This is a genomic window from Legionella jordanis (assembly GCF_900637635.1).
In the GTDB taxonomy this organism is placed as follows: Bacteria; Pseudomonadota; Gammaproteobacteria; order Legionellales; family Legionellaceae; genus Tatlockia; species Tatlockia jordanis.
In genome coordinates this window covers 450172-680857 of sequence record NZ_LR134383.1, presented here as the reverse complement: position 1 = coordinate 680857, position 230686 = coordinate 450172, and the positions used below count along the sequence as shown (strand labels likewise).

Here is a 230686-nt window from a genome sequence, read left to right as displayed (position 1 = left end):
ATGTATGCCTTGGAAGAAGAAGGGCATTTAGATAAACTTTTACGAGGATAACTGTAAATGGCAGATCAACAAAACCCCCAGCAACAAGACGAAGCCCAGTTTATGATTCAACGCGTTTACGTCAAGGATTCATCTTTTGAGGCGCCTAATACTCCCAGTATTTTTCAGCAGCAGTGGGAACCTGAGCTTTCTTTAGATCTGAATACCCAGCACAACCAGCTTGAACAAGGCGTTTATGAGGTGGTTCTTACTGTGACCGCAACGGTAAAAAATAAACAAACCACAGCTTTTCTAGTCGAAGTCAAGCAAGCTGGTATTTTTACCATTCAGGGAACGTCCAAAGAACAACTGGATCATTTGCTGAATAGCTTCTGCCCAAATATCCTGTTCCCTTATGCGAGAGAAGCCATCACCTCCCATGTAATTCACGGCAGCTTCCCACAGTTGGTGTTAGCGCCAATTAACTTTGATGCGCTTTATATGCAGCAATTGCAAGAAAAACAACAAGCCACTGAAACAGCACAATAATCTATGGATAAAGCAAAGATTGCCATTCTTGGTGCTGGCTCGTGGGGAACTGCTGTTGCCATTCATCTGGCCAATTGTGGCAATCAGGTTCTGTTGTGGGCGCACAACCCACAACATGTGCAGGACATGATGCAAGCCCGCTGCAATGCGCGTTATTTACCTGGGATTTATTTTCCTAATAACCTCATTCCTACGGCCAAGCTTGCTAATTGCGTGGGTGAAGACATTGAAACCATCATTGCCGTACCGTCTCATGCCTTCTCCAGTTTACTCTTACAACTTAAAAAACCCCCGCACGGTTTGAGCTGGCTGACTAAGGGCATCGATCCTGAAACTCATAAATTGCCGAGCCAACTGGTTGCCGAACACTGGGGCGATTCATTTCCTTTGGCAATTATTTCAGGTCCTTCTTTTGCAAAGGAAGTCGCTAATTTCCTACCCACAGCCCTCACCCTGGCAGGTAATGATTTAACTTATCAAAAAAGAATGCAAAAGCTCTTGCATTGTAAAAATGTCCGCGTGTATTTGAGCTCCGATGTGCTGGGCGTACAGTTATGCGGTGCAGTTAAAAATGTATTGGCAATCGCATGTGGAATTAGTGATGGTCTAGGTTACGGAGCCAATGCAAAAGCGGCAATCATTACCCGGGGTTTAGCAGAAATGCGCCGTCTAGGAATTCAAATGGGGGCAAGGGAAGAAACATTTATGGGATTAGCGGGCTTAGGCGATTTGGTTCTAACCTGTACGGATGATAAATCTCGCAATCGACGTTTCGGCTTGCATTTGGGTCATGGCATGGGTATTGATGAGGCGGAAAAACAAATCGGCCAAGTGGTCGAAGGAAAGTACAACGCCTCTCAAGTGTGTTTACTCGCAGCCCAGTTTAACGTGGAAATGCCTATTTGCATGCAAATTAATGCCGTTTTGTCAGGAAAAATGAATGTAAATGAAGTGGCACAAGCTCTGATGAGTCGTTCACCCAAGGAAGAATAAAGACTATCCTTAGAGTGATCCAGAGCTTTCCAAAATACAATTCAGTTGCCAGGGATATGCAGTATGTCGCGAATAATCATTAGTAGCTTAATTATTTTATTCCATTTACAAGCTTGGTCCACTCCCATAGTTCAGAAATCTCAAACCTTCTATGGCATCAAAGGAGACAATGAAAATGAACTCCGAAATCAACTGAATAGCTTAGGCCCAGTCATTAAAAATAAACGCTTTGATGCACAGACCACCTGGCATATCAGCTGGACCTACAGTTGGCAAGCCCCAAACTCTTCTGATGAATCCTGTACTTTAAAAAACGCTCAAGTCACGATTACCATAGAGCAGTTACTGCCTCAATGGCTAGACCAGGCATCCGGTTCACTTGTCTTACAAGCCAAGTGGAACAACTACATGGCTGCGCTCCTGAAACATGAACAGCTTCATGAAAGCAACGGCATGGAAGCGGCTCAAGAAATTGAGGCCGCTTTATTAAAGATCCCTCCAAAAGACAGTTGCCCTGATTTAGCCAATGCAGTTGAAACAACCGCAAACGCCATCCTTCAGCAACATAATATTTCAGATCAAAAAATCGACATTGACAGCAACTACGGGTTGTTGATGGGTGCTTCTTTTCCCTAAAGGAGAAATCAAGCTACTCTCCGCATCCCCAGGGAGCACCGCAACTTAAATCAAATTGCAGCAGGTCAATTTTATTTGGTCTTGCATGAATTTGAGGGCAAGCAGAAATAGAACTGAGTTCAGTAATGCCCTCCTTAAACATCGTTAAACCGGTTTCGTCTTCCAATGACTGCAAACGTGCTTTAGAGAAGGCATCGAGTTGTTGCAGTTGTGCTGTATTCCAATGGATGCATGGACTGCATTCCAGGCTTGCATGATTGAGGACAGGAAAACCTGTTCGCCTAATCAATTGGATAAACTCTTCATCATGGGTTTGCCACAATGGGTGCCATAGGCTACGGCCCTGATACAATTCATTATCTCTTTCAAATTCTTCAAGATTGGTATAGCGGCGAGAGTCGCTTTGCCGTTTTCCGGAAACAATTAGGGCTTCACAGGAAGGATCAAAATCATCAAGGAATGCTAAAATAGCCAAGCCTTTAAGAAAACTGGCGCACCACTGAAATTTTCTACTGGGGAACTGCTTGCGATCTTTAACCATATCAGCAAAGCTCATCGTCGAAGTTAAACCATGCACTGAGATCCCTTGTGCCTTCGCGTATTCAGAGCAAGCCACTACCCTTTCTGACCAGGCCGCTTGAGCCCAACCCGTGTCAACGAACACAAAATGGACATTGCCCACGCCCTTCTCAATAAGTGCCTGTAAAACGGCTAAAGAATGATTGCCAAAATTACCAATGATAATGTGCATGGGATACTGTCTTTCCATCTCAGGTCGATGTGCTCAATGCTGCATATGGTAAACTATTTTACAACTGGTTTAAAATAGCGGAACAATTCTCGGCTCAGTTTGCCCTGTTTTATGGTTCTTCAGGACGGGCATTAAAGAAATGCATCGCTATAAATCCTTGCTGATGGAACACCTGCAAGAAACACTTGTGTTTTTATTTTATTCGTAGTGTCCTTCGGTCCACAAACATATACCCTTATGTCTTTATTTGCTGCAGTCAGATTGAGGCCGGTTTTATCGAAAATATTGGCTTCGGGATAATTTCCCCTGGTTTTTAATACACAGGGAGAGTATTTAAAATTCTCATAAATTGATGCCAACATCTGCAATTCTTCAGAGTAATAAATATCCTCATCCACACAGCCGCCGTGTATTAAGTGAATGGTTCCATTATGTTGCTCACTTAAAGCCGATTTAGCAATGGCCAATAAAGGGGCTAATCCGGTGCCAGTTCCAACCAACAGCATATCAAAAGACGCCTGAGCTGGGTTAAGGTAGTAACACTTGCCAAAAGGCCCACGAATATGAACCATGGTATCTACAGCGGCCTCTTCCCCCAACCATCGGCTCATTTCCCCATTTTCTTTCAGCTTTATGTGCAACTCAATAAAGCCTTCTTTTGCAGGGAGGTTTGCTATGGAGTAGCTCCTCAAGATGCCTTTGGAGTTCATAAGATTGAGGTACTGCCCGGGGATCCAAACCTCTAGGTTCCCTGTTAAAAGTTTTACCCTAATGACATTATGCGTCAGGCGCTTAATGTCATTGATTAGGGCTTGTTGGTCACACTCTGAGGCATCGGGAGACTTCAGCATAATATTAGCCTCTGGCTTTGCCTGGCATGCAAGAAAATAGCCCTGGGCTTTTAAGGTATCAGGTAAGCCATCCTGCCATTTTGCTTCGACAACGCCTTCTGTGGCTTTCATCAAGCAAGCCTGACAAATACCTGCGCAACAAGAATGAGGATAATCAATCCCATGGCGCAAGAGACAATCCAGCACAGACTCACCCTCCAAAGCTTGCAGGTTTTGATGATTAAAATTGAGTTCTGCCAAATTTCACCTTCCCAGTACGTCATCACGCACGCTGTTTGCTATGTTGGCCACTTCCTGAATGTCTTCTTCGCAAGCGCCCAATTCAACTAACGTTTCCCTCAAATGTCCAATCACCACATCCACATGGTTATCGTTTAAGCCGCGCTTCAGTAAATGACGATGACCTTCCCGCATGTCTTTACCTTGGTAATTATTTGCGCCACCAAACACCATGGTTAAAAACCCTTTTTGTTTGACAATTTGCTGTTCCATATCCACATCGTCAAAAAAATGACGAACCCTATCGTCGGTCAACATTTTGCGATAAAAAATATCTACAGCCGTGTTTACAGCATCAGCCCCACCCAAACGCTCAAATAATGTTTTAGGCATGGTATACTCCGAAAGATGTATTTGAAATACATGTTATAAAAAGAAATAATAAGCGTCAAGACATGAATTTGCGGAGATGATGCATGCAGTTAACCCAATTTACCGATTATTCTCTCAGAGCCTTGATATACATTGCTCTTAAAAAAGAGCTATGTACCATTAATGACATTGCCAAGGCCTACGGTATTTCATCGAATCATCTGGTAAAAATTATTCATAACTTAGCAAAAATGGGCATAATCAGAACGCTTCGTGGTAAAAGTGGTGGCATCGTCATGGCAAAAAACCCAGCGGATCTTAACCTTGGGGAATTGATAATTAAGCTTGAGCCACATTTTGATTTGGTGCCTTGTTTCAACAAAGAAAAAGCAAATTGCTGTATTGCGCCTGCATGCAAATTAAAGCGCATCCTTTTTGATGCAAAGGAAAACTTCATCGCCATTTTAAAACAATACAGCTTGGCGGATATTCTGGACAATCCAATAGAATTGAAAAGCTTGCTTTCTGCTACTGAGAAATTTTAACAGCCTTAGAATTTGAGATCTTTGCAGGACTGCCCCCGACTTCGACGACTACAATCTAGGGTTTTAATGTAACAACAGTCTACGCAGGTGCAGACTCAGCACATCAATCGATTTCAGCATTCCTGATGGCTATTTGTTTTGTTCCGTTTAGTGGATTTTTAAGGGTTGAAAGTAATGATTCTAAAGCCCAATGAGAGGCGAAAGATAAGCCTGTTAAGATCATGCGGGAGATTAGGTGTTGATTTCATCAGGAAATGGAGATTTTCCTTTAGTTGAGTGAACCGGCTGACGCGATAAATGGTGCCCAGGGCCGGAGTCGAACCGGCACGGGATTTAACTCCCGAGGGATTTTAAGTCCCTTGCGTCTACCTGTTTCGCCACCTGGGCATTTATTTGGAGGCTGAGGCCGGAATCGAACCGGCGTCCACGGCTTTGCAGGCCGCTGCATAACCACTCTGCCACACAGCCAAAGTAATTCGTAAAAAAAAAAAGCGACTTACGACGTCGCTTTAATTTGGAGCGGGAAACGAGACTCGAACTCGCGACCCCAACCTTGGCAAGGTTGTGCTCTACCAACTGAGCTATTCCCGCCTGTCTACGGGTTGCAATTCTACCGTAATTTAGGACTCTGTCAATAAGCTAAGTTAATTTTTTTATTAACTTTTTATTCTAAAACTAAACACTATGCAAAACGTTTAGTTTTAAACCAAAAATTTGGATGAAAAGGGAAAAGGAGTATCGTCTATTTCAGTACGCAATGTAAATATGATTGCAGCCCTTATCATTACAGGCTGACGAATAAGGTTTTGCTGATAAAATAAGGGCCAGGGATTTGTGGAATCCGAACATTGATTCTGGACTAAGGTGCCACTGATTTTCTTCTTATCAATTGCGGCCAGGCAATGGATAAATAAATAACCATGGACCAAATGGTCAAAATGGCAGCAATGTACAGCAGGATAAAGCCTAATACTCCCCACCAGGATTGAGAGGGTATAAATCCGAGCAGCAGCACCAAAGCAAACATCTGTACGGTTGTTTTCACTTTGCCAATGTAGCTGACGGTAATACTGGCACGGCTGCCAATTTCAGCCATCCACTCACGCAGAGCTGAAATAACTATTTCGCGCCCAACAATGACTATGGCAGGAATGGTAATGTAATCCACTTGCTTGGCACCGACTAGCAACAACAAACTGCAAGCCACCAATAATTTATCCGCCACGGGATCAAGAAAGGCGCCAAAGGGCGACATTTGCTTCAACCGCCGTGCGAGATAGCCATCCAACCAATCCGTAAAGCTTGCCAAAGCAAAGATGGCCGCAGCAACGGCATGCCCCCACTCAAAGGGCAAATAGAATGCAATAATAAATATAGGAATCAATACAATGCGCAGTAAAGTTAGCAGATTGGGTAAACTGGTTAAATTACTCACAGGAGCTCCCCTCCTTTGGCAGTTGTAAAAAATCAGCAAGATGGCAATAATCGTCAAAGACTGCCAAAGCACCCGCAGCGAGCAAGGCGTCCCTTTGTTGATGATAAAAATCAACGCCAAGCGCATCCACACCAAGACTTTGTGCCATTTGAATATCGCTAACCGAATCCCCTATCATCACCGCCTCATGCACTTCAAGGGCAAATTCGTCGAGAATTTCCTGCAACATATCAGGGGAGGGTTTCGCGGCCGTTTGCCCCGCTGAACGGGTTACTTTAAAAATGCTGTCCAGCCCAGATAAATGCAATGCCCTTTGCAAGGACTGCTGACCTTTATTACTGGCGATGGCTACATCAATTCCTGCACGATGCAAACGGTTTATAAAATCTCTGACCCCGGGAATTAAAAAGATTTCGGTGGTGCGGGCTATCAACGACTGCTGGACAGCTTGCAACAGTTCTTCATGTTGATCATCGCTAAGATGGGGGAAGACTTTCCTTAAGGCTTTAACCAGCCCCAAATCAACGGATTGCCTTGCCAGTTGCTCATCAATTTCACCAAAATTTAAACGTCTGGCTTCACTGGCAACGCTATGAAAAATTTGACCTAGGGTATCACCTAGGGTTCCCTCCCAATCAAAAACCACCAATCGGTATGGCTTATTCATGAGTCAATGAGCTCCTCATTTGAAGTGTTCCTAATGCTTCTTTAAATCGTTCATCCAAATCAGCTTCGAAGCTGTAACTTTTGCCATTGAGGGTAAATTGAATTCGTCTGGCATGCAAATAAAGCCTGGGTTTTATGCTTTGTAAATTGGCCATGGATTGCGAGTTACCATATTTTTCATCACCAATGATAGCATGCCCCAAATGGGCACTGTGCACGCGTATCTGATGAGTTCTTCCTGTTTGCGGAGAAGCTTCAACCAGGCAGGCTTGTTGATAATTTTCAATTAACCTGAACAAAGTTTGCGAAGGCTTTCCTTCTGGGTCCACCACCACAATTCGCTCTCCGGATTTTAATATGTTTTTTTTAAGTGGCTCATCAACCACAATCTTTTTTTTATCATGCCAGGAATTGATAAGCAAAGCCCAATAGGTTTTCTCCACCTGCCGTGCTTCCAAAAGAGCCTGAATTGCTCTCAACATACTTCTTTTTTTGGCCAATAACAGACAACCAGACGTTTCCCTGTCCAGGCGATGCACCAGTTCAAGGTAAGCCAGGTCATCTCGCGTTTTTCTAAGGGCCTCAATAACCCCTAAACTGACTCCGCTTCCACCATGAACAGCAATGCCAACCGGCTTATTAAGCACTAAAAGGCTATTGTCCTCAAAAATAATACTGTCTTGCAGCTGTTTCCCTAAACGGTTACCGACGAAAATTTCCTTAGCGGCCGAAACCCGCACGGGGGGAATACGCACGATATCGCCTTCAACCAAACGTAAGGCCGCTTGGGCTCGTTTCTTATTCACACGAACTTCCCCAGCCCGTATTATGCGATAAATATGACTTTTTGGTACACCCTTGAGTACCTTCATCAGATAATTATCGAGGCGTTGCCCCTCTTCTTCAGCGCCGATTGTTGCATAGCGTACTTCAGTCATTTATGTAAAACCTATTTGCTGACACTGTTTTTTTTGATAATATTAACCATTGCGTGCATATTCGCGCGACCGAATTATAACGTATAAACAAAAAGTTTATAGCTGGCTTTAAATAATTTCAGCTAAACCAAGGATCTTGAGTAATTAGCTAATACGTGCCCGAGCTTTCCTCTGCCTTCATCAGTTGGCAATTCAGGAACCAGTCCGTTGAGCTACTATTATAGTATAATTGACTTAGGTCCTTAAAAATGAAACGCGCTACCTTAAGTGTATGATATAAGGAAGCACCCAAAACTAGAGCCAAATTGAAAAAGAACTCATCAGATACCCACGCATGTCAGACATGCTTTACATCCGTTTTTACTTATTTTGCGAGTTTTAGGCAAAGGATGGTTTCTCATGCTTAAAACCATTGTTCAAGCCTTTTCATCACAAAATCTGTTAGCACTGATGTATTCTACCGGTATGCGCCGCTATTTTGCGGTACCATGCATGTGGTCTGTCCTATGGTCTTTGGGATGCTTAAAGTGAGTATTTTTTGTTTTTTAAAGAAGCGTTCAATCGTAGCTAAATAGATATAACTCCTGGCATTCAGGAGTCAAAAAGACAATCCGTGAAATGAGTAATTAGCACAAACGTAACTGCAATAACAAAAAATAAATCCTTACACTATCTGCCTTAAGAAATGCGCCCTTTATTGGGGTAAACAATGGAAAAAATGCTAATAAATGCTACTCAAACCGAAGAGGTCCGAGTAGCGCTGGTTAAAAATAAACATCTCTATGATTTGGACATTGAATGTCCTACGGAAGTAAAGAAAAAGGGGAATATTTACAAAGCGATTGTGACGCGTCGTGAGCCAAGTCTTGACGCAGTATTTGTTGAATATGGCGCAAAACGGCAAGGTTTTCTGCCTTTAAAAGAAATTGCGCCAGAGTATCTCAGTAAAAACCCTGAAGAATTCGGTGATCACAAACCCCCTATAACCTCTCTAATCCGCGAAGGACAAGAATTGCTTGTGCAAGTGGACAAAGAAGAACGAGGAAACAAGGGGGCAGCGCTCACCACCTACATTACCTTGGCAGGTTGCTATCTGGTGCTGATGCCCAATAATCCGAATTCAGGCGGCATTTCCCGTCGCATTGAAGGCGATGACCGAGATGAATTGAAAGAAACCCTGAATGCTTTGCAATTACCGGATGATATGGGATTAATTATCCGCACCGCAGGAGTCGGTAAAAGCCAGGAAGAGCTACAAGCGGATCTGGATATGCTGTGCAACCAATGGCAAGCCATTAAGCAAGCTTACCACAATCAATTAGCTCCTTGCCTAATCCACCAGGAAGGCGATGTCATCATCCGCTCCATTCGCGATAATTTGCGCAAGTCCATTGGCGAAATCATCATTGATGATCACGTTTCCTATACTAAAGCCAAACAATACATTGAACAGGTTAAACCGGATTTCCTACCCAATCTCAAGCTGTACAACAGCACGGTTCCTTTGTTTAATTTTTACCAGATTGAAAGCCAGATAGAAACGGCTTACCAACGTGAAGTTCCGCTCCCCTCTGGCGGTGCCTTGGTCATTGACCGCACCGAAGCCTTGGTTTCAATTGACATCAACTCGGCTAAAGCAACCAGTGGTTCCGACATTGAAACAACTGCTTTAAATACCAATTTGGAAGCGGCTGACGAAATTGCACGTCAATTACGTTTAAGGGATTTAGGTGGCTTAGTGGTCATTGATTTCATCGACATGAGCTCCAGTAAAAATCAAAGGGACGTAGAAAATCGCTTAAAAGAAGCCTTAAAGGCCGACAGAGCGCGTATACAGGTGGGCCGTATCTCTCGTTTCGGTTTGCTTGAAATGTCTCGTCAACGCTTGCGTCTTTCTTTAGGTGAAAGCGCACAAGAAGTTTGCCCGCGTTGTGAAGGAAGAGGCACGGTGAGAAATATTCAATCTCATGCCTTATCCATTGTACGCCTGATTGAAGAAGAGGCTTTAAAAGAAAAAACAGCTGAAGTTCAAGTACAACTGCCACCAGAAATGGCAACATTCATCATGAATGAAAAGCGTCAGTTCATTTTCAACATTGAGAAACGTCACAATGTGGAAGTATTAATCATTGCCAATCCTTATTTGCAACCTCCGCATTACGAGATTACTCGTTTGAAAGAAGACAACGTCGGCAAGAGTAAAAAACCCAGCTACTCATTAATCCAGCAGCCAGAAGTCAGTTTAACTCGTGCCGAAGATGCAGCAAAACGCGATGAACCCGCAGTTAAACCTTTTTCACTGCCTGCCGCTGAAAAAGCTCATCATAGTAGCTTCATCAAAAGATTGTGGAATAGTCTTTTTGGCACAGCTGAGACCAGTCCCCCAGGACGTCAGGAGAAGATTACTGGAACAGTCCAGCAGCAAAAACAACCCCACGCGCATAACCCGCAGGAAAGAAGACAACCTTCAGGCAATCGTCGTCGCCGTTCAGGCAACCAACAACGTAGTTCTGGTAATGTGCAAAGAAAAAGACCACAGGGCAATCAATCCAGTGCACGCGTCGTCCCTATGAAGCCTGCTGATCAAGGAAAAAAAAAAGCAGCAGCCAATAAGGAATCCCAAGACAACTAATCGTGCCCATGATGCCTAACTAATAGCATTCCTCCTTTTCAGGAGGAATGCCTAGATTAAGCAGACCTTATCGCTTTAGTTCCCAGCCTTGGCTGGCGCGAAATATCCTTGAGTGTTTGCTACATTATTTTCGTCCACTTCCTGAATCGCAGGGAGGGGTGCTTGCGCTAAATTACCCACGTTAGGAGGGTTAACCGGCGTAAAAAAGGCACTCTGCGGATACACTTCCCTCGCATTAAATCTTCTAGCTCTTTCTTCAAGACGGCGTCTTTGCTCACCATTATCATTGCCATTGGCATTACTCGGGCTATTTCCAAAATTTCTGAACATCGTATTTTCTCACTGTTGACTAAATTAACTCATTAATGTTTCTTTTTGCACTCAAAATATTTTAAAAGAGCGAAAAGATCTGACATTATACATACAGAGCAAACTTTAATAAAGAAGACTAAAAAGTAATGCGTTTTGGTTGAATAGCTATTCATGAGCATAATCGCATATAATAAATAGACTCTTGCAAACTCAGGATGAATCATGAATAGACTGACAGCCCTGCTATTGACTCTATTTGCACAAGGAATATTTCTAGGAATTCTCTTCGTAGCTTTCTTGCTTGATCCTTTACTAGGCCTTTGGGCTACAGCTTTCAATGTCCTGATTGTGAGCTCTTTTCTTTTCTATCAATTTTTTAGAAAAAACCCATTTAAAAATTGCTGCATGAGCGACTTAAACCAGGGGAGTTAGGTTCTATCTTTCAAGCCCGTGGCAATAGGAGTTACTGCAATATTGGGATTCACACCGCAATCGTCCAAAAGCTTTAACAAATTATTGCCGCGGCGAGTTAGCCGTTTAATGCAGTATTCTTCAAGGTAGCTGTAGAGAATATAGTAATATTCAGGCAGCGTTAAGATGGTCAATATTTTTTCAGCACGCTCAACATGGTGGCTGTTTTGGTAATCACAGGCTTGAAACAGTACTGCCCCTAATATGGAGGCAAAACTGGCCTTGCGCACGGGGTTCGCCAAATAAAAGCGATGAATGCAATCATCAAGGGAGCGATCTTTATCCCATTCGACCCAGGTATCATAAACAGCAAGGGCCACCCTGCCGTCAAAACTGCCAACATCTACGCCACTCTCGAGCTGTTGTAAGGCGTAGGCAACAGGCACAATGGCTTGCATATTGGCCCAGGAACAATTACCTGCGATTTGCGAAGTGATTGGTAATTTCAAAACAGGAACCAACCCTAGTTTCCGATTGATGACTTGATGAAAATACTGGCGACTTTGTTTTCTATACAGGAATTCTTCTATAAATTTAAGGTTAAATTCCTCAGGTCGGGTGATGCGATATAGGTTAACGCTCCCTTCTTTTAAGCTGTTCTCACCCCTGTCTATCTTGGCCCACCAGTTATGATAGCGAACAAAACCCAAAGCATGGCCTCTGCTGGCAGCGGGTAAAATCAGCATAGGCGAACGGATAAGCCCCATGAGATGCTGCCTATGCTCATCCGTTAAAAATTGATGATGCTGAAATTTTAATAATTCTCCCGCCAACGAAAAAGCATCCATGACTTCATATAAATAGGGAAAATGGTCACGAAGATGGCGTGTAGAATAACTGCTGGTGAACCGTCTTAAGGAATCTTTAATTACGGCGACGGTAAATTCGAGAATAAACCCTTCATAGTCCAATTCAATAAACTCACCCTCAGCATTAACGATATCAACATCACCCGTAAGCTCAAAACGATGGCCAATCAATTTGGCATTGATGAAATCCAGCGCGAAATCGAGCTTGGCTCCATGCTGATAAAGCAAGTGCTTAAGTGGATCCTGACCTCTTAACACCGGGTAAACCAAAACAGCAAGACCTGAGCGGGTGTAGGCATTCGCATTGGCGCCGTGTTGTAATAATAACCGAGACATCTCTAAATCATTATTATCCACGGCCCAATGCAACGGAGTTCGGCCGGTAACATCCGGTTTGTTTACGTCAACTCCCCGTGCTATCAGCTGCTCAGCAATATGCGCTTGTTTAGTAATCGCGCATTCAATTAATGGTGTAAAACCATATTCATCAATATCATCCAAGGATTCACCCTGACGTGTGTAGAAGTCAAAATCAGGTGTACGGCAGCTGATGATATCGTTTGCTAGGGTCATTTAGAACATCCTATGGTTTAAATTGAGGATCGGTCCTCATTTTTGGCATATTCCCTAACCGCAATTGCTTTTCCATTTCTTGTTCCCGTCTCTCATTATCAAACTCACGACGAGCTTCTGTGTTTAAGGGTGGTTCGGGGTTTAGGTTAGGATCAATGCCATCATTTCTTTGGGAGTTCAAAAATGGGTGTTGAAGAAGGCCATTTTCCATGGCTTCTTCCGGTGAGGCATGAGCTTGTTCTTCATTGTGTTCACGGGCGTGAACTTTAGCTAATTTACTATGCTGTTGTTGCTCAGCAATCCGTCTTTGCCTTTCCATCGTCGTCGTTTCTTCGTATAGAATGGACGAACCGTCTTTTATCATCGGGGCACTGAGTATCGTTACAGCGGCTGATTCGCTGACGGCTTTACCAGCACTATTGGAAAAAACAGCGCGATATTGATTACCATTATCCGATGCAGACAAAGTTGGAGTCGTATAATTAATCAAGTTTGCATCGGGTATATCAATCCAAACTGAACTTCCCGCCCTGGCAAGCTGCCATTGCACGAAAGGAGCAGGCACTCCTGTTGCCATGGCGCTAAAGCTTGCCTTTCCTCCAGTATTTGCAGCCTGGTTGATGGGCTGTGTTATCACCCTCGGAGGACTTATAGAACGATCAATTGCTTGTTTATATGATTTTATAGCCATAAATTTATAAATAGTCTCGATGTAAAATTTCTGCTATCTGAACAGCATTGGTGGCAGCACCTTTGCGTATATTGTCAGCCACTACCCATAAGTTTAAACCATTTGGATGAGAAATATCTTGACGAATGCGTCCAACAAACACTTCATCATGGCCAACAGCGTGGGTAATGGCTGTGGGGTACTGCAACTTGCCTGGGGCATCCACCACTTTCACTCCAGGTGCTTTAGTCAGCAATTTGCGGGCAGTAGCAGCAGTCATTGGCTCTTTCAGCTCAAGATGAATGGCTTCAGAGTGACCGTACAACACCGGTACACGAACGGTGGTTGGATTAACCAAAATGCTATCATCCTCCATAATTTTTTTGGTTTCCCAGACCATTTTCATTTCTTCACGCGTATAACCATTCTCTTGAAATTCATCAATATGCGGAAGTACATTAAAGGCAATTTGCTTTGGGTAAACTGAAGATTTTATGGGTCTGCCGTTTAAAAGCTCCCCTAACTGGTGGATCAATTCTTGAACGGCTTTTTTGCCTGTTCCAGATACCGCTTGGTAGGTAGTCACATTAATTCTTTTAATGCCGACGGCGTCGTGCAAGGGCTTCAAGGCTACCACCATTTGTATGGTCGAGCAGTTGGGATTCGCGATGATCCCTCGCTTCTTGTATTCACTGATGCGCTGCGGATTAACTTCAGGGACAACAAGGGGAATATCATCGTCGTAGCGAAAGCATGAGGTGTTATCCACCACCACACAACCTGCTTCTACCGCCTTTGCTGCGTATTCCTTGGATACGGCCCCACCTGCCGAGAACAAAGCAATGTCGGCCTTTGAAAAATCAAATGCAGCCAAATCTTCGACATCCAAATCGTAATTATTGAAAGAAACGGTTTTACCCACGGAGCGAGAACTGGCTAGCGGATAAAGATTGTCTACAGGAAAATCCCGCTCTTCCAAAACCGTTAACATGGTTTCGCCGACAGCACCGGTTGCCCCAACTACAGCGATATTCAAACGTCGATTCATTGCCCACCTCTTTTTAACGGCTGCCCTGGTATTTGGTTCAGCCTGGTTGCTTATTGATTTTGTGCTTTATGCCGCAAGACATGATCCATTAATACCAAAGCCATCATGGCTTCTGCAATGGGCACCGCACGAATTCCCACACAAGGATCGTGTCGCCCCTTTGTCACTATTTCTGTTTCTTCACCTTTGGTGTTTACAGTCTTTCCAGGTTTGACGATGCTTGAGGTGGGTTTTAAGGCGATGCTCACTTCAATAGTTTGCCCGGTTGAAATGCCCCCTAAAATGCCACCTGCATGATTACTCAAGAATCCTGCTTTTGACATTTCATCCCGATGCTCACTGCCCAGCTGCTCTACCGCAGCAAACCCGGCGCCAACTTCTACCCCTTTTACCGCATTAATGGACATCATGGCATAAGCCAAGGTGGCGTCCAGCTTATCAAACACAGGATCTCCCAATCCCACAGGAACATGGCGAGCGATTATGTTCACGCGAGCGCCTACAGAATCACCTTGTCTTCTGAGTTGATTAATGTATTCGCCTAAGTCTTCTATTTGACGATCATTTGGACAAAAGAAGGGATTAGTAGAAATACAGGCTTCATCAATGAATTCTAGCTTCATTTTTCCTACAGCTTGTAAATAAGCGATTATTTCGATTCCAAAACATTGTTTTAGATACAGCCTGGCGATGGCCCCCGCAGCAACTCTCGCTGCTGTTTCTCGTGCCGATGAGCGGCCGCCTCCCCGATAGTCTCTATGACCGTATTTATAATGATAGGTGAAATCTGCATGGCCAGGACGAAATAACTCTTTAATGGCTTCGTAATCGCTACTGCGTTGATCCGTATTTCTAATTAATAAAGCAATTGGAGTGCCCGTTGTCAAACCTTCAAATACACCGGAAAGAATTTCCACTTTATCTTCTTCCCTTCTTTGCGTCGTGTATTTGGATTGCCCAGGTTTACGTTTATCCAAAAAGGGTTGAATGGCTTCAGCGCTAAGAGCCAATCCAGGTGGACAACCATCAACCACACAGCCTATCGCCGGACCATGGCTTTCCCCAAAACTGGTCACGGTAAATAGCTTACCGAATGTGTTTCCACTCATTAATTTCTACCCTAAGATGAAAAATATGCCTTTAATTGTTCACGAGTTAATAAAAAGACACCATGGCCGCCATGCTCGAATTCCAACCATGTGAAGGGAACGTCTGGAAAGGCTTCTTCCAAGGCTTGATCACTGTTACCCACTTCAACCACTAATATCCCCTCATCGCTTAAGTAATCATGGGCTTTCGCGAGAATTTTTTCAACAATAGCCAAACCATTATTGTCGGTTTCTAAAGCCAATTTAGGCTCATGCTGATATTCAGCAGGCAAGCTTTGCATTTCTTCACTGCCCACGTAAGGAGGATTTGAAACTATCAAGTCATATCGAACATTAGGCACAGCTTGCCAAAGGTCAGATTGAATTAACCGCACTTGTTCTTGAACGACGTGTCGTTCGCAGTTGATGGCGGCAACGTCTAAAGCATCCCTTGAAATGTCCACAGCATCAACTATGGCCTCTGGAAAAGCATAGCTGCAAGCAATAGCTATGCATCCGCTGCCGGTACAAAGATCAAGCACACGATGCACTTGATCAGCAATCAACCAAGGGGAGAATTGCTGTTTGATGAGCTCGGCAATGGGGGAGCGCGGAATAAGCACTCGTTCATCCACATAGAAAGGCATCTCGCAAAAATAGGCGACATGGGTTAAATAAGGAACAGGTACTTTGTCCTTAATGCGACGCGACAATTGTGCGGTGAGCAATTGCTTTTCCGCCTGAGTCAAGTGCGATTGCAAGAGTAAAGGGTCGCAATTCAATGGTAATGACAGACTCTCAAGAATTAGCGCGAACATCTCATCCCAAGCATTGTCTGTGCCGTGCCCAAAATACAGATCATTACCTCGGGCTTCGGTAATGCCAAAGCGAATGAAATCAACAATAGTTTGCAGTTCGCTACAAGCTGCTTTGTAAGAATCAGTCATAATAAACGCCTTTAATATTTGCCTTCTTGAAGCCTAATGGCCATAATTGTTGCAAATTGTACGCCAAACCGGAGTTTTTGTCCCTAAGCTTGCGCTGACAATTACTCTATAATTAATTTAATAATTTCATATTTTTTTATTTTATGTCTGATGATTTTCTCTCTGATGAAGACCGCGCTTTATTCCGTAGATCAATAGGGGTCATAAAACCTTTGCAACCAACAAAGCGTGTTGAAGTGGAAACAGTCAAAACGGGAATGCGGACTGTTCATAAGGAGATAAAACCGCAGAGAGAAGAGCAGATTTATTTATCCGACTATTACACTGAAGTGGTAGAAGCGAATACGATTTTGTCTTATTGCAGTCACAGCATCCCATTAAAGCGCCTGCGGGAGTTAAGACGAGGTGAAATCACATGGGAATCAAGATTGGATTTGCATGGCTTGCGTCCTGAAGAGGCAAAAGAACGTTTAATCAAGTATATTCTTACAGAAACGGAATTGGGCCATCGTTGTTTGCTGATTATCCATGGTAAAGGAAGTCGAACCGGTGAATCTCCAGTGTTGAAAAATCTAGTCAATCATTGGTTGAAACAGCTTCCGCAAATCTTGGCCTTTTACAGTGCCTTGGCACGGGATGGAGGAAATGGGGCTTTATACGTTTTATTGAGGCGCCAAAGGCAAAAAGATTATTAAAAAAAATGCCTTGAAAATTCATATAAATACAGCCTTACTTGCTGGTTTGGATTGAATTTATCGTTATAAACCCTTACTATTTGCACAAATTTTTGAATGAAACAATCATGAGCAAACAAGCAATTATTATTGGAATTTCCGGCCCTTCTGCTTCCGGGAAAAGTCTTTTGGCTAATACTATTGTGAATGAATTAGGCTCCGACCAGGTGGTCGTGATTTCAGAAGACGCTTACTATAAAGACAACAGTCATCTTCCCTTCACCGAGCGCGAAAAAATCAATTACGATCATCCTGACGCATTTGATCATGCTTTACTGTGCGAGCATCTTCGCAGTTTGCAGCAAGGGAGTTTTGTTGACATCCCTATTTATTCTCATTCCAAGCACATTCGCTTGCCTGAGACACGCCGAGTCGGCAGACATGCCATCATTGTCCTTGAAGGCATATTGTTGTTTAGCGACAAAGCTTTAAGAGAAATTATGGACATTCGCATCTTCATGTCAACGCCTCTGGATGTATGCCTGACTCGCCGCTTAAAGCGAGATGTGGTCGAGCGTCACCGCTCTTTTGAATCCGTAGTTCACCAATACGAAACCACAGTGCGCCCCATGTACCTGCAGTTTATTGAACCTTCCAGCCGTTATGCAGACATTATTGTCCCCCGTGGTGGTGAAAATCGTATCGCAATTGATATGATTCAAGCTAAAATGCGCGAGCTATTGGCAATACATCAAAATAGCTTGAATGCGGAAATCATAAGAGGAGAATAAGGTGGGATTTTTAAAAGGTAAAAAAGCGTTAATCGTTGGCCTTGCTAGCAATCGCTCAATCGCTTATGGAATAGCGAAAGCTTTTCACGAACAAGGTGCCGAGCTAGCCTTCACCTATCAAAATGAGAAATTACAAGGTCGCGTTGAAACGATGGCTGCGGAATTTAATTCCAATTTAACGTTTCCTTGCGACGTGGCGAGTGATGTTGAAATTCAAGCTGCTTTTGAACAGCTGAACAGTCATTGGGACAAGCTGGATATTGTTGTTCATTCAGTAGCCTTTGCCCCGGCCGATCAAATCAGTGGCGATTTCATCGAGCACGTAAACCGTGATGGTTTCCGCATAGCCCATGACATCAGCGCATACAGCCTGGTTGCCTTGTCCAAAGCCGCTCAGCCCATGATGACAGACAGTCAGGGCTCTATTTTAACATTAAGCTACTACGGGGCTGAAAAAGCAGTCCCCAACTATAACGTCATGGGTATTGCCAAAGCCAGTCTGGAAGCCTCAGTCCGCTATCTGGCAGCCAGTCTGGGCACGAAAGGCATTCGGGTAAATGCCATTTCTGCAGGTCCAATTAAAACATTAGCCGCAGCCGGCATTAAGGACTTTCGCAAAATGCAAAGTTTCTATGCCAATGTTACGCCTCTAAAACGCAATGTTACTGCAGAAGAAGTGGGCAATACAGCCGCCTTTTTATGCTCTGATTTGGCTTCTGGCATCACCGGTGAAGTCGTTCACGTAGATGCTGGCTACCATGCTGTTTCAATGACTGAATTGGAATAAAACGGCATTTCTATTGTGGCCAAGCAGTCTTTTACGCTTAGGACAGAATGCTTGGCCGCAAGCGCTAACCATCAATTAATATGCCATATGGCTGCTGGTCACTACTCATCTGCCATTTAATTTTTTAACAACCCTAATGCAATTAAGCCTTTTTTAGTTAGAGTAATCTTTTGTCCTCTCCATGAAGCATGGTTAGAGCTCTTTACCTAAGGCTCGGCTAACCAAGACAACCGACTAATGGCTGAATTTTTGTGGATGCGCGTAACAATTTTGTCATCCCGTTCACCAGGATTAAGTCCTGCAAGCCACCAGGGAGATTTAGTCGTTCCTTCCCACGCGGCTAAAACAGGACCGGATAGATGAACGTGAGGCTCAAAATTAATCAAAATCCCCTCTTTAACCGCTAAGTTAAGCATCAAGCTTCCAAGAAGCCAATGAGAGTCAGAGACGATGACCGTTGGATTTACTGGTCGGCTTTTAATGTCTTGAACCACCGTTTTCAACGGGAAATCGGCTAATTTTGGTACGCGAATCATCCAGGAGCTTATAATGGCTAATTGCACAGCTAAACATAGGAATAAATATTTTTTAACAACGGTTATAGAACATTTTTCAATACGGATTAAGCTGAATAGGCATAAGGGATATAGGAAGTATAATGGCACAAGCCAATGTGTCCTGACATTGTTCATTCCACTGAATAACACCAAAACCATTAGAAATGGTAAAAGCAGAATGTGATAGCGCCAAAGCAATTGTTTCTCAGGTGTTGGCGAAGCATTTTGCCAGGATAGGGGAAAGAATAATTTTATCGCCAGCAAAGGACCTATAAAGCACAAGGAAGCTTCGAACAACCGCAACAATCCGTAAAAATGGCCTTTACCAGCAATCACCAATTTGTATGAGGCATGCAAGCCAAGTTCCCGATGTTGCAACAGCCACAGCCAATAAGGGCTTGATAACAGAACTGCGATGATGAGACTAATCAAGATGTAGGTTGTAAAAATTCGTCTGCGATATTCCTCTATGGTCAACCCGGCAGTGAGCAAAACGCACAAAAATAACAAATAATTGAATTTAGCCAAAATGCCCATGCCAATTAAGATCCCCAACCCCACATACCACGTCAACAGACGTTTGGGCGGTGCTTTAATAAACCAGTACCATGTGCCAGCGCTTACTAATAAAGCCAGGATAACGTGGGTTCGATGTGGTAAAAAATCATAACTGATATTGGGTATCAGTGCCCATGATAGAGTAGCTCCCCATGCAAGTAAGGAATTCGGAAAATAGGCGCGGCAAATTAAATGATAGACATATAAAACGGCACAAATCAGGCTAAATTTGACTAAGGAAAGACTAAACAGATTAACCGCAAAAGTTTTGAAACTTAACCACTGCAACCAATTATACAGCGGGGGTTGCGCAGGGTAACCGGCAGAAAGGGTCTGAGAAAAAACAATTTGTTCTGCTTCATCGTAACTCAAGGTGCTATTAATCAGAAACGACCGCAATAACAGGAGAAACATACTGTAGAAAAAAAAATAAATGAAAGCCTTTTGACGAGGCTGTAGCATTTGGATCGAAGGAATAAACATAGGGATAAACTTTTCTCAAAGCTTAAATACAGCCCTTAAGGCTAACATAAGGCTGTATTTAAGAACAGTTGCACTCATTTAGTAAAAAGACCGGCTAAACCGGTCACTTTACAATTAGTAAGGATTATAGGATGGGTTATAGGGTGGCGGTGCAGATGGATAGTGCTGGCCATAGCCAGGAGGGATTTCATAGCCCGGTTGTTCGCCAGACTGATAAGCACCTGGATGACGGTGAGCGTGCGCATGCGATGGTTCAGGGTATAATGATTGCTGAGACTGAACATAAACCACAGGTTGTGGCGGGAAAGGTCTTAAATCAAAGGTCAATGCATTTTCCCCTTTGCCAATTGTTATCAATGTATTTTTTATATTCCCACTGCGAAGCTCCCTCACCTTCTCCAAGAGTTCTTGCTTATGATCATTTGCAAACAAACGATGCAAACGGGTAGGAACACTTTCACCAATTTCCTCATGCAATGCCACTAAGGCGCATTTTACTTTTACAGGATCCAAACCGAGCTGGAGTATTTTCACCTCTGCATCTGGGCTTAAGGTAAAACGGTAAGGATCTTTGGGATCCAACGCGTCTTTATTGTGACTTTCAACGACTGCCTGGGTAATTTGTCGAGTCAGAAAACAACCTAAAGCGCCACCAATTAATGAAATGCAGATGAGGCTAAACACCACGACACCGACAGGATTAGCAACCCCGGCAGCCAAGGCAAAAGCAGTCAGTGGTGCACTCGCAAACAGGGTGGCTAAAAATCCGCTTACCATGGTGCTGGCAATGGCACTCGATACATCGATAAGCGCCTGTAAACGGCCTTCGTTGTACCATAATCGTTCAAAGCTATCCAAACTCGCGCGTAACAAATAGTAAGCTGCCAATAAGGTTACTACGGCAAGTGATAAAACCAGCAACAGCAATAATAAAAAGAGAATGGCTGACCCTGCATTCTTGTCGTCATGTTTATGGCGATTTGAGGAACTTGATCCGCCGCAGCAGCCGCTATCACGATGATGGTGTGCTGGATGATTATGATGACTGATGGAGTCCAGCAAAAGCCAGGTAAAAAGCCAATCATGGGAGGGATAATAAGGGTGATAGTAACGAGGCAAATGATTTATTTCCTGATGGATAAACACGAATTTAAAGTCAGGAATTCTGGTGAGCTGTTGGATAGGAGTAGAAGAGCTAAACAGCGTATTTAAAATCGTATAAACCTTTCGCTGATCGTCCACTTCCAAACCGTACAAACCACTGTCTTGTCGTTGTAGCTCATAATGCAAACTATTTAGCAAATCAGAATATATCTGCTCTGGCCTGTGGTTTTGCTTTCTTTGCGCTCTTAATTCATTAGCAAGCTTCAGGTACAACGAGGCTAACTGATTATCCGTTAATTTTGCCATTACTTCCCCCTTTAGCTAGAGTGCTTATCGATTTTAGCCTTGTTCAATAAGCTGTTAACATATAGGTCGTAATCCATTACCCCATAACTAGATTCAATTTGCTGAGCAATGCTAGCTTGTTGTTCCTTATCCAGCTGGTCATATTGACCGTCATTAATCTTGCGCAAACGAACTACCACATAATCCCCATTTCTAAGGCTGCGGCCACTGCGATTGTTTGTCTTGGCCAAACTGAAAGCCAAGTTGTTGACCGCAGTATTCGCTTTATCGGTATCTCGAGTTGCTTGTTCGATATTTTGCCAATGAAGCTGTTTTTCAGCCAATAATTTTTCTTCGGCATCATGATTGCCAGAGAGGAAATTTTGTCCAAAATCCTTGGCTTGTTTCTCGGCTTCTTTGCTTGTCAGTACTTTGGCGATGAAGTCTTTTACTTCGGCAAGCGATTTTTGCGCAGCAGGAATGTGTTTATTGACTCGTAAAACAATCACGCTGTCGTTATCCAGTTGCACAGGTTCGCTATTATTGCCAAGTTCAAGTACATCATGACTGAATGCAGCATTAATCACATCTTTATTCTTAGTTAAATCATCCGCTCCCCCCTGGCGGGAAAAGGCTTGACTGTGCTCCACCTTTAATTTCAATGCATCAGCAACGGGATCCAGTGAATCTGGAGATTGATAACTGATATCACTGAGCTGCTCTAAAGCCTCGGAATATTTATTCTGCGCCACTTCATTTAACAATTGCTCTTTAATGAGGGGCTGAACCTCCGCCAGGGGTTTTAAGGTAGCCGGTTTATAATTCATTACTTTAAATATTTCATAGCCATGTGCAGATTGAATAGGAGTTGAGATTTGTCCGGGTTCAGTCAAGTCAGCCAGAGCTTTGCTAAATGGTGTTTGGCCTGCCGTCAACCAAGGAAGGACTCCATTATTAACCTGGGACAATTTATCATCCGACATGGTTTTAACCAGTTCGTTAAATTGTTCAGGATTTTTTTGCAGGGTTTGATAGGCATCTTCAGCTTTCTGCTTAATTTGCTGCTCAACCTCTGCAGAAGCGTCTTCTGGGATAGCGAATAGAATATGCGCCACCTGCCATTGGGCTGGGGTTTGAAAATTGTCTTTATTCTCGTCGTAGTAGCGTTTAACGTCATCATCGCTAACCGTTAAATTATGCCTTAGCCCCTGCATTGACAATCGCACATAGTCTATTGAAACTTGCTCAGGAGCAATGAATTCCTTTTTGTGGTCTTGGTAATATTGGTTAATCGATTCATCAGAAATGCTGATGTTTTTACTAAACAATGCAGCAGGAATTTCGAGATAATCGTAATCTCGAGTTTGCATGTAAAGCTTAACAAATCGCTGAATTTCATTAGGCAATGCAAAAGCACTGCCGATGAAAGCAAAACGTTGCTGATTGAGCAGCATTCCTTGCTGTACTTCTTTCTGAAAGGATTCCGGCGTAAACATCGCACCGCTTAATGCCTGTTGATAGCGCTCTGCCGAGAAATGGCCATCTTCCTGGAACTGTGGAATTTGTAAAATTGCTGCATTGGCTTGTTCGGCACTGACGGCAAAACCATTATTTTTAGCTGCTTGGACAGTCACAGTATTGACTATCATGTCATCCAAGACTTGTTTTTTTAGCGCTTTTTCACCAGCCGCTGTCATTTGAGCCGCATCTCGTTGCTGACGCGCTCGCCGATAATTGATCTCATAAGCTTGTTTACTGATTGCCTCGCCATTCACTTCCACTTCCGCAGTAGAACTCTGGCGAGATTGCATATAGTAGTCAACCCCAAATAACGTGAATGTCACTGCAATGAGAATAATTACTATCCAGGCCACCAGACCTTGTATGCGTTCGTTTAGCTTCTGCAACATGTTTGCTGTTCCATATTTAACTGCTTACCTCAGCACGGCTGTACTTAAGGTGATTACGAAATAATGTAAATGGCGCAGTATAACTAGCTATGTGAGCATTTTGAAGTACTATTTTACGTGGGAGATATTTATGTTCATTCCATGTACTAAACCAATACCATCCTTTGTTCATTTACTCATTACTCTGTTAATTCATTGACCTGCAAATACCTGTATCGCATTGATTGATTTGGTTCTGCAAGCATTTGAAATTCCACCAGCCCTAATTCATTCCCAAAAACTTGGATGAATTCATTAATTCCCAAGCTAGTTTCAGCTAATGGACATCAATCGTTCTGATTTCGCGAATCTGAAGTTATTAAACTGGAGATAAAAAAAACGCGCCATACGGCGCGTTAATTTGGCGGAGTGGACGGGGCTCGAACCCGCGACCCCCGGCGTGACAGGCCGGTATTCTAACCAACTGAACTACCACTCCAATTCTTGGTGGGTGCTGCAGGGATCGAACCTGCGACCCTCGCCTTGTAAGGGCGATGCTCTCCCAGCTGAGCTAAGCACCCAAAAACTTAGGCTTCTTGTACAGCCTCTTTCAATGCTTTACCGGCTTTAAATCTGGCAACTCTTGAAGCCTTGATCTTAATGGTCGCACCTGTTTGAGGATTTCTACCGGTACGTTCAGCTCGGTTTGTAATGGAGAAAGAGCCGAAACCTGGTAATACAACTTGGTCACCGCTTTTTAAAGCATCAGTTACGGCAGTCATAAAAGTATCGATAACTCGACTAGCGTCTGCTTTAGTTACACCAGAACCATTTGCAATAGCTTCAATCAATTGACTCTTATTCATCTTTTCCCCTATCTGTTATTCTTTCCTTACCCAAGGCGATTAAATCAGAATCACCAGCCTCAGTCAAGCAGTCACATCCTTGCATCATCACCCGCCAGTAGCGGGCGACGGTGTGAAATATACCCGGTATTAATGGGCATGTAAATCTTTATTTTTAATTTTTTTTGAACTTTTTCCTGTTATCACTTCAGGAGCGGTCGGAGCGGGTGCATTTACGATTGGACTGCGTTGTAAAGCAAGCTCCAACACCTGTTCAATAGTCTTGACTGGGTGGATGGTGAGTTTCTTTAAAACGTTATCAGGAATCTCTTCCAAATCCTTTCGATTTTCTTCAGGAATAATAACGTGCTTGATACCACCTCGATGCGCTGCCAGCAGCTTTTCCTTTAAGCCACCAATTGGTAACACTTCCCCACGCAAGGTAATTTCACCAGTCATGGCTACATCAGCACGCACCGGGATTTGCGTCAGCACAGACACTAAAGCGGTGCACATGCCAATACCAGCACTTGGGCCATCTTTCGGGGTTGCACCTTCAGGCACGTGTACATGGAAATCATTCTTGTCGTAAAAATCCTCCGGGATACCAAAGGATTTGGCACGGCTTCTCACAACCGTCATTGCCGCATGAATGGATTCCTGCATAACTTCACCCAATTGCCCCGTGTGGATTGTTTTACCCTTACCTGGCATCATCGAAGCCTCAATGGTTAAGAGTTCCCCACCAACACTGGTCCAGGCAAGCCCTGTAACTTGGCCTATCTGATCAAATTCCTCGGCAAGGCCGTAACGGAACTTCTTGACACCCAAATATTTCTCAATGTTGCTGCGTGACACAACGACTTTTTTCACGCGCTTGCCAGTCAATATTTCTTTCACCACCTTGCGACAAATGCTGGCTATATCCCGCTCCAAGTTCCTTACACCGGCTTCGCGGGTGTAATGACGTATAATCTCGCGCACCGCGCTCTCGGCAATATTAATTTCATCCGGCTTAAGACCATTAAGAACCAATTGCTTGGGAACCAGATAGCTCTCAGCGATATGGACCTTCTCATCCTCGGTATAACCTGGTAAGCGAATTACTTCCATTCGGTCCAACAGTGGTGCCGGGATTTCGAGAGAGTTTGCCGTCGCAATGAACATCACATCACTCAGATCATAATCGACTTCAAGATAGTGATCATTGAACGTATGGTTTTGTTCTGGATCCAGTACTTCGAGCAAAGCTGAGGCCGGATCCCCTCTAAAGTCCATGGCCATCTTATCCACCTCGTCCAACATGATGAGAGGATTTTTTACTCCGGCTTTGCACAATTTCTGAATAATTTTCCCGGGCATGGAACCTATGTAGGTTCGTCGATGCCCACGTATTTCTGCTTCATCGCGTACACCACCCAGGGCGATGCGGATAAAGGTTCGGCCAGTAGCATTTGCAATGGATTGCCCCAAGGAGGTTTTACCAACCCCTGGAGGGCCAACCAAACATAAAATAGGGCCTTTCAGGCGTTTAACCCGCTGTTGAACAGCCAGGTATTCAAGAATGCGCTCTTTAACCTTTTCCAGGCCATAGTGTTCTTTATCTAACAGTCGTTCTGCTTTGATCAAATCAAATTGAATTTTATTTTTTCTTTTCCAGGGGACAGTTAACATCCAGTCCAGGTAATTACGAATGACCGTCGCCTCAGCAGACATGGGTGACATCATTTTGAGCTTTTGCAGTTCCGACATGGCCTTTTCTTTGGCCTCTTTCGGCATTCCTGCCTTGTTAATGGATGCTTCTAATTGCTCAAGCTCATTGCCTTCCTCACTCAAATCGCCCAACTCTTTTTGAATGGCCTTCATTTGTTCATTGAGATAGTACTCTCTTTGACTTTTTTCCATTTGACGTTTAACCCGCCCCCGGACCCGTTTTTCAACGTGGAGCAAATCGATTTCGCCTTCGATGGCTGCCATTAAACGCTCGAGGCGTTGACCCACATCCAGAATTTCGAGTAACTCTTGCTTGTCTTCTACCTTCAATGATAAATGCGCGGCAATTGTATCGGCTAATCGACCCGGCTCTTCGATGCTGGCCAGCGAACTTAGAACCTCCGGTGGAATTTTTTTATTTAATTTAATGTATTGTTCAAACTGGGACATCAAAGAACGCATTAAAATTTCAATTTCTTGCTCTTTAATGGTCTCATTGTATTCATCGATGTTCTCAAGATCGGCTTCTAAAAACCCCCGGCTAAAACTAAATTCTTTAACTTTGGCTCGTTGCTCGCCTTCAACCAACACTTTCACTGTGCCATCAGGCAACTTCAACAATTGCAAAACGCTGGAAATGGTACCTACGGTATAGACATCTTCTGCCCCCGGATCATCATGCGATGATTTTTTTTGGGCTACCAAAAAAATTTGTTTGTTATCCACCATTGCCGCCTCAAGAGCTTTAATGGATTTCTCTCGACCAACAAACAAAGGAATAACCATATGTGGGTAAACAACAACATCCCGGAGTGGCAGAACAGGTAATAATGAATTTTCTTCTGCTACCTCAATTGGCATGAATTCTTTTTCGCTTTCGCTAGACATAATAAGCCCTTATTCAAACGATAATTCTAGGAGGAAAAAACCACAGCCTCTCAGTTGATTGTTTACAGCTTAGGCAAACAGAGTTGCTCTACTGGCTCCTAGCTTGTAGAGCAACTGCTGCGTATGGCTCTTACTCTCTTCCACCTGCAGCAGATTGTTTGCCTTCCTCACCCTCATAGATAAGGATGGGTTTTCCAGTATTATTTATGACATTTTCATCGATTACTACTTTTTTAACCGCTTCTAATGAAGGTAATTCATACATGGTGTCTAAAAGTATATTTTCAAGGATAGCACGTAAACCACGGGCACCAATTTTTCTATCCAGTGCTTTTTTAGCAATTAGATGCAATGCTTCTTCGCGGAACTCCAACTCCACCCCTTCCATTTTAAAGAGTGCATGAAATTGCTTGGTTAGTGCATTTTTTGGTTTTGTAAGAATCTCAATCAATGCAGCCTCATCCAGTTCATGAAGCGTGGTGACCACAGGAAGTCGCCCAACAAATTCAGGTATAAGCCCATACTTAACCAGATCCTCTGACTCTAGAGCATTCAAAATCTTTTCTGAATCTGCGCGGTCTTTTTTATTTTTCAATTCTGCTGCAAAACCAATCCCTGATTTATCACTTCGCTCACGAATCACTTTATCAAGCCCGGCAAAAGCTCCTCCACAAATGAACAATATGTTGGAAGTATCTACTTGAAGAAATTCTTGCTGTGGATGCTTGCGGCCCCCTTGAGGTGGGACAGAGGCAATGGTGCCTTCAATCAATTTCAATAAAGCTTGTTGAACACCTTCTCCAGATACATCACGCGTAATGGATGGGTTATCTGATTTCCGCGAGATCTTGTCAATTTCATCAATGTAAACAATACCCTGCTGAGCTTTATCTACATCATAATCGCATTTTTGCAATAATTTCTGAATGATATTCTCAACGTCCTCGCCGACATAGCCTGCTTCAGTGAGCGTAGTCGCATCAGCCATGGTAAAAGGAACATTTAAAATACGAGCCAGAGTTTGCGCCAAGAGGGTTTTCCCGCTACCGGTTGGCCCTATCAGCAATATATTACTCTTACCCAGCTCGATACCATCTTCAGCCTTGTGATACAAACGCTTATAGTGGTTATAAACTGCTACAGAAAGCACCTTCTTGGCATGGGGTTGTCCGATTACATATTCATCTAAAAAATTGGCAATTTCTTTAGGCGTAGGTAACCGGGTCTCAGTTTCCTCTTGTGCTTCCTGAGTTTCTTCACGAATAATGTCATTGCACAGCTCTACGCATTCATCGCATACAAATACGGAGGGCCCAGCAATCAATTTCTTAACTTCATGCTGAGATTTTCCGCAAAAAGAACAATACAAGACTTTATCATCTCCGTTTCCGGTTTTACTCATCTACAAACCCCTTTCTTATCTTGGCAAAAGCCGTGGCAATTCAGGCAATCAGTTGCATAAGTCTTGCCACAAACGGTAATGCTGGCATCCCTTGCACGAATAATTGACAGGCTCGCACAACACAGTGCTTTTTCAGCAATCTCGCACAATTGAGCTCAATATCCCTCGTATAGCTTTTGATAGGCTCTCTCGAGCTATTACATTTTGAGGATTTGTCCCTAAAGTCCAGCTGGATGAAGTTAGAATTGAAACAGAAATACTATCGTTTTACCTTTGGAAGCTCCGCTTCTTAACTTCTTTCATCGGGCCTTTCAACTTTAGGTACAAGCCCTAGTAAAATTTTAGACAATTGAAAAAATAACGCCAGTTAATAGCAACGGCCAGGAATGTTTCCTGGCCATTGTTTTCATTTAGATTCCGCTAAAGTATTACGATCGTAAAGAACTTTATCCACCAAACCGTATTCAGCAGCTTGGTTGGCACTCATAAAGTTATCACGTTCGGTGTCGCGCATAATTTGATCAGGCGTTTTTTTCGTATGCTGCGCCATGATATTGTTCAAGCGTTCACGAATTGCTAATGTTTCGCGGGCATGAATTTCAATGTCAGTGGCCTGGCCTCTGTAACCGCCCAATGGCTGATGGATCATTACTCTTGAGTTTGGCAAAGCAAAGCGCTTGCCCTCAGCTCCTGCGCAAAGGAGCAGAGCTGCAGCACTTGCTGCCTGACCAATGCACAAGGTGCTTACATCGGGCTTGATGAACTGCATGGTGTCATAAATGGCCAATCCAGCAGTTACCACGCCCCCCGGTGAATTGATATAAAGAAATATATCTTTCTCGGGGTTTTCTGACTCTAAAAACAACAACTGCGCGACGACCAAATTCGCCATATGGTCTTCAACTTCACCAAGTAAGAAGACAATCCGTTCTTTCAGAAGCCTTGAATAAATGTCATAGGAGCGTTCCCCACGTGAAGTTTGCTCAACTACCATGGGTACTAGGCCACTGGCATTCCTTATTAAATTTGCTTCTCCCATACTCTTATGCCTCCTCTTTGGCACTCTCTTTCTTAGGATTCATGACTTCATCGTAAGTCATTTTCTTTTCCGTTAATTGGGCAGGTTCACTAATTTTCTCAGCAACCATTTCTTCCATAACCAGAGCTTCCACTTCACCCATACGTTCTTTGCTGGCTTTGTACCAGGAACGAAGTTCATCTGGATTTTCGTAGGCACTGGCAAATTTCTCAATCATTGCATCGACCCGAGCTGGTTCAGCAACCAATTGGTGTTTTTTCACATATTCTGAGAATAGTAATCCCAAATGAACGCGACGCTTAGCTTGTTCTTCAAACAACTCCCTTGGGAAATCAGGAATCGTTTCATTTTCATGATGTTCATGCCCAAAAAGACGATGATACATGTCATGTTTCAAATGTTCGATTTCCTTGTCAATCAGAGAATTGGGTAAATCAAATGCATTCACCTTTAACAATTGATCAAAAATCTTTTCACGGTTCATAGCGCTAACACGTCGTTCCAGCTCACGAATCATGTTTTCCTTGATGTCTTTTCTCAAGGCATCCATACCGCCTTCTTTGATGTTAAATTTTTCGGCGAAGGCCTCATTCAATTCAGGTAATTGACCTTCCATGACTTTATGCACCGTAATTTTAAAGGTTGCTTCTTTGCCAGCAAGATCTTTATGACCATAGTTTTCTGGGAAGGTCACTTTAATTTCAAACGGCTTATCTTGTTTCGCGCCAATAATTCCTTCTTCAAAGCCAGGAATCATTGAACCTGAACCGAGAATAATTTCATAACCCTGAGCACTTCCACCTTCAAATGCTTTGTCGTCCAGGAAGCCTTCGAAATCAATCGTTACTTTATCATCTTTAGCTGCTGCACGTGAAACTTCTACCCACTCTTTATTCTGTTCACGCAACTTCTCAAGCATGTCATCAACGTCTTTGTCGCTCACTTCAGCTTTGATGGTTTCAATCTTGGTTTGATCATCCAGTTCAACGACATTGATTTCCGGAAATACTTCAAACACGGCGGTGTAGACGAAATCTTTACCGGATTCAACTTGCTTAGGCTCAATAACAGGCGAGCCTGCAGGGACTAATTCATTCGCTTGTAAAGCTTCATATAGAGTGGATTGGACCATTTCTCTGGCCACGTCTTCGCGCACACTATTTGAAAATCGATTTTTAACCACATGCATGGGAACTTTACCAGGTCTAAAGCCGTCTACTTTCGCCTTGCGAGCAAGATCTTTGAGACGTAGATTAACTTCTTCTTCAACTTTTTCGGTAGGCACCGAAATTGTTACCATCCGCTCCAAACCTTTCAAGGTCTCAACAGAAACTTGCATCTAGTCACCTCTTGGAAATTATCATGAAATTGGTGCGAAAGGAGAGACTCGAACTCTCACGGGTTGCCCCACTGGAACCTAAATCCAGCGCGTCTACCAGTTCCGCCACTTTCGCAAAACAGGGTGGAATTATCAAACAGTAAGTCTATCTTGTAAAGACTCAGAAATGGAATCTTGCTTCGGATAGCTTTTTTTATTTCGGAGTATGGGGTGAACGATGGGACTCGAACCCACGACAACCGGGATCACAACCCGGGGCTCTACCAACTGAGCTACGCTCACCATATTTGCATCAATATCAAATAACTAAGGAATACTGCACTAAGGCTGGCACGCCCGGCAGGATTCGAACCTGCTACCCTCGGCTTAGAAGGCCGATGCTCTATCCAGATGAGCTACGGGCGCAAATCTTATATTGGTCGGGGTGGAGGGATTCGAACCCCCGACATCCTGCTCCCAAAGCAGGCGCGCTACCAAACTGCGCTACACCCCGTATTATTTACCCGTCCCAAGGACAGAGCGCAAATAATACTCGCAGCGTTGCATGAGGTCAATAACTTCAGTCATTAATTTTTTGAGGTGACCCAAACAAGGCTATCAATTGAATCCTAAGTTATACGATAAAACTCCTGTGCTTATTCCACCTGACAAGCACATTGAGCTATTATAGCATAATGATTGGCGCATGCGATTAGTAAACAGGCCCATGTTTTTATGATCAATATTTTAGGAGATTAACTGGATGAAAAACCCTCTCCTGCCCCTTTTTGACAACATCAAATATCTGCATAAAAATCGTGAGAATGCCATACTTCCCCATCTCAATTGTCAATCTGACTTCGACTCAAGTCTTAATTTTCTTAAAAGTTATATAGGTAGTGTCGGTACCTTTAACAGTTATCGGCGTGAAGCTGAGCGCCTGTTGCAATGGTGTTGGCATGTCAAACAATGCAGCCTTAAGGATTTGAAACGAGAAGACATCGAGCAATTCATTCGGTTCTGTCAAAACCCGCCCAAGTCCTGGATCGGTCTTAAAAAAGTACCCAGGTTTATCGAAAAAGACGGCAAACGCATACCCAATGAAGATTGGCGGCCATTTCAAGCCACAGTCAGTAAAGCCGAGCGCAAAAATGGCTTAGAACCCTCCTCACAAAAATTTAGTTTATCCCAGGGGGCCATTCAGGAAATTTTTGCCATCCTAAGTACCTATTTTAATTTTTTAGTAGCGGAAGAATATTTAATTTCAAATCCCGTGGCTTTAATCCGACAAAAAAGCAAATTTGTCAGGAAACGGCAAGAGACGGCACCTATAAGGCGTTTAAGCCTGATGCAATGGGACACCGTCTTGGAAGTTGCTGAACAGCTCGCCACGGACGATCCGCCAAAGCATGAGCGCACCCGTTTTATTCTGAGTATGCTGTTTGGGATGTATCTTAGAATTTCAGAATTGGCGGCGAGTGAACGCTGGATCCCCACGATGAATGACTTCGCCAAGGATTCAAATGGCCACTGGTGGTTTACTACCGTTGGTAAGGGAAATAAAGAAAGGCAAATTGCGGTAAGCGATGCCATGTTGGACAGTCTAATCCGCTGGCGTCAATTTTTGGGTTTAAGCCCTCTCCCCTCCCCGGCTGATAATTTTCCCCTGATTCCTAAAATTAGAGGAAGTGGGCCAATGTCTGATCCAGCTCCGATACGACGCCTCGTGCAACTTTGCTTTGATTTGGCGATTGATAAGCTTCGGCGACAAAATCAGCATGAAGAGGCCGATAATTTAATGGCAGCCACTGTTCACTGGCTTAGGCACACAGGGATTTCTGAGGACGTCAAAATCAGGCCCCGTGAACACGTTCGAGATGATGCAGGCCATAGTTCAAGTGCTACAACGGATCGCTACATTGATGTTGAAAAACAAGCAAGATATCAATCCGCCAAGAAAAAGAAAATTGAAGTCTTTGACTAATTAACTGGCCCATCCATATTCAATATGAAAATTGAAAAATGATAATCCCCATTTATAAGGGGCAAGCATCTACCAGTTCGATATTGTGTTGGTTTAAAGGCTCGCCCAAAAAGATTTCCCCCACTTTTTGAAAACGCTCAATGGAATCCGTAACCAGATAGCGGATGGTGCTTAAGGAATCGCTGCTGTTGTTGAGTTGCGCTTTTTGCAGCAATTCCTTCAGAGCTTTTGCTGTGGCTTGTGCTGAATCAACAATGCTCACGTTTTCAGGCAACAAGGTTTTGAGCAATCCTCTAAAGACAGGAAAATGGGTACAGCCCAGCAATAAGGTGTCTTCGTCACCAAAGCCGGCTAAATAATGCTTTAGGGCTTCGCGGGCAATGGCATTATCCACCATTCCTTCTTCAGCCAGGGCCACCAATAAACTGCATGCCTGAGCCCGAATGCTCGCTTGCGGTAATTGTTCGCAAATCAGCCGTTGGTAAGCTTGCGAGGCAATGGTGGTTTCAGTGGCCAAAACCACGATGCGCGCATTTTTAGTGGCAGAAACCACGGCGCTGGCACCTGGAGACACTACGCCAAGGGTTGGGATGTCTGGCAACATTCGTTGCAAATGAGGCAGTGCGGCGGTTGTCGCCGTATTGCAAGCAATGACCAAGGCCTTGATTTGGCGTTCCACCAGGACTTTAGCCATTTGCATGGCGTATTGCTGCACGGTATCAGGGCTTTTAGTGCCATAGGGGAGACGTGCCGTATCGCCAAGATAAATAAACGATTCCTCGGGAAGCGCGGCTTTCAAAGCCTGCAAAACCGTTAAGCCCCCCATTCCAGAGTCAAATACACCGATAGGCAAATTATTCTTATTCATTATTTTCCTGATGTTTTCTAACGATGATTCCTCACCGAGATTAGGGTTGCATTCCACCTAAAGAAGGTTTCTTTTGCTCTTCTTCGGCATTTTTTTGCTCAGCTTGAGAAATCAAAGTTTTCAAGCCATTTTTATAATGGTCAGTGACTTTAGTAACCGCTTTATTGCTTTTTTCCTTTTGCACCTCGGTTTCCTTGCCATGTTTGACTTTCGTGAAGTCCTTCATGTCGTCTAAGCCGCTTTGGCAAGGGGCGCTTTGTAAAAAGGCATTGTAATTGGGGTGACTGACGTGGTGGCCAAATGGCGGTGTTTTACTTCGTTTAAGGTAAGCTTCGGGCTTAAAGCCTGAAGCCCCCATCACCTTGACATGCTCGGGATTAAATTTCATGCTGGGATCATTTTGGCCAATCGCCATCATGGCCAGCCAAAGCCCTTCAGCCTCGGCTCTATCGTAAGCGGTTAAATAAATGGGTCTGTCTGCAGTCGGTTTCCCATGATTCTTCAAAGCTTGCATCGCCATGCTCATGTAAGTCGTTTGTTTCCCCGCCGCATCATTCGGTAAATTGCCAAGGGTGATCGTATAATCGGAGGAGTATTCTACCCGCCCGCTCTTATTCACACTGGATTTAGACGGTTGGACTTCCTCGATAAACGTACCCACCGCACCTGCATTGCCATGGCGAACGCTGTGGTATCTTAAATGGCCATTGGGAATAGGGGTTGCCGTTTCAAACCGGCGTGCTGCAACTCCACCATGAAGTGTGGCAGGGCGTGGGTTGATGACGTCTCCAGTCCCTGTTCTCAGCAACTCGGCTTTCTTGGTTACGGGGTGATCACTGAAGGTTGAACTGAAGGATTTGAAACGAATGTCCCCACCCTTTTCAACTTGTTCAAGCGTATTTAATATACCGTTTTGCAAAAGCGGATTGCTGTGCCCCGGATTTCCATGCAATAGAGTTTGTATTTCTTCATAGCGCTTAAGCTCTTCAGCTGCAGCATTTCTCCTGGTCTCTAACTCCTGTCGGTACTCTCGAATGCGGCTTTTTCGGTTTTCAAAAGCGGGATTGGCGCCAAATGCCCTAGTCATTTCCTGCTCAGTGGGTAAAGTCCTTATTTGCTCATCCAGGAGGGCCAATTCATTTTGAAAAAATGTAACCAGGGTACTGGAAGCTTTATCCAGCTCACGATAACGGGGAAGCATATCCCTGGCGTTTTGGCGGGCAGAGGATTGGAAAGAGGGATTAAACCAGTCAATGGCTGAGGTGTTTGCCAAGGCCGCCAACTCAGAGTGTATGGCTTTGTCTTTATCCACGATCTGGCGATGCAAATCTTCATATGCCTTGCGATCGAGGCCCTGCTGTTTGGTTAAATCCATCATTTCAGCATAGACACCTTGAGGCCTGGTATCGAGGAATGTAGTTTTCAGAACGGCTGCTTTCGCATGGCTGTAAACGCCTGAATTGACTTGATTTTTTAGTTGCTGCTCACTAAATATTTCACCCGCTTGGCCTGTGATTAGGCCAGGAATAGCCTTAAGCTTGGTGATGAACTCATCCGGATTGGCGGCTTCTTTAAACGCTTTAACGGCTGCAGCAATGTCAGCATTTGGAAACACGGCCTTTTTGTTTAAAGACATTAAAAATTCAAGAATAGCTTTTTCGCCAGCCGATTGCGAAGCGCCGTATTGTATCTCCAGTTGCTGGTTATGCTGTTTCTGCTGATGCAGTGAACCTTGCGGCTGGCCAGCTACATTTGACCCAACTGGGTTAAATCCTAAAGTTCCATAAAGGGCATCCTCAGGCAAGCCTGCAATTTGGGCTATAGCTTTAACAGTGGGTTCATAATTTCCAGCATTACCGGTGAAGTCAGCCGTCGCCGTAGTTAAAATGTATTGGTTAATCCTGGCCACTTTATCGCTGTCAAGGGTGATTTTCGGGCGGGAAGTAGGGAAGGTGAGACTGCCGATGACCTCAGCCAGCTTGGGGTTTGCTATTCCAGAGGCGAGGGCTAATTGGTTGTTTTCGTCCTCTAAGGCCGCCATGGAAGAAGCGGAAACCTGATTATTACCTAAAACTTGCTGTATGGCCTCAGGGCTAAGCGCAGCCATTAAGCTTCTTAGAATGGCCGGTTTTGCCATTAAAGTTTGTTGCTTATCCGCGGGCAGTTGCGCAATGACTGCCATTAGGGCTGGGCGATCCTCAAAAGTGGATGCGTTACCAAGCCCCTTTTGAATGACTTTGGTGCAGGCAGCGGCCTGAATCTTCTTCATAACATCGGCATTCACCCAATCTTGTGAGGTGATGCCGATGGCGGTTAATTTGTCCTTGAAGGTGGTCAAATCTTTTGCCTCAGCCAAGGCTTTTAAATTTTGTAAAGGCTGATCACCAGGATAATTTCGAACCAGATTTTCAACCAGGTTAACCTGGAAGGCTTGTGTTTCGGCAGTGGTTAACTGGGCTAGAACCCCTGCGACATTCACCCCGTTTGAGTTTGGGAGAGCATTGGCGCCATTAATCCCTGAAGGTGCAGCAATTTGGGTTAAATCATTAATTTTGCCAACATAGCCATTAAAATTAGGCCCAGCCAAATCTATGTCTTTTGTTGAGCGTAAAACCGCTTCCAGAGAAGCGAGTGCTTTTAGCCGGTTAGCAATGCCAGTGCCTGTTCCGGTGATTAAAGCCTGCACACTGGGAGAAGCCCCAGGAACACCCAGTAAAGCACCGGTGGCATCCTGGAGGTTTTGGGCTGTCCCCGGGGCTGCCATAAGCACCAGATTGGCATCTGAAACAACTCCTGGTTTGCCCAGTTCATTTTTAGCCAAGGTATCAAGGGCTAATTGCTGCAGTGCTGCGGCATTGGTTTTTAAATATTGCTGTTCTTCAGCAGTGGCTGTGTTTGGTGCAATCAACTGATTGTATTTGCCAATGAAATCAATGCCGTTGTTCGCATTTGCGTCGGCGAGAACGAATTCTTTTAATTGCGTAGCATTCTGGGCAGCAATCAAGTGTTTACGTATGGATGCAATTGCAGTTATGCCTTTTAAAGCCGTTTGGCCAGTAAAGGCCGTGCGAAAGGGTTGGTTGGCTGCGTAGCCCAAGCTGTTCTGCGTGGCTAACACTTGTTGCAATTCATTATGGTTGCTGACTCTACTGAGTGCATCAAGGGCGTCTAAATCCGTTACTGAGCCTAGTTTCAGTTTTAGCGCTTGTGACGCTGCAGCGAGCTTAATATTAGCCAAATTGGCATCAGTGAGCGCTTGATCAACATAAGCGCCACCAATTCGAACATCTGCCCGAATGAACCCTCTTGCTGTACCACTGTCTTGCGCGGCGGCCATGCCCTCCAGCAAAGCAACATCAGCACTTCGCTCCAATTCCGCTTTGAGATAGCGAGCGCCTAAAATTCCTTTGATGGCTGCTATTCCTTCATCATTAAGCCCAGGACCTGGGATACCTGGAATGAAACGCGCCAAGTTGTGGTTAAAGTTCGGGGCACGTTGCTCATTTAAGGTAGCATTAAGATTGGCAGCGATAATGTCTTCATCTGATTTTGCAGCAATTGCGAGGGCATAAGCTTTTTTAGTCGCTGCACGAGCCACATCATTGAGACGGGCACTGCTCATGGCGTCAATGCCCGCATCAGCACCCGCTATGGGCGGATCAAACAGGTTTTTTACCGCAGCCCTGAAATTCGCATCATTGCCGACCGAGTTCAATAGGGCACTTAATTTAGCCGGATCAGTGGTGGCCTCAATGCGTTTAAGCAACAACTCTTTCTGGGCTGCTTCTTTGATGCGATTCATGCTGGCGTTGGTTAACACATCCTCATTGTCATTGGCCCAGCCAGGAAATTGTGAAAATTCACCAAACGCTGAATTAGCCCCTGTCTGGCCGGCAATGACAGTGCGCATGGCACTTGAACTCGCAGCGGCATCAATGATGTCTTTAAGGACTTGTTCGCTTGCATTACTCAACCCGAGCAAAACCCGTAGTTCAGCGGCTTTTTTACGCAGGGAATTAAAATCCTGATTGGCACCAGCATTCCATCCTAGGAAATTATTGTCGTCGTCTCGCTGATCTGCACGAATATTAACTCCATTTGCTTGCCAATAGGCGCGATTGTCCAAAACAGCTTTTCTAAAATCGACTTGATGCTGAACGCTACCGGCCAAATTGCGGGTATCAATCGCCAACATGTCATTTAAGGCCTTGATGTAGGCAGGATCTTGAGGATTTGGAGGATTGCCTAATGCCTGCGCGAGTTGCGGATTTTGAGCCATCTAAAAATACTCCCTTAAGGGTCTAATAAATTTATTTTAAACCTTATTTATTAAGTATTCCTTAAAGTTTGCATAATTTTTGCAGGAAGTAAGCCAAATCGCCAAAATTCCACAATCGTGAGGAGGCCAAAGATGAGGACGAAAACATTGAGCTTTGTTCTTTTACTGATGCCCCCCTGATTTGCGCCCAAGGATGCATCATTGGCGGTAAACCCGATACCCCCCGCTATGTGTGTGTGGATGGCCGTTCGCTTTGCCAATCGCCAAGCGGTCTAATTTGGCAAGCCAAACGGGGCTGTTTTATGAGTAAGATTCCTTGTTGTGCCTATGAGGCCACTCATTATGCCTTCTCATCCAACCCTGCCCGTGTTTATTATCAATATAAAAAATGCAAGGAAGGTTATGCATTTCATTGGGGCGAGATGCAAACTCATTGATTTAACTGTAGTTATAACTCACAGTTAAAAGGATTGCAGCCAAAAGCCAGATGATAAGGCTCGTGATAAATGGGTAACGGAAAGGTTCAAAGGTTTGTTTTTTCATCCAAAAATCAAGGGCCAGAACAGGTACGGTGCTGAGCATCCAAAGCAGTAATACCTCAGCAACTCCTATTCCCTGCATGAAAGGAAATAGCTTTGACAAATAGGCTGCCGCCTGGTGCAGCAACCATTTTGTTATGAGTAAACCCCAGGAAATCCAATACTCGTAATAAACAACGAGGGCAGAAGCAAAAATTAAGGGCAGCAGTAATTTCATGCCCGGAATATTGAATAATTTTTTAAAACCACGGGCAAATTCAGCAGAGAACATCACCACAATGGCACAGCCTAAAACCACCAGGGCGATGGTTAGTAACATATCTCCTAGCTCCTGTCTTCCAATGCTTCCCAACGGGCATACAGTTCAGCTAAATTTTCTTCATCAACCGCCAATTGCTGGTTGCATTCGGCTATGGTTTTGGCATCTTGCTGATAGAAGTCTGAGCTCGCCATTTTTTCTTGCAATTCCGCAATTTTTTGTTCCAAATGCTCTATTTTTGCGGGCAGTTGTAATAACTCGCGCTGTTCGTTGAAACTCAGCTTCGTTGTGTTTTTCGATTTTTTGGCAATGGATCTGGTGCTTTGCTCCCGCTGCTGCTGTTGCTTTTTTTGCAAACGGTAATCGTCATAACCCCCTACGTATTCATTGAACTGGCCTTCCCCTTCATACACGAGGACGCTGGTCACCACATTGTTGATGAACACCCTGTCATGGCTGATGAGCAATAAAGTGCCCTGATATTCCATCAGCATGTTTTCAAGCAGCTCCAGGGTTTCAATGTCCAAATCATTGGTTGGCTCATCCATCACCAGTAAATTAACGGGTTTGGCAAATAATTTGGCCAAAAGCAGCCGGTTCCGCTCGCCCCCAGAAAGGGTGGAAACGATTTGGTTCAGACGCTCAGAGGGGAACAGAAAATCACGCAAATAAGAAGCGACATGTTTTTGTTTGCCATTGATGAAGACGTGGTCGGCACCGTCTGCCACATTGGCCATTACCGTTTGATTTTCATTTAAAGTACGCCGCAGCTGGTCAAAGTAGGCAATTTCCAATTGCGTTCCTCGCCGGATCTCACCTGAATCGGGAGTTAATTCCCCAAGCAGCAGGCGTATCAATGTGGTTTTGCCGCAACCGTTAGGGCCGATAACACCTACTTTATCGCCTCTCATGAGAAGCAGGGAAAACTGGCGGAGCAAAGTTTTGTCGTTCACGCTGTAATTGACGTCCTTGGCTTCAATCACCAAGGCGCCCGAGCGCGACACCTCAAGATCCAAAGCTTTCACCTTGCCTTGCTGTTCTCGTCTGGCTTTATGTTGTTCACGCATTGCTTTTAAGGCACGGACACGGCCCTCGTTACGGGTTCTTCTGGCCTTAATTCCTGTACGAATCCAAACCTCTTCGTCAGCCAATCGTTTGTCAAACAAAGCATTTTCTTTTTCTTCGGCTAAACGTAGGGCTTCTCGACGATCAAGAAACGTTTCGTAATCGCAGTCATAATTCTGTAGCTTGCCTCGATCGATCTCAACGATGCGATTGGCAACCTGGCTTAAAAATTCACGATCGTGGGTAACAAGCAATAAGCTGCCAGTATAGGATTTTAAATAGGACTCAAGCCACTCAATGGCATTCAGATCCAAATGGTTCGTAGGCTCATCCAGCAACAATAAATCAGGGGAAGCAATCAAGGCGGCAGCAAGCAGTGCCCTTCGTTTCATGCCGCCTGACAATTGATCCATTTCAGCGTTCGAGTCAACCCCAAGCCGGCTGGCCATCATTTCCACTCTTGGGAGGATATCCCAGGCATGATGGTAATCCATTTGCTGTTGGCAATGAGCCAAACCTTTAAGGTCATTTACCTTCGTAAGCCTGTGGAACTCTGCCAACAGCTCACCCACCTCACCCAGACTTTTTACCAGAAAATGATAGACACTTTCCTTCGCTGTTACTGGTACTTCCTGGGTCAGTCCAGCCACTCGCAATCCGCTAATGCGATTAATTTGCCCTTTGTCAGCGACCAACTGTCCTTGCAGCAAACGCAGTAAGGTGGATTTGCCAGCGCCGTTTCGGCCAACCAGGGCAATTCGGTCGTGCGGCTGAATTTGCCAATCGACATTTTCTAGTAATTGATGGCCGGCAAGATTTAAACTGACGCCATGAAAAGAAACAATACTCATAACAGATCAAGAACACCAAAATAAACGAAAGTAGGGTTAAAGATAGTGCATAAACCCTTGGGAATAGCCACTAACTTCACCTCGATTAAGAAATCACTTAGCCGGTAAAACCATTATGCCGTCTACTTCGACTTGCGCTCCACGAGGCAAGGCACTGACACCAATTGCGGCCCGAGCAGGAAAAGGTTCTGCAAAATAACGGGTCATTGCTTCATTAACCAATGGGAAATGACTCAAATCGGTTAAATAAACCGTAAGTTTGGCAATATTGGCCAAGCTTCCACCAGCCGCTTCACAGACCGCAGTTAAATTATCGAATACCTGGTTAATTTGCATGCGAACTTCATCGCTGCACAATTGCATGGTTTTTGGGTCAAGTGGTATTTGTCCTGACAAATACACGGTATTTCCACAACGAATGGCCTGGCTGTATGTTCCAATGGCAGCGGGTGCCAAATCACTTTGAATCGCTTGCATCAATTATTCTCCTGCTTTTGACGATAAAGGCGCATCACAACTTTGTTTGCGCGTAAACGACGCATTACCCGTGCAAGATGAGTTCGGTCACGCACACTGATTGAAAAAGTAACCGCATTATGCCGACCGTCGCGTGGATCCACATTAATATTTCCAATATTCGATTCCGCCTCGGAAATCGCTGTGGCCAGGGCGGCAAGCACCCCTCTTTGGTTCGCCACTTCGACGGTAATATCAACCCAATATTCACCTTGCACCTGCTCATCCCAGCGTAAGGAAATTAATTGATCGGGATTACCTCGCCCCTGATTGATATTGGGGCAATCACTGGCGTGAACAATTATTCCCCGTCCTTGCTGGAATCGACCCACAATACTATCACCAGGTATTGGTTGGCAACAATCCGCAAAATGAACAACCATGCCCTCGGTTCCCTTAATCGCCAAAGGACGGCTTTTACTATTTTTATCCAACTCAGGGGTTTCCTGACTCATGATCAAGCGCTTGGCAATCACCATCGGCATCTGATTACCAATGCCAATGGCATAGAGTAACTCGTCAGCAGATTTGTAATTTAAATCATGCAGCAAGGCTTGTAAGGTTTCTGGAGGCACTTTGGCGTAATCACTGGATAGCTCTGCCAAGGATTGCTCCAGTAGACGCTTGCCAAGGACAATGGATTCCGCGTGCTGTTGGCTTTTTAAGAAATGACGGATATTGCTGCGTGCTTTACCTGTCACGACGAAATTGAGCCAGGCTGGATTAGGATGAGCCCCTGGGGCGGTGATGATTTCAACCGTTTGGCCATTGGTCAAGGGAATACTTAATGGCACTAGACGCCGGTTTACTTTGGCAGCAACGCAACTATTGCCAACGCCGGAATGAACGGTATAGGCAAAATCCACAGGCGTAGCACCTTTCGGCAATTCCATAATATGCCCTTTGGGGGTAAATACATACACTTCATCGGGGAAGAGATCAATTTTGACGTTTTCAATAAATTCCAGGGAATTGCCAGTGCTTCGTTGCATTTCAAGCAAACGTTGCACCCATTCACGGGCACGAAGCTGTGCCTCATTGACTTCAAGGCCTGCGGATTTATAAATCCAATGCGCCGCTACCCCATTTTCAGCCACTTTATCCATGTCACGCGTTCTGATTTGGACTTCCAGTGGAACACCAAAAGGGCCAAATAAGGTGGTGTGGAGAGACTGATAACCGTTGGCTTTCGGTATGCCGATGTAATCTTTAAAACGTTGCGGCACGGGTTTATAGGTGCGGTGTAGGGCACCCAAAACGCGATAACAGGAATCAATGTCTTCTGTGATCACCCGGAATGCGAACACATCGGTAATTTCAGCAAAAGACGCTTTCTTTTGCTTCATCTTACGATAAATACTGTATAAATGTTTTTGACGGCCAAAAACATGCTCGTATGGGATATTGAGTTGTTCTAAAGCTTGCTCCAAATCCTGTTCGATCTTTTGCGTGAGTTCGCGGCGGTTACCGCGGGATTTTTCAACAGCGGATTTAATGGCACGATAGCGCATAGGATATAAAGCCTGAAAACCTAAATCCTCAAGGCCGGTGTAAATAGCATGCATACCCAAACGATTGGCAATGGGGGCATAAATCTCCAAAGTCTCAATGGCTATTCGTCGTCGTTTAACAGCTGGCATTGCACCTAAAGTTTTCATATTGTGGTATCGGTCAGCCAGTTTCACGATGATCACACGAATATCCTTGACCATGGCGAGAACCATTTTGCGAAAATTCTCAGCTTGCGCTTCTGCACGCGACTCAAATTTAATTTTGGTTAATTTAGTCACTCCATCGACGAGTGCGGTCACGTCTTCACCAAATTGTTGGACTAAATCTTCTTTGCTGATGGAGGTGTCTTCGACCACATCATGCAACAAGGTGGCCATAATCGTCTGATAATCCAGGCGCATGCGGGCTAAAATGAGGGCAGCAGCAACCGGATGCGTGATGTAGGGTTCCCCGGAACGACGCATCTGACCGCGATGTGCTTTTTCAGCCACTAAATAGGCTTGGTAACATTTTTCAATAAGCGGTTGTTCGAGGTAGCACTTAAGCTCTTCGTCCAACTCCTTAAAGTAGCTCACGCAATACTCCTGTCCCCTTACTACCGCTCAATGTATAGGGCTCAAAAGCCCGTGGCAGAACACTCTGGATTGCTGTTGTGCAATTAAGTCTTTTCAGACATGCAACGGTAACGGAAGTTAAGACGCTGAAAGCTACAACTCATCTTCCTCAAACCCTGCCAATCAGAGTATTCAAACTTATGCTTTTAATCTTTATCCAAAATATCCGGTTTGATTAGACCCGCAGCTATTTCCCGCAATGCCACGACGGTTGGCTTATCGTTTTCCCAATCGACCATTGGCTGTTCACCACGTACAGCGATTTCTCGAGCACGTTTGGTCGCCACCATCACGAGCTCAAAGCGATTTGCTACATGCTCCAAGCAATCTTCCACCGTTACACGTGCCATAAAATCTACCCTCCAGAAACGAATACATTGTTGCCAACAATAGTAAGGGGCACATTAATTCACGGTAACAATATTTTCTTTTACCTTATTAATATTAATATAGCTAAAGAAAATCAAAGTCTTGAAATTAATATGACCCAAAATTAATCTATTTTACTGCGATGAGAGCAGGAATGAAAGTAGTTTTCCTTGTTGTTGTTCCTGCCGTTGTATTTTCAAGCGATTTGCGATGACAATGGCCTGCAATTCAAGAGCTGCTTTATCAAAATCGTCATTGACTATCAGGTAGTCAAACTCGGAATAATGGCTTAATTCATCTTGCGCTTTCTTCATTCGATCGCGAATAACGTTTTCATTATCTTGACGCCTGTTGAGCAGGCGTTGCTTTAGAGTTTCAAGGGAAGGCGGCACAATAAAAACCGAAATCGAGTCTGGGAAAATCCGCCGGATTTGTTGTGCCCCTTGCCAATCAATGTCCAATACCACATCAATACCTGCCTGTAAGCGATCACTGATTTGGGCAACGGAAGTGCCGTAGTAATGGTTAAATACTTTAGCGTGTTCAACAAATGCATTCTCGCTAACCATTTTCAAGAATTCTGATTCATTGATAAAAAAATAATCCACACCATCCCGTTCGGCAGGACGCATGCTTCTTGTTGTATGGGAAACTGAAACAACAATTTTATCAAGACTACCTACCAGTTTTTTAACCAAACTGGTTTTTCCTCCCCCAGAGGGAGCTGCAACGATAATTAAATTGCCCGTGTAGCAGCCAGTCATACGCTTTACTCGATGTTTTGAATTTGCTCTCTCATTTGCTCAATGAGAACCTTCATTTCAATAGCTCTTTGCGTTAATGCAATATCATCTGATTTGGAACTTAAGGTATTCGCCTCGCGATTTAGTTCCTGCATTAAAAAATCAAGGCGCCTTCCAGATGCTTCCTTACTATTCAGGGCATTAGCCACTTCTTTAACGTGTATAGCAAGGCGGTCCAGTTCTTCTGCAACATCAGCCCGCGCTATCAGTAATGCCAACTCTTGTTCGAGCCTGGCGTTATCTACCTCCAGGTTCAGACTGTTTAAACGAGTTATTAATTTATCCCGTCTAAATTCTCCGCCTGCAGCGGCTTGCTGGATGCTGTTTTTGATTTCGTCATTTAATTTACTTAAACGAAGTTTAATTTGTTCCCTTAGTGCCTCACCCTCAGCCTTTCTTGCAGCGACCAATTGAGCCAAAGCCTGCTCAAAACACGTTTCTACATCCTCACTTAAGCTTTCGGCATTGGGTTTATTAAACTCAATCACCCCAGGCCAGGTTAGAATGCTTGCTAAGGACAAGTCATTAGCCAAGGTGTGGGTGCTTGCTAACTGATGACCTGTATCAAGCAAATCCTTGACCAACTTTTCATTTATTAACAACGACTCTTGTGAATGGCTGGACGGTTGAAACTTCAATTGACATTCTAATTTACCACGACTGACTTTATCACGCATGATTAAGCGCAAAGACGGTTCTAAAAACCGAAACGATTCCGGGAGTCGAAAAGAAACATCTAAATAACGATGATTTACGGATTTAATTTCCCAGCAGAAAATACCCTCTTTGATCTGTCGCTCTACTCGAGCAAAAGCAGTCATACTGTGAGTCATAACTTGTCGTAATTGGTCAACGTGGGCGCGACTATATACTAAATTTGTACAAACTCAAAATCTGCGCTGCTTCTTTCAGGAAGCTACATACAGTTGAGAACTGACATATACTAGGTATGCCCAGGTGCATAGTGGCAATGAAAGGTTTATACTTGCTCATTTTATCGAAGGATTAATTATGCGTCCCAGTAACCGTGAACCCAATCAACTACGTCCTATAAAAATTACTCGCAACTACACTCAACATGCTGAAGGTTCAGTCCTGGTTGAGTTTGGTCAAACTCGAGTGCTTTGCAACGCTTCGGTAATCGATGGAGTGCCTCGATTCCTTAAAGGAAAAAATCAAGGCTGGGTAACTGCCGAGTACGGCATGTTGCCAAGGGCAACACACAGCCGCACGGAAAGAGAGGCCAGCCGAGGAAAACAAGGTGGACGTACACTTGAAATTCAGCGTTTAATTGGCCGCTCCTTGAGAACCTGTGTGGATTTAAAAATTTTAGGCGAAAACACCATTACCCTCGATTGTGATGTGATTCAAGCCGATGGTGGAACTCGAACCGCTGCCATTACCGGTGCCTGTATAGCACTCAAAGACGCTGTAACCTGGATGGTTAGTCGGGAAAAATTAAGAAAAATGCCCGTGTTTAATTACGTTGCAGCCGTTTCGGTAGGGATTTATCGTGGTCAGCCAGTATTGGATCTTGATTACGCCGAAGACGTTTTGGCTGAAACGGACATGAATGTCGTCATGAATGAAGAAGGTCATTTTATAGAAGTCCAGGGGACTGCTGAGGATAAAAGCTTCACCCGCGAGCAGTTAGACAGCATGCTGTCACTGGCACAAGGTGGCATAATCCAATTGATTGAAATGCAAAAAACAGCTTAAGTTAGGTGAATGGTTGTCATCCAACTTAAGAATGATGACAACCATTTCTGGATAAAGCATGACTGACATCAGTGACAACATCCAAAATCTAAGATTTATTATAAATGCAGCTGCAAAAAAATATCAGCGCGATCCCCGGAATATTACTCTCCTGGCAGTCAGCAAAGGCCAGACCATTATGGCCATCGAAAAAGCCTATCAGGCTGGAATTAGGGAGTTCGGTGAAAATCGGTATCAAGAAGCCATGCAGAAAATGGAGACATTAAAGTCCCTGGATATACACTGGCATTTTCTTGGCCCCATTCAAAGCAATAAAGCAAAAGGCATTGCGCGACATTTTAATTGGGTCCATAGTTTAAGCCGGATTGACATTGCAGAATTATTAAATGGACACCGCCCTCAAGAATTAGGGCCATTATATGTTTGTCTGCAAATTAATTTAGACAATGAGGCCAATAAGTCGGGTATTCCTTATGAGAAAGCCTCTGCTTTGGCACAAGAAATTCGTTGCTTGCCCAACCTCAGGTTAAGAGGGCTAATGGCTATCCCGAAGCCGCTTGCTGAGGAAAATCAGCAGTACGACAGTCTATTGCGTCTTAAAAATCTGTTCACCCAGCTCAACGCGGATTTAAATTTAGAGATGGATACCCTGTCCATGGGGATGAGCAATGATTTTGTAGCAGCCATTCACGCAGGGAGCACCATAGTCCGTGTGGGCCGCGCCCTTTTTGGCGAGCGTGAGCTAAATCAGCAGGGTCATTAATATGAAAATCAGTTTCATTGGCTATGGCAACCTGGCAAAAGCCATGGCGCACCGCTTACAACAAGGAGCCAATTACCAGCTATTTGCCTCCGCACCTTCCTTGCAGGAAGGCAAGCACTCCGATGGCATTAGCACCACTTCCGATAATGAGAAAATAATTCAGGATGCAAACGTCATTATTCTGGCAGTGAAACCGGCTAAAGTCGCCGAAGTCTTAAATAAGATAGGTCGAAAACTGCCTGCGAACAGTTTATTGATATCCGTGGCTGCAGGTATAACCATGGCCACTTTGCAAAAATATTGCAATGAAAATCAAGCCATAATTCGCAGCATGCCCAACACCCCAGTAGCCCTTGGTTTAGGAGCAATCCCGCTTTTTGCCAACCTGAAAGTAAATCAGGCACAAAAGCAGCTGGCAGAACAACTATTTACTGAGTTGGGACTTATACATTGGGCAGCTAGCGACCACGAAATTAACAGGTTTACAGCACTTTCAGGCAGCGGACCAGCTTATGTGTTTTTGTTCATGGAAGCGATGATTCAAGCGAGCCAAACCTTAGGCTTGGATGCGGAAATTGCAAAAACCTTCACAACACAAACTGTAAAAGGTGCATTGGCTTTAGCTGAGGAATCCCCTTTAAGCTTTACTGAACTAAGAGAAAAGGTCACTTCCGCAAAAGGCACAACTGCAGCAGCTCTTGAAGTATTAATGAACAACCATTTTAGTGCTTTAATTAAAACAGCAATGCAAGCTGCCTATGAGCGAGCAAACGAATTATCTCAATAGTAAATTCCTTGCCAATATACTGAAGTCATTCCTTTTTTTTTGCCGTATTAGCCCTATAATACATTCATTGATGTTTGGAGAAAATTATGTCCGGTTTGCTTACCGTGGGTTATTTTTTAGTTAGTTTATTTTTTAGCTTGCTGTTATTTGCATTATGGATAAGAGTAGCCCTGCGTTATTTTAGGGTAAGCTTACTGCACCCTGTGGGCCATCTTATCTACGGCTTGACGAATCCCATTGTCCAACCTTTAGAACGTTTGGTTTATCGGGGAAAACCAGTGGTAAAACAATACGACTGGGTCACATTGGGGCTTATTTTTATTGTTGAATTGCTGCAATTTTTTATTATCGGGTTAATTTTTCACGGAATCCTGTTGCCCTTCACCTACTTAGTGATTTTTGCTCTGGCCGATTCTGTAATTCAGCTGTGCAATTTATTATTTTATATTATTCTTATCCGCGTAGTCATGAGCTGGGTAAACCCTGCCTGGCAACATCCTGCTTTAGACATTATGAAACTCATTACTGATCCTTTGCTGGATTTGGGGCGACGCATCATACCTGATATTTCAGGCTTTGACTTTTCTCCGTTTATTATCATGATCCTGCTAAAGGTCATCGCCTTGTTCATGGAAGCCTCTTTGCCATTTCGCATCTAGCAATCGGCAAATTTCCATCAGTGGAGCTATACTTGAAGCAGATTAATGCACCGGACAACATAATGAAACGCTTAGTCCCTGTTTTGACTCTTGTTTCACTGGGTTTTTCTTGGGAAGCATTTGCCATTGACTCCATGTATTGCCCTCAGAACCATGGTTACATCAACTTGGGCATGACACCTGAGCAGGTGGTAGCGGCCTGCGGGCAGCCATTAAGTAAACAACAATCCAGAACACCGGTTATGCAGAAAGTTCCCGTTCTTCAGCTGATGTACAATAATCAAGGATCAGCCACTGCATTTTATGGGGTTTGGTCATTGCCGGTCGGGACGAATAGCGGAGCTCAGCTTGAAGTGGATGTCATTAATAATAAAGTGAGTGGCATCCGCCTAAATGGGAACAACACCAATGCTTTCTCCATCTGCAATGGCAACATGGTGCAAGTGGGCGACCCCATTGGTAGTGTTTATGCAGCCTGTGGCAATCCCTCGGTGGTCAATAATACCTACATCAACCAACCCATACAAAGCAATCAAGCTCCAGAGGTGTGGATTTATCAAGCAGATCAATACCAAACGCCATTTAACTTGACATTTGTCAACGGCAAATTACAATCCATCAACTAATTTCAATGCGGTATACATCATGAGCGAAACCATTGATGAGTTAACAATTGCCTATAGTGAAAATGGCAGCGAAACAACGAAAGAATTGGATAAGCATGTTTTGTCCAAAGGAGCTTGGACCACCATCATGTTTCGTTATCAGGATTGGGACAATGCCAAGCAGGAATTTGGCCCTGTTAAATATTCCATTCGCCGTTATCAAAAGCGAAACAATCAATATTGGATGAAATCAAAATTTAACATTTCGAGTGACGAACAGGCTCGTAAAGTTATTGAAGTACTTTCAGATTGGTTAAAAAAAGATCAAGAGTAAACCTGTTCATCTCTTACGTAACCTCTTATTCCGCGGTTCTCCCGCGGAATTCAATTGTGGTAACCCAAATCAATTAACAATAATGAGTTTCCACATATATCAAATGCTTTTATCGGTTAGGCCAAAGAAAACACTGCAAATTTTTCAATCATTTTTGAATGATCTGAAAATTCTTTCTATAATCATCGTTCAATTCTTCTTTGGTGCCATTTAATGAAATCTCGTTCTTTGGCCATTTTGTTAATCATTGCAATTCTGACCTTTTCAGGGCTTGCTTTAATTTTCGTTTCACCCCCTAAAAAATCTCAGAGAACAACTGGGCCAAAGGCGATTACCGTTGAAACAGCTCGTGTAACCCAAAGGGTTCTTGCAGAAGAGTTTGAGACGATAGGCAGTTTGGCCAGCACCGACAGCATTGACATTAGTTCGGAGCTATCCGGGCAGATTTCTGCTATTTATTTCAAACCTGGAGCTTATGTAAAAAAGGGAACTCTACTGATTCAACTGGACGATACAGTTTTAAAAAGTGAACTGGCCAGTGCCAAGTCCAATTTGGTTTTAAGCGAAACCAGTTATCAACGCACCCTTGAATTGGCTAAGAGAAAGCTCGCTTCCGATCAAGCTTTGGACCAAGCTCTGGCCAATTTGCGAGAAAAACAAAATACGATGAAAGCCAAGCAGGCGCAACTTGAAAAATTGAGCCTACGAGCCCCCTTTTCCGGTACATTAGGTTCAAGACAGGTCAGCGTAGGACAATATGTCAAAGTGGGGCAACCGCTGGTTAAGCTGATTGCCAACCAAAAATTGCGAGTTGAGTATACACTGCCTGAACGCTACCTCCCCCGTTTGCAAGAAGGACAACAAGTGATTGTAGAATCGGATGTATTCCCCAATAAAGTCTATAAGGGCATCGTTAATTACATAGACCCTGCTGTGGATAAGGCAACCCGCACAATTGCTGTGGAAGCATTGATAGACAATCCCGAAAATTTATTATCAGCAGGATTGTTTGTCCGGGTGAGCCATGAATTTGCTGAAAAAACCAAACGGCTTTTAGTACCTGAAGAAAGCTTGATTCCCACCATCAATGGCCAAAAAATATTTGTAGTTCGCAATGATAAGGCTGTAGCAGTTCGAGTAAAAACCGGAGCTCACCATCAGGCTATGACTGAAATATGCTCCGGCTTAAAAGCCAATGATGTCATCATTGTTCGAGGACAACACAAACTTCGTGAAGGAAGTCGTGTTGTGGACATTCATCGAGGATAGGGAAACGCTGTGATCTATTCGGAACATTGTATAAAACGCCCTGTTTTCACGATTGTTTTATCATTACTTTTAGTCATTATCGGTTTTCTCCATTACCATAAACTGGTCGTCAGACATCTACCCAATATCGATAAGCCCATTGTTCATATTGCCACCGATTACGATGGCGCAAACCCCGAGCTGGTTGAAAAAGAAATTACCATTCCAATTGAAAACGTACTTTCTGGGGTGGCCGGCATTGATTCCATTCGCTCAATTAGTATGCTTGGTAAAAGTCGCGTTAATATTGATTTCCAGCTTTCGGTCGATATCAATGAAATAATAAGCGATATTCGCAACAAACTATCCACCATTCAAAACAAGTTACCCGTTGGTATTCGTCCACCGATAGTCAGCAAGAACGATGCTGAAGCCAATCCAATCATGGTATTGGGCTTTCATGATGAAAGCAAAACGGCTCTCGAAATAACCGATTACGTCAATCGTTTTATTAAACCTGTGCTGCAAGAAATAAAAGGAGTTGGCGAAGTTGTTGATCACGGAGGGCGAAATTATGCCGTTAAAATTGCACTCGATCCCATTAAAATGGCGGCCTATCAGGTAACCGTTGCGCAAGTTAAACGTGCTTTGTCCCAACAAAATATTGATGTCCCTAGTGGACAGATTAAAAGCAGCAATCGCTTTTATACGGTTGTAACCCGTGCACGCTTACAAGATGCCAAGCATTTTGCCCATTTAGTCATTGCCCAACAGCACAACCAGATAATACATTTAGGTGATGTGGCCAAGGTCAACGTTGGCAGCGAAACGGAAGATAATTTATTAAGAATTAATGGCAAGCCTGCAGTTGGCTTAGCCATACTGGCGCAATCCACAGCCAATCCGATGGAAGTTGCCGTTGAAATTAAGCAGGCTTTGGCGGGGCTCAAATCGAGCTTGCCCCCCCATTTCAATATCCAGGTAATATTTGACTCCACCACCTTTATTGAGCAATCCATTTCAGAAGTTTACAAAAGCTTTTTTGAAGCGATGGTTTTTGTTGGCCTTGTTGTTTTTTTATTTTTAGGCAGTCTTCGTGCCGCCATCATTCCCATTATCACCATTCCAATCTGTCTTATTGCACTCTGCTGGCCCATGTATTTATTAGGCTTTGAATTAAACATCATTACCTTATTGGCTATGGTTTTAGCCATTGGTTTAGTCGTTGACGATGCCATTGTCGTTCTCGAGAATTGTCACAGACACATGCAAAATGGCTTAAGTCCAATGGATGCCGCCTTAAAGGGCAGCCGGGAAATTGTCTTTGTCGTTCTAGCCATGACCATTACTCTGGCCGCGGTGTATGCTCCAATGGGATTTGTATCCGGCTTTACCGGTAAATTGTTTTTTCAATTTGGCACTACCCTAGCACTTTGCGTCCTTATTTCGGGTCTGGTGGCGCTCAGTCTTTCTCCGATGATGTGCGCCAAATTATTAAACAATAATGAAGGGCGATATAGCCAATGGCTAAACCAACGATTTGAACAATTGGCCGGCGTGTATCAGCGCAGTTTAACCATCACCCTCAAACATCCTTTACTGCTGGCATTTACATTATTAACTGCTTGTCTCATTGGCTTTTTTTGCTATAGCCAATTAGGTGCCGAATTAGCACCACTTGAAGACCAAGGCTACATCATTGGTTCGTTGTCTTCCCCAACCAATGCCAGTCTTCAATATACAGATCAATACACGCATGAACTTGAAGCCATTTATGAAAAAGTTCCTGAAAAATCGAATTATCTTGTTTCAGTCAAACCGGCTTCGGCCTTTACCCTTTTAAAATTAAAACCATGGTCGGAGCGCCGGCGCAAGCAAAAAGAAATCAGTGATCAGTTAAGCCGCAAAATGCAAAAACTGACAGGCGTCAATGCTTATCCCTTAAGTCCTAATCCTTTGGGGCAGCGAACTGCGAACAGTCAATTCACTTTAGCTCTTTTGGGTAATACTTCTTACCTAAGGCTTAATGAAATCAGCAACGAAGTAGTCAAGCTATTGGACGATTACCCCAAATTAAGACATATTAAAAACAGTCTTGCTCTAGACAGCGAGCAAATTGAAATTGAAATTAATCGCCAACTTGCTGCGGATTTAGATGTCAATTTAGCTGATGTTGCCGAGCTGCTCTCCACCATGCTTGGAGGGAGTAATCCAGTGAACTTCACCTTCGAAGGACAAGCCTATAAGGTCATTCTTCAGGTGCAACAATCGGAACGGCATGACATAGCTGTTTTAAATAAACTTTATGTGCAAAGCAAACGAGGCAGAATGATTCCTTTGTCTACCTTAATAAGGATCCATAACGGCATTGGGCCAGACAGTCTGCCTCATTTGAATCGAATGCGAAGCGCCAGCATTAGCGCCGATCTGACTCCTGATGCCCATTTAAATGAGGTCATCAAAGACGTTAATAGCCTGCTCCAGGAAAAACTTCCTGACGACATTCAGTACCGTTTTACTGGAGCGGTAAAAGATTATCTTGAGTCTGCAGGAAGCAGCGTCTATGCCTTTTTGCTGGCATTGCTGTTCATATATCTGGTGCTAGCCGCTCAATTTGAAAGCTTTATTGATCCCCTAATTGTCCTTCTCAGCGTCCCGCTTAGCATTGTCGGTGCTTTACTAAGTTTATACATAGCCGGAGAAACCTTATCTCTTTATAGCAACATAGGCATTGTTACTTTGATTGGTTTGGTGAGTAAACACGGTATTATGATTACTGAATTTGCCAATAAACGAATTGAAAGGGGTATAGATAAATTGTCTGCTGTAGTTGAGGCCGCCCATATTCGCCTCCGCCCCATTCTTATGACCACCTTGGCAATGATTTTAGGCGCATTTCCTCTTATGATTGCTTCAGGCCCCGGCAGTGAGAGCCGCCAGCAATTAAGCATTGTCATAGTGGGCGGGATGCTTATTGGCAGTTTATTCTCCCTTTATATCGTTCCTTTTGCTTATTTAGTGATATCCCGGCGAGAAGCAACCGCTCTTAAACCAGCGCAAACGCAACCTCCTGCTGAGGACAGCAAATCCGCTGTAATGGTTCATTAACTGGTTTTATTGAGAACATGACCCATGGGCTCGCATTGTCTGGTATTTTGATGTTCGTTGATGGGCAGTTTAGGATGCCCATATAAACCGTTTTTAGCTGGCAGCTAAGCGCCAGCTGTTTAATTGGCTCCTCACAGCCGCTGATTACGAAAATCATGGTCTCTGCCTATATCCATATCTGGCGAAATGGATGGGAAAAAACCAAAGTGACTCAAAGCGGCACTCCATGAATAGATTCCGTATAACCTTTTTTGCAAATTATTAAACAGTGCACTAGCTACAGCTTCATTTGCTATTTTATCCAGGCAGTAGCAAAGAGCTCGCGGCGTTATAGGCATCAATTGTTGTTGGCACACTGAGATGACTTCTTGTCCACTTGAATCTCTCAAAAGAAAAGCATAGATCTCGTCTTTTTCTTCAGGAAAGTTTGATATTAGATGATGCAGTTTAAGATGCCTGACCAATTCGTCAATATGTTCCAATAACTCATCGATTCCATGTTCTTCGCATTCATGCAAAAAACAGTTGTTGTTTTGATCAAACATCACCTTTGCACCTAGATCATAATATAACCTTGTGGCCAAAGAAAAATTCATTCTTGCAAAGGCCAAATGCAATGCACTTTTATTTTCGAAATTAGTGGCATTTATCTCAGCGCCAGCTTTCATAAGGAGTTCAATACTGGCCGTTAGATGCTGCCTTTCAGGATCAGAGGAGGCTAATAATAAAATGGGGGTGTTTCCTTCGGCATCGCTCACGTTGGGATTGGCGTGGAGTGCCAATAAATGGGCGATAATTTCTGCTAAATCTCCATCTGAAATGCGGTGATGATGTTGACTGGCTATATGACAAATGGCTAAAAGAGGCGTTTCAAAACAATGCTCGTGATAAGCTGAAAACTCCTTTTCAGCGAAGGGTTGCTCCTGATTTTGAGAATTTAAAAAGAGACTGAAATTTGAGCTGGAGATAATGCGTTTAACTGAGTTCATGTCAAAATCATGACTAAACGCAATCAGCTGATACAGTTCTATAATTCCAGCCGGAATTTTGTGTGCATCCATTATTTGCTTCATATACAGTAATGCATAAAACCTTTTCAAATCATTATAAGCTGTTACTCTTAACTAAATCTTAGAGAAATATTTTTTTATAAAAATTGCAATTACCCATTTCACAAGATATTTTGAGTATTACTTCTTGCATCTAAGCACTTCTATTCGAGTTGGCATTGCTTTTGCAAATCATAATGGTTGGCCTCAACTGGATAAGGATCGTCTATGCGCCATTTAATTTTCATCACGCTTTTTTTAGCATCAAGCCTGTGTTTATCTCAAACCAAAGAAATTGCCATTACCATCGATGACCTGCCTCTCGTGGCTGCCAAAATGAATACTCCGGGTAATAAGCAAAGGGCAACAGAACGCTTTGGGAAAATTATCCAAGCTCTCTCTGAGTACAATGTCCCTGCAACCGGATTCGTAATCGGCGGGGCCATAGCCCCAGGTCAAATGGAGTTCCTTGAGGAATTCCGCAAGGCTGGTTTCAGATTAGGTAATCATACTTACTCGCATTACAATTTAAATCAAATGTCAGCCGACAAATACATTGCCGATATAGACCGCGCTGATAAAAAATTGGCCAATGTACTTACTGAGCCAAAGTATTTTCGTTATCCCTATTTAGCTGAGGGGAATAAGGATAAAAAACAAAAAGTTTTGGATTACCTCCATGATCACCACTACGTTGTTGCGCCTGTGACTGTCGACAGTTTGGATTTCAGATTTAATGAACGTCTTTACAAGGTGCCATACCGTCAACGGGAACAATACATCCAACGTGTTAAAGGAGAATATTTGGCCTTTATTTGGAAGCAAACTTTGCGTGCAGAGCAAAGAGCAAAAGGGAAACCGGTTAAACAAATATTATTGATTCATGCCAACATTCTGAATAGCTATTTGTTGGGTGATATTCTCAAGATGTATAAAGATAAAGGTTATCAATTCATCAGCTTGGACGAGGCTTTAAAGAATCCCGCTCCAGCGATAACCTTTCCTCCACCCACTAACACAAACAAGACTGAACAGCAAAACAATGATGATTTGCTTTCTATTTTTTGGGATTGAATATTCAGGTGTTTTTAATAGCCCCTAATCCAATTGGGTTTGCCTTGTTGGGTAACATGGTGAGGCCGAACGGTGTTTGGTTTCATTTGCTCGTGCAGTTTATTCCTTGTGTAAAAATGATCATTCCCTGCCGCAATATACTCTTGCCGATACGCTTGCACGATAATTAAATCAAAGCGGCTATGCCAGTCCCTTAATCCTAATTCAACATGATTGTGCCGCAATAGCGGCACGCATTTTAACAGCAATTAAGCAATCAATAACGATAATGAGATGGCTTGTAAGGACCATCAACTGACACACCGATGTAATCTGCCTGCTCTTGACTCAGGCGAGTTAATTTAGCGCCTATTCTTGCTAAATGCAGGCGAGCGACTTTTTCATCAAGATGTTTGGGGAGGACATAAACTTGCTGCTCGTATTGTTCAGCATTCTGAAACAATTCAATTTGTGCCAGCACCTGATTGGTAAACGATGAGGACATCACGAAGCTGGGATGGCCTGTGGCACAGCCTAGGTTAACGAGCCGGCCTTCAGCAAGAATAATGATGCGTTTGCCATTAGGAAAAATGACATGATCCACCTGAGGCTTGATATTCTCCCATTCGTATTGCCGCAGACTTTGAATATCAATTTCGGAATCAAAATGGCCGATATTGCACAAAATGGCTTGGTTGCGCATGCGAACCATATGATCATGAGTAACCACATGATAGTTACCCGTAGCGGTCACGAGAATATCCACTTGTTCAGCAACATCATCAAGGGTGACAACTCGATAACCTTCCATAGCAGCTTGCAAAGCGCAAATAGGGTCAATTTCACTGATCCAAACAGTGGCCCCTTGCCCTCTTAGAGCCTGAGCACAACCTTTACCAACGTCACCATAGCCTAGGATCAGTGCCACTTTACCTGCAACCATTACGTCCGTTGCACGTTTTAAACCGTCTAAAAGAGATTCCCGGCAACCGTAAAGATTATCAAATTTCGACTTGGTCACGGAGTCGTTAACATTAATGGCAGGGATTTTTAACTCGCCTTTTTTGGCCATTTCATAAAGTCTGGCTACGCCTGTGGTCGTTTCTTCAGAAACTCCTTTTATCTCCAAAAACAATTCCGGATATTTTTGATGAATGAGTTGGGTTAAATCCCCTCCGTCATCCAGGAGAAGATTAGGGGTCCAACCATTAGGCCCATGGATGGTCTGTTCAACGCACCACCAATATTCCTCTTCGGTTTCACCTTTCCAGGCAAAAACAGGAATTCCCTTCGCAGCTATCGCCGCCGCAGCATGATCTTGGGTCGAAAAGATATTACAAGAAGACCAACGTACTTCAGCACCTAAAGCCTGTAGGGTTTCAATCAAAACTGCAGTTTGGATGGTCATATGCAGGCAACCTGCAATTCTCGCACCTTTTAAAGGCTTACTGTTGCCGAACTCTTCACGTAGTGCCATTAAACCTGGCATTTCCGTTTCGGCAATAGCAATCTCTTTTCGTCCCCAGGCAGCTAAAGAAAGATCCGCCACCTTGTAATCATTTTGAAGATTTTGTTTTAAGGCCATATCCACATGTTTCATATCTTATACTCACAATATTTATTATAGGGCTTTAGAGAGGGCCTCTACTTTATCCAGACGCTCCCAAGGGAAATTCTCACGTCCATAGTGGCCGTAACTTGCAGTTTGCCGGTAAATAGGACGAAGTAATTGATGATGGTCAATAATGCCCTGTGGAGTTAAATCGAAATGAGTATTAATTAAATCAATAATCTCTGCATCTGGAAGACGGCCTGTGTTAAAAGTATCAATGCTGATTGAAGTTGGCTCAGCCACACCAATGGCATAAGAAACTTGTATTTCACATTTATCAGCGATCCCTGCAGCCACTATATTTTTAGCAACATGTCGCGCAGCGTAAGCACCGGAACGGTCAACTTTGGAGGGATCCTTGCCAGAGAAGCAGCCGCCCCCATGACGAGCCATCCCGCCGTAGGTATCGACGATGATTTTTCGACCAGTCAGGCCGCAATCACCAAGAGGTCCACCAATGACGAAGCGACCTGTTGGATTAATGTAATAACGGGTGTGGGTTGAAAGCCATTCTTGCGGCAGTACCGTTTTTATAATTTCTTCGCGAACTGCTTCGATGATGTCTTTGTGCTGGATTTCAGGGCTGTGTTGGGTAGAAAACACAACGGTGTCAATGGCGACTGGTTTGCCGTTTTCATATTTGAAAGTCAGCTGACATTTTGCATCCGGTCTGAGCCAGGGCAATTTGCCTTCCTTTCGCAAAGAAGCCTGCTTCTCCATTAAACGATGTGAATAAGCAATCGGGGCAGGCATGTAGACATCCGTTTCACGAGAGGCATAGCCAAACATCAAACCTTGATCCCCTGCACCCAAAAGTTTCCTTTCAGCATTGTCAACACCCTGCGCAATATCAGGGGATTGTTTACCGATGGCGCTTAGAACGGCACATGAAGCATAGTCAAAGCCCATCTCGGAGCTGTTGTAACCAATGTCCTTAATCACATCCCGGACTATTTCCTCCACATCAACCCAAGCCGTGGTGGTTATTTCGCCGCCCACAAGAACCATACCTGTTTTAACAAACGTTTCGCAGGCAACGCGGGCTTTGGCATCCTTCGCTAAAATTGCATCTAAAATTGCATCTGAAATTTGATCAGCTATCTTATCTGGGTGTCCTTCTGCAACTGACTCCGATGTAAAGACGTGAAAATCACTCACACTCATGTCCTCTTTAATTGATTAGATTTCATTAAAGCAATAAATTGCTCAAAAATGGGTTCGATATCATGTGGTCCTGGGCTCGCTTCCGGATGACCCTGGAAGGCTATGGCCGGTTTTTCTGTATGACGGATTCCTTGCAAGCTCTGATCGAATGATGAACGATGCGTAACCTCCAAAGTATCCGGCAAGGACGATTCTTCAATGGTAAATCCATGATTTTGGCTGCTGATGAAAACCCGTTTCTTTCCTGTGGTTTCCACCACTGGATGATTGGCCCCATGGTGACCGAATTTCATCTTAACTGATTTTGCACCACAAGCTAAAGCCAAAATTTGAAAACCCAGGCAAATGCCGAAAATAGGGATGCCTATTTCGAGAAATTGACGAGTGGCTTCGATGGCGTAATCGCAAGCAAGCGGATCCCCTGGACCATTCGATAAAAACACCCCATCTGGATTAAGTGCCATTACCTCTTCTGCCGAAGTTTTTGCAGGAACAATGGTGATGTAGCAACCCTTGTCATATAAAATGCGTAAGATGTTGTGTTTAATGCCATAGTCATAAGCCACCACGTGAAACTGATTGGGTTTAGAACCAGCGCCCCAACTGCCACAACCCTCATGCCAGCGTTCTATAGTTTGTCTTGAAACCTCACAAGCCAAATCCAGTCCTTCCAGTCCAGCAAAGGTCTTAGCCTTGGCCAGGGCTTCTTCTGGTCGGTTTACGTGAGTGCTAATGCAGGCCCCTAAAGCGCCCTGCTCACGTAATTTGATGGTTAATCTGCGGGTGTCAATGCCGGCAATAGCAACCACCGACTGCTTCTTTAGCCATTCAGGCAAAGACATTTGTGCGCGGTAGTTACTTGCATGAAAGGAACACTCCCTCATTACAAGGCCTGCAGCCCAAACCCTGGAGGACTCCATGTCTTCAGGATTACAACCTGTATTGCCGACGTGAGCAGTAGTTAAGGTGATAATCTGTTTGGCATAGGAGGGATCAGTGAGCATTTCTTGATAACCGGTCATGGCGGTGTTAAAAACCAGCTCTCCCACACAGTCGCCATTAGCGCCAACCGATATGCCTTCAAAAACAGTTCCATCCGAGAGAACTAAAATTGCTGGTTTATTGAACATATAAGACTCTCAAGCTGATGACGAATGTAGTTTTTGCAATTCGAGTACACATCGTCTTGCGCGCATGAATTGTACAAAAATACTGAATTGTACAGCAGCTTTATTAAAATTTCATGTCTTCAAAAAACTTTTTTACACCATCGAACCAAGTGCTTGTTCGTGGTGAATGTGTTTTTTTGCTGCTGTCTAAAGATTCTTGCAGTTTCAACAATAAATCTTTCTGTTCCTTGGAGAGGTTAACCGGAGTTTCAACCACCACACGACAAAGTAAATCACCCGTCGCATGACCTCGAACTGACTTCATTCCCTTACCACGTAAACGGAAGGTTTTGCCGGTCTGAGTCTCGGCAGGTATCTTAAGCGTTACCCGACCTTCCAAGGTGGGAACTTCAATTGAACCTCCAAGTGCGGCAGTTATAAAACTGATTGGAACTTCACAATAGAGATCACTGTCGTGACGTTCAAATATTGGATGCGGCTTCACGTTAACCTGAACGTAGAGATCCCCTGAAGGGCCTCCGTGTACGCCTGCCTCACCTTCCCCGCTTAAGCGGACTCGATCGCCATTATCAACGCCCGCAGGAATTTTTACGGTTAATTTTTTGCTTTCGCGCACTCGGCCTTGTCCATGACAGGCTGAACAGGGATCTGTGATAACTTTTCCTTCTCCATGGCAGCTGGGACAAGTTTGTTGAATGGAGAAAAAACCTTGCTGAATACGAACCTGACCAATGCCATTACAAGTTTCACAGTTTTTAGGGGTACTTCCCTTTTTAGCACCGGAACCGTTGCAAACATCGCAACTCACATGCCTTGGAACTGTAATTTCAATTTGCTTACCAACCGCGGCTTCTTCAAGCGTCAACTGCACATTGAATTGTAGGTCGGGACCGCGTTGCGCTCTTGACTGTCGACCATGAGCTCGACCACCTGAGAAAATATTTTCAAATAAATCTTCAAAAACATCGCCAAAACCGCCAAAACCACCGCCAAATCCTTGCCCGCCCATGGAGGGATCAACGCCAGCATGGCCAAAGCGATCATAGGCCGCCCGCTTTTGCGGGTCAGAAAGCACCGCATAGGCGCTTTGAATTTCCTTAAATTTTTCTTCGGCCTCTTTGTCATTAGAGTTACGGTCGGGGTGATATTTCATTGCCAATTTGCGATAGGCTTTTTTGATTTCTGCTTCATCGGCCTGGCGGCTAACACCGAGAAGTTCGTAATAATCCTGCTTTTCCATAACTCTAACACCAATTAATTAACTACTTACATTATACAAGCAAAGAAGAAAGAAAAGTGCCCACAGTGGTAATTTATTTGTAGACACTTTTCCGCTTTCAAGACCAATATTACTCGGTTAAAGACAACCGGGTTCTTTTGGCTCCTTACTTTTTATCATCCTGAACTTCTTCAAATTCAGCATCAACAACGCCCTCATCAGCGGGCTTGGCACTTTCATCTGCTTTTTTGCCTTCAGTCTGAGTTTGATTTTGAGCCTGGCTCTCAGCCGTCTTCTTCGCATAGACGCGCTCGGCCATTTTGCCAGACACATTGGTCAAGACTTTCAGCTTATCTTCGATTTGGGCCTTGTCATTTCCTTTAATGGCGTCCTTAAGTTCAGCAATGGCTGACTCAATGCCGCTTTTCTCTTCCGCGGATAATTCAGCTTCTAAATCCTTCATGGATTTTTCACTGCTATGGATAAGACTGTCTGCCTGGTTGCGAAGATCAGCCAGCTCTTTAAATTTCTTATCTTCATCAGCGTGAGCCTTGGCATCCTTAATCATGTTTTCCACTTCTTCATCACTCAAACCGCTGGAAGCTTTAATGACAATGGATTGGGCTTTGCCAGTGGCTTTGTCTTTAGCGGAAACGTTTAGAATACCATTTGCATCGATGTCGAAAGTCACTTCAATTTGCGGAACTCCGCGAGGTGCAGATGGAATGTCCGTTAAATCAAAGCGACCTAAAGATTTGTTTGCTGAAGCTTGTTCACGCTCGCCTTGCAACACATGGACCGTAACGGCAGTCTGATTGTCATCAGCCGTTGAGAACACTTGATTCGCTTTTGTGGGGATGGTTGTGTTTTTCTCAATGAGCTTAGTCATTACACCACCCAGGGTTTCAATGCCTAAGGAGAGAGGGGTCACGTCTAAAAGCAGAATGTCTTTGACTTCACCGGACAATACTGCAGCCTGAATTGCAGCACCTACGGCTACTGCTTCATCAGGGTTAACGTCTTTTCGGGGCTCTTTACCAAAGAAATCTTGTACTTTCTTCTGGACCAGAGGCATGCGCGTTTGGCCACCCACCAGAATGACTTCATTAATTTGAGAAACATTCAAGCCGGCATCTTTCAATGCGATTTTGCAAGGCTCAATAGAGCGGTCAATCAAATTCTCGACCAGGGATTCCAACTTGGCCCGGGTTAACTTAATGTTTAAATGTTTTGGCCCTGATGCATCCGCAGTAATATAAGGCAGGTTCACATCAGTCTGTTGAGCTGAGGACAATTCAATTTTTGCTTTCTCAGCGGCATCTTTCAACCGTTGTAAAGCCAATGGGTCTGTATGAAGATCAATGCCTGAATCTTTTTTAAATTCAGCAGCCAAATATTCAATAAGTGCAAGGTCAAAATCTTCACCGCCAAGGAAAGTGTCCCCATTGGTGGCTAGCACTTCAAACTGGTGTTCGCCATCGACTTCAGCTATTTCAATGATGGAAATATCAAATGTACCACCGCCTAAGTCATAAACTGCAATGACAGAATCGCCACGTTTTTTATCCATACCATAAGCAAGAGCTGCAGCGGTTGGTTCGTTAATGATGCGTTTTACTTCCAAGCCTGCAATTCGGCCAGCGTCTTTTGTCGCCTGGCGTTGAGAGTCGTTGAAATAGGCAGGGACTGTAATTACCGCTTCCTTCACTTCTTCACCAAGATAATCTTCAGCAGTTTTTTTCATTTTGCGAAGCACTTCTGCAGAAATTTGCGGAGGCGCTTTATCTTGTCCTTTGACGCGTACCCAAGCATCACCATTGTCCGCTTTGACAATCTTATAGGGAACCATTTTGATGTCTTTTTGAACAATAGGATCATCAAAACGGCGGCCAATTAAACGTTTGACAGCAAATAATGTATTTTCAGGATTAGTGACAACCTGACGTTTAGCAGCTTGTCCAACCAAAACCTCGCCGTCATCGGTAAAAGCCACGATGGAGGGGGTAGTACGATGACCTTCACTGTTTTCAAGGACTCGTGGTTTGTCGCCTTCCATTATCGCCACGCAGGAGTTTGTCGTACCTAAGTCAATTCCGATAATTTTTGCCATTTGTTCTTGCTCCAATGTAGTTTATTGCAATGTTACTCATATGGGGCTGCTTCGCTAAATTTCAAGTCAGTCGCATACGAGGCGGCGGAGTGCCTTGGGTACTAACTATTACTTTTCGCCTTGGCGACCACCACGCGCGCCGGACGAATAATACGATCATGCAGTTTGTAGCCTTTTTGAAATACAGCAAGTACTGTATTGGGTGAAGCATCAGCTGTCTCTTGCATGGACATGGCCTCATGTTCTTGTGGGTTAAACGGTTGGCCCTGGGGATCAATTTGCTCAACTTCATGTTTTTTGAATACATCAAGCAACATTTTCATGGTTAGCTCTAAACCCTCATGCATGCTGTTATTTTGCTCTTTTTCTGACAGTTGTAAGGCTTGTTCAAGACTGTCTGCTACAGGCAGAAGAGAATTTAATAATTTTTCACTACCGTAGCGATGTGCATTAGCCACATCTCTCTCAGCCCGACGGCGAACATTTTCGAGTTCGGCTATGGCGCGTGCAGCTTTTTCCCAGTTCTCATGGGCCTTTTGCTCAGCAGCGGTCAATTGCTCTTCGAGTTGACGATAATCGGGGTGCTCCAGAGCTGCCTCGTGAGCACCGGCATCGCCTTCTTCATCACTGTCTTCGTCAAAGACGTTTTCATTCACTTCTGTCTCAGCGCCATGTTCCTCTTTGATTTTTTGCCATTTTTTGTTGCTGTCTTCGCTCATGTAAACACTCCCGAATAAATGGATGCTTTAACTGGGGTCGTTTTCTAAAAATTCAAGACAAAAAAATTATTTTTCTTCAAAACACGTTTAGGAATACAGGGATTGCGACTTAAAGTATGACTTGCGTGAACTGTTCATTGATCGCATACTCGGTATTATAGATGGACAAGAGGTTTTTTTGTATGCAGTGGTCACCTGTTTCCTGGCAACGCTTTACTTATGAGCAAGCGGCAAATTATCCTGATGAGAATCAATTAAAGAAAGTGGTTGAGCAATTAAGCCAACTGCCTCCTTTAGTTACCAGTGGCGAAATAAAAAATTTACGACAAGCCATCGCCAAGGCAGGACGCAGGGAAGCCTTCATCCTCCAAGGAGGCGACTGCGCCGAATCGTTCAGTGAATGCCGTTCCGACATCATCAGCAATAAACTTAAAATTCTGCTGCAAATGAGTCTTGTATTGTTGCATGGGATGAGAAAGCCCATCATTCGCATTGGGCGTATTGCCGGCCAGTATGCTAAACCCCGTTCCTCCGACTTTGAAACCATTGGAGGACTAACTTTACCCAGTTATCGCGGAGATTTGGTTAACTCACAGCAGTTTAATGCGGACTCGAGAATTCCAAACCCCAAATTAATGCTGCAAGGCTATAGCTGTGCAGCCATGACTTTAAACTTTATTCGCGCACTTCTAGACGGTGGCTTTGCTGATTTAAACTACCCTCATCGTTGGGACTTGCGCTTTGTTGAACATTCACCGCAAGCTGAGGAATATCATGAAATTGTTCGTGCCCTTTCTGATGCTCTAGCATTTATTGAAACCATTGGCGGTTTGAGGGACAGTACCTTAAATAAAGTAGATTTCTTCACTTCCCATGAGGCCCTGCATCTGCACTATGAACAAGCTTTAACAAGACAGCTGCATGATGGCTCATGGTACAATTTATCCACGCATCTGCCCTGGATAGGAATGCGTACCGCTAAATTAGAGAGCGCCCATGTGGAGTTTTTGCGTGGCGTACAAAATCCCATCGGTTTAAAAATTGGCCCTAGCGCAAGCAAGGAATGGCTGCAAGAGGTCATCCATATTCTAAACCCCAATAAAGAAGAAGGACGCTTGTTACTCATAACAAGACTGGGAGCCAAACAAATTGGCCAACTGCTCCCCCCTCTCATTGAGACGGTACGAGCCAGCAACTGCCCAGTAACCTGGTCTTGCGATCCCATGCACGGAAATACGGAAACAACTCCCGATGGCATAAAAACAAGGCACTTCGATAACATCTTGTCTGAGCTAAGCCAAGCGGTAAAAATTCATCGAGAGATGGACAGTTATTTGGGCGGAGTGCATTTTGAACTCACAGGCGATAACGTTACGGAGTGTATTGGCGGAGCCCGTGGCTTGAATGAAGATGACCTAAAGCGCGCTTATCGCAGTCTTGTGGATCCACGGCTGAATTATGAACAATCTTTAGAAATGGCATTGCAATTAAGCCGGATCTGAGTTTATCCGGTTTAAATAAGTCTGCCTCCTAGCACCGGCTTAAGGCAGACATATTAAACGGATTACAATCCAAATTTGTTTTCCTGCCGCTGTGGCCTTGATGAATCAGAGGTCGATGGCAGCTTGAAAAACCGTTCTGTTTCCCCTTGATCAACCTGGTTCTGATTATTGCTTGCAGGCAGATGTTGCACATTTAAATTAGACGGCTCTCTCGACGGTCGAGTTTTTGCGATATAGAGTAAAGAGATGTAATGTTGCATGTCCTTGGCAAATGATTGGTTCAGGCTTTGCAGTTTTTTCAATATAAGCCCTCCTTCCTCTGTGGATATTAATTCATCCCAGGCTGAGATCTCTTTATTGTTGGCCGGCCTCATCAGCTGTTGAAAACTGATGGTTTGGGCCAATTCGGGTCTGGTTTGCAGCAAATCCGATAACAATTTACGGCCTACTTCACTGCTGCATAACCAATATAAAGGAGTAGTACCCTTCAAACCGTTAATGGAACTTGAGGTTACTCGAAGTAAATCGTAATTTGTAAGTTCTTTTAACCAATCGTTAAAGTGGCACATTGAATAAAACACCCGAATTCCAACAGGGGAAGCAATTAGGTTAATCCAGGCACAGTCATTTTCCTGCTCATTATTTACCTTTGTGACATCTTTCCACGTGATGTCTAAAATATTTTCTTTGATTTCCATAATGTTTTGGTTGTTGGCTAAATGATGTTCACAACCCAACCACATCCTACTTAGGATCTGCTGCCCTGTTAAGGTTTTACTCAGCAAAAGAAAGACGGTATCACCTTCATTCACATAAGGAATTTCACGTAATACATGAATAGAGAGGATGAAGGGGATTTGTTCAAAATGTCGTAAAAAATTCAATAACAAATTCATCCTGTGCAGTTTAAAAAAAAGTGAGCCTCCTTCCCTGGGAAGATGTTTTTCCAAGTTAATAGCAATCATTTTGAGGTAATTTATATTGGAATGTGCGACGCGAGCGAGTATATCCATGCTCTTAGCCGTTTGTAGCAATTTCAGGAAGACACAGGAATCATTAATAACTGGTTCAAACAAAAATTTCTCCGCCATGGGATGTTTGAACAAATCCATCAAATTCTTTTCATTGATACTCGTACATTTCGAACTGTCTATTTTTTGTTCGTCATCCAAAATCATTATATCAATTAATAATTGTTCAATGTTGGATTTTGCGTTGCATTCTGGCGTAAGGATTCTGACTTCTTGTGGATGAAGTTCAGTCTCATCCAAATAAGTGAGCCGCGTTTGATCTTGTTCGGGATTAAAAGGCTTTAAGCCTGTGGGGCTTATGTAATCGCTCAGTTTCTTTTTAGACTCAGCCAGTTTATGTCCAAGCTCTGGATTCTGCTGCTGCAACCATTGAATGATCTGTCTTCCTTTGTCTGAATAATTTAGAAATTTAAGGGGTGGGGGACTGTATTCAGAAGCGCTGTTTAAAACATTGAGCAATAAGTGTTTGAAACGGATGGTCTTAGCTAATTGCAAATTGTTTTGCAGAATAAACAGGAGCAAATCTTGCCCCCTTAGACACAACCAATATAAAGCGTTACTTCCCCGAATTCCCTCAACTGAGGGGTAACTGATTTGCAACAAGTCTTCAAGCTGTAAATTAAGTAAGAGCCTCTTATTTTTGGAAAACAAAGCTTTAAGTATTAGCAAACCAGTATCTGAAGAAGCCAGTTGTATCAATGCACTATGGGCTTCAACCTCATTGTTTTTCTGGATTAAGTCCTGGATGCTTAATTCCTCAATCAGCGGGGAATGTTCAATCGTCATCCCACTTTTTACGGAGTCTTCCGGATGTTCCACAATCAGAGCTTTTAGAATTTGACAGCCTATTGTCGTTTTACTAAACAGAAATAACCTGGATACGCCATCAACAGTACCTCGAAGATAGTCCACGGGCAATTCAAAAGCGAAATTAGGCACGAGTGTAAGCAGCTTTAAAACGATAATTTCCCAGGGAATGATTGTGGAATTTGCATTAATTTTGCCAAAATTTCGCGCTATTAAGGCCATTCGATGTCTATTGTCCCTGATGACGTTTGCAAGGTTATCCATCCTCCAAGGGATGGAAATCAGTTGCTTAAACAAACAAGATTCCGCATAGTCATCAAACAGAATACGCTCTGCCTGTGGGTGTACAAAAAGATTTAAGAGATTTTTCTCAGTGGCATTTTGCAATAAGCTCTTTCTATAACGGTCGAGCTTACTCTCAGGATTTGAATGATTCAAATTTTTTGATTCAGCATCCGGTTTTTTACTGCCTGACTCCTTTTTTTTCCTAGTTCGCTCGCTTGACTCATTTTGCGCGTTCACCGCCAAATTTTCGTAGCTCCCATACAGTGAGTTCGACTGTTCTGCTTTGGCAGTTTTTCCGAGTTTTTCTTGTCTGATGTCATTGGCCTGCTGCATTTTACCCATCTGTTCGAGCCGCTGAGCTTCTCGTTCCCAATCGTTCTCGCTCTTGCTTTCTACTATTTGAATGTCTGCTCCTGGTTTTTGCTGAATAGCCTGTTGAATCAAGCTGATTAATTTTTCTAATTTATGAGAAGCATTTTGTATAATGAACAAATTTTTTCGGGTGCGTGTAAAACAGGTAAATAGTTGGTTAAATGGAGGACCAAAGCTTTCATCTCCTTTGGCGTGCTTAGGTCGATGCACCGGATTGCTTAGATGTCCCATTCTGGCCAAATAAGCGTTTGCCCGATAAAATTCCTCAGTTTCGAGCAAACGGTAAGCAACAACTGAATCGTATTCTAAACCTTTGATTTCGTTTGCCGTAAAAACCAAAGGGGTATTGAACAGTTTTTTGGCTTCATTCACATACAATTCGGAAGTAACTACAGCAAACTTCGTGGATTGCGCCGCTTGTCTTAAGCTTTCCATTTCATTTTCCGAATTAGTCGCTAACCACTGAATGCTCCCTTCTTCTTTCTCCTGGCTGGTGGCACTGAAGCTGACGAACTCCCGCTTATCGGCTAACCCCCCGGTTAAGTTATTTTTAATTTGGATTATCTTATTGGCAAGTTCCACAACTACAGGTGGACAGCGATGGGTCAAATCCAATTCGAAATAGCTCATTTCTGAGTAATTACTCTTTAACCCGAGCAGAAAAGGCAGCTTGGATTTGCTATCTTTCAAGCTTTGATGGCTGCCGAGGCAGTAGCAAATTTGCTCATGATCTGCTGCATGCAGCAAGACTTTAAGTTGTTGATGTGAGAAATCTTGCGCTTCGTCTACAATGAGGATACCACAGCTTGCGTTTACTGATGACTGATAGAATGGAGGAAACAAAGCATTATTCCGCTCTAAATAAGCCAAATAGGACTGATAAAGTTTTAACAGCCATTCTCGTTGAGTGATGTCCGCTAAAAGACTTTGCTTTTCACCAAGCTTGAGATAATCATGGGCATCATAGGCCGCTAAAATACGAAGTTCCTGATAAATACCGACAAAATCCCCCAACAGTTTTTCGTCAAAAGTTATTCTCTTGGCTTTTAAGATGGCCTTAAAATTTTTGCAATACAGTTCGAGCCATTGAAAAAAATGACTCTCATCCACCAGTTGTTTCTTCCTGGCTTCAGCGTCAAATTGCATTAAGAACTCACGGTAAGTCAGAAATAAGGCCCTGCCTTCTTCCAATGAAGATTCAGTGGCCATTGCTGCAAAATTGCTTTTTAGCGTCTCGGATTGAGTGACGTAAACAATTGGACCAGACAACTGTTCTTTTTGTTTTACCGCTTGAATCAATAGCGACCAGGCTACACAGGATTTTCCTGAGCCGGGAGGGCCACTTACAACCATAGGCAATGAGGCTTTGCGAATGGTCTGCTGCCTGTCCGTTAGTTCAAGATACATTTGGTTGTAGTATTCAAGGCCAATGTATTGCAGTGGCTCGTTATTTTGCTGGGCCAATGGGATAGACTCATTCAGTCTTATAAATTCTTCGTCCAGTATTTTCCCTGTGAATTGAGACGAATGTGATTCTAAATAATTTGTTAAAACCGCAGGTTTTAAAAAGCGGCATTTCTGATAGTCATGATTTAAAATGACATCCAATAATAATAAATAGGGTTTTTTCCCCAACCACACTGTGGTAAATAACAGACGATCACTGTGATTGATGCGTGCGCTATAAATCCTGTGGCCTCTTAGTTTTTTTAAATCCAAATCAGCGGCTTGATAGTCTCCACGGGCTATTTTAGCTATGGTTTCTATATAAGGTTCATATCGTTCTTTGTCTCCAATGAGACCTTCCCAAAAGTAAACTTTAGTCACCGCAACCTCAATTGATTAAATTTTTGGCAATGTTAGTTCTTGTTTGCTGGCTAAGGTATGGGTAAATTTACCCAAGAGATAAACACATTGAGAATTTTGAGCTGTTTGGCTATTTAGAGTATTGATGCTTTGCGGAAGCTGCTAATTCAGGACGGATTTTAAGTGATCCAAAACTCTTTGTTCTAACCAGTAGACAGGAATCCCAGGGATGTTGCCGCTGATGAAACCCACGTGGCCTCCTGTAGGGCTTAGTTCCAAAACCGTATCTTCAGAGAGCTCTTTAGGCGTTGGCACCACATCTGGCGTCATGAAAGGATCATCTAAAGCATGAATAATCAAGGTTGGTGTTGCGATGTGATTTAAATAATAGCGTGAGCTGGATTCTCGATAATAAGTATGCACATTGGGAAAACCATTTAAAGGCGCTGTGACGTATTCATCAAAAGTCCAAAAGCATTGCCATTTTTGGAAATTTTTGAGCGCCTCAGGCAAGCTGTCCCCATACACCGCCATTTTTTGCTCAAAAACAGCCTTTAAACCCCTTAGTAAATAGCCCTGATAAATACGGGAAAAGCCTCGGCTGACTCGATCTGCCACCAAGCGCAACTGGAAAGGAACGGAAATGGCCACAGCCGTTTTTATGATGGATTGTTTACCCGTTTCTCCAAGCCATTTAAGCAACACATTCCCACCTAAGGACACACCAACGACGGCTTTTTTGCTGTTGGGCTCGCGCTTGGCAATCAGGTTAAGAAAATAATTTAAATCGCCGGTGTCTCCAGAATGGTAGGCGCGTGGAAAACGATTGGGATCTTTACCGGCCCCACGAAACAACATGAGAACCGCACGCCAGCCCATGCGGTTGATGGCCCGCATGAATCCACCTACGTAGGAGGATTGTATTCCTCCCCCGAGGCCGTGCAATAAAACTATCAATGGAGCGTCTTTAGGAAGGGCATTGTTCGCCCAAGCTAAATCAATAAAATCCCCATCAGGCAATTCAAGGCGTTCTATTTCGTCCACAGGGGCTTGAATCCGCCGGGTTAAGGTGGGAAATACGGTTTGCGCGTGTGAATTTGACAGCCACCAAGCGGGTTTGAAGGTACTGTCAATGATCATAAATTATCCTCCGTGATACTTTGGACTTAATTCATGTACTGCTTCAATCATAGCACTAACATGCTCAGGAGGCACATCGGGCGTGATTCCATGACCTAAATTAAACACATGGCCCTCACCATGGCCAAACGATTCCAGCAGCAATTGAACATGATGGCGGATGCTTTCAGGGTTAGAAAGCAATACCGAGGGATCAAGATTTCCCTGCAAAGCCACCTTATCCCCCACCGCTGCACGAGCCAGGCCCAAATCGCAAGTCCAATCCAAACCCAAAGCATCACAGCCAGTCTGGGCCATGGATTTAAGCCATTGTCCCCCACCTTTCGTAAACAGGATAATCGGAATATGAGGGTATTTTGTTTTAAGGAACTTAACAATTTCTGCCATGTAATTTAAAGAAAATTCTTGATAATTATTGGTTGTCAGGATTCCGCCCCAAGTATCAAACAGCATAACCACATTGACACCAGCTTGGATTTGCTGCTCTAAATAGGCAGTTACAGACTGGGTCAGTTTAGCAAGTAATAGGTGCATGCTTTGCGGCTCAGTGTAGAGCAGTTTTAGAGTCTGTCTGAAATCACGACTGCCGCCCCCTTCCACCATGTAGCAGGACAAAGTCCATGGACTACCTGAAAAACCAATGAGAGGCAAATCTTTAGGCATTTCACGGCGAATTAAAGTGACAGCCTTCATCACGTAATCCAAATCCTGTGCTTTGGGTATTTGCAATTGATTGATGCCATCAAAATCACGTACGGGTTTGCGAAAAGCCGGACCTTCTCCCTCAGTAAAATACAGCTCAAGCCCCATGGCATCAGGGATGGTCAAAATATCAGAAAATAAAATAGCGGCATCCAACTTAAACCGTTTCAAAGGTTGCAGGGTTACTTCACAAGCCAAATCAGGGTTTTTGCATAAGCTTAAAAAATCACCCGCTTTTTCTCGGGTCAAACGATATTCAGGAAGGTAGCGGCCTGCTTGGCGCATAATCCAAACAGGGGTTCTTGGAACAGGTTTTCGTTTCAATGCACGAACAAGCAAGGATTCTACAATTTCTGTTTGCATAAGTTATCTTTTTCGTCTAATGGTGCAACGATTCTAGCATTGTCACTTGGAAAAGACAGGCTGAGTTCAAAAATAAGATTATTATTCTGAACAAATTGATTGGTATTTTTACCATCTCTTAAGATTACTTTAATTTAAACCGATTAAAATGAGGCCACTGCAACCCTCCATGAGTGATTATGGAAACGAACGAACACAAAAGAGCCGGAGACCAAATCCGCATCGAGACCATGGGCAATCCTTACCTTTTTGGCAGCAAACATCTCCTGCCTCAAAAAGACGATGTCCTTAAGCTTAAAATGATGCAAAACGTCGATGGTATTCCAGTACCTCTGGATTTGACTTTAAGCGCTGGAAGCGTGGTTGCCCTGGCAGGGGACTATTATACTTCCCCAGGTTGGGGTCTTGAACTGTCAATACCTTCCGGGGAACACGGCAGAGGCCATAAAAAAGTTTTGAATGAACCAGTAAGCGATAAAGAGCGTTCTGCATTTCTTAAAGCTTATGCTGATTTAGCCTCTCCAACCGTTAGTGAACAAGACGTTGAAGAAATCTACAGAATTGAAAAAACCACCTACATTCCTTTTTTTAAATCTTTAAACGGTCTTTTCCAACAGTTGGTTTACTCCTTTAAAGTAAAAGGCTATAGCGAAAAGCTCAACAACAATGAAGCCCATTTCTCTCCGTGGTCTGCCAGAGCTTATGTGGTAGGACATCAAAATGCCCTGGATATGGCCGAACTTGCTTTTAATTTTCACAAATTGGCTGCATCCGAGGTCATCTCACCAGCTGCTTTCGAGACTCTGCAATCCATTTTGCTTAGAATTAAAGAAGATCCAGTCAAATACAAATTTACCGGGAAAGAATCAGACCAAGAAGTTTGTACAGAACTGGGACAACGCTATCATGCAATGGCTGTAGCCCAAAGTTTATTTGCCAATCACTTTTATTCCGATCATTATGCCGGTGGGCATTTGAGCCGGATTGGTGTCTTGAGAAAAACCATGCCCGAGCGTTTTGGCATGTGGGGCAGCATTCTCATTAATAATATGCACAATGAGGACAATACCCGCAGTGTCACAGTGACTAACCCTCACCAGCCTAGCATGAAGGACTGGAAACGGCATCAGACTTTAATTATGCCTAAAACAGTGGATGAAGCCTTTGGAGATGGAACTTACTTCCTAAAAGGTAATGACAGCAATGGCGACATGTTGGTTAATGGAATGACCAACTCCTTGGGAGATATTGCACGCTTATTGAAAACAGGGGAAAAACCCAAGAGAGCCAATTTTGGCGGTTTTTGTTTTTTGCCTGAAGTCGATTATCAAACGACGCAAAACCAACCCTTACTTCTCATCGGAGACGATGGCGAAATTTACTTCCGCTCAAACATCAAAATCAGCAAGTTGCTGTCTCCCAGTGAATACCATACTACTTTGGCTAATCCCCGCAACAATGGCTATGAAAGGCTCACCGGGTGGCAAGCCGTTCTATTGGTAATAAAGCTAAGGCTATTAGGCTTTATTTATTCGCCCGTAGTGGAACAAAAACCTGTAGATGAAATGGCTGTGAATTCAGCAGAACAAGAGCCTCAATCCCTGAACTCCACTCCATCCGATTCACCTACACCATCAGCAATAGAAAACGATGAGCCGATTGGAGCATGGCGTCGGCCAACAGAAAGCAGAATTGAAGCTTGTTCGGCAACCCTATACCACCAACAATCGCCGCGAGAGGAAAGGCACCAATCCAGTCAAACTGTTTTACTAAAAACCCCTAGCTAGGGATTAAGAGGGGTAATGGATGAAGCGGCTGCTAAGCTAACAGTAGCCTCATCCATTTTATGGTGCATGTAAGCTAAGCGCATGGCCAGGGAGCCGTCTGGATTAACTTCGTTAATGGAGTCGATGTAATCTTTTAATTCCTTTATTACAAGATGGACATTCTTGCCATCTTGCAGTTCTTGTATCGCTTCGCGAATCCTCTCCTGATGATGTCGGTTCCAATGTCCTGTCAGGAATAACCCTAGTGAGGGGTATTGCCAATTCTGCTTGTTATAATCAATCAGCAATGACAAAACATTTTCTTCAAAACTGTTTCCATCCTGCCATAAATGCTTGTAGCGAATATGACTGATAACCTCGCGAGCTCCCACCGCATTTAAAAAAGCCACCTGCTCTTTGGAAAAATTATATTGAGCAGGAAATCGGGCATAATGGTAAAGTAATTGTTCAGCTTTGTTGAAATAATCAATAGGTTGTTGTTCCAGAAACGTTTGGATATCCTCAGATTCGACTTTGGCCAAATGACTTAACACAATAAAAATTGCTAGAAATTTATTGGCACTTTGCTGGGAGGCCAGCGTTCTATGTCCACTCGTTATCCGCCTGGTTACTGGACATATGAATTCAGTTTCTCCCAGGGACCGATTATCTCTCACCAGTTTATTATGATGAATGAGATTAATTTCCGTTTGTAAATAAAAGAGGTATTCGTAAAATTGGCAGAGATCCCTGACAGCTTGCTCGAAATCCTCCTCCTTTTGCAATACATTGAGAAATTGCTCTATATGCGTTTTGCTTTCATAATCCAAAATACAGTAAACACGAAACAGCACCGAGCGAATTTCCTCAGAAAAATAAAAAATTTTTGAAACATAAATTAAATTTTTAAGGATCTGTATAATTTTTTCAGCGCTTAAGTTTTTTAAAGTTAGCAAAAAATTCTTATATTTTTCCTCTGCATCGCTTAGTTGATCAGCGTGCTTTAAAGCCACAAAGAACCCGGTTTTGTCTTCCTGCAATTCTTTTAAAATGTTACGTGAAACCGAATTTTGATGCAGATATTCAATAACTGCTGCCTTCGAGAATAAACGCGGGGTTGCAATCCCACCATCTGCATAACAAACAAATACAGGGTCATTTGGAATCGATCTTGTGGCAGGATCTATAAGCAGAGTTAATTTTTCCTTAGCAGCCTGTTGGTATTTTATTAGGTTAATCTCAGTAAGAAGAGACATGATCCAATCCTTATGGCGTGAAAGCAAAGGTAGAGATGTTTGTTCTTTTTAAACAACCAACTTCAAGCAAACTAGAAACAGCATAACTTTTGATAAAATACTAATCAAGTATTGCGTTAAGCATTAACTTAATGTGTATGTTCAAATCCTGAAGCATTATAATTGCATCCAGCTTGTCAAATAGTCCTTTTATTCGGGATTGCCCTTCACAAGGCAGCTTGCTATGCTTGGGCGGTTCTAAGCCAGATTGTTAAATACCATGGATCTCTTACAAATCAAAAATCTTCAGGTTAATACTCGGATTGGCGTTCATGATTGGGAACAGCAGATATTGCAGCGACTATCCATTGATGTTTCTATTCCTATAGATTGCAGCACTTGCAACGATGATCTAGGCGGTACCATTGACTATGCCCAATTATGCACTGAAATCACCGCTTACGTTGAATCTTCATCCTTCCATCTGATTGAAACTGCGGCCAATTGCATTGCCGAACGAATAAAGGCAAATTTTAACATTTCGCAATTGACCGTTAGTGTCAGTAAGCCCCACGCCATTAAAAATGCCGGAGATGTGCGAGTTACCATCACACGCTAGGCATATAAGTTTCAGTTTCCTCATAATTCAATGTTGGACTTTCAAATTCTGGCCTAATTGAATTTTCTTCTTGTTTTTCTATAACATGGACATTCAAATGGCTATTTTGATTAAGATGCCTGTTAAAACAGCAATAGGATTCCTGGGTAACGGCAGAGGAGGAATCCAATGAAGGCAAAGGTAGAGGCTGTGTTTTAAAGCGATAGGCATTAGCCAAAATTAATGTGGTTTGTAGAATCATCAGGGCTACGCCGACAGCAGGGTTAAGAGTAAAACCAAAAGCCAATAACAACCCACTGGCCAAAAAAACAGAAGCCAGATTATAAAACAAGCTAAAACCCAAATTTTGTTTAATATTACGAACCGTTTGTTCTGCCACGTTAAACACATTCACCACAGGTAAAAGTGAGTCACCGTGGATAACGACACTGGCTTGCTGCTGCGTCACCTCATCCCCTGATTTGGATCGGATTGCAATTCCAAAGGTAGCAGCCATGGCATTGGCATCATTGGCCGCATCACCAACCATAGCCAATTGGTATCCCATATCTTTCAATTGTTTAATAAACCTTATCTTGGAATGGTCTTCACTGTTCTCAGAAAAACCCATACAGCCATAGGCCACATTCGACAATGGAATCTTGGCTTCAGCCGCATAGGCTTCAGCGGTGGTTTTGTGAGCACCGGTGCAAAGAAAAATCTTGATGCCTTTCTTCCTCAACAGTTCTATTGTTTCAAGAGCTCCGGGGCGAAAAGGATCAGTAATAATGGTGTAACCCAATAGTTTGCCATCTCTAGCAATATAGCTTAGTGACTCTCCGGCCTTAACCTTGTATTTTTCATGAACCAGGCTGAGATCAATTCCATATTTCTCCATAATGCTTTGATCGCCAATAATGATCTCCTCTTCTTGCTCGGAGTCCAATTTGCGAATGGTCGCCCTGATTCCAGAGTGGTCTGAGTTATCGCTCTGTTTAATGAACATTGGTTTTCTATTCTTTTTAACCGCAAACTCCCATATGGCTTTGGCTACTGGGTGTGGAGCATTTTCTTCAACAGCAGCCAAATAACTGAATAGCTCCTCTTCAGTAGTCAATTGAGGATGGAACGCATAATCCTTTACTATTGGAATACCTGTGGTTAATGTTCCATTCAAATCAAATACAATGGCATTAACTGCATTTGCAGCCTGCAACATGCGAGCACTACTAAACTGCGCCCCTTGTTCTGCGGCCTTTTTGATGCCGATTTTCACCGATAAAGGCGTAATCAACCCCAAAGTACATGGGCATGCAGCAACTAAAACAGAAATGGCGCAATTGATAGCAATCGCCAGGGGAAAGAACATACTAATTATTAGGGCGGAGAACAGAGCAATAAGCAGAACCGCAGGGATGAAGTACTGCAATGTTTTGGTGGTGACTTCCTCGATTGGAGCCTTTTCAAATTGGGCCAATTCATTATTGCGATCCAATCGATGCAGATGCGAATAAGAGCCCACTGATATTACTTTTAGTTTGGCTTTAGTTGCCATACGGCTGTTTGCAACTACAGTGGTGCCTTTAGGCACAGTAATATTTTGATTCAAGTCTTCATTAAAGATTAGGCATTCTTCTTCAGCAACAGCATCAACAGGGACCACATTCCCCGCTTCTAAAGACAAAAAGGCGTCACTCGCTTTGATGTGTGCAACAGGAGAGTCCTCCGTCAGTTGCATCCCCGCATATAATTTTCTTCCCGGTTTATACAGGCTTGGCAAAAACGAACCAGTAATAATGCTGTCATACAGCAATACATCGTTCAATGGCTCACCATCAATTGGTACAACATCACCCGGTTTTAAAATGATGATCTCCCCCGCTTTGATGGAGCGTAGCTTTTGTTTAATAGAACTATTTTCTTCCAGGACATCGACCTCCATAGGAAGCCGGTCTGTAAATTTTTTCTCAGATAACCAACTCTTTGTCAGCTTATGTTCAATCGCCAAGCCAAGATGGCGAAATCCAAAAATTAATAAACCTGCTTCGAGCATCATTGGTAGCCAGGGAAATGCAAATGAGGCGAGAGAAACAGCAATCACCGTAAGCGTACTGATGGAAAACAGAGTATCCATCGACATTGAACCGTTATAAAATAATTTTTTAATCGCTTGATAATAAAAAGGCGCTCCTAAAGCCAAAGTAAGCAAACTGCTAGTTGCGCTGATTGCAATCATCACTGCAAGAGATAAACCACCGCTGGCAAGCATTGATACAATCATTAAGGCAATGCCAGTGCCAATACCGATTCCGCCAAGCAACCAATGATGACTGTAGATTTTTTCAAATAGGCTGACTTGCGTGACCTTTCTTGTTTCAAGAGAATGATCTTGCATGAGCTCTTCTTTTTCAACAAGACTGTCTTCCACAACCTCTCTGCATGAAAACCCGGTGTCTTCGATTTTTTGCATCAGCAGCTTTTTTATTCTGGCAGTCTTATCCTGGGCTTTAACCTGGATTTTTAAAATTTTTTCTTGATGATCCAAATGGTGGGATTCAATGATTAAGTTGGTCTCATTTTGAAAATCTTCAGCCAAAAGTGCCTTTAAAATGCTTTGCACGCAGCTGTTACAAGTAATATCTGGAATGTAAAATTGATAAATTAGGGACATTTGTTAACTCTCATAAGCTATTAAATAGAATCTTGTTCCATTTGGATTGAACTTAATAGGCATGATTTCCTCATGCAGCTAACCATTTTCCATGCTCAGGCATTTAGTTTACGCAACATTCCTCGAATTCGCTCCGTACGTGCCACTGCCATCTGCACCCTTTCGGCTTCCACTTTGGAGGAGAAAGGACCGAGAATCACCCGAAACCATCCTCCTTGCTGCGGAGGAGCCGCAACTATGCTTACATCAAAGCCTCGTAAGGTCAGAACTGCTTTTAAACGCTCGGCTTCCTGACGGCTTTTAAAAGATGCCATCTGCAGCAGATAAGATTCCTGTTTTTGAGTGGCAAGCTGTGCTACAGGTCTGGCTTCGGCAACCGGTACGGAAGTATTTGAGCGCAAATTTTTTACATCATTAGCTGTGGATTGAGCAGGAACATGGGCAGTTGCTGAAACACTAGCCGCAACTACCGCTTGGTTGGCTGCTGTATTCGCCGGTGGCTGCGCAGGTTTTGCGGGTGTTGCAATTGACGCCCTGGGTAGAGTATTGGAAGCAGTAGGCACGCTATCTTTAGACAACAAGGTATAAAATTCAAACTTCGGCTTTGGAATTTCATCTTTTCTGGCATTTACTTTTGCCTCAGAGACAGCTTCTTCTTGAGCCAGAACATTTTTATGCAACCAATTGTTCAAACTCGTATAGTCAAACACATTGGCAGTGATATAGCCGCATAAAAATGCAGCTAAACTCCATGCAAATTGCTTTGGAGTATTGCTTTTTTGCCTGCTTGGCCTTCTTCGTCCGTAATCCCTTGCCATTACATACTCTCAGGAGTTGATACACCGAGAAGCCGTAATCCATTTCTCAAAACCTGTCTTACAGCCACCAGTAAACAAAGTCTCGCACTTCTTAATGCCTCTTGTTCGCACAACAGCGGCACCGCATTATAATAGCTGTGCAAACCATTCGCCAATTCTCTTAGGTAATAAGCCACTTGATGCGGTTCACAAGCCTTAGCAGATGCTTCAATAACCTCTGGATAACGGCTGATTAGGGTCAGCAAATGGCTCTCTTGAGGTTCTTTTAATAACTCTATACTGTCCAGTCCCAGTTTTTCATCCCAGCTCAGCCCTCGTTCCTTTAATTGTCGGAGGACTGAACTGATGCGTGCATGGGCATATTGCACGTAATAGACGGGATTGTCACTGGATTGCGATTTGGCCAGATCCAAATCAAAATCCATATGCTGTTCTGGCTTACGCAAGACATAAAAGAAACGAGCGGCATCGTTGCCCACTTCTTCACGTAATTCCCGTAAAGTGACAAAGGAACCACTTCTTGTGGACATTTGCACACGTTCACCACCTCGATAGAGAATCGCAAATTGCACCAGCAAAACATCCACCGCGCTTTCGTCATGTCCAAGCGCTTTGACGGCGGCCTTAACTCGAGTGACATAACCATGATGGTCAGCACCAAAAATATCGATTACCCGGTCAAAACCCCTATCGTACTTATTCCAGTGATAGGCTACGTCGGAAGCAAAATAGGTGGTATGGCCATTTGCCCGCACCAAAACCCTGTCTTTTTCATCACCAAAATCAGTGGCTCGAAACCACAACGCACCTTCTTTTTCAAAGATGTGACCGCCATCCTTTAAAGCTTGAATTCCTTTGGCAATAGCACCACTATCCAGAAGTGATTGCTCGGAGAACCAACAATCAAATTCAACTCCAAATTCAGCCAGGTCTTCACGAATGTCAGCCAAAACCGAATTCAGCGCGTGCTGATGGAATAGTTTAAAACCACTCTCACCCAATAATGTTCTCGCACGTGCAATCATTGCATCGATGTAGACTTCCTTATCGCCCCCATCTGGTTCATCCGCAGGCAAATCCTGCCTAACCATAGACCATGATCGTTGAAAGTCTTTGCCATACTGCTCAACCAATTCTTGAGCGATAGCCATTACGTAATCGCCGCGATAACCATTTGCCGGGAACAGAATCTCTTCCCCTACTAGTGCCAAATAACGAAGCCACACGCTTACGGCAAGAATATTCATTTGTCGTCCGGCATCGTTTACATAGTATTCACGACTGACATCAAATCCGGCGGTTTTTAAGAGATTGGCTAAAGTTGCGCCGAATGCGGCGCCTCTGCCGTGGCCTACATGAAGAGGACCCGTTGGGTTTGCAGATACATACTCAACGATTACTTTTTTGCCTTGACCTAAATTACAGTGACCATATTGCTCCCCTTGCTTAAATACTTCTGTAAGCACTTGTGAGCGGGCATCATGATGCATGAAAAAGTTAATGAATCCAGGGCCTGCAATTTCAATCTTTTCGACTTCGGAATGTTCTGGCAAATGCTTAAGGATCAATTCAGCAATTTGGCGAGGAGCTTGTCGGCAGGGTTTTGCAAGCAACAGCGCCAAATTACTGGCAAAATCTCCATGATCACTGTCTTTGCTTCGCTCAATTTTAATCTCAACATTGAGATCTTGAGGAATGACATCAGCTTCTTTCAAAGCCTGAATAGCCTTAGCGAGTAATTGTTCAACAGTGGATTTCATAACATTCGTAGGTCGTCAAAAAACAGCTATTATGCGCTTTTTCATATCAGATGCAAAGCCTGAATCCCACAAGATTTCATAATGGCAATTTACAAGACGGTACTATAAGAGGCAGAGAATACCCAAGCTTTACTTTTAATTGTAAAACTCTGCTAAGAGGCTGTATGCAGCTTAAGAAGCACAAGCAGGATTTCATTCATTTTCTTATTCAATCGGACTTTTTTTAAATTTTCTTACGACTGTTTGGGTTTGATTATCAATGATTTCCCCATGAGTTCGACAGCAGCTGCCATGACCATTATCATAGGTCAACATCCATATATAAAGTTCTTCGATATCATCGCCTGATTTCTGAGAAACCTCTTCCTTCTCATAATAAATCTTTGCCGTATACTGGTGGTTCATGGCTTGTCCTAAAATCTTCTGGACTCACCAGTAAAGATAGTCGTTAAACGAGGCTCTATCAACCTGAATAAGCCAAATATTCCGTGAAATAACGACAAGGGATTTAGCACTATAATAAAAATAAGGGGATAAGCTAAACAGGAGGTTAATTTATGCACGTTTCATCCATTGAATCCTCCGTGAATCAAACTTAAAAATGGTTGCATGAATTTAAAGATTTTGGCGAATTTCGCAATGAATCTCAATGTTATGCCGTTTTAAGAGCGATATTGCATGCCTTGCGGGATAAATTACCTCCCGAATTGTCTGTGAGTTTGGCGTCGCAATTGCCCTTAATCCTGAAAGGCGTTTACTATGATGGTTGGAATCCTACTCGTCCACAAAATACAACCAGAGGATTTGATGAGTTTATTCAACCCCTCGCCGAAGAACTTGCGGCGGTAGATGTTGATGATGCCCAGGACGCGATTCGAGCAGCCATACAATTATAAATCAGAAATTAGAGCCGAACTTAGCCGAAAAAGTATTCAGGGCATTGCCGGAGAAGCTCCGCAGGGCATTTGAAATTTAAGACAATCATTTAAAGACCGCGTCACCAGAGTGTATCTACTGTGGATTACCTAAATTAACAGCAAGCTCTTCGTCTTGCCCATGGGACTGAAGCTTGTTTTTAAATTGTCTTTTAGCCCAGCACGCGGCTATGGCCATTTGGGTCATACTCAAGGCAGACTTCTCTTTTTTACTTTCAGGATTCGGTTCAATCGTTTTATTTCGATTCTGAGCACTTAATTCCTTTTGCAGACTACTGATTTTTTTTGAAAGCTTCTCAATCGTTTTTTCAGTATCCTCTGTTGGCCCAGAGGCGAGTTCAGCTAAGAACGGGTAAATAAATCTTATAGAACCGGCATTTTCGTCCCGTTCTCTAAGTTTTCTTTGCTCCAGACACAATGCTTCGGTTTGTTCAATCCGGGTTGTTGGCGGCAGATGGGACAAATTCCTCTCAATGATCGAGCGAATACTATGCGCATCGGACATAAGCTGCTGCATAACTTTTAGGAAGGGATGTCCCTTAAGCTCATTAGACTTTTCCTCACAAAAGCTGGTCCACAGGGAGCGACATTTTCCCAAAACAAATCGATCATTATGATGTTGCGTGGCATTGAGCAACCCCACACTCCATCGCAACAGGAACTCATAAGCCTGATAACCTTTTGAAAGTTCGCAAACACTCACTTTATCGCTGATGCATTGTACTAGCAGCGCAAGAGAAGCTTGTTCTTCTACCGATAAATTGCAAAAAATAAAAATTTGCCGCACACAAGTTACCGGTCTAAAACAAAGGAATTTAGTCTCAAAGCCCTTAAGCACATTGGATAACTTATTAGTTTTATCTAATTCACAGTGAAGAACAATCAAAGAGCTTATCATTTTATGAACAAAAAGTAGAATTTGGGGTTATTATGTTAATTAATTTAAGCAGCTTGCGCAATAAATATCTTGATGCAATCACTTCGACAGCAACAGCATCCCGTGCTAAGTTACTTTCATATGAAATTTTCTATATACAGCAGTACTTAAACAGCAGTCAGGGGAGATAGTCTATGGGAGTTCGGGTGTTTTTTGCCGTAAAATTGGTTGAACCAATCTACAGCATAATAGAAACTGTACTACTCAACTTACAACAAAAACTCTCAATTCCCATTCGCTGGAGTGCGGCGGAAAACCTCCATGTTACCTTGGCTTTTCTTGGCCAAATTGAAGCGGAGGATATTGAGCGTCTCATTCAGTATGCTTCTTTAGAATTGGAAAACCAAAGGGCCTTTTATCTAAAATTCCAACGGCTAAAGCTTTTTCCAAACAAAAGGCATCCGCGCATTATTTCACTGGGTGTGGCGTCAAATCCGAATTTAAATGCCATGGCTGCCGGTCTCAAACAAGCTATCCTGAATTTAAATTACAGCATTGAAACGCGTCCTTTCCGTGCCCATCTGACACTGGGACGAATTAAAAACGTGCATCCAACAGACGATCTTCTGGAGCCGATTGCCTTGCCTTTTATTCCTCCGATGCCGGTAAAAGAAATCCATTTACTAAAGAGCCGGCCAAGCCAAACCTGCTCAGACTATACAAGCTTGGCGCAGTTTGCTTTAAACTAGAAGTAGCTCAATTTTTAGGACAAATGTATGACTGTTAAAACAACCACCTATCAATACCATCACATGGGCATACCCACCAGCGAGGTCAGGGAAGGAGAAAGATACAGTTCATCCTTTAAGATGTATACCAGTGGCGGACAAGAAAGTGAGTACCGCATTCAATACCATCGTTTCGAGAAAGACTGCCCTCTCCATGCGCTAATTAAGAGCAAACCCCATGTGGCTTTTAAAGTAGACAAGCTTGAGGAGGCGATTGAAGGAAAGGAAGTCATACTGGGACCTTATGAGCCTTTTCCTGGTTATAAAGTAGCGATGATAGCCGAATGCAACACCCCCATTGAATTCATAGAGACTACTTTGACTGAGGAAGAAATTTGGAACAGTGATCATAACAACTCAGTCATCTACCCAGAAGATGAAGTTCGTTAATTTTTAAGAGAAAGAGATGACTCAATCTTTCATTGGCGTTCATAAATTGGAACTGGATACCCCTTGTCTGGTTATTGATAAGGATAAACTGGAGTACAATTTAAATCGCATGCGCCAGCATAGCCTGAAACATGGCATAAATGTCCGCCCCCACTGCAAAACACATAAAAGCAGTAAACTCGCGCAGCTCCAACTGAAATACGGCGCCATTGGTATATGTGCTGCTAAAGTATCGGAAGCTGAAGTACTTATTCGTAATGGAGTCAAAGGGGTATTAATCACTTCTCCTGTCGTAACTCCCTACAAGATTGAACGTTTACTCCATTGTATCCAGCAAGCCCCAGATTCCATGGTGGTGGTTGATAGTCCGCAAAATGTCCAGGATATGGAAAAAGCCGCTTCTGCTTTTAAGCAAATCGTTCCAGTATTAATTGATGTTGATCCTGGGCTCGGCCGAACAGGGGTGAAAGCTGAGTCAGCACTTGAGCTTGGCCGACGCGTCCAATCTTCTCCCTGGTTAAAGCTTATCGGCATTCAATGTTATGCAGGGAACTTACAACATATTCATGATTATGAAGAGCGTAAAGCCAAATCATCAGAAGCCATGCTCATGGCCTCCAAACTCCTACGTGATTTTAAAAAGCATAATCTGACTTGCCATATACTTACCGGTACAGGCACAGGAACTTATGACATTGATGTTGAAGGAACTGCCGTCACTGAAATACAACCCGGTTCTTACGTAGTCATGGATGTGGAGTATGCAGCCATTGGCTCTAAAGAGAATAATCAGCAATTTACCACTTTCAAACCAGCCTTAACGCTGTTGACGACCGTCATCAGCAGCAATCGTTGCGAACATGTCACAGTCGATGCTGGTACAAAAGCCATTTATGTGGACAATAAACACAGGCCCAAGATTATCAGTCATCAAAATCTTACCTACGAATGGGCATTCGGGGATGAACATGGCAAAATCACTTCTACCGGGCAATTGCCACACTGTGGAGAAATCCTCGAACTAATTCTTCCTCATTGTGATCCCAGCATTAACCTGCATGATAAATTTTTTATAACCAGCAAGGACAGAGTGGTTGATGTGTGGGAGATTGACATGCGTGGGGCTTCACAATAGTCCCATCTGATTCCAGTTTATACCTCATGCTCAGAGCCTTTCATAAGCCTTATGAATATAACCATCTTGGGACAACAAAATGGCGATGGGACGGGTGGCATCGAAATGAGCAAAAATAATCATCATCATCACCGTAATGGGAACGGACAAAAACATTCCTAATATTCCCCAAATGGCTCCCCAGAGCGCCAAGGCAATCAGAATGACTAAAGGACTTAGATTTAGGGATTTCCCGAGAAACCTTGGTTCAACCATATTACCAATGACAAACTCTACCGTAACAATGCCTGAGGTGATGATAAAAAATGGCACCCAACTCTGAAACTGGATTAGAGCCAATAACATTGGAAATGCAGTGGCAATGATGGCCCCAATGTTAGGAATGAAATTTAAGAAAAAAATTAATAAAGCCCAAAACTCAGCAAAATCCAAACCTACGGATTTCATGATAACCCAACTGGCAATCGCCGTAATCAAGCTGAGTAAAGTTTTTAATCCCAAATAAGTTTGTGTGTCTCTAACAATATGATTGCTAATGTTTTGCACCAATTCCCGATGTTCTATATGGGGAAATAAGGCTTGGAGTTTCTGTTTAAAGAAGTGTTGCTCCACGAACAGAAAAACAACATACAACAAAATCAAAACGGCAGAACTGGTTATGGTAGTAAATACGCCATAAATATTTACTAAAATTCGCTGGACACTCAAATCCTGCAGGAAGCTGTCCAAGTTGGCCAAGGCCTTAATATGATACCGTTGATCCATGGCATTGAATATGTTAGTCAAATTTTCCTGATACCGTGGAGAGGCATTTATCACTTCATTGACGTTATTGGTGATGATATCAATTAAAATTTTTACCAATATGGCGGCCACACACAAAGACAATATCATGCTAAACCAATTGGGTAAGCGATGTCCTATTAGAGGGATTCTTTGCATGCCATTGTTGAGGGTGTTTAACAAATGCCAAATAAACACCGCAATGACCAATGGAATGAGCAAGCTTCTACCGGCAATCAGTAAAAAACCAATGAGTGAAACAAGAATTAAAGCCGCAGTGAAGCTAAGAATTGGATTTTTACCTTTCTCTAAGTTTTTACTCATGGCAGGCCAACTCGGACTAATTTCCTGTTATTATCAAATTTTTTTTAGATAAATCATACTGTGTTGCAACAAACTTGTGAAATTTTACCGGGCGTGGGTCCAAACATGGCAGCCAAACTGCAAAAATGCGGCATTAAAACCGTTGCAGACTTGCTGTTTCACCTACCCTATCGTTATCAGGATCGCACAAGGATAACTCCGATTGCTGATTTAAGACCCAATGATTGGTCCGTCATTGCCGGGCGGGTTTGTAAAACAGAAATCAAATACGGCAAGCGGATGATGCTTTTTTGCTGGGTGGAAGATCAAAGTGGTCTGCTTAAGCTTCGTTTTTTTCATTTCAACAAACAACAAGTGAAAGCCTTAAATGAGAGCCGCTTGATTCGAGCCTTTGGCGAGGTGCGTGATTTTTCAAATAATTTGGAAATGATTCACCCTGAATATCAACTTCTTGATACTCAGGAGGAATGCATCGTTGAAGAACATCTCACCCCCATTTATCCAAGTACTCAGGGGCTGAGTCAAAGTCGGTTGCGGCAAATCATAAAAACAGCTTTATCAATCTGCCATGGGCAACTGTTGGAACTGGAATGGATGAGCGCAGACGAGCTTGCAGCCCAGAAATTTTTCCCCTTGCCAGAGGCGCTGCATTTTTTGCACAGCCCACCGCCCGATGCTTCTTTAATCGCCCTTGAAGAGGGTCAGCATCCGGCCTTAAAACGGCTGGCATTTGATGAATTATTGGCGCAACGCCTAAGCATGCAATTTGCCAGGCAACATCGCAATGGCTTCATAGCACCGGAAATTAATGCAGCACGAGATTTAACCGATGCCTTTTTAAAACAATTGCCTTTTTCCCTGACGTCAGCACAAATGCGGGTTATTGCGGAAATTCAGGAAGATTTAGTACAAACCAAACCTATGCTTCGTCTGGTTCAAGGGGATGTAGGCGCTGGCAAAACCATAGTTGCCGCCGTCGCCGCACTCCAAGCCATCGCGAGTGGTTATCAGGTCGCCTTAATGGCTCCTACTGAATTACTGAGTGAGCAACATGCAAATACCCTTTCAAAATGGTTCTCACCATTGGGTTTATGTTGTCGCCGATTGAGTGGCAAAATGAAGGGCAAGGAGCGTAAAGAAACCCTTAACAGGCTGGAAAATGGAGATTGTCAGCTACTCGTTGGTACGCATGCACTCTTTCAGGAAGGGGTACATTTTAGTAAGTTGGGTTTAGTGATTATTGATGAACAACATCGATTTGGCGTTGAGCAACGCTTGCTTCTTCAGCAAAAGGGGCAAAATGCCAATTCAATTCCCCATCAACTGCTAATGACTGCCACGCCCATTCCAAGGACCCTGGCCATGACGCAGTTTGCCCACCTTGATTTATCCATTATTGATGAATTACCCCCAGGACGCACCCCGATTGTCACTGCAGTGGTTAGTCAAGAAAAAAGGGAGCCGGTCATTGAGCGATTAAGATCAGCCATTGCCAATGGCCGACAAGCGTATTGGGTTTGCACCTTGATAGAAGAATCGGAAAAATTACAATGCATGGCAGCCATCGCCACTGCTCAAAGTCTTCAAGAGCAATTGAAGACTATTCGTGTGGGCCTTATTCATGGCCGGATGAAGTCGCTTGAAAAAGAAGCCACTATGCTGGCTTTTAAAGAGGGCGAAATCGACCTCTTAGTCGCAACGACAGTTATTGAAGTCGGTGTAGACGTTCCCAATGCCAGTCTCATGATCATTGAAAATGCTGAGCGGCTCGGATTATCACAGCTGCACCAACTTAGAGGCCGGGTTGGGCGGGGAAGTCAGCAATCGCACTGTTTATTACTGTATCAATCTCCTTTATCGCAAATGTCCATTGAGCGACTGCAAGTCATGCGTGCAACTTCGGATGGCTTTGTTATTGCTGAAAAAGATCTCGAACTTCGCGGTGCTGGCGAAGTCTTGGGCACAAAACAGACCGGTTATCGTCAATTCAAAATAGCCAATCTTCAGCGAGATAAAGATTTGTTGCCCAAAGTAGCGCAGCTGGCGAAAACATTAATGGTTGAGCAATTTGCTTTAGCGCACCGCATTTCAAAACGCTGGCTGGGTGAATTTGAACAATTTCTGCAAGGCTGATTACATCGCTGATGCAGACAACTGAAAAAAAGTTTAGAAAAGATTAAGTCAAGACCTGTTTTTTCATTTTTTCTTTGCTAAGATAGCTTGGCTAATTTTCTATTTTCTCATTCCCCTCCTGTGGATAACTTTTTAAAACTTTCTTGTTTTTTTATTTATTCCTCTTCTTGAATGTTTCATAGCCCTTACTCCATCTAGGTTTTCTTAAAAATAGGCCTAGGTTTTTTTTTGCAATTATCCACAAAAACTGTGGATAATTCTGTGCACATCCTAAAAATCTCTTTGAAAATAAAGCTTGTAGCCTGCTGTTGTATAAATTACCAAGTGAGAGATTTACTCAGGCCTCTTAAACGCTCTTTTATGACTCACGACTTGACCTGGCTCGAAGAAAGGTTAAAATATTGTACATTTTGTTATCAGGTTTTCTCATGTCTGCAAAACGCAAGGCGGTAGCCTTAATTTCCGGCGGCCTTGATTCCATGCTTGCCGTAAAGGTTATTCAAGAACAAGGAATTCATGTTGAAGGAATTAATTTTTATACGGGATTTTGCCACTCGGGACATACTTCTGCCATTCGCAATCGCAAAAGTGAAAAGCCCTTGCGCAATGATGCCTTATGGGTGGCCGAACAACTTGGAATCCAGTTACATATCATTGACATTGTAGAACCCTACAAGGAGGTTCTAGTAAACCCTAAGCATGGTTATGGCAAAAACATCAACCCCTGTCTGGATTGTAAAATTTTTATGGTTCAGGAAGCTTATAAATGGATGCTTGAGAATGATTTTGATTTTATAATTACCGGCGAGGTGATTGGCCAGCGTCCCAAGTCGCAGCGCAAAGACACTATGCCCTTAATTGCGGATAAATCCGGCGCTGAAGATCGTTTATTACGTCCGCTCTGCGCCAAGCGCTTACCACCTACTTTGCCTGAGCGCGAGGGCTGGGTTAATCGTGAAGCCTTGTATGATTTTCAAGGCAGAAATCGCAAACCTCAACTTAGCCTGGCAGCATCAATGTCCATAAAAGAGTTTGCCCAACCCGCTGGCGGTTGTTGCGTTCTGACGGATGAAAACTATACAAGACGGCTGAAAGATTTATGGGATCATCGTCAAAGCCGTGATTACGATATTGAGGATATTATTCTTTTGAAAGCTGGCAGGCACATTCGTCCCCTGCCACACTATAAGCTGATTATTGCGCGAGATGAAGCTGAGAGTAATTTTTTAACGGGCTATCGCAACCAGTTTATTCACATGCAAATACGTGATCACCGTGGCCCCATGATTTTGATCGAAGGCAACCCTGATACTGCTGATTTAGTGAATTGCGCGCGCATTGCCGCACGTTTTTGTTCAGGACGAGATGAGGTTAGTGTTGATGTGGATGTACAACATTTAAATGGTGAACGGCAAACGCTGACCGTCCAGCCCCTGCGCGCTGACGAAATTCCGCAGCATTGGTATTTGTGAGGAAATATGGCTCATTATGAATTGGATGCGCGGCGTCTGCTATGTCCGATGCCCGTGATTAAAACGCAAAATATGACGAAAAAACTTGGGCATGGTGATACATTAACCGTAATCGCAACTGATCCAGGTTCAAAACACGATCTGCCTTGCTGGTGCCGCATAAATGGCCACCGGCTAATTGAGTGCACCGAGCTGAATGGCGAAATCCATATTACACTGGAATTAATGAAGGAATAAGGGAATGCAGGAACAGCGTTATCAACAGGCCAGAAACATTACAATAATTGGCGCTGTCGTTAATGCGCTTCTGGGTGGGGTGAAGTTGCTTGGAGGAGTTGTTTATCATTCACATGCCCTTGCTGCCGATGGTATTCATTCATTTTCTGATTTGATAACCGATTTTATGGTGCTCTTTGCTTCCAAGTACGGCAGTCAAGATGCCGATGAGAGTCATCCCTATGGTCATCAGCGAATTGAAACCGCTGCTACATTGATTCTTGCTTTGTTGCTTATTCTCGCTGGCGCCGGAATTGCCTGGGATTCTTTTTATGAAATTTTGTACGCTACCCACACTAAACCTGGCTGGATTGCTTTTCCCATTGCCCTACTTTCCATATTTGCCAATGAAATTTTATTTCACTGGACCCTTCACGTGGGTAAAAGCATCCAGTCTTCGCTCCTTACAGCTAATGCATGGCATCATCGCTCCGATGCCGCCGCTTCGATAGTTGTTGCCCTGGGATTACTAGGTACTTTTTTTGGATTTCTCTACCTGGATGCCATTGCTGCAATCATCGTCGGTTTCATGATCATCAAAATGGGGATTACCTACGGCTGGGATAGCGTTAAAGAATTAATCGATACTGCAGTTGATGCCCCCACACTTCAAAAAATAGAAGAAATTATTCAATCAGTACCTGGAGTTGAAAAAATTCATCAATTGCGCAGCCGTTTAATGGGTGGGGACGTGTTCATTGATGTACACATTCTCGTATCTCCTTTCATCTCCGTCTCGGAAGGACATTATATTGCCCAACACGTGCATCGGTCTTTGCTCAAGGGACTTGCGCGGGTCAAGGATGTAACGGTGCATGTTGACCCTGAAGATGATGAAGAAAATTGTCCTTCCTTTCATCTTCCTAGCCGCAAGGCAATCGAAAAAGAATTCATTACCCTGTGGAAAGTCAATTACCCAGGCCTGACCAACTGGACCTTACATTATCTCGAGGGCAAGATGGTCTTGGACCTTATTTTTGCTGAGCAGCAAAACTGGCCTTCTGTTCTTGAGAAGATAAGGCAGAATGTAACAGGTTTTCCACATGAGCTTACGGTGCGCATTTTCAACCAGCAAGGAATGATTGAGCATGAACAATCCTAACATCGTTGTTTTGGACGCCATACCGCTCATTAATGATGGGCTATGTCTTGATCGCCTTTATGAATTGGGTGAGGTGCGACTGTATGACAAAACATCCGATGAGCAGATTATTGAGCGGGCTCTTAATGCCGACATGATCCTCATCAACAAAGTTAAACTGGGTGAGCGACATTTTAGTCAATTGCCAAAGCTTCGTTACATCGGTGAAACGGCTACCGGTGTGGATAATATTGATCTCGTGGCTGCTGCGAAGTACAACATCAGCGTTACCAATGTACCAAGCTACAGCGCGGAAAGTGTGGCTCAACACGTGCTCGCCTTATTACTGAGCCACAGCAATCAGGTTTCTTCGTTAAACGCCTCCGTACAAAGAGGAGCATGGCAAAAACAAGACTATTTCTCATATTGGGATAAACCAATAACTGAATTAACCGACTTAACTTTGGGTCTTCTAGGATTTGGCAAAATCGCTCAAAAGGTAGCGCATATTGCTCAGGCTTTTGGCATGAGAATCATTTTCCACAAACCCAATTTTTACGAAAGCTCACTGGCAAGTTGGGTTAGCTTGAGTGAATTGCTGGAGCAAAGCGATGTATTAAGCCTCCACTGCCCGCTGAACGACAACACGCGAAATATCATCAATGCGATCAGCTTAAAGAAAATGAAAAAGCCCAGCGTATTGATAAACACAAGTCGTGGAGGATTGATTGATGAGCAGGCTTTGGCTCAGGCATTAAAACATGGAGAAATTCAAGCTGCCTACCTGGATGTTTTAAGTCAAGAACCTCCCCCAGATAATCACCCACTGATAGGTCTTGATAATTGTGTCATTACTCCTCATGTAGCCTGGGCATCCGTGGCAGCAAGAAAGCGCTTGCTAAATGAGGTTTGCCAAAATATTATTCATTTTCTTAATAATAAACCCATTAATCTAGTGCGCGTGTAAGCACTTGTCGGCATGAACACGCACTTATAAAAGGATCAGGTATGGCTACGGCCAGTTTAAAATTAGCTCTTGCTGTTGGTATTTTCATTTTTATCGTTCTTGCCGGTTGGTACCCTTTTAAAAAAAAGATAGCCGGTGATGGTCATGTGGACTTTCCTATTGGTGAAACTTTAGCCACTGGTATTTTTTTGGGGGCAGCCCTGCTCCATATGCTGCCTGAATCAAGTTTGCAGTTTCAAGCTTTAGGTTATAACTATCCCTATGCCTTTATAATTACGGGTTTTGTTTTTTTGATTTTCTTGTGGTTTGAACATTTAGGACGAGAAATTTACCACCACCATAGTGCCAGCCACCCCGCATTTGCAATCCTGGCCTGGGCCATGTTATCCATTCATTCCATCATGCTTGGGGCTGCCCTGGGATTTACGAATAGTAATTCCATAATAATTATGTTATTTCTAGCAATTATTACTCATAAATGGGCTGAAAGTTTTGCCATTGCCGTGCAACTTAATAAAAGTTCGCTCAGTCGCAAGCAAAGTATTGGTTTTTTCCTAAGTTTTTGTTTGATGACGCCTCTTGGAATTTTTATAGGTTGGTATTTTGGGCATGGGATTGAAACAAAATCACTATTTGATCCCATTCTTATCGCAGCCTCCGCCGGAACGTTTTTGTATCTTGGAACATTACATGGCTTAGAGCGTTGTGTTATGGTAGAACGATGTTGCAATTTGCGCGATTTCAGCTTTGTGATTATCGGCTTCTTACTAATGGCATCGGTGGCTGCTTATGTATAAATTTTTTACTCAACAACCAATTATTTTGGCCTCTGCATCCAAAGCCCGTATCCAACTACTTAAGTCTTTGGATTTGGAATTTGATGCAATACCAGCAAATTGCGATGAGGAAAGCATTAAACAGGATTTGTCTTGTGAAGATATGCTGACGTTGGCAAATACTTTGGCTCGTAATAAAGCGCTTAATGTCAGCGAGCGCCATCCTGAACATTTTGTTATTGCGGCCGATCAACTGTGCATCTTTGAAGATATCAATCTCAATAAGCCCATGACGCATGAGAATGCCAGAACGCATCTCTTTTTATTGCGAGGTAAAACCCACCAGCAACTTTCTGCATGTTGCATTGCTAAAAATGGCAACATTCTCTGGCAGGGCCATGATGTGGCAACTTTAAGCATGTATGACTTAAGCGATAACGCAATTGAATTATATTTAAGGAAAGAACAGCCTTACCAAAATTGCGGCGCCTATAATTACGAAGGCTCGGCCAAATGGTTCTTTCGTGAAGTGAAAGGCAGCGATAGTACAATCCTGGGACTACCCCTGGATGCCTTGATTAATGGCTTAATGGAGGTAAACGCTGTTTCTTTACTGGCATAGCTTTTGCCTATAAATTTAATCATAGTTCTCCCCACATGGATTGGAGCAGGCAATTATGGTTGAAGCAGCCAAAAAAAGGAAAAAACCAGCTCATAAAAAAGCGCTCGGTTTGATTAATAAACCGGAAAAAGCCACCAAGCAAAAGCAAAGATACGAACGGATTGCTTGCGTGTTCCAAGGTGGCGGTGCACTTGGTGCTTATCAGGTGGGGGCATTTCAAGCCATTCATGAAAGAGGTTATCACCCCAATTTCTTAGCTGGGGTTTCAATTGGGGCTATCAACAGCTCCATCATTGCGGGGAATCCCCGAGAAAAGCAAATTGATAAATTGATGGAATTCTGGGATACCATTTCTCCAAATCTATGGTTGGATTTGATGATCAATTTTGAAACTTGGGATTTTACTCATCATTTGCACAATCGATTAGGAGCACTTCACTCCCTGTTTTTTGGCCTCGAAGGATTTTTCAAACCAAGATCCCTACCTCCCACTTTACTCAGCAATGAAACGCCTGATCGTTTAAGCTACTATGACACTACGGAATTACGTAGGACTCTTGAGCGCGTTATTGATTTTGATCGAATCAATGACAATAAAGATGTGACCCTTTGCCTTGGCGCAGTTAACGTAACTTCTGGAGAGATGATATTTTTTAACAATCAAATGATCACCATAACCCCAGAACATGTTATGGCGAGTGGCGCTCTACCTCCAGGTTTTCCAGCTATTAAAATTGGCGATGACTATTTCTGGGACGGTGGTATTTATGCCAACACACCACTAGTCACAGTGCTTGATGCCTTACCCGAGAAAGATACGCTTTGTTTTGTTGTGGATTGCTTTAGTTTACAAGGACCACTCCCCAGAAATATGGATCAATTGGAAGAGCGCCAAAAGGATATTCGCTACGCAAGCCATTCTAGACGCCTGACTAACGTCTACACGAGTCGCCAAAATTTACAAGCAGCTATTCATTATTTAAGTGGTAAATTAAGCCCAGAAGCGAAAAAAGATCCCGAAGTACAAAGAATATTGGAACTTGGACATGAGAAACGCTTTAGTGTCGTGCATATTATCTATAACGGCACACCCTATTCCCACTCGTTTAAAGATTATAATTTTATACGTTCTGCCATTAATTTGCGTATAAAAACGGGTTATCAAAATGCTATTGATGTCTTGAATAAGCCTGAGTGGGAACAAAAATCGAATAAAAAACTAGCCTGCTCCATTTATGGTGTAAGCTCAGATTACTTCAATCAGCATTAACTTAATACTCATTGACACCAATGCTTAAACTTTGAATGACAAAAGGAGAACCGTGCGAAGGATCCGCTGTTGCCACCAAGGCACTGAAATCAACCTGATTTCTTATTTCCGGTATTAAATAGCTTTGTCGAACACGCCAGCAACTGGCCTCCCCACATTCTTCTTCGCTTAAAATAACAGGCGGTCCAAGTGGCTGAGGGTGGAACATGATCGCTTGTTTATCCTTGTTCATCGCTAATTTATTCTGCAAAAATGCGGCCATAGGCTCCCAAGCTGCATGCTTAAAACGCTTGCGAACATTTGCAGCTTCAGAAACATCATCATGGTATCCGGCTGTAATGGTGGTTTCCAAGGTCTGCTCAGTCCAGTCGATTATTTGTTGCGCAGGATAAGTGGGCACATCAAGAACCCTGACGATGGTCACAGCATACAAAATGCCGGAAAAGGCGATAGTACTTATGAATGCGAGGCAAGCGTAATGAATTCTTTTCATACTTTCTTCCTTGAAAGAACTTCATAAAATAAGAGAGAACGCTCAAACTCAGTATAGCAAAAGCATCCAGACACGTTTTGCTAATCTAGATGCTTAAATGAATCGGTCAGCCGCACACGCTTACTTCTTAGGTTCCGGCATTTTATCATTTTGTCGTTTGAAAACGGCTGCCGGATCATTGGGTGTACTGTGTTTATGTTCTGGCATTCTTATTTTGGTATTGGGTGAGGACATTTGCGCCGCGGACATTGCAATTTTCCCTGCCGGAATTTTATTTGGAGAAGATGCGGTAGGGTTGCTCGCACGAACGACTTGTTCTGAAGTTTTGTTACCAGACATACTTTTTCTATCTCTATTGGCTGAAGAGGCAGAGTTTTGCTTTTTAAGTGATTGGGAATTATTTGATGTGCCCTTTTTTGAGGCAGTCAATTTAGAGGCTGATCCTGTCATCTTCGCAGAAGAATTCCTGCTCGAAGACTTTGATTTTGACTCTTTGCCATTTCCAGCGGCAGAGGCGGCTTGCTGTTCCGTTTTCGAGGACTTCCTGGAGGAGCCTGTCTTGGAATCCGAAGCACTGTTCTTGTCAGCTGCTTTATCTTTCGAGAAAGAAGAATTTTCTGGCCTTCCTCCTTGATGTTTACTGAGTTCTCGTGAAACAGAAGAGAAGGCATTTTCCATAATTTGAAACGATTGTCGCATATAATCCAGCATTTGATGGCTGTTTTCCATTGCCATTTTCAATTGATTATCAATAATTCGATTGGGTTGCTGCCAATTTGCAGCTTCCTCTGGTCTTAAATAATGCAGATTTTGTAGAGTCCTTATATTTAACTCCACCATAGCCTGAAATGGTTTGTGCATTTCATTGACTAAAGCAGCCCAACTTCTAAAATAATCCTGATTCATTATTATCTCCATGTATGTTGCGTTGCACTAATTTAGCCTAGTTGATCAATAGGAATTTTGCGAATAGTTTTTGTCCTTTATTGCAAAATTCGCTGCGCAAGATCAACAATTGCTCAACTACTTTAATTTCATTGATAACAAAAATGCAACTAGAATGATCCACAATCCAAAGTAACGGAAGCACATGTTTTTTGATGCTCAGGTGGAGCATTAGTGGAGAAAAAAGGCGAATAATTCGCTTCACTAGATGGGGTTTCATCCGAAGTTTCAAAACTGTCTGTGTCTACTGCCTTTAAACTTTCAAGTATCGAATGGTAGGATGCCTCATGTTCGCGAATGATGTGTGCCGGACTGGCGGAAACCACATTTTTTATAATTCGTACAGGATAAAGCCACTCCATCATTCCTCTAATTTTAGTGTGTACCGCTCCAAAGAATCGATGCATGGCATGGCCAGGATGCCAATCAAAAAGAGCAGCGATTCGGCCAATGATCATATTAGTTGTATAACTGAAAACTTTAATAATACTTGAGCCAATATTAAAACAAACAAAGCAAGCATAAGTGAACGCAACCAGTATGCGGCTTAAATCTTTACTTAACTTGTCCTTTAGGCTGGTGAACGCATTGGCAAGCGGATTTAAAGGATGGGGATTTTTATTTATCCAGGCCGCCAGGGTTAGGAAAAGCGCTACCACTAACCGTAAAACAGCAGGGATATAGGTTAGGGGGATTGAAAATAATTGGAAAGCAATTGAAGGTTGCCTTTCTGGATAAAGAATTTTCTTAAGAGCTGCTGCCTCTGCCGGTCTAAACAATTTATCAATATGGCGTTCAATCTTGTAAAGGGTTGCGGCATCTAATTTAGGTAGAGTGACCGCATGAGAGGAAAGCCAAAACGCCAGTTTGAATTGCTCAATTTCTAATTGATGAAGGACATAATTTTCACGATATTTTTCAAGTTCCCTGCCATTAAACTGGATTTTTATTGGCTCATAATGCAACACCCCATGCTCCTGGAACAGCTCATAGCCGGCGATTGCAAATTTAGCACCAATAAAGGCATAACTTGCTTCGGGAGTAGAGCCTAAGTCTTCTTTGAGCATATCACTTAAGAATGGAATCGGATGACCATTGATTCCATTGACAAGAACATAGCCTAAGCCGTAGGCAACGGCAAGGTAAGAACCATAGGTTAACGGATCTTCAATAATCTGACTTAAGAAGCGAAAACCCAGACCGTCTGGACCATGCACCAGACTGTCCCAACCTGCAGCAAACGCTTGTGCTTGTGTTGAGCCACCACCAATGGTAGCGGCTAATTTGGTTGAGCCCATACTGTATGAAAAATTGGCAAACCAATTGACATAAGCTTGGCCAAATACCGCTGCAGTCGCTTTTGGAAAGACGATAGCGCCAGCCCCTACAGAATAAGCGGCTGTAAAGATGAGGCCTGCAACTGGATCTTTAGCAAATAGATTATGGGTAAACACAGAACTGAAACCATCAAAACCTCGAATAATGGCATTTAAAATGTCATTCTGCTCTCCAGCCGTCAAATGATAATCCGCTTTGGCAAAGGTACTGATGGTTTCGGAAAGGCTTGCAGGTGTGTCATTATTTTCCTGACATTCCGGCGGCATAAAATCAGCTTGCTGGAGCAAATGACATAAACGCGAATGTTCTATATCAAGAATCTTTGCAATTTCTGTTTCAGCTTCCACAGCTACGGTCGTAAAATCCTGCAGTTCCTTGCTGGAGTTCCAGTCGTTGAATACTCCTGCGGGTAAATGAATAATCAGTTGCGCTCCCACATTGCGGATACCTATAAAGCAATCCTTAAGGGAATGGCCTAAAACTTTTAAAAACTTGATGGGTTTTATTAATAAAGGTTCATTAGGACTTGCCTGCGCTCTAAGCTTTGCGGCCTGCAAATGAAAATTTGGGTTTTCCCAGGTTTCCTCTTCCCAAGGATGCGTGTATAAAAACATCCCCTTAAAAATATTAAAAATAAAATGAGCACTGCTTTTTATTAAATTCAAAGCATTTCGATGCAATTTCCAATGGGTAGCGGCTATGACCGTTAAGCTTTCTTGTTCAAAGCCATTGCCAACCTGAGGCTTGTCTGGATTCGTTAAATCAAGTTGATCAGCGCCTTCGATGAAACTAATCGCCAATAACACTTGTCTTTGTCTATCCGGGTGTAAGTGGTCTTCCCCAAAATCATAGCAGAGAGAATCATTTTCAGAAGAGTACAACCCATGGTGTTCAGGCCGCACAGCGTTTCGCAAATCTGCTTGATGATCTTCAATCTCTTTGCGGGCATCCTCAATGTAATCGTTTAAACTTCCTCTGGTAAGGGCAAAGGTTCTTCTTTGGCTGTAGGTGATGTCCTGGTTTATACCTTGCATTTCATAGAGATTCTGAAGCATTTGTTGTTTAACAAATTCTAAAATTGAATCCCTTCCTCGTGCCCGATTGTAGCTACGGGGTACTGGAATTGTCTCTTGATTGATAACATGAAGGTTCAACAAATAAGATTTGGCACGTTGGATATCGTTTTGAATATCGCTTTTCATTCTGTCGATGGCTTGAGGACAGATTACCTTCAAATCGGTATTTGAGAATTGCTCATCCAATTGACTATAAATTCTCTCGAGTTGATCCAGGTAAGCGTTAAACGCATCCTTATAATTTTTTTTCAAATTGTCCTCATTGACTAAGGACTCTAATCCTTGTAAGGCTTCAAACCGCTGCTGGTAAAAATCAACCAATTGCAATTTTAATGGATGTGTATTACCAATCATTCCTTTGGCAATGCTTTCATGAACCTGGAGACGATAATTTCCAAGGGTCGAAATAACTTTTCCAGTTATCGATTCAGTCCTGACAATCCCCCAGCGCACAGCCTCTTTCAATTTACGGGAATTCGTTTGCCACTGAAAACTGTAAAATTCATCATTTTTTCTGATGAAATTTACCTTTCCAGCCCCTACTGGGATGCTATTTTTCGTGTAAACGTTTTTATGAGCGGCTCTTCCGATCCAAGGAATATTTGAAACGGCTGGTAAAACCAGGTTCTGATCGTTTGTTAAAAGAAACTGCTGATATTGCTGCTGAATATGTCTAAGTAACAATGTTTTTGCGCTTTCCGCTGGCATAAAAAAATCCCTGGCCAGAATTGAGCAATAGATTAACAAAAATTTCTTAAGGCTAGATTAAATTGTTTGATAATATTTGTTGCGATAATGAAAAATTGCGCCATTGTGGATAATTTGTGCGCTTGCAACGTTCAAATAGAATTCTTTTTAAATCAGTTTGCCAATATTACTATCATGATGTATATTGTGCGCTCACTTGGTGACCCACGATTGGTAAGCCACGACCAAATAAATAATTTGACAAGCTTTTTAAAATCCAGGGTTGTTTCTCTAAGCGGTCTTGTTGAAGGAGATAAGCCATGAAATTTTTTTTTCGTCCCATAAATACCTCTCCCTCACAACCTTTAATCACTACCTTTAAAGAATTTAGTTTATTAAATCAGAAAAGAGCAAAATTGCTAAAAATTCAGTATGGCGGGAGAGAAGAGTTAATCCCCCATTCTATAGAATCATTGATTAGGAGGATTATTTTCCCTCATAGCAATTGCTTATTCATCGGCACAACCCCAACAACGCAGTCGCGCAGCCGCAATTTCCTTCAACCACTTTACCCAGGGCATAACTTTTCTTTTATCACCGATGCCACAGGTAAGATAACCTCCTCCATCAGTAAGCGCCCAGATAGGACAAAGCCTATTGCGCAACGAGCAAGAATTGGAGATTCGCGCCTGACAAATATGCCATCAAGTATTCAACTCTATGCCCCCCGATACACCACAGTGCAAGAAGACTTGCAGACCTGGTTGCAAAGAGCCGCTTGCGTGGAAAACTATCACCTATTTTTTCACATTTTTCCCTTATCATCTGAACTTGGGCTTGATCCCGTACTTTACAAGAAAAATGTGGATCAACTCGTCAATGATCAAAGACCATATAGTCTTTGCAGCTGGATTCATCCAGATAATACCCACCGTATCATTCGTGCCAGCAATTGCAACAGCGACTTGCAAAAAGCGGTTCTTGGCCTGGAGAAATATGAAGTTCAGGACATGTACTGTCAGGAAGCTGCAATAACAATCGCCTCTGAATTTGCTGTACGCGATGAATATTTTCAGGCTGTAAAGGAATTGGCATTTGACGAAGGGATTGAAAAATCGGAGTTGAGCAGCGAGAGTTATTTACCCATTTTTGTGGGTTAATCTCGCTTTATTTCAAATTTTTTCCAACACCTCTTGCAGATGCTTAACGGGGTGAATTTCCATATCCATCCTTTGCTTGGGTGCATTGGCTAAAGGAACAATTGCTCGTTTAAAACCGTGCTTGGCGGCCTCTCTTAAGCGTTCTTGTCCACTTTGCACTGGCCTGATTTCTCCAGCTAAGCCGACTTCGCCAAAAATGATGGTTTCCCGGTCAAACACGCGATTGCGAAGGCTGGACACCACCGCTGCCAGCAAAGCCAAGTCACTCCCTGTTTCGGTGACTTTTACACCGCCCACCACGTTGATGAAAACATCTTGATCAAACGTTGCGACGCCGCCATGACGATGCAAAACAGCCAAGAGAATGGCCAAACGATTGTGTTCAAGACCGGCTGTAATTCGTTTAGCTTGCTGGCCATGAGCTTCATCAACCAATGCCTGAACTTCGACCAGCATTGGCCGAGTTCCTTCCCAGGTCACCATGACCACACTGCCAGGAGTAGGTTCCGGCTGGCGCGATAAAAAAATAGCAGAAGGATTGGCAACTTCTTTTAAACCCTTATCAGTCATAGCAAACACCGCAAGCTCGTTTGCGGCGCCGAAACGGTTTTTTATCGCCCTGATTAGGCGAAAACGCGAGTCACTTTGACCCTCGAAGTACAATACGCTATCCACCATATGCTCAAGGACACGCGGACCTGCCAAAGCCCCGTCTTTAGTCACATGACCTACAATAAACACTGCGGTATTGCTCATCTTTGCAAAGCGGACTAACTGAGCTGCTGCCTCGCGTACTTGCCCTACCCCTCCGGGAGCTGAACTGAGTGTCTCGCTAAAAATGGTTTGCACCGAATCAACAACCATAATTCGAGGCTTCTCTTTTTGCGCATGGGCAATGATTGTTTCAACCTGTGTTTCAGCCAGCAGCCGCAAACCCGCCAGCGGTAATTGCAAGCGTTTTGCCCGCATGGCAACCTGTTGCAGAGATTCTTCGCCAGTAACATACAATACTTTCTCTTTCTGTGACATGAAAGCGAGCGTTTGCAGGAGCAAGGTAGATTTCCCGATGCCTGGATCCCCTCCCAACAAAATCACCGAGCCCTCGACTAGCCCGCCCCCTAAAACTCGATTTAATTCAGATAAGCCACAGTCACTCCTTGCTTCGTTTTCCAAAACAATGTCTTCAACAGAAGTAACTCCGGATTTTTGGCTGGCATAGTGAGCCACACGCGCATGTCGTTGGCTTAAAGTAAGCAATTCTTCTGCTATGGAATTCCAGGAGCCGCATTGGGTGCATTGCCCGGACCATTGGGAAAAAACAGCAGCGCACTGATTGCAGGCGTATTGGCTTTTGGCTCGCATTAAAAAAAAGAGAAAGGATTAAATTAATCGAGATCCTGCATGAATCCTTTGCAGCACGCAAGTCTATTTCGTCATGGATGGGGCTTAAGCGATAGGAAAACCCAAGTTGAATTTTATAGAGCGCAACTCCCGCTGGTGTTCAGCTGTTTTGTGCCAATTTCAATTCAACTTAACCATAACCTAAGCTGATCCGGCTAGGCCTGTTTAAAAAATAGCGGTCTCGGAGTATACTAGAACGATTTGTCTATCTAGCCTAAGTTTACGTTATGACGAAACCGATTCATTTTGAAAAATCGATGGCGGAGCTTGAAGAGATTGTTATGCAACTTGAAAAAGGCGAGCTCAGCCTTGAAGCTTCTTTGAAACAATTCGAAAAAGGAATCCTCCTTGCCCGAAAATGCCAAGAGGTTTTAAGTCAGGCAGAGCAAAAAATTGAATTGCTCGCCAACTCCGATGTTCAAAGTGAACTCTACAATGATCAATGAAAAAATAACCCGTTACGTCGCACAGCATGAGCAGGTTCTCCACGATTTAGTTTCTAAATCCAACATTCCTGCAAACCGAATTAAAGAAGCCATCCTCTATTCCCTTTTCCCAGGCGGCAAACGTTTAAGACCTGTATTGGTTTATTTATGTGGGGAAATCGTTGGAGTGGAGTTGGGCAGTCTGGACATCATGGCCGCAGCCATTGAAATAATTCATTGCTATTCCTTAGTACATGACGACTTACCTGCGATGGACAATGACGATTTTCGTCGAGGAAAGCCCAGCTGTCATCGAGCATTTGATGAAGCCACCGCCATTTTGGTGGGCGATGGCATGCAGGCCTTAGCCATTGACGTACTACTAAGCGGATTAACCCGCTTCAATTCTGCGGCACAAGTTATTCAAATTACCCATGAGTTGGTCAAAGCCAGTGGCCCCTCCGGCATGGTCAGTGGGCAAAGTCTCGATTTATCCGAGTTGAGTAATTCAACCATCCAAGAATCTGAGCTGGATTGTATTCATCGTTTAAAAACAGGAAAACTGATTTCCGCTTGTTTTACTATGGTATTGGCCGCCAGCTCCTGTTCTGCCTCGACAGCCCATGCTTTAAAACAATTTGCTGATTATTTGGGATTGGCTTTTCAGATGCAAGACGACTATTTGGACCTTTACGCTGAACAAGCTGTTCTTGGGAAAGGGCGGGCATCGGACATGGCCAACCACAAAATGACTTATGCGAGTCTCTACAATCAACATGATTTGTATCAGCTGATTGCTGAACATTTCAAGCGGGCTCGAGATTGCCTTACTCCTCTTGGTGAGCAGGCAAATGATTTATTAGTGCTGTGCAATTATCTTCAGCAACGTAGTCATAATAACGTTTAGAGATGGGCTATAAGTTCAATTTCCTTTACTTCTTTGTCCGAAAGTTTAAAGCTGAGATTAAGATCATCCTGCATATGCTGTTGACTGGTTGTTCCCGTTAAGGGAAGAATGCCTATTTGCAAAGCAAAACAAAAAATTAATTGCGCTTTGCTTTTCCCATATTTTTCTTGCATCTCAGCCAGGCAGGGATGGTTAAAATAAAAGGAATTGGCGGTCAACAAGGAAAAACCCTGATAAATTATTCCCTTTTGCTGACAAAAACTCCGCATGTCTTTGTCCCATTGGTTCACCGCAAAGCAACGGTTTTGTATGAAATGAGGCTTAACATTTGCCCGTTGATGTAATTCGCGCAATTGCTCTATGTTGATGTTGGAAGCACCCAGGAAATGAACGCTCCCTTTTTCTTGCAGCTGCTCCATTGCCCGCCACACTTCCCAATCGGCTGCTGTTAAACCCTCTGTATAATAGGGTCCATGGAGAACATAAGAATCCAGATAATGAGTCCGCAAGTGCTTTAGTGAACTTTCGAAAGATTGCAAAACTTGAATACTGAAGGGTTCACGTTCATTGTAAGGTTTCCGCTCATCCTGCCCATGCGCATAAGTGAACTTGCTTTGTAAAAAAATGTCTGACCGGGATTTGGAGTTTTGGTTGAGGAATTGTTCAATAGCCCGCCCCACCCCTTCTTCAAAATAATGTTTCCGTTGATTGGCCGTATCAATCCCTAGAAAACCCGCATTTAGAGCTTGCAAAGTTAATGGTTCCGTCTGTTCACCCTTCCAGGCCGTCCCATAGAAAATGGGCGGAATAAGCCATTCCCCTATTGTTTTTTTAAATTCCTCAAGCATGTTTCAGTCCCTTAATTTAAGTTAAATGAGTAGATGTTTTTTCCTACATTCCCTCACTACCCAGGCTACATTATCCATGAGCTTAGACTGCTTTAAAATAGAATCCACATCAGTAAACTGTTTTACCTCACCCTCATAGCATGCTTTTATGCTGCCACGGCTATCGTGCCAAAAATAACAATAAATTAAAGTGCTGTGTTGAGTAATGTCTTCAGTTAGAGCGGAAATGAAAATGAGCTCCTCTTGCAAGGGCTCAGCCCCAAGTTCCTCGTGTAATTCACGCATTAAGGCTTGATGAGGCGTTTCATCAGGTTCAATGGCACCGCCAAAAGCCGATAAAAAACCCGGGAAATTGTGCCAATTTTCACCGCGTTGCTGCAAAAGGATTTTGTTATCATGATTCAAAATAATGCAATCGACATAGCAACTGCGGTAATCTTTGATTCTAAGTTCGCTTAAACTCACCGGCTTAATGAGAGGCATCGATTCACCAATAATAAAAAGCGGGAGGAATCCCGCTTCCTTATTCAATTAATGCTTGTAAGCAGGATTGTCGGTTTTGAGGAAAATTTGGGTGAAATAAATCTTTCCTTTGCTGTCACGAGCCAAACCGATTCCTGTTAAATTATAATGCCCTAGAATGTTACGGCGGTGACCTCGACTAGTCATCCAATTTTTTACAACATCTTGAGCTCCTTTATAATTATAAGCCACGTTCTCAGCGCCACCGCGACAATCTTTGATTTCAGCAAATAAACGCTTTATCCGTTTATTAAAATCTTTATGACCAAATGAAATTTTATGGGCGGCCATTTCTCGACTATGTATTTCTGCTTCTCGAGACATTTGCTTATTCATTTTAAGCGCGGGCAAGCCCTTCTGTGCTCGATATTGATTAACATAATAGAGAATCGCTTTTTCCATTGAGGAACCAGTTTCTACATTTTCTTGTGTGCTCTTTGCAGCTGCCTCACTGTGAAACAAACTCAAAAATGATAAAACTATTAATGCATTTGCTACAGATAAAATCTTTTTCATTTTTAACCTTTTGTTAATTTCAATGCAAAATTTACCTGCGTATTTTGCAAAAATTTTTAACATTATCCAACTAAATTTACGTTTTATAATCAGGAAAATTTAAGAATTAATAGCATCAGTACCGGTGATAATTGGCTGAAAATTGGCTGCTGGCTAAAACATGATATTGAATGGCATTGATTACATCATCCCGTGTTGCTGGGTAATCTAATGATAGGACTGTATCCAGAGCAAAGAGTTTAAACACATAGCGGTGCACATCATCTCCAGAGGGTGGGCATGGGCCTCGATAACCGATTGTGCCCCAACTGTTTTTGCCATTAATGGCGCCTGGAGGAAGCTCCCCTTCGGTTAAGTTTCGAACTCCAGGTGGGATATTAAATACAATCCAGTGAACCCAGTTGCCATTTGGGGCATCTGGATCTTCAATGATTAGCACATAAGATTTAACATTTTGTGGTGGATTTTCCCAAAATAACGCAGGTGAAATGTCAGCACCTTCGCAACTGTATTTCTGAGGAATAAAACTTTGAGGTTCAAAGACAGGACTTCCAACTTTAAACGTTTTATCTCCCTCAGCAAAAATTAAACTGCTAAAGAGGAGAAAGGGTAGCAATAAAGACCTTTTTTTCATCCGAATTACCTCCACAAATCCCTAAAGAGCCACCGCTTGAACATCAATTTCTCTATAAAGTTTAGTCATAACCACCATTTTCTGCTTTACAAAAATTAAGCGAATAAATCCTATACTTAATTGCAGAAAGGAAAATAATTCATTGAAGGAGTTAATGGATGGCTGTAAAGGGATTTCATATCGGCACATCGGGATGGAGTTATAAAGGGTGGATTGGCGATTTTTACCCTGAAAATCTCAGTACTACAAAGATGTTGTCTCAGTATGCAAAATGCTTTGGCAGCGTGGAAGTAAATACCAGCTTTTACGGCACACCCAAGAAAAAAACCATTACAACCTGGTGCGCCGATACGCCTCAAGAATTCATTTTTTCCTGTAAAGCTAGCCGCTATATAACTCATCTTAAACGACTCCATGATGCAAAAGATGCATTAGCCTATTTATACAATGCATTTGAACCGTTTGCTGAAAAACTTGGACCTATTTTGTTTCAATTACCACCACGCTTTCATGTGGATGTAAAACGCTTGCTTGAATTCTTGAACTTACTGAGTAAAGATTACGACTATACCTTTGAATTTAGAGACCGAAGTTGGCTATGCGATGAGATTTATGACATTTTGCAAACTCATGAAATCTCACTCTGTTTTTACGATTTTCGGGGGTACCGCTCACCTGAAATCGTCACCGGAAATTTTATTTATCTCCGCTTGCATGGCCCTGAACCTCAACCCTATCAAGGACATTACAGTCAGCAGGTGTTGGCTGAATATGCCGATAAGTTCATTCATTGGCAAGAAGAGGGCAAACCCGTCTATTGTTATTTTGATAACGATCAAAAAGTATGTGCCCCTCACGATGCCATGCAATTAATCCAGGAATTAAGCACGCGTCTTTAGTGATTAAAACTTGTTAAATGCTTTGCCCCTTCCTGCAGCCACTGTTGAAACAATTTTGCAGTTGCGGATTGCCGTTGAAAAAGATGATCAAAAAAGAATGTTTTTCGAAGCTTACCAATTTCTTTTTGATGTTCATTTTTCCATTGCTGAAGTGATGTCAGAAATTGATCTATGGATTCCGAGTTATCGGAAATATGTTGATTATAGAGAGTTTTTAAGAGTTCAAATTTTTCCTGAGTCTCTTTAGAATTGGGAGCAATGCTTAGCATTCGCTCCATGCGTGAATATAAATCAGTTAACACTTTTCGTTTAAACCCATCAAGCTCTTTAAACGCAGTAGGAGGTTTAGGCAAAATGTAAAAATATTTATTTGGATCAGGCCTTAAGGAGCGGTAGGCTTCTCCTTTAAACATGAATTCTTCCCCTTGATCGGCAACCAAACTGGTTTTAAGAGGCAAATCCCTAAAGAACTGAGAAGAAAGATTTTGCGTACTTTCCTTTACTCCGGTGACGTAATGAATTAAATCAATGGCTGTGTGCCGACAGGTATTTGAGGCAGCCAGCACATGAGTTCTGTGGAGCGTCTGTTGCACGACAGGTCTTTCTCCGACCACTTCCGTCTCATTTTTTTCCTGATTACTTATGGGGAGTCCCAGGTTAGGAATCAACTTCCAATCAAACGTGTACTCCAGAACCACATTTTCATCTGTTGCAGAAATGGGTTTATAACAATCAAAAGTACATCGAAATTCCTGTTGCGCTTTCTCCAGCAAAAATACTAGATCCAAATATTGTTCATAAGTGATGGAATAGGACGTATAGGAAATGGGTATATTTGAACCGCTTCGTCTGTGAACGCCCTCATCCCAAAGTAAAGCCGACGCCCGATATAGTCCTGCTTTCAATAGCCCGAAACAGTTATCTTCATGAAAATTCAGTCTCTTTCCTACTTTGGTTAAACTATGAATTTGGCCATTACGCTTGCGTACTCCGGCAAGGATAAAGCTATGGTATTCATGTTTGGCAATGGTGATGAAAAATTCATCAGATTTAGAAACGACCAGGCGCATTTTGTAAATACATCTACTTCAAATGACATTATTCTACCATTGTTTTACATCCTTTCATGAAAAAACCTGTTGGTTTTTGAAAATAATTCGATAAGTTTGTTGATGAACTAGTCAAAAGCATTAGAATGGAAATTGAAAAAATTTACGGTAAGGATGCCATTCATGCCGAGCTATAAAGGGAAAGAGCTAACAAAATACAAAGAAAAAACTGGCGGTAAAAACCGCAATGCAGTCGATGGCTTTTATAACACAAGCGATGGCGAAGAATTCTTTATAAAAAAACCCGATGATCTTCGTGAACTCTTTGCCGAATTATTTGCAGGGCAGTTATTGGAAGAATTCAAAAGCCGCGGCCTTATACCCCAAATATATCAACAATCCTTCATTTGCACCGATTTTATACAATTTGAAGATGGCAGTTACGGCTTAATCCAACCTAAAGTGTTGTTCACTGAACTTCATAAAATAATTGGTACCAGCCGATACGATGCATCCGATCGCAGCCCATTGTGGGAAATGATTTTAGGACCTAATTATTACTTATTGCTGACCAACCTAGAGCATTATTTCGGCCTCTCAATGGTATTGATGTTTTCCCTATTAATTGCTGATTACAGCGTGCACAGCGGCAATGTCATTTGTCTGGAATTAAAAAACCATCTCATTCAATTTGGCCGGATTGATTTTGGGGCGGCCTTTCGCAACTTCGGCTATCAAAAAAATAATGAAAATGTTCTCTATCCTCTCGAATATCAGGGGCTATTTAATTTTACTGCTTACACCAAGGGCTATCTTGGTAATTATAAAAAAATTACAGGCCTATTTTCAGCCATTGCGGGGAAAGCACAAATGCTAGCCGCTGAAATTGATGAACCTTTATTATGTGAGATGGTGACAGCGGTGTTAAGCAGAATGCCTGGCGATTTGATAGATGAAATAACAAAAAAAAGCCTGACCTCTTATTTGGGAATTCCTTCATTTATGGACTTGTCTCTGGGAAATGTCACACAAAAAGAACCTTTCTGTCATGATTTTGCAAAAATACTCACTCTAAGATTGAAGAAAATTATTGAGTTAAAAAACTTAGGCCATGAAAAAAATAAACCAAGTCTTTACCGTTCAGTGAGCTTGGAAAATCTAGGCAAGCGTCGCTCACCCCTTAAAGTTCAATTCGATTTATCTTTTCCAGATCAACTCGAATTTTGGCAAGAAATTTTAACAAAGCAGAATGCTAATCTCTTCAGAGAAATTGAGATGGAAGAATTAGTAGCTCAGTTTCATTCTTTTCGGGATGAGCTCATCAGCCAAGCTGAATCCATCCATTCATTGAAACCGAGTGGAACAAGCTCAATTCCTGCCTCTGAAGAGGGCAAATTTTTACAGCAAGCATTTAATTTATACCCCGATGGCAGCCCCGTTTCCCAAGACAGCACGCTCATGACCGAGCATAAAAAACCACACAGTCTTGTCTGGCAAGAAGCGGAGCATACTTTATCCGCAGCATTTAACCTGTTGGTGATCATCAGAGTATCAAAAGAAACATTAGCCAAGCAAATCCTTGAGGAGGCACAGCAAGAGGCAGTGAATTATCTTCTTAAAACTGTAATTGACCAAATTATTGATTTTAAGGAATGTTATCAACGATTGCTTAATCAATTCGAAGCTGCTGTGGTTGATTCAAGCTGCAACAATGTTAAAGGCAAGAGAGAAAGTGCAGACCTCAGTCACCTGGATGATAAAAAAAATCTGACTGATGAAAAAAATGAACAGCCTGAAGAATTCAATGAGGACTTCAATGGCCTTGAGGAGCTAAATCTTCTAATGCAGGAGAAAATGGCTCAAGATGTAATTTTTCGTCAAATTCTTAGCTCTGGTGAAAAAGAATGTTTCTCTCCCATCCTTATCCGTGACTTATTGGCCATTAAAAAGTTTTACGATTTGAAAATTGCTTTTCTTGCAGCTTACGATGTAGATGATGGCACTCAACTGGCTTTAAATGCATTTTATGAAGAAGCGCTCATTATCCGCCTCTCCAAAATGCCTTGGAAAAAACAAGCCTATCTTATTATCAAAATAGCTTATAAGGAGTTTGGGCAAGTACAGCCTGATCCTTTATTGCTGGTTGAAGCCTTAAATATGATTTCCGGCTTATTTGGAGGGTTTACTCTGCCAGCTTTAGGACAAACAGCCACTCATAGCCATTTGTTCTTCGAACAAAACTTGAGTAAGCGAAAGAAAATGGAATCCGGTCAACTGTTAACCAAAGAATGTTTACTAGAAGGGCAACCAACAGAAAGGATTTTAACCGGACAAGCCTCATCCGTTAAATATTAAACTGAATGGGCTATCGCAACATAAATCCGTCTCGCTATAATTGATTCTCGAATGTTAATATCCACAGCACACCACCCATTAGGAGACAAGCCAATGCATCTCTTTGAACCGGAAAAATTGCTTAATTTGGTTTATGCAATCAGTTTATTCTTTATTGGTTATTTCGTTGCTAAACAAATCAGTTTCCTGGTTGCCCGTGGTCTTGGCAAGCACTTCTCCGCTCATCACAGTATGCTGGTCAAAAGAATCCTTTTTTATTTGATATTCACTATCTTCGCTGTTAGTAGTCTTCAGAATTTGGGGGTTAAGCTTTCGGTATTGCTGGGAGCTGCCGGAGTCTTTACCGTAGCCATCAGCTTTGCATCCCAAACAGCAGCTTCCAACTTAATTAGTGGTATTTTTCTGCTCTTTGAGCAACCTTTTAAGGTCGGAGACAGTGTTGAAATCAAGGGCATTAGTGGCACCGTAGATTCCATTGATTTGCTCTCCACCAAGCTTAAGACTCCCGACAATAAATTAGTGCGTATTCCAAATGAGGTCATGATCAAAACTGAAATAACGAATTTGAGTTATTTTTCCACCCGAAGAATTGATCTTATTGTTTCCGTGGCTTATGACTGCGACATTAACCGCGTGAAATCGATGTTAATGAATATTGCAGGAGATTGCGACCAAATTCTTAAAGAACCTGCTCCATACGCCAGTATCGACAATTTTGCCAACTCCGCCATGGAAATTAAATTTATGGTTTGGGTAAATACTGCTGATTTGACCGCCGCACGTAATTTGCTTCAGGAAAGAATCAAACAACAATTTGACCAAGAAGGCATTGAAGCACCCCCCCCACAAATTACGGTTCATAGGGTCTAGGATGGATCCAATCACTCATGGAGCTCTAGGCGCTGCTTGCGCCCGCGGCGTTTTGGCCAAGGGAAACACCGGCATTGTTCTTATTGCTGGGGCCTTGGCAGGAATGGCAGCGGACCTGGATGTCTTTATCCGCTCAGCCGGGCATCCTTTATTATTTTTTCTTTACCATCGACATTTCACACATTCTTTGATGTTTATCCCTGTCGGTGCCTTTCTTATTGGTCTTTGCTTATTGCTATTGCTGGGCCGCCGGGAACCCTGGAAACTTGTTTTCGCAGCTTGCCTAATTGGCTATTCCACTCATGGGTTATTGGATGCATGCACAAGTTATGGCACGCTATTATATTGGCCATTTTCCTACACCCGCATTAGTTGGGATTTAATTTCCATCATCGATCCCTTCTTCACTTTTCCTTTAATTCTTGGTGTGGTGTGGACCATTGTTCATGGAAAGCGAATTGGGGTTTTTGTTGGCCTATCCATAGCTATGACCTTCCTGTTATTCAACAGCCTTCAACATCTTCGCAGTTTACGGGCGGCAGAACTGTTCGTGCAGCAAAACCACTTGGGATTGCACCACCTAAGAGTCATGCCGAAATTGATGAGTTCCCTAAACTGGAGAGGCATTGGACGGTCAGAGAGGGACTTTTTTGCTATGGATGTGTCCACGCCTTTATTGAAACGCACTACAATTCAACTTAAGACCCATTATCCCTTGATGCAGGCGCAATATATTCCTGATTACTTAAGACGTTCACCAACTCTTATGGAGGATCTGGGAATTTTTAGCTGGTTTTCTGATTACTATTCCATTCTAGTGAATAAACAACCCTTAGTACTCGCCGATGGACGTTTTTTAATGGATGATAGGGTCAACCAGGCACTATGGTCTTTTGCATTTTTACCGAATAAGACCTATGCCGAAGAAATTAGATTCTTAAGAATTGGACGTGAACAATGACTATAGCCCTTCTTGCCACTGGAGATGAAATTATTCATGGTGATACTTTGAACAGCAACAGCCATGAGATTGCCCATGCTTTAAACTCAGAAGGACTTCCTTTGGGCCTACAGCTCGCTTGCGGTGATAATGAGCAGACCATATGTGATTGCCTTGATTATCTTGCCAGAGCCCATGATTGCATCATTGTTATTGGCGGATTGGGACCCACTTCGGATGATAAAACCCGCTTTGCCTTGCAACGCTTCCTTAAAATTGAATTGCTTGAGTTTCCAGAAGCCTTAAATCATATAGCTGCTCGTTTGCAACATTATAATCGTGAACTAAACCAAGGGAATCGCCAACAAGCGCTGTTCCCCAAAGGTGCCACGCTGTTGCCAAATCCCCATGGCACGGCAATGGGATGTTATTATAAGTCCGGTAAGAAGCGCTTTTTTTTATTGCCAGGCCCCCCCAGAGAATGCCTGCCAATGCTCAATCGCTTTGTGCTGCCACTGTTACAAGACATACAACATAATGATAAATCCACATACAAATGGCGCTTGTTCGGTGTTGCCGAAGGTCAAATTGCTGAGGCACTGGATGCGGCTTTGGCACATCTAGATTGCGAAACGGGTTATCGCCTCGAAACACCCTATGTTGAATTCAAAGTGCGTTGCCGCGAAGAAGTGGTTCCTGAGGTGAAGCAAGTTATTGAGCCGCTCATAAAGCCGCATATCATTACGGGTACTGATAAAAAAGCCTCCCAGCTTTTGCAAGACACTATCCGGCAATTGCAAACCCCGATTACTATTGTTGATGAAGCAACGGGCGGGCTTTTACAAACGTTAATTCAAACTCCAGAAACGGCTGAATGGCTATTTTTTAACAATTGTAACAAAACGGCCAGTCTTCATTTTCACCTGCAAGGTCTTAAAGAATACTGGCAGCAGGAACAGCCAAAAGGTAAAACAGAATTAAGCATTCAGTACCGTCAAAAAGAGACGCAAGGGACAGAACATCATTTCATAGCACATCGAAGTCCTCTGGTTATTCACCTTGCTGCAGAGTGGCTAAGCTTCCGCCTCTTTCATCTCATCAATCAACTGCATCAGTGAATAGCAAAGTTGCTGGGTACCTTCACCGGTAATGGCAGAAACTTGAAACACCTTTCCGTGCCAGTCTAAGCCATCAACAATGGCTTTTACGGCTTGAGGCCTTTCTTTCTCTTCAACTAAGTCAAGCTTATTTAAAACAAGCCAGCGTGGTTTTGTTAATAGCTCTGGATCATACTCTTCCAGTTCTTTAAGAATGACTTTTGCAGATTCCACCGGATCACTGCCGTCAATCGGTGAAACGTCTATGACATGCAATAAAACACAGGTGCGAGCTAAATGCTTCAAAAAGCGATGCCCCAATCCTGCGCCCTCAGCAGCCCCTTCAATCAAACCGGGAATATCCGCCATGACAAAGCTTTTATGCGTTGAAATTCTCACCACTCCCAAAGCGGGATGCAGTGTGGTGAATGGGTAGTCTGCCACTTTGGGCTTGGCACTGGACACTGCACGGATCAAAGTGGATTTACCAGCGTTGGGCAAACCCAGCAGTCCCACATCAGCTAAAACTCTTAATTCCAGGCGCAAATGACGTGCTTCTCCAGCACTTCCCGGAGTCGTTTGTCTTGGAGCACGATTGGTACTGCTCTTATAACGCGCATTTCCCAAACCATGGAAACCACCCTGAGCAATCAGCAATCGTTCCCCTGCCTTACGAATGTCACCTAATAACTCACCACTGTCGATGTCGTACACCAAGGTGCCCACGGGTACTGGAATGATTAAATCCTCACCCTTTTTCCCTGTACAATTCCCGCCCATGCCATGCTGGCCATTCTCGGCCTTAAAATGGCGCTGATAACGAAAATCAATCAAGGTATTTAGATCAGGAGCACCCTCTAAAAAAACACTCCCCCCGTCTCCTCCATCTCCGCCATCAGGGCCGCCTCGCGGCACAAATTTTTCACGGCGAAAACTTAGGCAGCCCGGTCCGCCGTTACCCGCCTCCACTTTAATGATCGCTTCATCGACGAATTTCATTGGTTCACCACCTAAAAAAAAGCCCCGAGAACGGGGCTATTGTGTTCGTTTCTTCTACTCTGCTTATTCTTCAACGGCCTGAATCATGACGTACTTACGATTATTTTTGCCTTTCACGCTGAAGTGAACAATACCTGCAACCATTGCGTATAAAGTGTGATCGCGACCGCAACCAACGCCTTGACCCGCATGGAAACGAGTGCCACGTTGACGAACAATAATTTCACCAGCATTAACCAATTGACCACCGTAACGCTTCACACCAAGATACTTAGGATTCGAGTCGCGGCCATTACGAGTACTACCACCTGCTTTCTTATGAGCCATTTCTTTCCCCTCTTACTTGCTTATCGCAGTAATTTTTACTTGCGTATAATATTGTCGATGGCCCATTTGTTTCATATGGTGCTTACGACGACGAAATTTAATAATTTTAACTTTTCTGTGACGACCATGATCGAGCACTTCCGCTTTGACTGTGGCATTTTTTACCAACGGCGAACCACAGGTAAAATCATCACCATCAGCAATCATCAAGACTTCAGAGAAACTGACTTCGTGACCAACGTCAGCGGGCAGCATTTCTAATTTGAGGATGTCGCCTTCTTTTACGCGGTATTGCTTACCGCCCGTCTTAATTACAGCATACATAGCTAGTCTCCAACGCGCCAAAACGGCTTTCACAAATTCAATAAAGTGGCATATTCTATGAAATTACCGCAGCAACTTCAAGTTGAATTTAAATTATACTTAGCGAAATTAATGAATCAAAAAAAATAAGTAAGAAAATCCCAGAAAAATGCCATTTGTTAGTCAGCAAAGTATATTATATACTATGTCGCCTTTTATTGCTTTCCAAGTAGAAAAGGTATGTGGAATAGAGTTTCGGTTTTCGCCCTTTCTTGCGAGTCAAATCATCTATTGCCTTATGAAGTTTAGCCTGGTCGCGGGCTGAGCTAGGTTTTATTTATCCGGAGACTAGTAATGTCAACAATCGTTTTAGAAGCTGAATCAAGAAAAGACATAGGGAAAGGTGCGAGCCGCCGCCTTCGTCGTCTTGAGAACAAAGTACCAGCAGTTATCTATGGTGGCGAAAAGGCCCCTAAAGCCATTCACCTGCTCCACAATAAAGTGGTTAAAGCCTTAGAAAATGAGAGCATTTATTCATCAGTGTTTGATCTGAATGTCGATGGCAAAGTTGAACACGTAATCCTTAAGGATTTGCAGCGCCATCCTTACAAGCCTGTGATCCTTCATATGGATTTACAGCGTGTGTCAGCCAAAGACATCCTGGTAAAACATGTTCCACTGCATTTTACCAACGAACAGAACGCTAAGGGCGTAAGAGCCGGCGGTATCATCACTCACACCATGACCCAAGTCGAAGTAAAATGTCAGGTTAAGAATTTGCCTGAATTCATTGAAGTGGATATGACTGATGTTGCTTTGGATGATGTAGTTCATTTATCCGACCTAAAGCTCCCTAAAGGGGTTCAACTCACTGTTGATGCAAAAGATGGTAGCCATAACTTACCCGTGGTGAGCATCCATGCACCTCGGACTGGCGCTGCTGAAGAAGAGTCAGCTAAAACTGCTGCTCCTTCTGCAGAAGAAGCCCCTGAACAAGAATAATTTTTAGGCGGGGTTCTCCCCGCCTATTAATCTGCTCTGTTAAATTTCGGCATTTGCAAACCTCATGACGATTAAACTCATTATTGGCTTACGCAACCCTGGCTCTGCTTATGAGCACACGAGACATAACGCAGGCGGCTGGTTCGCTACCGCACTCTGCCACCGTTATGAGGGGGCGCTTAAGGTGGAAAAAAAATTACATGCAGAATTGGCAAACTTAGAAATTAAAGGCCATGCATGCAAGGTTTTGTTTCCTCTTACCTTTATGAACCACAGCGGCTTGCCTGCCCGTGAAGTGAGTCAATTTTACCGCATAGAGGCCAATGAAATTTTAGTCGTACACGATGAGCTGGATTTGCCTGCAGGCCGCATTAAACTAAAAACAGGTGGAGGCCACGGCGGGCATAATGGTTTGCGTGATTTAATTGCTCAATTGGGCAGTTCAAATTTCCATCGGTTAAGGATTGGAATCGGCCATCCAGGACACAAAGATTTGGTATTAAATTATGTATTGGGCAAGCCTTCGCCTCAGGATAGACAATTAATTATTGATGCCATTGATAGAGGAATTGCAGTGATGCCCACTTTGCTAGCCGGTAATATGGCAGCAGCAATGAATGCATTGCACAGCTGATATTCAGCATAAGCTTTATTAAATTATTTGATTTCAATTAGAGGTTAACATGGGATTTAAATGTGGAATTGTGGGCTTGCCCAACGTTGGTAAATCAACTTTATTCAACGCCCTCACTAAAGCTGGCATTGAAGCCTCCAATTACCCATTCTGCACCATTGAACCCAATGTGGGGATCGTCACCGTACCTGACCCTCGTTTGGACGCCTTGGCTGAAATTGTTAAACCCCAACAAGTCCTACCAGCTACCATGCAATTTGTGGACATTGCTGGCTTGGTTAAAGGAGCCGCCAGCGGTGAAGGGCTTGGCAACCAATTTTTAGCCAATATCCGCGAAACCGACGCAATTGCTCATGTGGTACGCTGTTTTGAAAACAGCGACATCATTCACGTAGAAGGTAAAGTTGATCCTTTAAGTGATATAGCTGTCATCAATACTGAATTGGCTTTGGCCGACATGGAAACGCTTGAAAAAGCATTAATGAAAGCAAGCAAAAACAGCAAAAGCGGCAACAAAGAAGCCATTGCTGAAAAACAGGCTCTTGAAAAAATAAAAACGCATCTGGACGAAGGTAATCCCGTTAGAACCTTGGAATTAAACGGTGAAGAAGAAGCCATCGCCCGTCGTTTATTCTTATTAACAGCCAAACCAGTGCTTTATATTGCCAATGTGGATGACACAGGTTTTGAAAATAACCCTTTACTGGATAAGGTCAAAGAATTAGCCAAACAAGAAAATGCGAGCATTGTTGCTTTATCAGCAGCAACAGAAGCCGAACTTATGGAGTTGGATGATGACGAACGGAAAGAATTTATGGCGGACTTAGGCCTTTCTGAGCCAGGCCTTAATCGTGTCATTCGTGCCGGCTATGAGCTTTTAGGCTTACAAACTTATTTTACCGCAGGTGTTAAAGAAGTTCGTGCCTGGACGATAAGAAAGGGAGCTACCGCTCCGCAGGCTGCCGGGGTTATTCATAGCGATTTTGAAAAAGGCTTTATTCGAGCAGAAGTGATTGCCTATGAAGATTTCATTACCCACCGTGGCGAACAAGGTGCGAAAGAAGCAGGAAAATTACGCTTGGAAGGCAAAGATTATGTAGTCCGTGATGGAGACGTCATGCATTTTCGTTTTAATGTATAAATGAAGACATTTTAGTTTGCTAAGGCATTGTTCTTCTTATCGCTTTCCAACTTGACATTATGCCAAGCCGCCCTTAGCATGCATAAATTCAATCTCAGGGGATAAGTATGACGGTTGCCCGTTTAAGAGCCTTGGTGAATACTGATTTTAATGCAGTTAACGCTTTAATCATCGAAAACATACAATCACAAGTTGGATTAATTGATGATTTAGCGCATCACATCGTTGAAAGTGGCGGCAAACGCTTACGCCCTCTTTTAGTTCTTTTAGCCAGCCATGCCTGCGGCTATCAAGGGCAAGATCACATTGCATTAGCTGCCATGGTTGAATTTTTTCATACGGCTACCCTGCTGCATGATGACGTGGTTGATGAATCCACCCTAAGACGGGGTCGAGAAACAGCCAATGAGATTTGGGGTAGTAAAGCCAGCATTCTGGTTGGGGATTATTTATTTACCCAATCGGTGCAACTCATGGTAAATGTCAATAATTCACAAATTTTACGTTTAATGGCAGATACATCGCATGAAATCAGTTGTGGTGAAGTGAAACAATTGGTCAATCGCCACAATTTTAATCTAAGCATTGAAGAATATCTGGATGTCATTCGTGCCAAAACCGCCTTGCTTTTTGCCGCTTCAGCAGCCATTGGCGCTCACTTGAGCCCGACTGGCAATCACTTGTCACAAAGTCTGTATAATTATGGCCTTCACTTGGGCAATGCATTTCAGATGATTGATGATGCATTGGATTATTGCTCGGATGCCACCACGATTGGTAAAAACATAGGCGACGATTTAGCCGATGGCAAGGCCACCTTACCTTTGCTGCATGCATTACATCATGGCACAGCGGAACAACAGCAGTTAATTAAAAGCAGTATTCAGTATGGCAGTTTACATAATTTAGAGGCAATCCTCGCAGCCATTGAAGAAACCAACGCCATTGAACATACTCGCAAGTATGCTGAATCGGAAGTCGATCGTGCATTAACCGCTTTACAACCCGTACCACCATCAGTCTATAAAGAAGCGCTTGAAGAGTTGGCATTATTTGCCATCAAGCGAAATCATTAATCGGAGTGTAGCTCAGCTTGGTAGAGCACTGCCTTCGGGAGGCAGGGGTCGCAGGTTCAATTCCTGTCACTCCGACCATATAAATAAAGGATTATAAGCATTTTTACAAAACCAAAATTCAATTATAGGGTGCGCACAGGGTGCAAATTGAATGTGTTTTATTGAAAAAAGAATATATCTGGAATCATGTGTAAGATATTAAAATCAATCTACATTAGCTTAATGTTGATAGTTTCCCCTCAGATAAAAGCAGCCTCAGATACATGCCATCCCAAAATAAACCCAAGATTACCCCAATATATTGCTGGTTATGGAAGTTTGATTGATGAGCAATCTAAAAAGACTACAGACTCAAAAGCTTATGAAAACATTCCTGTTTTAATTAAAGGCTTTAAAAGGAGTTGGTGTGCACATGGTAATATGCCAGGATTCAATGCAACTTTTTTGTCTTTAAATGAAAACAAAAAAGGGACATTTAACGGCGTAATTTATAGAGTCAGTGATCCCAAAGAAATAGAGCTATATGACACTAGAGAAACTGTTTATTGTAGGAAAGAGTTAAGTGCCGAACAAATTAAAATATATACAAAAAAAATTCCTGAAAAAATACAGGTATGGATTTACTATCCAAAATCAACACAAAATGATCAACCTAGCCGTGAGTTTCCCATTACACAATCATATGTCGATATTTTTATTAGAGGTTGCATTAAAATTGAAGAAAAATTTAATATAAAAGATTTTGCTAAAGAATGTATATTAACTACGGATAACTGGCCTGAACAACACTGGGTCAATGATAGAGTTTATCCTAGACGCCCTTCAGCATATGAGCCTTATGCACGTAAGATAGATGCTCTATTAAAAGAACATTTACCTAAGCAATTTAAAAATATAACAATCGAATAAATTGTAGGGTTAGCGCAAAAGCATTATTGCGCTAACTCAATCAGTAGATACTTTAACGCACTAACCACACTTTCTGTGCTGTTCTAGCCATGAATCAAGGTCATCCTTCAAATAGCGTATTGATCGTCCGATTTTAATATATTTAGGGCCTGGAGTTCTATTTGCTAAAGTTCCATTTACCCTGTCTTGAGAAAGAAAAGAACGGCTCATGCATATATAGTTAGCAGCTTCAGCTTCTTTAAAGACTCTCTTCTCCACAATAAATACCTCCGTATATTTTGGTGTAACATCATAAAACAACACCAATATATACCAATTATAAGTATTTATCAATTAAATTATACGCGATTTACGTATTCATTAACGGCAGTGATAACAGCTTCAACTTCAAAAGTTCGGCGAGTGGCTGTAAATCTCCCCTTAAATCGATTCATCCCATCCCCTCTCATTTTTGGCGCGTGTTCCTCAAAATAATTTTGCAAATCCTCGGCACTTTCAAGTTGATATTGAACAGTTAAATGTTTTTGATTATCAGAGCTATCACCATCTATTGATTGGTGCATCACTGTTGCATTCAAAAAACCGGGAAATTTTAGCATTTCAAGAATATGCTCGTCTAACCAATCCTTATAATCTCTATATATTTCATTATCAATAGATAGATTCACTTCATATACAACCATGTTTACTCCCTCACAAAACGTAATACAACCAATGTTAATATCGCACAAATACTAATAACAATTCCCGGATTCATAAAACTTTTATGGCTTAATATAACATAGGGCATTAAACCACCAAAAATTGATAAGCTGGTATTATAAGATATTGCTAAAGCCTTACCTCGATGAATGGCGGGAAACAAAGAAACCATAAATGCAGGCAAAGCCGAATTATATAATGATTGAATCAAAGCCAGTAATATCAAACTACAAAATATAACGACATAGTTAAAATGGCTAATATAGTCAAAACAGACATAGGAAAATAAAAGGTATAATGCTGAAGCAGCAGTAATTTGCTTAGTAATACCTACCCGATCGGCCAAAGAACCAAACAGGGGCAAACAGATGAAATAAACTGACAAAGCAATCAACGTCACCCATACAGATTTATGGTGAGTCTGATTTTGAATCACTGAAGATAAAAGAGTTGGCATATAAACAAAGGTCATATAGAAAGCAGAAGCAGATAAACTTGCAGCTACAAAACAAATAACCAGCTCCTTTCTATATTTTTTTACCAAAGATGAAAAATGTTTAGTATCATTCATCTTCTGCGCAAATGGCTCATTAATAAACCTTCTAATCTGGTAGAGTGCCAGCCAAATAATAGCACTAATTAAAAATGGTATACGCCAGCCATATTGAATCATCTGCTCATAAGGTAAAAGGTTTAGCAATATAAAAACCGATAAATTTGCCAGCAACAATCCAAGAATTCCGCCCATAAATGCCATACTGCCAGAAAATGCCGGACGATCTTTCCCTTGTTCAACAGCAAATATTAAAGCATTAGAAAACTCCCCTGAGATTGATAGCCCCTGAATAATCCGGCAACTAAATAATGCTATCCATAAATCAATGCCAGGTAGGCTGGTGGGCAATAAACCAATAACCGCTGTGGAAACGGTCATCAACAAAGTAGTAACTGACAGTACCTGCTTTCGACCATAACTATCAGACAGATACCCAAAAACCATTCCAGAAAAGGGTTTCACTACATAGCTTACTACATAAGCCAAAATGGTAAAATTAATCGCTGAACTTTGTGAATGGGATGAGAAAAATACGGAAGACAACACAGGAATAAGAAAAGCAAAGATACTTAAATCAAAAACTTCAATAGCAGTACTGATGAAAACGGATATCCTGACCAGATTTGTCATTTACATTCACTTCATTGTGTCGTACATTATTTTAGCATTAAATAGATTTAAGCTGTACCTCTAAGGATTTGTTATGATACATGATATACCCAAAAGGATTTTCCTTCCCTTCGATGAAAAACAAGAACTTCTTTTCAACAAACAATTACGTCCCCTAAATGCCTTGGGGTGTGATTATTTCTATTATCTAGTCTCAGATCAAACTTCAAAAAGCAAATCCTACCGATTCTGCACTCATGAAGATTGGATGGCTTTCTATTATGAAGAAAAATTAATCGAAAATGATCCATTAAAAAGAATTGTAGAAAAGTCAAACATTTCAGTACTCCCATGGAATCAAGCCAGTTTTATGGATAAGCATGAAAAACAAACCATGTCTGGCCGATCCGCTTTTGGGCTTTATAATGGCGTCTCGATTGTTAGTAAATTCAATAAAAAAAATTACATATTTGTATTGGCGACTGAACATAGAGATCATGACTTAGCAAGGTATTTGCTATTGGAAAAAAATTATGAATTAAAGAAATTAATGCATGGGTGTATAACCTCTTTCGAAGGATGACGTGGTTAGGGCTTATGATTCTGATTGATTTACAAGAGTATTAAATAAACTAACCAACTTGAGCTGTTCAACCCTATTTACTGTAACAGCACATAGCTGGGGATTGCCAACTACTATTGCTAAACTTTGAGCTCTTGAACTGGCAACGTTAATTCGATGCTTATCGAAGAGAAAATCCATCCCTCTAGGTAATTCATTCGCATCGCTGGTACACATACTCAAAAATACAATGGGCGCCTCTTGCCCTTGGAATTTATCAACGCTGCCAACACGCGCCTGCTCACCAAGAGCTTGCTTGAGTTTATTAACTTGATAATTATATGGGGCAACAAACAATATATCGTTCCAACCAATCTTACGAGTTTCTCCCAGCTTTTCTATAAATGCCTTGCCAATTAATTCTTGAGCTAATAGATTTATTTCACTGACTTCCTCATCTGAAGCGTAGGTATTACCTTCATGCACCACAGGAACAAAGATTATACCAGCCTCTTTGTTTAATTTTCCTTGGTAACCATCAGGTACTTTAACAACACGCACATCATTATCAGGATGTGGCTCAAGGTTATTATCATATATAAATTTACTGATAAAGTGATTGACTGCTGAATGCATTCGATAAGTGGTTCCTAAAAATAAAAATACTCCCATATCATCGGCAATCGTAGGTGTTTCATGTAATAAATAATATAAAATAGAAAGACCGCTTTCACCAGGATGTGTGCCTTGTGATGGCTGTCCTAATTGCATTTGATCACCCATAATCACTAAATTCTTAGCAGAGCGGCTCATAGCAACAAGATAAGCCACTGAAACCTGCCCTGCTTCATCTATAAATAATCAAGTTGCTCCACCATATCATCCCTGGCAAATCCCCATTCAGTAGAGCCTATAACGCAGGATTCCACTATATTATTAACAAGGTCACTATTCTTTAAAATAGATATATTTATTGCCTGCAAGTTAGAATCCGTATCTCTGGTACATACCTAAGACTAGAATAACTTGTCTTTAGATATAAGATATATTATATTGTATATAAAGGAGATAGTGATGAATAAAGTTCTAATTTCAATACCCGATCAAATAGCTTCTCGAATGAGAGCGGCAATACCGCAACGACAACGCAGCAAAGTAATTGCCCACCTTATTGAAAAAGAAGTTGAACGGCGTGAAAAAGCACTCTATCAATGTGCACTTGCCGTTGAAAATGACCAAGATTTAAAAGAAGAAATGGAGGATTGGAATGTAACGATTCAGGACGGATTACACGATGAATCGTGGTGATGTATATTGGGTAAACCTTGACCCTACTACTGGATCTGAGATTAATAAACTCAGACCTTGTGTTTTAGTTGGAGCAACACCAATTAATCAAGCAAGACGCACTGTTGTTGTCGTTCCCCTTTCAACTTCTGCCACAGCCAGGCCGCCAATAACTATCTCTGTTTCCTGTCTTGGTAAACAAGTGACAGCTGTTTGTGATCAAATAAGAACTGTCGATAAAAGTCGATTAAAAAACGTTGCAGGGAGCCTTTCAGATAAAGACTTAAATGCTTTGGATGACGGACTGAGACAAATTTTATGCCTATAAGCGTGCAAGCTGCATTCAATCGGACAGCAAGATAGGTTCGAGACAGATTTAATAACCCAAACACGATAGCTTTGTTCAGGATACTCTCGTCTTGAGAGCCGCCTGTCTACCCAAATCAGAACATCAGGATCTATATCTTTTGCCCAGTTTTTTAGCCTTCCCGGACTCCAGCTATGATGCTTTTGATGACGTTCTGGCATATGCCCAGGCTCTGTGGTCATTCCAGCAAAGAACTTACGGGCATGACTGGCTATCATTTTCTGTTGGAAGTACAAACAAACACGTGATTCTTCCGCATGTAACTCCAGTACCTCACCCACAAACTGATGGGGTACAGAATAATGATATTGAAGGCAAAGAACAAAACACAAATAAATCATCCTAAACCATTCAAAAATTTTTTAAATATTCAATGATTTTTAATGTGCTTTCTCGTGAAAACGGTTTGGTGAAACAAACGTAGTTTTGTAGAGGTTGCTGATGGTACAAATCAACCCCATTGTTCACCATAACAGCAACCAATGGCACTTGATTCATTTGACGCCCATCACGGATTAAAGAGTTAAAATCGATTGTCGTAAGAGAGTGATAAAAACCACTGTCTACTAAAATCATGGAATAAATATGCGATGTCATTTGAATGATCGCATCCTCAATAGAAGACACAAAATCGACGCGTTGATTCAACTGGGAAAACTGCTCACGAACTATTATTCGTGAAGACATGGACTCCTCAATAATTAAAAAATGAAATAGTTCATCCAACTACCAAAATCCTGTATTCAATAACATAAGTATATTAAAAAGGATAAAAGAGTTTTATTATTTATTAAATTATCAACTAAAAATCAATAGATTATTTGGTTTTATTTAAAAACAAATCCTTATATGAACTAAGATGACCAAATATCGAGCATTACAGTATCTGTGTATACCCCAGCAGGAACTACTGGCTACCTGGACATTAGTAAAACTGATATTAAAATTGGCATTAGGCGTCCCACTGCATGTCAACGAAGCCTCTTTCCTCCATATTAGCTAAAAGCAAAATTGAATCTGCAAAAAAATACTTTCTTCTGGAGCGCCACCAAAAAGATGTTGCTGAAAATCTTGGCGTTTCTATCCCTATATAGATGGGTTCCGGCGTCGGAATTAGACTCAATCATTAATTCATTCGGATGATTAATTGGCTCAAATATTAAACGATTAGTTGCTCTGAATCTGAAATTCCACTTTTTGTCAGTTCTTCCACAGACATCTATTGGTTTATAATCGATTCTTAATGCGGGTTCTTTCGGCTTGAGGCACGACCACGGTTGCCGTGGATTAGGACTGCATCGCCTTTTTACTCATAGCGTTGATATATTCTTAGTGTTTGCCGATAACTCAACTCACATTCTATGATGCTTGCACCAGACTAATTCGACTTTGCTTTACCATTTCTAGCACAGCCTTTCTTTGGCGCTCACACTTATTCATCATGAGCACGCCCATACAACTACTCTCCCTTTTGGTTCTCATGGAATTTTTAAGGTCACTGAATGTGATAGAGTCATGGTGTTATGACATGTTGTATAATATACCTTATTATATTAGAAATTTCTAATATAATTAAATTATGAGTACTACACCCTTTTATCCAAACCTTAAGGTCATAATAAAAAATACCAACGGGGCAGAAAAATGCTTAAGCTTCTTGCCAATAGGAAAAGGCTTTTAATTTTATGACATTTTGATAAAAAAGGAATATTCGGTTGGCGAGTTGATAGGTAGCATATACATATCCCTATCGGCACTTTAACAGAATTTAGTAAAAAAGCGTAAAGAGGACCTAGTTAAGACTAAAAAGAAGAGACCATCATTTACTATCGTATTGGTCATCAGGAAGTAAAGGTGATTTTATTGACGTTGTACTTGACTTACTGTAAAGAATAAAAAATTTGCTCAATATATTAGAATTATCTAATTATATGGGGGGTCATGTGGCTATAAAGAGTGTTGACGCAAAAACAGTCAAACAATGGCTGGAAAAAGATGAAGTATTATTAGTTGATGTGAGGGGACCAGTAGAGCACGCCGCTGAAAAAATTGTAGGAGCACGTCTTTTTTCTTTAAGTCAGATTGAAAAATTGCAATTACCCAATACCAAAACAAAAAGATTAGTATTGCATTGTCGTTCAGGAAAACGAAGTGCTACTGCTTGCCAAAAATTGGTGCATGCTAATCCGGAGCTTGAAATTTATAATCTTGAAGGAGGAATTGTAAGCTGGATCGAATCAGGTTATCCTGTTGAAAAAACAAACCAATTTACACTCTCCCTAGAACAACAAGTCCAACTCTCTATTGGAACACTTATCTTTCTTGCCAGTATGCTAGTTTGGCTGATTTCACCAATTTTTATTGCTATTTCATCGCTTTTAGGTCTTTGTTTAATGTTCACAGGCATTTGTAGCTATTGTGGGCTAGCCTCTAGCTTGGCCAAAATGCCATGGAATCAATCTAGTAAAAATAGTGTAACTTACAAAAAGGCTTAAGCTATGGTTCTTTTAGGTTATTCATTGGCTTTATTGATGGGGCTGATTTTAGGAATGATTGGGGCTGGAGGTTCAATTCTGACTATGCCCATATTGGTTTATTTGTTAGGTGTTACACCCATGGTTGCTACTGGGTATTCACTCATGGTGGCAGGCAGTGCAGCATTTTTAGGTGCGATCAGCTATTGGCGGCAAAAACAAATTTATTTAAAGGCAGCTTTAATTTTCGCGATACCTGCCATGATTACGGTCTTTCTAACTCGCGCCTACCTAGTGTCTCATTTACCTGACTCTATCATCGGCGTCTCCCTGGATCACTTTATCATGATTCTTTTTTCTTTCTTAATGATTATTGCCTCATCATTCCTCTTTATGCCATTAGCCATTCCATCATCAAACTCCTCTCAGAATTGGAATATCAAACAATACAGCAAAGCAATTACCAGTAGCATATGTGTTGGGATAATATCGGGTTTAGTGGGGGCAGGTGGCGGCTTTTTAATTGTTCCAGCCTTAATGGCTTTTTTTGATTTACAGGTTAAGGAAGCCATTGGGACGTCATTGGCTATCATTGCTATTAATGCCTTGGCTGGTATTAATGGTGATATCGCTTCTGGCGTTGTATTTGATTGGAGTTTCTTGATTCTGTTTACAATATTGACACTTTCCGGCTTAATCTTTGGTATTTCCATCGGAAGCAAATTGCAGGATAGGAGACTTAAAACCTTGTTCAGTTTATTTGCCCTTTTGATAGGTATTACCATATTTGTAAAAGAAATTATCTCATTATTTTAGCATTTAATCATCCTAGAGGACTGTCATGCTCATTGAACCATTTTTTGATCCCAATACAGCAACTTATACCTATGTTGTTGATGAGACAACACAACTTTGTGCTGTCATCGATTCTGTTCTCGATTTTGACATGCCCTCAGGGCGAATAACAACTATCTTGGCAGACAAAGTCATTACCTTTATTCGCCAACATCAATTGCAGGTAGAATGGATTTTAGAAACCCACGCTGACGCTGATCATCTCACCGCATCACAATTTATTAAAAAGCAATTGGGAGGCAAAATAGCGATAGGTGAGCACATCAAAACGGTACTCAAATTTTGGGTTCCTCTTTTTAACTTACCTAACGAACAACTTTTAGAGGGAAAGCAATTTGATCATTTATTTAAAGACCAAGAAATTTTTTACATTGGCACCCTTCCTGTTCATGTGATGCATACACCAGGCCATACCCCCCGCTTGCGTTACTACCTTATAGAAGATGCCGCTTTTATTGCAGATACTTTATTCATGCCCTACGTGGGTACTGCACGAACTGATTTTCCTGGAGGAAGTGCAGCTATCCTTTATGATTCCATCAAAAAATTCTATCTTTACCAGAAAACACCAGACTATTTACCTGCCATGATTATCCCCTGGAAGGCCAAGCACCTAACTGTCTTTCAACAGTTAGGCAGCAAAAACAACAAAACTCTATGATAAGAGTTGGGATTTCCAAAAAAGACTATGTCGTTGCCCGTTTAGCAAAAGACAAAGGGAAACCTGTACCAAAATTGTTATTGCCATCTATACAGGTTAACATTAGAGCAAGTCATTTAGGTGAGTCAGAAAGCAAATGGAGTACAGTACCTAAAAATTCCACTTAATCGCTTGTTATAATAAGAATTTTTTAGTGCTTATCCTTCTCAATTACTTTAGTGAATTTGCTCCGATATCTATGTAGGTTAGAGCGACTCCGATACAATAGGTGTTATTTTTTGCTATATTTATATTGGTCCATTTTATAATTCAAACAGATGCACTTACCACATTTTATGCTCCGTAAAGAAGATATCATAGCTCGATATGGTGGTGATAAATTTGTGGCATTGGTTGAAAATATTACTTTAAAGAAAACCCAGTTAATAGGACAAAAAATAATTGAAACCATCTCTCAGATATAACAGAAGAAATTCTAAATCAAAGCAATCTAAAATTTGACTGTTCCATTGGGATTAGCCAATTAATTCATAGCGCAACTGCTATCGATTCCGCTTTGAGAAAAGCGGATGAAGCTTGTTATAAAGCGAAGAAAAACCATGGTAATACCATTTGTTTTGAGGATGGAGAAGATTCAACCTTAATTTTTTATAATTAGGGCCTGTTTACAATTCACATCGGTAACCACATTAACCCACACGCTAAGGCGACCATAGAGGCATAATTTCTTTTTAATTTATCTTACCTTGTCGCTATTGCACGAAAATGTTTTATTCTTGCGAAGATATTTTCAACCAGATGCCGGTACTTGTATAAAGCCCAATCCATATCATCATTTCCTATCGTTGAATTACTTTTTCTTGGGATAACAGGTTGCGATGATTTCTGCCTGATGATATGGCGCAAATCCTCCTTGTCATATCCCTTATCAGCAATCGTATAATCAGCAGATGGTAGCTGAGTGATGAATTGAGGTGCAACTTTGCAATCATGTACTTCACCACCGGTGACTATGAAATCAATTGGCAAACCATGTGCATCAGCCGCCATATTTATTTTTGTCGTATTCCCAGCTACAGATTTCCCAATAGCTTCATCATCCGAACTAGCAGCACCTGTACTATGCTGATGAGCCTTTACAATGCTTCCATCAATAAATTCCCACTCAAGATCTGGGTCCTGAACAAGGGATTTTAAAATAGCCATTATTTTGTTTTTCGAGGCCCAACGGTTAAATTGTTGGTAAATTGAAATCCATACACCAAAGAAAGATGGTAGGTCTCGCCAAGGCAATCCTGTTCGCATACGGTATAAAATCCCTTCGACTGTTTTTCGCAAATTGGGCTTGTCATAAATTCCGTGTTCGCGCATGATCGTTCTTAGCTTTGACCAATGCTCATCTGTGAGCATAAGCCTTAGCATTGCAAACTCGTTTTTTGCTGATTGTGAGAATCGCAAGTTTACGAGTTTGCTCTTATAAATCTATCGATTACAGCGAATTGTAAACAGGCCCTACCAATAAATAATAATTTGTAAAATTAAAAGAAATACTCAATTTCAATTCAATGTACTCTCTATATAGTTGATAATTTTTTGTGCTTCTTGTGGATTCAATGGTTTACAAAAAAAACACCACTCTTTTGTTATATTACATTTTTCCAGACGAGGGGACCTTAGAAAGGTGAGGGCGACAATAGGAGTTATGCTATAGGGTTGTTTCTTTTTTATAAAGCCCATCAAGTCACAGCCATAAAGTTTATTATACAAACCCACATCGATTAAAAGAATATCATATGAATTGACAGCCACTTGACTTAATAAGTCCTCAGGGGTTGCTACAATATCAACTTTTTGGCCAAGCTGCATTAATTGATTTCGAATAATAATGCGATTAGGAAATGATTCTTCTGCAACAAGAAAATAAAAGGAATATCTCATGGTACCCACACGATTAAACATAATTCTCATTCCAATTGTAGCTTTTCCATTTTATTTTTAAGTAATAGGAATTAAATAACAAGTAGTTAGTTATAGTATAATTTTTTTCGCACCCTTAGTTGTCTTTAACAAAAAAAGCGAATGAAATTAAAGTTTATATAAAATCAAAATAAGAAAATCTATTAATCTCAATTCGTGCAGAAAGTGCTACATACCCTCCTTCTCCATAACCTGGTTTAATCGCATCCGGCGTTAGTATTGCTTCGCAAGGAGAAAAAAGAGTTTGATAAAGGTTTTCTTCTTTGAAATTGATTTCATGAAGCAATTCAAGAACTTCGTTAACGGAATAAAAATGAGCATGGCAATAAAAGGGATTGTCTTGTTTAATCGCCTCATAATGTCTTCCCAACATCGAGTTTTTATCAATCATACCGATTATAAGCGTACCATTGGGCTTTAAAACTCGTTTTGCCTCCAACAGTGCTGTTAAAGGTAAATCCAAATAACACAGTACTGTATTCAACAAAATAAAATCAAATTGCTGATCTTGGAAAGGCAATGCTTCGCCAACTCCTTCATAGACATGAATCCCTCTTGACCGAGCCATATTGCCTAATGCTATCGAAGGCTCTACCCCAGTCTTAATTCCAAGTGCTGCAGCAAAACGGCCTGAACCGACACCAACATCAAGTCCCTCTCCTGATTCAGGAACGACTTTCTTTAAAGCATCAAGCTCAGATTGAAAAACAGCTGGATGAATATCAAACCACCTATCGTAATCTTCTGCCATTTGGTTAAAAACTTTGACTGATTCAATGCTCATATCGATTTATCCGGAATGTTTATAAAAAATTTGAGGCATGTATTCAATTAGCCTTTGGCTTATAAATTACTATTACGTAAGTTAACATAATATAGAACTACGTAATAGTAATACCTTCCTCCATCCAGCCGCTAAAGATTAATGCTCAGGAAGGCACCAAGGAGAATAATGCATCTCACAATAACCCTGACCAGAACTCAAAGATAGAGGGAAAATGCTTTTTACGACCTTTAGATATTTCATGCTCTCATTTAATGTGTAGAATAAACTCTTTGGCTAGACGAAAAAGTTGAACTTCTCGTACCAATCCTCAAAAAATAAAGAATTGCTACCAAAGATTCTGAATATTGTTCACCAACAGGCAAGCTGCGAGTATAGACAACACGGTATTACTCAATTACCAACATGCTTTGGAATACAAAAATAAAGTCCATTGTAAATTCATCCATCACATCATGAAATAACCTGGCTTGTTGCTTGCTACTTATGGAAAAAACCTACTCGTTTGCATAATAGAATAATCAGTTGCTGACCAAAATGTGTTCAGCAATTATTTCCAAATTCGCACGCAATTTCTGCCTTCTGCTTTTGCTAAATACAAAGCCTTATCAGCATTTTTGATAGACTCTTCAACAGATCTTTGAGAATTAAGCAACGTCAAACCAAATGAGGCAGTAATTTGAATCAGACTTTCATTGTTATCATTAATGGTAATGGCTTCAAGACCACTTCGAATACGTTCACACATTGTGTTACCATCATCTAATTCAGTGAAAGGAAAACAAAGCAAAAACTCCTCTCCTCCATAACGAAAAATCTTGTCATATGCTCTAAGGTTTTCAATAAAAAAACGAGCTGCTGTCGATAAAACACGATCACCTATATGATGACCATGCGTGTCATTAATTTTTTTAAAATTATCCAAATCAATCATGACGAGGCAACAATTCTGCCCTTGTCGTTTAATCAGATCTTGCTGTTCTCGTAACGTAGATAACATGGTCACCCGAGAAAATACTCCTGTTAATTCATCTCGGTTATGAATGAAATATTCCAACTCATTTTTAAGAGTGGCAAGCTCTAATCGCATCTGTTCTAAGGCATTAGCAAAATCATCATAATCAAGGGTAGTAATACCCTCTTCAGCAAGCGACTTCCTTAATAAATGTGTTGTCAACTGATGCATGCGTTGATGCGATTCACCAATATTGATGATTCCTGGATGGTTCTGAATTACTTTCGGAATGCGACTATAATACCATTGACCGAATCGACAGCGCGTATGCGCATCAAATAAGAGATCATTGCTATCTCCAGGTAATCGACATATAAGAGTTCGAATAAGTGAATTATGCCATTGCTGATGGTTATAGATAGCTTGGTCTAATTGAGAAACTATTTGCTGAAGTTCATTTTGGGAGACAGAATTAAATGATGCCATCACATATCCTTATGTTTATTTCTAAATTTAAACTGATAAGTAAAATGATATCATATTCGCTTTCGTTGAGCATTTTGTCATTCTATATGGTTTATGACTGCAACAACAGTTTTTGTTCTGCATGGACGTTTATATTTCTTTAATCATTATCCCCCCTTATCATCCGAATACCATTTAAAATGGTTACTAGACTTTATCGCTATTTATGGTGCTCTGTGCGGAGTAGCAGGCTCAGCGCTTATTCCTTATTACGATCTGTTAAATCAAATGCTGGTCATCATTATCGGAGTAGCATCGGGTGGACCGCATATTCTTCAGCCCAATCTTTTAGCAAGTCTCTTATTTTTTACGCTAACCCTTCCTCCCTTAAGTTTTGGCTCTTCATCAAAATGCGCTAACCTATTGGTTGCTTGGAACCGCTTTATGGATTTATTTTTGTTTTGTATCGATTGCCTCTTGGAGGGGATATGGGCTCCTTAATAAAAATTTTAAATTACGTTATGAGAATTTAGATCTAATTAACGAGTTATTTAAAATAAATACTGCTTTGGAAGAAAGTGAGTCACGATTTCGTTATGCATTTAATTCTGTAGCTATTGGTGCATATTCTGCCCCCAAACAGGGTCTTTTAAGAACCCCCACGAAATTGTCTCCTTCATAACGATAGGGTTTATAGACTCAAGCAAACATTTGGTTTGTATTTGAAAATACAAGAACTAGACAAAATAACAAAGTCCTACTTCATTTTTTGAAAATTAAGGAGATTAAGAATATAAATGTGCTTGTTAGAATAATTAATGGTCCCGAAGGCAGGCCTGTAAATTGAAATAGTAAAACTCCAACACAAGAAGCGACAGCGCCAACCAAAGTTGAAATTAAGCTATACTGTGTTAAGTTTTGGCTTAAATTTCGAGCCGAGGCAGGTGGAATAGACACTAAGGCGGCAGTTAATAAGCCGCCAACCATTTGAACCCCTATGGCCACGACAATTGCAATCAATGTTAAATAAATGAAGTTGTATTTTTTTACATTTATTCCTTCTGATTGAGCTAAATCCTCTGAAATATTAATAAGAACCATCTTGGGATAAATCAGTTTAATAATCAAAAAAAGAAAAAGCGCAGCGCTCACGGAACTTACTGTTTCCAAATAACTTATTTTAGTGATATCCCCAATCAAAGCCGATTGAGCCTGTTCAATCGGCAAAAATAAAAAGGCTACAGCGACACCTGAGGCAAATACCACTGCTGTCAAGGCTTCCATGGGTAATTTTGTTCGCAGTTCAAGCAACCAAATAAAAACGATACCAAGCAAAACAAAAGGGAATGCGCCTAAGGCAATGCTAAAACCGTACAATAAGGCGATTGCTATGCCTGGCAGGGTTAAATGGCCCAGAGGACCAGCAACAAGAGCCATTCTTTTGCTCAGCATTAGTGATCCCAAATACCCAGACACACCACCAATAAAAATGCCCGCAATCAAGCTCAATATCAATTGGTTATTCATAGTGTTCTTCAGTGTTTGTGTTTATAAAACTTTATTCCGCCACCATAAAGATTTTGCAAGTTCTCTGGAGTAAGTACCTCGTTTGGTGGACCTATACATACTGCTTGTTTATTTAAACAAATCACTTGATTGGAGAATTGGTAAACTACATTCAGGTCATGGGTGACTAATAACATAGCGTTATACCAGTTTTTATTTTTCAAACTCTCCAAAAGGTTATAAATAGTTTCCTCTCCACCAATATCAATGCCTGTAGTAGGCTCATCAAAAAGTAAAACATCAGGATTTCCTATCAAGCTCCAGGCAATGAGCAATCTCTGAAATTGACCAGAAGATAGGTAACCTATTTTTCTGTTATAGATCTCTTTATCAAAACCAACTTCATGGAGGGTATTTATTATTTCTGAATTTGTGGTTTTCTTTAGCAAAAAAAACTCACCCACATTTAACGGAATTTCTTTTATGAAGGGTAATCGTTGGGGAACATAACCGATTTTAACCCCTTTCTTCCAGGTAATCGTACCGCTAAAAGGTAATAACCCAAGTAAACATTTTAGTAAAACAGTCTTGCCAGAACCATTCGGGCCTAAGATACTGATAATATCGTTTTTATTAAGGGAAAATGAAAGTCCATCAATAACAAGGCGATCATCCAGTTTCACGGTTAAATTGTTTATTGTTAGGAGAGTATTGTTATCCACGTCTAAAATTCCCTTTTATAATTAGTCAGAATTAATGAACGTACAACAAGTTCATTGTATTCTTTATATCCAGAAAATATGAACAAGAATATATAAAATAGTCATGCCAATTATAGGGATAATAATAAACGCGAGAAGATTATAAAATCCTATTCGATTTTCTGCTGATCTATTATAGAATTTTTTAAATATCTTCCATTCTCGCTTAAAAAAGCTTTTTTTGTCCATAATAAACCTTCCATGTGAGTTAGCGGAACTTTTATATAAAAATTATAGACTTTCTATTTCAATAATGTAGTGAATAGATAGGCAGGCAAATGTATATTTACAAAGACGGAAAAAATTATGTGATTATTGGACTTTTAGGTGTACGCCATAATGGACAATGATGCATCAGATCATAATAAATAAGCCATGAGTAAATAATCAAAAGATGGAAAGGTCCATTTCAGCTTAATAAATCAGATTATAAAATCTCCACAACAAGAACCTCCAAGCTGGTTTCAGTGACAAGACAATGTGTATCATTGGGAGTTAATCCTATGGCTGTACCCAGCTTTATTTCAATTTTGTCTCCATTTTTTGTTAAATAACCTTTTCCTCTAATCGGAATTATTGTGGTTTGTCCTTTTGGTTTATGGTTGGGCAGATTTGTATCTTTGTCTATATTTAACTTGAATATTACGAAATCTTCACTCTTTGCAATGATTTCGCGAAAACTCGAATCATCCATAATTCATATACTCCTGATAAGTTAGGTAAATTTGCAGACTTATTTTAATAATAGAATATTTGGTTTGGAAAATACATAAACGGTGCAAATTATTAAAAAATAGAAAGTTGATTTTATTTAAATGGTCATAAATAAATACTGACTATAGGATGATAATGCGTGATGTTTTGTTGGTCCGGTAGATTCAATACAATGCCCAGGATTTATTTTCAGAATTGTATCGATAATGCATGACAAAATCCCCTCTTCTTCTCCTGGCATTCCTTCCTCCAGTGATACTGCAATTTCAGCCGCATCGTATTCCCATGAGCGTAATATTCTAAGTTTCTCATCCAGCGTTAGATTGGGATTATCTGCCACCTGTTTTGGATTCAAAAACACAGCGCCAGGATCAAGCAGTGCTTTATCCAACCAAAGCGGTTGCTTTTTGTATTTTTCTACTGTTGTGTTTATTTTCTTTTTAGCCATGAATTCATCCTTTTTCTACCTGAAGTCTTTACAATTATAGGCGAGATTTTATTTTATATAATAAGTCCTCTTTGTTTGCATTCAGCGAGTACCCAACGTAATCCATCGGTTATCTCAGCATGATTTAAAATAGTAGCGCTGTCATCAAAAAATAGAGCCTCTCCCTCATAACATCCAGTAACTGTTCCTTTTTTATCAGGCCAAAAGAAAGCATAAATTAAGTCATTATGCTTTGACATGGGTTCAGTGATTACACCAAGCACGATAAGATCACATTCAAGTACTTGGGCTCCTAGCTCCTCTTTTAGTTCACGAATGATGGCCTGAACGGGGGTTTCCCCTTTTTCAATTTTTCCTCCAAATTCGCAAAGATAACCCGGATAGGCAGCCCAATCTCGACCACGTTGTTGAAGCAGTATTTTATTGTCTTTAGTTAAAACAAGACAGCCTACAAATTGATGTGGATAACGACTTGGATTGATATCTGAATGATTTACTAATTTGACAAATCCGGACATATAATTACTCATTTTATGAGTTCTTCTGAATCAGGTTATTATGCTAATTACCAGGATAATCCAATTTCCCGCCATGCAGAGGATATGTTAGGCTATAAACAATAGACTACAGTCTATGTACTGTTCCAAAACCAGATTAGTCATCTACTATGGTTTGCTTTCGACAATGATAAACTATTTCATTTGTACCCAGTTTAATAATTTCACCTTCCGCCCCTGAGTGTTCTAACTCACAATGTGCTGCGAGAGTTACTATTAAATCATTCAGTTCCTTGCCAGTCGTTTTAAAAACTATTTGATTCCCTATTTTGATTCGCGCTTCATAGAGATCATGATTTATGTTGTCATTCATCTTTTCGCCTGATTTTTAAGCTATTCTATATAGTATAGTTGGAATTATGTAAGAAAACGGGTGTCTTAATTAGTTGTGTCTTAATTAGTTGCAATAAAGCCTCAAATTATAAAACAGAGTAAACTTAATTAGCTTTTACTGGAGTAATAGAATAATAATCAGGAGAAAGGATATGAGCGACCAATCTGTAGTAGAAACACTAAAGTCGGTTCTGGCTGACAATTACATGCTATACCTCAAAACTCAGAATTATCATTGGAACGTTGATGGACCTCGCTTTAAAGGCCTGCACTTGATGTTTGAAGAACAATATAAAGAACTTGCTGAAGCCATTGATACTGTGGCCGAGTTAATTAGAGGATTAGGCGAGAAAGCTCCAGGCACATTTGATGCTTAGGTAATCCCCCCATTTTTAACTGACACTAAAAGTAGAAACCTAGGCTGCTAGAGCCAATTTTCTTTTGGGTGGTATACCTCCAATAGCCGAGTTAGGACGTTCATTGTTATAAGACCAAAGCCACTTGGTGGCCTGTTCCTGGACTTGTTCAATACTCTCAAATAAGTATTGATTAAGCCAGTCATACCGAACAGTACGATTATAGCGCTCAATATAGGCATTTTGCTGCGGACAACCTGGCTGAATGAATACAAGCTCAATATCGTGATTTTTAGCCCATCTTGCGAGCTTATGGCTTACGTATTCAGGCCCATTATCACAACGTATCTGCTTAGGCTTGCCTCGCCATTCAATGACTTGCTCCAGTGTCCGGATGACTCGGGCAGAAGGCAATGAAAAATCCGCTTCGATTGTCAGGCCTTCCCGGTTAAAGTCATCAATAATATTCAGTAGCCGATAACAGCGTCCATTATCCAGTTGATCATGCATAAAATCCATTGACCAGCACTGGTTGCTTGATGTTGGCACGGCCAGGGACTCAGGCTTTTCCCTGATTAACCGTTTTTTGGGTTTTATCCGTAAATTTAACTCGAGCTCTTTGTATACACGGTAAACACGTTTGTGATTCCAACAAAAACCTTTCACGTTGCGCAAATATAAAAAACACAAGCCAAATCCCCAGTTACGGTTGTTTTGAGTTAAGCGCATTAGCCAATCCGCTATGACCCTGTTTTCTTCATTCAGTTTGGGTTCATAACGGTAGCACGTCTCACTGATGCTAAATAACCAGCAAGCCATCCTGACTTCAATATTCCGTTCCCGCACTATCACGCGCGCAAGCTCTCGGCGAGCGGATGGCTTTTTTACTTTTTTTCAAGCACCTCTTTTAAAATTTCTGACTTTAAGCGCTCTTCAGCGTACATCTTCTTTAAGCGGCTATTCTCTGCTTCAAGTTCCTTTAGCCGAGCCATCATTGGAAGATCCATGCCTCCATACTTGGCTCGCCAGTTATAGAATGTCGCATTGCTTATACCATGCTCTCGACATAAATCTGGAACTGCAACACCACTTTGAGCTTGCTTCAATATCGACAGGATTTGGCTGTCACTAAATTTTGATTTCTTCATGCAGAATCTCCTTGCACATACATTACGAGAAAATTCTACTTTTGGCATCAACTATTTTGTGGGCGGATTACCTTTTGAGTAAAATATCCTTTCTCACCGTATCGAAAAATTTGGCAATATCTAGATCAATCACTTTGGTTTTTTTTTGAACAATAGATTCCGATACGCGTTTGATCGCATCGCTTGTAGCGCGTTTTGGCCGATACCCGTAAGAACCTGCTTTGAAGTCCGCTTCAAAGATGGGTTCAAGTATTAGCTTCACTGCACCTTGTACAACTCGATCGCATATTGATAGAATCGATAGTTCTCTAAAGCTCTTTCCGCCTGCTTTAGGGATCTTAACCTTCCTTGTCTTGCCTGGTTTATACGAGTGTGTCTGCAGTTCTTCTTGTAGGGTATGGAGGTAAGTCTGAACTCCTTCTGTCTCTATTTTCACAAAAGTTACACCGTCTAATCCCGGTGCGCCTTTGTTTAATTTCGTCAGTCGATAAGCTTCCTCTAATACTTCCATTTTGCAGACATGAACATACAGTCCCCAGAAACGCCATTGGCTTTCAGCCTTCGCTTTAACATATATCTTCCGCCTCAGCTCTTGCAAACTAACTGGTGCCTTTGTCAGCTCACCATTGCCTCACTTGTTGTTGGAAAAGTTACTATTAACAGGGCGTCTTCGCTCCATGGGAATTACTCCACTTCATTACTACTACCCGCCCATCCGCCACCTTGTTCCTCTTTCGGTTCATTTCCTGTGTCCCAGTTATAGAACCTACCTTACTCCAGGGATTTCTCCTGGAAGAAACAAGGCTTCTCCAGTTGCTTAGATGTTCCTTGCTGCCATGCTGTCACTATCACCCCGCCGAAATGAATTAGCGTATCAATCAGTGTTCACTAATCCATGTTGCTTTCACCGGAACCCCAATGGTTCAGCTTTCGGATCTACGTCTTCTCGAGGCTACTTTGTGTTCATTTGCATTACGGCCTGGCCGCTCACTCACCTTGCTTATACAAGGCTTTGTTAATAGGCTTCAACGTCTCAGTCACCTTAAACGCTGCTATTCAAGTTACTGGTCTCTGATTTTTAACCAGGCAGGGTTATCTCCTGCTGAAACATCCAGCCTTTGCTGGACACACAGGGTTCTAGACGCAAAACCGGAATTTATGCCCAATTTACAATCACTCCGTGAGCCTTTGTCATTCAGGAGCAGGCTCAGCCAGGGTGCAAGCTAATTTATCAGCAGGGGATTTAACTGCTCTCTCTAAAGTAGCTGGCACGGTTGGGGTGATTTTGGGTTTCTACAAATTTTAAGTGGCGCATTATCAATGCACTGCAATCGCTTTTTTTCATGATGAAAGCCTATTACGGGGCTTGGGGAGTAATGGAACGACTAACCGACTTAAGATAAGTTAGAGCTATAAATTGAAGGGTAGGATCTAATAATTACTTGAAAAATAGAATAATATTGATATCCTGACAAAAGAAAGTTATGCAAACTCTCTAGAAAGGATAATAATGCCACAATACCCTATTTCTCCTGAACTATATGATCAGTCTATTCCACAAATTGTAACCGCCAAGTCTGTTGTTTTGGATTTTTTTGACAAGACTCATATTCATGGAGGAGAAACAATCGTTGATGCCTGCTGTGGTACTGGTAATTTAGCTGGTTTTCTTGGAGGTTATTTACCTAATTGCACTATCTTAGGATTAGATAATGCAGAGAACATGATTGAGTTTGCTAAAAAGAAATATTCACAGAATAATGTTTCTTTTCTACTCGAGGATCTTACTACATTTAATGAATCTTACAAGAAATCAGCAGATTTAATAATATGTTCATGGGCTGTATCACATATCCCCATGGAACAACAAAAAATCTTTACTAATAATCTTTATCAATATCTTAAAAAAGAAGGCCGACTAATTGTTCTTTTTCCAGTAATGGGTTCAACATTATCTACAGTAATTCAAGAAACTGTAAAATCAGAAAAATGGAATAATGTATTTACTAAATTAGAAAATACGCGGGTAACATTTACAATCGAACAATACGATGAAATATTAAGACAAGTTGGCTTTATGAACCGGAGCGTACGTCTTTGTTCTGAAGAAATAACTTTTAAAGATAAAAACGAATTACGTTGTTTTATCATAACTTCTATTGCACGTTACTTGTCTTACATACCAAAGCCTGAGTTAAGCGAAGAGTTCATTGATGATATAACAAACAATTATCAAGAGAAAATCCCCAATCTTTCTTATACAGTCACAATTTTATCAGCTGTTGCAAAACGCCCTTCTCTTAATTTGCTTTTACAGAAAACAGGAACATTTAATTCTGACTCCAACAACAGCCAAGAAGAAGACATAACTCAGTTGTTATTATATTCCAAGCCGGATTAAATTTCATTGCATATAATAGATTCTGAAAGTCGGTAAATAGTTGCTTTATGGACATTAAAAGTTTTGGCAATCTCAGTGACTGATTTATTTTCTTCCAATAATCGCTTTGCTAACAATTTTTGTTCTTCATTCATTTTTTTGGGGCGTCCAATTCGAACTCCACGTTGTTTAGCTGCTAAACGCCCCGCCGAAGTACGCTCACGAATTAAATCACGCTCAAATTCAGCAATTCCTGCAAATACCATCATGATCATTTTACCAGCATGAGAGGTTGTATCTGCCCATGGCTCAGAAAGCGAGAAAAACGAAGATTCGGCTATTCTTATTCGTTCTACAAACTCCAATAAATGCTGGGTAGAATGAGCTAATCTATCTAACCTCAGCTCGACATAAGCAAGCCTAAATTTTCATTAAGGGAATAGATTTTGAGGGAAGGTTTTCTCGGTTTGAGCATATATAGCAGCTAAGCCGGATAAAAGGTTAATGACAAAATTATCCGGTTTACGATGTCTGGTATGTTCAATTTGGCAAATTGATTTTAATTGCTCAATAACTGTTTCAACGCTGCTGCGTTGTCCGAGGAAATATTTTTCAAAAGTTGAGAGTATTTTGGCCTTCATGTTTCTGCGTACCTTTGTGATAAGCTTAAGTCCTTTCTGGAAAAGGCTTTCCTCTTTTTTCTTTGAAAGATACCCCTTATCAGCTACGGCAAGACCATGGAGGTTTTTGAAAAGCTGCTCTAGTGGTTGACGGTCATCCACATTGCCTTTTGTTATGCAAAAAGCAATTAATTCACCAAGATGATTAATCACAAGATGGAGCTTAAAGCCGAAAAACCAGCCCATTGAGGATTTGCCACGTTCCGCTATTCCAGCAAATGTTTTATGGCGATGAATACGCTTGTTATGACATACTTTCATGGTGGTTGAATCAACATAATACAGCCCTGTCTTCTTCCCCATATGCGACAGCAAATAGGGTGATAAAGGCGTCACTACGGATAACATGATTTCTACGAACCGATTATAACTGACAAGTTTCGGAAAATACGATTTCATATCCATCTCCACGCATTCACGATAATAGTCTTTAAAGGTTCGATAATGGCTGAGATGAAATAAAATCATGACCGTCATGATTTCACTGACTGACAGCCTACAAGAGCGTTGTCTTTTGCGATTCGGTGATGGAAGTAAATAAGGTGTAGTAGTTCAAACTTGATCTGACAGTTACTGGTTTTTCAAGAAGTGTCTGTCAGGTCAAATTTGAACTACTACATATAAAATTAAAAGATTGATCTGCCTTTATCGATTTTCCTATTCGGCTTTAGTCCAAAAATTTTCCGTCGCACATGGTTATCAGGTTGGAGTCCTTGCCGCTCCAGCTGATCATGTGCATTATCCGGCAATAACACTTTACTTCTTCTGGCGAGCTGAACCATATCGAGTTGGGACAAGTCTCGCAAGCTGTTTTGACTTTTGGCTGGCGGGCCTTGTCTAATGCTGTCAGCGTTGGGCTTCGTACTGGAAAGTGTTCCTCTTTTTCCAATGACTGCTCCAGCAGCTTCATTGCTTCTTGGAGTTCTTCCTCCATCATTAAATCTGTATCGTCTTGATTGCTCATAGCGTCTCTCCTGTTCTAAGACCATTTTTTGGCGCTGTGCTTCCATTTCTGAATCAGCAAAGGTGATCGGGATATTATGCTGGATGGTTATTTGAAGAATGATCTTTTTAAAAAGTGGCGAGCCATTTACCTGGATACAGTTGCCGTATCTCTGCTGTGCCATCTCAATGGCTTTTTTCAGTGTAGCAATAGAGCCGCCCTTAGAAATTTTAATTTCCTTGCCGGTGTTTCTGATGACCGCCTTATCCATTTTATATATCTCTGTTCCCTCTTTAGTAATGGAATCAACTTGCTTAATATCAGCTAAGGAAAAATTAGATGACACAGCAGATAAGGAATAATTACTTTGATTTTTTCGATTGTGATAACGCATAGCTGTTAAGGCTTCTTTGTCTCCTTCCAGAGCTTTTTGCTGCAACCAATCAGCCCAGGTTTTGTTTTTATGTAATTCAAGAAGATGCTTTCGTTCTTTGGCATAATTTTGGCGAACTTTTTCAATTTCTTTCAAAAGGGTTTTGCTGATTTGCTGGTAAAGATATTTTTTTTGAGTCCTCGGGGCTTTCATTAACTTCAAAACTGCTCGTTTGGTTCGACCAAGTTTCTTGGCTTTCGTAATCAGTCTGGCTTTAGCTTCACGCAGATGTTTGAGTTTCTCGGCAAGCAACGTTTTGCCATGTTCTTTTTCATGTAGGTAACGCGCATAAATTTCTGAACCGATCACTTTCCTATTTAGTGGTTCATAACGATAAATATTTTGCCCGGATCTTTCAGTACGAAATGGTGAGGGCTTAAATTCACCCAACCTGGATTCCAGGTTCTTTTTGGAAAAGCATCGTGAAACTGAGCTTGCCTTAACCATAAGTCCTACCTCATTACAAAAGACCAGACCATTAGCTTTAATATGAATTTCCAAGCCATGAAGGAATAGGATTTTATGAACCTCATTCCAATGGTTGGCCTGGTTAATCTGTTCCAGACAATTTCTCTTTATCCAGTTAATCAAGCTTTCAATGCCAGAATGTTGTTCCATATCATCAGCAAGATTCTCTGAACGACTTTTTCGGGTTCGATGATTGGTTATTTCAAGACCATACTCAATTTCCAGTTTCGATGCCACATCTGCAAAAGCCCTATAAGCTCTATACGGCTCAATCATGTTAAATGTTTTTGGATGAATTTTATTGATGGCAACATGAATATGAAGGTTGTCTGTGTCGTGATGAATAGCGCTAATCCTTTGATGATCTTTGAATCCAATAGATGATACGACACTTTCCTCTATAGCTTTCAATACCTCGTTGGAGGGATTTTCCCCTGGGGCAAAAGATATGAGCATGTGGTAGGTTTTATCGCTTTTAGCTCTTTGGTTTCTCGCCTGAGTTGCCAATACTTCATGAATAGCCCATGTAAGATCAACACTCTTACAGTTTGATATCCTGACTTTACCTACTCGTTCCTGTTTATTTTGTTCATCAGTAATGTATTTTACCAGAGCTGAATAGCTGCTTAGTCTTGCTGACTTCATTGGGATATGGCGAATAATCATAATTTTTTCACCACTTCAAACATTGCATCCTGCGTTGTTTGAATGCGATCCAACAAAGCTTTAATCCTTCGATGATCAAAATATGCGACACGTCTATCCTGGGTAAGCCAGAGCTTAAACAGACCGCCGAGCCTTCCCATGTCTGCATTTATTTTGGATAACTGGAGAATATAATCCTTATCAATGGCACTTTGGATTTGATAGCCCAACCCAATCCGACGTAAATATTCGGCAACAGAAAGTCCTGCTTGGGCGGCATGGGATTTAATTGCAATTTCTTCATCGGGAAGAACGGGAACACGTAGGTGGCGGCTGTGTTTTCTGGTAGGTAGTTTATTCTTATCATCCATAAGGATGCTGACCTCTTAACAAGTGGTTTGCAATCCTTTAGGTACTGATTAATTGTTTTCTTTTTGATTTCAAAAAGCAAGATACCCGTTGAGCACCGAAGGTGCGAATAAGGTTTGTGAAGATTGATAGCCAGCTTGCTGGATAGCTAACTTCACCTATCTTGCCCTGCTTTTCCAGATCACTTTAAAGAATCATATCAGGAACTTTTTAGAACTTGCAACGATTTTTAAAGAATTTTTTTGCCTATAGAACTATAATAATCCAAATTTTTCCTAAAAGTTCTTTTATAATGCTCAAATACTCATTTTTATATTCTAGTAAATTCTTAATAGTTCTAAAATATTCCTTTTTTCTTGTTCAAATCCTAATTATGATTTAGACTTTTTAAATAATAAAAATTGACACCAAAGAAGAATGAAAAAGCCACTTTCCGAACGGGTAATCCAAAATCAGTCAGAAAAAAAGAACGGGCGAACCAATGCCAAGATTCAATTTATCGCACTGAAAGAAGACATTCGAGAAGCCCTTGATAAGGGCTGTTCGATGAAAGCTGTTTGGGAAACTTTATCTGATGAAGGACAAATTTCATTCGGCTACAAGGCATTTAGGCATTACGTACTTAAGTTAATTAAGTCAGAGCAGGAAAACATCAGGGATGATAAACAAAGCAAAAGTAAAACTACCAATGAAATCAAAGGTTTTACTTTTAATCCAATACCCAACCCGGAGGAACTCTTGTAATGGCAAAAATACATATCACGATGCAGGGCAAAGGCGGTGTCGGTAAATCCTTTGTCTCGGCAACTACCGCTCAGTACAAGCTTAATAAAGCACAATCCCCACTTTGTATTGATACCGATCCCATTAACGCCACCTTTCATGGCTTTAAGTCACTTAATGTCGAACGCCTGAATATTATGGAAGGCGATGAAATCAATCCGCGCCATTTTGACACCTTAATTGAAAAAATTGCAAATACACAAAATGACGTGATTATTGATAATGGCGCCAGTTCTTTTGTGCCTTTATCGCATTATCTCATCACCAACCAAGTGCCCACCTTGTTAAAAGACATGGGGCATGAACTTATCATCCATACCGTTATCACTGGTGGTCAAGCGTTACTGGACACAATAAATGGCTTTGCTCAGCTGGTAAATCAATTTCCAGGAGATGTTCGCTATGTTGTGTGGCTAAATCCCTATTGGGGAAAGGTTGAGAGTGAAGGAAAACCTTTTGAGCAAATGAAGGTATACAAAGAGACCAAAGATCGAATCGCAGCAATAATCAATATTCCTGATTTAAAGGAAGAAACTTTCGGCCATGATCTCTCAAATATGCTTCAACAAAAAATTACATTTAATGAGGCAATCGATTCCCCTGAGCGAAATATTATGACCAGGCAGCGATTAAAGCTGATACGGGATCAACTATTCAGCCAGATTGATAACGCCATGGTGATCTAATGTCAGAGAAAATTAATGAAGCTATTCAAGACATTGCAGGCAAGCATGGTGTTGTTCTGGGTAGAGATGATCCAGTTCTTATCCTCCAAACCATGAATGACAGGCTGCTTGAGGAAAATCGAAAAGCACAACAGGAAATGCTGACTCAGTTCAAAGAGGAAATGGAGAGCATTTCCTCTCAATGGAAGGTTGATGCTAAAGACAAAGCTGAGAAAGTACTTAATGCTGCATTGGCTAGTAGTAAAGAAGCCATGAACAAAATGCTGGGGGAGGCAACCAATGAATCCGTTCTCATCATGAGAAATCTGATATCAGATGCGTTGATGGAGGCGCGTGATTTGACTCACCAGACACGGACAAGAAATCAATTAGCATTGTTATCATTGTTTGCAATGCTGACTGTAACTTGTTTGTTTATGTGAATTAGTTTCGACTTAATCTGACACAAGTACTTGAAAAAGAGAGAGTTTCCGGTTTTGATAGAAGTGCGAACTTGAAACAAAACCAAAAGGAAAACTCTCATGATAGATAATACAGTTAAAATTATTAAACATAAAGTTGGCTTATTAAACCTTGCTGAAGAATTAGGGAATGTATCTAAGGCATGTAAAGTAATGGGCTTATCCAGAGATACATTTTATCGCTATAAGTCGGCAGTAGAATCGGGAGGAGTTGATGCTTTATTCGATCAAAGCCGAAGAAAACCTAATCTAAAAAATAGAGTAGAAGAAGCAATTGAACTCTCGGTAAGGGAGTATGCGATCGCATTTCCAGCCCATGGTCAGCTTCGTACGAGCAATGAGCTTCGTAAACGGGGTATTTTTGTTTCTCCAAGTGGAGTTCGTAGCATTTGGCTGCGATATGAGCTTGCCAATTTTAAAGACCGCTTAAAAGCATTAGAGGCTAAAGTAGCTTCTGAAGGAATTATATTGACGGAAGCGCAGGTCGTAGCTTTGGAGAAAAAGAAATTTGATGATGAGGCATGTGGTGAAATCGAAACAGCACATCCTGGTTACCTCGGCTCGCAAGATACTTTTTATGTGGGTACGCTTAAAGGAGTCGGTCGCATTTATCAGCAAACTTTTGTTGATACCTATAGTAAAGTGGCATTTGCCAAGCTTTATACGACTAAAACGCCAATTACTTCAGCAGATTTACTGAACGATAAGGTTTTACCCTTCTTCGAACAACACGATTTACCTATACTGCGTATTTTAACAGATAGGGGTACTGAATATTGTGGCAAGGTAGAACAGCATGATTATCAGCTTTATTTGGCAATTAATAACATTGACCATACAAAGACAAAAGCAAATTCACCCCAAACAAATGGGATTTGTGAACGTTTTCATAAAACGATTTTACAGGAGTTTTATCAAGTAACATTCCGAAAGAAAATTTACGAATCAATCGATGAATTGCAAAAAGATCTGGACGAATGGATGGATTACTATAATAATCAACGTACTCATCAGGGTAAAATGTGTTGTGGACGTACTCCAATGCAAACTTTGATAGAGGCTAAACAAATCTGGATGGAAAAATTTATAAACTAAATTTGACCTGACAGACACTTCTTAAAAACCGGTAACTGTCAGATCAAGTTGGAACTACTACAGTTTATGTCGTTATTTTTCATATATGTTATAGGGTAGCTGTTTCTTAGTAAGTATTTGCAAATGTGTTTTGATAAGGCCAAAGCTTATTTAAGAACTGCTCCAGTTGCAGTGATTCTGAGTTGAAAACTGGAATGGCAGGAATCAAAAGTAAATGTACCAATTCTAAATTTAGAATGGCTCTCTTAACATCCATACAAAAATTGATGGCTTTTATCACCAATCACCCTATCCCAAAATACCCTGTTGGATTTATATTAGTTATATTCATTGAGCCTTATCATTGAAATAAGATCGTATTTTATATAGCTAATATCTCAAAAAAAGTGGCAAAAATTTAATACCAGAAGCAGACGAAGCTATGGAACATATTGGTTCATTAGTCAACTTAAGATCATTGCCAAGTAAATCTCCAGAGTTGATAATAAGTAACTACTGATGAAGACTAAATTAGTCTAGTGCTTTACGTAAGTCTCTAATTTTTTCGCCAAGCTGAATTAAAGTTGGATGTTTTTTGTGCATTCATATAGAATACGTGTCTTATGATTATATGGCAAGGACTATAAGAATCAAAAAAGGAGGGGCAACGACCTATTAAACTGGAGATAAGATGAACTCTGAAATTCAGCTAGAGACATATCTACAAGAACTAACTCAACACAGGTTAAGTAGCCAACTAAAATTGGTTGCTGCCTGGGATGGTCTTTCAATTGAAACGCACATTAAAATTTTGAGTACAGATGTTTATATCCCTGATGAAGTAATATCTAAAGGTTTGGACAGTCCAAATGATTATGTTCGTTATTTATGTGCTGAACGTTTTTTTTGTTCGTCAAATTTAGAACAACAAACTGAGGTTGATAAGGAAAGACTTGAAAAAATATCAAATGATAAATGCATTATCGTTAAATTTACTCATTGCCCTAGTAAAGAAATTCATGTGCGTGAAAAAAACAAAGATGGTCATGATATATTAGTTCTAAATCCAGAAAATTTTTTTTCCATGCATCCTGCTGAACAAATTTTATATTTCAGTATGCTAAGTGTTAGGGATGGAGAAGAAATCGCTGCAATAATTGAATGGGGATTTAATAATCAGATTGACCAAAAGCATCTTGCTAATTTAATAGGAGAATTAGCACATAATTTTAATAAAGATAAATTAGATGACTCTTTTTCTGAAGATGGTTACACTGAATATCTTTATGCAAGAAATCTAGAAGCTCTGTGGAAACTTGTTCCAAAACTTGGTGAGACTAAACTAGCACGATATCTAGTCTGGTCTTTGCCAACATATGCATTTTTTTTGGAAGAAACTCTTTTTGAAGATTTAATGAAACTCTTGCCTAAAAAATTGGCAGTTATTTTGCTTAATCGTAGTGATTTTTATTACTTTGACCTGAGAAAAAAGATTTCAACCTCGAAAGATGAGTTTTTTGATGATGAAATCAAAAATGCTGCTGCTTCTAAACTGGAAGATCCAGTGATAATTTCTATAGAAAAACAAGAAAAACGTGAATCATTTAAAAACATTGTCTTAATAGGTATGTTTATATTTGGGCTTATATGTAGTTATCTAGATGTAAAAAGATGGGGTACTTTTGTATGTATTGCAATACCTTCAATTGTTTGGGTTACACAATGGATTAAACAAACATTAAATAATTTAATAGATGACATCGTGAAGAAAGCTGCCAAGCAGATCAAAGAGCGTTCAGATTCAATGAATGTATTGGATGAAATTGCATAAAAATAATAAATTAACCTCAGCTCGATATAAGAATAAGGTTATGTCATTGAATTATTGAAAAAATTATCGGTGCTATATACATTTTGTTTCTTTAAAATTCACGCCTGAATTATGAAAGGAAATAAGATGTTAGCACCGATAGTAGAAATATTCTGTGATATTGATGATTTTTGCAAGGCATGGTTTAAAGAAATGTCGCCTTATTTGAATTAGTTTCGACTTAATCTGGCGGATTCCAAGGGTGAACACCTTGTAGTTCTAGAATATATGGGTCGTGCTCATCAACCTTAGCTTGAATTTTATCAACATCTTTAGCTAATTCCTGTACGTAAAACTCCAAGCTTTCCAATCTTTCTGCTATATCATCAGACATATCAACCCCACTGTTATTTTTTATAATTGACTGCATTGTATTCCAATCTTTATAACCATTTATTTTTGCAATGGCTTGTAGACAGGATGAGTGTGAAACATCACCAAATTTTTCGTCCAGGAAGGATTTAAGCACTTGAGCTTGTTTTTTAACAGAATCAATAGATAACATGATATGTTCCTCATCAAATTGGGAGTTATTGCCAGTGTCTGCATTAAGGCTTTCCCTTATCTGATTCAGAATAAAGAAAACAAATAATAAAATTAGAAAACTATTTACCATTCCCATATTGTATGGGTGCAGAGGTAATCCGCCCACAAAATAGTTGATGCCAAAAGTAGAATTTTCTCGTAATGTATGTGCAAGGAGATTCTGCATGAAGAAATCAAAATTTAGTGACAGCCAAATCCTGTCGATATTGAAGCAAGCTCAAAGTGGTGTTGCAGTTCCAGATTTATGTCGAGAGCATGGTATAAGCAATGCGACATTCTATAACTGGCGAGCCAAGTATGGAGGCATGGATCTTCCAATGATGGCTCGGCTAAAGGAACTTGAAGCAGAGAATAGCCGCTTAAAGAAGATGTACGCTGAAGAGCGCTTAAAGTCAGAAATTTTAAAAGAGGTGCTTGAAAAAAAGTAAAAAAGCCATCCGCTCGCCGAGAGCTTGCGCGCGTGATAGTGCGGGAACGGAATATTGAAGTCAGGATGGCTTGCTGGTTATTTAGCATCAGTGAGACGTGCTACCGTTATGAACCCAAACTGAATGAAGAAAACAGGGTCATAGCGGATTGGCTAATGCGCTTAACTCAAAACAACCGTAACTGGGGATTTGGCTTGTGTTTTTTATATTTGCGCAACGTGAAAGGTTTTTGTTGGAATCACAAACGTGTTTACCGTGTATACAAAGAGCTCGAGTTAAATTTACGGATAAAACCCAAAAAACGGTTAATCAGGGAAAAGCCTGAGTCCCTGGCCGTGCCAACATCAAGCAACCAGTGCTGGTCAATGGATTTTATGCATGATCAACTGGATAATGGACGCTGTTATCGGCTACTGAATATTATTGATGACTTTAACCGGGAAGGCCTGACAATCGAAGCGGATTTTTCATTGCCTTCTGCCCGAGTCATCCGGACACTGGAGCAAGTCATTGAATGGCGAGGCAAGCCTAAGCAGATACGTTGTGATAATGGGCCTGAATACGTAAGCCATAAGCTCGCAAGATGGGCTAAAAATCACGATATTGAGCTTGTATTCATTCAGCCAGGTTGTCCGCAGCAAAATGCCTATATTGAGCGCTATAATCGTACTGTTCGGTATGACTGGCTTAATCAATACTTATTTGAGAGTATTGAACAAGTCCAGGAACAGGCCACCAAGTGGCTTTGGTCTTATAACAATGAACGTCCTAACTCGGCTATTGGAGGTATACCACCCAAAAGAAAATTGGCTCTAGCAGCCTAGGTTTCTACTTTTAGTGTCAGTTAAAAATGGGGGGATTACCCAGACGGATAGGTTAGTTTTAAACCGGGAAGAATAATCACATAAACTGAAATTAGTGTCAAACTAATATTCAAATCTATAACTTTCGAGCATAATATTAGCCTAAGAGATATGAACAACATTACTCCTTTGCGACAAGCGCCGGCGACTATATCGACTAGCAATTTTATCAACCTTAGGTTTAATCTGGCGTTCCACTCCTTTCATTCCCAGTTTGCTGTGCTTTGCCAAATCATTAAAATCACTGAATTGTCTGGGGTTTAATGACTGTTCGCCTGGTGCAAAGATTGGTAGAACAATAAAGCCATTGACAGCATCGGCAGCCTCACCTGCTTTTTCTTTGCCGGGGTTGATACCCTTCGATAACTCCAGATGCTTGTCATCATCAGCTGCCAGGATAACTGGAGTATGTGGATATTTTTCATGCAATGCTTTCGCCACCGATTTCAGGTTACCTGAATCAAAGGCAGAAACGACAGCAGGCAGCCCACATGCTTCTTTTATCGTTGCAGCGGTTGCATATCCTTCCGCAATGACAATAACCGGCGCATCAGAAAGTTTGTTCATGCCGCCCAGAACATGAAAGCAGCCATCCTTTTTTGAATCTTTAGCGAAGCGCTTGGTGCCATCTTCTGCAATGTATTGAACCGTCCAAATTGTACCTTCAATATCGGTTGCAGGAATACAAGTTAATTTTTTGTCGTCATCGGTATAAACACCTGAATGAACCTGAATGCCTTTTGATTTCATATAGGGTGTTGGCTCAGTTGCCTCGCTCATTTTGGAAAGCCTTTGCTTGAGCCTTAAAGCGGTGCTTTTGTGCCTTTCCACCAATTCAAGCTCGCGATTTTTTTGATTTTCGAGTACCTGAGCCTTAAGTGCTGCTTTTTGTTCATCGGTTAAAACATAACCTTTACTTTTCCATTTTAGCTCAGCGCCTGTGCGGTTATTTTTGATATAGCCTGCGGGAATACCATCTAAATGGGCCACGTAAAAGCCTGCCTTTTCACCAGTTTTATCGCCCTCCATTTGTATACGATGAGCCTTGCCGTCCATGATAGGATGCTCACCTGTCAATACTGCACCCAAACTGATTAAAGTTTCCTTGAATTCATCGGCTGGTGAAAGTGCTTTGTCTTCTGGTGAGTTTTGATTTTCTGGAAGCCAGGCTCTGATTTTTTCAATGGAAACACCTGGTTTTGCATACCAGCATTTCTGGGTTTTATCCCAGGCAATGCCAGGTGTTCCATCAGGCAACTTCCCTACCACGGATTTGGCTAACTCTTTTTGTTTGAATGGGATGCTAAGCCAGACTTTTTCAGGGATATTCTTTTCGGATTCCATTAGAGTTTCCTCATTATTTTTTTCATCCCTGTTTACAATAGATTGCTCATGCTGGATGTCTTGTGCTTGTTCCAATGAGCAAATGTGATTGACAATTTTTTCAGCATCCGCTGACGCTCTGAATATTTCCAGCGGATCACCTTCTAAAACGCGAATCCATGATTTGATGTAAGCCGTGTGTTGGGAGGGGTCATGTCCAATGCCAAGCTCCGAACCCAACAACATACTGGCGATTTCAGCCCTTAGTTCTTCTTTGGCGTAAGCTTCACTGCCAAAGGGATGGCGTAGGTCTCGATCAAGCCTTAAAGGATGCCCGCTCCAATGACCAAGCTCATGAAGGGCTGTGACGTAATAATGGGCGGCTGATTTAAATTGCTCTTTGGGAGGGAGGTGAATGCTGTCGGTTGATACCCTGTAAAATGCTCTATCAGCCTCCGAATGAAAAATGGCAGCACCGGAATTAAGTAGCAGGTTTTCTGCTCTTTCAATTAAAGACCAGTCCTGCTCTTTTTGGACAAGTTCCGGCATATTATCAATTTGTGAGGCATGAAATACCGTTGCGTAAAACACCTTGGGTCTTTCAAGGTTAACCTGCACTTTGACAGGATTTCCCTGCTCATCGAGGACTGGGTTTCCCGCATCATCGTTTTTGATTTTTTCATCAGTAAATTTCCAGTATTGAACAGTCGTGCCTTTTTCTCCTTTTCTAACCTGCGCGTCAATGCTTTGTGCCTGTTTGTAGGTGAGCCAGCGGTTATCCCCGCTTTGATTTAACATCAAGTACAAGGCATTAATGCCTCGATACCGCTTTCCTGTGACTGGATTAAACGGGATTTGGCCGCCGCCCGTGCCTGGTTCCCATGGTTTTACCCAGGGCGCGGTTCCTTGTTTGAGGCTTTCAATGATTTGGTTGGCCACAACCTGATGGTGAGACAATTTAGTCATAGGCTGCCTCCTTAGCATCATCTTCACTGAGCGCATCCTCAGAAAAGGCACCCATGATTTCTGCTTCGATGGGAGTGACTTCGGCGATAAAACCAGGAACCATCAAATCATCTAATTTTTCTGAAATTACATCCATTAATTCAGCTTTATTCATGCTATTTCTCCACTTGTTGCATTTACCCATATGGGTTTAATCACTCCCTTCACTTGCCCTATACGAATAGGGCCATAATAACGACTATCAAAAGACCATTCGCTTTGGCTAGTCATAGTTATGAGTTCATCTTCTTTGATCTGATAATCTATAGTGCGCCATTGAGGCAAAGGTCGTTTCCTTCCATCTATTAATGTCGGTTTTGAAAAGAGAATAAGTTGGCGATTAACAAAAACGCCGTCGGAGGTGATAGATATTTGATCACCATTTGTTGCCACCACTTTTTTCATTAAATACCCATAACCGCCAGGGCAAAGGCCACTTCCGATATAGCCTCTATCTAATCCCTGTTTAAAAGCCGGTCGATCATCGGGGCAAAAAATCACATAGGAATTTTTGATGTTTTTTATATTTGTAATGCGATAAAGGCCAAAAGGAATGGAATCTGTGGTGTTCACGCGAAAGCCCATCAGCATGAAAAGAAATGCCATGCCGATGATGCTTAACATAAGAACAGCAATCCAGGAAGTGAACTTTTTCATAGTCTGATTTCCTCATCTTCACGAAGGCGGGCGCGTAAGATATCTGATTGCTCTGGCGCTTCAACAGAAGCTCTGGCGATAAACACAGGGTCTTTAAAATAAAGCGGCTGTTTGCCATAAATGGCAGGAAATCCTGCCACATACACCACCATATCGCCTGCTTCCTTGATTAAACCGTTTTCATCTTTTTTTGGTCCAGGCATACGTTGACATTCATCAACCGTTAAAAGCGGTCGGGAGACTTCTTGTTTTGTTTTGGAAATCTGGTTTAAAAAGGTTGAAAATCGTTTGCCACTGGTCGTGATATGCTCTTTCACAATAGTGGTTTGGCCGGTAAGTTTTGATAGATGCTCGGCGGTTTCAATCCGGTTGGGCGGATAAGCATTTTGGATATGGCAGTTTGAGGTGATGGTTTCATCTGGGCCATAGCCGCGCTCACGACTTTTAAGCTGATTAATGTCCTGGCAGATTAAATAAAACTTCAAACCATAACCGGCAACAAACGCCAATGACTCTTGTAAAATATCAAGCTTCCCAAGACTTGGGAATTCATCAATCATGCACAACAGGCGATGTTTATAGGTTTTCTTCGTTCTTACGAAATAATTCCCTCGCCCATCATCGACTCGTTCGAATTCCATTTTATCCGCCAAAAGGCGGACAACCATATTCAGCATAACTCGAACTAAAGGCTGCAATCGTGCTTTATCATTGGGTTGAGTCACGATATAAAGACTGACAGGGCTTGCATGATGCATCAAATCTTTAATACAGAAATCTGAGCCAGAGACATTGTGGGCGACCACCGGATCACGGTATAAAGCCAGGTACGATTTTAAGGTGGATAAGACAGAACCCGCTTCTTCCTCCGGCCTATCAATCATATCACGAGCCGATGCGCTGATAACAGAATGTGTTTTGCCATCAACATGCGGGTATTGGGTCATTTCAATCAATAAATCGGCGATATTAGTATTTGGATCGACCAACATGCGATCAATATTTGGAAAAGTAGCCGGTTCTCCTTGATTTTTCAGCTTATAAATTGCATGTAGAATAAACCCAACCAAAAGTGCTTGGGATGTTTTCTGCCAGTGGGTTTCAAGTCCTTTACCATCAGGATCAATTACAAGCGTTGCAAGATTTTGTACATCACCAACTTCATATTCCGTACCTACTCTAATTTCATCTAATGGATTCCATCGGGCTGAATCCTTTAATGTTGCCGGCTCAAAGCGAATGACTTTATTGTTGGCATGCTTTTGACGCCAACCAGCTGTTAATGCCCAAAGCTCTCCTTTTAAATCCGTAATCACACAAGACTGTTTCCAGGATAAAAGGGTAGGAATAACAAGACCAACCCCTTTGCCAGAACGCGTTGGGGCATAAGTTAAAATATGCTCTGGGCCATTATGGCGTAAATAATGAATATCCCCTTTTTCATCTTCAATAGCACCGACATAAACGCCTTCCTCATTGCCAAACAGTCCAGCATTTTTTAAATCATCTCTGTTGGCCCATCTGGCTGAACCATGCAGGTATTCACTGATGTTTTCTTTTTTTAAATGCTTAGCAACAAAAACAATCAACATTAAAAAAAGACTGCCACTCATCGCCATCAAACCAAAGGCTGCATTAAAATAATCAGGATAATAATGATGGTATTTCAAGCTCCACCAAAGGGACTGCCATGGAAAGTAGACATGATTCAGCGAAAACCCTAATTCATCACTAAAATGCAACTTATAAGCCACAAATTGTGTGCCAACCTGCATACTGATGAAAAGCGAGAGAGCAACTAAAATAACAAGTTGTTTATTCGTTTTTTCATTATGCTTTTGTCTCACCTGTGGGCCAATGGCTTTGTTGGGTTTGTTCAAGCTCATTGACCGTCTCCAGATGCTTTTTGATTGACAAATTGACTGACTTCATCATCACTGTTTATGTTCCCTGAACTAAAACTGCCTTCTGGAGCACCCATAGAAGTGACATTTTGAGACTCGGATACCTGTTGATTAATAGTTGGCGATTCAGCATTGGAAGATATGCGTTGATGAATGGCATCAGCAATTTTACCGCCTGTGGTATCAGCCGCTTTTGCAGAAAAAGCATCTTTCATACTTGCTGCTTTTTCACGGGCGACATCAAACGCCCCAGAAGCTAAATGTGAACCAAAGGAACCAGCAAATTTAGAAGCTTGTCCCATGGCCTGAGCCAAACTACCTTGTTTTGAGCCTGGGCTATCTCCTGACACAGAGCCAGCGCCACTTGCGCCGATACTATGAGAAGCAGCCTTGAATGCAGCCTGTAAAGCGGATAATCCCCCAGCACTCTGCACAGCTGCAGCACCCGCAGCGCCTGCTAAGGCTGTTCCTGCAATTCCCGCAGCCCCTAACGCGCCTCCAAGACCAAGTCCACCACCGCCACCTGAGCCACCACCTGAAACGATGCCGGATAAAACAGGGGGAATTTTATTGATAAGTACCAACAAAAGTACGGCAACAACCATCATGACAAACATTTCTTTTAGCATGATGTTTTCTGACATTGCCGCGTAATATTGATCTACAAAAGACTTTCCTATGCCGATAATCAAAATCATGGCAAAGGCTTGTAATGCGATCCCTAGTACTGTTTTGTAATAGTTAATCGCAATATCCTGTGTCCAGCGTCCGCCGCCAAAACCTAATAAAATGATGCCACCATAAGTCAAGATCCAGGCTGTAATCAGGATAATGAGCATATTAATACTGACCAACGCCAATATAATCAGAATAAGCCCCGCAACAATTAATCCTACCGTCGTTGCAGCCGGTGACCAGATTGATGAGCTGTCGATTGCTTTTGATACAATATCAAACCCCACATCCACAATGTCAGAAGGCGACACATGTTCGTTAATTCCAGAAGCTTTTGCAGCGAGCTGTCGCATAGAATCCATGATTGCAGTTGCAATCGCAGGCCCATTATCTAAAATCCAATAGAAAAAACCGACAACCACTAAAAATTTTACGGTTTCTGCCAAAAACTCTTGAGTATCTGCTTTTCGCAAAGCCATGAGACCATAAGTCCATACCATGCTGATGGTGGCCAAAGACCAAAAAAGGTAACGAGCATAACCTAAAATAGTTTGGCTCCACATCGAGGCAGTGCTGGAAAATCGATATAAGATATTGTCTAGCAAATCTCTGCTGTCTACGCCATGGCCCTGGGCATGACAGCATACAGAAAAGCCGAGCAAACAGAGTATGAGTAAAGAGGTGGTTGTCATTTTATTCATAGTATTACCACTTTTTCCCTGAACTTTTCGAATAGCTTCCCCCTCTGAAACAAGCATCTCCAATGACCTGGAGTTCTTCTTTTGTGCGGCCTTCTCTTGGGCTGTCGCAGGTTAACGAGGCCAAATGCTCTGCCCTTTTCCTTGTTTTGGTTTCTGTACCTTCACAGCCTGAAAGCAAACAAGCGAACACCATGATAGATAAACTGAAGCGTTTCATTTCTTCTCCTTGTCGTTATGACTGAATTACCATTTTTTACCTGAACTTTTATGATACGTACCCGCTCGAAATTGCTCATCACCCGCGGCCTGTATGGCCTCTTTATTGGCGTTTGCCGCATCTTTTACCGTCTGCGCGTTTTGTTGTGCTAATAAAAGCCCTCTGATTTGAAGTAATTGATGTGATTGATTGCTGGCTAATTGTGAAGCAGCCTGTAGTGCCTGCTTTTGCCCAACGGCACTTTGCGCCTGAGATTGCAAGACCCGTAGTTTTTCTGAGTCATCTTTCAAGCTCTGTTGTTGCTTATCAATCCCTTTGAGCATGGCATCATTAGCACGCTTTTCGGCAACAGAAGTTGAGAGTCTACTTTGTTTGATTTTCCTGAGTTCTTCGGGTGAGCAATGGCCATTACCATTAAAACAAGGAGTTTTCTGATAGTATTCCTGGCTCTGAAATCGGTCCAGATAACCTTGAAGGCTGCCTGCTTCCTGCTTGTAATAATCAATTGTATTAGTCGATTCAAGCAGATTATTAATGACAGAGTTGGCATTATCCCACTGGAAGGAAGTGAGCGACTTAGTGTTCTCTAACATATTTTGGTATTGCTGCAGCTGATTGTTGTATTGATCGATCTGAGTTTTATACTGACTCACCTGATTCAGTATGATTTTTCCATTTTCAATCCAATTGGCAAAATCAAATACGGGCGCACCGCTGGCGAAAACATGTAGTGTCCATAAATAAATAAGCATGATTCTAAATTTCATTGCACTCCTCCTGTATCAATAAGCAAACTGTCTATAAGGTTGTTTAAAGGTTAAATCTTTCACTACAATGATGTTGAAACGGTAACCGGGACGGACATTAATGGTCGGGGATACGTTCAAATTTTTTGAAACCAGTTGTGATGTCACCTCTCCTAACTGTTGTCCTAATGCCTGACTCAAGACAGAACCCGCTGTTGGTTGGTTGTAACCGAACTGGTTAGGCTGATTACTGTTCTGGCTGTAGGTAATACCCGCAACAATGCCAGACATTAAAAGCGCTGAGCCATAAATTCTTGCGTAATGATGATCCACTTGATCACGAAATCCGGCGAATCCCGCACTATCAGCGCCTGGCATGGAGCCAATATCCAATGCCTTGCCATCAGGAAACACCAGTCTCTGCCAAGCCACTAATACGGAATTCTGGCCAAAGCTCACATCACTGGAATAAATGCCAAATACTTTGGTTCCTTGAGGAATGAGAAGGTATTTACCCGTTGCGGTGTCATAGATGTTTTGTGATACCTGACCGATGATTTGCCCTGGTAATTCAGAGGAGATGCCACTGACCATTACTCCTGGAATCACCCCACCCGCCCTGAGTTCATATCGGCTGTTTGGACTTTCAAGTCTTGAGTTTAAATGCCAACGCATTTCATTTTCTTCACCACCTAAGGTTTGCGGCATGGGTTTGTTGTGTCTCCCTTGTACCAACATGAGTTGCTCTTTAAAGGCCGTAGATGGGTCAACATTGAATGTCACGTCATTCCCGCTCATGGATGTCCTTACACTTGCTCTGTTATTCAGCCGTACGTTATCCACCATAATGGATGTTTTTGCTTTGACCGCCTCTTCAAATTCTTGTGTTTTTTCCTGGCGAATGCGTTCTATTTCAGCATCAGTCACATTTTGATCCAACGTCTCTTGTTTTTGAGGCAAGTCTTGTTGCTCAAGTATGGGTAGGGAAGCCTCCTGCTTGATTGTGATCGTTTCAGTTTGCGGAGCTACGACTGGTACTTTGTGGTTTCCTACCACTTCATAAGCCAGACTCATGGTGTTTTTTTTCTGACTTTTAATCTTTACTATTTCGGGAGATTGGTTCTGTGCATTTGCCCGTTTATTGGCAACGAGCGCTATCAACATCACAAACACAGTCAAAATACTAATGACAATGATTAATGGTACGTTATTCACCCGCTTCACACCGGCTGCCTGGAGTTTTTGCGGTGAGTAGTCTTTTGATAAAAAATCGTTGTTTTGATTCATCAGTCTCACTCCTTACGAGTCCATGCGCTAACTGGGGAAAATTTTCCAGCAGTTTTGGCATAAATTCTGCTGAGGGTCTGTGAGCCAATAAAAAGGCTGACTCGGTAAAGGTTGGTTGCTTTAATCTCATCGACAACATAGAAAAAATTGGCCTTTTGTTTGGGGCAATTGTTTTCAATCACGCCATAACCTTTTTTCCGCATTTCATGAATCAGGCTGATGCCAAAAGCATCCCTTACCTTTTGACTGATGCAAAACGTATTTTGAGCAGGTGGATAGACACGTGTTAATTGGGATGCCGCGTCTTGTGCCAAATAAACGTCTCGGCCTTGAGATACTTGAGTAAAATTCCCATAACGCTGACTTGCACAGCTTGATAGCAATAGAGCAAACAATAAAACGCTTAGTTCCTTCATCTTTAGCACCTCGTAATGGTAATTTTTTCTTGAGAGCTTCCACTTCCGATAACCAATATTGCCCTATCAAAAACGCTATCGACGATGTAACGACAACCTTGCAGACGATAATTCACCATGACGGACTCTGATTTTTGAAACAAACCACGGCTTCTTAAAACCAATAAAGCAGGGGCTTCACTTTGTGCCATCGTTTTCGGCATCTCAATAATGGTCTTAACGCCATTGTTGTAAACCCGAACCGGCTTAAATCGTGCATGGCCCTGAATTCGGTAGTTGAAATTCAGGTTGCCAAGGTATTCGTTGGTTTCTGGTAACGTATCCATTTTTCTTCTTTCGGCCTGAACATTTTGAATGAACTGCCACTTTGCTTTTGCTTCATCGGGATAAATGAAAGATACGTAAGGCATAAACTCAGTGCGGTCGGACTTTAACCTGAAATGATAAGTTCTTCTGTCTGTAGTTACGACCAAAGAGGAATCAAGTCCAACATCTTTAGGCTTGATCAATAAGTGGATTTGTTGCGCAGCTCCTGAACCCGTAATGGATGGCTCAACAATGAAGCGTGGATCACCAACATTCATATCGTTAAACTGCTCACCTGCCTGCAAAGCAATATCACAAACCTGCAAGGGAGCGCATACTACCCTGATTTGCCCTGAGCCATAAACAAAACTGACTGATCCATCCGAGGATGGAAATGGTTTGCTGGTTTTGTCTCCCTTTTGCCAACGCTCTGCAATATCTAAAGCCTGCTTTTCCTGATTTGACAGTTTTGGATCGTTTTCGGAAAAATAACGAGTAGCCAGCTCATTATTATCCAGGGCAAAACCTGTCAATGGCATCAATAAACAAAAGGTGAGCATTATTTTTTTCATCGCTGTTCTCCATGCTTTAATTCATATGACCAGTTAAAATCACGAATAAAAATTAAGTGTGGGTTTTTCAAAATAGACTCACTGGAGATATCATTAAGTTCGTTGTCCTGATACATCGTGATCATGGCTTTCATCACAAAGGGCTTTTCTTTAAGCGTTCCATCACGATTTCTCACCGTCTCAACCCAATCAACCTGCCAAGTCTCATCAGACTCTTGTAGAACTGATCGAATCTCAATGCTGACGATTTCATGCGTCGCTCTTTCAAAGGGATTAGACTGCTGTTTGTTACTGTAAAATTCCTGAACTTTGGCTAGAGCCGCATCATTCTGGTTTAAATAGGAATAAACCTGAAACACAGCCTTCTTTTGTAGCTCAACATCGCTACTTACCATGCGGATGTTTTCAATAAAATGTGCAGCCGCCGCCCGATAATCATCAATATTGGCTTGTCCAACCCTATCCGCACGGGTGACTGACAAGGTATTGCCATTAGCGTCCTGCTGAAATACCAAAGGGATAAATTTGGACTGGGTGCCAATGGATATAAGCCCACCAACAGCGGCCAGCGCCACTAAGAGGCTGCTTAAGCCCACCAGTTGCCAAACCTGTACCGATTTCATAAGACCTGCGGTATGAACATTCCAGGCGCGTCTGGCGTTAAGAAAGGGATTATCCGTTAACGCTTCATTTTTCTTTTCAAGTCTTGGGGTATTAAGCCATTGTTTTATTTTTTTCATGCTGCTTCTCCGTACCGTTCCAATTGGATTCCTTTTTCCGTAAGCCACTGAGATACCCATCCATCACCGTACTTCAACTCAAGCTGTTTCATCCGCGCGATAGAATCGGGATCAGTAGCCCCTACAAAAGCCAAAGCCATAGAGCCTAATGCTAATTGATAAAGACGTTGTCCTTTTTCGCTGACATAGTAGTAATCACGCTTGGGTTGGGCTTGAGCTATGATGTCAATCTGACGTGGATTTAAGCCCATGCGTTCATAAATCACGCAGGTTTCAGGATCTCTTGCATATAGATTGGGTAAAAAGATTTTGGTGGCTGTGGATTCAACAATGATGTCTAAAATGCCGGATTTTGCTGCATGGGAAAGATGTTGAGTTGCCATAAATACAGCGCAGTTTTTCTTGGCCATGGAATCAAGCCATTCAGCAATCTTGTTTTTAAAGACCGGATGCGCGAGCATCAACCACGCTTCATCCAGTAAGATGAGCGTTGGGCGGCCATCCAGTGAGGTTTCAATGCGTCGAAACAGATAGAGCAACACAGGCAGTGCAAATTTTTCGCCTAATCCCATTAAGTGCTCAATTTCAAAGGTCATAAACGAGGACAGACCTAAACCATCACATTCAGCATCCAATAAATGCCCCATCAATCCATCGATGGTGTATTGCTTTAGGGTTTCACGAATGTGTTCGTCCTGAATGGTCATGACAAATTCAGATAAGGTTTTAGAGCCACTTTGGTGCATGCTGATAATGGCATAGCCGATTTCATTACGCTGTGCTGGGGTGGTATCCAAACCATTTAATGCCAGTATTGTATCAATCCACTCCATAGCCCAAGCCCTGTCTGCCTTGGACTCTAAAAACTGCAAGGGCGCAAAGGCAAGCTTTGAGTCTTTATCGGCAATGGTGTAATGCTCACCACCTGTCGCCTTGCAGGTTGGATACATGGATAGTCCTTTGTCAAATGAATAAATACGGGCATCTTTATACCGACGCCAAGACAATGCGAGTAAACCAAGGTGAGTTGATTTACCAGAACGCGTTGGACCAAACATAATGCCATGGCCTAAGTCTCTGACATGAAGATTCAGGCGAAACGGTGCATTACCACTGGTGACGCAATGCATCAGAGGTGGTGACAAGGGTGGGAACAGTGGGCACGGTGCTTTATTCTCACCTGTCCAGATGCTGGATGTTGGCAATAAGTCCGCTAGATTCATAGTATTAATCAATGGTCGTCTGATGTTTTCAACACCATGGCCTGGCAAACTTCCCATAAAAGCATCCATGGTATTAATGGTTTCTACTCTGGCCGCAAAACCCAACGCATTGATGTTCTTTTCAATGAACAGCGCTGCTTTTTCAACTTGTGCGCGATCCTCATCCATTAAAACAACAACCGAAGTATAATAACCTTGCCCTACCATGCCAGAATTGGTTTCAGCAATGGCTGATTGCGCGTCATTGACCATGCTAAGCGCATCTTCATCGACAATGCCTGAATTGGTATTAAAAATCTGATCAAAAAATCCTCTGACTTTTTGCTTCCATTTTTTACGGAATTTAGTGAAATGTGCGACAGCTTCATGCGCATCCATGAATATGAAGCGGGAGTTCCAGCGATATTCAATGGGTAATTGCGATAGCGCGGTTAAAATTCCAGGGTAAGATTCCATGGGAAAACCTTCAATCGCGACGCACTGAACAAACTTCCGACCAATTTTCGGAGTAATGCCTGGCGTTAATTCCTGACCGCCTATCAAAGCATCAAGATAAATCGGGTTTTTAGGCATATTGACGGGATGGTTAAGTCCTGTGACACAATACTGTAAGTGCCTTAGAAAGTTATCCTGCATTACTGTATCGCCTTTATCATCTGAGCCAAGCCTTTCCAGATGAACTGCCGAACTCATTCGTGATTCAAAATTGCGGCAAGATTGCTTGAAGGTCTCAATCAATTGATGCGTTTTTGCTTTCTGGCTTAAGCGCTCCCCTGAATCATCAAACATCAATTCAACAAAACGTTTTTGTACCAATACAGGCGGATACCAGGTTAACGTGATAACAAAATATCCTTCATATAAGGTTCCCAACTGTTCAAATAGCTGCCTTCTTTCTTCATCAACTGCCATTGATATGGGATCAGGAAAGTGAGAATAACCCCGTGCACTGTAACCAGGTGCAGCACGCCTCATGGCATCTACATGAATCATCCAACCGCTACCCATAGCGGATAAGGCTTGATTGATCCGAAATGACACCATCTCACGCACCTCATCGGTAGTATTGGCATTGTCTTCGCCATGATAAAGCCAGGCCGCCATAAAAGAGCCGTTTTTACCGACAATTACGCCATCATCTACAACCGCCGCATAATTAAGTAAATCAACCAGTCCAGCTGTATGGCTTCGATGCTTTTTGACATGGTGCCCACAGCTTTTACTTCGAATTTCCCAAAACAAAGTACCCAAAATGACAAGCCCTGTGGTACTAATCAAAAAGGCGATTAATTCAATCATTGATAACCTCTTTTGTTTTCCCTGAAAGGGGTTGAACGAGTCGGATAATAAGCCTGATAACGTCTTTGTCTCAGATAAACCGCTCTCATATAGGGATCAGATTTCGCCATTAAGCGAAGTCCTTTCAGAGATAAAAACCACATGACGATACCAGCAATCGCCGCCAGCCAATCCTGAGCGGCAAATACCAAAATGGCTGATAGCAATCCTGAAAACATGACAAGCTCACGGTCTCCGCCCATAAAGAGACTTGGACGATTTCCACATCTACGAATGGGAATAGTGCGAAGGCTCATGGCTGAGACTCCATTGCTGTCATCTCAACAGATGGCTTGGAAATTTCTGCCCCTTTGCCAGTAATCGCTGTCATGGTATTTTGTGCCGCTACCAGGAATGAAAGCACCAATACAAAAAAGACAAGGGTTCGCATAAAACCATTTAATTCACCACCAAAAATAAGTGTGGCACCGGCAGCAACCAGACCAATAATCGCCGCACTAAAGGCAAATGGACCTGTAATGGACTTCTGGATTTTGGTCAACCATGAGTCGAATGGAAGTCCTCCACCTGCTGTGGAGGCGCTAGCCGGATGAGTCATTAAAAATAGAAATAATATGACTGCCCCCATCATCCAAATTTTCTTGTGATTAAAACTGCTTAACTGATTCATTCATATTCTCCTTAAACAAGTTTCTTGATGTTGTATTGACCGTTTTTAAAACCCTCGACAGATATGATTTCTTTGACAAAGCGACCATCTGGCGTTCTTGCAATATGCACCACACAATGAACCGCCTCGCCAATTAAAGGTTCAATTTCAGCGGGTGCTGCCGGATTTCTGGTAATCAATGATTTCAAACGATAAAGCCCTGCAAGACAGTTATTCGCATGTAAGGTGGCCGCTCCTCCTTCGTGGCCGGTATTCCAGGCATCCAATAAATCTAAAGCTTCACTGCCTCGAACCTCACCGACAAGGATTCGGTCAGGGCGCATTCTGAGTGTGGTTTTTAGAAGTTGGGTCATGTTGACATCCATGGTAGTATGGTATTGAACGCAGTTTTCAGCTGAACACTGGATTTCGCCGGTATCCTCTATGATAAAAATGCGCTCATGTGGTGCGCTCTTTACCATTTCATGAATAATGGCGTTCACTAATGTTGTTTTGCCTGAACCTGTGCCGCCAATCACTAAAATATTCCGGTGGTTAGAAACCGCTTGTTGAATTATCTCGTTTTGCTCATCCGTCATAATTCCTGCTCGAACATATTCATCCAGTGTAAAAACGGATAGGGCTTTTTTACGAATAGCGAAGGTAGGGCGTGATACAACCGGTGGCAGTTGTCCTGCAAAACGGGAACCATCCAGTGGTAATTCCCCTTCAAGCATCGGCTTAAATCGGGTCACTTCTTTACCATGAAAGCCTGCAACAGTTTTGATGATGCTTTCGGCACGCACCTCATTGATACTTCCAATGCAACGCATTGTTTCCCCAAGACGTTCCTGCCAAAGCCTGCCATCCGCATTGAGCATGATTTCAACGGTTTTTGGATCGTTTAAAGCTCGTTCAATCAATCCACCCAGATCACGCCTTAACTTTTCTTTGGCTCGATCTTTAACCGTAATCAGCTGTTCTTCATCGATAGTCATGACTCAATTCTCAGGAATTTGTTGAAGAAGCGCTGCTTTTGAACTTATTAATAAGCCTGTCGACAATGCTCTCGTTGTTAGCTGCTTTATCTACAAACTTGTTATCTTTAATCTGATCGCGGTAAATGCGGCGTTGAATTTCATCACGATGGATTGGGATGGACTTGGGCGCATCAAAAGCAAGGCGGACCTCATCGTTTTGATACCCCACAATCGTGCAGTAAATATCCTCACTGATCACAACAGACTCCCCAACTCTTCTTGTTAATACCAACATGTCTTCTCTCCTATCAGGTTTTAAAATAAAAATGCTTTACATTGCTTAATATTCGCTTCCGCCAATTCGGCACTCGCAGGAGCAACTTCTTCAGGCGTGACATAAACGTTATTTCGTTTTTTTATGTCACGACAAATGCGAATCAGTTGAGGCAAGCTTGGCGGCATTTCACAAAAATCACGACACTCAACGATGGCTTGATTCAAAACGTCATCACTAAACTTGCTTAACCCCTCCATCCATTCCTTTTTGGCAAACTCCAAAAACCCATCGCTTTTGAACTGACTGCGCCACAAATGCCCATAAAAAACTGCAAAGCGCGTAAACAAACTCTCAATCCGCTTTTTATTGCTGTCGGTAGCATCGCAGGTTGATGACATTGCTTTGTTCGTACTCGTCTTCACTGATGCTTGCTGTGTCTTCTGCTTCTGGGTTCCAGAATGGATCAACAGTTGTGAGTTCAGTGTTTGGATGGCGCTTTGCATTCCTTTTCTCCTGCGTTACTTCAATTTTGACTTCATCTTCCCAGCATTTTTGAACCAACCAGTTGCTTGGATATTTCCAGGGTGGCACCCATTCGCCGTGGGCTACTTTTACATTTCGTGCTTTGATTTGGTTTTCCAGTGCTTGCAACATCATTCGCAATAGATGCTCGTCAGGGCTGATTTGTCTGAAGACTTCAAAAGCACGCTCGCGGGATTTTTTCTCGGGGTATAAATTCCAAAATTGTTCGAAGCGGCTTAATAAATAAATATAATTATTATCTTTAAGAGGTGTGGCGGCTTTTTGGGGTTCAGCTATGTCGGCTTTTATGGCCTCACCTTCAGAAAACTCATTGTTTACAAGCGTTTCCCCGTGCGGGTTTATGGCGGCTTTCTGTGGCGGGTTTATGGCGGCTTTATTTTGGACAGAATAATGCCTTGAAGCTAAGGGACATTTTAAAATGAGCTGCATGCCGTCAGATTGAACTTCAATCATGCCCGCACGTACCAAACCTGAAACTGCACGACGTACTTGATCACGAGAAAAGCTTTGGCTTTTAATTCCCTGATGTGGCTCGATGTATAATTGTTCAGATATCGATTGATAACTGATTCGTCGCTTGATACCTGTTATTCCTGTTTTAACATCCATATACGGTCTGATTCCTCTTAGATAAGCCAATTGCTGGATATGAGGTAAGCCACTCATTGCTGCCAGTTCATCCTGGTTTATTAACATGTCCATTGACTACTTACATTCCTATTTGAAATTGACCTTCAAAAACCGAACCCTCTTTAAAGTGTTGAAAATAATTAATTTTAGAGGCATCCTTACACTCATAACGCGTATAAACCCACACTTCATATACGTGTAACGCGTATAATATTGTATTATATACATGCATCACGTATAAATGTAAAGACATATTTATGAAAAATGCTACTAAAGTAAAAAAAGATAGTTCTGCAATGGGGCATCGCATCAAAAGAGCGCGCATGCTTGCTGGCTTATCTCGAAAAGATTTGGAAGAAAAGCATGGAATCAGTATCCATACACTCCAATCATGGGAGCTTGGAAGAAACCCATTAAATAAAGCCAAAGCTGCTTCTTTAGTAGAAATACTTAATCAATATGATGTGAGTTGTTCAATTGATTGGTTATTAGAAGGCATAGGAAAAGGCCCATCAGTAATCGAAAATGAATTTCAAAATTATCCATTTCTTGCAGATACAGTTGGTAACCTTCTCGCCTCAGAACAAGCCATACAAAAAGAGATAGACTTCTTTAAAACGAATAACCCAAATGCTGTTGTGATAACGGTCTCAGATGATGCGATGGAGCCGGAGTATAAGGTTGGAGACATTGTTGGCGGGATTAAATTTATAAATCAAAATAAAAAAAATCAATGCGTAGGGCATAATTGTATAGTGGAAACCACGGAAGGCACCTTTTTTCGACGATTGATAAAAAGTGAAGATAAGTATTTATTGGTTTGTAATAACAATAGAACTTCAGTCAGTGATCCCGTTATTTCAGCAGATTCAATTTTATCTATTGCCCCAGTTATTTGGCATCGATGGAAATTTGATGCCTTATCAAACTAGGGGATACGACCACTCATGTTACTGGTTCTTGCATCGTCCAATTTATTTTTTTAACAGCATTAATTTTATGTTCTGGCGCCAAATGTGCATACCTTAGTGTCATGGCAATATCAGAGTGCCCTAATAACTCCCGAACGGTATTTAGATCTACCCCAGCCATCACCAACTTACTCGCAAAATGATGACGTAAATCATGCCATCGAAACTGTGTAATATTCGCTTTTTTCAATAACGATCCCCATGAGCGTTTCACATGGTTAAATGGTTGATTATTTTTACTTGGAAAAACCAAGCCTTCTTTTTTCGCTGCTTTTTTGTTCAGATGATCCAAAATTTTATAAGCCTCATCATTGAGCGGAATATAACGAGAATGTTTGTTTTTTGTAATTTCACCAGATAAAATTAATGAACCTTCTGACAGATTCACCATATCCCAGGTCAAATGAAATAATTCGCCTCGTCTTAATCCTGTATTAATCGACAATAGCACCATCGGCATTAAGTAATCACAAGCATTGTCTTCTGAAAGCTCGGGTAATAAATCATAACCTCGCTTTTCTCGCCAGAGGTTTCCATTTTTTCGCATCAACCGGAGTTGATTGTCTCGTTCGATTAACGCTTCGCGTAAACGTGCTTCTTCTGCAAATGACAGATATCGAATTTTAGGTGAACGATCGATTTTATAAGGTTTTAACTTACCAAGTGCATTTTCTTTTAAAAAACCCCATTCAACTGCCTTGTTCATTAGTGATTTCAGCATGGTTATATTACGATTTAAGGTTGCCTGAGAAGTGCCTTCATTAAGACGTTTAACGCGCCATTGTTCTACAAGAGCAGGCGTAATTTCACCCAACGGCTTTGAAAAAAAAGCCTTATAACATCTAATAAGCCCTGCTAGCGTTTCTTGACCTCGTTTATGCGTTGATAAAACCCATGGCTTATAATCACTCTCAATAAATTCTTGTAGTGTCTTAGGCTTATTTATCCCTTTTTGTGCGGTTGGCTCAATCCCTTTATTGGCATTACTTAGCACCTCAATAGCTTTTTCACGAGCTTGAGCTGCTGTCATAACGCCGACTGTTCCAAGATTAATTTTTTTGCCTCTTTTGTACTGGCATACGTAACGCATGGTTCCTGATGGAAAAACTCTTATCATGAATCCTTTTAGATCAAGATCATGAACTTCGTATTCTTTATCTCTAGGAAGCAGTTTTTTAATAAGCGTGTTATTGATTTTTGCTTTCATAATTAATCTGCTAATTGTTGTAATATTTCAGCACCCTTCACTTTATAGCTTTCCAAGGTCTCAAGAGTGCAATTGTTTTTAAACGATTCAACAAAACCAAATTCTCTTAAACAATTTCGTTTGTATTTTGATATCCAGCCAATCGCTTTAAATGTGTCATTGAACTTACGACGCAATTCAGCGATACATTCTTGCGGTGTTTGGGCATTTTTAAATTTCCAGATAGGCTCGTGATGAAACAAGCGATTTCTAATCAACCTTATTTCCTCAAATCGCTTGGAAATATTCTTTCTATCATCATGCCCTCTTGCATAATGGGGGAAAACCGAAGGAATTAAGTCAGGCCATAGTCGGTTTGGATTAAATTGATCAGTGTATGTTTTTTGTTTTATTAAATTTGTCCAAAATCCAAATGTTAATCCTGCAACAATGTCTGACGCTGTTACTTGCCCAAATCTGCGATGTAAATCGCTTTTGGTATCTTCAAGAATTGATTTTGACTTACCATCAGTTACAACGATATCGAACCAAAATTCATTTTCAAATTTCTTGGTGGCTGCGTGGTGAATTGAATTACGTAATGCAACTTCTACTGAATGTATGAAGGGATAAAATGCTTGGCTTATCAATAAATTCCAATGATAAGCTCCTATGATATCCGTATCCACTTTGTTTGGACATAATATTTCATAGCTTGTAAGCCTATCTATTGATAATGCACTTATATATTCTTTCATACACAGTCCTGTTGCATCAAATTAGTATGGTTATCCAAAAAACAACCAGAAAAATTTGACATATCCACGTAAAATGACTCATAATTATACCGTAAGCTTTTAGGGATCCGCGAAAGCGCCCCTTTTAGCAGTTGACCAAGAACCACCTTTTCGGTGGTTTTTTGGTTTATAGCACCCGTGAAATTCTTCTACTGGTTAATCCTTGCTTTTTTAATACCCTAGACTTTATCATAGTTAATATCACATTCATGTAATAAAAATCCTATTTTTGAATTACAGGGTGCATGTAGGGTGCATTCTCATTGTGGAATGTAACATAACAATATATCACTGTACATCATAAAAATGCCTTTAACCCCCATAATACAAGGAGTTATTGTTCATAGAGATGTATAGAAATACATTAAGAAACAATCGGGATCGCCTTCGGGAGGCAGGGGTCGCAGGTTCAACTCCTGTCACTCCGACCATATTAAAAGAATTGAAGCCTTTTCTTTGCTCCTTGAATTCATGGCTAATTAACTGAATCCGCTCTGATGTTGTGATTTCTATTTAGTGATAGTGAATCTGCATCATCGGATCAGGTTCATAACCATCCAGATCATCAAAGGACACATACAAACACCACTCCTATAACTATAAAAGCAGCAGGTAATGGTTCAATATAGATTTATATTAGTAAATAGCTCATCTTCAAAGACGGTTATTTATTATCAGTATTATTCTCCTTATGGCTTTGCATACTGACGAAGAGCTAATCGGACTGGAGCTCGAAATACATTAACAACACGGGGAGCATTTCAGGTCATGAGCACTGAGGTCAATTGCTATCCTCCAGTCCAGTTCTAAAACCTTTGATTAATAGAATGGGCATACTATTCTTTACTGTTAGGAGGTTATGCAATCAAGGATCAGACAATGGGATTACAAAATAGCATAAAAGTTAGGGCTGCCATCGTTTTCCGGCACATTTCTCAATCAACGACTTCCTGTTTAATAGCCATGACAAAAGGCAACCTGGACTCATTAACCCTGCACCACTGGAAAATTGCTCTCCTAACAGGAATAGGAAGCGGCCTAATCAGTTTATTGGCCTCTTTGGGTGACCTGGTAAGGTTTCAAACCTCACGCTGGGGTGTTGCTGTCATTGCTCTGGTTGGTACCACTATTGCGGATTATTTGAATCATTCCACCATCAAAGAAGCTCTATTGACGGGATTAGGAGCAGCCCTACTGTCTTGTCTCATCTCTTTAACCCCTGTGGATAAACTCATTAAGGAATTGCAACAAAATGATGGGGATACAGTCGATTAGTAATCCTTTAAGACCCCAAAATGCGCGGAATTAACATAAGGACGTTCGCTGCACATCTTTAAATCACCATTCTTAATCACAGGTTTAAGAATAGTGATTTAATGAAGATGAGTTTTATTTTTTAATGATTTCAAGCCCATTCATATAGGGTTTCAAGGCATCAGGAACTCGAATGGAGCCGTCACTGTTTTGATAATTTTCAAGTATGGCTACTAAAGTCCGACCGATTGCAAGGCCTGAACCGTTCAAAGTATGCACGAGCTCCGTTTCTCTTGTTTCTGTTTGCCGATATCGTGCCTTCATGCGCCTGGCTTGAAATGCCTCCATGTTCGAGCAGGAAGAAATTTCGCGATAGGTGTTTTGGCTAGGCAGCCAAACCTCCAGATCATAAGTTTTTGCAGAACCTGCACCCAAATCTCCTGTACATAATGAAACCACTCGATAAGGCAGATTCAATCTCTGTAAGATAACTTCGGCATGTTTGGTTAGCTGCTCCAAAGCTTGATAGGAAGAATCAGGGGTCGTTATCCAAACCAATTCCACTTTTTCAAACTGATGCTGCCTTATCATTCCTTTGGTGTCTTTACCGTATGAACCCGCTTCACTGCGAAAACACGGTGAATGGCATACGTACCGTATAGGAAGCGTTTCTAAATCAAGGATGCAATCCCGCACTGTATTAGTAACAGGAATTTCTGCCGTTGACGTCAAATAATAATTTTCTTCGCCTTTAAGCTTAAATAAATCCGTTTCGAATTTAGGCAGTTGCCCTGTACCCAAGAGGCTGTCGGCATTCACGATATAGGGCACATAGATTTCCTGATAACCATGTTCTTGTGTGTGAATGTCTAGCATAAACTGGATTAATGCCCGATGCATTTTCGCTATTTGCTGTTTCATCACCACAAAGCGGCTGCCGGTAATTTTGGCTGCCAGTGCGAAATCCAATTGATTAAGCGCCTCTCCCAATTCATCATGCGATTTGACTGAAAAATCAAAAACGGGGACTTCACCCCAGCGGCGTACTTCCTGATTGTCATGCTCATCTTTACCTACCGGAACGGATGAATGCGGAATGTTGGGAAGAGTCAGTAACATTTGTTCAAGCTGAGCTAAGGTTTCCTCCAGCTCGGCCTTCTTACCATCCAGCTCCTGACCAATTCGGTTGACTTCCTCGCGCATGGGCTCAATGTTTTCACCCCGGGCTTTTGCTTGGCCTATAGCTTTCGAGCGTTGATTGCGTTCATTTTGCAAGGCTTGAGTGCTTACTTGCAGATTTTTTCTGCGCTCTTCAAGAACTTTAAAAACATTCACATCAAAATGAAAACCACGCTTTGCCAATTGCTCAGCAACTTGCTCTGGATAATCACGTAATAATTGAGAATCTAACATAGTTTACCCTTTTTATTCGGTCTAAATGATTTATGTTCTGCAGGAATGTTCTATATATCAAGTTCTGAAATGCGTTTGGAATTCAACTGCTGCAGAGGATTAAATTAAATCCGCATACCAATGCAATATTCGCCCGGCTTCAACTTTAGTTTTTAATGATTCGATAACCTTATCAATTTTCAGCTCCTCATCAAAAAACTCAATAATCATTGGTAAATCAAAATGGACATCCAAAATACTGGCCTGCCGATTCTTTCCACTGTGGCCATAACCTTTAACTCCGCGAAAAACAGTTGCGCCACCAATCATCTCCTGATGCAAAATATTATAGATTTCATTAATCAGTTGCGAGTCTTCGCTTAGGTAAATTCGGACAACCTTAACTCTCGTCATAGCAAATTCCCTATAAAACGACCACAGTTTATGCCTATGAGCGCCATTCCTAAAGCCCCAACATTATTAAGAATGATGTTCCCTATCGCCAGCATTGACTTACCATCCTGATAAAGAGCCCATGTTTCCCAGGAGAAGCTGGAAAAGGTAGTATAAGCTCCTAAAAAGCCCACCACCAAAAATAAACGCCAGTACTCTGCCTCTGTCAGGCGCTCGAGAATGAAGACCATAATGAAGCCGGCCAAAAAGGAGCCTACACAGTTGACTAATAGCGTACCAAAAGGAAAGCTTGCTCCAAACAACTTTTGCATTCCTCCTACTGAGGCAAATCGGGCTAAAGCGCCAATTGCACCGCCGAAAGCCACAGTAAGAAGCTGAGCCAGCATAGTTATCTCACAATGCCACGAGTTGATTGATTCAATGCATCAATCATTGGCAGTACTTCCGGACAGTCATGTTGCATCAGTTCCAGCTCCGAAACCGCTTGCTGAACGGTTAATCCTTTGCGAAAGATAATTTTATAGGCTCTGCGTAAATGATCGATGGTCGCGGAAGAAAATCCCCGACGTTTCAAACCCACTGTATTGATACCACATGCCGAGGTCATATGTCCTGCAATCATGACATAGGGAAGTACATCTTTGCTTACATAGGTAGCTCTTGCAATGAAAGCATAAGCCCCCACATGGCAAAATTGATGTATGGCAGCATAAGGTCCAATCGTGGCAAAATCATTGATCGTAACATGGCCTGATAAAGCAGCATGGTTAACCATAATGGTGTGGTTACCGATCATGCAGTCATGCCCTATATGAGCATAGGCCATTAAATAATTGCCATTGCCAATACGGGTAACTCCGCCTCCCTTTACCGTGCCTCGGCTTATCATGCAGTATTCACGTATGATATTGTTATCGCCAATTTCAAGTCTGGTCGGCTCACCTTTATAGGTAATGTCTTGGGGTTCGTCCCCTACCGAAGCAAATTGAAAAATTTTATTGTTTTTTCCAATCTTTGTGGGTCCTTGAATGACCACATAGGGGCCTATCCAGGTACCTTCGTCAATTTCTACATCAGCACCAATAAGAGTACCAGGACCTATAGAGACACCCTCGGCTATTTTTGCTGAAGGGTGAATTATTGCTCGTTCATCTATCACTTTTTAATTTCCTTTGATGCACTCAATAAATCTGCGGAGCAGGCGAGTTTATCACCTACGAATGCCTGACCTTCCATGCGCCAAAAACCTCTTTTTTCCCCGAGAAGTCTCACTTCAAGCCTCAGCTGATCGCCTGGAGTGACTATTTGTTTAAACCTTGCGTTGTCAATACCTGCAAAATAATAGAGGAACTCATGACCTTCACTCGGAGTTCTTGATAAACTCGATAAAACAGCCCCTGCCTGAGCTAATGCTTCAAGCATCAATACACCAGGCATGATGGGATTTCCAGGGAAATGGCCTACAAAAAATGGTTCATTCATTGTGACATTTTTAATGGCAACCAGATAATCCATCAGCTTGTAATCCAGAACCCTGTCAATCAGGATAAATGGGTAACGATGCGGCACTAATTCGAGTATTTTAGTTATGTTAATGACTTCACTCATGCATAATCTCTCATTATTCTTTATTGTGTTTTCCTAAACCGCGTATTCACGCTTAACGAGAAGGATCTACTTCTCGCTCAAGCTTAATCAATCTCGTAACATAGTCATCCAGACGGCGAAAGCGTGCTGCATTGCGACGCCATCTCCGGTGCTCACAAACCATCGTGCCTGAAGAATAAACACCAGATTGGTTCACCGATTTATGCACAGTCGACATGCCTGTAATTACTACGTTATCGGCTAAACGCACATGGGCAGACACACAGCTTGCACCTCCGATGATGCAGTCAGCTCCAATTTGTGCATAAGCACCGATAACCGCACAACCTGCAATGGCAGAATGCGGGCCAATAATAACATCATGTGCAATCATGACCAAATTATCGATGCGAACTCCGGTGGCGATGAAGGTATCTCCCATACCACCACGGCAAATCACTGAATTCGCTCCGACATGAACAGCCTCACCCAGGATTAAACCACCGAGTGCAGGACCCGTTAACCATTGACCTTGTGTTTTTAAGCTATTAAAAGGAGCCGCACCTAGAGTAGAGCCACTTTCAATGATCACCCGTTTGGCTATGCGCGTTCCACTATGGATGTGAACCCCATGATGGATCACGCAGCCGGAATCAATTTGTACATCTTCTTCAATTACGCAGTTTGCGCCAATTCGCACCTCATCACCAAGCTTAACCCCTTTTTTTATTACCGAGTGCTCAGCAATGCTAATGGCTTTTCCAAGCTCTGCTGAAGAAGAGATCAATGCGGATGGATGAATTCCTGCCTCAAATTGTGATGGCTTGTCAAACCAGGAGGCAACTAAATGAATGCTGGGTAAAGGCTCAGGCACAATAATGCAATTGCCGGGTGCATACGACGCATGGCTCTCCCTCACTAAAACAGCCCCTGCGTTAGTCCAATGCAAAACATCAAGTAAAGCAGGGTTATCAAAAAAGGAGAGATCGGTATGACTGGCACGGCTTAAAGAAGCCACTCCTTGAATGACGTGATCGGGTTTACCCAATAAAGTGCCATTCAAGAAGTCAGCTATTTCTGCTAGGTTATACACCTTGCTCAAACTATTAGTGAATTTCCTTTAAGACACTGTCAGTAATGTCCAATTGGGAAACGCTAAATGGAGTTGCATCTTTTTGCAAAATCAGATCATATTTATCAGTTTCTGCAACTTTATTGATGGCTTTGCGTATTTTGCTGTAGAGCTCTTCCATTGCTTCATTATGCGCGGTGCTTAATTCTTGCTGATATTGCTGCCCTTCTCGCTCAAAGGTTCTTTGGGCAGTAACAATTTTCTTTTCCATGTCTTTTTTCTGAGTTTGGCTCATAACAGTGCTGTCACGCTTGAACTTTTCCATGTCCTTTTTCAGGCTTTCTTCCATTGCAACCAATTTATCGCGACGAGGTTTGAAATCCTTCTCAAGCTTTTCTTGGATTGCTTTCATTTGGCTTGAGGTTTGCATAATTTTCTGCAAATCAACAACACCAATTTTAGCTGGATCAGCAAACGCATTGACACCGCCGAAAAGAAGTGCAAAAGCAACCAAAACCCCACTCAAACGCTTCATTATTAAATCTCCTAATTAAAAGTCCCGATGCTAGCATAATTCAAACAAGGTTGCGATAGCGTGCAAATTAAAATCCTGACGACAGAGTAAACTGGAAGATTTGTTGATTATCCAGGGGTTGTTTATTCAAGGGTTTGGCAACGCTGAAAGCCAACGGGCCAAACGGTGAACGCCACTCAACTCCCAGACCCGCAGAGTAGCGAATAGGTCCCTCGCCAAAACCGGTTAAATAATAAGGTGTACCCTTGGCAAATACGTTACCTGCATCAGCAAAAAGGGTAGTTCTTACCGTATCTCGGCTTAGCGGATAAGGAAGGATAAGTCCTGCGCTACCGTTTACCAGGAAGTTACCACCGATGGCGTTCCCATGGTTGTCTTGAGGCCCTAATGAGTAACTGGCATAACCGCGAACCTGCCCTGGTGTAGTAATACCCCCGGCGTAATAGTTTTCAAAGAAAGGTAAGCCATTTCCATTGAAGGAATTTCCGTAGCCAACGTTGCCTAACAGGGTAAAAATAAAACCCTTAACCAACGGGTGATACATACGGGCCATGTAATTCGTTTTATAGTAGGACAACGAGTCCGACGCTGCAGGAAGTGCAACCAAAGCACTTAATTGTTGATTCCAACCTCGTGTAGGGAATGGAAATTGATCATAGCTATTTCGGTTCCAACCGGTTGTCAAGCGAAGCTCATGAAAATCTCGACCAAATTGATTGACGAAGTTGATAATGGGAATGACCGATCCTGCTGATTTAATTTGCAAGTCCTGGTAACCATAGCCTAACTGAAAACTGCTCTTTTCCGACAAAAGAATGTTGTAATTCACATCCAAACCAAAGCGATCGGAGGAATAGGCCGAAACATCCAGCTTCTTCGGATCAATGGTTTGATAATAGAAATTTAAACCGCGCCCTACTCCCGTATTGGTGTAGAAAGGATTGTAATAGCTAACGGAGTAATCCTGCCCCCAGTAGCTGGCATTAAATCCTAAGCCCAGGGAACGGCCAGTACCCATAAAATTATGTTGGTTAAACGAAGCGTTGAATGTAGGTCCATTGGTACCGTAGCCTAAAGAAGCAGAGGCTTCAGCGGAAGGAGCTTCTTCAACTTCTACATCCAAATCCACCTGATTGTTTGTTCCTGGAACCGGAGTGGTTTTTACATTTACGTTTTTTAAATAACCAAGAAGACGCATTTGCCTTTCTGATTCTTTAATATTATGAAGAGACAAAAGACTGCCCTCATCCTGACGAATCACACTGCGCAACACATAATCGCCAGTTTTGGTGTTCCCGTGGAAATTAATGCGGCGCACATACACATGCCGTCCAGGATCAACGATAAACGTAATAAAAACGGTTTTGTTGTTTTCATCAATTCGAGGCTCTGCGTTAATGGCTGGGAAACCATAGCCAATATCACCTAAAGCCAGTCCAATGGCAGAAATGCTTTCTGTTACCTTTTTACGAGAGAAAATATCGCCTTGTTTCACTTGGACCAAAGAATCGATTTTTTCTTTAGGTAAAATGGTCTTGCCCACTATCGTGTAACCTGCAAATCGATATTGTGGCCCTTCTTCCACCTGAATGTTTATAAATACATCTTTTTTATCAGGAGAGAGCAACACTTGCGAAGAAACGATTCTAAATTTGAGATATCCCCGGTCAAGATAAAATGAACGAAGAGCTTCTAAAGAAGCGTCCATCGCAGGCTTTGAGTATTGATCTTTCTTGGTAAAATAAGTGAAAACGCTGCTCTCGCTGAGCGACATCTCGGGCATCAATTCACTTTTTGAGAAATCGTGGTTACCAATAAATTTGATTTCTTTAATACGTGAAACCCGTCCTTCTGAAATGCCGATGTTGATGGCCACGCGATTTTCAGTCAATGACGTCACGTTGGTTTCGATGCGGGCATTGTATTTACCACGGGCTGTATATGCTTGTTTTAATTCCTTTTCCAATCTTTCCAAGGATGAACGTTGAAACACCCGCCCCTTTACCAATCCCATCTGCTTAAGTAATTCTTTCAGTTTATCCGAAGGTATTTCTTTATTACCGGTTACTGAAATGGAACCGATGGTGGCTCGTTCAACGACGTTGACGATTAAGGTGTTACCTTGACGCTCCAAGGAAACGGATTGAAAGAAACCAGTATCGTATAAGGCTTTGATAATTTGCGCTGTTGAGCTTGGCTCCAGCTCTTCGCCGACTTGCACAGGCAAATAATTCAATACCGTACCCGTGCTTACTCGTTGTAAACCAGTAACCTTGATGTCTCGAACGATAAATCCTTCAGCCGCATGCAGCTGAATGGACCAAGATAACATTGTTGAACAACAAACACCCAAAACTAATTTTCTACTGACTTTCTTCATTATTATTTTACGTCCAGGACCACGGAATAAACTCTGGAGACAAAATCCAGCAAAATAAAATTGTCACCCCTTTTATAGGAACTGACTGACCCTGTCAAGAAATCAATCCTTTAAAATTTTGCTCTTTTTAAATCAAATTGCATAAGGAGATATGATTTTCGAGCGATATAAAAGACAAACTGAATAAAATCAATTCACTAGCCTCATTCTCCTTTTGCCTAAGGAAAACATCTTTCCTCACGGCTGAGCTTTTATCAAAGGAAACGATGGATCCATAATTGAACCCCAATAGTCTGAGTTTTAGCTAATGAGACGAGACAAGTCATTACTTAGTGCCAACACCATCAAGACAGCCAAAAAAACCAAGCCCAAATAAATTCCTAGAGACCTAATTTCATCAGACAGAGGCTTTCCTCTAACAATTTCAAACAAATAATATAAAAGATGGCCACCATCGAGCATAGGAATCGGCAAAAGATTAAGAACACCAAGACTAATGCTGACCAGAGCCAAAAACGACAGGTAATACGCTAGCCCACTGCGGGCAGATTCTCCAGCTCCTTGCGCAATCCCAACAGGGCCACTAATGCTTTTAAGTCCCAGTTTTCCAGTCGCTAAACGACCAATTAAAGAGAACGTAGCGCCAGTTAATTCAGTGGTTTGCATGAGAGCTGTACCTACAGCCTCTATGGGTCCCTGTCTTTGAACACGCAGCCATTTTGAAGGCCAATCCACCTTTTCAGAGCGTAAGCCCAAAAATCCCTGCTGTTGGCCATCCTGACCCTCTTTAGCAGCAATTTGTACAGTCAAATTGAGCTGTTTTCCTTGCCTTTTAATCGACAAATCCAAGGCGCCTCCAGGATGCAGTCTTACGTAGTTAACCAGATCAAGCCAGTCATGAACCGGTTTATTATTCATCGTTTGAATGAAATCACCCGCTTTGATACCAACTGCAGCAGCCGGTGAGTTTTCCACAACCTCACCAACAATGGGAGGAACACTGGGAATAAAAGGCACTATTCCCAAACTGCCCAACGGATCGGGATTCTTAGTATTTAGATTCCAATCTTCCAGGGGCAAATGGAGTGTTTTAATTGTGCCATTTTCAAGAGACTTGACTTTAAGTTTAATTGATTCTGAACTGCCAAGGAGCGGCATTAAAGCAAATTGGAAATCGCGCCAACTTGAAATATTTTTATCGTTCAAGCTTACAATTTCTTCTTTTGCTTGAAGCCCAGCTTGCGCAGCTATGCTTCCGGGTTTCACCTCATCAATCATTGGCGCTAAGGACTTAATGCCAATGATCAATACAAGCCACAAGGCTAAAAAGGCAAACAGGAAATTAAACAATGGCCCTGCTATGACAATGAGAATGCGGGCCCATACTGATTTATTGTTAAAGGCCAGGTGGCGCTCATGCGCTGCTACTTCCTCTTCATTTTCATCGAGCATTTTGACATAGCCGCCCAGAGGAAATAACGACCAGGCGTATTCGGTCCCCTTTTTATCGTGCCAGCGAGCGAGCACTTTGCCAAAACCAAAAGAAAAGCGAAGAACCTTAACACCGCATAATCGGGCCATCAGGAAGTGTCCATATTCATGAACAGTAACCAAAACAAATAAGGCCAGAAAAAAATAAAATAGCGTCAGCAGCATAATTATAATCCAGGCGCTAAAACCATTAAGCCACAATAGAATACGGGGGAGGCTGCTAATAGACTATCCAAACGATCCAATATGCCTCCATGACCCGGTAAAATGTTCCCGGTATCTTTCAGTTTAGCTCTTCTTTTCAGAATGCTAATGAATAAATCCCCAACCACTGAAATTAAAGTTGTAATTATCGCAATAATAAACCAATTTAAAGGCTGCACAGGACGAAAATACAAGTAACCTACTAAGGCTACGAGCATGGACAGTAAAAAACCGCCCAAAGTTCCTTCAATTGTTTTACCAGGACTAACCAGGGGAATTAATTTGTGCTTGCCCCATTGCTTCCCAACCAAATACGCGCCGATATCGGCTGCCCACACTAGAAGAAGCAAATAAAGAATCAATACTTTTCCTTGATTCATCGCATGGATAGTAATCAAGCTTTCTGCAAAAACAGCTAAAACAATGAATCCGACTAAGCCTATAACCAGAGGAAAACCCCAAGCGATTTGTGACTTGGGAAAGGTTAGTTCAGCAATAAAAATGAAAGCCCAAAGAATCAAATTGACAGTAAGCCAATACTCAAAACCATAATGCGCGAGCCAAACAAAAACTAAAGTCAATACTATGTATGCCAGTCTTAACCATGCTGTTTGCAGGGGTATTAAAGACAGCCATTCTTGGGCACAACCCCAGATTAACAACAATATAATGCTCGTAAAAACGATATTATTCCCATAAAAAAGAATGATAAGAACTAAAGGAACGAGAATCAGTGTTGTTAAAAGTCGCTGTCTAAACATATTATCCCTTTCCTATTTGCTGGGAAGTTTTGCCATAGCGCCGTTCGCGTTGGCTGAAACTATCCAATGCTTTTCTAAACTCTTCGACGTTGAAATCAGGCCAATGGATGTCAGTAAAATGCAATTCCGTGTATGCCAATTGCCAGAGGAAAAAATTGCTGATCCTTTGCTCACCACTGGTACGAATAAACAAATCTGGATCAGGCAAATCATGTGTGCTCAATGCATTACTTATCAGAGATTCATCAATGTCTTCTGGCTTCAATTGTCCTGCAAGGATCTGTCTCGCAATGGTTTTTGTAGCCTGTACAATATCCCATTTCCCGCCGTAGTTGACAACTACGTTCAGCGTTAAACGATTATTTTCAGCGGTTAATTTTTCTGCAGCCTGCATTTGCTCTTGCAGTTTTTGTGAAAGACCATTTCTGTCGCCAGTAAATCGCAGGCGAATTCCGTGTTGATGCAACTCTTTGACTTCGTGACCAAGTGCATCAATGAAGAGTTGCATTAAAAACTCCACCTCGTTGCTTGGGCGAGACCAATTTTCACTGCTGAATGCAAAGAGACTCAAAATCGGTATGCCGGTTTCCAGACAACAACGAATGACCGTTTTTACTGCCTCAACCCCAGCACGATGCCCTTCCACTCTGAGCAAACCACGACTTAAAGCCCATCGACCATTGCCATCCATAACAATGGCAATGTGTTTAGGTAGTATTTCAGTCAACCGAAGCACCCAATCATAAAAATGGGGGATAGTCTAACCTCTTTGAGGAAAAATATTAAGTAGCAATCTCTTTTCGATGAGCTCTTAAATTAGAGCCATGGGTAAATTTACCCATAACATTTCAGCACCAAAAGATTTAGAATTGACCAAATTGTATATAGATTTATTATTGAGAGACGAACATGCCCAGTGTCTTAGATTCATACATTGAACGTCTTCGAGGTGGAGATATTGCCAGTTTTCTTAGCTATCCGAATGAACTGATAAAAAAATACGGCAATATTTTAGCTCAAAAACCAGAACTCATGTCATTGGCTACCCTGCATGAACTTCTCATTAGCGACAAGGTCCAAGAATTGGATTTAGTAGCCGCATTCAATATGCAAATGCTCATGGAGCAATTAAGGGAACAATGTTCCCCTAATGGCAATGTCATGCATTCCAAAGCCGATCGCTTCTACAACACCGCCATAGGACGGCTACAGAAATTCATTAGCCATTTAGAAGACGTTTTATTGTATAAACATTACAAAAAAGACGAGTTAATTGAGCATTTAAGGCAAGAAAATTTTTTATTATCTGAACCAACTATCAATAAGCTTCGGGAAGAAAACCGAGTCAGCAGAGATGAGGTGTATCAGTATAAAGCCTCGTTAAACATTCCAAGAAGCAGAGATATAGAAAACTATAAGCAAGCTAATGCTGGCTATAAAACTTATGTCCAGCGCTTTCGTAATAAACTGATCCATTGCGCCTTAGACGACAGTTTCAATGAAGCTGAACGTGATTCGTTTTCACAAATTTATTATGGCGACTCAACGACAATTCCTCGGAAATGGCAGCATTATGTAGAGATAGTGAAAGCATTTCTGGATAAGGCACCAACTCAAAGCTCATTTACTTTGTTCAAACATTCCAATACGGCTTTTCCTAAAGTTTTAAAGGAAAAATTCATCTCATTACTTGAAGATGCAAAGATCAGAAATCAACAATTAGCGGTTATGTTGGCGCTGCTTACTGCTTTAAAATGTTCAAATCTCTCAACTTTGGCTGAAGCTTTGGCAGTACAATTGGGTTTTAAGAATCTAGTGGGTTTAAAAACCGAACTGGACCTCATGATGCAGCGTTTGGATTCAGTTATGAGAGATTCGATCACCCCTTTAGTTATTGAGCTCGCTGACCCTAAACAGTCAGCTGTTGAATTAAAAAAAGATTTAAAAAGATTGAGTAAAGTGGCTCGCTTCCCTGAAGAAGTCAAACAAAGCCAAGATAATCAATCAAGCCTTAAGGAAACGCATATTTCGCAAGAAGATCATCATCGCATTATTGCTATAATGGCTGAAATTGAAGGCGGGGAGAGTACAAACGAGAAGTTATTCAAGAACATTGCCGGTTTAATTCATGAACTGAATAGACAAAGCCAGGATAAAAATTCCAATGAATATCAACTGTGCCTATTTATTATCCGGGTCATGCAGCAGCATCCTGAAACATCTCATTTGACGACAAATGAACAAAATTCCATCTTTTTGTATGTGCGGGATAAATTTACTAAAAAATTATCAGCCACACAGATGAATGCGCTGCTTATGCTGAAACAAGACGATTTGGCTGTGCAAATCGGCAAAAAATTATCGAATTATTTTAATCGTCCCACACCAGCACTCTATGCTGAGTTTACAACCGAAGTATATCCGAATATCCGCGATTACATTGAACAAAGCAATTTCAAGGATCAGTTTAACCATTTTGGTTTTATTTACTTAGGGCCCTTAACTGAATATTTAAAAACCAGTTACTTAGCTGAAGACTTCGATCCCAAACATCTGGGCGAGTTCATGATCACTCAGGTCAATCAATTTTTTGCCAGTAAGGCGGATGGAATACTGGAAAAATATTTGCGCTCAATGATGCGCCAACTACTTCATGATCATTTAGAAGACATGAGGATAGTAAATCCACTAGGAGAAACCATTGAACTTGATAATTCAATGAAAGCACAGATTGAAGCAGCGTTTATGTCTCATATCGATAAGCTTCCTGACTACCAATTTAAAGAATTGAAAAGTTTCATGCTGATGATTAAACCTGAACGTGCGATTCCATATTTCCAACAAAAGGTCAACAATGGTATTAACCAATTTCTGCGCAAACATCAACCGGATTTATTGGATGTTGAAGAAGCCAGGGAAATGAAACCTTAATCGACAACCCCTATCAAAGCTGCAAATAAACCAAAAGAGGATGGAAGCGAGTTTTATTTGCAGTTCCATTACCAATGACTGTTCTATTGAGCCAAATGAAATAACGCAAGGATAGCCAAGCCTGGCGACTCACAGGGATGTGAATATTTTTGCAAACAATCTTTTTGGATCTTAAAAGAAGTATATAATCTAACTTTTGATCTAAAGAGATTTTCATGAATAACAACACACCACTCGTCCTGGTTATTCTTGACGGTTGGGGATATCGGGAAGAACGAGCCAATAATGCCATTGCCTCTGCCAATACCCCCCAATGGGATGAATGGTGGAGTTCATGCCCTCATATTCTTCTGGACGCATCAGGCCACCAGGTTGGCTTGCCTGATAAACAAATGGGCAATTCAGAAGTGGGGCACATGCATATTGGCGCAGGCCGGGTTATTCCACAAGATTTTACCCGCATTAATGAAGCCATTGCCAGTGGCGAGTTTGCCAACAATCCAGTCTTTCTCGAGTTAATCCAGGACATGAAGCAACAAGGGAAGAATTTGCACGTCATGGGCTTACTCTCCTCAGGTGGAGTTCATAGTCATGAAAATCATCTATTTGCTTTTTTAGCCCTTTGCCATGAACTCGAATTCAACCAGGTTTGCTTGCATTTATTTTTGGATGGACGCGACACCCCGCCCCAGAGCGCGCTAGGCAGCATAGCGCTCCTCAAGCAAGTATTAGAAAAACATCCCATAGCTCAAATTTGTTCCATAACAGGAAGATATTTTGCAATGGATAGGGATCAACGATGGGAACGTCTTGCCCCTGTATATAAAATGCTTACTGAGGGAGAAAGCCATTATCAATTTGAAACCCCTGAAGCAGCCATTGAATTTTTTTATGCCGAAAATAAATTCGATGAATTTATTCCACCTACGGTAATTGCTGGTTTTGAACCGATTGAAGAAGGTGATGCCATCTTTTTCTTTAATTTTCGTGCCGATCGCGCCCGGCAGCTGACAAGGGCATTTATTGATGAGTCTTTTGACGGGTTCATTCGAGCGCACCAACCAGCTTTAGCTCATTTTGTTAGCATGACTCGCTACTCAAAACATTTGCTTACTGAATGCGCCTTTCCTCCCATGATACTACATAACACTTTGGGAGAGGTTTTAGCGAATGAAGGTTTGAGCCAGTTGCGAATCGCAGAAACTGAGAAATATGCGCATGTGACCTTTTTCTTTAGCGGTGGTTCTGAACAAATCTTTCCAAATGAGGATCGGATTCTTATCCCCTCCCCACCTGTTGCCACTTATGATTTGCTGCCCGAGATGAGTGCTCCGGCTCTTACCCGAACCTTAGTAAATGCCCTTGAAAGCGAAGCTTATGACGTAGTCATCTGCAATTACGCCAATGCCGATATGGTCGGACACACAGGTGACTTTAACGCCGCTGTAAAAGCCATTGAATGTTTGGATGAATGCTTAAAGGAAGTGGGGCAAGCGGTTTTAAATAAAGGGGGGGTGCTGCTTATTACAGCTGATCACGGCAATGCTGAAACCATGTTTGATGAACAAACGACCCAAGCACATACTGCGCATACGTCACAACCTGTCCCTTTACTCTTTATTGATGGTAAACGGCGCTTTCATTTCATACGGCAGGAGGGAAGTTTAATTGACATTGCCCCTACCATTCTGGCTTTATTGAATATTGAACAACCTTCTGAAATGACTGGACAAGCGTTATTGGTGGAAAATGAATGACAGCAATTAATAACAGACATTTCTTATTAAGCTGGTTCAATCTTTTTTTAATATTATGGCTTTGCATAACAGCTGATGTTTGGTCTGAAAATGTCAGCATCGTGCAAACAAGGACCAAACTGCAAAGGCTGGATAATGAAATCAGCCAACTAAAAAAAAATCTCTCCACGGTTAACGATAAAAGAGGAGCCTTAACCCTGGAGTTGGCCGAAACTGAAAAACAAATCAGTGAAGGAATTCGCCAGCTGCGGAAAACTCAAACTGAAATGTCATCCAAGCAGCAAAAGATTAAGCAACTGCAGCAAAATCTTAATGATTTGAATAATCAATTGGCCACTCAACAGAAATTACTGGCCGATCACGTACGCACGCGCTACCGAACGGGTGAGTACCAGCCCATTAAATGGCTTATTGATCAAGATGAACCCTATGCGATTAGCCGGCTTCTTACTTTTTACCAGTATCTCATCCAATCCAGGCAAAAAATAATTGACCAGATTGATTCAACCCGGCAAAGCATCACTTCAAATCAGGATTCGCTTAAGATTGAATTGGCCGAGCAGCAACGATTAGAAAATGACTTGAATAATCATCAAAAGGAATTAGAGCGCAACAAACAACATCATGAGCTGGTAATCCAATCCCTAAACAATGAAATTCAAACTAAGGAACACATTCTTGAAGAGTTTGAGCGCAATAAAACGAATCTGACGCGACTACTAGCCAATTTAGCCACTCAAAGCATGCAAACTCAAGCCACTAAACCATTCACCCAAATGCGCCGAAAATTGCCAAATCCAGTAACGGGGGAGAGAAAAGCCTTCCAGCGAATGAACCAGGGGGTGACATTTTTTGCCGTGGAAGGTACGCCTGTCACTGCCGTATACCCCGGCAAGGTTGTATTTAGCGATTGGCTTAATGGCTATGGCCTTTTATTAATAATTGATCATGGCCAAGGCTTTATGACACTCTATGCGCACAATCAATCTCTATTTAAATCAAAGGGAAGCATGGTGGCGCAGGGTGAGCAAATCGCTACCGTTGGCCACAGCGGCGGATTGAAACAAAACGGACTATACTTCGAAGTAAGACATCGAGGTAAAGCTATTCCAGCGCTTGATTGGTTGTCCTAGAGTTTTATTAAGCATAATAATGAGATTGAATTGACACGGGTTAATAAGTCAAGTACTTACTAACTTATTCTGAATAACTCTAATTAATATTCGAATTGCTTAACAGAACTCGCCTTGGCCTTGGCACTTATATTGCAATATACAATTATACCCGGAGCTGGCCGCTTGTTGCGCGCCATCCACCAAGGAGAACAGTATGCACCACAAACGGTTTTGTTATAAAGCATTAGTTGCTTTGCTGACAACTGTTTTAATCTTCCCAGCCACTGCTTTTACCGCGGAGGAAGAAACAAGCACCAGCGATGACAGCACAACTACCAAACAGATTCCAATGGAAGATGTTCAACGCTTTTCCAATGCTATTAGCCAAATCAAAAAATACTATGTAAAACCGGTTGATGATAAAGAGCTTTTTGATAATGCTATTCGGGGCATGTTAAATGGTCTTGATCCTCACTCAACTTACCTGGATGAAGATTCCTTTAAGGAATTGCAAACCGCAACCAGCGGCGAGTTTGGTGGTTTAGGTATTGAAGTTACAATGGAAGATGGCGTGGTCAAAGTGGTCACTCCATTAGTGGACACTCCCGCATATAAGGCCGGAATCAAGGCTGGTGACTACATCATCAAATTGGGAAGCCAATCCGTTCAAGGCATTAGCCTTAAAGAGGCCGTTGATTTGATGAGGGGTAAAGAAGGAACTACTCTGGACTTAACGATTCTTCGCAAAGGCGAAAGTAAGCCTCTGGTCTTTTCTCTTGTACGAGAAAAAATCATGATAAAAAGCGTAAAAAGCAAATTACTGGATGATGGCTATGGTTATATACGTTTGAGTCAGTTTCAAGCCATGACTGGGGATGATATGGAAAAAGCCATCGCCCAATTAAAACAAGAAGCTGGAGGCAAACTAAAGGGCCTAATCCTTGATTTACGTAACAACCCTGGTGGATTATTGGACTCAGCCATCCAGGTATCTGATGCTTTCCTGGATTCCAATAATAATGGCAAACCTGAACTGATCGTCTACACACAAGGCCGATTACCGGGTTCAAAATTTACTGCTCTGGCTAATCCTGGTGATATTTTAAATAATGCACCCATGGTGGTTTTGATCAATAATGGCTCAGCCTCTGCTTCTGAAATCGTTGCCGGTGCGCTTAAAGACAACAAACGTGCAATAATTTTAGGCACACAAAGCTTTGGCAAAGGATCCGTGCAAACTGTTTTGCCTCTTGATGACAAGCGTGGTATTAAATTGACCACAGCCTTATACTACACTCCGTCAGGCACTTCAATTCAGGCGAAAGGGATTACTCCAGATATCGTTGTCGAAGAGATCTCTGTACCCAAAGAGAAAGCTGCTGACAAAAGCGATGCCTTCGCCGGTTTCAGTGAAGCAGACTTAAGCGGACATTTGCAAAATAAGGACAAAGTCGAGCAAAACAATCAATTGGCAGTGAAAGACGATGCCGGTTTGCTTCATGAGGATTACCAATTGTATGCGGCCTTGACCATCCTTAAAGGTTTAGCAGTCGCCAAACGCTAATCAGTCCCTTTTAAAAGTCACAGAGTTTAATCTGTGACTTTTTGTTTAAACCCTGAGCTCATCCTGCAAATTTTTGAAAGCGCTGTCAAATCGGTAACCAAACTTCTCCGCTGAAATTCATCTGATGAATTGCCATGCCCAGTTACATGCTGATTGGAGGGTTGACGTTTATATCGGATTATTATCAAAGAACCTAGATCAAACGACGACATGGTCAGAAATGATTGAACATTAATATCTTTAAGAAATTAAAAATATTTTAATTAATTAATCCAATCTAATATTTTCTTAAGGCTAAAATGCTACAGTAAGCAAAAATTTTATTTTAAGAGAAATAATGCGCAATTTAATAAAATTTTTGTCAGCTCTTGTTTTACTACCATTCACTTCAGCAGGAAGTGTGGCTCTCACGGTAGTCTTAGTGGCTTTTGCCGTTCTGCTCTTTCCACTGATTGTATTGGGTGCTGCTATCTATGCCAGTTCATGGCTAACGAATCAAATCACTTCCTGGCTTTTTCCCCTGGAAAGTCAAAATTTAAAAAATAATAACAATAATGATAATAAGAATACAAAATACATCATCGCCACTGCATCGCTTAATTTTCTTTTTACCCTTGTTCTAAGTCCGCCTGCAGCGGTTGTTTCAGCAATTATCGGCGCTTTTGTTTCTGTGTTAATGATACCAGCCCTCTCCATATATGGTGCTGTTGAGGGTGCGGAGAAAATTGCAAACTATGCAGTTCCAAAGTCAGGCAACAGCGAAGAAAAAAGTATTAGAGTAAATCACAGTTACAACAAAATACTAAATGGCTCCCCTCTGAATGATCAGCAGGACAGGGAATTTTCGGATGCGAATTTCCCACCCCCTTTTGCAAGAAAAACGATTCAAAGGGAACCCTCTTCCACCTTTTCAGAATATGTTCCCCCTTCACCCAATTCCCAATGAGATTAGATTGTGAGAGCCAGTGATGCGTCAGCATCGCTTGCTCTCAACAGGTTAATTAAACTGAGGCAGAGTTGGAGAAACGGTGCTGGTTTTGTTTTGTTCCCCAGTCGGGAAAATCCCAAAAGTAACTACCGCTTTAGCACTTCCAGGCAGATGAGTTGCTGTTTTCTTAATAGAGTGCTCGTCCTCAAGAGTGACTTGGTCGTTGCCGTCTGTAACCCTGATATGCAATCTTACATCTTTGTTGCACACGACAGGCTCAAGACGGACAAATTGCCCCGACAAATTAAAAGAACGGACGTATCGTTTTAATTCCTGTGAACCATTGGCTGTATTCGTCACTTCAAGTTGGCAAGAGAACAACTCTCTTTCGGCAGCCCAGTCTTGCAGCTTGCCTTTTTCTGATAGCGCAGCAATGAAATCGGGATTACTTGTCTCAATAACGCACGAAGCAAAAGCTTCGGCCACTTCCACTAAAATCTCAGGGGCACTTACGTCATAAAGGATGAAAAAAAACTTGTTTCGGGCAGCAATCAAAGGCGAATCTTTTATTGATGCAACCAGAGAATTGAGTGAGCGCTCACAGTTTAGTCCCGCAGCTCCCTCCATGGTGTCTTCCCCATCTGTAAACAATAAGACGTTGTTATGATTAGCAGACTGCATCAAGTATTCTAGCTTGTTTAGAGAGGTAGCATAAAGATGGGTAAGCCCATCAGCACCCAAAGCATTAACGTGCTCACACAATTGCCCAAAGTTCTCTCTGCGATAGTTGCCGATCGGTTTGCAGGTAGTATTAAACTCGACTAGATCAAGCCTGGCTTCAGGTTCAAAATGGAATAAAGCTTCTGAAAATTCTGTGACTGATTTCTTCAGTATCTTTAATTTTTCTCCAGCCATGCTGCCGCTGGTATCCAACACAAAATGATAAGTTGGCGGTGTGATGGCTTGTGGAACAAGCATATAAGGAGTCACTTCAACTTCATCTTCGCTTATTGGTTTTTGTGCATAAAAGATTTTTTTATTTTCGAACAATTGAGAGTGAACAAGCAATAAAGGATTTCCAGCGTCAATTAAAATGATTTCTTCTTTGTGATCTTTTAGAAATTCCTTAATGTTGAATTTAATTTTGTCATCTTCAATCTGAAGATATTTATAATTCAAGCAACGAAATATTGAAGCGTAGGCTGGTTGGGGCAACGGAATTTCAAAGCATTCCTGGTGCTCATCCAATTGATAGTCAAACTTTGACATGAGTAGCACGTTAAATATAGCCAGACAGGCATTTTTATGAATTGCCAGGTTTTCGACATCTTGACAGCTAGCCTCGGCAATGCTCTCCCTAATCAAATCAGCCATTGACGTCTGTCGAAGAGCAGGATTAAAGTCATCTTTTTGCAATATATTTTGCAAATCTTTGGCAAAGCTTTTAGCGTCGGATAATTGATTCGTCCTCAAAATAATCCTTTCATTGTGGCAGGCCACTGTGCTCTCATGCACATCAATACCCAAGGCCTGCAACAGCTCCTTCATATTTTTGCTGCGCAAGGCATTATTGATAAGATGCTTCATAAACTCTCCCTTTGTTAAATTAAATGCAACTATGCAGGGGAATAATACACAGAAATAAAATCCTAACCTAGAAGTCTATAATGTGGCTTATGTGGTGAAAACAAGAATGTGGTACAATGGCGTTTTGAGTTTCGTTATATTCCATGCATTTTTTCAAAATTCTTGCTCTATCCGTCGGTGTTTGTTGGAATTTGCTTGCCTTTGCCAGTGTTGATCAATATTTCAATGCCATCAAAACCGAACCGAATGCTTTATATGCCTTCCTGAAAAAAATGCCCAAAGGTGGTGAACTTCATTACCACTTGGCAGGAGGAGCTTATCCTGAGCATATGTTGGCCATTGCTGCCCGAGAGCATTACTGCCTTGATAAACAAACGCTAGCGGTTAGCAAAATAATTGAACATTGTAACGGCCTTGAAGTGAAGGAAATCGCTCAATACCAACAAATTTACGATAAAACCATTGCCGCTTGGTCCATGAAAAACTTCATTGCTGGTGCAGAATCAAGCCACGACCATTTTTTTAATACCTTTGATAAATTTATACCCATAGTAACGGCATACAGTCCTGAACTGTTGGCTGAAGTCATGCAAAGGGCTGCAGCTCAACATGAGCAATATCTTGAAATTATGATTTTACCTGACGATGCCCACTCCATATCCTTCGGCACCCCCGATTTGTTGAGCAAGAATTTTGCCACTGCAAAGAATGAATTGTTGGCCAATAAGGACTTTCAGAGAAACATTGATTTTTCCATCAAGGAAGCGCAAGCCCTATTGCAAAAGGCCAGGAAAAATTTAGGCTGTGATAATGATAACCGACAAGGCGCTTGCCAATTAACAGTAAAATTCCAGTATTATATCTTGCGCGAGCAGCCTCTGGAAAAAGTGTTTGCCCAAGCTCTAACAGCTTTTGCTGCCGCAGCACGGTCAACGGATATCGTAGGGATTAATCTGGTTCAAGCAGAAGATGGCTTCATTTCACTGCGTGATTATCGCAAACAAATGAGCATTATTAATTTCTTACACCACGCTTATCCATCCGTTCACATCAGCTTGCATGCCGGCGAATTGAATCAAGAATTGGTTGCACCCTGGGATTTGAATTTTCATATTCAGGAAGCGATTAACCAAGGCCACGCCGAAAGAGTAGGTCATGGAACAGCCATTGCATTTGAAGAGAATGCCGAAGAGCTCTTAAAGAAGATGGCCGAACATGCCATCGCCGTTGAAATTAACCTAACCAGCAACCGCAAAATCCTTAATGTATATGGACAGAACCATCCCTTATCTTATTATTTAAAACATCAAGTTCCTGTTGTTTTATCCACGGATGATGAGGGGGTATTGCGAACGGATTTAACTCGCGAATATCAAATTGCCGTTTTGGAGCATCATGTGGATTACCCCACTTTAAAGCAAATTAGTCGTAATGCCCTAACTTACAGCTTCCTTCCCGGCAAAAGCCTGTGGGCCCAACCCAGTCAAGCAAAACTGGTTCCCGAATGCCAAGACCTGGATAGCAGCAGTTGCAAACAGTTCCTTGCACAAAATGCAAAGGCGAAATTGCAATGGCAACTGGAACAGCAATTTCATCAGTTCGAAGCCCAATATTAATTTAAGTTCAACACGTTGTACCTGAAACTCTGTCATGTACAACGTGAGCACACATGATATTAAAATCGACATTTTATGGAATGGTCATTCTCTTCATGTTCCTCAGGTTCGATGAAGACAAAATCATCAAACAAATCATCCATTTTAATTGTCTCAGAGTAAACCGGACTGGTTGCGTTTAAATTGGGTGTGGCTGACCCAGAAATTCCTTTTGAAACATCCTTTTGAGAAGTTGGCTCTGGGCTTTGCAACTGCAATCCTTGACCAATTTTAGCTAATTCACTGTCCATAAAATCAACCATTCGATGCGAAGACATTATGGACAAATGAGTGTGTCTATCAAACAAAATTCGCGACTCAGGATGTTTATCTACATAGTCTTTTACATAAGCATACTCCGGTGGAACAATGCCATCCTCTTCGGCACCAATAAAGCAATAGTAAAGACTAGAATTGCCTATGTCCTCGTTTAACTTTTGCAAAAAAGGGCTATTAGGTTCCATTTGCCTGACTGAGGTTGACACAGAAGACAATGGTTCCATGGCTAAGGGTGAGCCATTGAAAGGCGCACAGATGGGAAAAAGTGCATGAACTCTAATGCCAGCACTCTCGGTCCGATACTCTGCTGCCTCTGAAATAATTAAGCCCCCTCGTGAATGGCCCATTAAAATCACATCTTTATGACCATAAGCTTTAATTTTGTCTATTAATTGTTGCGAAAAAAAACGAATCCCCTTTCCTTGGTAGCGGTGATTAAAGGCGACAATATATACAGTGGATATATAGTCGGCTAAGCCTTTTTTAAGTAAGCGCTCCACAATACGCATAAAGGAACCAGGTTGATCCGCCGTACCTGGCACACAGACCAACACTATCCCGCCATTTGGGTGTGCATCCGCTTTAAAGTTAGGGTTTTTGTAAACGATGTCATTCCAACCCAGTGTTGTGAGCCAATAATAGGAATGGGCGATTGCACCGGTGATGCTAACCGGCTGATTTTCCTGTATGTATTTAAAAAAATTCATGGCACCTCCATTTCACCATTAGAAAATTTGAACAGAAATTTACTTGCTGTGTTTAGTTTAGTGAAGATCAAGGGGGGATTACAGAATTAGTTTTAAGAATGTTTGTACTATTCTGGGCTAGTCTATTCTAGCCCAGAATAGTTGGGAGTTTAATGGGCATGTCAAACCAAAAGCTAGACCTCAAAAGGGTCTCGCAAAATAATGGTTGAGTCACGCTCAGGTCCTGTGGAAAGCATATCAACCGGCACGCCTAGCAATTGCTCAATGCGCTTGATGTATGCGATTGCATTGGCGGGCAATTTCTTAATGTCAGTAATGTCAGCGGTAGATTCGGACCAGCCAGGCATCTCTTCGTAAACAGGCTCAAGCCCCTCAAAGTCTTCTGCTGCCTGTGGCGGATGAGAAATCAACTGCCCTTCAGCATTGCGATAGGCAACTGCAATTTTAACAGTGACCAAGCCATCCAAAACATCCAGTTTCGTCATGCATAGACCGGTAATGCTATTGAGCTCAATAGAACGTCTCAACAGAACCGCATCAAACCAACCACAACGTCTTGGGCGTCCAGTAACAGCACCAAATTCATTGCCACGAGTGGCCAAACCTTTACCGATTTCATCATGGAGTTCAGTAGGAAAAGGGCCACCACCCACGCGCGTGGTATAAGCCTTCGTGATCCCCAGAATATAATCCAAGTATCTTGGGCCAAATCCAGCGCCATTAACAACACTTCCTACGCAAGTATTGGATGAGGTAACAAAAGGATAGGTACCATGATCGATGTCGAGATAAACTCCTTGGGCCCCTTCAAATAGAATAAGATCGCCTTTTTCTCGATGCTCGTGCAAGCAGCTTGTGACATCGCAAATCATGTCTCTTAATTCCTCTGCCCAACTCTTAGAATCATCCAGGATTTGTTGCAGTTCGACTTCAGGTTGATGATAGTATTCGCGCAGCAGAAAATTATGATATTGGAGCAATTCCTGCAATTTGTCCTGAAACCGTTCGGGATTGAGCAAGTCCTTTACTTTAATCGCCCTTCTGGCCACTTTATCTTCATAAGCCGGTCCAATGCCACGGCCTGTAGTACCAATTGCCGAGCTCCCTTTTTGACTCTCGCGCGCTTTATCAAGAGCGACATGCGAGGGTAAAATGAGTGGACAAGCCTGACTGATGCGCAAACGACTGCGCACATCAATGCCTTTATTTTCCAACTCTTTAATTTCATCAAGCAAGGCTTGTGCTGATAAAACCACGCCATTGGCAATGTAACAGTGGACATGGGGTCTCAACATGCCTGAAGGAATTAGACGCAACACGGTCTTTTCGCCCTTGATCTTTAGGGTATGTCCGGCGTTATGCCCACCCTGGTAACGAACCACCACCTGTGCATCATGAGTTAACAAATCAACTATTTTACCTTTACCTTCGTCACCCCATTGGGTGCCGATCACGACTACATTTTTACCCATAATGGACTCTTACTCTGCAAATTGATGAACAATGGTGAGAAGAATAACTCCCACCGACATGCTGATAAACCCGGTTATACGCAATACTTTCTCATCCAGTCCAATAAACTTGCGCAACATTTGCTTCCATTTCACGGGTGAAGAAAATGGCATTAATCCCTCAAACACAAGCAATAAAGCTAATGCTTCGAGGAAAGCAATCACCACAACAACCTCCAATAAAAAAGGGTTAAGCGTGCTTAACCCCGTTTCGACAAAATTAAATATTATAAAGGTTTTTTCAGGCCAGTGCCATTAAGTTTTACCAGACCACTGCGGAAATAATCAAAAAATGCGCTGCTTTGGTCTAATACAAGAATCGATTGCTTATTATTAAAACTGGCTTCATAAGCTTTCAAACTGCGGTAAAAGGCAAAAAAGTCTGGATTTTGGTTAAAAGCATCGGCATAAATTTTAGCCGCTTCCGCCTGTCCGCCAGCTCTAATTTGTTGGCCTTGACTTTGCGCCTGGGCCAGCAACACAGTGACCTCTGCGTCAGCCGCTGCCCTAACCGCCTCGGCTGCCGCATTTCCATCCGCCCGATGGCTATTCGCGATTCTTTGCATATTGGCCCGCATGAACTGGAAAATATTATTGCTGGTATTTTCAGGGAATTCCAGACCCTTGATTCGCACATCAATAATGCGAATTCCCAATTGAGCGGCTTGTTCCTGTGCTTTATCCCGCAATTTTTCGGTGACGTCATCGCGGCTGCCTGACACCTCTGAAATAACCCGTTTACCAATTTCGGCGCGCAGGTATGTATTCAGCTGTTGCTCAAGCAGAGTTTCTGCTTTGAACTCATTCCCGCCTGTTGACTTATAATATTGTGCCAAATCATCAATTTTCCATTTGACATAATACCCCACAATAATGTCCTTCTTCTCCTTGGTTACAATACGTGAGGACTTAATGTCTAAGGTTTGTATACGCGTATCAAATATGCGGACGTTTTCAATAAAGGGGGTTTTCACATGAAGGCCAGGCCCCAAAATTTTTACCTTTTTCGTATCACTCTCAAGAACAAGCCGTCCTAAACGGAGCAAAATGCCGTGCTGACCTTGCGTGATGGTAAAAACACTTGCAAAGAGGATAATCAGAATAACAAACCCAAGAATGGCTAAAGTGGTTTTTGTTGCATTCATTAGTCATTCCCTCCAGATTGATAGGTGCGTCTGCGAGTTGTTCTATCTCCCACTATCGAATTCTCATTGCTCGCCGTATTCTGATCTTTTTTGCCTGCCGCCTGCATTGCTGGGGACTCAATGGGTTTCGTACCCAGTAATTTCTCCAGAGGCAGATAGAGTAAATTCCCAGACTTATTATCAACGATAATTTTGCTGCTTTTACTCAATACTTGTTGCATGCTTTCCAAATACATCCGCTCAGAAGTCACCGCAGGAGCCAGGGTATATTGTGGAAGCAGAGCCAAAAACTCCGCAACCTCACCTTTAGCTCGTAAAATCACTTGTTGAGCATGGGCGCGAGCCTCTTGCAATATGCGTTTGGCATTCCCCTGGGCTATGGGAACAACACGGGCCTGGTATGCCAAGGCTTGCTCCTTAAACCGCTTTTCATCCTCTCGGGCCTTCATCGCATCATCAAAGGCATCCTGCACATCTTCAGGCGCGCGGGCGGGCTGTGGTGAAACATTCACAATTACAATTCCTGTTTTATAACGATCCAGGGTCTTTGTTAACGTATCCTGAACATTGTTGCCCCAAGCTTCCCGACCCTCAGTAATGATTTGATCAAATGTGGTGGTGCCAATCACTTGCCTTAAAGCGCTTGAAGTGGCTTGCTGTAAGCTTTCCTCAGGATTAGCTACATTAAAAAGATAGTTTTCAAGATCGCCGATTCGATACTGTACAATCACTGAAACAGAAACCAGGTTCTCATCTTTTGTCAGCATTTGCCCTGTATAAGAGTAGTGAGAAACGCGATCAACATCCTGGACAATTTTGGATTCGATAATTCGGGGAATCCAATGGGGGCCTGGACCTACTGTTTCAACGTACTTTCCGAAGCGAAGTATGACGGCCTGTTCAGCAGGATCCACAATGAAAATTCCAGATAAAACCCATAGAATAAACACAATCAGCACAGCCATTGAAATTAAAAAGCCAGCATTTTTCTTGTTAGAGGTTTCTTTGTCAGGCTTATTAGAACCGCCAAAAAAAGTTCTTTTCAATTTTTCCTGAAAGCGTTTCAATGCCTCATCCAAATCAGGTGGCTGATTTTTACCACTCCATGGATCTTTGCCTTTATCTGGCTCATTCCATCCCATCTATCTCTCCCGCCTACAAAAAATAGAATTCTATGGGGTCTAATCGCTTTAAGCAAGATAAGACGGGAGAGCAAATTGGTTATTACTTATGAAAATCCAGATGAATTTCAGTAGAACTGGTCATCTCATGGACAATTCTTGCGGTTCGTGACTTCGGATTTAAGTCAGCATAAGCCTTGACACTTTCCCAATTTGTTACCTGCCCTTGGCTTACATTGTGAAGCATCCCACTCCAGCGATTAAAAAATGTAACGGATTTAAGCGCATCTTGATAACGTTTCAGAAATTCAGCAAACAGAAGCTCATTTTCTTCAAATTGTTCTTCGGCTTCACCCTTGATGACGGCCAATTCTGCATCTTCTTGTTTAAGCGCAGGCCTGGGAGGTACCAGGGTTTCCATTTCAAAAGCCAAATCATCTGCTATGCCAAATAACTGTTTGAATGATTGTTCCCAAGAGTTTTTTGCATACATAATGCTGTGTAATGGATCCAGTTTGTTATGGCAACGACGCAAGAATGAAGCCGCATAGCTTGGTGATTTTTGACTGTAGCTTTTAATCTCTTTGAATAATTCTTTGCGGTAACCCATAAGCAGCGAAGAGAGTGAAGGATTATCCGGTGCTTCTACGCCATGGCAAAGCAACATGGCGATGCCACGAATGGCTTGTTTGCTTGTTTTTTTATCACGTAATTGCAAACATAAGACATCAATAGCTGTTTGCCCAGAACTGTTTTTTGAATTTAAAAATTGTCTCTTTTCTTCTTCACTTTTAAATTGTTGCAAATTATTCAGGATAATTTCGATAATTTCTATATGGCCTTTGCGTGCAGCCAACAACAATGAATTTTCTTTTGATGGGTAATAGAGGTTATCGAGTTGGGCACCGGCTTGGATCAATTGCGCAACACCACCTATGAAATTGCTAATAATTGCCTGATGTAAGGGTTGAATTTGAGGGGCATCCATTTCAGGTTTAATTGGACTTGGCTGATTAACATTCATACCCAATTTAATGCAACGAGCGAGGAGTTCGATTTCAGCCACATAAATCAGCCGATAAACTAGACTTTTCCCCTCCACGTCACGGGCGTTCAGATTGAGTGTTGCATTGCCCTCCTCCTTGTTTTCTGCCCGCGAATGAAGCAATAGTGCGGCTATATCCTTTTTTTTAAGTTTAAGCGCTAAATGAACAGGTTGATTTAAATTCAAATCGACTTCCTTCTCCAAAAGCCATTGAATTTGTTTTTGTAAATTCAACTCTTCTGAATGACGCTCAATTAGATAGTCTAAAACTGTCTGAGGCTTGCCTGTGGCGGAAATAAAAAAATTCCTTAGTACATCGGGATCGGTCTTAAGTTCTTCTTCAATTAAATGAGTAAATTCTTCATAATTTTCAAGCACCTGATTTATTTTTTTAATTATATCCATGGTGATTTGATTCTCCCCAAAGTTTAAGTAGTGGCTGCAGAAAAGTCATTTTACATATTGGATAATTGAAGATCAAAAACTCCTTCAATTACTCATTTGAACTTAAACCGCAGATTATTCTGCGGTTTCATTGTGACAACAACGTCGTTATTGCTTTTTAAAAATTAAATCCCAGACACCGTGGCCTAATTTACAGCCCCGCTGCTCAAATTTTGTAAGAGGGCGATGTGCTGGCCGCGGGGAAAATCCGCTTTCGACCGTATTGTGCAATTGAGGCTCTGCTGATAATACACTAAGCATGTGCTCTGCATACTCTTGCCAATCGGTCGCACAATGCACAAAGCCACCCGGCTTCAGTTTTTGCGTCAGTAAACGTATGAAATCAGCTTGTATCAAACGACGTTTATGATGTTTTTTCTTAGGCCAGGGATCGGGGAAAAAAATTTGAATACCAGCCAGTGAATGATCTGGGATGCAGTTCTTAAACACTTCAACAGCGTCATGGGATGCAATAGCGACATTATCAATGCCCTGCTCATGCAAGTCCGCAGCCAGGCTCCCCACTCCGGCACGATGCACTTCAATCCCGATGAAATCACAATCAGGCTGCCCTTTTGCCATGAGCAACAACGAGTGTCCCATGCCAAAACCAATTTCAACAATCACATCAGCTTTGCGTTTAAAAATTTGCTCAAAATCCCACAATCCATTGTCCGAGGGAAGCTCAAATTCTTTTAACCAACAGTCCAAGGCCTGTTGCTGACGATTGCTGATGCGCCCACCGCGCATAACAAAACTTTTAATCGTTCTCATCGATTTGACTCTGAATTTAATGGCTGGGGATTATAACGCTTACTGACAAGTTTGTGATCATATGATAAGCTAAAGAAGTTTATTATTTTTGAATAAAGACTCTCTTTGGCCAGCTACAAACTTTAAAGCATTGCATATTGAGTCTTTTTTTGCTATAAAACCGCTCTTGTATTTTACACCCGGCCAATTCGCCTGGCGAATGCCTTGAATTTATACAAAGCTGAATTAATTATCGAACATCCTGGAGTCACGTCATGTCAAGAGTATGTCAGGTTACTGGCAAACGACCCACAACGGGTCACAATGTGTCGCATGCCAATAATAAGACCAAGCGACGCTTTTTGCCAAATATTCAATCTCACCGTTTCTGGGTTGAGGAAGAAAACCGTTTTGTTTCGCTTCGAGTAAGCACTAAAGGTATGCGCATCATTGATAAGTTGGGCATTAAAGCTGTTCTGGAACAACTCAGAGCTAAAGGCGAAAAGGTCTAATTGAGAGGAAAACACCATGGCAGCTATCACCATTAAAATCAAATTAGAGTCTACTGCAGGAACTGGTTACTATTACACGTCAACCAAAAATCCTCGTGAAAATCCTGAAAAGCTGGAATTGAAAAAATATGATCCAGTCGTGCGCAAGCACGTTATCTTCAAAGAGAAGAAAATCAAGTAATTTCAAGGGGTCCTTTCAGGACCCTTTTATTTTATTCCCTCCGCTAATCTTGTTTATCCCCTCTAACACTAATCCACCCAAAATTTCAATGAGATAATTGATTGTCTTCTTCAGGACTCTAAAGTTTTTTTTCATGCAAGTTGAGTTCTTTGTGTTCTGTATTTGAGAGAGAATGTTGGCGAATCCAGAAGAATACTTTAATGCCTACTGGATAATACTTTTGAATCAGTTAAACTTAGGTAAAAAGAGGTGAATACAAGAGGATTTGAATGAAACCATCGTTGCAGCTGAATATCAGTCAACAACTAACTCTAACGCCACAACTTCAACAAGCGATCCGTCTACTTCAACTCTCAACTCTTGATCTTCAACAAGAAATACAACAAGTGGTTGAGTCAAATCCAATGCTTGAAATTTTACCTAGTGAAGAAAAAGAAGAATTGCGTTCGCAAGAATCCAAGCTTATGCAGGAAGAATTTAATGATTTCCAATGGGCACAATTGTATTCAAGCCAGCATAAACGCAGCAATTTTGAAGAATTAGATTTTAACTACGAGAATTTGTACTGCACAACAACCAATTTGCTCGATCATCTTCGTTGGCAACTTGATTTAACGCCCATGAGCGACGTTGATCGAGTGATTGCTACAGCCATCATTGATGCAATTGATGACGATGGTTTTTTAACCCTGTCACTTAATGAGTTGCATAGCAGTCTCGATAGTGAAGCTCACCCACTGGATTTTGAGGAAATCGAAGCCGTGCGTCATCGCGTACAGCATTTTGATCCAGTCGGCTGTGCCTCCATAAATTTAGCAGAGACATTATTAGTACAATTGGATCAGCTCCCAGACAGCAGTGGCGATATTGCTCTGGCCAAACGCATCATTCAAGAGGACATTGAACTGCTTGGGCAACATAATTATCGCCAACTTATGAAAAATTATCAGGTAAATGAGGCTACCCTGGATCGCATTTTACAAATCATTCAACGCCTTAACCCAAAGCCTGGCAGCCTAATTCAACAAAGCACCACGGAATACATTATTCCCGATGTGATTGTAAAGAAAATTGATGGCATATGGCAGGTGACATTAAATCAAAGCACATTGCCACGGCTTAGCATTAATAATCATTATGCTTCATTAATCCAACGGGCGGACAACAGTGCGGACAATCAATTCCTAAAGAACAATTTGCAAGAGGCACGTTGGTTTTTAAAAAGTATTCAAAGTCGGCAAGAGACTCTGCTCAAAGTTGCCCAGTCTATTGTCGAGTACCAAAAGGATTTTCTTGAGCACGGGGAAGAGGCCATGAAACCTCTTATCCTTAATGATGTAGCCCAAGCTTTAGACATGCATGAATCAACTATTTCCCGAGTAACCACACAAAAATTTATGCATACTCCACGAGGAGTTTTTGAATTAAAATATTTCTTCTCAAGTCACGTGGCCACTGCTAGTGGCGGCGAATGCTCATCCACTGCTATACGTGCTGTCATTAAAAAATTAATCGCTGCAGAAAATCGCAAAAAGCCTTTAAGTGACAGCAAAATTGCTCAACTGATTGGAGAGCAAGGTATCCAAGTGGCGCGACGCACCGTCGCTAAATACCGCGAAGCGATGGGAATAGCCCCATCGAATGAGCGAAAAACGATTCGTAGTTAGTTTTATAATAGGAGAAGTTTATGCAAATCAGTTTTACCGGCCATAATGTCGAGGTGACCCCTGCCCTCAAAGCCTTTACTGTCGAAAAATTTAATAAATTGGAAAGACATTTTGATAGAATTACTTCTATTCATGTTGTTTTTGATATTGAAAAATTAAGCCAAATTGCTGAAGCTTCCATTCAAGTGGCCAAGGGTGAACTGCATGCCCGTGCTGAATCTGATGACATGTATTCAGCCATTGATGCCCTGATTGATAAACTCGACAGACAATTAATTAAACACAAAGAAAAAATTCGTGAGCATCGCGAATAATTCTTTTCTCTTTCATAGAGGACAACAATCCCGGCTTGTCCTCTAATGCTTTGCTAGCCTTGTATCCGTACTGCAAGACAAGTTAAACTATAACGAGTTTACCTTGGTCTAAAATCATGCATCTTTCTGAAGTTCTTGATCCGGACAGGATATGCATTGATGGCAATTGTCAAAGCAAAACTTCTGTTCTCTTGAAAATAAGCCACATTTTAAGTCATAACGAGACGCATCTAAATTCGAATGATTTATTTGATGCTTACTGCAAGCGCGAACAATTAGGAAGTACCGCCATAGGACAAGGCATCATGATACCCCACATCCGTTGTGCTGAAATTACCAAACCTAAAGCCTGCTTCATTAAACTGGCAAGTCCAATCGATTTTGCAGCCCCAGACAAGCAGCCTGTTGATTTGATTATTGGCCTCATCGTTCCCAAGGATCACTTTGAGCAGCACTTGCAACTGCTAAATGGGATTGTTAAACAATTTAATGTGCCTGGTTTTCGAGAACAATGTCGAAAAACGCTGAACAAAGAGCAATTATTTAAATTAATATGCACAGACCAATTAAAAATAGAAAACCTGTGATTAGAAATTTAATCACAATCATTACAAGCGCTTAGTATGTCAATAGCCTCAATTCCTGACTTGCTAATTATTTCTTAAGGATTTTGCATTATAATTCAGCAAATTTTTTTTGGAGGCAGCGATGATCCTTAAAGTGATGCTGTTGGGGGCTCAAAATTCAGGCAAGACTCAGTTAATGCAACAATTGTGGGGCCATCCCTTCAAGACTGATTACAGAGAAACCATAGGAACAGACGTTCTCACCCTTAACGGGGAGCAAAATCATAAATTACAGCTTTGGGAAGTTGGGGGTAATGAGAGGTATCTTCCTTTACGTCCCATGTATATCAAAGGGGCACATATCATATGTTACTGCGTTGATTTATCGTCCGAAATTGATCTTACATTGATGCAGAGAGATCTTAAACAAGCCCTTTCCATTGAACCTGGCGCCCAAGTCATTCTCCTAGGAACTAAAGGCGACTGCTGCAAAAATTCCGAAGAAAAACTGGCCGCTGTTCATCTGGAAGGAATAACATTCCAACACAGAATGGTAACCTCCGCAAAAGATAGAGTTGGCGTGAATAGGGAAGACAACAGCTTGGTGCAAGTTTTATGGAAAACTCTTACAGCGCTTCTTCATCGAGTCGAAGTTCACACCCAACGTGTAAATTCCTTTCCTAAATCCTATCAGCAAATCTGGAGCCGACGCGGCGACCAAAGCAATGCCGTTCGCTTGTTGCTTAAGGATTACAGCAAAATCGCTCATGCTCCAGGATTTTTTGAGAGCCTGGCTTCCTCCGCTAAATTATTTTTTGCAGGTCGATGGAATCGCCATCATCATCAAGCCGTGCTAGCCACGTTCACTTTGAAAAATATTAATGCCAATACCGAGGAATTGCTTGAGGCTCTCAAAACTAATCTCATTGCTCAAGGCAACACCGTCAACCCTGAAGGCAGCCTGGCTAGAAGACTTGCTTTCATAGAACTGCAAACTGGCCACGGAATAAATATACAAGAATTGAATCAGACCATTCTCAACAACAAAGACCAAAAGTCCAGTTGTTGTTTCGGCTAATCCAGCAAACATTCAGGAGACTTTTAGCTCCTGAATGTTTCGTTCCAGGTAAAGTTCGCTTCTTTTCCCATTGCTGACATGAGCTAAAGCCTTGCTCATGAGTTGGCAAATCCCATTGGGTTGTATAGCCCAGGCAGATAGCCATTGATTAAAGATCTTAATATCCTAGGTATCGAGCAGCACTTGCTGCTGATGCATTGCCACACCACTTAATAGAAGCATTTCTAGAAGATTGTTTCACACTCTTTAAAGCGCTTAGCATTCCATACAACCAATCTGTCAAGAACTAATTATTTCTTAAAGCTTTTGTATTATAATTCAGCATTTTTTTGGAGGCACGATGATTTTTAAAGTAATGCTGTTGGGAGCCCAAAATACAGGCAAGACTCAGATAGTGCGGCAATTAAGTGGCCGACCTTTCCAGCTTGACTATAAACAGTCAATAGGGGCTGACTTTTGCGCGTTTAAAAATGAGCAAAACCTTAGCATACAGCTTTGGGAAGTAGGAGGTAATGAGAGCAATCGCAGCTGGTTCCCTATTTTTATGAGAAATGCACATGTTATCTGTTACTGCGTCGATTTATCCTCGGAGATTGATTTCCCATTGATGCAAACAAGTCTTGAGGAAGCCATCTCAAAAGCTTGTAGTGGCGCTCCAATCATACTCATAGGCTCTAAAGCCGACCTATGTGAAAACCCCGAAGAGAAACTAGCTGCCATTCACCTGCAAGGAATAGAGTTTCAACATAGAATTGCAATATCTGCAAAGGATAATATTGGATTGGATAAGGAAGACAACAGTTTCATGCAAGTGTTATGGAAAACTCTTAGTGCATTAAGGGCGCAGATCCAGAAAGAACAAAAAGCCGAGGAGCACAACAAACTGGTCAATTCCTTCCCTAAATCCTATCAGCAAATGTGGAAGCAAGGCAGTGACCCGGCAAATGCCGTTCGAGTGCTGCTGAAAGATTACAGCAAAATTTCTGGCGGCCCGGGTTTTTTTGAAAATCTGGCCTCCTCAGCCAAATTATTGATTGCAGGTCGATGGAATCGCCACCATCACCAGGCCGTGCTGGCAACATTTGAAAATCAGGGTTCAGATGTCGAGGATTTCCTTAATGCTCTTAGAACCAATCTCATTGCTCAAGGCAACACCGTCAACCCTGAAGGCAGCCTGGCTAGAAGACTTGCTTTCATAGAACTGCAAACTGGCCACGGAATAAATATACAAGAATTGAATCAAACCATTCTCAACAACAAAGACCAAAAGTCCAATTGTTGTTTTGGTTAACCTTGCAGAATACTCAGGGGCCTTTAGCCCCTGAATGCATAGAATGTCTAAAACCACTTTTTGCACCTATCCAAGCCCCTAACTTTTTATCTCTTGCCCCTTCTATGTCAAACAGCAATGGCATTTGCAGTTCCTTGAATTTATTCCTATACAATAATTGAACAAACAAAGTGCGATTTGAAATCTATGGCTAATATTGCTGCACTACGGTGGCTGCCTAGAGGGTATGATAAAGCTCCAGTCATCCAATACATGCTCGTGGATGAGGATTTAGAATACATAATTTATCCGAAAGAGATTGTGGTCAGTGAGCTTAAGGACAATCTCAGGGCTATTTTCTTAGAGATTGAAAAGGCTTCAGGCAACCGAAGTTATATTTTACGTTATAAATCGATCACTCGTAGCTATGGGGCTCACCGTAGGGATTCTGAGCAATTCCACTTCTTGTTAAACAACATTTTGCGCTATAAAAACCTGGCCAGACCGAACTCAAGGACCGCCTCCTTATTAAAAAAGGAGGATTTAAAGCATTTTAAGCGCGCCCTTTATTTTCTAGACATAGACTGCCAGGCTCGAGGTAAAGCCTTTGTGGCACATCTATGGGCTATTGCTTTAAAAGCCAGCAAAAAGCGCGTGAATGACGCCATTAAAGAGATTTGGAAGAAACGACAGGGCATTCATCGCATGAATCAAAAGGCGATGAGCAAGTTTACCGATTTTTATTCTCACCTTGCCTAATTAATTTACAAGAAGAGCAATAGATTTTCAGACAAGCCGACCCTAATTATTGTAGAATTTTACAGCACGTGATACAGTTGTAACCCTATGATTAGAACTAAAGTCACCATTATCAATAAATTAGGTTTGCACGCTCGGGCTTCTGCGAAATTCGTTTCTACCACCTCAAGATTTCAAAGTCATATCGATGTCATTAAAGACAATCAAACCATCAACGGAAAAAGCATCATGGCTGTAATGATGCTTGCTGCCCATAGAGGAACTGATCTAATCCTGCAAATTGAAGGTCCAGACGAAGAAGAGATGGAACGAGCCCTCCTTAATCTGATCAATGACCGTTTTGGTGAGGCCGAATAAGTTAGTTTTTTGATTCCTCATGAGAACGTTTACGTTGCCTGCGCAGACGTTGCAAAGTTATTAGAGTTTGCACCGGTCCTGACAACGCATAGATGACAAAGGTTGTAAACAAAACCACTGAAGGATTCGCGGCTATCGCGACGAATATAATCACCATGATTAAAAGATAGAGAAAAGGAACTTTGCCTTTAAAATCAATTTCTTTAAAACTGTGATAGCGAACATTACTCACCATCAAAATGGCAATAATAGTAGCAAGAATGGCTGTAAAAATTGCAATTGCAAAATGGGTCAAGCCATTTTGGTAACAAAACCAAACCAATGCAGACACAATTGCAGCGGCTGGTGGGCAGGCCAAACCTTGAAAATAGCGTTTATCTGCCGTTTCTACCTGAACGTTGAAACGTGCAAGCCTGAGGGCAACTGCAGCAGTATATAAAAAAGCAACCAGCCAACCGATTTTTCCCAACTCATGAAGGTTCCAGCTATACAGCAATAGCGATGGAGCCACACCAAAAGTGACCATGTCCGACAAACTATCATACTGAGCGCCAAAGGCAGTTTGTGTTTTGGTTAACCGGGCTATTCGGCCATCCAAGCCATCAGCTAACATGCCGACAAAAATAGCAATGACCGCTCCTTCATATTGGCCTTTTAAAGAGGCTACAATGGAATAAAACGCAGCAAACAAACTGGCAGTCGTGAACAAGTTTGGCAATAAATAAATTCCTGAATGACTTTCTTTTTGTCTCACAATTTCTGCTCAAGGAAATAAAATCGCAGACATGCTATCATAATCCTTCCCTTGCTTGCTATTCCCTCGTGGTTTTATCAAGATGATGCTATACTACGCATACTGTTTTTAAAGTGTCATTTTTTAGTCCAAGCATGGCCAACTCTGAAAGTAAAAAGATAGTCATTGAAGGGGTTACTGAACAAGGTAAACCTTTTCGCCCAAGTGATTGGGCAGAGAGAATGAGTGGCACTTTAGCAAGTTTTAAGAACAGAAGAATTCATTATTCTCCACTCCTGCAACCTAGCATTAACAACGACGGCTACAAATGCGTCTTACTTGATCCGAAATTAAAAGAATCAAGTCCGCAGGTATATCAAGCCATTCTGGATTTTGCCAAAGCCAATAATTTAAAGATTTGCGGCGAAAATGATGACTCGACTCAATGATGAGACTTTTGGGTATCCAAGGGCGCAGAAGGAATGCGATTGTATTCCTCTTATGTTCCGCCACCGCGGTAGGTTTGAATTGAAATGCTCAGTTGTTCAAGCTGATTCATTAGAGCCGCCATCATATTGACGCTGTTTTGAAAATTCATGGCCAACACGCCGGCGCAAAGGAAAACCAATCCCTTTGGACCCCATTGAACCCCTGGCTCGCTAGCATGTACCAATAAAACGCAACCGCGGATAAACCAAATTAATCCTGCGGTTTGTATAAGAAAACCCATTGAATTGTAAATATTGTAGGGGTTATAGCCGCTATACTGTAAAATATTACCTGCACCAAAAGTGCTGTTAGCCAGGATTGTAGTTACACTTGGCAAATAGAGTAAGGCAGCCGCACCCAGTAGGTAAGCAATGGGTACGAAGATTTTTTCGTTAGACTGTTTTTGGCCGGCAACTTTTTTAAATTTGGTGATTGCCGTTATGAATAATACGATTCCGAGCAAATAAGCACCGCCGCTTAAGAGATGCTGAACAGGGAGAAGGGATCGGCCGATATTGCCGATTATTGTGATTAAATCGGTGTTATTCATAGTGTAATTATATACCAATTCACATCCAGGCCTTGCAATGGATGAATTTTTGCCTATATTAGTTGAATTCTTAAAAAACTGTTAATTATGATGCAAATTAAAACTTTTTCTGTAACTTTAGCAGAAACATTTATGCTTTCTTCCAAAGTTAGACATTTCGTGTTCGAGGCAGAACAAGTCCCTCCTTTCCACTATGCGCCGGGACAATTCATCACCATTCATTTTGAACGCAATGGCAAAATGCTTAAACGCAGTTACAGCATTGCCAATGTACCTGCAGAAGATAACCGTATTGAATTTGCCGCAGGTTTTGTGGAAGGCGGCCCAGGCACTGAATTACTGTTTAATTTAAAAATCGGCGACAAACTTAATCTGAGCGGACCTTTTGGACGTTTAATTTTAAAAGAAGAAATGCCCAAACGTTATATTCTGGTAGCTACCAGCACAGGAGTCACTCCCTATCGCGCTATGCTGAGTGAATTAAGACGCCGCTTGCAAGTGAATCCTGATTTAAAAATAGTAATTTTGCAAGGAGTGCAAAAGCATGAGGAAATCCTGTACCCGGATGAATTTTTAGCTTTCGCCAAAGAATTCCCACAGGTGACTTTTCGTGCGCACTTAAGCCGTGAGGCCACTGATCATTTTCAACCTCATGAACATCAGGGTTATGTGCAGCACTCATTCCCGGATCTTTCTTTAGACCCCGCGAATGATGTAGTTTATTTATGCGGAAATCCAGGTATGATTGACGACTCTTTCAATTATTTAAAAGAAAGAGGATTTAGCATGCAGCAAGTCATTCGAGAGAAATACATTTCAGCCCCAGGAAAATAAAAACAGTAGGCCAATAGGAGAATACATTTATGCATTATGATGAGTTATCAGCAACCATTGAGCATTTATTACAAGACGGTAAAGGCATTCTAGCAGCCGATGAGAGCACCAGTACAATCGGTAAGCGCTTTGACAGCATCGGTATTGACAATAGCGAACAAAATCGTCGCGATTATCGCTTACTACTCGCAACCACTCCTGATCTTGAACAATACATTAATGGGGTTATCCTGTTTGAAGAAACTTTCGAACACAAAGATGAGCAAGGGCAAGGTATTGCAGATTTATTCGCCAGCAAAGGAATTCTACCTGGAATTAAAGTTGATAAGGGTTTGATTAATTTGCCAAACACAGATGGCGAGAAAGTCACTCAGGGTTTGGACGGCCTAACGGAACGTTTGGAACATTATAAAAAATTGGGAGCTCGCTTTGCCAAGTGGCGTAATGTTTATTCGATAACCGATTGCACTCCCAGTCTGACTGCAATTAAAGCCGGGGCTGAAATGCTCGCCCGTTACGCATCAACCTGCCAAGCTGTTGGCATTGTGCCAATCGTTGAGCCTGAGGTATTAATGGATGGCGACCACCCCATTGAACATTGTGCTGAAGCCACAGAGATGGTACTGCATGAACTTTTCCATGCCTTATTCATTCATCAAGTGGAACTGGAAAATATTGTCTTGAAACCAAGTATGATCACTTCAGGAAAAGCCTTCAAGCCTTTCAGTACGCCTGAAGAAATCGCTGATTACACCATCAGTGTTTTCAGAAATAATGTACCAGCTGCCGTTCCCACGATTAATTTCCTATCTGGTGGACAAACCCCGCAACAAGCGACCATGAACTTAAATGCCATCAACAGCACAGGCTATCAACCCTGGAATCTGAGTTTTTCCTATGGACGAGCCCTTCAAGAAGATTGTTTGCAAGCTTGGAAAGGAAAGAGTGCTAACATTGAGTCAGCACAAATGGCCTTGCTAAAACGCGCCCGTTTAAACAGCGCTGCCTGTTTTGGTGAATACCACAGCGATATGGAATAACTTCAATTAAGGGCAGATTTTCTGCCCTTAACTTTATTCTTTATAATTACCAATTTCTTCGTAGCCTATTGTCTATTCAATCAACAAAAATAGGATGAATGCACGTCCTGTCATCTGCAAAATGAAGCGTTTCGCGAGATCATTCTGATTTTTTTAGCTGAGAAAGTATTTAATTGCTGAAATTGAGTTCAAATCGCGCGAGCAGAGGAACATGATCAGACAATAAACGCCAGGGCTTTCCTTGCAAACATTGCACATCGGCTACTTCCATACCGCGAAAGTAAATTCGATCCACGCAAAAAGCAGGCTTTATGGCTGGGAAGGAGCGGGCATGTTGTCCCTCCAGGCGAAAAAATGCTTCATGGATACCTAACTCTTCTGCTAAAGGTTTGGACAGATGATGACGCCAATCGTTAAAATCCCCAGCCATTAATAAAGGCTCGTGTTCAGGTACTGCTCTGCTGATGCGCTCCATAAGTGCTTTACACTGGGAAGCGCGTTCGGCTTTAAATAGACCCAAGTGGACGCATAGCAAATGAATGGTTTGAGGTGAGTCACCACCTATTTTAATTTGGCCATGAAGAATGCTGCGCGATGCTCGATTCATTGACGATAAATTGATGTTTTCAAACTCTTCGAAGGGAAATTTACTGAGAATGGCATTGCCATGGTGCCCTGATTGATAAACTGCATTTTTGGCGTAGAGGTAATGAGGCCAAATTTTTTCGGCAATGTATTCAAACTGTGGCAAATCAGGCCAAGCGCCAATGCGTTTTTCTCGTCTTCTATGCTCACCCTGGACCTCCTGCAAAAAGACAAAATCAGGGTTTAAACCCGAAAGAGCTTCTCGCATCTCGGGCAATAAAAATCGAATTTTGCCTAAACCAAATCCTTTATGAATGTTGTAAGTGATTAAAGATAGGCTACGCTTTTGTTGTTGCATAGAATCTAACAATTACTGTTGTTGTATAAGAATAGAATATTCTAACATTAAATTTGCAGACCATTGGGATGAATAAAGGCTTCTACCCTTAAAGAGTTCATTAATTTTATAAGCTGCTTCCATTGATGATGCAAGTTAACAATTAATATCGACAATAATTAAGTCTAACATATAGACTATTGAATAAGAAAAATACTCATCATTAATTATGAATGACTTAACATTGGATATCCCAGGATTTAAAATCGCAGCAAAAGTATGGGGAAACCCACAACTGCCGCCAATGCTTGCCCTTCACGGCTGGTTAGATAATGCAAACTCTTTTGATTTGCTTGCACCTTACCTTGAAAAGAATTTTCACTTAATTGCGATTGACCTCCCAGGACATGGTCTTTCTTCGCATTTGCCTGAAGGTTGCTATTATCATTTTACGGATGGTATTTTTACTTTTTTAGAAATTGCCAAGGCATTAAAATTAAAACAATTTCATCTTCTAGGCCACTCCATGGGAGCCTGTCTCGCCAGTTTAATTGCTGGTGTTATTCCCGAACAAATCCTTTCTCTCGTTGCAATTGAAGGCTTAGGCCCTTTTTCTAAACCTGAAGAAAGTTGCCAGGAACAGCTTAGGCATTACGCGCAACATTTACTTAAAAAACATAGTCAAGGCAATAAACCTTATCATTCTTTGGATCTTGCCGCCCAAGCAAGAGCCAAGCGCGGATATTTATCTTTAAAACACGCAGAACTTTTGTGCCTAAGAGGTACACGTGAGGAACATGGAATGTTTTATTGGCGCCACGATCGGCGGCTATTAACCCCTACAGCCTTACGTATGACAGAAGGACAGATTCTTTCTTGCCTAAAACATATTTCTGCAAAGACCTGTTTAATTTGGGCTGAGAATAGCTCCGTTTTTAATGGTTATGATATGGGGACCCGTGCGCGTTCCATTCGGAATTTAAAAACTTACCTCATTAAAGGTGGACATCACTTACATATGGAAGAGCCAGGCATTGTTTCTGAATGCCTGGCTGAGTTTTACCAACTTAGTTAGTGTTCAGCATACATTGGCTAAAATCGATAGCAACCTCACTCAGTGAAGCTTTAACATCATCTAAGGAATAACTTAAGTCCTTAGCCGCATTGATCACCCCGCAACCACCCTCATTAAAGGTTGTATAAGGTGTCCAATAGTCCATGTTTGCTTTAACCATTACATCAAATGCCTTACGAGTATCCCAACCAGGTTTATTGGCTAAAATGTAAAACAGATGATTGTAAACACCGCTTGAATAATGGACATCTAAACCGCTATTGTATTCATCCGCAGAATCAATAGACATTCCATCGCGACTGGGTAAATCCATGTAGCGTAGTGCATCCCAACCACTGCTTTCCTTCATGATTTCAGGCCCAATCTGCCAACTGTTGTTTCCAGTAGAGTAGTATTCAGCAGCCTGAGCAGCCATATCTGAGAAAGATTCATTCATGCCGCCTGATTGACCATAATACTCTAGATTGGCATGTTGTTCGGTAAAGCCATGGCTTATCTCATGACCACCCACTCCAAGGGAAACCAAAGGATACATCATGGTGTCGCCATCACCGAAGGTCATTTGCTCACCATCCCAGTATGCATTTTCATAGCCGTCGCCGTAATGTACTCTCATCACCAGCTGCATGGGTGAGCCATCTTGTTTCACCAACGCTTCTACTCCATACCAGTCGTGATACATGTGCTTGATAACATGTCCTGCATACAGCGCATCGTTTGTTGGTGAGAAAGCCCCATTATCCCTGTCGTAGCCATCGCCTTTATAGCCCGTCCAGAACGTTGCTGTGTTTGGCTCGATGGAATTTTTACATTCAAACTTCATGGGTCTGTTATTGGAATAGTATTCATGCTTCATGTCTACCACTTTGACGTTGGTATTTTCCATATAGCAGGTGGCATTTTTGTTTTCGCGGGTAATTTCCAGGAGGGGATAATTTTTGCCGTAGCCGAATTCACCGATTTTACGATTGCCGCCAAAGCCCATGCCTTTTGCTGGAACTCGCGCTGTTTTAATGTCATTCCACTCAACAAACGGTTTAAATGTTTTGGCATCAACAATGGCAGTAGGACGCTCAGGAATTTTATCTTTATGGTGGACGAAGATACTCACTTTATATGCCCAATGTGCTTGATTTTGCTCATCAATGAACACCACAGGAGTCGATTTTTCTGCACTGAGTTCTTTATTGGGATATTGAGCCTTTAATTGCTGTAAAGCCAGTTGAGCATTGCTAATAAAATCGGCAGCAGGTTGCCCCAAATCATTCTGCAAATTGCGATACACTACCCCATTCATTGTTGCACTTTGCGGGGACTGTAATAAACCTTTGGCATTGCTTGTATGAACAATTGCATAGCCCCCGATAACAGGAAAACCTGCATACTGTTGTTGCAAGCGAATGTGGGTTACCTGATTTTTATCCGTATGCTGTTGCAGAAATTGCAAATTATTAAGCGGCATTACATTCGCTTGCCTTACACCAGGCAATGAAAGCTGGAATTGTTGTTGTAAGGTTTGGAAAGATTCCTTTTGAAGAGAAATTGGTTCAGCTGCCTTGGCAGAGGACGCCATGGTAATCGCCAAAGAAGCCACCAATGGAGACAAGTAAACATTTGGGTGCATTAATCTACTCCTTAAACAATATGAGGCAATCTCATCCGGGAGTGCCTTTGGTTGTTAACAATTTCCATGCTTACATGAACGTAAACATCCTTTGTTATGAGAAGCGTGGTAACAACTATCCCTTGAAGGATCCCGTTGAGCTGAGTTTCGAATTTTAGATTAAGCAAAATTTCCCTGAGGTTGGCCAAGCTAAAATCCGATTCGCAATCTTAACAGGTATGGTCAAACTAGCATAGTTTTTATGTTTTTGAAATTAGGAATTTGTAAGAGGGAGGGCGCTGCATTAAGAAATTCAAATGCCGTGCCTGGGAAATTACAAGAAGCGAACAAAATGCTATTTTTTAAGTCAAAATAAATAGACCCAAATGTACAAAATAGTCATTCCGATGACTGGAACGATCACAAAACCAAAGAAAATTAAAATTTGCAGCCTGTTTTCCTTTGAACGATTGTAATATTCTTTGAATTTTCTGAGCCATTTCATTACACACCTCGAGGAATTCAATCCCTGATTTTAAATGCTGGGAATTTCACCTTTTTTTCGGGTAATTTCAACCTTTAGATGTAATTTAATGTATGTTCGTGGCCGGATATGAGTATAATTCAATATTTAAGCTTAAGTTTTTTACTTTATGAGTCTAATCACCACTGATATTGAACTCGCCCTGGATTATCTAAATCGAGGTGAGATTGTTGCCATCCCTACAGAAACCGTTTACGGGCTTGCTGCTGACGCAACGAATGAAGAAGCGATTCGCAAAATTTTTTTGATGAAAAATAGACCGCTTAATCATCCTTTAATCATGCACGTGGCAGAAACCTGGAATTTAGAACAATGGGTTTCTTTTATCCCGGATTATGCCCATATCTTAATGCAACACTTCTGGCCCGGGCCTTTGACGCTGGTTATGAAGTGCAAACCGCAAGCAGTAAGCTCATGCATCACCGGTGGGCAAAACACAGTGGCTTTACGATGTCCTCAACATCCAACTGCCCAAAATTTATTAAAACGACTGGGTGTGCCGCTGGTAGCTCCCTCTGCTAATCCGTTTGGCAAAGTAAGCCCGACAACCGCCCAGCACGTCAAAGAGAGTTTTCCTGACCAAAACCTGCTGATTCTTGATGGCGGCCGCTGCGAAGTTGGCATTGAATCCACCATTGTTGCCGCGACCGCAGTAAATCATTATCAAATACTTCGTCATGGGACCATTGATGAACAAACCATTCAACAACTGCTTCCCCATATCCATGAGGGCGATGCAGGAGCAATAAGGGCGCCCGGAAAATTATTGAGTCATTATCAACCAGAAAAACCTTTGTATTGCTTTCCTGATCAGAAAAGCCTTCAGCAATTTTGCGAGGAAAACAAGCTTCCGGTTTATATCATCTCCTTTGCCGAACCAAAAGAATTCAAATCTCACCCCGGTGATTTATTTTACCAGTTCCCCCTTTCCCCTGAAAAAGCAGCGTTCGAATTGTATTACCAGCTTCGACAGGCTGATCACAGCCATGCCTTTTGCATTGCTATCGAACTGCCCCCCGACAACCCCGAATGGCTTGCGGTAAGGGAAAGAATATTGAAGGCGAGTTATCGCGAATAATTGGGATATTCTGATTATTTAATCAAATGCATGAGCACCTGATTAGGCATCACCTTTTCTCCTTTACTGCAAAATATTTCGGCGACTATGCCGTTGAATGGAGCCTGAATTTCAGTCTCCATTTTCATCGCTTCAAGAACTAACAAGGATTGACCGGCAGTTACTTGCTGACCGACCACCACACTAATATTCACGACCGTTCCTGGCATGGCCACAGTGATGTCTCCAGGACCACCAGCCTTTTTCTTTTTAATGGTTTCTGTCTCACCCGATTCAGTCTCCTCGTCAAGCTTTATGATGACTTCTTCGGGAACACCATCTACCCAGAGAAAACAAGCTTGCTGGCCTCTTTCTCGCTCGCCATAACCTGCAATTTTAATGTGATAACTCTCGCCATGCAGACCAATGTCAAATTCTGACAAACGCAATTCGTCCTGTTTTGGCGTGTGTGCTGCAACAATAGGTTCCGGATGCAAGTCATTGCTCTTGCGCTCTTCTAAAAACCGTCTGGCTATTTCGGGAAACATCGCATAGGACAAAACGTCTTCTTCAGAGTTGGCGAGCGCCCCAATTTCCTTACGCAGGCGATTTAATTCACTCGGGATGAGATCAGCTGGCCTAACATCAATGACCTCTGTGTTGCCAATGGCTTTTTTCCTTAAGCTTGGGCTTATTTTCCCTGGAGCATGGCCATATTTACCTTGACAATATAATTTAACTTCATTGGTGATGGTTTTATAACGCTCCCCAGTTAAAACATTCATCACAGCTTGTGTGCCAACAATTTGGGAAGTGGGCGTAACCAGAGGGGGATAGCCTAAATCACGGCGAACAAGGGGAATTTCGGCATGTACCTCTTTTATTTTATCCAAGGCTTGCTGCTCTTTTAATTGACTGTATAAATTCGAAATCATGCCGCCAGGCACCTGATAGGCTTGCACTCTGGGATCTATGTCTCGGGCTTCGCTCTCAAATTGATAATACTTTTTGCGGACTTCTTTGAAATACTCGGCAATGTCCAGCAATAGATTCATATCAAGGCCCGTTGCAAATGGCGTTTCAGCCAAAGCCGCCACCAGGACTTCAGTTGCCGGATGGGAGGCTCCTCCCGCAAAAGAAGAAATGGCTGTATCGATATGGTTGCAGCCTGCCAAAACCGCTTCGTAGTGGCAAATGCTGGCCAGTCCAGCGGTTGAATGGCTATGCAGGTGGATAGGTAGGCCTGTGGCCTTAGCCAAAGCTTGATAAAGATTTACAGCGGCTTGTGGTGTTAATAAACCAGCCATATCTTTAATGGCAATGCTATCACAACCCATGTCTGCCAATGCTTTCCCCAAATCAACGAAATTCTCAAGGGTATGAACTGGACTAGTTGTATAGCAAATTGTGCCCTGCGCGTGTTTTTTGTTGGCTTTTACTGCTTCCAAGGCAGCCTGCAGATTGCGCAAATCGTTTAAGGCATCAAAAACACGAAATACATCGACACCATTTTTTGCAGCCAGTTTTACGAAAGCTTGTACTACATCATCGGCATAGTGGCGGTAGCCTAACAAATTTTGCCCACGCAAAAGCATAGACAATTGGGTATTTTTTATGGCTTTTCTGAGCGATTTTAAACGTTGCCAAGGATCCTCTTTAAGAAAGCGCAAGCAGGCATCAAAGGTTGCTCCGCCCCAGACCTCCATAGCCCAAAATCCGACTTGGTCCATTCTTCCACAGGCGGGCAACATGTCTTCAGTGCGCATTCGGGTGGCAATAAGGCATTGATGCGCATCACGTAAAGTGACGTCAGTGATGTGAGTAGTAGCCATAATCCATTGTCCTACCTGATTTTGTTATTTAAAGCACTGTTCTAAACTTATTTGAAAGTCTCAAGAAAGTACAGTCTTTGCTTCTAGCAAATGATCAGAGATCCTCAATTTTAAAATACTCAATCGCTAATTCCTGCGAATTACCATAAAAATCACACAAAGCCGCCCGAAACATTCTGGCGCGCTCAGGCAATCCTTGTTGACAGTAGTTCTTGACCTCACGGTAAATATTTTTTCTAAAAGCATCCGTGTCCAGAGCGGGGCCATTGAGATTATCTATACTTATCCTGAAGCGATAACCTGCTGCGACAGAAAGAATCCACTCCAACGCCTGAGGTTTTGCCTCCACCCGTTGAAATAGTTCTTGCTGTTTGGCATTTCTTCCGTCTGGTTCATACCAATAGCCATAATCAATTTTTTGCCGTCGCTCCTGACCGGCTATCAACCAGTGTGCGCATTCATGCAAAGCACTGCTGAAAAAACCATGAGCAAAGTAAATGGCATGAAACGGACGATGATCATCCGCTGGAAGATAGATGGGCTCATCCTCTCCTTTCAACAATTGCGTGTTAAAGGTTTTAGAAAAACAATCATTAAAAATGCTAATCAAGTCCCTATAGTCATGTATCAACTGCATTACTATAAAACCACTTATATCCAGGTAAGGGCGTCATTTTAATTTCTGTGGTGAGGAATCACCAGGTTTTTTTAGAATGTTGCTATCATGCCGAGATCATGCCGAGATCATCGGAAATCTGGACATTATCACAAAGTTCAGGCAGAATCCCCTCAATTTCGCTAACTTCTCCTGGAATGAAGAAAATACTTGTTCTCCATGGCCCAAATTTGAATCGCCTCGGTCTGCGCGAGCCTGAGCTGTATGGTTCCACTACTTTAGACGAACTAAATCAGTCATTGGTGCAGCAAGCCAAAGCGGCCGGTTATGCCTTAACTGCGAAACAAAGTAATAGTGAAGCAGATTTAATTGAATTAATTCATCAGGCCGCAGACGATAACATTCATTATTTAATCATAAATCCTGCGGCATTTACTCACAGCAGCATTGCTCTGCGTGATGCTTTATTAGCTGCGCACCTTCCCTTTATTGAAGTGCACATCAGCAACATTTATGCGCGGGAAACCTTTCGCCACCACTCTTATTTTTCAGACATTGCCAAGGGTGTGATTAGCGGATTAGGGGTTAAAGGATATTTTCTGGCCTTACAAGCCATTATTGATGAACTAAATTAAAAGAGAGTTATTATCGATGGATATTCGCAAGATTAAAAAATTAATTGAACTGTTAGAGGAAACGGGCATCTCCGAGATCGAAATTAAAGAGGGTGAAGAGTCCGTACGTTTAAGCCGTCACAATTACACAGGTCTGGAGCAAGCCGCCCAGGTGCGCTATGTGCCCCAAGCCCCTGCGATGGCGCCTCAAGCGGCTCCAGTGGCCCCCCCTGCAGCAGCCAATGAAAGCAAGGGAGCAGCACCGGTCAGCAAAGGCCACAAGATCCGCTCTCCCATGGTAGGAACCATGTACACATCACCCTCTCCCGATGCCGCACCCTTTGTAACAGTAGGACAAGCGGTTAAAGCCGGTGATACCCTCTGCATCGTTGAAGCCATGAAAATGTTTAATGAAATTGAGGCGGATCGTGCCGGTAGAATCGCTGAGATTCTGGTTGCAAACGGCGAACCGGTTGAGTATGACCAACCCCTGTTCATCATTGAAGAATAATAAGAGGTCGATTGATGCTCAGTAAAATTGTAATCGCCAATCGTGGTGAGATTGCTCTTCGCATTTTACGTGCCTGCAAAGAGCTTGGCATTCAAACGGTAGCCGTACATTCTGATGTGGACAAAGATTTGCTACACGTTCGGCTGGCTGATGAAACCGTCTGTATAGGCCCTGCCAATTCTCAGAAAAGTTACTTAAACATACCGGCCATTATTTCGGCAGCGGAAATCACTGATGCGGTGGCCATTCATCCTGGCTACGGCTTCCTGTCCGAAAATGCCGACTTTGCCGATATTGTTGAGCAAAGTGGTTTTCGTTTTATTGGCCCACGTGCCGACACCATTCGCCTGATGGGAGATAAAGTGTCTGCGATTGCTGCCATGAAAAAGGCAGGTGTTCCATGCGTTCCTGGCTCAGATGGGCCATTGACTGACGATGATGACCGCAATCTCGAATTGGGACGCCAAATTGGCTATCCCGTAATCATTAAAGCAGCCGGTGGCGGTGGTGGACGAGGCATGCGCGTCGTGCACTCTGAAGCGAATTTGCTAAATGCCATTGCCTTAACACGCAGTGAAGCGAAAGCAGCCTTTAATAATTCAATGGTGTACATGGAAAAATTCTTAGAAAATCCGCGTCACATTGAATTTCAGGTATTGGGGGATGGTAACGGCAATGCCATTCATTTAGGTGAACGGGATTGCTCCATGCAACGACGGCATCAGAAAGTGGTTGAGGAAGCACCCGCGCCTGGCATCAGTGAAGAATTACGTCAAAACATTGGCGAATCCGTTATTAAAGCTTGTCGCGATTTAAAATATCGTGGCGCAGGAACCTTTGAGTTTTTGTATCAGGATGGCTGTTTTTATTTCATCGAGATGAATACCCGCATTCAGGTTGAGCATCCGGTAACTGAAATGATCACAGGTATTGATATTGTTAAAGAACAAATCAAAATTGCCAGCGAAATGCCCTTCACTTTAAAACAGGAAGACATTCAATTTCGGGGTCATGCCATTGAATGCCGTATCAATGCAGAAGATGCAAGAACCTTTATGCCTTCTCCAGGAACAATTCGCTTGCTTCATCAACCAGGTGGTCCTGGCATTCGCTTTGATTCGCATATTTACAGCAGCTATACGGTACCGCCCAATTATGACTCCATGATTGGTAAGCTCATTAGTTATGGTGAAAATCGTGCAGAGGCTCTCGCTCGCATGCGCAATGCCCTTGACGAAATCATCATAGAAGGAATTAAAACCAACATTGAGTTGCATCAGCGGATCATGCGTGATAATGCGTTTAAGCAAGGTGGAACAAACATCCATTATTTAGAAAAAATGTTGAAGGAATAAATGTGTGGTATCAGGTCCAAGTGGATAATTCCCAGCGAGAAGAAGTCGAAAATTTAAGTGAAGCACTGGAAGAAACCGGTGCTTTATCCGTTACGTTTACGGACAAACACGATGATCCTGTTTTGGAGCCTGAGCCTGGAACCACTCCGCTTTGGCCGGAAATCATCATTCATGCTCTTTATAATGAAAAAGAGGCAGCCACAAAAGCCATGGATGCCCTGGCAAAGCAATACCCTCATTTACAACTTAGTCTTGAAGTCTTTGCCGATCAAGATTGGGAGCGCGCCTGGATGGATGATTTCAAGCCACAACGCTTTGGCCATCGACTGTGGATTTGCCCTTCCTGGACTGAATCTCCTGATCCTGACGCGGTTAATTTAATTCTTGATCCTGGCTTAGCCTTTGGCACCGGGACTCATCCCACCACTTCCCTGTGTTTAAACTGGCTTGATCAAGCGGAACTTAATCATAAAGTGATCATTGATTATGGCTGTGGCTCGGGCATTCTTGCCTTAGCCGCGCTAAAACTTGGCGCTTCAGAAGCTTATGCGGTCGATATCGACGAACAAGCTTTGCAAGCGACCAGAAATAATGCTTTGACCAATCAGATTGCCCCCGAAAAATTGCATGTGCACTTTCCGGATGAGTTGAATATCCAAGCGGATTTATTGATTGCCAATATTTTACTGACCCCTCTTATAAGCCTTAAGGACCGTTTCAGGGAATTAGTAAATAAAGACGGCCTTTTGGTGGTTTCCGGTATCCTGGCGGATCAGGAAACGGTACTCACTGAACACTACCAAGATGATTTTAAGCTGCAACTGATAAAAAATATGCACGGTTGGTCATTACTTGTTTTCAGCCGCTGCTAAATGATAAAGAGGTCACGATGACTGCTCAGCCATTTATAGAATTTACCCCTAAAAGAGCCTTGCTTAGTGTGTCCGATAAACAAGGCATTGTTAAACTCGCCAAACGCTTACACCAACACGGTGTCGAATTGGTAGCAACGGGGAATACAGCAGCTCATCTGAAAAAGCATAAACTCCCTGTTACAGACGTCATTTCTTGCACAAATTTTCCGGAGCTGCTCAATGGCCGCGTCAAGACCTTGCATCCAGCGATTCATGCGGGCTTACTTGCCCGGGGCCCGGAAGACAATGCCATTCTTGCTGAGTACGGCATTAAACGTTTTGATTTATTAATTGTAAATTTATATCCCTTTGAACAAACCATTCGCGACCAGGATTGCCATTTTGCAACCGCCATCGAACACATCGACATTGGTGGGCCGACCATGCTTCGTTCTGCGGCTAAGAACCATGCTTTTGTTTATCCCATTGTCAGCCCTGAGGATTATCCTGCGCTGCAAGACTATTTGAACATGAAAAAAGTGCCAGCCAATTGGAGCTTTCATTTGGCTAAAAAAGCGTTTGCACATACAGCTGCCTATGATGCAGCCATTAACAATTATTTAGGGACTTTGAATGAGGAAAAGCATCCCGTCAATTTTCCCTCCATTCTCACCTGCCAATTCATTCAGCAATCTGAATTACGGTACGGCGAAAATCCGCATCAATTGGCTATTTTTTATAAGGACAGAAATCCCCCAGCCAATTCCTTGGCCTCAGCAAAAATCCTGCAAGGAAAGCCACTGTCCTACAATAACTTGCTGGACGCTGACGCAGCTTTTGACTGCATTCGCTCCTTCCCATCCATAACCCCGGCCTGCGTCATTGTGAAGCATGGAAATCCTTGCGGCATAGCCCTGGGAAATAATTTGGCCAATGCTTATTTACGGGCTCACGAGGCGGATCCCATTTCCAGTTTTGGGGGTGTCTTGGCCTTCAATCAATCTATAAATAAGGAAACAGCTGAACTGATTTTGGAGAAACAATTTGCCGAAGTCATTATTGCTCCTGAAATTGACGAGGAAGCACAGAACATTTTTGCTAAAAAACCGGCCTTAAGAGTTTTGGTGAGTGGCACATGGGCCAAGGACTCTGAACCTCGCCTGGATATGCGAAGCATTCATGGGGGGCTCCTGGTGCAAGAACATGACGATCTCACCTTTATCAATGACAAACTGCAGTATGTCACCGATAAAAAACCCTCAGAACAAGAGTTGCAAGATCTCATCTTTGCTTGGCTTGCCGTTAAACACGTTAAATCCAATGCAATTGTTTTGGCCAAAAATGGCAGTACAATTGGTATTGGGGCAGGACAAACAAGCCGAATTATGAGCACTCGCATCGCAATTTGGCAAGCTCAGGAAGCAGGATTTAGCACGGTTGGGGCTGTTATGGCTTCAGATGCTTTCATTCCTTTTAGCGACAACATTGATATGGCTGCACAAGCTGGTGTTTCTGCAATCATTCAACCCGGTGGTTCTATCCGGGATAAAGAGAGCATTGATGCCGCCAATAAGGCGGGAATTGCGATGCTGTTTACCGGCTATCGGCACTTTAGACACTGATCGGGCATTCAAAATGCCATCCTTATTTTGCAATTACCGAGGCATGTTTTGCAGTTCTGGATGGTCCTCTGTCCGAGTTCATTCTAAAAAATCGTTGCAGGGCTTGTGTTTTCTGTGGTTTTTGATTGTCCCTCGTGATTTCAAAGCAACTTTTTACATCCAAATAAGTTTGTGAGCGCATGTCCAAGATGCTGCAACTATCGTGCTCTGCTCGAATAAAAAATCCACTTCCATGGGTTCCATCATACACCTGTGGTTGGCCATAGCAACTCAGCAGATGAATATCCAAACCGGATAAAGCTGGAATTTTGCGAAGAAAAGCTCTTTGGTGATCAGCACAAATCTCAAGTCCAAAACTTCGGCCTTTAATGGTGAATTTGGGTGAAAAAAAATCGACATCAACCAGATCGAACCGCTCTAATAATTGTCTTTCGCCTGGTAATGGGGTTTTACCGAACATGACACAGTTCTTAACCTTATCCTCCAACTCGTCCTCATGATATACATCGACCTGTAGGCGTTCGCATTCCTCTGAAGTCAATAGATGAAGGAAATCGGCTTCTGAAGAAATTGCTGTTTTCCGGTGACAGTGTTGTTTATGATTCGGATTCTTGATGTGGGCGCTTAAATAATCCCCCTTTTTTAGCAAACGAATGCACTTTCCAGCAAAAAAAACCGGAACCACATTTTGCACATACACTTCTGCGTTGAAGTTCTTTGAGCCATTTTGACGGTAGGGTTTATTATCTGCTTCTAACTTATCAACTGAGAGATAAATACTACCTGGAATCAATACAATGTTCTCATAACCCTTGGTTAAATTTGCAAATACGTCGACGAAATAGCGGACTCCTATTTCCTGGGGGACACAGCCGTGATTCAAGTGCCCAGCGCCACTTTGGAAGTAATCTTCATAACCTAAAATAATGGCTAAAGTATCTGGTTCATGTTGTATACACTGCTTAGCCTGCTCCATAATGTCTGCAATGTGGCCTTTGGCCTGCTCTAACAACTGCCATACCTGTTCGGAATCGGGAAGGGAAGAAACATTAGGCTTAAACTTAGGTAAAAAGAAAACTCGATTTTTCATACAACAACTATATACAACAAAATTACAATTTTAATTTATTTTAATCTTGTTGTATATAGTTTAATCACTTTATTAGAAACGATCATAATTTAGCGCTTTATAAATATCCATAAAGGTTGATACTTTGTTAATGTCTAAAGGCACATGGAGCCTGCGAGCAATATCACTTGAGGAAATTACGCCCCGAATGCTGCCACTCGTGTCATCAAGAACCAGAAAGTGTTGCTTTCCTTCGTTTTTAAGCGTTTCCACCACATCGCGAACTCTCGCTCTTTTCAAATCGCTGAATCTAATGGCTTTTAGCTGGTTTTTGCGCGTCATCACATCGCCAACGGTAATTTGATTACGTGGTGTATGATGAGAAAGAGACATCATTTTTTCGCCAATCAAGTCGGAGTATGCCAAAGTTCCCACAAACTCATTTTCATTAAACACCAGGTTTAATTTAACATGCGTTTTCTTCATCATGTCCTCGGCCTCAACTACATTGGTGGACTCTTCAATTCCCAATGGCTCATGTTTTTTAAAATCAGTAAAGATTTGCAAAGCAGGTGAATCCAGAGTGATTTCAAAATTTTCATCGGGGCTTGCACAGTAATAAACCTCTTTTAATTCATAGGTTTTTAGAATCATGATCTTTTTTCCTTAAAGCCAAACAAGCTTTCAAAAGTTCCCTAAATGGCCTTCTTCGTTAATAATTAACTTATTCGATCTTGACTAAACAAGTGATGATTTATGAAACATAACCCTCCTTCTCATGATCATAGAACAATCTCTGAAAAACACAGTTGCTGCAGTCATCAGTCAAGCTCAGTGAAAAACAAAACAGAGGTCAGTGGCCCTGTCATTTACACTTGCCCCATGCACCCAGAGGTCCGCCAAGAAAAGCCTGGTAATTGCCCCATATGCGGCATGGCGCTTGAGCCGCAAACAATTCCCATTGAATCAGACAATTCAGAATACATGGACATGCTGCGGCGATTTTGGCTGGCCTTGTGCCTAACTCTTCCGGTAATGATTTTGGCTATGATTGAACATGCCCTAAGCAGTTACTGGCAAGCCAGAGTCTCTTCCTGGTTACAGCTCATTTTATCGACCCCTGTTGTGTTGTGGTGTGGCTGGCCTTTTTTTGAAAGGGCATGGCAATCAATAACAAATCGCCATTTAAATATGTTTAGCTTAATCGTTATGGGTACGGGTGTTGCCTGGATATACAGCGTAATCGCCAGTGTATTTCCTCAGCTGTTTCCCTCATTGTTTTTTAATAACGCCGGTGTGGTTCCTGTCTATTTTGAGGCGGCAGCTGTGATAACCACATTGGTTTTGTTGGGACAAGTACTTGAGCTTAAAGCCAGAGAAAAAACTGGGGGCGCGATTAGGGCTTTACTGCGCTTAGCCCCCGAAACAGCCCACCGACTGGACGATAATCAGCAAGAAAGCGACATTTCTCTGGATGAAATTCAGGTGGGTGACCGCCTTCGCATTCGTCCAGCAGAAAAAATACCTGTTGATGGTGAAATCCTTGAAGGCTCAAGCCATGTCGATGAATCCATGATCACCGGAGAACCTATACCCGTCAGCAAACGAGCAGGAGCACAGGTCATTGGAGGTACTTTAAATCAAACGGGTAGCTTTATTATGACAGCTACCCATGTGGGCCGCGACAGCATGCTACAACGCATAATACAGATGGTCAGCGAGGCTCAACGAAGTCGAGCCCCCATTCAGCGTTTGGCAGACAGCATATCTTCATGGTTCGTTCCTGCAGTAATCCTTGTGGCCATTTTGGCTTTTTTCACCTGGTTTTTCATTGGTCCCGTGCCGTCTTTTAGTTATGCCTTAATTGCTGCAGTTTCAGTATTGATCATTGCCTGTCCCTGTGCCTTGGGTTTAGCAACCCCCATGTCCGTTATGGTGGGTATTGGTAAAGGAGCCGGCAATGGCGTATTGATTAAAAATGCAGAAGCACTAGAGCGCTTTGAAAAGGTCGACACTTTAATTGTAGATAAAACAGGAACTTTAACTGAAGGGCACCCGAAATTAACCCAGGTGATTAGCTTAGATCGTCCCAAAGACGAATTGCTGCGGTTGGCCGCTGCTCTTGAGAATCATAGTGAACATCCTCTAGGAAGAGCTGTCGTATCGGCGGCCAGGGAAAAAAAGCTGAATTTTCCTCCAGTAAGTGATTTCAATGCCCCTACAGGTAAAGGAGTCCAGGGGATTATCAATGAGCAATTTATTGCAATTGGCAATGCCCGATTAATGCAGGAAGAAGGCATTCTCATCGATGAATTGCAAACCCAAGCCAATGAATTACGAAGCCATGGTGCTTCGGTGATGTTTGTTGCCATTAACAAGTCCTTAGCTGGGTTGCTAGTAATTGAAGACCCCATCAAACCCACTACCCCTGCGGCCATTAAAGCGTTGCAGCAGGATGGAGTGGAAGTCATTATGCTAACGGGAGACAACCAGAAAACCGCTGAAGCTGTAGCTGCACAATTGGCCATTGACCAGGTTATTGCCGAGATTTTACCTGCTGACAAAAGCCGCATCGTCAGTGAGTTTCAACATAAAAAAAGAATTGTGGCAATGGCCGGTGACGGAGTGAATGATGCTCCCGCATTGGCAAAGGCGGATATTGGCATTGCCATGGCCACAGGTACTGATGTGGCCATAGAAAGCGCCGGCATTACCTTGCTCCATGGTGATCTACAAGGAATAGTCAAGGCACGTCATTTATCAAAAGCCACCATGAAAAACATCCGGCAAAACCTCTTTTTTGCCTTTATCTACAATTTGCTGGGGGTTCCCATTGCTGCTGGCGCTTTATATCCCCTGTTTGGGCTATTACTAAATCCTATGATTGCGGCTGCGGCCATGTCTTTAAGCTCCGTTTCGGTGATTTTTAATGCCTTAAGACTTCGCTGGCTTAAATTAAACTGAGGAGGTCTTTGCTGATATTATGTAAATCTGCTCAACTCCAGCAATTTTCTGTTAAAATAATCGCCATTTAATCGTTCTTAGCGGAGTTTGTGTGAATTTTAATTCTTTCAACAAATACTTTTTTATAAGCCAGCTGGTATTGAGTAGCGTTCTCTACCAGAATCATTCCTATGCCCATGGGCACGTCCAACATCAGCATCAATTGCCATCGATAAAAGCAGCGGCCAAACAACGGGCGGGGATTCAACTTCGCATTACCAAAATCAGCAATAAAGTGGGCAAAAGGATCGTACAATTTCAATTGAGAGACCGGCAAAACAAAAGGGCCATTGCTTTAAATGATCTTAAAGAAGTGCATACTCAAAGGCTTCATCTGCTAATTATTGATGACAGTCTCAGTGACTACAGTCACGTCCATCCAGTTGCCATTCAAAAACCAGGTTATTACGAATTCTCCTGGAAGCCTGCAAAGCCAGGGGCGCATTACCGTCTTTGGGCTGACGTGGTGCCCGTAACAAGCAATCAGCAGGAATACATAGTTGCAGACTTGACCGCCCCTGCAACGGGCCAGCCACTTGCAACCATAGATAAGCATTCATTTTATACCAGTGCGGTTGATGGTTATCAGTTTCAATTGTCTTTCGATAAACCCAGGATAGAGGCGGGCAAGGCCGTGATGGGTTCAATAAAAATAACTGACAGAAAGGGGCAAGATGTTAAAAATCTGGAACCTATTATGGGTGCCTTTGCCCATATCGTAGGCTTTAATGAGGATTTAATGAGCATTGTCCATATTCACCCGATGGGGAAAGAACCAAACCTTGCCTCTGAACGAGGTGGACCAAAGCTTGAATTCCATCTACAACCCGAAAGAGCAGGCTTTGTAAAACTTTTTGCGCAAGTAAAAATTCATGGCAAAGAAATGTTTATTCCCTTTGGTGTTCGCGTGGAGAGAGCTCAGGTATAAATCAGCGGATTAATATTCGCTATGGGCAAATCGAAGGTTCGAGGTAAGCGAATTGGCAGCCTTACCTCGATAAAGAAGGAATTAAATCAAACCCAGCTCTTTAACTGTATCGCGCTCTTGACGAAGTTCTTCCAAGGTAGCATGGAATTTAGACTGGCTGTATTCGTTGAAAGGCAATCCTTCGACCACCTTGATTTCCCCATGGGCTCGTCGACAAGGGAAAGAGAATATTAAACCTTCGTCCACACCATATTGCCCCTCTGAACTCAGGCACATTGAGAAGGATTCATTTGCAGGAGTGTCGTTCACCAAGTGATTAACCCCAGTGATGATGGCATTGGCGGCAGACGCTGCTGAAGAAGCGCCACGAGCTTTCAAAATGGCAGCCCCACGTTGCTGAACTGTGGAAACGAAAGTGTCTTTCAACCAGGCCTCATCATCGATGACTGATGCTGCTGAGTAGCCATTGATTTTGGCATTATAAAAATCCGGGTATTGAGTTGATGAGTGGTTACCCCAGATGGTCATTTGACTGACGTTAGTAATATCGACTCCCGCCTTCTTTGCTAATTGGCTGCGAGCCCGTAATTCATCAAGGGTGGTCATTGCATAAAACCGGTCATTAGGGACATCTTTAGCATGGTTCATGGCAATCAGACAGTTGGTGTTGCAAGGATTGCCTACCACAAAAATTCTGACGTCATCCGCAGCATGGTCATTAATGGCTTGACCTTGCTTGGTGAAAATACCCCCGTTAATTTGCAATAAGTCAGAACGTTCCATACCTTGTTTACGAGGTACCGAGCCAACTAGTAAAGCCCAATTCACCCCATTCATGGCTTGGTTCAGGTCAGACGTGTACAACACTTTTTTCAAGAGAGGAAAGGCACAGTCTTCCAACTCCATGACAACACCCTCGAGGCTGGGTAAGGCCTGTTCCAGCTCCAGCAGATGCAATTCGATGTCGGTATTTGGCCCAAACATTTGTCCTGAGGCTATTCTAAACAGCAACGCATAACCAATTTGACCTGCTGCACCTGTAATCGCAACCCTAACACGTTTATTCATTGTACTTTTCCTTTTTCCACCATTGTATCAACATGAAAAGCGCAGCAATGCTTCGCGCTTCCGTAAAATCAGGCCGCAACAATAAATCGTCTGCGGCATCCATCGGCCATTCAATAACCTCAAGAGGTTCAGGTTCATCGCCCTGCAAAGGGCTAGGATATAAATCGTAAGCCACGATCAAATCCAATGCAGCACCAAAATAGCCTGGCGCTAAAGTCAGCCTTTTTAAAAATTGCAATTTTCTTGCGGCAAAACCCGTTTCTTCACGCAACTCTCGATTTGCAGCCTCCAGGGAATTTTCCCCCGGATTAATTATTCCTTTGGGAAAACCCAGCTCATAGCTATCCGTACCCGCTCCATATTCCCGTATAAGCAGCAGAGACTCACTTGCAGTAACAGCTGCAATTAAAACCGCGCCATGACCATGGCTGCGAATTCGTTCAAAAACTCGTTTCGCGCCATTGGCAAATTGTAAATGCATTTGCTCAATGGTAAATAGATTGGATTTGGCCACAACCAATCGTTTTGAACAAACCGGTTTTTCGCGCATGCTTAGATTGTCCTTAACTGAATGACTCAACAGAGCGAACCTTTAAATGAGCTACAATAAATGAATGTTCAGCCGATGTTAAGTAGCGCGTTCTATTTTGTAAAAATTCTTGTCATGATACTATTGTGAGTTGAAACAAGCCAGTCCGATGTTAATGATGTTACCTACTTCGCTCTATATTCACATTCCCTGGTGCATTCGAAAATGCCCCTATTGCGACTTTAATTCCCACAAGGCTCCCGCCCACCTTGAGGAAGAACAATACATTGAGGCGCTGGTTGCAGATTTAGAGCATGATCTTAAACTTTTTCCGGCACGTGAAATTCACAGCATTTTTATTGGTGGTGGGACGCCTAGTTTATTTTCCGCCCAGGCCTTTGCAAACCTATTTCAACGGCTGCAACAATTATTGCCTTTTAAAAAAGATATAGAAATCACACTGGAAGCCAATCCAGGAACCGTGGAACAAGGCCGTTTTGAAGGTTATCGTCAACTCGGTATTAATCGGCTTTCCCTGGGCATACAAAGTTTTAATCCAAAACAGCTTAAAGCTTTGGGACGTATTCATGATGACCGCCAAGCTCACCAGGCTATTGACAGCGCACGCCAGGCTGGCTTTGACAACATCAATATCGATTTGATGCATGGCTTGCCTGAGCAATCCGTTGCAGAGGGACTTGGTGATTTGCACAAGGCATTGGAGCATGATCCTGAGCATTTGTCTTGGTATCAGTTAACCATTGAACCCAACACAGTATTCTACAAATCCCCACCTCCTCTGCCTACGGAAGACGATGCATTTCGGCTGGAAGAAGAAGGCTTTGCCCTACTGGCGAGTAGAGGCTTTAACAGGTATGAAATTTCAGCGTTTAGCCAACCTGAGAAACCCGCAAAGCACAATCTTAATTATTGGCTTTTTGGTGATTACTACGGAATTGGTGCCGGCGCCCATGGAAAATTAACAAGCCCGGATGGCCAAATTTATCGAACGCGAAAGCACCGCCAGCCTCATGATTATTCAAATCCTGCCAAACCCTTTTTAGCCGCTTGCGAAGCAGTCGCTTCTGAGTCTATTATTTTTGAATTCATGCTGAATGTAACCCGCTTGCAACAAGCCATCCCCTATCAATTATTTGCAGAGCGCACCGGCCTTGCTTTCGAAAAATTAAAACCTTTACTGACCCATGCGGCTGATAAAAAATTAATCGAATTACAAACAGATTCCTGGCAAGTGAGTGAATTTGGCCGCCGGTTTACCAATGAGCTGCAAGCCTTATTTTTACCTAATTAGCAGTATTGTTGCCAAGATTTTTCAGTAAAGGAGAGGACTTATTCTTAGCAAGAAATAGGTCTATAATTTGACATGTCTTCACAATGATTTCTCTTTCATGAATAATGAGACTTTTTCTCAATTCGAGGAGGCGTGATGTTATCAGCCCTGTTGTTTCTTTTTGTGGTTGTGCTGGGTTATTTAGCAGGTTCCATCTGTTCTGCCATTGTTGTCAGCAAACTGTTTTCTTTACCCGATCCGCGAACCACTGGGTCGAAAAACCCAGGCGCAACCAATGTTCTGAGATTGGCTGGTAGACAATACGCAGCAATCGTGCTGGTAGGCGATATGTTAAAGGGCTTTTTACCCGTGTTATTAGCAGGGTTGTTAGGCGCAGGCCCTGTCACTTTAGGGTTTACCTGTTTTGCCGCTGTTTTAGGGCATATGTTCCCCGCCTTTTTTGATTTTCGCGGAGGAAAAGGCGTTGCAACTGCCCTGGGGGCTTTGTTAGGTTTGCATTTCATTCTTGGCGTTGTAGTCATTGCCACCTGGCTAGTAGTGGCTAATTTTACCCGCTACTCGTCTTTAGCCTCTATCATTTCCATGATTATGGCACCATGGTATGCACTCTTTACGCCCAATGGTTTTTTGCTCTTTCCCCCTTTATTTTTTATAACCATCTTTATCATTTATAAGCACCGCAATAATATTACCCGTTTGATGGATCATCAGGAACCTAAAATTGGGAGCAGATCAGCGTCTTTAGAAGATGAAATTACAGAAACCTTGATTGAAGAAGAACAGGAGGAGGAGCTGGAGCAAAACAGTACGGAATCTGCACCGCAAGCCCCCTTGACTGAACACACAGCTGAGTCTGAGGTCATTAATAAACCGGGCAATGCCGGCTAGAGTGGTCGCGCGCTAGGCTAATGGCCAGCGCGCTTTGACTTCAATCGCTGAAGAAACATCTTTTTTTCCCCCAAGCAAATGAAGACAACCCGCATAAGCCACCATGGCGCCATTGTCTGTGCAGTATTCAGGGCGAGGAAAGAATATTCTGCCCCCCAAGTCCTGCATCAATTTTGTTAATGAATTTCTTAAGGCTTTATTGGCCCCAACACCACCTGCCACCACTAAATCCCGCTCAGCCGTTTGCTGAAGGGCTCGTTTGCATTTGATGAATAAAGTATCAACTACTGCATCTTGAAAGGCTTTGGCAATCGCAATCTTGGCCCGTTCATCTTTTTGACTTGCGTTCCAAGCCGTTAAAGCATGCGTTTTTAAACCACTAAAACTAAAATCCAAACCTGGCCTATCCGTCATGGGACGGGGAAATGACGACAATTCCTGTATATCAACCGTGCTTGCCTGGTCAGCCAGTGCCGCCAACATGGCCCCACCTGGATAA

223 protein-coding genes, 10 tRNA genes and 5 pseudogenes (2 of these 238 running past the window's edge) are annotated in these 230686 nt (G+C 42.1%); 99 read left to right on the top strand and 139 right to left on the bottom strand.

The features are described from left to right. From grxC to EL203_RS03255, 4 genes are all read left to right on the top strand, one after another. A protein-coding gene (gene grxC / locus EL203_RS03270; protein ID WP_058470536.1) for a glutaredoxin 3 crosses the window boundary here: on the top strand, positions 1–51 show its 3' portion. It extends 204 nt beyond the left edge of the window; the window shows 51 of its 255 coding nt (coding positions 205–255); its start codon lies beyond the left edge, outside the window; its stop codon occupies positions 49–51. Between the two features lie 6 nt (positions 52–57). Then, the gene (gene secB, locus EL203_RS03265) at positions 58–528 is read left to right on the top strand and encodes a protein-export chaperone SecB (protein WP_058470537.1); all 471 of its coding nucleotides are present in this window, start codon (positions 58–60) and stop codon (positions 526–528) included. Positions 529–531: 3 nt separating this feature from the next. Then, complete coding sequence (locus EL203_RS03260; RefSeq protein WP_058470538.1) at positions 532–1521, top strand: NAD(P)H-dependent glycerol-3-phosphate dehydrogenase; 990 nt, start codon at positions 532–534, stop codon at positions 1519–1521. A 63-nt stretch (positions 1522–1584) separates the two neighbouring features. Continuing rightward, a complete protein-coding gene (locus EL203_RS03255) occupies positions 1585–2157 on the top strand; it encodes a DUF922 domain-containing protein (RefSeq protein WP_058470539.1) in 573 nt (190 codons plus the stop codon). Positions 2158–2170: 13 nt separating this feature from the next. Here the strand turns inward: EL203_RS03255 and EL203_RS03250 are convergent, their stop codons facing one another. The 3 genes from EL203_RS03250 to EL203_RS03240 all read right to left on the bottom strand — a co-directional run bounded on the left by EL203_RS03250 (position 2171) and on the right by EL203_RS03240 (position 4371). Beyond that, a complete protein-coding gene (locus tag EL203_RS03250) occupies positions 2171–2926 on the bottom strand; it encodes a phosphoadenosine phosphosulfate reductase domain-containing protein (RefSeq protein WP_064108408.1) in 756 nt (251 codons plus the stop codon). 113 nt (positions 2927–3039) lie between these two features. After that, positions 3040–3999: an FAD-binding oxidoreductase gene (locus tag EL203_RS03245; RefSeq protein ID WP_058470541.1), complete on the bottom strand. Its 960-nt coding sequence runs from the start codon at positions 3997–3999 to the stop codon at positions 3040–3042. Positions 4000–4002: 3 nt separating this feature from the next. After that, a complete protein-coding gene (locus tag EL203_RS03240) occupies positions 4003–4371 on the bottom strand; it encodes a group I truncated hemoglobin (protein WP_058470542.1) in 369 nt (122 codons plus the stop codon). An 83-nt stretch (positions 4372–4454) separates the two neighbouring features. Here EL203_RS03240 and EL203_RS03235 point away from each other — a divergent pair, with 83 nt between their 5' ends. After that, positions 4455–4895 carry an Rrf2 family transcriptional regulator gene (locus tag EL203_RS03235; RefSeq protein WP_058470543.1) on the top strand — a complete coding sequence of 147 codons (441 nt, stop codon included), beginning with the start codon at positions 4455–4457 and terminating at the stop codon, positions 4893–4895. 298 nt (positions 4896–5193) lie between these two features. Here EL203_RS03235 and EL203_RS03230 read toward each other — a convergent pair. The 6 genes from EL203_RS03230 to EL203_RS03205 all read right to left on the bottom strand — a co-directional run bounded on the left by EL203_RS03230 (position 5194) and on the right by EL203_RS03205 (position 7934). Then, positions 5194–5282 (bottom strand) — tRNA-Leu (locus EL203_RS03230). Between the two features lie 7 nt (positions 5283–5289). Then, positions 5290–5363 (bottom strand) — tRNA-Cys (locus tag EL203_RS03225). Positions 5364–5410: 47 nt separating this feature from the next. Further along, positions 5411–5486 (bottom strand) — tRNA-Gly (locus EL203_RS03220). A 268-nt stretch (positions 5487–5754) separates the two neighbouring features. Continuing rightward, positions 5755–6330 (bottom strand): CDP-diacylglycerol--glycerol-3-phosphate 3-phosphatidyltransferase, encoded by a 576-nt coding sequence (gene pgsA, locus EL203_RS03215; protein ID WP_058470544.1) that lies wholly within the window; start codon positions 6328–6330, stop codon positions 5755–5757. Further along, positions 6323–6997: an HAD family hydrolase gene (locus EL203_RS03210; protein ID WP_058470545.1), complete on the bottom strand. Its 675-nt coding sequence runs from the start codon at positions 6995–6997 to the stop codon at positions 6323–6325. Before EL203_RS03210 ends, pgsA begins: the two co-directional genes overlap by 8 nt. Beyond that, positions 6990–7934: an RluA family pseudouridine synthase gene (locus tag EL203_RS03205; protein WP_058470546.1), complete on the bottom strand. Its 945-nt coding sequence runs from the start codon at positions 7932–7934 to the stop codon at positions 6990–6992. The genes EL203_RS03210 and EL203_RS03205 overlap by 8 nt, the downstream gene beginning before the upstream one ends. A 399-nt stretch (positions 7935–8333) precedes the next feature. On the opposite strand from EL203_RS03205, the gene EL203_RS14660 reads away from it, so the two are divergent. Together EL203_RS14660 and EL203_RS03200 are read left to right on the top strand one after the other, a co-directional pair. Beyond that, positions 8334–8465, top strand: coding sequence for a hypothetical protein (locus tag EL203_RS14660; protein ID WP_259637586.1), 132 nt, complete (start codon positions 8334–8336; stop codon positions 8463–8465). A gap of 178 nt (positions 8466–8643) precedes the next feature. Next, complete coding sequence (locus EL203_RS03200) at positions 8644–10566, top strand: Rne/Rng family ribonuclease (protein WP_058470547.1); 1923 nt, start codon at positions 8644–8646, stop codon at positions 10564–10566. 75 nt (positions 10567–10641) lie between these two features. On the opposite strand, the gene EL203_RS03195 is transcribed toward EL203_RS03200, so the two are convergent. Next, positions 10642–10896: a hypothetical protein gene (locus EL203_RS03195; RefSeq protein ID WP_058470548.1), complete on the bottom strand. Its 255-nt coding sequence runs from the start codon at positions 10894–10896 to the stop codon at positions 10642–10644. 204 nt (positions 10897–11100) lie between these two features. On the opposite strand from EL203_RS03195, the gene EL203_RS03190 reads away from it, so the two are divergent. Further along, positions 11101–11310, top strand: coding sequence for a hypothetical protein (locus EL203_RS03190; RefSeq protein ID WP_058470549.1), 210 nt, complete (start codon positions 11101–11103; stop codon positions 11308–11310). Here EL203_RS03190 and ankH read toward each other — a convergent pair. From ankH to prmB, 5 genes are read right to left on the bottom strand one after another with little or no spacing between them, the layout of a single operon-like run. Further along, positions 11307–12731 (bottom strand): Dot/Icm T4SS effector AnkH/LegA3, encoded by a 1425-nt coding sequence (ankH, locus tag EL203_RS03185; protein ID WP_058470550.1) that lies wholly within the window; start codon positions 12729–12731, stop codon positions 11307–11309. The two genes, EL203_RS03190 and ankH, sit on opposite strands and share 4 nt — an antisense overlap. A gap of 10 nt (positions 12732–12741) precedes the next feature. Next, positions 12742–13422 (bottom strand): immunoglobulin domain-containing family protein, encoded by a 681-nt coding sequence (locus EL203_RS03180; RefSeq protein WP_126320084.1) that lies wholly within the window; start codon positions 13420–13422, stop codon positions 12742–12744. A 4-nt stretch (positions 13423–13426) separates the two neighbouring features. Then, the gene (locus EL203_RS03175; RefSeq protein WP_058470552.1) at positions 13427–14449 is read right to left on the bottom strand and encodes an aspartate-semialdehyde dehydrogenase; all 1023 of its coding nucleotides are present in this window, start codon (positions 14447–14449) and stop codon (positions 13427–13429) included. Positions 14450–14499: 50 nt separating this feature from the next. Then, positions 14500–15558, bottom strand: coding sequence for a chorismate synthase (aroC, locus tag EL203_RS03170; protein WP_058470553.1), 1059 nt, complete (start codon positions 15556–15558; stop codon positions 14500–14502). 11 nt (positions 15559–15569) lie between these two features. Further along, positions 15570–16484 (bottom strand): 50S ribosomal protein L3 N(5)-glutamine methyltransferase, encoded by a 915-nt coding sequence (gene prmB / locus EL203_RS03165; protein ID WP_058470554.1) that lies wholly within the window; start codon positions 16482–16484, stop codon positions 15570–15572. Between the two features lie 143 nt (positions 16485–16627). On the opposite strand from prmB, the gene EL203_RS03160 reads away from it, so the two are divergent. The 3 genes from EL203_RS03160 to EL203_RS03150 all read left to right on the top strand — a co-directional run bounded on the left by EL203_RS03160 (position 16628) and on the right by EL203_RS03150 (position 18736). Next, positions 16628–17179 carry a Smr/MutS family protein gene (locus EL203_RS03160; RefSeq protein WP_058470555.1) on the top strand — a complete coding sequence of 184 codons (552 nt, stop codon included), beginning with the start codon at positions 16628–16630 and terminating at the stop codon, positions 17177–17179. 107 nt (positions 17180–17286) lie between these two features. After that, positions 17287–17949 (top strand): uridine kinase, encoded by a 663-nt coding sequence (udk, locus tag EL203_RS03155; protein ID WP_058470556.1) that lies wholly within the window; start codon positions 17287–17289, stop codon positions 17947–17949. Position 17950: 1 nt separating this feature from the next. Beyond that, positions 17951–18736 (top strand): enoyl-ACP reductase FabI, encoded by a 786-nt coding sequence (locus EL203_RS03150; RefSeq protein WP_058470557.1) that lies wholly within the window; start codon positions 17951–17953, stop codon positions 18734–18736. Between the two features lie 206 nt (positions 18737–18942). On the opposite strand, the gene EL203_RS03145 is transcribed toward EL203_RS03150, so the two are convergent. The 14 genes from EL203_RS03145 to EL203_RS03080 form a co-directional block, all read right to left on the bottom strand. Further along, the gene (locus EL203_RS03145) at positions 18943–20334 is read right to left on the bottom strand and encodes an ArnT family glycosyltransferase (protein WP_058470558.1); all 1392 of its coding nucleotides are present in this window, start codon (positions 20332–20334) and stop codon (positions 18943–18945) included. A 114-nt stretch (positions 20335–20448) separates the two neighbouring features. Then, positions 20449–21744 (bottom strand): hypothetical protein, encoded by a 1296-nt coding sequence (locus EL203_RS03140; protein ID WP_058470559.1) that lies wholly within the window; start codon positions 21742–21744, stop codon positions 20449–20451. 11 nt (positions 21745–21755) lie between these two features. Next, the gene (locus EL203_RS03135) at positions 21756–23633 is read right to left on the bottom strand and encodes a SurA N-terminal domain-containing protein (RefSeq protein WP_058470560.1); all 1878 of its coding nucleotides are present in this window, start codon (positions 23631–23633) and stop codon (positions 21756–21758) included. A gap of 401 nt (positions 23634–24034) precedes the next feature. Next, positions 24035–24111: transfer RNA gene (locus tag EL203_RS03130), tRNA-Asp, on the bottom strand. Positions 24112–24117: 6 nt separating this feature from the next. Next, positions 24118–24193: transfer RNA gene (locus EL203_RS03125), tRNA-Val, on the bottom strand. A gap of 6 nt (positions 24194–24199) precedes the next feature. After that, positions 24200–24478: an HU family DNA-binding protein gene (locus EL203_RS03120; protein WP_058470561.1), complete on the bottom strand. Its 279-nt coding sequence runs from the start codon at positions 24476–24478 to the stop codon at positions 24200–24202. A 129-nt stretch (positions 24479–24607) separates the two neighbouring features. After that, positions 24608–27058: an endopeptidase La gene (gene lon, locus EL203_RS03115; RefSeq protein WP_058470562.1), complete on the bottom strand. Its 2451-nt coding sequence runs from the start codon at positions 27056–27058 to the stop codon at positions 24608–24610. 130 nt (positions 27059–27188) lie between these two features. Then, positions 27189–28460 (bottom strand): ATP-dependent Clp protease ATP-binding subunit ClpX, encoded by a 1272-nt coding sequence (gene clpX, locus EL203_RS03110; RefSeq protein WP_058470563.1) that lies wholly within the window; start codon positions 28458–28460, stop codon positions 27189–27191. A 406-nt stretch (positions 28461–28866) separates the two neighbouring features. Beyond that, on the bottom strand, positions 28867–29499 hold the full coding sequence (gene clpP / locus EL203_RS03105; protein WP_058470564.1) for an ATP-dependent Clp endopeptidase proteolytic subunit ClpP: 633 nt from the start codon (positions 29497–29499) through the stop codon (positions 28867–28869). A gap of 4 nt (positions 29500–29503) precedes the next feature. Beyond that, on the bottom strand, positions 29504–30838 hold the full coding sequence (tig, locus tag EL203_RS03100; protein ID WP_058470565.1) for a trigger factor: 1335 nt from the start codon (positions 30836–30838) through the stop codon (positions 29504–29506). A 30-nt stretch (positions 30839–30868) separates the two neighbouring features. Continuing rightward, a tRNA-Leu gene (locus EL203_RS03095) sits at positions 30869–30953 on the bottom strand. Positions 30954–31044: 91 nt separating this feature from the next. Beyond that, a tRNA-His gene (locus EL203_RS03090) sits at positions 31045–31120 on the bottom strand. Positions 31121–31166: 46 nt separating this feature from the next. Continuing rightward, positions 31167–31243: transfer RNA gene (locus tag EL203_RS03085), tRNA-Arg, on the bottom strand. Between the two features lie 11 nt (positions 31244–31254). Continuing rightward, a tRNA-Pro gene (locus EL203_RS03080) sits at positions 31255–31331 on the bottom strand. A gap of 249 nt (positions 31332–31580) precedes the next feature. Here EL203_RS03080 and EL203_RS03075 point away from each other — a divergent pair. After that, positions 31581–32801 (top strand): tyrosine-type recombinase/integrase, encoded by a 1221-nt coding sequence (locus EL203_RS03075; protein WP_058470566.1) that lies wholly within the window; start codon positions 31581–31583, stop codon positions 32799–32801. Positions 32802–32853: 52 nt separating this feature from the next. On the opposite strand, the gene murI is transcribed toward EL203_RS03075, so the two are convergent. Together murI and EL203_RS03065 are read right to left on the bottom strand one after the other, a co-directional pair. Next, positions 32854–33669, bottom strand: coding sequence for a glutamate racemase (gene murI, locus EL203_RS03070; protein WP_058470567.1), 816 nt, complete (start codon positions 33667–33669; stop codon positions 32854–32856). Between the two features lie 40 nt (positions 33670–33709). After that, on the bottom strand, positions 33710–37948 hold the full coding sequence (locus tag EL203_RS03065; RefSeq protein ID WP_058470568.1) for a hypothetical protein: 4239 nt from the start codon (positions 37946–37948) through the stop codon (positions 33710–33712). A 302-nt stretch (positions 37949–38250) separates the two neighbouring features. Here EL203_RS03065 and EL203_RS14655 point away from each other — a divergent pair, with 302 nt between their 5' ends. After that, positions 38251–38385: a hypothetical protein gene (locus EL203_RS14655; RefSeq protein WP_269471746.1), complete on the top strand. Its 135-nt coding sequence runs from the start codon at positions 38251–38253 to the stop codon at positions 38383–38385. A 1-nt stretch (position 38386) separates the two neighbouring features. On the opposite strand, the gene EL203_RS03055 is transcribed toward EL203_RS14655, so the two are convergent. From EL203_RS03055 to EL203_RS03025, 7 genes are all read right to left on the bottom strand, one after another. Continuing rightward, complete coding sequence (locus tag EL203_RS03055; protein ID WP_058470570.1) at positions 38387–38806, bottom strand: hypothetical protein; 420 nt, start codon at positions 38804–38806, stop codon at positions 38387–38389. 5 nt (positions 38807–38811) lie between these two features. Next, positions 38812–40662, bottom strand: a complete 1851-nt coding sequence (locus EL203_RS03050) for an ATP-binding cassette domain-containing protein (RefSeq protein WP_058470571.1) — start codon at positions 40660–40662, stop codon at positions 38812–38814. A 93-nt stretch (positions 40663–40755) separates the two neighbouring features. Beyond that, a complete protein-coding gene (locus EL203_RS03045) occupies positions 40756–41139 on the bottom strand; it encodes a RidA family protein (RefSeq protein WP_058470572.1) in 384 nt (127 codons plus the stop codon). After that, positions 41139–43265 (bottom strand): bifunctional GTP diphosphokinase/guanosine-3',5'-bis pyrophosphate 3'-pyrophosphohydrolase, encoded by a 2127-nt coding sequence (gene spoT, locus EL203_RS03040; protein ID WP_058470573.1) that lies wholly within the window; start codon positions 43263–43265, stop codon positions 41139–41141. Before spoT ends, EL203_RS03045 begins: the two co-directional genes overlap by 1 nt. 185 nt (positions 43266–43450) lie before the next feature. Next, positions 43451–43654, bottom strand: a complete 204-nt coding sequence (rpoZ, locus tag EL203_RS03035) for a DNA-directed RNA polymerase subunit omega (protein ID WP_058470574.1) — start codon at positions 43652–43654, stop codon at positions 43451–43453. 153 nt (positions 43655–43807) lie between these two features. Then, positions 43808–44437, bottom strand: a complete 630-nt coding sequence (gmk, locus tag EL203_RS03030) for a guanylate kinase (protein ID WP_058470575.1) — start codon at positions 44435–44437, stop codon at positions 43808–43810. Between the two features lie 5 nt (positions 44438–44442). Next, on the bottom strand, positions 44443–45309 hold the full coding sequence (locus tag EL203_RS03025) for a YicC/YloC family endoribonuclease (RefSeq protein WP_058470576.1): 867 nt from the start codon (positions 45307–45309) through the stop codon (positions 44443–44445). Positions 45310–45487: 178 nt separating this feature from the next. Between EL203_RS03025 and rph the strand changes: the two genes are divergently transcribed. The 8 genes from rph (at position 45488) to EL203_RS02985 (ending at position 53699) form a co-directional block, all read left to right on the top strand. After that, positions 45488–46195 carry a ribonuclease PH gene (rph, locus tag EL203_RS03020; protein WP_058470577.1) on the top strand — a complete coding sequence of 236 codons (708 nt, stop codon included), beginning with the start codon at positions 45488–45490 and terminating at the stop codon, positions 46193–46195. Positions 46196–46253: 58 nt separating this feature from the next. After that, positions 46254–46958: a YggS family pyridoxal phosphate-dependent enzyme gene (locus EL203_RS03015; protein WP_058470578.1), complete on the top strand. Its 705-nt coding sequence runs from the start codon at positions 46254–46256 to the stop codon at positions 46956–46958. Position 46959: 1 nt separating this feature from the next. After that, positions 46960–47745 carry a pyrroline-5-carboxylate reductase gene (gene proC / locus EL203_RS03010; protein ID WP_058470579.1) on the top strand — a complete coding sequence of 262 codons (786 nt, stop codon included), beginning with the start codon at positions 46960–46962 and terminating at the stop codon, positions 47743–47745. Between the two features lie 86 nt (positions 47746–47831). After that, positions 47832–48404, top strand: a complete 573-nt coding sequence (locus EL203_RS03005; protein ID WP_058470580.1) for a YggT family protein — start codon at positions 47832–47834, stop codon at positions 48402–48404. A 62-nt stretch (positions 48405–48466) separates the two neighbouring features. Further along, the gene (locus EL203_RS03000) at positions 48467–49030 is read left to right on the top strand and encodes a DUF2845 domain-containing protein (protein WP_058470581.1); all 564 of its coding nucleotides are present in this window, start codon (positions 48467–48469) and stop codon (positions 49028–49030) included. 19 nt (positions 49031–49049) lie between these two features. Then, positions 49050–49343: a hypothetical protein gene (locus tag EL203_RS02995; RefSeq protein WP_058470582.1), complete on the top strand. Its 294-nt coding sequence runs from the start codon at positions 49050–49052 to the stop codon at positions 49341–49343. Between the two features lie 213 nt (positions 49344–49556). After that, complete coding sequence (locus EL203_RS02990; RefSeq protein ID WP_058470583.1) at positions 49557–50612, top strand: efflux RND transporter periplasmic adaptor subunit; 1056 nt, start codon at positions 49557–49559, stop codon at positions 50610–50612. Positions 50613–50621: 9 nt separating this feature from the next. Beyond that, the gene (locus EL203_RS02985; RefSeq protein ID WP_058470584.1) at positions 50622–53699 is read left to right on the top strand and encodes an efflux RND transporter permease subunit; all 3078 of its coding nucleotides are present in this window, start codon (positions 50622–50624) and stop codon (positions 53697–53699) included. A gap of 131 nt (positions 53700–53830) precedes the next feature. On the opposite strand, the gene EL203_RS02980 is transcribed toward EL203_RS02985, so the two are convergent. Further along, entirely contained in the window at positions 53831–54760 is a 930-nt protein-coding gene (locus tag EL203_RS02980) for an ankyrin repeat domain-containing protein (protein WP_126320082.1), read from the bottom strand. Between the two features lie 216 nt (positions 54761–54976). Between EL203_RS02980 and EL203_RS02975 the strand changes: the two genes are divergently transcribed. Then, positions 54977–55822 carry a polysaccharide deacetylase family protein gene (locus EL203_RS02975; RefSeq protein ID WP_058470586.1) on the top strand — a complete coding sequence of 282 codons (846 nt, stop codon included), beginning with the start codon at positions 54977–54979 and terminating at the stop codon, positions 55820–55822. 256 nt (positions 55823–56078) lie between these two features. Here the strand turns inward: EL203_RS02975 and ahcY are convergent, their stop codons facing one another. The 6 genes from ahcY to grpE all read right to left on the bottom strand — a co-directional run bounded on the left by ahcY (position 56079) and on the right by grpE (position 63755). Then, positions 56079–57386, bottom strand: coding sequence for an adenosylhomocysteinase (ahcY, locus tag EL203_RS02970; protein WP_197723130.1), 1308 nt, complete (start codon positions 57384–57386; stop codon positions 56079–56081). Positions 57387–57422: 36 nt separating this feature from the next. Then, positions 57423–58577, bottom strand: a complete 1155-nt coding sequence (gene metK / locus EL203_RS02965; RefSeq protein WP_058470589.1) for a methionine adenosyltransferase — start codon at positions 58575–58577, stop codon at positions 57423–57425. Then, complete coding sequence (carA, locus tag EL203_RS02960) at positions 58574–59707, bottom strand: glutamine-hydrolyzing carbamoyl-phosphate synthase small subunit (RefSeq protein WP_058470590.1); 1134 nt, start codon at positions 59705–59707, stop codon at positions 58574–58576. Before carA ends, metK begins: the two co-directional genes overlap by 4 nt. Positions 59708–59810: 103 nt before the next feature. After that, positions 59811–60947, bottom strand: a complete 1137-nt coding sequence (gene dnaJ, locus EL203_RS02955; RefSeq protein WP_058470591.1) for a molecular chaperone DnaJ — start codon at positions 60945–60947, stop codon at positions 59811–59813. 145 nt (positions 60948–61092) lie between these two features. After that, a complete protein-coding gene (gene dnaK, locus EL203_RS02950; protein WP_058470592.1) occupies positions 61093–63036 on the bottom strand; it encodes a molecular chaperone DnaK in 1944 nt (647 codons plus the stop codon). Positions 63037–63137: 101 nt separating this feature from the next. Beyond that, positions 63138–63755, bottom strand: coding sequence for a nucleotide exchange factor GrpE (gene grpE, locus EL203_RS02945; RefSeq protein ID WP_058470593.1), 618 nt, complete (start codon positions 63753–63755; stop codon positions 63138–63140). Positions 63756–63937: 182 nt separating this feature from the next. Between grpE and EL203_RS02940 the strand changes: the two genes are divergently transcribed. Next, on the top strand, positions 63938–65257 hold the full coding sequence (locus tag EL203_RS02940) for a 3-deoxy-7-phosphoheptulonate synthase class II (RefSeq protein WP_058470594.1): 1320 nt from the start codon (positions 63938–63940) through the stop codon (positions 65255–65257). Between the two features lie 62 nt (positions 65258–65319). On the opposite strand, the gene EL203_RS02935 is transcribed toward EL203_RS02940, so the two are convergent. The 3 genes from EL203_RS02935 to hemE all read right to left on the bottom strand — a co-directional run bounded on the left by EL203_RS02935 (position 65320) and on the right by hemE (position 71763). Continuing rightward, positions 65320–69579, bottom strand: a complete 4260-nt coding sequence (locus EL203_RS02935) for a DEAD/DEAH box helicase (RefSeq protein ID WP_058470595.1) — start codon at positions 69577–69579, stop codon at positions 65320–65322. A 141-nt stretch (positions 69580–69720) separates the two neighbouring features. Continuing rightward, a complete protein-coding gene (locus tag EL203_RS02930; protein WP_058470596.1) occupies positions 69721–70698 on the bottom strand; it encodes a hydrolase in 978 nt (325 codons plus the stop codon). Between the two features lie 3 nt (positions 70699–70701). Next, positions 70702–71763, bottom strand: coding sequence for a uroporphyrinogen decarboxylase (gene hemE / locus EL203_RS02925; protein WP_058470597.1), 1062 nt, complete (start codon positions 71761–71763; stop codon positions 70702–70704). Positions 71764–71942: 179 nt separating this feature from the next. Between hemE and EL203_RS02920 the strand changes: the two genes are divergently transcribed. Then, positions 71943–73550 (top strand): hypothetical protein, encoded by a 1608-nt coding sequence (locus tag EL203_RS02920; RefSeq protein ID WP_058470598.1) that lies wholly within the window; start codon positions 71943–71945, stop codon positions 73548–73550. On the opposite strand, the gene EL203_RS02915 is transcribed toward EL203_RS02920, so the two are convergent. Then, positions 73547–74785, bottom strand: coding sequence for a DUF5617 domain-containing protein (locus tag EL203_RS02915; RefSeq protein WP_058470599.1), 1239 nt, complete (start codon positions 74783–74785; stop codon positions 73547–73549). The two genes, EL203_RS02920 and EL203_RS02915, sit on opposite strands and share 4 nt — an antisense overlap. Before the next feature lie 259 nt (positions 74786–75044). On the opposite strand from EL203_RS02915, the gene folB reads away from it, so the two are divergent. Beyond that, the gene (gene folB, locus EL203_RS02910; protein WP_058470600.1) at positions 75045–75383 is read left to right on the top strand and encodes a dihydroneopterin aldolase; all 339 of its coding nucleotides are present in this window, start codon (positions 75045–75047) and stop codon (positions 75381–75383) included. On the opposite strand, the gene EL203_RS02905 is transcribed toward folB, so the two are convergent. From EL203_RS02905 to EL203_RS02890, 4 genes are all read right to left on the bottom strand, one after another. Next, positions 75373–78033 carry a heavy metal translocating P-type ATPase gene (locus tag EL203_RS02905; RefSeq protein WP_058470601.1) on the bottom strand — a complete coding sequence of 887 codons (2661 nt, stop codon included), beginning with the start codon at positions 78031–78033 and terminating at the stop codon, positions 75373–75375. The two genes, folB and EL203_RS02905, sit on opposite strands and share 11 nt — an antisense overlap. Positions 78034–78128: 95 nt before the next feature. After that, entirely contained in the window at positions 78129–78851 is a 723-nt protein-coding gene (locus EL203_RS02900) for an SPOR domain-containing protein (RefSeq protein ID WP_058470602.1), read from the bottom strand. Beyond that, complete coding sequence (gene argS / locus EL203_RS02895; protein WP_058470603.1) at positions 78851–80611, bottom strand: arginine--tRNA ligase; 1761 nt, start codon at positions 80609–80611, stop codon at positions 78851–78853. The genes EL203_RS02900 and argS overlap by 1 nt, the downstream gene beginning before the upstream one ends. 204 nt (positions 80612–80815) lie before the next feature. After that, positions 80816–81016: a hypothetical protein gene (locus tag EL203_RS02890; protein WP_058470604.1), complete on the bottom strand. Its 201-nt coding sequence runs from the start codon at positions 81014–81016 to the stop codon at positions 80816–80818. A gap of 200 nt (positions 81017–81216) precedes the next feature. Between EL203_RS02890 and EL203_RS02885 the strand changes: the two genes are divergently transcribed. Beyond that, positions 81217–81507 (top strand): DUF2267 domain-containing protein, encoded by a 291-nt coding sequence (locus tag EL203_RS02885; protein WP_058470605.1) that lies wholly within the window; start codon positions 81217–81219, stop codon positions 81505–81507. A gap of 115 nt (positions 81508–81622) precedes the next feature. Here the strand turns inward: EL203_RS02885 and EL203_RS02880 are convergent, their stop codons facing one another. Continuing rightward, positions 81623–82444 (bottom strand): hypothetical protein, encoded by an 822-nt coding sequence (locus tag EL203_RS02880; RefSeq protein ID WP_058470606.1) that lies wholly within the window; start codon positions 82442–82444, stop codon positions 81623–81625. 173 nt (positions 82445–82617) lie between these two features. Here EL203_RS02880 and thpR point away from each other — a divergent pair, with 173 nt between their 5' ends. Genes thpR through EL203_RS02865 form a run of 3 tightly spaced genes read left to right on the top strand, consistent with a single transcriptional unit; the run spans position 82618 to position 84736 of the window. Continuing rightward, complete coding sequence (thpR, locus tag EL203_RS02875; RefSeq protein ID WP_058470607.1) at positions 82618–83172, top strand: RNA 2',3'-cyclic phosphodiesterase; 555 nt, start codon at positions 82618–82620, stop codon at positions 83170–83172. 27 nt (positions 83173–83199) lie between these two features. Next, the gene (locus EL203_RS02870) at positions 83200–83601 is read left to right on the top strand and encodes a hypothetical protein (RefSeq protein ID WP_058470608.1); all 402 of its coding nucleotides are present in this window, start codon (positions 83200–83202) and stop codon (positions 83599–83601) included. A gap of 16 nt (positions 83602–83617) precedes the next feature. Continuing rightward, a complete protein-coding gene (locus EL203_RS02865; protein WP_058470609.1) occupies positions 83618–84736 on the top strand; it encodes a DSD1 family PLP-dependent enzyme in 1119 nt (372 codons plus the stop codon). Positions 84737–84766: 30 nt separating this feature from the next. On the opposite strand, the gene EL203_RS02860 is transcribed toward EL203_RS02865, so the two are convergent. Further along, positions 84767–85843, bottom strand: coding sequence for an AI-2E family transporter (locus EL203_RS02860; RefSeq protein WP_058470610.1), 1077 nt, complete (start codon positions 85841–85843; stop codon positions 84767–84769). Between the two features lie 60 nt (positions 85844–85903). Here EL203_RS02860 and recG point away from each other — a divergent pair, with 60 nt between their 5' ends. From recG to EL203_RS02820, 8 genes are all read left to right on the top strand, one after another. Beyond that, complete coding sequence (recG, locus tag EL203_RS02855) at positions 85904–87976, top strand: ATP-dependent DNA helicase RecG (RefSeq protein WP_058470611.1); 2073 nt, start codon at positions 85904–85906, stop codon at positions 87974–87976. Between the two features lie 428 nt (positions 87977–88404). After that, the gene (locus EL203_RS02850; protein WP_058470612.1) at positions 88405–89448 is read left to right on the top strand and encodes a tRNA (5-methylaminomethyl-2-thiouridylate)-methyltransferase; all 1044 of its coding nucleotides are present in this window, start codon (positions 88405–88407) and stop codon (positions 89446–89448) included. Positions 89449–89454: 6 nt separating this feature from the next. Further along, complete coding sequence (locus EL203_RS02845) at positions 89455–89685, top strand: sulfurtransferase TusA family protein (RefSeq protein ID WP_058470613.1); 231 nt, start codon at positions 89455–89457, stop codon at positions 89683–89685. Positions 89686–89689: 4 nt separating this feature from the next. Beyond that, complete coding sequence (locus EL203_RS02840; RefSeq protein WP_058470614.1) at positions 89690–90826, top strand: cation diffusion facilitator family transporter; 1137 nt, start codon at positions 89690–89692, stop codon at positions 90824–90826. Continuing rightward, complete coding sequence (locus tag EL203_RS02835; protein WP_058470615.1) at positions 90813–91772, top strand: D-2-hydroxyacid dehydrogenase; 960 nt, start codon at positions 90813–90815, stop codon at positions 91770–91772. Before EL203_RS02840 ends, EL203_RS02835 begins: the two co-directional genes overlap by 14 nt. A 41-nt stretch (positions 91773–91813) precedes the next feature. Further along, entirely contained in the window at positions 91814–92569 is a 756-nt protein-coding gene (locus EL203_RS02830; protein ID WP_058470616.1) for a ZIP family metal transporter, read from the top strand. Beyond that, positions 92562–93170, top strand: coding sequence for a Maf family protein (locus EL203_RS02825; protein ID WP_058470617.1), 609 nt, complete (start codon positions 92562–92564; stop codon positions 93168–93170). The genes EL203_RS02830 and EL203_RS02825 overlap by 8 nt, the downstream gene beginning before the upstream one ends. Positions 93171–93225: 55 nt before the next feature. Further along, positions 93226–94440, top strand: a complete 1215-nt coding sequence (locus tag EL203_RS02820) for a patatin-like phospholipase family protein (RefSeq protein WP_058470618.1) — start codon at positions 93226–93228, stop codon at positions 94438–94440. Position 94441: 1 nt separating this feature from the next. Here EL203_RS02820 and EL203_RS02815 read toward each other — a convergent pair whose 3' ends face one another. The 3 genes from EL203_RS02815 to EL203_RS02805 form a co-directional block, all read right to left on the bottom strand. Next, positions 94442–94933, bottom strand: coding sequence for a DotI/IcmL/TraM family protein (locus tag EL203_RS02815; RefSeq protein ID WP_058470619.1), 492 nt, complete (start codon positions 94931–94933; stop codon positions 94442–94444). Between the two features lie 120 nt (positions 94934–95053). After that, positions 95054–95839, bottom strand: a complete 786-nt coding sequence (locus EL203_RS14515; protein WP_058470620.1) for a hypothetical protein — start codon at positions 95837–95839, stop codon at positions 95054–95056. A 149-nt stretch (positions 95840–95988) separates the two neighbouring features. Beyond that, positions 95989–99000: a hypothetical protein gene (locus EL203_RS02805; protein ID WP_058470621.1), complete on the bottom strand. Its 3012-nt coding sequence runs from the start codon at positions 98998–99000 to the stop codon at positions 95989–95991. A 299-nt stretch (positions 99001–99299) separates the two neighbouring features. On the opposite strand from EL203_RS02805, the gene EL203_RS02800 reads away from it, so the two are divergent. Further along, a complete protein-coding gene (locus EL203_RS02800; protein ID WP_058470623.1) occupies positions 99300–100139 on the top strand; it encodes a hypothetical protein in 840 nt (279 codons plus the stop codon). A 12-nt stretch (positions 100140–100151) separates the two neighbouring features. Here the strand turns inward: EL203_RS02800 and radA are convergent, their stop codons facing one another. Further along, positions 100152–101501, bottom strand: a complete 1350-nt coding sequence (radA, locus tag EL203_RS02795; RefSeq protein ID WP_058470624.1) for a DNA repair protein RadA — start codon at positions 101499–101501, stop codon at positions 100152–100154. Between the two features lie 266 nt (positions 101502–101767). On the opposite strand from radA, the gene EL203_RS02790 reads away from it, so the two are divergent. Together EL203_RS02790 and EL203_RS02785 are read left to right on the top strand one after the other, a co-directional pair. Beyond that, positions 101768–101986, top strand: a complete 219-nt coding sequence (locus tag EL203_RS02790; RefSeq protein WP_058470625.1) for an exodeoxyribonuclease VII small subunit — start codon at positions 101768–101770, stop codon at positions 101984–101986. Further along, positions 101976–102872, top strand: a complete 897-nt coding sequence (locus EL203_RS02785; RefSeq protein ID WP_058470626.1) for a polyprenyl synthetase family protein — start codon at positions 101976–101978, stop codon at positions 102870–102872. Before EL203_RS02790 ends, EL203_RS02785 begins: the two co-directional genes overlap by 11 nt. Here the strand turns inward: EL203_RS02785 and EL203_RS02780 are convergent. Genes EL203_RS02780 through EL203_RS02765 form a run of 4 tightly spaced genes read right to left on the bottom strand, consistent with a single transcriptional unit; the run spans position 102869 to position 105392 of the window. Then, complete coding sequence (locus EL203_RS02780) at positions 102869–103720, bottom strand: aldo/keto reductase family protein (RefSeq protein WP_058470627.1); 852 nt, start codon at positions 103718–103720, stop codon at positions 102869–102871. The genes EL203_RS02785 and EL203_RS02780 overlap by 4 nt on opposite strands. Before the next feature lie 21 nt (positions 103721–103741). Beyond that, a complete protein-coding gene (locus EL203_RS02775; RefSeq protein WP_058470628.1) occupies positions 103742–104203 on the bottom strand; it encodes an NUDIX domain-containing protein in 462 nt (153 codons plus the stop codon). Between the two features lie 48 nt (positions 104204–104251). Next, positions 104252–104821 (bottom strand): CAP domain-containing protein, encoded by a 570-nt coding sequence (locus tag EL203_RS02770; protein WP_232004003.1) that lies wholly within the window; start codon positions 104819–104821, stop codon positions 104252–104254. Between the two features lie 52 nt (positions 104822–104873). Then, positions 104874–105392 (bottom strand): YbhB/YbcL family Raf kinase inhibitor-like protein, encoded by a 519-nt coding sequence (locus EL203_RS02765; protein WP_082647143.1) that lies wholly within the window; start codon positions 105390–105392, stop codon positions 104874–104876. 158 nt (positions 105393–105550) lie between these two features. Here EL203_RS02765 and EL203_RS02760 point away from each other — a divergent pair, with 158 nt between their 5' ends. After that, positions 105551–106291 (top strand): DUF72 domain-containing protein, encoded by a 741-nt coding sequence (locus EL203_RS02760; RefSeq protein WP_058470629.1) that lies wholly within the window; start codon positions 105551–105553, stop codon positions 106289–106291. On the opposite strand, the gene EL203_RS02755 is transcribed toward EL203_RS02760, so the two are convergent. Beyond that, positions 106288–107361 (bottom strand): hypothetical protein, encoded by a 1074-nt coding sequence (locus EL203_RS02755; protein WP_058470630.1) that lies wholly within the window; start codon positions 107359–107361, stop codon positions 106288–106290. The genes EL203_RS02760 and EL203_RS02755 overlap by 4 nt on opposite strands. 162 nt (positions 107362–107523) lie before the next feature. Here EL203_RS02755 and EL203_RS02750 point away from each other — a divergent pair, with 162 nt between their 5' ends. From EL203_RS02750 to EL203_RS02735, 4 genes are all read left to right on the top strand, one after another. After that, positions 107524–109695, top strand: a complete 2172-nt coding sequence (locus EL203_RS02750; RefSeq protein WP_058470631.1) for a hypothetical protein — start codon at positions 107524–107526, stop codon at positions 109693–109695. A gap of 93 nt (positions 109696–109788) precedes the next feature. After that, entirely contained in the window at positions 109789–110565 is a 777-nt protein-coding gene (locus tag EL203_RS02745; protein ID WP_058470632.1) for a mechanosensitive ion channel family protein, read from the top strand. Position 110566: 1 nt separating this feature from the next. Then, positions 110567–111526, top strand: a complete 960-nt coding sequence (locus EL203_RS02740; protein ID WP_058470633.1) for a metal-dependent hydrolase — start codon at positions 110567–110569, stop codon at positions 111524–111526. After that, positions 111523–112623, top strand: a complete 1101-nt coding sequence (locus EL203_RS02735) for a competence/damage-inducible protein A (protein ID WP_058470634.1) — start codon at positions 111523–111525, stop codon at positions 112621–112623. The genes EL203_RS02740 and EL203_RS02735 overlap by 4 nt, the downstream gene beginning before the upstream one ends. On the opposite strand, the gene cgtA is transcribed toward EL203_RS02735, so the two are convergent. The 3 genes from cgtA to rplU form a co-directional block, all read right to left on the bottom strand. Then, positions 112579–113601: an Obg family GTPase CgtA gene (cgtA, locus tag EL203_RS02730; RefSeq protein ID WP_058470635.1), complete on the bottom strand. Its 1023-nt coding sequence runs from the start codon at positions 113599–113601 to the stop codon at positions 112579–112581. The two genes, EL203_RS02735 and cgtA, sit on opposite strands and share 45 nt — an antisense overlap. Before the next feature lie 63 nt (positions 113602–113664). Next, complete coding sequence (gene rpmA / locus EL203_RS02725) at positions 113665–113928, bottom strand: 50S ribosomal protein L27 (protein ID WP_058470636.1); 264 nt, start codon at positions 113926–113928, stop codon at positions 113665–113667. A gap of 12 nt (positions 113929–113940) precedes the next feature. Then, positions 113941–114252 carry a 50S ribosomal protein L21 gene (gene rplU, locus EL203_RS02720; RefSeq protein WP_058470637.1) on the bottom strand — a complete coding sequence of 104 codons (312 nt, stop codon included), beginning with the start codon at positions 114250–114252 and terminating at the stop codon, positions 113941–113943. A 333-nt stretch (positions 114253–114585) separates the two neighbouring features. Between rplU and EL203_RS02715 the strand changes: the two genes are divergently transcribed. From EL203_RS02715 to EL203_RS02690, 6 genes are all read left to right on the top strand, one after another. Then, on the top strand, positions 114586–115233 hold the full coding sequence (locus tag EL203_RS02715; protein WP_058470638.1) for a 50S ribosomal protein L25/general stress protein Ctc: 648 nt from the start codon (positions 114586–114588) through the stop codon (positions 115231–115233). Positions 115234–115297: 64 nt separating this feature from the next. After that, positions 115298–115867, top strand: coding sequence for an aminoacyl-tRNA hydrolase (pth, locus tag EL203_RS02710; protein ID WP_058470639.1), 570 nt, complete (start codon positions 115298–115300; stop codon positions 115865–115867). 49 nt (positions 115868–115916) lie between these two features. Beyond that, positions 115917–117008, top strand: coding sequence for a redox-regulated ATPase YchF (gene ychF / locus EL203_RS02705; RefSeq protein ID WP_058470640.1), 1092 nt, complete (start codon positions 115917–115919; stop codon positions 117006–117008). A gap of 107 nt (positions 117009–117115) precedes the next feature. Further along, positions 117116–118084 carry a polyprenyl synthetase family protein gene (locus tag EL203_RS02700; protein WP_058470641.1) on the top strand — a complete coding sequence of 323 codons (969 nt, stop codon included), beginning with the start codon at positions 117116–117118 and terminating at the stop codon, positions 118082–118084. 1 nt (position 118085) lies between these two features. Further along, positions 118086–118162 (top strand) — tRNA-Pro (locus EL203_RS02695). Between the two features lie 144 nt (positions 118163–118306). Next, positions 118307–118993 carry a gamma-glutamylcyclotransferase gene (locus tag EL203_RS02690; protein WP_232003999.1) on the top strand — a complete coding sequence of 229 codons (687 nt, stop codon included), beginning with the start codon at positions 118307–118309 and terminating at the stop codon, positions 118991–118993. Between the two features lie 338 nt (positions 118994–119331). Here the strand turns inward: EL203_RS02690 and EL203_RS02680 are convergent, their stop codons facing one another. Together EL203_RS02680 and EL203_RS02675 are read right to left on the bottom strand one after the other, a co-directional pair. Then, positions 119332–119676, bottom strand: a complete 345-nt coding sequence (locus EL203_RS02680) for a DUF4286 family protein (RefSeq protein ID WP_058470643.1) — start codon at positions 119674–119676, stop codon at positions 119332–119334. Positions 119677–119678: 2 nt separating this feature from the next. Continuing rightward, positions 119679–120881, bottom strand: a complete 1203-nt coding sequence (locus EL203_RS02675) for an MFS transporter (protein ID WP_058470644.1) — start codon at positions 120879–120881, stop codon at positions 119679–119681. 73 nt (positions 120882–120954) lie between these two features. Between EL203_RS02675 and EL203_RS02670 the strand changes: the two genes are divergently transcribed. Continuing rightward, positions 120955–121443 carry an autoinducer binding domain-containing protein gene (locus tag EL203_RS02670; protein ID WP_058470645.1) on the top strand — a complete coding sequence of 163 codons (489 nt, stop codon included), beginning with the start codon at positions 120955–120957 and terminating at the stop codon, positions 121441–121443. A 12-nt stretch (positions 121444–121455) separates the two neighbouring features. Here the strand turns inward: EL203_RS02670 and EL203_RS02665 are convergent, their stop codons facing one another. Next, positions 121456–122253, bottom strand: coding sequence for a DEAD/DEAH box helicase (locus EL203_RS02665; RefSeq protein WP_310886270.1), 798 nt, complete (start codon positions 122251–122253; stop codon positions 121456–121458). A gap of 243 nt (positions 122254–122496) precedes the next feature. On the opposite strand from EL203_RS02665, the gene EL203_RS02660 reads away from it, so the two are divergent. Both EL203_RS02660 and EL203_RS02655 read left to right on the top strand, forming a co-directional pair. Continuing rightward, positions 122497–122730 (top strand): hypothetical protein, encoded by a 234-nt coding sequence (locus EL203_RS02660; protein ID WP_058470647.1) that lies wholly within the window; start codon positions 122497–122499, stop codon positions 122728–122730. After that, the gene (locus EL203_RS02655; RefSeq protein WP_058470648.1) at positions 122717–123037 is read left to right on the top strand and encodes a type II toxin-antitoxin system PemK/MazF family toxin; all 321 of its coding nucleotides are present in this window, start codon (positions 122717–122719) and stop codon (positions 123035–123037) included. The genes EL203_RS02660 and EL203_RS02655 overlap by 14 nt, the downstream gene beginning before the upstream one ends. Here the strand turns inward: EL203_RS02655 and EL203_RS14750 are convergent. Together EL203_RS14750 and EL203_RS02645 are read right to left on the bottom strand one after the other, a co-directional pair. Continuing rightward, positions 122929–123417, bottom strand: a complete 489-nt coding sequence (locus EL203_RS14750; RefSeq protein WP_375232618.1) for a Mu transposase domain-containing protein — start codon at positions 123415–123417, stop codon at positions 122929–122931. The genes EL203_RS02655 and EL203_RS14750 overlap by 109 nt on opposite strands. A 10-nt stretch (positions 123418–123427) precedes the next feature. Further along, entirely contained in the window at positions 123428–123763 is a 336-nt protein-coding gene (locus EL203_RS02645; protein WP_126320080.1) for a hypothetical protein, read from the bottom strand. 1256 nt (positions 123764–125019) lie between these two features. Between EL203_RS02645 and EL203_RS02640 the strand changes: the two genes are divergently transcribed. The 5 genes from EL203_RS02640 to EL203_RS14645 all read left to right on the top strand — a co-directional run bounded on the left by EL203_RS02640 (position 125020) and on the right by EL203_RS14645 (position 127724). Next, a complete protein-coding gene (locus EL203_RS02640; protein WP_058470651.1) occupies positions 125020–125571 on the top strand; it encodes a rhodanese-like domain-containing protein in 552 nt (183 codons plus the stop codon). A 3-nt stretch (positions 125572–125574) separates the two neighbouring features. Further along, positions 125575–126366 (top strand): sulfite exporter TauE/SafE family protein, encoded by a 792-nt coding sequence (locus tag EL203_RS02635; RefSeq protein ID WP_058470652.1) that lies wholly within the window; start codon positions 125575–125577, stop codon positions 126364–126366. Between the two features lie 25 nt (positions 126367–126391). Beyond that, positions 126392–127066: an MBL fold metallo-hydrolase gene (locus tag EL203_RS02630; RefSeq protein WP_197723125.1), complete on the top strand. Its 675-nt coding sequence runs from the start codon at positions 126392–126394 to the stop codon at positions 127064–127066. A gap of 317 nt (positions 127067–127383) precedes the next feature. Next, on the top strand, positions 127384–127530 hold the full coding sequence (locus EL203_RS14745) for a diguanylate cyclase domain-containing protein (RefSeq protein WP_320205183.1): 147 nt from the start codon (positions 127384–127386) through the stop codon (positions 127528–127530). Then, entirely contained in the window at positions 127527–127724 is a 198-nt protein-coding gene (locus tag EL203_RS14645; RefSeq protein ID WP_320205185.1) for a GGDEF domain-containing protein, read from the top strand. Before EL203_RS14745 ends, EL203_RS14645 begins: the two co-directional genes overlap by 4 nt. Positions 127725–127738: 14 nt before the next feature. Here the strand turns inward: EL203_RS14645 and EL203_RS02620 are convergent. From EL203_RS02620 to EL203_RS02605, 4 genes and pseudogenes are all read right to left on the bottom strand, one after another. Further along, positions 127739–128488, bottom strand: a pseudogene (locus EL203_RS02620) (IS5 family transposase). A gap of 135 nt (positions 128489–128623) precedes the next feature. After that, positions 128624–129025: a response regulator gene (locus tag EL203_RS02615; RefSeq protein ID WP_232003998.1), complete on the bottom strand. Its 402-nt coding sequence runs from the start codon at positions 129023–129025 to the stop codon at positions 128624–128626. A gap of 133 nt (positions 129026–129158) precedes the next feature. Further along, positions 129159–129827, bottom strand: a complete 669-nt coding sequence (locus tag EL203_RS02610; RefSeq protein ID WP_058470653.1) for a class I SAM-dependent methyltransferase — start codon at positions 129825–129827, stop codon at positions 129159–129161. A 550-nt stretch (positions 129828–130377) separates the two neighbouring features. Beyond that, the gene (locus EL203_RS02605) at positions 130378–131268 is read right to left on the bottom strand and encodes a diguanylate cyclase (RefSeq protein ID WP_082647144.1); all 891 of its coding nucleotides are present in this window, start codon (positions 131266–131268) and stop codon (positions 130378–130380) included. A gap of 81 nt (positions 131269–131349) precedes the next feature. Here EL203_RS02605 and EL203_RS02600 point away from each other — a divergent pair. Next, positions 131350–131896: pseudogene (locus tag EL203_RS02600) on the top strand (GGDEF domain-containing protein); the annotation flags it as partial. A 113-nt stretch (positions 131897–132009) separates the two neighbouring features. Here the strand turns inward: EL203_RS02600 and EL203_RS02595 are convergent. From EL203_RS02595 to EL203_RS02570, 6 genes are all read right to left on the bottom strand, one after another. After that, positions 132010–132774 (bottom strand): metal ABC transporter permease, encoded by a 765-nt coding sequence (locus EL203_RS02595; RefSeq protein ID WP_058470656.1) that lies wholly within the window; start codon positions 132772–132774, stop codon positions 132010–132012. Between the two features lie 8 nt (positions 132775–132782). Further along, positions 132783–133475 (bottom strand): metal ABC transporter ATP-binding protein, encoded by a 693-nt coding sequence (locus EL203_RS02590; RefSeq protein ID WP_058470657.1) that lies wholly within the window; start codon positions 133473–133475, stop codon positions 132783–132785. A 466-nt stretch (positions 133476–133941) separates the two neighbouring features. After that, positions 133942–134208: a hypothetical protein gene (locus EL203_RS02585; RefSeq protein ID WP_058470658.1), complete on the bottom strand. Its 267-nt coding sequence runs from the start codon at positions 134206–134208 to the stop codon at positions 133942–133944. A gap of 117 nt (positions 134209–134325) precedes the next feature. Further along, entirely contained in the window at positions 134326–134676 is a 351-nt protein-coding gene (locus EL203_RS02580) for a hypothetical protein (protein WP_058470659.1), read from the bottom strand. Between the two features lie 53 nt (positions 134677–134729). Then, positions 134730–135194, bottom strand: a complete 465-nt coding sequence (locus tag EL203_RS02575; protein WP_058470660.1) for an NUDIX domain-containing protein — start codon at positions 135192–135194, stop codon at positions 134730–134732. Positions 135195–135330: 136 nt separating this feature from the next. Next, entirely contained in the window at positions 135331–135546 is a 216-nt protein-coding gene (locus tag EL203_RS02570) for a hypothetical protein (RefSeq protein WP_058470661.1), read from the bottom strand. Positions 135547–135718: 172 nt separating this feature from the next. On the opposite strand from EL203_RS02570, the pseudogene EL203_RS02565 reads away from it, so the two are divergent. Then, positions 135719–135934 (top strand): annotated as a pseudogene (locus tag EL203_RS02565) (Dps family protein); the annotation flags it as partial. Positions 135935–135982: 48 nt separating this feature from the next. Here the strand turns inward: EL203_RS02565 and EL203_RS02560 are convergent. Then, a protein-coding gene (locus EL203_RS02560; RefSeq protein ID WP_161516441.1) for an IS3 family transposase occupies positions 135983–137070 on the bottom strand; the annotation gives its coding sequence in 2 pieces (ribosomal slippage) (positions 135983–136809 and positions 136809–137070; 1089 coding nt in all). A 67-nt stretch (positions 137071–137137) separates the two neighbouring features. Beyond that, positions 137138–137581 carry a reverse transcriptase domain-containing protein gene (locus EL203_RS02555; RefSeq protein WP_197723124.1) on the bottom strand — a complete coding sequence of 148 codons (444 nt, stop codon included), beginning with the start codon at positions 137579–137581 and terminating at the stop codon, positions 137138–137140. A 999-nt stretch (positions 137582–138580) separates the two neighbouring features. On the opposite strand from EL203_RS02555, the gene EL203_RS02550 reads away from it, so the two are divergent. Then, complete coding sequence (locus tag EL203_RS02550; RefSeq protein WP_058470663.1) at positions 138581–139471, top strand: class I SAM-dependent methyltransferase; 891 nt, start codon at positions 138581–138583, stop codon at positions 139469–139471. Here the strand turns inward: EL203_RS02550 and EL203_RS02545 are convergent. The 4 genes and pseudogenes from EL203_RS02545 to traJ all read right to left on the bottom strand — a co-directional run bounded on the left by EL203_RS02545 (position 139468) and on the right by traJ (position 142990). Further along, positions 139468–139815 (bottom strand): recombinase family protein, encoded by a 348-nt coding sequence (locus EL203_RS02545; RefSeq protein ID WP_232003994.1) that lies wholly within the window; start codon positions 139813–139815, stop codon positions 139468–139470. The two genes, EL203_RS02550 and EL203_RS02545, sit on opposite strands and share 4 nt — an antisense overlap. A gap of 35 nt (positions 139816–139850) precedes the next feature. Beyond that, positions 139851–140676: pseudogene (locus EL203_RS02540) on the bottom strand (IS982 family transposase); the annotation flags it as partial. Positions 140677–140756: 80 nt separating this feature from the next. Next, positions 140757–142640, bottom strand: a complete 1884-nt coding sequence (gene traI / locus EL203_RS02535; protein WP_058470665.1) for a TraI/MobA(P) family conjugative relaxase — start codon at positions 142638–142640, stop codon at positions 140757–140759. Beyond that, complete coding sequence (gene traJ, locus EL203_RS02530; RefSeq protein ID WP_058470666.1) at positions 142637–142990, bottom strand: conjugal transfer transcriptional regulator TraJ; 354 nt, start codon at positions 142988–142990, stop codon at positions 142637–142639. Before traJ ends, traI begins: the two co-directional genes overlap by 4 nt. Before the next feature lie 415 nt (positions 142991–143405). On the opposite strand from traJ, the gene EL203_RS02525 reads away from it, so the two are divergent. The 5 genes and pseudogenes from EL203_RS02525 to EL203_RS02500 all read left to right on the top strand — a co-directional run bounded on the left by EL203_RS02525 (position 143406) and on the right by EL203_RS02500 (position 147823). Next, entirely contained in the window at positions 143406–143732 is a 327-nt protein-coding gene (locus tag EL203_RS02525; protein WP_011945703.1) for a TraK family protein, read from the top strand. Beyond that, positions 143732–144457, top strand: coding sequence for an ArsA-related P-loop ATPase (locus EL203_RS02520; RefSeq protein ID WP_058470667.1), 726 nt, complete (start codon positions 143732–143734; stop codon positions 144455–144457). The genes EL203_RS02525 and EL203_RS02520 overlap by 1 nt, the downstream gene beginning before the upstream one ends. Next, positions 144457–144879: a conjugal transfer protein TraM gene (locus tag EL203_RS02515; RefSeq protein ID WP_058470668.1), complete on the top strand. Its 423-nt coding sequence runs from the start codon at positions 144457–144459 to the stop codon at positions 144877–144879. Before EL203_RS02520 ends, EL203_RS02515 begins: the two co-directional genes overlap by 1 nt. A 99-nt stretch (positions 144880–144978) precedes the next feature. Further along, positions 144979–146038 (top strand): annotated as a pseudogene (locus EL203_RS02510) (IS481 family transposase). A 645-nt stretch (positions 146039–146683) separates the two neighbouring features. Continuing rightward, complete coding sequence (locus EL203_RS02500) at positions 146684–147823, top strand: hypothetical protein (RefSeq protein WP_058469929.1); 1140 nt, start codon at positions 146684–146686, stop codon at positions 147821–147823. A gap of 220 nt (positions 147824–148043) precedes the next feature. Here the strand turns inward: EL203_RS02500 and EL203_RS02495 are convergent, their stop codons facing one another. Next, positions 148044–148574 carry a glyoxalase superfamily protein gene (locus EL203_RS02495; RefSeq protein ID WP_064108439.1) on the bottom strand — a complete coding sequence of 177 codons (531 nt, stop codon included), beginning with the start codon at positions 148572–148574 and terminating at the stop codon, positions 148044–148046. Between EL203_RS02495 and EL203_RS02490 the strand changes: the two genes are divergently transcribed. Beyond that, a protein-coding gene (locus tag EL203_RS02490) for an IS3 family transposase (RefSeq protein WP_161516441.1) occupies positions 148573–149660 on the top strand; the annotation gives its coding sequence in 2 pieces (ribosomal slippage) (positions 148573–148834 and positions 148834–149660; 1089 coding nt in all). The genes EL203_RS02495 and EL203_RS02490 overlap by 2 nt on opposite strands. A 141-nt stretch (positions 149661–149801) precedes the next feature. On the opposite strand, the gene EL203_RS02485 is transcribed toward EL203_RS02490, so the two are convergent. The 18 genes from EL203_RS02485 to EL203_RS02405 are packed head-to-tail and all read right to left on the bottom strand — an operon-like array spanning position 149802 to position 165921. Then, positions 149802–151988 (bottom strand): zincin-like metallopeptidase domain-containing protein, encoded by a 2187-nt coding sequence (locus EL203_RS02485; RefSeq protein ID WP_058471073.1) that lies wholly within the window; start codon positions 151986–151988, stop codon positions 149802–149804. Next, positions 151981–152142, bottom strand: coding sequence for a hypothetical protein (locus EL203_RS14280; RefSeq protein WP_027226379.1), 162 nt, complete (start codon positions 152140–152142; stop codon positions 151981–151983). The genes EL203_RS02485 and EL203_RS14280 overlap by 8 nt, the downstream gene beginning before the upstream one ends. Further along, positions 152139–152684 carry a conjugative transfer signal peptidase TraF gene (gene traF / locus EL203_RS02480; protein WP_058471074.1) on the bottom strand — a complete coding sequence of 182 codons (546 nt, stop codon included), beginning with the start codon at positions 152682–152684 and terminating at the stop codon, positions 152139–152141. The genes EL203_RS14280 and traF overlap by 4 nt, the downstream gene beginning before the upstream one ends. Next, positions 152681–154570 carry a type IV secretory system conjugative DNA transfer family protein gene (locus tag EL203_RS02475; RefSeq protein ID WP_058471075.1) on the bottom strand — a complete coding sequence of 630 codons (1890 nt, stop codon included), beginning with the start codon at positions 154568–154570 and terminating at the stop codon, positions 152681–152683. Before EL203_RS02475 ends, traF begins: the two co-directional genes overlap by 4 nt. Continuing rightward, positions 154567–155964 (bottom strand): P-type conjugative transfer protein TrbL, encoded by a 1398-nt coding sequence (gene trbL, locus EL203_RS02470; RefSeq protein ID WP_058471076.1) that lies wholly within the window; start codon positions 155962–155964, stop codon positions 154567–154569. Before trbL ends, EL203_RS02475 begins: the two co-directional genes overlap by 4 nt. A 4-nt stretch (positions 155965–155968) precedes the next feature. After that, positions 155969–156181 (bottom strand): hypothetical protein, encoded by a 213-nt coding sequence (locus tag EL203_RS02465; protein ID WP_058471077.1) that lies wholly within the window; start codon positions 156179–156181, stop codon positions 155969–155971. Between the two features lie 26 nt (positions 156182–156207). Beyond that, positions 156208–156948 carry a P-type conjugative transfer protein TrbJ gene (gene trbJ / locus EL203_RS02460; protein ID WP_035889689.1) on the bottom strand — a complete coding sequence of 247 codons (741 nt, stop codon included), beginning with the start codon at positions 156946–156948 and terminating at the stop codon, positions 156208–156210. Positions 156949–156963: 15 nt separating this feature from the next. Continuing rightward, positions 156964–158214 (bottom strand): TrbI/VirB10 family protein, encoded by a 1251-nt coding sequence (locus EL203_RS02455; RefSeq protein ID WP_058471078.1) that lies wholly within the window; start codon positions 158212–158214, stop codon positions 156964–156966. A 5-nt stretch (positions 158215–158219) separates the two neighbouring features. Continuing rightward, a complete protein-coding gene (locus EL203_RS02450) occupies positions 158220–158630 on the bottom strand; it encodes a conjugal transfer protein TrbH (RefSeq protein ID WP_058471079.1) in 411 nt (136 codons plus the stop codon). Between the two features lie 2 nt (positions 158631–158632). After that, entirely contained in the window at positions 158633–159508 is an 876-nt protein-coding gene (gene trbG / locus EL203_RS02445; RefSeq protein ID WP_058471080.1) for a P-type conjugative transfer protein TrbG, read from the bottom strand. After that, positions 159505–160248: a conjugal transfer protein TrbF gene (locus EL203_RS02440; RefSeq protein ID WP_058471081.1), complete on the bottom strand. Its 744-nt coding sequence runs from the start codon at positions 160246–160248 to the stop codon at positions 159505–159507. The genes trbG and EL203_RS02440 overlap by 4 nt, the downstream gene beginning before the upstream one ends. Next, a complete protein-coding gene (locus EL203_RS02435) occupies positions 160245–162770 on the bottom strand; it encodes a VirB4 family type IV secretion/conjugal transfer ATPase (RefSeq protein ID WP_058471082.1) in 2526 nt (841 codons plus the stop codon). Before EL203_RS02435 ends, EL203_RS02440 begins: the two co-directional genes overlap by 4 nt. Further along, positions 162767–163066 (bottom strand): conjugal transfer protein TrbD, encoded by a 300-nt coding sequence (locus tag EL203_RS02430; protein ID WP_058471083.1) that lies wholly within the window; start codon positions 163064–163066, stop codon positions 162767–162769. Before EL203_RS02430 ends, EL203_RS02435 begins: the two co-directional genes overlap by 4 nt. Beyond that, positions 163063–163440: a TrbC/VirB2 family protein gene (locus EL203_RS02425; RefSeq protein ID WP_058471084.1), complete on the bottom strand. Its 378-nt coding sequence runs from the start codon at positions 163438–163440 to the stop codon at positions 163063–163065. The genes EL203_RS02430 and EL203_RS02425 overlap by 4 nt, the downstream gene beginning before the upstream one ends. An 11-nt stretch (positions 163441–163451) precedes the next feature. Next, the gene (trbB, locus tag EL203_RS02420; protein WP_058471085.1) at positions 163452–164417 is read right to left on the bottom strand and encodes a P-type conjugative transfer ATPase TrbB; all 966 of its coding nucleotides are present in this window, start codon (positions 164415–164417) and stop codon (positions 163452–163454) included. Positions 164418–164427: 10 nt separating this feature from the next. Then, entirely contained in the window at positions 164428–164694 is a 267-nt protein-coding gene (csrA, locus tag EL203_RS02415; protein ID WP_027226391.1) for a carbon storage regulator CsrA, read from the bottom strand. Between the two features lie 20 nt (positions 164695–164714). Continuing rightward, entirely contained in the window at positions 164715–165023 is a 309-nt protein-coding gene (locus tag EL203_RS02410; protein WP_058472212.1) for a hypothetical protein, read from the bottom strand. Between the two features lie 16 nt (positions 165024–165039). Next, positions 165040–165921, bottom strand: a complete 882-nt coding sequence (locus EL203_RS02405) for a hypothetical protein (protein WP_058471086.1) — start codon at positions 165919–165921, stop codon at positions 165040–165042. Positions 165922–166106: 185 nt separating this feature from the next. Between EL203_RS02405 and EL203_RS02400 the strand changes: the two genes are divergently transcribed. Beyond that, positions 166107–166781, top strand: a complete 675-nt coding sequence (locus EL203_RS02400; protein ID WP_058471087.1) for an XRE family transcriptional regulator — start codon at positions 166107–166109, stop codon at positions 166779–166781. A 13-nt stretch (positions 166782–166794) separates the two neighbouring features. On the opposite strand, the gene EL203_RS02395 is transcribed toward EL203_RS02400, so the two are convergent. Beyond that, positions 166795–168027: a site-specific integrase gene (locus tag EL203_RS02395; RefSeq protein ID WP_058471088.1), complete on the bottom strand. Its 1233-nt coding sequence runs from the start codon at positions 168025–168027 to the stop codon at positions 166795–166797. A 2-nt stretch (positions 168028–168029) separates the two neighbouring features. Then, complete coding sequence (locus EL203_RS02390; protein ID WP_058471089.1) at positions 168030–168764, bottom strand: Abi family protein; 735 nt, start codon at positions 168762–168764, stop codon at positions 168030–168032. 918 nt (positions 168765–169682) lie between these two features. On the opposite strand from EL203_RS02390, the gene EL203_RS02385 reads away from it, so the two are divergent. Beyond that, positions 169683–170078 (top strand): hypothetical protein, encoded by a 396-nt coding sequence (locus EL203_RS02385; RefSeq protein ID WP_058471090.1) that lies wholly within the window; start codon positions 169683–169685, stop codon positions 170076–170078. 114 nt (positions 170079–170192) lie between these two features. Here EL203_RS02385 and serS read toward each other — a convergent pair whose 3' ends face one another. From serS to uppS, 11 genes are all read right to left on the bottom strand, one after another. Next, positions 170193–171470, bottom strand: a complete 1278-nt coding sequence (gene serS / locus EL203_RS02380) for a serine--tRNA ligase (RefSeq protein ID WP_058471091.1) — start codon at positions 171468–171470, stop codon at positions 170193–170195. A gap of 99 nt (positions 171471–171569) precedes the next feature. Next, entirely contained in the window at positions 171570–171863 is a 294-nt protein-coding gene (locus EL203_RS02375) for a DUF190 domain-containing protein (RefSeq protein ID WP_058471092.1), read from the bottom strand. Beyond that, positions 171860–172249 (bottom strand): fluoride efflux transporter CrcB, encoded by a 390-nt coding sequence (gene crcB / locus EL203_RS02370; RefSeq protein WP_058471093.1) that lies wholly within the window; start codon positions 172247–172249, stop codon positions 171860–171862. Before crcB ends, EL203_RS02375 begins: the two co-directional genes overlap by 4 nt. Positions 172250–172251: 2 nt before the next feature. Next, entirely contained in the window at positions 172252–173022 is a 771-nt protein-coding gene (gene lpxA / locus EL203_RS02365) for an acyl-ACP--UDP-N-acetylglucosamine O-acyltransferase (RefSeq protein WP_058471094.1), read from the bottom strand. Next, complete coding sequence (fabZ, locus tag EL203_RS02360) at positions 173019–173471, bottom strand: 3-hydroxyacyl-ACP dehydratase FabZ (RefSeq protein WP_058471095.1); 453 nt, start codon at positions 173469–173471, stop codon at positions 173019–173021. The genes lpxA and fabZ overlap by 4 nt, the downstream gene beginning before the upstream one ends. A gap of 52 nt (positions 173472–173523) precedes the next feature. Further along, on the bottom strand, positions 173524–174543 hold the full coding sequence (lpxD, locus tag EL203_RS02355) for a UDP-3-O-(3-hydroxymyristoyl)glucosamine N-acyltransferase (protein WP_058471096.1): 1020 nt from the start codon (positions 174541–174543) through the stop codon (positions 173524–173526). Positions 174544–174556: 13 nt separating this feature from the next. Then, the gene (locus tag EL203_RS02350; protein ID WP_058471097.1) at positions 174557–175057 is read right to left on the bottom strand and encodes an OmpH family outer membrane protein; all 501 of its coding nucleotides are present in this window, start codon (positions 175055–175057) and stop codon (positions 174557–174559) included. A 67-nt stretch (positions 175058–175124) separates the two neighbouring features. Continuing rightward, entirely contained in the window at positions 175125–177437 is a 2313-nt protein-coding gene (bamA, locus tag EL203_RS02345) for an outer membrane protein assembly factor BamA (protein WP_058471098.1), read from the bottom strand. 300 nt (positions 177438–177737) lie between these two features. After that, positions 177738–179093: an RIP metalloprotease RseP gene (gene rseP, locus EL203_RS02340; RefSeq protein ID WP_058471099.1), complete on the bottom strand. Its 1356-nt coding sequence runs from the start codon at positions 179091–179093 to the stop codon at positions 177738–177740. A 2-nt stretch (positions 179094–179095) separates the two neighbouring features. Further along, positions 179096–179893, bottom strand: a complete 798-nt coding sequence (locus EL203_RS02335; RefSeq protein WP_058471100.1) for a phosphatidate cytidylyltransferase — start codon at positions 179891–179893, stop codon at positions 179096–179098. A 1-nt stretch (position 179894) separates the two neighbouring features. Then, positions 179895–180584, bottom strand: a complete 690-nt coding sequence (gene uppS, locus EL203_RS02330) for a polyprenyl diphosphate synthase (RefSeq protein ID WP_375232624.1) — start codon at positions 180582–180584, stop codon at positions 179895–179897. Between the two features lie 218 nt (positions 180585–180802). Between uppS and EL203_RS02325 the strand changes: the two genes are divergently transcribed. From EL203_RS02325 to EL203_RS02305, 5 genes are all read left to right on the top strand, one after another. Beyond that, entirely contained in the window at positions 180803–182824 is a 2022-nt protein-coding gene (locus EL203_RS02325; RefSeq protein ID WP_058471102.1) for a hypothetical protein, read from the top strand. Positions 182825–183039: 215 nt separating this feature from the next. Beyond that, on the top strand, positions 183040–184581 hold the full coding sequence (gene gpmI, locus EL203_RS02320; RefSeq protein WP_058471104.1) for a 2,3-bisphosphoglycerate-independent phosphoglycerate mutase: 1542 nt from the start codon (positions 183040–183042) through the stop codon (positions 184579–184581). Continuing rightward, positions 184578–185714, top strand: a complete 1137-nt coding sequence (locus EL203_RS02315) for a murein hydrolase activator EnvC family protein (protein ID WP_058471105.1) — start codon at positions 184578–184580, stop codon at positions 185712–185714. The genes gpmI and EL203_RS02315 overlap by 4 nt, the downstream gene beginning before the upstream one ends. Positions 185715–185910: 196 nt before the next feature. Continuing rightward, positions 185911–187260, top strand: coding sequence for a S41 family peptidase (locus EL203_RS02310; protein ID WP_058471106.1), 1350 nt, complete (start codon positions 185911–185913; stop codon positions 187258–187260). Positions 187261–187597: 337 nt separating this feature from the next. Then, entirely contained in the window at positions 187598–188206 is a 609-nt protein-coding gene (locus tag EL203_RS02305) for a hypothetical protein (protein WP_058471107.1), read from the top strand. A gap of 51 nt (positions 188207–188257) precedes the next feature. On the opposite strand, the gene EL203_RS02300 is transcribed toward EL203_RS02305, so the two are convergent. Beyond that, positions 188258–189775, bottom strand: coding sequence for a VWA domain-containing protein (locus tag EL203_RS02300; protein ID WP_058471108.1), 1518 nt, complete (start codon positions 189773–189775; stop codon positions 188258–188260). Positions 189776–189918: 143 nt separating this feature from the next. On the opposite strand from EL203_RS02300, the gene EL203_RS02295 reads away from it, so the two are divergent. Next, complete coding sequence (locus EL203_RS02295) at positions 189919–191391, top strand: adenosine deaminase family protein (RefSeq protein ID WP_058471109.1); 1473 nt, start codon at positions 189919–189921, stop codon at positions 191389–191391. Between the two features lie 59 nt (positions 191392–191450). Here EL203_RS02295 and EL203_RS02290 read toward each other — a convergent pair whose 3' ends face one another. The 7 genes from EL203_RS02290 to trmB all read right to left on the bottom strand — a co-directional run bounded on the left by EL203_RS02290 (position 191451) and on the right by trmB (position 198456). After that, positions 191451–192416, bottom strand: coding sequence for an alpha/beta hydrolase (locus EL203_RS02290; RefSeq protein WP_058471110.1), 966 nt, complete (start codon positions 192414–192416; stop codon positions 191451–191453). A 173-nt stretch (positions 192417–192589) separates the two neighbouring features. Next, positions 192590–193888, bottom strand: coding sequence for an adenylosuccinate synthase (locus EL203_RS02285; RefSeq protein WP_058471111.1), 1299 nt, complete (start codon positions 193886–193888; stop codon positions 192590–192592). 9 nt (positions 193889–193897) lie between these two features. Next, positions 193898–194095, bottom strand: coding sequence for a DUF2065 domain-containing protein (locus EL203_RS02280; RefSeq protein WP_058471112.1), 198 nt, complete (start codon positions 194093–194095; stop codon positions 193898–193900). Positions 194096–194154: 59 nt separating this feature from the next. Continuing rightward, positions 194155–195072: a protease modulator HflC gene (hflC, locus tag EL203_RS02275; protein ID WP_058471113.1), complete on the bottom strand. Its 918-nt coding sequence runs from the start codon at positions 195070–195072 to the stop codon at positions 194155–194157. Then, a complete protein-coding gene (hflK, locus tag EL203_RS02270) occupies positions 195072–196214 on the bottom strand; it encodes an FtsH protease activity modulator HflK (protein ID WP_058471114.1) in 1143 nt (380 codons plus the stop codon). The genes hflC and hflK overlap by 1 nt, the downstream gene beginning before the upstream one ends. 82 nt (positions 196215–196296) lie before the next feature. Further along, positions 196297–197643 carry a Dot/Icm T4SS effector AnkC/LegA12 gene (gene ankC, locus EL203_RS02265; RefSeq protein ID WP_058471115.1) on the bottom strand — a complete coding sequence of 449 codons (1347 nt, stop codon included), beginning with the start codon at positions 197641–197643 and terminating at the stop codon, positions 196297–196299. A gap of 147 nt (positions 197644–197790) precedes the next feature. Continuing rightward, positions 197791–198456: a tRNA (guanosine(46)-N7)-methyltransferase TrmB gene (gene trmB, locus EL203_RS02260; protein ID WP_058471116.1), complete on the bottom strand. Its 666-nt coding sequence runs from the start codon at positions 198454–198456 to the stop codon at positions 197791–197793. A gap of 254 nt (positions 198457–198710) precedes the next feature. On the opposite strand from trmB, the gene rpmB reads away from it, so the two are divergent. The 9 genes from rpmB (at position 198711) to EL203_RS02215 (ending at position 205139) form a co-directional block, all read left to right on the top strand. Beyond that, complete coding sequence (rpmB, locus tag EL203_RS02255; RefSeq protein WP_058471117.1) at positions 198711–198947, top strand: 50S ribosomal protein L28; 237 nt, start codon at positions 198711–198713, stop codon at positions 198945–198947. A 16-nt stretch (positions 198948–198963) separates the two neighbouring features. Beyond that, positions 198964–199128 carry a 50S ribosomal protein L33 gene (gene rpmG / locus EL203_RS02250; RefSeq protein WP_058471118.1) on the top strand — a complete coding sequence of 55 codons (165 nt, stop codon included), beginning with the start codon at positions 198964–198966 and terminating at the stop codon, positions 199126–199128. A 269-nt stretch (positions 199129–199397) separates the two neighbouring features. After that, entirely contained in the window at positions 199398–200795 is a 1398-nt protein-coding gene (locus EL203_RS02245) for an RNA polymerase factor sigma-54 (protein WP_058471119.1), read from the top strand. A gap of 20 nt (positions 200796–200815) precedes the next feature. After that, a complete protein-coding gene (gene hpf / locus EL203_RS02240) occupies positions 200816–201109 on the top strand; it encodes a ribosome hibernation-promoting factor, HPF/YfiA family (protein WP_058471120.1) in 294 nt (97 codons plus the stop codon). 116 nt (positions 201110–201225) lie between these two features. Continuing rightward, complete coding sequence (locus tag EL203_RS02235) at positions 201226–201696, top strand: PTS sugar transporter subunit IIA (protein WP_058471121.1); 471 nt, start codon at positions 201226–201228, stop codon at positions 201694–201696. A gap of 121 nt (positions 201697–201817) precedes the next feature. After that, positions 201818–202753, top strand: coding sequence for a DUF5617 domain-containing protein (locus EL203_RS02230; protein ID WP_064108422.1), 936 nt, complete (start codon positions 201818–201820; stop codon positions 202751–202753). Positions 202754–203093: 340 nt separating this feature from the next. Then, complete coding sequence (locus EL203_RS02225) at positions 203094–204044, top strand: DUF5617 domain-containing protein (protein WP_064108421.1); 951 nt, start codon at positions 203094–203096, stop codon at positions 204042–204044. A 186-nt stretch (positions 204045–204230) separates the two neighbouring features. Beyond that, positions 204231–204782, top strand: a complete 552-nt coding sequence (locus EL203_RS02220; protein ID WP_232003988.1) for a hypothetical protein — start codon at positions 204231–204233, stop codon at positions 204780–204782. Positions 204783–204869: 87 nt separating this feature from the next. Next, positions 204870–205139, top strand: coding sequence for an HPr family phosphocarrier protein (locus EL203_RS02215; RefSeq protein ID WP_058471123.1), 270 nt, complete (start codon positions 204870–204872; stop codon positions 205137–205139). 1 nt (position 205140) lies between these two features. Here EL203_RS02215 and pssA read toward each other — a convergent pair whose 3' ends face one another. Next, complete coding sequence (pssA, locus tag EL203_RS02210) at positions 205141–205893, bottom strand: CDP-diacylglycerol--serine O-phosphatidyltransferase (protein WP_058471124.1); 753 nt, start codon at positions 205891–205893, stop codon at positions 205141–205143. Between the two features lie 134 nt (positions 205894–206027). Here pssA and EL203_RS02205 point away from each other — a divergent pair, with 134 nt between their 5' ends. Further along, positions 206028–206321: a DUF3579 domain-containing protein gene (locus tag EL203_RS02205; RefSeq protein WP_058471125.1), complete on the top strand. Its 294-nt coding sequence runs from the start codon at positions 206028–206030 to the stop codon at positions 206319–206321. A 50-nt stretch (positions 206322–206371) separates the two neighbouring features. On the opposite strand, the gene EL203_RS02200 is transcribed toward EL203_RS02205, so the two are convergent. After that, positions 206372–206911 (bottom strand): hypothetical protein, encoded by a 540-nt coding sequence (locus EL203_RS02200; protein WP_058471126.1) that lies wholly within the window; start codon positions 206909–206911, stop codon positions 206372–206374. Positions 206912–207001: 90 nt separating this feature from the next. On the opposite strand from EL203_RS02200, the gene EL203_RS02195 reads away from it, so the two are divergent. Both EL203_RS02195 and EL203_RS02190 read left to right on the top strand, forming a co-directional pair. Beyond that, complete coding sequence (locus EL203_RS02195) at positions 207002–207745, top strand: ferredoxin--NADP reductase (protein ID WP_058472214.1); 744 nt, start codon at positions 207002–207004, stop codon at positions 207743–207745. Between the two features lie 29 nt (positions 207746–207774). After that, entirely contained in the window at positions 207775–208785 is a 1011-nt protein-coding gene (locus tag EL203_RS02190) for a class I fructose-bisphosphate aldolase (protein WP_058471127.1), read from the top strand. A 169-nt stretch (positions 208786–208954) separates the two neighbouring features. Here EL203_RS02190 and EL203_RS02185 read toward each other — a convergent pair whose 3' ends face one another. Next, positions 208955–209728 (bottom strand): endonuclease/exonuclease/phosphatase family protein, encoded by a 774-nt coding sequence (locus EL203_RS02185; protein ID WP_058471128.1) that lies wholly within the window; start codon positions 209726–209728, stop codon positions 208955–208957. A gap of 208 nt (positions 209729–209936) precedes the next feature. Here EL203_RS02185 and EL203_RS02180 point away from each other — a divergent pair, with 208 nt between their 5' ends. Beyond that, a complete protein-coding gene (locus EL203_RS02180; RefSeq protein WP_058471129.1) occupies positions 209937–210782 on the top strand; it encodes an alpha/beta fold hydrolase in 846 nt (281 codons plus the stop codon). Here EL203_RS02180 and proA read toward each other — a convergent pair. Continuing rightward, a complete protein-coding gene (gene proA / locus EL203_RS02175; protein ID WP_058471130.1) occupies positions 210775–212406 on the bottom strand; it encodes a zinc metalloprotease ProA in 1632 nt (543 codons plus the stop codon). The two genes, EL203_RS02180 and proA, sit on opposite strands and share 8 nt — an antisense overlap. A 632-nt stretch (positions 212407–213038) precedes the next feature. Between proA and EL203_RS02170 the strand changes: the two genes are divergently transcribed. Then, entirely contained in the window at positions 213039–214007 is a 969-nt protein-coding gene (locus EL203_RS02170; RefSeq protein ID WP_058471131.1) for an L-threonylcarbamoyladenylate synthase, read from the top strand. A gap of 14 nt (positions 214008–214021) precedes the next feature. On the opposite strand, the gene oadA is transcribed toward EL203_RS02170, so the two are convergent. Then, on the bottom strand, positions 214022–215818 hold the full coding sequence (gene oadA, locus EL203_RS02165; RefSeq protein ID WP_058471132.1) for a sodium-extruding oxaloacetate decarboxylase subunit alpha: 1797 nt from the start codon (positions 215816–215818) through the stop codon (positions 214022–214024). 94 nt (positions 215819–215912) lie between these two features. After that, positions 215913–216446 carry an elongation factor P hydroxylase gene (locus EL203_RS02160; RefSeq protein WP_058472215.1) on the bottom strand — a complete coding sequence of 178 codons (534 nt, stop codon included), beginning with the start codon at positions 216444–216446 and terminating at the stop codon, positions 215913–215915. A gap of 185 nt (positions 216447–216631) precedes the next feature. Between EL203_RS02160 and aroQ the strand changes: the two genes are divergently transcribed. Genes aroQ through purH form a run of 5 tightly spaced genes read left to right on the top strand, consistent with a single transcriptional unit; the run spans position 216632 to position 221390 of the window. Then, positions 216632–217069 carry a type II 3-dehydroquinate dehydratase gene (gene aroQ, locus EL203_RS02155; protein WP_058471133.1) on the top strand — a complete coding sequence of 146 codons (438 nt, stop codon included), beginning with the start codon at positions 216632–216634 and terminating at the stop codon, positions 217067–217069. 16 nt (positions 217070–217085) lie between these two features. Further along, positions 217086–217559: an acetyl-CoA carboxylase biotin carboxyl carrier protein gene (gene accB, locus EL203_RS02150; protein ID WP_058471134.1), complete on the top strand. Its 474-nt coding sequence runs from the start codon at positions 217086–217088 to the stop codon at positions 217557–217559. A gap of 14 nt (positions 217560–217573) precedes the next feature. Then, positions 217574–218914 (top strand): acetyl-CoA carboxylase biotin carboxylase subunit, encoded by a 1341-nt coding sequence (gene accC, locus EL203_RS02145; RefSeq protein ID WP_058471135.1) that lies wholly within the window; start codon positions 217574–217576, stop codon positions 218912–218914. A 2-nt stretch (positions 218915–218916) separates the two neighbouring features. Then, a complete protein-coding gene (gene prmA / locus EL203_RS02140; RefSeq protein WP_058471136.1) occupies positions 218917–219786 on the top strand; it encodes a 50S ribosomal protein L11 methyltransferase in 870 nt (289 codons plus the stop codon). 17 nt (positions 219787–219803) lie between these two features. Continuing rightward, the gene (gene purH / locus EL203_RS02135; protein WP_058471137.1) at positions 219804–221390 is read left to right on the top strand and encodes a bifunctional phosphoribosylaminoimidazolecarboxamide formyltransferase/IMP cyclohydrolase; all 1587 of its coding nucleotides are present in this window, start codon (positions 219804–219806) and stop codon (positions 221388–221390) included. Between the two features lie 22 nt (positions 221391–221412). Here purH and EL203_RS02130 read toward each other — a convergent pair whose 3' ends face one another. Then, a complete protein-coding gene (locus EL203_RS02130; RefSeq protein ID WP_058471138.1) occupies positions 221413–222480 on the bottom strand; it encodes a hypothetical protein in 1068 nt (355 codons plus the stop codon). Between the two features lie 72 nt (positions 222481–222552). Continuing rightward, complete coding sequence (locus tag EL203_RS02125) at positions 222553–223113, bottom strand: CBS domain-containing protein (protein ID WP_058471139.1); 561 nt, start codon at positions 223111–223113, stop codon at positions 222553–222555. A gap of 102 nt (positions 223114–223215) precedes the next feature. Here EL203_RS02125 and EL203_RS02120 point away from each other — a divergent pair, with 102 nt between their 5' ends. Then, complete coding sequence (locus EL203_RS02120; protein WP_058471140.1) at positions 223216–225423, top strand: copper-transporting P-type ATPase; 2208 nt, start codon at positions 223216–223218, stop codon at positions 225421–225423. A gap of 91 nt (positions 225424–225514) precedes the next feature. After that, positions 225515–226390 (top strand): hypothetical protein, encoded by an 876-nt coding sequence (locus EL203_RS02115; protein ID WP_058471141.1) that lies wholly within the window; start codon positions 225515–225517, stop codon positions 226388–226390. Between the two features lie 81 nt (positions 226391–226471). Here the strand turns inward: EL203_RS02115 and EL203_RS02110 are convergent, their stop codons facing one another. Together EL203_RS02110 and nudE are read right to left on the bottom strand one after the other, a co-directional pair. After that, positions 226472–227458 (bottom strand): malate dehydrogenase, encoded by a 987-nt coding sequence (locus EL203_RS02110; RefSeq protein ID WP_058471142.1) that lies wholly within the window; start codon positions 227456–227458, stop codon positions 226472–226474. Next, a complete protein-coding gene (gene nudE, locus EL203_RS02105; RefSeq protein ID WP_232003986.1) occupies positions 227451–228038 on the bottom strand; it encodes an ADP compounds hydrolase NudE in 588 nt (195 codons plus the stop codon). Before nudE ends, EL203_RS02110 begins: the two co-directional genes overlap by 8 nt. Before the next feature lie 127 nt (positions 228039–228165). Here nudE and hemW point away from each other — a divergent pair, with 127 nt between their 5' ends. Together hemW and plsY are read left to right on the top strand one after the other, a co-directional pair. Beyond that, positions 228166–229299 (top strand): radical SAM family heme chaperone HemW, encoded by a 1134-nt coding sequence (hemW, locus tag EL203_RS02100; RefSeq protein ID WP_058472216.1) that lies wholly within the window; start codon positions 228166–228168, stop codon positions 229297–229299. Positions 229300–229434: 135 nt separating this feature from the next. Next, positions 229435–230187: a glycerol-3-phosphate 1-O-acyltransferase PlsY gene (gene plsY / locus EL203_RS02095; RefSeq protein WP_064108420.1), complete on the top strand. Its 753-nt coding sequence runs from the start codon at positions 229435–229437 to the stop codon at positions 230185–230187. A 12-nt stretch (positions 230188–230199) separates the two neighbouring features. Here the strand turns inward: plsY and tsaD are convergent, their stop codons facing one another. Beyond that, positions 230200–230686: the 3' end of a tRNA (adenosine(37)-N6)-threonylcarbamoyltransferase complex transferase subunit TsaD gene (tsaD, locus tag EL203_RS02090; protein WP_058471144.1), read on the bottom strand. Its footprint extends 527 nt past the window's final position; only the last 487 of its 1014 coding nucleotides appear in the window; its start codon lies off the right edge, out of view; the stop codon is at positions 230200–230202.

Bases quoted from the DNA above. Each gene is read 5' to 3' on its own strand.
- EL203_RS02170 (WP_058471131.1), top strand. From the start codon at position 213,039: ATGAGTCTAATCACCACTGATATTGAACTCGCCCTGGATTATCTAAAT.
- trbB (WP_058471085.1), bottom strand. From the start codon at position 164,417: ATGACTATCGATGAAGAACAGCTGATTACGGTTAAAGATCGAGCCAAA.
- traJ (WP_058470666.1), bottom strand. From the start codon at position 142,990: ATGGATGATAAGAATAAACTACCTACCAGAAAACACAGCCGCCACCTA.
- EL203_RS02660 (WP_058470647.1), top strand. From the start codon at position 122,497: ATGAATAAAGTTCTAATTTCAATACCCGATCAAATAGCTTCTCGAATG.
- EL203_RS02200 (WP_058471126.1), bottom strand. From the start codon at position 206,911: ATGAATAACACCGATTTAATCACAATAATCGGCAATATCGGCCGATCC.
- EL203_RS02440 (WP_058471081.1), bottom strand. From the start codon at position 160,248: ATGAAAAAAATAAAACAATGGCTTAATACCCCAAGACTTGAAAAGAAA.
- EL203_RS02750 (WP_058470631.1), top strand. From the start codon at position 107,524: ATGCCGAGCTATAAAGGGAAAGAGCTAACAAAATACAAAGAAAAAACT.
- clpX (WP_058470563.1), bottom strand. From the start codon at position 28,460: ATGAGTAAAACCGGAAACGGAGATGATAAAGTCTTGTATTGTTCTTTT.
- EL203_RS02375 (WP_058471092.1), bottom strand. From the start codon at position 171,863: ATGACGAGAGTTAAGGTTGTCCGAATTTACCTAAGCGAAGACTCGCAA.
- EL203_RS03145 (WP_058470558.1), bottom strand. From the start codon at position 20,334: ATGTTTATTCCTTCGATCCAAATGCTACAGCCTCGTCAAAAGGCTTTC.
- EL203_RS02285 (WP_058471111.1), bottom strand. From the start codon at position 193,888: ATGGGTAAAAATGTAGTCGTGATCGGCACCCAATGGGGTGACGAAGGT.
- EL203_RS03045 (WP_058470572.1), bottom strand. From the start codon at position 41,139: ATGCAAGCGATTCAAAGTGATTTGGCACCCGCTGCCATTGGAACATAC.
- murI (WP_058470567.1), bottom strand. From the start codon at position 33,669: ATGAATAAGAATAATTTGCCTATCGGTGTATTTGACTCTGGAATGGGG.
- ychF (WP_058470640.1), top strand. From the start codon at position 115,917: ATGGGATTTAAATGTGGAATTGTGGGCTTGCCCAACGTTGGTAAATCA.
- EL203_RS02215 (WP_058471123.1), top strand. From the start codon at position 204,870: ATGATTAGAACTAAAGTCACCATTATCAATAAATTAGGTTTGCACGCT.
- EL203_RS03180 (WP_126320084.1), bottom strand. From the start codon at position 13,422: ATGGCTATAAAATCATATAAACAAGCAATTGATCGTTCTATAAGTCCT.
- EL203_RS02575 (WP_058470660.1), bottom strand. From the start codon at position 135,194: ATGTCCGGATTTGTCAAATTAGTAAATCATTCAGATATCAATCCAAGT.
- cgtA (WP_058470635.1), bottom strand. From the start codon at position 113,601: ATGAAATTCGTCGATGAAGCGATCATTAAAGTGGAGGCGGGTAACGGC.
- EL203_RS02515 (WP_058470668.1), top strand. From the start codon at position 144,457: ATGTCAGAGAAAATTAATGAAGCTATTCAAGACATTGCAGGCAAGCAT.
- EL203_RS03025 (WP_058470576.1), bottom strand. From the start codon at position 45,309: ATGACTCACAGTATGACTGCTTTTGCTCGAGTAGAGCGACAGATCAAA.
- EL203_RS02980 (WP_126320082.1), bottom strand. From the start codon at position 54,760: ATGGATGCACACAAAATTCCGGCTGGAATTATAGAACTGTATCAGCTG.
- EL203_RS02395 (WP_058471088.1), bottom strand. From the start codon at position 168,027: ATGAAAGCAAAAATCAATAACACGCTTATTAAAAAACTGCTTCCTAGA.
- EL203_RS02780 (WP_058470627.1), bottom strand. From the start codon at position 103,720: ATGCTTGAGGAATTTAAAAAAACAATAGGGGAATGGCTTATTCCGCCC.
- EL203_RS03065 (WP_058470568.1), bottom strand. From the start codon at position 37,948: ATGGCTCAAAATCCGCAACTCGCGCAGGCATTAGGCAATCCTCCAAAT.
- EL203_RS02295 (WP_058471109.1), top strand. From the start codon at position 189,919: ATGCATTTTTTCAAAATTCTTGCTCTATCCGTCGGTGTTTGTTGGAAT.
- EL203_RS02190 (WP_058471127.1), top strand. From the start codon at position 207,775: ATGCATTATGATGAGTTATCAGCAACCATTGAGCATTTATTACAAGAC.
- radA (WP_058470624.1), bottom strand. From the start codon at position 101,501: ATGCGAGCCAAAAGCCAATACGCCTGCAATCAGTGCGCTGCTGTTTTT.
- EL203_RS02425 (WP_058471084.1), bottom strand. From the start codon at position 163,440: ATGAATCAGTTAAGCAGTTTTAATCACAAGAAAATTTGGATGATGGGG.
- EL203_RS03000 (WP_058470581.1), top strand. From the start codon at position 48,467: ATGAAACGCTTAGTCCCTGTTTTGACTCTTGTTTCACTGGGTTTTTCT.
- EL203_RS02230 (WP_064108422.1), top strand. From the start codon at position 201,818: ATGATCCTTAAAGTGATGCTGTTGGGGGCTCAAAATTCAGGCAAGACT.
- EL203_RS02850 (WP_058470612.1), top strand. From the start codon at position 88,405: ATGTCTGCAAAACGCAAGGCGGTAGCCTTAATTTCCGGCGGCCTTGAT.
- EL203_RS03200 (WP_058470547.1), top strand. From the start codon at position 8,644: ATGGAAAAAATGCTAATAAATGCTACTCAAACCGAAGAGGTCCGAGTA.
- EL203_RS02350 (WP_058471097.1), bottom strand. From the start codon at position 175,057: ATGAAGCGTTTGAGTGGGGTTTTGGTTGCTTTTGCACTTCTTTTCGGC.
- EL203_RS02890 (WP_058470604.1), bottom strand. From the start codon at position 81,016: ATGAACCACCAGTATACGGCAAAGATTTATTATGAGAAGGAAGAGGTT.
- crcB (WP_058471093.1), bottom strand. From the start codon at position 172,249: ATGCTGGCTCAGCTTCTTACTGTGGCTTTCGGCGGTGCAATTGGCGCT.
- EL203_RS02940 (WP_058470594.1), top strand. From the start codon at position 63,938: ATGCAGTGGTCACCTGTTTCCTGGCAACGCTTTACTTATGAGCAAGCG.
- EL203_RS03175 (WP_058470552.1), bottom strand. From the start codon at position 14,449: ATGAATCGACGTTTGAATATCGCTGTAGTTGGGGCAACCGGTGCTGTC.
- EL203_RS02905 (WP_058470601.1), bottom strand. From the start codon at position 78,033: ATGTCCCTAATTTATCAATTTTACATTCCAGATATTACTTGTAACAGC.
- EL203_RS02800 (WP_058470623.1), top strand. From the start codon at position 99,300: ATGAAATTTTTTTTTCGTCCCATAAATACCTCTCCCTCACAACCTTTA.
- EL203_RS02655 (WP_058470648.1), top strand. From the start codon at position 122,717: ATGAATCGTGGTGATGTATATTGGGTAAACCTTGACCCTACTACTGGA.
- EL203_RS03015 (WP_058470578.1), top strand. From the start codon at position 46,254: ATGACTGACATCAGTGACAACATCCAAAATCTAAGATTTATTATAAAT.
- EL203_RS02235 (WP_058471121.1), top strand. From the start codon at position 201,226: ATGCATCTTTCTGAAGTTCTTGATCCGGACAGGATATGCATTGATGGC.
- EL203_RS02900 (WP_058470602.1), bottom strand. From the start codon at position 78,851: ATGGCAAGGGATTACGGACGAAGAAGGCCAAGCAGGCAAAAAAGCAAT.
- EL203_RS02315 (WP_058471105.1), top strand. From the start codon at position 184,578: ATGACAGCAATTAATAACAGACATTTCTTATTAAGCTGGTTCAATCTT.
- EL203_RS03005 (WP_058470580.1), top strand. From the start codon at position 47,832: ATGTCCGGTTTGCTTACCGTGGGTTATTTTTTAGTTAGTTTATTTTTT.
- prmB (WP_058470554.1), bottom strand. From the start codon at position 16,484: ATGACTGATTCTTACAAAGCAGCTTGTAGCGAACTGCAAACTATTGTT.
- aroC (WP_058470553.1), bottom strand. From the start codon at position 15,558: ATGAGTGGAAACACATTCGGTAAGCTATTTACCGTGACCAGTTTTGGG.
- accB (WP_058471134.1), top strand. From the start codon at position 217,086: ATGGATATTCGCAAGATTAAAAAATTAATTGAACTGTTAGAGGAAACG.
- EL203_RS02770 (WP_232004003.1), bottom strand. From the start codon at position 104,821: ATGTTAAAAATTTTTGCAAAATACGCAGGTAAATTTTGCATTGAAATT.
- EL203_RS02185 (WP_058471128.1), bottom strand. From the start codon at position 209,728: ATGCAACAACAAAAGCGTAGCCTATCTTTAATCACTTACAACATTCAT.
- EL203_RS03050 (WP_058470571.1), bottom strand. From the start codon at position 40,662: ATGAGTATTGTTTCTTTTCATGGCGTCAGTTTAAATCTTGCCGGCCAT.
- EL203_RS02995 (WP_058470582.1), top strand. From the start codon at position 49,050: ATGAGCGAAACCATTGATGAGTTAACAATTGCCTATAGTGAAAATGGC.
- EL203_RS02815 (WP_058470619.1), bottom strand. From the start codon at position 94,933: ATGAAAAGAATTCATTACGCTTGCCTCGCATTCATAAGTACTATCGCC.
- EL203_RS02785 (WP_058470626.1), top strand. From the start codon at position 101,976: ATGATCAATGAAAAAATAACCCGTTACGTCGCACAGCATGAGCAGGTT.
- trbL (WP_058471076.1), bottom strand. From the start codon at position 155,964: ATGAATAAAATGACAACCACCTCTTTACTCATACTCTGTTTGCTCGGC.
- EL203_RS02290 (WP_058471110.1), bottom strand. From the start codon at position 192,416: ATGAATTTTTTTAAATACATACAGGAAAATCAGCCGGTTAGCATCACC.
- EL203_RS02715 (WP_058470638.1), top strand. From the start codon at position 114,586: ATGTCAACAATCGTTTTAGAAGCTGAATCAAGAAAAGACATAGGGAAA.
- rplU (WP_058470637.1), bottom strand. From the start codon at position 114,252: ATGTATGCTGTAATTAAGACGGGCGGTAAGCAATACCGCGTAAAAGAA.
- EL203_RS02830 (WP_058470616.1), top strand. From the start codon at position 91,814: ATGGCTACGGCCAGTTTAAAATTAGCTCTTGCTGTTGGTATTTTCATT.
- EL203_RS02450 (WP_058471079.1), bottom strand. From the start codon at position 158,630: ATGAAGGAACTAAGCGTTTTATTGTTTGCTCTATTGCTATCAAGCTGT.
- EL203_RS02865 (WP_058470609.1), top strand. From the start codon at position 83,618: ATGACTCAATCTTTCATTGGCGTTCATAAATTGGAACTGGATACCCCT.
- EL203_RS02595 (WP_058470656.1), bottom strand. From the start codon at position 132,774: ATGAATAACCAATTGATATTGAGCTTGATTGCGGGCATTTTTATTGGT.
- EL203_RS02990 (WP_058470583.1), top strand. From the start codon at position 49,557: ATGAAATCTCGTTCTTTGGCCATTTTGTTAATCATTGCAATTCTGACC.
- EL203_RS02435 (WP_058471082.1), bottom strand. From the start codon at position 162,770: ATGATTGAATTAATCGCCTTTTTGATTAGTACCACAGGGCTTGTCATT.
- EL203_RS02125 (WP_058471139.1), bottom strand. From the start codon at position 223,113: ATGATTCTAAAAACCTATGAATTAAAAGAGGTTTATTACTGTGCAAGC.
- EL203_RS02475 (WP_058471075.1), bottom strand. From the start codon at position 154,570: ATGAGCTTGAACAAACCCAACAAAGCCATTGGCCCACAGGTGAGACAA.
- EL203_RS02920 (WP_058470598.1), top strand. From the start codon at position 71,943: ATGGAAACGAACGAACACAAAAGAGCCGGAGACCAAATCCGCATCGAG.
- EL203_RS02645 (WP_126320080.1), bottom strand. From the start codon at position 123,763: ATGTCTTCACGAATAATAGTTCGTGAGCAGTTTTCCCAGTTGAATCAA.
- rph (WP_058470577.1), top strand. From the start codon at position 45,488: ATGCGTCCCAGTAACCGTGAACCCAATCAACTACGTCCTATAAAAATT.
- EL203_RS02760 (WP_058470629.1), top strand. From the start codon at position 105,551: ATGGCTGTAAAGGGATTTCATATCGGCACATCGGGATGGAGTTATAAA.
- plsY (WP_064108420.1), top strand. From the start codon at position 229,435: ATGTTATCAGCCCTGTTGTTTCTTTTTGTGGTTGTGCTGGGTTATTTA.
- trmB (WP_058471116.1), bottom strand. From the start codon at position 198,456: ATGAGAACGATTAAAAGTTTTGTTATGCGCGGTGGGCGCATCAGCAAT.
- trbG (WP_058471080.1), bottom strand. From the start codon at position 159,508: ATGAAAAAAATAATGCTCACCTTTTGTTTATTGATGCCATTGACAGGT.
- EL203_RS02870 (WP_058470608.1), top strand. From the start codon at position 83,200: ATGACTGTTAAAACAACCACCTATCAATACCATCACATGGGCATACCC.
- EL203_RS02635 (WP_058470652.1), top strand. From the start codon at position 125,575: ATGGTTCTTTTAGGTTATTCATTGGCTTTATTGATGGGGCTGATTTTA.
- rpoZ (WP_058470574.1), bottom strand. From the start codon at position 43,654: ATGGCACGTGTAACGGTGGAAGATTGCTTGGAGCATGTAGCAAATCGC.
- ankH (WP_058470550.1), bottom strand. From the start codon at position 12,731: ATGACCCTAGCAAACGATATCATCAGCTGCCGTACACCTGATTTTGAC.
- dnaJ (WP_058470591.1), bottom strand. From the start codon at position 60,947: ATGGAAAAGCAGGATTATTACGAACTTCTCGGTGTTAGCCGCCAGGCC.
- EL203_RS02805 (WP_058470621.1), bottom strand. From the start codon at position 99,000: ATGCCAGCGGAAAGCGCAAAAACATTGTTACTTAGACATATTCAGCAG.
- EL203_RS02400 (WP_058471087.1), top strand. From the start codon at position 166,107: ATGAAAAATGCTACTAAAGTAAAAAAAGATAGTTCTGCAATGGGGCAT.
- argS (WP_058470603.1), bottom strand. From the start codon at position 80,611: ATGAAATCCACTGTTGAACAATTACTCGCTAAGGCTATTCAGGCTTTG.
- EL203_RS14745 (WP_320205183.1), top strand. From the start codon at position 127,384: ATGCACTTACCACATTTTATGCTCCGTAAAGAAGATATCATAGCTCGA.
- EL203_RS02790 (WP_058470625.1), top strand. From the start codon at position 101,768: ATGACGAAACCGATTCATTTTGAAAAATCGATGGCGGAGCTTGAAGAG.
- EL203_RS02555 (WP_197723124.1), bottom strand. From the start codon at position 137,581: ATGGAAGTATTAGAGGAAGCTTATCGACTGACGAAATTAAACAAAGGC.
- EL203_RS02220 (WP_232003988.1), top strand. From the start codon at position 204,231: ATGGCTAATATTGCTGCACTACGGTGGCTGCCTAGAGGGTATGATAAA.
- EL203_RS02745 (WP_058470632.1), top strand. From the start codon at position 109,789: ATGCATCTCTTTGAACCGGAAAAATTGCTTAATTTGGTTTATGCAATC.
- grpE (WP_058470593.1), bottom strand. From the start codon at position 63,755: ATGAGCGAAGACAGCAACAAAAAATGGCAAAAAATCAAAGAGGAACAT.
- EL203_RS03140 (WP_058470559.1), bottom strand. From the start codon at position 21,744: ATGGCAAAATTAACGGATAATCAGTTAGCCTCGTTGTACCTGAAGCTT.
- udk (WP_058470556.1), top strand. From the start codon at position 17,287: ATGAGCAAACAAGCAATTATTATTGGAATTTCCGGCCCTTCTGCTTCC.
- uppS (WP_375232624.1), bottom strand. From the start codon at position 180,584: ATGGATGGCAATGGTCGATGGGCTTTAAGTCGTGGTTTGCTCAGAGTG.
- EL203_RS02840 (WP_058470614.1), top strand. From the start codon at position 89,690: ATGCAGGAACAGCGTTATCAACAGGCCAGAAACATTACAATAATTGGC.
- clpP (WP_058470564.1), bottom strand. From the start codon at position 29,499: ATGGGAGAAGCAAATTTAATAAGGAATGCCAGTGGCCTAGTACCCATG.
- trbJ (WP_035889689.1), bottom strand. From the start codon at position 156,948: ATGAAATTTAGAATCATGCTTATTTATTTATGGACACTACATGTTTTC.
- rpmA (WP_058470636.1), bottom strand. From the start codon at position 113,928: ATGGCTCATAAGAAAGCAGGTGGTAGTACTCGTAATGGCCGCGACTCG.
- rseP (WP_058471099.1), bottom strand. From the start codon at position 179,093: ATGCTGCTGACGCTATTTTATTTTTTTCTGGCCTTATTTGTTTTGGTT.
- EL203_RS02385 (WP_058471090.1), top strand. From the start codon at position 169,683: ATGGGATTACAAAATAGCATAAAAGTTAGGGCTGCCATCGTTTTCCGG.
- EL203_RS02310 (WP_058471106.1), top strand. From the start codon at position 185,911: ATGCACCACAAACGGTTTTGTTATAAAGCATTAGTTGCTTTGCTGACA.
- lon (WP_058470562.1), bottom strand. From the start codon at position 27,058: ATGTCTAGCGAAAGCGAAAAAGAATTCATGCCAATTGAGGTAGCAGAA.
- EL203_RS02680 (WP_058470643.1), bottom strand. From the start codon at position 119,676: ATGGTTGTATATGAAGTGAATCTATCTATTGATAATGAAATATATAGA.
- EL203_RS02675 (WP_058470644.1), bottom strand. From the start codon at position 120,881: ATGACAAATCTGGTCAGGATATCCGTTTTCATCAGTACTGCTATTGAA.
- EL203_RS02775 (WP_058470628.1), bottom strand. From the start codon at position 104,203: ATGCCTCTCATTAAGCCGGTGAGTTTAAGCGAACTTAGAATCAAAGAT.
- carA (WP_058470590.1), bottom strand. From the start codon at position 59,707: ATGTTCAATAAACCAGCAATTTTAGTTCTCTCGGATGGAACTGTTTTT.
- EL203_RS03205 (WP_058470546.1), bottom strand. From the start codon at position 7,934: ATGACTGAAGTACGCTATGCAACAATCGGCGCTGAAGAAGAGGGGCAA.
- EL203_RS03255 (WP_058470539.1), top strand. From the start codon at position 1,585: ATGTCGCGAATAATCATTAGTAGCTTAATTATTTTATTCCATTTACAA.
- EL203_RS02880 (WP_058470606.1), bottom strand. From the start codon at position 82,444: ATGATAAGCTCTTTGATTGTTCTTCACTGTGAATTAGATAAAACTAAT.
- metK (WP_058470589.1), bottom strand. From the start codon at position 58,577: ATGAGTGTGAGTGATTTTCACGTCTTTACATCGGAGTCAGTTGCAGAA.
- rpmB (WP_058471117.1), top strand. From the start codon at position 198,711: ATGTCAAGAGTATGTCAGGTTACTGGCAAACGACCCACAACGGGTCAC.
- EL203_RS03195 (WP_058470548.1), bottom strand. From the start codon at position 10,896: ATGTTCAGAAATTTTGGAAATAGCCCGAGTAATGCCAATGGCAATGAT.
- EL203_RS02820 (WP_058470618.1), top strand. From the start codon at position 93,226: ATGGTTGAAGCAGCCAAAAAAAGGAAAAAACCAGCTCATAAAAAAGCG.
- EL203_RS02845 (WP_058470613.1), top strand. From the start codon at position 89,455: ATGGCTCATTATGAATTGGATGCGCGGCGTCTGCTATGTCCGATGCCC.
- gmk (WP_058470575.1), bottom strand. From the start codon at position 44,437: ATGACTGGCTGCTACACGGGCAATTTAATTATCGTTGCAGCTCCCTCT.
- EL203_RS03055 (WP_058470570.1), bottom strand. From the start codon at position 38,806: ATGTTACTAACCATCGCCCTGGTGGTTTTAGGCTGTGCCATTGTGGTG.
- EL203_RS02110 (WP_058471142.1), bottom strand. From the start codon at position 227,458: ATGAATAAACGTGTTAGGGTTGCGATTACAGGTGCAGCAGGTCAAATT.
- proC (WP_058470579.1), top strand. From the start codon at position 46,960: ATGAAAATCAGTTTCATTGGCTATGGCAACCTGGCAAAAGCCATGGCG.
- hflC (WP_058471113.1), bottom strand. From the start codon at position 195,072: ATGAATGCAACAAAAACCACTTTAGCCATTCTTGGGTTTGTTATTCTG.
- accC (WP_058471135.1), top strand. From the start codon at position 217,574: ATGCTCAGTAAAATTGTAATCGCCAATCGTGGTGAGATTGCTCTTCGC.
- EL203_RS03260 (WP_058470538.1), top strand. From the start codon at position 532: ATGGATAAAGCAAAGATTGCCATTCTTGGTGCTGGCTCGTGGGGAACT.
- EL203_RS02670 (WP_058470645.1), top strand. From the start codon at position 120,955: ATGATACATGATATACCCAAAAGGATTTTCCTTCCCTTCGATGAAAAA.
- purH (WP_058471137.1), top strand. From the start codon at position 219,804: ATGACTGCTCAGCCATTTATAGAATTTACCCCTAAAAGAGCCTTGCTT.
- EL203_RS03210 (WP_058470545.1), bottom strand. From the start codon at position 6,997: ATGAATAAGCCATACCGATTGGTGGTTTTTGATTGGGAGGGAACCCTA.
- EL203_RS02500 (WP_058469929.1), top strand. From the start codon at position 146,684: ATGAACTCTGAAATTCAGCTAGAGACATATCTACAAGAACTAACTCAA.
- dnaK (WP_058470592.1), bottom strand. From the start codon at position 63,036: ATGGCAAAAATTATCGGAATTGACTTAGGTACGACAAACTCCTGCGTG.
- EL203_RS03160 (WP_058470555.1), top strand. From the start codon at position 16,628: ATGTCTGATGATTTTCTCTCTGATGAAGACCGCGCTTTATTCCGTAGA.
- hemW (WP_058472216.1), top strand. From the start codon at position 228,166: ATGTTACCTACTTCGCTCTATATTCACATTCCCTGGTGCATTCGAAAA.
- EL203_RS02465 (WP_058471077.1), bottom strand. From the start codon at position 156,181: ATGAAACGCTTCAGTTTATCTATCATGGTGTTCGCTTGTTTGCTTTCA.
- EL203_RS02580 (WP_058470659.1), bottom strand. From the start codon at position 134,676: ATGGCTAAAAAGAAAATAAACACAACAGTAGAAAAATACAAAAAGCAA.
- serS (WP_058471091.1), bottom strand. From the start codon at position 171,470: ATGTTAGATTCTCAATTATTACGTGATTATCCAGAGCAAGTTGCTGAG.
- EL203_RS03135 (WP_058470560.1), bottom strand. From the start codon at position 23,633: ATGTTGCAGAAGCTAAACGAACGCATACAAGGTCTGGTGGCCTGGATA.
- EL203_RS03075 (WP_058470566.1), top strand. From the start codon at position 31,581: ATGAAAAACCCTCTCCTGCCCCTTTTTGACAACATCAAATATCTGCAT.
- EL203_RS02485 (WP_058471073.1), bottom strand. From the start codon at position 151,988: ATGACTAAATTGTCTCACCATCAGGTTGTGGCCAACCAAATCATTGAA.
- EL203_RS02300 (WP_058471108.1), bottom strand. From the start codon at position 189,775: ATGAAGCATCTTATCAATAATGCCTTGCGCAGCAAAAATATGAAGGAG.
- EL203_RS02430 (WP_058471083.1), bottom strand. From the start codon at position 163,066: ATGAGCCTTCGCACTATTCCCATTCGTAGATGTGGAAATCGTCCAAGT.
- EL203_RS02585 (WP_058470658.1), bottom strand. From the start codon at position 134,208: ATGGATGATTCGAGTTTTCGCGAAATCATTGCAAAGAGTGAAGATTTC.
- EL203_RS02525 (WP_011945703.1), top strand. From the start codon at position 143,406: ATGAAAAAGCCACTTTCCGAACGGGTAATCCAAAATCAGTCAGAAAAA.
- EL203_RS02615 (WP_232003998.1), bottom strand. From the start codon at position 129,025: ATGTTTAATCGTGTGGGTACCATGAGATATTCCTTTTATTTTCTTGTT.
- EL203_RS02550 (WP_058470663.1), top strand. From the start codon at position 138,581: ATGCCACAATACCCTATTTCTCCTGAACTATATGATCAGTCTATTCCA.
- EL203_RS02225 (WP_064108421.1), top strand. From the start codon at position 203,094: ATGATTTTTAAAGTAATGCTGTTGGGAGCCCAAAATACAGGCAAGACT.
- EL203_RS02520 (WP_058470667.1), top strand. From the start codon at position 143,732: ATGGCAAAAATACATATCACGATGCAGGGCAAAGGCGGTGTCGGTAAA.
- EL203_RS02335 (WP_058471100.1), bottom strand. From the start codon at position 179,893: ATGTTTAGACAGCGACTTTTAACAACACTGATTCTCGTTCCTTTAGTT.
- EL203_RS02245 (WP_058471119.1), top strand. From the start codon at position 199,398: ATGAAACCATCGTTGCAGCTGAATATCAGTCAACAACTAACTCTAACG.
- fabZ (WP_058471095.1), bottom strand. From the start codon at position 173,471: ATGAGTGAAGTCATTAACATAACTAAAATACTCGAATTAGTGCCGCAT.
- tig (WP_058470565.1), bottom strand. From the start codon at position 30,838: ATGCAAGTTTCTGTTGAGACCTTGAAAGGTTTGGAGCGGATGGTAACA.
- EL203_RS02690 (WP_232003999.1), top strand. From the start codon at position 118,307: ATGTTGATAGTTTCCCCTCAGATAAAAGCAGCCTCAGATACATGCCAT.
- proA (WP_058471130.1), bottom strand. From the start codon at position 212,406: ATGCACCCAAATGTTTACTTGTCTCCATTGGTGGCTTCTTTGGCGATT.
- ahcY (WP_197723130.1), bottom strand. From the start codon at position 57,386: ATGGCCTTAAAACAAAATCTTCAAAATGATTACAAGGTGGCGGATCTT.
- EL203_RS02700 (WP_058470641.1), top strand. From the start codon at position 117,116: ATGACGGTTGCCCGTTTAAGAGCCTTGGTGAATACTGATTTTAATGCA.
- EL203_RS02630 (WP_197723125.1), top strand. From the start codon at position 126,392: ATGCTCATTGAACCATTTTTTGATCCCAATACAGCAACTTATACCTAT.
- EL203_RS02740 (WP_058470633.1), top strand. From the start codon at position 110,567: ATGGATCCAATCACTCATGGAGCTCTAGGCGCTGCTTGCGCCCGCGGC.
- rpmG (WP_058471118.1), top strand. From the start codon at position 198,964: ATGGCAGCTATCACCATTAAAATCAAATTAGAGTCTACTGCAGGAACT.
- EL203_RS02755 (WP_058470630.1), bottom strand. From the start codon at position 107,361: ATGCGCCTGGTCGTTTCTAAATCTGATGAATTTTTCATCACCATTGCC.
- EL203_RS02765 (WP_082647143.1), bottom strand. From the start codon at position 105,392: ATGAAAAAAAGGTCTTTATTGCTACCCTTTCTCCTCTTTAGCAGTTTA.
- EL203_RS02975 (WP_058470586.1), top strand. From the start codon at position 54,977: ATGCGCCATTTAATTTTCATCACGCTTTTTTTAGCATCAAGCCTGTGT.
- EL203_RS02325 (WP_058471102.1), top strand. From the start codon at position 180,803: ATGCCCAGTGTCTTAGATTCATACATTGAACGTCTTCGAGGTGGAGAT.
- EL203_RS02825 (WP_058470617.1), top strand. From the start codon at position 92,562: ATGTATAAATTTTTTACTCAACAACCAATTATTTTGGCCTCTGCATCC.
- EL203_RS02120 (WP_058471140.1), top strand. From the start codon at position 223,216: ATGAAACATAACCCTCCTTCTCATGATCATAGAACAATCTCTGAAAAA.
- EL203_RS03250 (WP_064108408.1), bottom strand. From the start codon at position 2,926: ATGGAAAGACAGTATCCCATGCACATTATCATTGGTAATTTTGGCAAT.
- folB (WP_058470600.1), top strand. From the start codon at position 75,045: ATGGATCTCTTACAAATCAAAAATCTTCAGGTTAATACTCGGATTGGC.
- hpf (WP_058471120.1), top strand. From the start codon at position 200,816: ATGCAAATCAGTTTTACCGGCCATAATGTCGAGGTGACCCCTGCCCTC.
- EL203_RS03190 (WP_058470549.1), top strand. From the start codon at position 11,101: ATGAATAGACTGACAGCCCTGCTATTGACTCTATTTGCACAAGGAATA.
- EL203_RS02915 (WP_058470599.1), bottom strand. From the start codon at position 74,785: ATGTCTCTTCTTACTGAGATTAACCTAATAAAATACCAACAGGCTGCT.
- EL203_RS14660 (WP_259637586.1), top strand. From the start codon at position 8,334: ATGCTTAAAACCATTGTTCAAGCCTTTTCATCACAAAATCTGTTAGCA.
- EL203_RS02205 (WP_058471125.1), top strand. From the start codon at position 206,028: ATGGCCAACTCTGAAAGTAAAAAGATAGTCATTGAAGGGGTTACTGAA.
- EL203_RS02495 (WP_064108439.1), bottom strand. From the start codon at position 148,574: ATGCAGAATCTCCTTGCACATACATTACGAGAAAATTCTACTTTTGGC.
- EL203_RS02930 (WP_058470596.1), bottom strand. From the start codon at position 70,698: ATGATCATTGACAGTACCTTCAAACCCGCTTGGTGGCTGTCAAATTCA.
- EL203_RS14655 (WP_269471746.1), top strand. From the start codon at position 38,251: ATGAGTAAGATTCCTTGTTGTGCCTATGAGGCCACTCATTATGCCTTC.
- pth (WP_058470639.1), top strand. From the start codon at position 115,298: ATGACGATTAAACTCATTATTGGCTTACGCAACCCTGGCTCTGCTTAT.
- oadA (WP_058471132.1), bottom strand. From the start codon at position 215,818: ATGGCTACTACTCACATCACTGACGTCACTTTACGTGATGCGCATCAA.
- hemE (WP_058470597.1), bottom strand. From the start codon at position 71,763: ATGCAAACAGAAATTGTAGAATCCTTGCTTGTTCGTGCATTGAAACGA.
- EL203_RS03240 (WP_058470542.1), bottom strand. From the start codon at position 4,371: ATGCCTAAAACATTATTTGAGCGTTTGGGTGGGGCTGATGCTGTAAAC.
- EL203_RS14750 (WP_375232618.1), bottom strand. From the start codon at position 123,417: ATGATTTATTTGTGTTTTGTTCTTTGCCTTCAATATCATTATTCTGTA.
- EL203_RS02390 (WP_058471089.1), bottom strand. From the start codon at position 168,764: ATGAAAGAATATATAAGTGCATTATCAATAGATAGGCTTACAAGCTAT.
- EL203_RS02405 (WP_058471086.1), bottom strand. From the start codon at position 165,921: ATGGACATGTTAATAAACCAGGATGAACTGGCAGCAATGAGTGGCTTA.
- EL203_RS14280 (WP_027226379.1), bottom strand. From the start codon at position 152,142: ATGAATAAAGCTGAATTAATGGATGTAATTTCAGAAAAATTAGATGAT.
- ankC (WP_058471115.1), bottom strand. From the start codon at position 197,643: ATGGATATAATTAAAAAAATAAATCAGGTGCTTGAAAATTATGAAGAA.
- EL203_RS02860 (WP_058470610.1), bottom strand. From the start codon at position 85,843: ATGAGTAAAAACTTAGAGAAAGGTAAAAATCCAATTCTTAGCTTCACT.
- EL203_RS03235 (WP_058470543.1), top strand. From the start codon at position 4,455: ATGCAGTTAACCCAATTTACCGATTATTCTCTCAGAGCCTTGATATAC.
- thpR (WP_058470607.1), top strand. From the start codon at position 82,618: ATGGGAGTTCGGGTGTTTTTTGCCGTAAAATTGGTTGAACCAATCTAC.
- EL203_RS02735 (WP_058470634.1), top strand. From the start codon at position 111,523: ATGACTATAGCCCTTCTTGCCACTGGAGATGAAATTATTCATGGTGAT.
- EL203_RS03120 (WP_058470561.1), bottom strand. From the start codon at position 24,478: ATGAATAAGAGTCAATTGATTGAAGCTATTGCAAATGGTTCTGGTGTA.
- csrA (WP_027226391.1), bottom strand. From the start codon at position 164,694: ATGTTGGTATTAACAAGAAGAGTTGGGGAGTCTGTTGTGATCAGTGAG.
- gpmI (WP_058471104.1), top strand. From the start codon at position 183,040: ATGAATAACAACACACCACTCGTCCTGGTTATTCTTGACGGTTGGGGA.
- bamA (WP_058471098.1), bottom strand. From the start codon at position 177,437: ATGAAGAAAGTCAGTAGAAAATTAGTTTTGGGTGTTTGTTGTTCAACA.
- traF (WP_058471074.1), bottom strand. From the start codon at position 152,684: ATGAAAAAGTTCACTTCCTGGATTGCTGTTCTTATGTTAAGCATCATC.
- hflK (WP_058471114.1), bottom strand. From the start codon at position 196,214: ATGGGATGGAATGAGCCAGATAAAGGCAAAGATCCATGGAGTGGTAAA.
- aroQ (WP_058471133.1), top strand. From the start codon at position 216,632: ATGAAGAAAATACTTGTTCTCCATGGCCCAAATTTGAATCGCCTCGGT.
- EL203_RS02455 (WP_058471078.1), bottom strand. From the start codon at position 158,214: ATGAATCAAAACAACGATTTTTTATCAAAAGACTACTCACCGCAAAAA.
- EL203_RS02605 (WP_082647144.1), bottom strand. From the start codon at position 131,268: ATGGCATCATTTAATTCTGTCTCCCAAAATGAACTTCAGCAAATAGTT.
- traI (WP_058470665.1), bottom strand. From the start codon at position 142,640: ATGATTATTCGCCATATCCCAATGAAGTCAGCAAGACTAAGCAGCTAT.
- EL203_RS02130 (WP_058471138.1), bottom strand. From the start codon at position 222,480: ATGAAAAATCGAGTTTTCTTTTTACCTAAGTTTAAGCCTAATGTTTCT.
- EL203_RS02570 (WP_058470661.1), bottom strand. From the start codon at position 135,546: ATGAATGACAACATAAATCATGATCTCTATGAAGCGCGAATCAAAATA.
- secB (WP_058470537.1), top strand. From the start codon at position 58: ATGGCAGATCAACAAAACCCCCAGCAACAAGACGAAGCCCAGTTTATG.
- EL203_RS14515 (WP_058470620.1), bottom strand. From the start codon at position 95,839: ATGAATCAGGATTATTTTAGAAGTTGGGCTGCTTTAGTCAATGAAATG.
- EL203_RS02195 (WP_058472214.1), top strand. From the start codon at position 207,002: ATGCAAATTAAAACTTTTTCTGTAACTTTAGCAGAAACATTTATGCTT.
- EL203_RS02305 (WP_058471107.1), top strand. From the start codon at position 187,598: ATGCGCAATTTAATAAAATTTTTGTCAGCTCTTGTTTTACTACCATTC.
- EL203_RS02180 (WP_058471129.1), top strand. From the start codon at position 209,937: ATGAATGACTTAACATTGGATATCCCAGGATTTAAAATCGCAGCAAAA.
- EL203_RS02610 (WP_058470653.1), bottom strand. From the start codon at position 129,827: ATGAGCATTGAATCAGTCAAAGTTTTTAACCAAATGGCAGAAGATTAC.
- EL203_RS02835 (WP_058470615.1), top strand. From the start codon at position 90,813: ATGAACAATCCTAACATCGTTGTTTTGGACGCCATACCGCTCATTAAT.